201 protein-coding genes, 2 tRNA genes and 2 pseudogenes (2 of these 205 only partly in view) are annotated in these 230,686 nt (G+C 63.3%); 95 read left to right on the top strand and 110 right to left on the bottom strand.

Features of this window, described 5'->3' with window-relative positions:
* The 6 genes from carB to grpE form a co-directional block, all read right to left on the bottom strand.
* On the bottom strand, positions 1-2,981 hold the 5' portion of the coding sequence (carB, locus tag FHR27_RS26070; protein WP_042554887.1) for a carbamoyl-phosphate synthase large subunit. 241 nt of this gene lie to the left of the window's left edge; only the first 2,981 of its 3,222 coding nucleotides appear in the window; the start codon lies at positions 2,979-2,981; its stop codon lies beyond the left edge, outside the window.
* Between the two features lie 175 nt (positions 2,982-3,156).
* A complete protein-coding gene (carA, locus tag FHR27_RS26065) occupies positions 3,157-4,293 on the bottom strand; it encodes a glutamine-hydrolyzing carbamoyl-phosphate synthase small subunit (RefSeq protein WP_179539951.1) in 1,137 nt (378 codons plus the stop codon).
* A 281-nt stretch (positions 4,294-4,574) separates the two neighbouring features.
* Positions 4,575-5,375 carry a 4-hydroxy-tetrahydrodipicolinate reductase gene (gene dapB, locus FHR27_RS26060; RefSeq protein WP_042554885.1) on the bottom strand — a complete coding sequence of 267 codons (801 nt, stop codon included), beginning with the start codon at positions 5,373-5,375 and terminating at the stop codon, positions 4,575-4,577.
* 83 nt (positions 5,376-5,458) lie between these two features.
* The gene (gene dnaJ, locus FHR27_RS26055; RefSeq protein ID WP_042554884.1) at positions 5,459-6,586 is read right to left on the bottom strand and encodes a molecular chaperone DnaJ; all 1,128 of its coding nucleotides are present in this window, start codon (positions 6,584-6,586) and stop codon (positions 5,459-5,461) included.
* Between the two features lie 123 nt (positions 6,587-6,709).
* Positions 6,710-8,632: a molecular chaperone DnaK gene (gene dnaK, locus FHR27_RS26050; RefSeq protein ID WP_042554883.1), complete on the bottom strand. Its 1,923-nt coding sequence runs from the start codon at positions 8,630-8,632 to the stop codon at positions 6,710-6,712.
* Between the two features lie 99 nt (positions 8,633-8,731).
* The gene (gene grpE / locus FHR27_RS26045) at positions 8,732-9,298 is read right to left on the bottom strand and encodes a nucleotide exchange factor GrpE (protein ID WP_179539950.1); all 567 of its coding nucleotides are present in this window, start codon (positions 9,296-9,298) and stop codon (positions 8,732-8,734) included.
* 177 nt (positions 9,299-9,475) lie between these two features.
* Here grpE and recN point away from each other — a divergent pair, with 177 nt between their 5' ends.
* Entirely contained in the window at positions 9,476-11,149 is a 1,674-nt protein-coding gene (gene recN / locus FHR27_RS26040; protein WP_042554881.1) for a DNA repair protein RecN, read from the top strand.
* Positions 11,150-11,218: 69 nt separating this feature from the next.
* Here the strand turns inward: recN and fur are convergent, their stop codons facing one another.
* Positions 11,219-11,632: a ferric iron uptake transcriptional regulator gene (gene fur / locus FHR27_RS26035; RefSeq protein WP_042554880.1), complete on the bottom strand. Its 414-nt coding sequence runs from the start codon at positions 11,630-11,632 to the stop codon at positions 11,219-11,221.
* Positions 11,633-11,728: 96 nt separating this feature from the next.
* Between fur and FHR27_RS26030 the strand changes: the two genes are divergently transcribed.
* Entirely contained in the window at positions 11,729-12,238 is a 510-nt protein-coding gene (locus FHR27_RS26030) for an outer membrane protein assembly factor BamE (protein ID WP_042554879.1), read from the top strand.
* 87 nt (positions 12,239-12,325) lie between these two features.
* Here FHR27_RS26030 and FHR27_RS26025 read toward each other — a convergent pair whose 3' ends face one another.
* Positions 12,326-12,655 carry an RnfH family protein gene (locus FHR27_RS26025; RefSeq protein WP_042554878.1) on the bottom strand — a complete coding sequence of 110 codons (330 nt, stop codon included), beginning with the start codon at positions 12,653-12,655 and terminating at the stop codon, positions 12,326-12,328.
* The gene (locus FHR27_RS26020; protein ID WP_042554877.1) at positions 12,645-13,082 is read right to left on the bottom strand and encodes a type II toxin-antitoxin system RatA family toxin; all 438 of its coding nucleotides are present in this window, start codon (positions 13,080-13,082) and stop codon (positions 12,645-12,647) included. Before FHR27_RS26020 ends, FHR27_RS26025 begins: the two co-directional genes overlap by 11 nt.
* 213 nt (positions 13,083-13,295) lie before the next feature.
* Between FHR27_RS26020 and smpB the strand changes: the two genes are divergently transcribed.
* Positions 13,296-13,778 (top strand): SsrA-binding protein SmpB, encoded by a 483-nt coding sequence (gene smpB / locus FHR27_RS26015; RefSeq protein ID WP_042554876.1) that lies wholly within the window; start codon positions 13,296-13,298, stop codon positions 13,776-13,778.
* A 228-nt stretch (positions 13,779-14,006) separates the two neighbouring features.
* On the opposite strand, the gene FHR27_RS26010 is transcribed toward smpB, so the two are convergent.
* Positions 14,007-14,774, bottom strand: a complete 768-nt coding sequence (locus FHR27_RS26010; protein WP_042554875.1) for a GntR family transcriptional regulator — start codon at positions 14,772-14,774, stop codon at positions 14,007-14,009.
* 300 nt (positions 14,775-15,074) lie between these two features.
* Here FHR27_RS26010 and FHR27_RS26005 point away from each other — a divergent pair, with 300 nt between their 5' ends.
* The 4 genes from FHR27_RS26005 to FHR27_RS25990 all read left to right on the top strand — a co-directional run bounded on the left by FHR27_RS26005 (position 15,075) and on the right by FHR27_RS25990 (position 20,580).
* Positions 15,075-16,760, top strand: a complete 1,686-nt coding sequence (locus tag FHR27_RS26005) for a lactate permease LctP family transporter (RefSeq protein WP_179539949.1) — start codon at positions 15,075-15,077, stop codon at positions 16,758-16,760.
* Positions 16,761-16,922: 162 nt separating this feature from the next.
* The gene (gene lldD / locus FHR27_RS26000) at positions 16,923-18,062 is read left to right on the top strand and encodes an FMN-dependent L-lactate dehydrogenase LldD (RefSeq protein ID WP_179539948.1); all 1,140 of its coding nucleotides are present in this window, start codon (positions 16,923-16,925) and stop codon (positions 18,060-18,062) included.
* Between the two features lie 3 nt (positions 18,063-18,065).
* Positions 18,066-19,778, top strand: coding sequence for a D-lactate dehydrogenase (gene dld, locus FHR27_RS25995; protein ID WP_179539947.1), 1,713 nt, complete (start codon positions 18,066-18,068; stop codon positions 19,776-19,778).
* 322 nt (positions 19,779-20,100) lie between these two features.
* A complete protein-coding gene (locus FHR27_RS25990; protein ID WP_042554872.1) occupies positions 20,101-20,580 on the top strand; it encodes an Lrp/AsnC family transcriptional regulator in 480 nt (159 codons plus the stop codon).
* Between the two features lie 70 nt (positions 20,581-20,650).
* Here the strand turns inward: FHR27_RS25990 and FHR27_RS25985 are convergent, their stop codons facing one another.
* Positions 20,651-20,827 (bottom strand): hypothetical protein, encoded by a 177-nt coding sequence (locus FHR27_RS25985; RefSeq protein WP_179539946.1) that lies wholly within the window; start codon positions 20,825-20,827, stop codon positions 20,651-20,653.
* A gap of 41 nt (positions 20,828-20,868) precedes the next feature.
* On the opposite strand from FHR27_RS25985, the gene FHR27_RS25980 reads away from it, so the two are divergent.
* Entirely contained in the window at positions 20,869-21,267 is a 399-nt protein-coding gene (locus tag FHR27_RS25980) for a globin (RefSeq protein WP_042554871.1), read from the top strand.
* Between the two features lie 7 nt (positions 21,268-21,274).
* Here FHR27_RS25980 and FHR27_RS25975 read toward each other — a convergent pair whose 3' ends face one another.
* Positions 21,275-21,886: a pseudouridine synthase gene (locus tag FHR27_RS25975; protein WP_042554870.1), complete on the bottom strand. Its 612-nt coding sequence runs from the start codon at positions 21,884-21,886 to the stop codon at positions 21,275-21,277.
* A 34-nt stretch (positions 21,887-21,920) separates the two neighbouring features.
* Positions 21,921-22,862 (bottom strand): LysR family transcriptional regulator, encoded by a 942-nt coding sequence (locus FHR27_RS25970; RefSeq protein WP_179539945.1) that lies wholly within the window; start codon positions 22,860-22,862, stop codon positions 21,921-21,923.
* A gap of 125 nt (positions 22,863-22,987) precedes the next feature.
* Between FHR27_RS25970 and FHR27_RS25965 the strand changes: the two genes are divergently transcribed.
* Both FHR27_RS25965 and lipA read left to right on the top strand, forming a co-directional pair.
* Positions 22,988-23,383, top strand: coding sequence for a RidA family protein (locus tag FHR27_RS25965; protein ID WP_179539944.1), 396 nt, complete (start codon positions 22,988-22,990; stop codon positions 23,381-23,383).
* A gap of 127 nt (positions 23,384-23,510) precedes the next feature.
* A complete protein-coding gene (gene lipA / locus FHR27_RS25960; protein ID WP_042554867.1) occupies positions 23,511-24,563 on the top strand; it encodes a lipoyl synthase in 1,053 nt (350 codons plus the stop codon).
* A 104-nt stretch (positions 24,564-24,667) separates the two neighbouring features.
* Here the strand turns inward: lipA and lipB are convergent, their stop codons facing one another.
* The 11 genes from lipB to FHR27_RS25905 all read right to left on the bottom strand — a co-directional run bounded on the left by lipB (position 24,668) and on the right by FHR27_RS25905 (position 34,853).
* On the bottom strand, positions 24,668-25,294 hold the full coding sequence (gene lipB, locus FHR27_RS25955) for a lipoyl(octanoyl) transferase LipB (protein WP_179539943.1): 627 nt from the start codon (positions 25,292-25,294) through the stop codon (positions 24,668-24,670).
* The gene (locus tag FHR27_RS25950; RefSeq protein WP_179539942.1) at positions 25,294-25,572 is read right to left on the bottom strand and encodes a DUF493 domain-containing protein; all 279 of its coding nucleotides are present in this window, start codon (positions 25,570-25,572) and stop codon (positions 25,294-25,296) included. The genes lipB and FHR27_RS25950 overlap by 1 nt, the downstream gene beginning before the upstream one ends.
* A gap of 68 nt (positions 25,573-25,640) precedes the next feature.
* Entirely contained in the window at positions 25,641-26,816 is a 1,176-nt protein-coding gene (locus FHR27_RS25945; protein WP_179539941.1) for a D-alanyl-D-alanine carboxypeptidase family protein, read from the bottom strand.
* A gap of 136 nt (positions 26,817-26,952) precedes the next feature.
* Positions 26,953-27,969: a septal ring lytic transglycosylase RlpA family protein gene (locus FHR27_RS25940; RefSeq protein WP_042554863.1), complete on the bottom strand. Its 1,017-nt coding sequence runs from the start codon at positions 27,967-27,969 to the stop codon at positions 26,953-26,955.
* On the bottom strand, positions 27,966-28,979 hold the full coding sequence (gene mltB, locus FHR27_RS25935; RefSeq protein ID WP_179539940.1) for a lytic murein transglycosylase B: 1,014 nt from the start codon (positions 28,977-28,979) through the stop codon (positions 27,966-27,968). The genes FHR27_RS25940 and mltB overlap by 4 nt, the downstream gene beginning before the upstream one ends.
* A gap of 17 nt (positions 28,980-28,996) precedes the next feature.
* Complete coding sequence (rodA, locus tag FHR27_RS25930) at positions 28,997-30,142, bottom strand: rod shape-determining protein RodA (RefSeq protein WP_156152742.1); 1,146 nt, start codon at positions 30,140-30,142, stop codon at positions 28,997-28,999.
* Positions 30,143-30,144: 2 nt separating this feature from the next.
* Entirely contained in the window at positions 30,145-32,049 is a 1,905-nt protein-coding gene (gene mrdA, locus FHR27_RS25925) for a penicillin-binding protein 2 (RefSeq protein WP_179539939.1), read from the bottom strand.
* Positions 32,050-32,061: 12 nt separating this feature from the next.
* On the bottom strand, positions 32,062-32,529 hold the full coding sequence (gene rlmH, locus FHR27_RS25920; RefSeq protein ID WP_042554860.1) for a 23S rRNA (pseudouridine(1915)-N(3))-methyltransferase RlmH: 468 nt from the start codon (positions 32,527-32,529) through the stop codon (positions 32,062-32,064).
* Positions 32,530-32,541: 12 nt separating this feature from the next.
* On the bottom strand, positions 32,542-32,901 hold the full coding sequence (gene rsfS / locus FHR27_RS25915; protein WP_179540166.1) for a ribosome silencing factor: 360 nt from the start codon (positions 32,899-32,901) through the stop codon (positions 32,542-32,544).
* A 42-nt stretch (positions 32,902-32,943) separates the two neighbouring features.
* Positions 32,944-33,588, bottom strand: coding sequence for a nicotinate-nucleotide adenylyltransferase (nadD, locus tag FHR27_RS25910; RefSeq protein WP_042554859.1), 645 nt, complete (start codon positions 33,586-33,588; stop codon positions 32,944-32,946).
* On the bottom strand, positions 33,588-34,853 hold the full coding sequence (locus tag FHR27_RS25905; protein ID WP_179539938.1) for a glutamate-5-semialdehyde dehydrogenase: 1,266 nt from the start codon (positions 34,851-34,853) through the stop codon (positions 33,588-33,590). Before FHR27_RS25905 ends, nadD begins: the two co-directional genes overlap by 1 nt.
* 266 nt (positions 34,854-35,119) lie before the next feature.
* On the opposite strand from FHR27_RS25905, the gene FHR27_RS25900 reads away from it, so the two are divergent.
* Positions 35,120-36,436, top strand: coding sequence for a bifunctional DedA family/phosphatase PAP2 family protein (locus FHR27_RS25900; protein ID WP_042554857.1), 1,317 nt, complete (start codon positions 35,120-35,122; stop codon positions 36,434-36,436).
* On the opposite strand, the gene FHR27_RS25895 is transcribed toward FHR27_RS25900, so the two are convergent.
* From FHR27_RS25895 to FHR27_RS25885, 3 genes are read right to left on the bottom strand one after another with little or no spacing between them, the layout of a single operon-like run.
* Complete coding sequence (locus tag FHR27_RS25895) at positions 36,430-37,023, bottom strand: LON peptidase substrate-binding domain-containing protein (protein WP_042554856.1); 594 nt, start codon at positions 37,021-37,023, stop codon at positions 36,430-36,432. The two genes, FHR27_RS25900 and FHR27_RS25895, sit on opposite strands and share 7 nt — an antisense overlap.
* Before the next feature lie 8 nt (positions 37,024-37,031).
* Positions 37,032-37,748 carry an LrgB family protein gene (locus FHR27_RS25890; protein ID WP_042554855.1) on the bottom strand — a complete coding sequence of 239 codons (717 nt, stop codon included), beginning with the start codon at positions 37,746-37,748 and terminating at the stop codon, positions 37,032-37,034.
* Complete coding sequence (locus FHR27_RS25885) at positions 37,745-38,107, bottom strand: CidA/LrgA family protein (RefSeq protein ID WP_042554854.1); 363 nt, start codon at positions 38,105-38,107, stop codon at positions 37,745-37,747. The genes FHR27_RS25890 and FHR27_RS25885 overlap by 4 nt, the downstream gene beginning before the upstream one ends.
* 195 nt (positions 38,108-38,302) lie before the next feature.
* Between FHR27_RS25885 and FHR27_RS25880 the strand changes: the two genes are divergently transcribed.
* Complete coding sequence (locus FHR27_RS25880) at positions 38,303-40,009, top strand: C13 family peptidase (RefSeq protein WP_179539937.1); 1,707 nt, start codon at positions 38,303-38,305, stop codon at positions 40,007-40,009.
* A gap of 32 nt (positions 40,010-40,041) precedes the next feature.
* Positions 40,042-40,683, top strand: a complete 642-nt coding sequence (locus tag FHR27_RS25875) for a nucleoside-diphosphate sugar epimerase (protein WP_042554852.1) — start codon at positions 40,042-40,044, stop codon at positions 40,681-40,683.
* A 43-nt stretch (positions 40,684-40,726) separates the two neighbouring features.
* Here the strand turns inward: FHR27_RS25875 and FHR27_RS25870 are convergent, their stop codons facing one another.
* On the bottom strand, positions 40,727-42,040 hold the full coding sequence (locus FHR27_RS25870; protein ID WP_179539936.1) for a CitMHS family transporter: 1,314 nt from the start codon (positions 42,038-42,040) through the stop codon (positions 40,727-40,729).
* A 199-nt stretch (positions 42,041-42,239) separates the two neighbouring features.
* Between FHR27_RS25870 and FHR27_RS25865 the strand changes: the two genes are divergently transcribed.
* Positions 42,240-42,926 carry an SDR family oxidoreductase gene (locus FHR27_RS25865; protein WP_179539935.1) on the top strand — a complete coding sequence of 229 codons (687 nt, stop codon included), beginning with the start codon at positions 42,240-42,242 and terminating at the stop codon, positions 42,924-42,926.
* 154 nt (positions 42,927-43,080) lie between these two features.
* Here FHR27_RS25865 and FHR27_RS25860 read toward each other — a convergent pair whose 3' ends face one another.
* Positions 43,081-44,184: a calcium:proton antiporter gene (locus FHR27_RS25860; RefSeq protein WP_179539934.1), complete on the bottom strand. Its 1,104-nt coding sequence runs from the start codon at positions 44,182-44,184 to the stop codon at positions 43,081-43,083.
* 155 nt (positions 44,185-44,339) lie between these two features.
* Here FHR27_RS25860 and FHR27_RS25855 point away from each other — a divergent pair, with 155 nt between their 5' ends.
* Positions 44,340-45,287 carry an adenosine deaminase gene (locus FHR27_RS25855; RefSeq protein WP_179539933.1) on the top strand — a complete coding sequence of 316 codons (948 nt, stop codon included), beginning with the start codon at positions 44,340-44,342 and terminating at the stop codon, positions 45,285-45,287.
* Between the two features lie 395 nt (positions 45,288-45,682).
* Here FHR27_RS25855 and FHR27_RS25850 read toward each other — a convergent pair whose 3' ends face one another.
* The 4 genes from FHR27_RS25850 to FHR27_RS25835 all read right to left on the bottom strand — a co-directional run bounded on the left by FHR27_RS25850 (position 45,683) and on the right by FHR27_RS25835 (position 49,214).
* On the bottom strand, positions 45,683-46,162 hold the full coding sequence (locus tag FHR27_RS25850; protein WP_179539932.1) for a copper chaperone PCu(A)C: 480 nt from the start codon (positions 46,160-46,162) through the stop codon (positions 45,683-45,685).
* A 59-nt stretch (positions 46,163-46,221) separates the two neighbouring features.
* Positions 46,222-47,586 (bottom strand): PepSY-associated TM helix domain-containing protein, encoded by a 1,365-nt coding sequence (locus tag FHR27_RS25845; protein WP_179539931.1) that lies wholly within the window; start codon positions 47,584-47,586, stop codon positions 46,222-46,224.
* Between the two features lie 75 nt (positions 47,587-47,661).
* Entirely contained in the window at positions 47,662-48,051 is a 390-nt protein-coding gene (locus FHR27_RS25840; protein WP_042554845.1) for a DUF2946 domain-containing protein, read from the bottom strand.
* A gap of 236 nt (positions 48,052-48,287) precedes the next feature.
* Positions 48,288-49,214 carry a LysR family transcriptional regulator gene (locus tag FHR27_RS25835; protein ID WP_179539930.1) on the bottom strand — a complete coding sequence of 309 codons (927 nt, stop codon included), beginning with the start codon at positions 49,212-49,214 and terminating at the stop codon, positions 48,288-48,290.
* 109 nt (positions 49,215-49,323) lie between these two features.
* Here FHR27_RS25835 and FHR27_RS25830 point away from each other — a divergent pair, with 109 nt between their 5' ends.
* Positions 49,324-50,340: a zinc-binding alcohol dehydrogenase family protein gene (locus tag FHR27_RS25830; protein ID WP_042554843.1), complete on the top strand. Its 1,017-nt coding sequence runs from the start codon at positions 49,324-49,326 to the stop codon at positions 50,338-50,340.
* A gap of 198 nt (positions 50,341-50,538) precedes the next feature.
* Here the strand turns inward: FHR27_RS25830 and FHR27_RS25825 are convergent, their stop codons facing one another.
* From FHR27_RS25825 to FHR27_RS25805, 5 genes are all read right to left on the bottom strand, one after another.
* Complete coding sequence (locus FHR27_RS25825) at positions 50,539-51,423, bottom strand: ChaN family lipoprotein (protein ID WP_179539929.1); 885 nt, start codon at positions 51,421-51,423, stop codon at positions 50,539-50,541.
* Positions 51,424-51,434: 11 nt separating this feature from the next.
* Positions 51,435-52,202 (bottom strand): heme ABC transporter ATP-binding protein, encoded by a 768-nt coding sequence (locus FHR27_RS25820; protein WP_179539928.1) that lies wholly within the window; start codon positions 52,200-52,202, stop codon positions 51,435-51,437.
* A complete protein-coding gene (locus FHR27_RS25815) occupies positions 52,202-53,239 on the bottom strand; it encodes a FecCD family ABC transporter permease (RefSeq protein ID WP_179539927.1) in 1,038 nt (345 codons plus the stop codon). The genes FHR27_RS25820 and FHR27_RS25815 overlap by 1 nt, the downstream gene beginning before the upstream one ends.
* Positions 53,236-54,123 (bottom strand): heme/hemin ABC transporter substrate-binding protein, encoded by an 888-nt coding sequence (locus FHR27_RS25810; RefSeq protein ID WP_179539926.1) that lies wholly within the window; start codon positions 54,121-54,123, stop codon positions 53,236-53,238. The genes FHR27_RS25815 and FHR27_RS25810 overlap by 4 nt, the downstream gene beginning before the upstream one ends.
* A 101-nt stretch (positions 54,124-54,224) precedes the next feature.
* Positions 54,225-55,286: a hemin-degrading factor gene (locus FHR27_RS25805; protein ID WP_179539925.1), complete on the bottom strand. Its 1,062-nt coding sequence runs from the start codon at positions 55,284-55,286 to the stop codon at positions 54,225-54,227.
* A gap of 202 nt (positions 55,287-55,488) precedes the next feature.
* Between FHR27_RS25805 and FHR27_RS25800 the strand changes: the two genes are divergently transcribed.
* Both FHR27_RS25800 and FHR27_RS25795 read left to right on the top strand, forming a co-directional pair.
* Positions 55,489-57,693 (top strand): TonB-dependent hemoglobin/transferrin/lactoferrin family receptor, encoded by a 2,205-nt coding sequence (locus FHR27_RS25800; protein ID WP_179539924.1) that lies wholly within the window; start codon positions 55,489-55,491, stop codon positions 57,691-57,693.
* A 94-nt stretch (positions 57,694-57,787) separates the two neighbouring features.
* Positions 57,788-58,105, top strand: coding sequence for a Rieske (2Fe-2S) protein (locus FHR27_RS25795; protein ID WP_179539923.1), 318 nt, complete (start codon positions 57,788-57,790; stop codon positions 58,103-58,105).
* An 87-nt stretch (positions 58,106-58,192) separates the two neighbouring features.
* Here FHR27_RS25795 and sfsA read toward each other — a convergent pair whose 3' ends face one another.
* Both sfsA and FHR27_RS25785 read right to left on the bottom strand, forming a co-directional pair.
* Positions 58,193-58,903 carry a DNA/RNA nuclease SfsA gene (sfsA, locus tag FHR27_RS25790; protein WP_042554835.1) on the bottom strand — a complete coding sequence of 237 codons (711 nt, stop codon included), beginning with the start codon at positions 58,901-58,903 and terminating at the stop codon, positions 58,193-58,195.
* Positions 58,893-60,074: a pyridoxal phosphate-dependent aminotransferase gene (locus FHR27_RS25785; protein ID WP_179539922.1), complete on the bottom strand. Its 1,182-nt coding sequence runs from the start codon at positions 60,072-60,074 to the stop codon at positions 58,893-58,895. The genes sfsA and FHR27_RS25785 overlap by 11 nt, the downstream gene beginning before the upstream one ends.
* Positions 60,075-60,394: 320 nt before the next feature.
* On the opposite strand from FHR27_RS25785, the gene dksA reads away from it, so the two are divergent.
* The 3 genes from dksA to FHR27_RS25770 all read left to right on the top strand — a co-directional run bounded on the left by dksA (position 60,395) and on the right by FHR27_RS25770 (position 62,373).
* Positions 60,395-60,838 carry an RNA polymerase-binding protein DksA gene (gene dksA / locus FHR27_RS25780; protein ID WP_042554833.1) on the top strand — a complete coding sequence of 148 codons (444 nt, stop codon included), beginning with the start codon at positions 60,395-60,397 and terminating at the stop codon, positions 60,836-60,838.
* 62 nt (positions 60,839-60,900) lie between these two features.
* A complete protein-coding gene (gene gluQRS / locus FHR27_RS25775) occupies positions 60,901-61,788 on the top strand; it encodes a tRNA glutamyl-Q(34) synthetase GluQRS (RefSeq protein WP_179539921.1) in 888 nt (295 codons plus the stop codon).
* A 51-nt stretch (positions 61,789-61,839) separates the two neighbouring features.
* On the top strand, positions 61,840-62,373 hold the full coding sequence (locus FHR27_RS25770; RefSeq protein ID WP_042554831.1) for a hypothetical protein: 534 nt from the start codon (positions 61,840-61,842) through the stop codon (positions 62,371-62,373).
* Between the two features lie 67 nt (positions 62,374-62,440).
* Here FHR27_RS25770 and FHR27_RS25765 read toward each other — a convergent pair whose 3' ends face one another.
* Complete coding sequence (locus tag FHR27_RS25765; RefSeq protein WP_042554830.1) at positions 62,441-63,331, bottom strand: lipase family alpha/beta hydrolase; 891 nt, start codon at positions 63,329-63,331, stop codon at positions 62,441-62,443.
* A 172-nt stretch (positions 63,332-63,503) separates the two neighbouring features.
* Here FHR27_RS25765 and FHR27_RS27070 point away from each other — a divergent pair, with 172 nt between their 5' ends.
* Positions 63,504-63,638 carry a hypothetical protein gene (locus FHR27_RS27070; protein WP_257026990.1) on the top strand — a complete coding sequence of 45 codons (135 nt, stop codon included), beginning with the start codon at positions 63,504-63,506 and terminating at the stop codon, positions 63,636-63,638.
* A gap of 146 nt (positions 63,639-63,784) precedes the next feature.
* Entirely contained in the window at positions 63,785-64,138 is a 354-nt protein-coding gene (gene osmE, locus FHR27_RS25760; protein WP_042554829.1) for an osmotically-inducible lipoprotein OsmE, read from the top strand.
* Positions 64,139-64,278: 140 nt separating this feature from the next.
* Here the strand turns inward: osmE and cysN are convergent, their stop codons facing one another.
* Both cysN and cysD read right to left on the bottom strand, forming a co-directional pair.
* Positions 64,279-66,174: a sulfate adenylyltransferase subunit CysN gene (gene cysN / locus FHR27_RS25755; protein WP_179539920.1), complete on the bottom strand. Its 1,896-nt coding sequence runs from the start codon at positions 66,172-66,174 to the stop codon at positions 64,279-64,281.
* A gap of 1 nt (position 66,175) precedes the next feature.
* Positions 66,176-67,093 (bottom strand): sulfate adenylyltransferase subunit CysD, encoded by a 918-nt coding sequence (cysD, locus tag FHR27_RS25750; RefSeq protein ID WP_179539919.1) that lies wholly within the window; start codon positions 67,091-67,093, stop codon positions 66,176-66,178.
* A gap of 380 nt (positions 67,094-67,473) precedes the next feature.
* Between cysD and FHR27_RS25745 the strand changes: the two genes are divergently transcribed.
* Positions 67,474-70,308, top strand: coding sequence for an autotransporter family protein (locus FHR27_RS25745; RefSeq protein WP_179539918.1), 2,835 nt, complete (start codon positions 67,474-67,476; stop codon positions 70,306-70,308).
* Positions 70,309-70,362: 54 nt separating this feature from the next.
* Here the strand turns inward: FHR27_RS25745 and FHR27_RS25740 are convergent, their stop codons facing one another.
* Entirely contained in the window at positions 70,363-71,121 is a 759-nt protein-coding gene (locus FHR27_RS25740; protein ID WP_042554826.1) for a Nif3-like dinuclear metal center hexameric protein, read from the bottom strand.
* A gap of 108 nt (positions 71,122-71,229) precedes the next feature.
* Between FHR27_RS25740 and algW the strand changes: the two genes are divergently transcribed.
* The 3 genes from algW to FHR27_RS25725 all read left to right on the top strand — a co-directional run bounded on the left by algW (position 71,230) and on the right by FHR27_RS25725 (position 75,455).
* Positions 71,230-72,378 carry a Do family serine endopeptidase AlgW gene (gene algW, locus FHR27_RS25735; RefSeq protein WP_042554825.1) on the top strand — a complete coding sequence of 383 codons (1,149 nt, stop codon included), beginning with the start codon at positions 71,230-71,232 and terminating at the stop codon, positions 72,376-72,378.
* A 257-nt stretch (positions 72,379-72,635) separates the two neighbouring features.
* Complete coding sequence (locus tag FHR27_RS25730) at positions 72,636-74,714, top strand: TonB-dependent siderophore receptor (protein ID WP_179540165.1); 2,079 nt, start codon at positions 72,636-72,638, stop codon at positions 74,712-74,714.
* A 15-nt stretch (positions 74,715-74,729) separates the two neighbouring features.
* The gene (locus tag FHR27_RS25725) at positions 74,730-75,455 is read left to right on the top strand and encodes a DUF4198 domain-containing protein (RefSeq protein WP_042554824.1); all 726 of its coding nucleotides are present in this window, start codon (positions 74,730-74,732) and stop codon (positions 75,453-75,455) included.
* Positions 75,456-75,676: 221 nt separating this feature from the next.
* Here FHR27_RS25725 and hisC read toward each other — a convergent pair whose 3' ends face one another.
* From hisC to FHR27_RS25675, 10 genes are all read right to left on the bottom strand, one after another.
* On the bottom strand, positions 75,677-76,729 hold the full coding sequence (gene hisC / locus FHR27_RS25720; RefSeq protein ID WP_042554823.1) for a histidinol-phosphate transaminase: 1,053 nt from the start codon (positions 76,727-76,729) through the stop codon (positions 75,677-75,679).
* Positions 76,730-76,765: 36 nt separating this feature from the next.
* On the bottom strand, positions 76,766-78,076 hold the full coding sequence (gene hisD, locus FHR27_RS25715; RefSeq protein ID WP_042554822.1) for a histidinol dehydrogenase: 1,311 nt from the start codon (positions 78,074-78,076) through the stop codon (positions 76,766-76,768).
* A 129-nt stretch (positions 78,077-78,205) separates the two neighbouring features.
* Positions 78,206-78,841: an ATP phosphoribosyltransferase gene (gene hisG / locus FHR27_RS25710; protein WP_042554821.1), complete on the bottom strand. Its 636-nt coding sequence runs from the start codon at positions 78,839-78,841 to the stop codon at positions 78,206-78,208.
* A gap of 4 nt (positions 78,842-78,845) precedes the next feature.
* Entirely contained in the window at positions 78,846-80,111 is a 1,266-nt protein-coding gene (gene murA / locus FHR27_RS25705; RefSeq protein ID WP_042554820.1) for a UDP-N-acetylglucosamine 1-carboxyvinyltransferase, read from the bottom strand.
* A gap of 15 nt (positions 80,112-80,126) precedes the next feature.
* Positions 80,127-80,366: a BolA family protein gene (locus FHR27_RS25700; protein WP_027909990.1), complete on the bottom strand. Its 240-nt coding sequence runs from the start codon at positions 80,364-80,366 to the stop codon at positions 80,127-80,129.
* A 242-nt stretch (positions 80,367-80,608) separates the two neighbouring features.
* A complete protein-coding gene (locus FHR27_RS25695; protein WP_042554819.1) occupies positions 80,609-80,917 on the bottom strand; it encodes an STAS domain-containing protein in 309 nt (102 codons plus the stop codon).
* Entirely contained in the window at positions 80,914-81,546 is a 633-nt protein-coding gene (locus tag FHR27_RS25690; RefSeq protein ID WP_042554982.1) for an MlaC/ttg2D family ABC transporter substrate-binding protein, read from the bottom strand. The genes FHR27_RS25695 and FHR27_RS25690 overlap by 4 nt, the downstream gene beginning before the upstream one ends.
* Before the next feature lie 11 nt (positions 81,547-81,557).
* Positions 81,558-82,031: an outer membrane lipid asymmetry maintenance protein MlaD gene (mlaD, locus tag FHR27_RS25685; RefSeq protein ID WP_042554818.1), complete on the bottom strand. Its 474-nt coding sequence runs from the start codon at positions 82,029-82,031 to the stop codon at positions 81,558-81,560.
* Entirely contained in the window at positions 82,031-82,828 is a 798-nt protein-coding gene (gene mlaE, locus FHR27_RS25680; protein WP_042554817.1) for a lipid asymmetry maintenance ABC transporter permease subunit MlaE, read from the bottom strand. Before mlaE ends, mlaD begins: the two co-directional genes overlap by 1 nt.
* Complete coding sequence (locus tag FHR27_RS25675; protein ID WP_042554816.1) at positions 82,828-83,637, bottom strand: ATP-binding cassette domain-containing protein; 810 nt, start codon at positions 83,635-83,637, stop codon at positions 82,828-82,830. Before FHR27_RS25675 ends, mlaE begins: the two co-directional genes overlap by 1 nt.
* Positions 83,638-83,885: 248 nt before the next feature.
* Between FHR27_RS25675 and FHR27_RS25670 the strand changes: the two genes are divergently transcribed.
* The 10 genes from FHR27_RS25670 (at position 83,886) to FHR27_RS25625 (ending at position 90,924) form a co-directional block, all read left to right on the top strand.
* Positions 83,886-84,860 carry a KpsF/GutQ family sugar-phosphate isomerase gene (locus FHR27_RS25670; protein ID WP_042554815.1) on the top strand — a complete coding sequence of 325 codons (975 nt, stop codon included), beginning with the start codon at positions 83,886-83,888 and terminating at the stop codon, positions 84,858-84,860.
* Complete coding sequence (locus FHR27_RS25665; RefSeq protein ID WP_042554814.1) at positions 84,860-85,381, top strand: KdsC family phosphatase; 522 nt, start codon at positions 84,860-84,862, stop codon at positions 85,379-85,381. The genes FHR27_RS25670 and FHR27_RS25665 overlap by 1 nt, the downstream gene beginning before the upstream one ends.
* 9 nt (positions 85,382-85,390) lie before the next feature.
* The gene (lptC, locus tag FHR27_RS25660) at positions 85,391-85,960 is read left to right on the top strand and encodes an LPS export ABC transporter periplasmic protein LptC (RefSeq protein WP_042554813.1); all 570 of its coding nucleotides are present in this window, start codon (positions 85,391-85,393) and stop codon (positions 85,958-85,960) included.
* Positions 85,947-86,489 (top strand): lipopolysaccharide transport periplasmic protein LptA, encoded by a 543-nt coding sequence (gene lptA / locus FHR27_RS25655; RefSeq protein WP_042554812.1) that lies wholly within the window; start codon positions 85,947-85,949, stop codon positions 86,487-86,489. The genes lptC and lptA overlap by 14 nt, the downstream gene beginning before the upstream one ends.
* Positions 86,490-86,491: 2 nt before the next feature.
* Entirely contained in the window at positions 86,492-87,217 is a 726-nt protein-coding gene (gene lptB / locus FHR27_RS25650; protein WP_042554811.1) for an LPS export ABC transporter ATP-binding protein, read from the top strand.
* Between the two features lie 167 nt (positions 87,218-87,384).
* Positions 87,385-88,893 carry an RNA polymerase factor sigma-54 gene (locus FHR27_RS25645; RefSeq protein WP_042554810.1) on the top strand — a complete coding sequence of 503 codons (1,509 nt, stop codon included), beginning with the start codon at positions 87,385-87,387 and terminating at the stop codon, positions 88,891-88,893.
* Between the two features lie 80 nt (positions 88,894-88,973).
* Complete coding sequence (gene hpf, locus FHR27_RS25640) at positions 88,974-89,282, top strand: ribosome hibernation-promoting factor, HPF/YfiA family (protein WP_042554809.1); 309 nt, start codon at positions 88,974-88,976, stop codon at positions 89,280-89,282.
* 15 nt (positions 89,283-89,297) lie between these two features.
* A complete protein-coding gene (gene ptsN / locus FHR27_RS25635) occupies positions 89,298-89,762 on the top strand; it encodes a PTS IIA-like nitrogen regulatory protein PtsN (RefSeq protein WP_042554808.1) in 465 nt (154 codons plus the stop codon).
* 19 nt (positions 89,763-89,781) lie between these two features.
* Positions 89,782-90,639, top strand: a complete 858-nt coding sequence (rapZ, locus tag FHR27_RS25630; protein WP_042554807.1) for an RNase adapter RapZ — start codon at positions 89,782-89,784, stop codon at positions 90,637-90,639.
* Between the two features lie 12 nt (positions 90,640-90,651).
* The gene (locus FHR27_RS25625) at positions 90,652-90,924 is read left to right on the top strand and encodes an HPr family phosphocarrier protein (protein WP_179539917.1); all 273 of its coding nucleotides are present in this window, start codon (positions 90,652-90,654) and stop codon (positions 90,922-90,924) included.
* 6 nt (positions 90,925-90,930) lie between these two features.
* Here FHR27_RS25625 and FHR27_RS25620 read toward each other — a convergent pair whose 3' ends face one another.
* The 6 genes from FHR27_RS25620 to pmbA all read right to left on the bottom strand — a co-directional run bounded on the left by FHR27_RS25620 (position 90,931) and on the right by pmbA (position 96,412).
* On the bottom strand, positions 90,931-91,821 hold the full coding sequence (locus tag FHR27_RS25620; protein ID WP_179539916.1) for a ZIP family metal transporter: 891 nt from the start codon (positions 91,819-91,821) through the stop codon (positions 90,931-90,933).
* A gap of 33 nt (positions 91,822-91,854) precedes the next feature.
* The gene (locus FHR27_RS25615; RefSeq protein ID WP_042554804.1) at positions 91,855-92,466 is read right to left on the bottom strand and encodes a superoxide dismutase; all 612 of its coding nucleotides are present in this window, start codon (positions 92,464-92,466) and stop codon (positions 91,855-91,857) included.
* A gap of 13 nt (positions 92,467-92,479) precedes the next feature.
* Positions 92,480-92,929 (bottom strand): hypothetical protein, encoded by a 450-nt coding sequence (locus FHR27_RS25610; protein ID WP_179539915.1) that lies wholly within the window; start codon positions 92,927-92,929, stop codon positions 92,480-92,482.
* 65 nt (positions 92,930-92,994) lie between these two features.
* Positions 92,995-94,371 carry a class II fumarate hydratase gene (locus FHR27_RS25605; RefSeq protein ID WP_042554802.1) on the bottom strand — a complete coding sequence of 459 codons (1,377 nt, stop codon included), beginning with the start codon at positions 94,369-94,371 and terminating at the stop codon, positions 92,995-92,997.
* Complete coding sequence (locus FHR27_RS27065) at positions 94,364-94,759, bottom strand: FagA protein (protein ID WP_231570190.1); 396 nt, start codon at positions 94,757-94,759, stop codon at positions 94,364-94,366. Before FHR27_RS27065 ends, FHR27_RS25605 begins: the two co-directional genes overlap by 8 nt.
* A gap of 306 nt (positions 94,760-95,065) precedes the next feature.
* Positions 95,066-96,412 (bottom strand): metalloprotease PmbA, encoded by a 1,347-nt coding sequence (pmbA, locus tag FHR27_RS25595; RefSeq protein WP_042554800.1) that lies wholly within the window; start codon positions 96,410-96,412, stop codon positions 95,066-95,068.
* A 102-nt stretch (positions 96,413-96,514) separates the two neighbouring features.
* On the opposite strand from pmbA, the gene yjgA reads away from it, so the two are divergent.
* On the top strand, positions 96,515-97,033 hold the full coding sequence (gene yjgA, locus FHR27_RS25590; RefSeq protein WP_042554799.1) for a ribosome biogenesis factor YjgA: 519 nt from the start codon (positions 96,515-96,517) through the stop codon (positions 97,031-97,033).
* 74 nt (positions 97,034-97,107) lie between these two features.
* Here yjgA and tldD read toward each other — a convergent pair whose 3' ends face one another.
* The 8 genes from tldD to mreB all read right to left on the bottom strand — a co-directional run bounded on the left by tldD (position 97,108) and on the right by mreB (position 108,188).
* On the bottom strand, positions 97,108-98,550 hold the full coding sequence (tldD, locus tag FHR27_RS25585; protein WP_179539914.1) for a metalloprotease TldD: 1,443 nt from the start codon (positions 98,548-98,550) through the stop codon (positions 97,108-97,110).
* Positions 98,547-99,401: a carbon-nitrogen hydrolase family protein gene (locus FHR27_RS25580; RefSeq protein ID WP_179539913.1), complete on the bottom strand. Its 855-nt coding sequence runs from the start codon at positions 99,399-99,401 to the stop codon at positions 98,547-98,549. The genes tldD and FHR27_RS25580 overlap by 4 nt, the downstream gene beginning before the upstream one ends.
* Before the next feature lie 14 nt (positions 99,402-99,415).
* Positions 99,416-103,243 (bottom strand): YhdP family protein, encoded by a 3,828-nt coding sequence (locus FHR27_RS25575; protein ID WP_179539912.1) that lies wholly within the window; start codon positions 103,241-103,243, stop codon positions 99,416-99,418.
* A gap of 31 nt (positions 103,244-103,274) precedes the next feature.
* A complete protein-coding gene (gene rng, locus FHR27_RS25570; protein WP_042554795.1) occupies positions 103,275-104,732 on the bottom strand; it encodes a ribonuclease G in 1,458 nt (485 codons plus the stop codon).
* Positions 104,733-104,828: 96 nt separating this feature from the next.
* A complete protein-coding gene (locus FHR27_RS25565; RefSeq protein ID WP_042554794.1) occupies positions 104,829-105,410 on the bottom strand; it encodes a Maf family protein in 582 nt (193 codons plus the stop codon).
* A gap of 34 nt (positions 105,411-105,444) precedes the next feature.
* Positions 105,445-105,933, bottom strand: coding sequence for a rod shape-determining protein MreD (gene mreD / locus FHR27_RS25560; protein ID WP_042554793.1), 489 nt, complete (start codon positions 105,931-105,933; stop codon positions 105,445-105,447).
* Positions 105,930-106,865 carry a rod shape-determining protein MreC gene (gene mreC / locus FHR27_RS25555; RefSeq protein ID WP_042554792.1) on the bottom strand — a complete coding sequence of 312 codons (936 nt, stop codon included), beginning with the start codon at positions 106,863-106,865 and terminating at the stop codon, positions 105,930-105,932. Before mreC ends, mreD begins: the two co-directional genes overlap by 4 nt.
* 285 nt (positions 106,866-107,150) lie before the next feature.
* The gene (mreB, locus tag FHR27_RS25550) at positions 107,151-108,188 is read right to left on the bottom strand and encodes a rod shape-determining protein MreB (protein WP_042554791.1); all 1,038 of its coding nucleotides are present in this window, start codon (positions 108,186-108,188) and stop codon (positions 107,151-107,153) included.
* Positions 108,189-108,514: 326 nt separating this feature from the next.
* On the opposite strand from mreB, the gene gatC reads away from it, so the two are divergent.
* From gatC to FHR27_RS25530, 4 genes are all read left to right on the top strand, one after another.
* Entirely contained in the window at positions 108,515-108,802 is a 288-nt protein-coding gene (gatC, locus tag FHR27_RS25545) for an Asp-tRNA(Asn)/Glu-tRNA(Gln) amidotransferase subunit GatC (RefSeq protein WP_042554790.1), read from the top strand.
* A 15-nt stretch (positions 108,803-108,817) separates the two neighbouring features.
* Positions 108,818-110,269 (top strand): Asp-tRNA(Asn)/Glu-tRNA(Gln) amidotransferase subunit GatA, encoded by a 1,452-nt coding sequence (gatA, locus tag FHR27_RS25540; protein ID WP_042554789.1) that lies wholly within the window; start codon positions 108,818-108,820, stop codon positions 110,267-110,269.
* Positions 110,270-110,283: 14 nt separating this feature from the next.
* On the top strand, positions 110,284-111,732 hold the full coding sequence (gene gatB, locus FHR27_RS25535; protein WP_042554788.1) for an Asp-tRNA(Asn)/Glu-tRNA(Gln) amidotransferase subunit GatB: 1,449 nt from the start codon (positions 110,284-110,286) through the stop codon (positions 111,730-111,732).
* Positions 111,733-111,798: 66 nt separating this feature from the next.
* Positions 111,799-112,170: a septal ring lytic transglycosylase RlpA family protein gene (locus tag FHR27_RS25530; protein ID WP_179539911.1), complete on the top strand. Its 372-nt coding sequence runs from the start codon at positions 111,799-111,801 to the stop codon at positions 112,168-112,170.
* 564 nt (positions 112,171-112,734) lie between these two features.
* Here the strand turns inward: FHR27_RS25530 and FHR27_RS25525 are convergent.
* The 11 genes from FHR27_RS25525 to FHR27_RS25475 form a co-directional block, all read right to left on the bottom strand.
* Positions 112,735-113,595 carry a LysR family transcriptional regulator gene (locus FHR27_RS25525; RefSeq protein WP_042554786.1) on the bottom strand — a complete coding sequence of 287 codons (861 nt, stop codon included), beginning with the start codon at positions 113,593-113,595 and terminating at the stop codon, positions 112,735-112,737.
* Between the two features lie 89 nt (positions 113,596-113,684).
* Complete coding sequence (locus FHR27_RS25520) at positions 113,685-114,818, bottom strand: HPP family protein (protein WP_179539910.1); 1,134 nt, start codon at positions 114,816-114,818, stop codon at positions 113,685-113,687.
* A gap of 336 nt (positions 114,819-115,154) precedes the next feature.
* Positions 115,155-115,949: a YfaP family protein gene (locus FHR27_RS25515; RefSeq protein ID WP_042554784.1), complete on the bottom strand. Its 795-nt coding sequence runs from the start codon at positions 115,947-115,949 to the stop codon at positions 115,155-115,157.
* Between the two features lie 4 nt (positions 115,950-115,953).
* Positions 115,954-117,549 (bottom strand): DUF2300 domain-containing protein, encoded by a 1,596-nt coding sequence (locus FHR27_RS25510; RefSeq protein WP_179540164.1) that lies wholly within the window; start codon positions 117,547-117,549, stop codon positions 115,954-115,956.
* 52 nt (positions 117,550-117,601) lie between these two features.
* Entirely contained in the window at positions 117,602-122,131 is a 4,530-nt protein-coding gene (locus FHR27_RS25505; RefSeq protein WP_218878535.1) for an alpha-2-macroglobulin family protein, read from the bottom strand.
* Positions 122,128-122,745 (bottom strand): DUF1175 domain-containing protein, encoded by a 618-nt coding sequence (locus FHR27_RS25500; RefSeq protein WP_042554781.1) that lies wholly within the window; start codon positions 122,743-122,745, stop codon positions 122,128-122,130. The genes FHR27_RS25505 and FHR27_RS25500 overlap by 4 nt, the downstream gene beginning before the upstream one ends.
* Before the next feature lie 167 nt (positions 122,746-122,912).
* Positions 122,913-124,556, bottom strand: coding sequence for a DUF2138 domain-containing protein (locus FHR27_RS25495; RefSeq protein ID WP_179539908.1), 1,644 nt, complete (start codon positions 124,554-124,556; stop codon positions 122,913-122,915).
* A gap of 30 nt (positions 124,557-124,586) precedes the next feature.
* A complete protein-coding gene (locus FHR27_RS25490; protein WP_218878534.1) occupies positions 124,587-125,333 on the bottom strand; it encodes a YfaP family protein in 747 nt (248 codons plus the stop codon).
* 609 nt (positions 125,334-125,942) lie between these two features.
* A complete protein-coding gene (locus tag FHR27_RS25485) occupies positions 125,943-126,884 on the bottom strand; it encodes an AEC family transporter (protein WP_042554778.1) in 942 nt (313 codons plus the stop codon).
* 255 nt (positions 126,885-127,139) lie between these two features.
* A complete protein-coding gene (locus tag FHR27_RS25480) occupies positions 127,140-127,700 on the bottom strand; it encodes a response regulator transcription factor (protein WP_042554777.1) in 561 nt (186 codons plus the stop codon).
* A gap of 15 nt (positions 127,701-127,715) precedes the next feature.
* A complete protein-coding gene (locus FHR27_RS25475) occupies positions 127,716-128,975 on the bottom strand; it encodes an ATP-binding protein (RefSeq protein ID WP_042554776.1) in 1,260 nt (419 codons plus the stop codon).
* A 254-nt stretch (positions 128,976-129,229) separates the two neighbouring features.
* Between FHR27_RS25475 and FHR27_RS25470 the strand changes: the two genes are divergently transcribed.
* Positions 129,230-129,937, top strand: a complete 708-nt coding sequence (locus FHR27_RS25470) for an SIMPL domain-containing protein (RefSeq protein WP_179539906.1) — start codon at positions 129,230-129,232, stop codon at positions 129,935-129,937.
* Positions 129,938-130,155: 218 nt separating this feature from the next.
* Positions 130,156-131,754 (top strand): ABC transporter substrate-binding protein, encoded by a 1,599-nt coding sequence (locus tag FHR27_RS25465; protein ID WP_179539905.1) that lies wholly within the window; start codon positions 130,156-130,158, stop codon positions 131,752-131,754.
* A gap of 61 nt (positions 131,755-131,815) precedes the next feature.
* Here FHR27_RS25465 and FHR27_RS25460 read toward each other — a convergent pair whose 3' ends face one another.
* Complete coding sequence (locus FHR27_RS25460) at positions 131,816-133,045, bottom strand: M24 family metallopeptidase (RefSeq protein ID WP_179539904.1); 1,230 nt, start codon at positions 133,043-133,045, stop codon at positions 131,816-131,818.
* A 187-nt stretch (positions 133,046-133,232) separates the two neighbouring features.
* On the opposite strand from FHR27_RS25460, the gene FHR27_RS25455 reads away from it, so the two are divergent.
* The 6 genes from FHR27_RS25455 to FHR27_RS25430 all read left to right on the top strand — a co-directional run bounded on the left by FHR27_RS25455 (position 133,233) and on the right by FHR27_RS25430 (position 139,843).
* On the top strand, positions 133,233-133,799 hold the full coding sequence (locus FHR27_RS25455; RefSeq protein ID WP_042554772.1) for a cupin domain-containing protein: 567 nt from the start codon (positions 133,233-133,235) through the stop codon (positions 133,797-133,799).
* A gap of 176 nt (positions 133,800-133,975) precedes the next feature.
* On the top strand, positions 133,976-135,565 hold the full coding sequence (locus FHR27_RS25450) for an ABC transporter substrate-binding protein (RefSeq protein ID WP_373565167.1): 1,590 nt from the start codon (positions 133,976-133,978) through the stop codon (positions 135,563-135,565).
* Positions 135,566-135,762: 197 nt separating this feature from the next.
* On the top strand, positions 135,763-136,773 hold the full coding sequence (locus FHR27_RS25445) for an ABC transporter permease subunit (protein WP_042554770.1): 1,011 nt from the start codon (positions 135,763-135,765) through the stop codon (positions 136,771-136,773).
* Positions 136,774-136,924: 151 nt separating this feature from the next.
* A complete protein-coding gene (locus tag FHR27_RS25440) occupies positions 136,925-137,830 on the top strand; it encodes an ABC transporter permease subunit (RefSeq protein WP_179539902.1) in 906 nt (301 codons plus the stop codon).
* A gap of 70 nt (positions 137,831-137,900) precedes the next feature.
* Positions 137,901-138,875, top strand: a complete 975-nt coding sequence (locus FHR27_RS25435; protein WP_042554768.1) for an ABC transporter ATP-binding protein — start codon at positions 137,901-137,903, stop codon at positions 138,873-138,875.
* Positions 138,875-139,843 (top strand): peptide ABC transporter ATP-binding protein, encoded by a 969-nt coding sequence (locus FHR27_RS25430; protein WP_179539901.1) that lies wholly within the window; start codon positions 138,875-138,877, stop codon positions 139,841-139,843. Before FHR27_RS25435 ends, FHR27_RS25430 begins: the two co-directional genes overlap by 1 nt.
* Positions 139,844-140,024: 181 nt before the next feature.
* On the opposite strand, the gene FHR27_RS25425 is transcribed toward FHR27_RS25430, so the two are convergent.
* The 7 genes from FHR27_RS25425 to rtcR form a co-directional block, all read right to left on the bottom strand.
* Positions 140,025-142,547 (bottom strand): PepSY domain-containing protein, encoded by a 2,523-nt coding sequence (locus FHR27_RS25425; protein WP_179539900.1) that lies wholly within the window; start codon positions 142,545-142,547, stop codon positions 140,025-140,027.
* A gap of 160 nt (positions 142,548-142,707) precedes the next feature.
* Positions 142,708-144,927 carry a TonB-dependent receptor gene (locus FHR27_RS25420; protein ID WP_179539899.1) on the bottom strand — a complete coding sequence of 740 codons (2,220 nt, stop codon included), beginning with the start codon at positions 144,925-144,927 and terminating at the stop codon, positions 142,708-142,710.
* A 165-nt stretch (positions 144,928-145,092) separates the two neighbouring features.
* Positions 145,093-146,187 carry an alpha-hydroxy acid oxidase gene (locus tag FHR27_RS25415; RefSeq protein ID WP_179539898.1) on the bottom strand — a complete coding sequence of 365 codons (1,095 nt, stop codon included), beginning with the start codon at positions 146,185-146,187 and terminating at the stop codon, positions 145,093-145,095.
* Positions 146,188-146,189: 2 nt separating this feature from the next.
* Positions 146,190-146,870, bottom strand: a complete 681-nt coding sequence (locus FHR27_RS25410) for a Fe2+-dependent dioxygenase (RefSeq protein ID WP_179539897.1) — start codon at positions 146,868-146,870, stop codon at positions 146,190-146,192.
* A 160-nt stretch (positions 146,871-147,030) separates the two neighbouring features.
* Positions 147,031-147,495: a hypothetical protein gene (locus tag FHR27_RS25405; RefSeq protein ID WP_179539896.1), complete on the bottom strand. Its 465-nt coding sequence runs from the start codon at positions 147,493-147,495 to the stop codon at positions 147,031-147,033.
* A 259-nt stretch (positions 147,496-147,754) separates the two neighbouring features.
* Positions 147,755-149,089 (bottom strand): NADP-specific glutamate dehydrogenase, encoded by a 1,335-nt coding sequence (gdhA, locus tag FHR27_RS25400; protein ID WP_179539895.1) that lies wholly within the window; start codon positions 149,087-149,089, stop codon positions 147,755-147,757.
* 197 nt (positions 149,090-149,286) lie between these two features.
* On the bottom strand, positions 149,287-150,894 hold the full coding sequence (rtcR, locus tag FHR27_RS25395; protein WP_179539894.1) for an RNA repair transcriptional activator RtcR: 1,608 nt from the start codon (positions 150,892-150,894) through the stop codon (positions 149,287-149,289).
* Between the two features lie 247 nt (positions 150,895-151,141).
* On the opposite strand from rtcR, the gene FHR27_RS25390 reads away from it, so the two are divergent.
* The 9 genes and pseudogenes from FHR27_RS25390 (at position 151,142) to rtcA (ending at position 158,950) form a co-directional block, all read left to right on the top strand.
* Positions 151,142-152,692, top strand: coding sequence for a vWA domain-containing protein (locus FHR27_RS25390; RefSeq protein WP_179539893.1), 1,551 nt, complete (start codon positions 151,142-151,144; stop codon positions 152,690-152,692).
* Positions 152,693-153,048: 356 nt separating this feature from the next.
* Positions 153,049-153,171, top strand: a tRNA-OTHER gene (locus FHR27_RS25385).
* Positions 153,172-153,412: 241 nt separating this feature from the next.
* A complete protein-coding gene (locus tag FHR27_RS25380; RefSeq protein ID WP_042554981.1) occupies positions 153,413-154,639 on the top strand; it encodes an RtcB family protein in 1,227 nt (408 codons plus the stop codon).
* A gap of 9 nt (positions 154,640-154,648) precedes the next feature.
* Entirely contained in the window at positions 154,649-155,227 is a 579-nt protein-coding gene (locus tag FHR27_RS25375) for a hypothetical protein (RefSeq protein WP_179539892.1), read from the top strand.
* A 15-nt stretch (positions 155,228-155,242) separates the two neighbouring features.
* Positions 155,243-156,031 carry a nucleotidyltransferase domain-containing protein gene (locus FHR27_RS25370; RefSeq protein ID WP_179539891.1) on the top strand — a complete coding sequence of 263 codons (789 nt, stop codon included), beginning with the start codon at positions 155,243-155,245 and terminating at the stop codon, positions 156,029-156,031.
* A 111-nt stretch (positions 156,032-156,142) separates the two neighbouring features.
* Positions 156,143-156,223: pseudogene (locus tag FHR27_RS27375) on the top strand (hypothetical protein); the annotation flags it as partial.
* A 5-nt stretch (positions 156,224-156,228) separates the two neighbouring features.
* A complete protein-coding gene (locus tag FHR27_RS25365) occupies positions 156,229-157,581 on the top strand; it encodes a PBS lyase (RefSeq protein WP_179540163.1) in 1,353 nt (450 codons plus the stop codon).
* Positions 157,582-157,607: 26 nt separating this feature from the next.
* Positions 157,608-157,730: pseudogene (locus FHR27_RS25360) on the top strand (DNA polymerase beta superfamily protein); the annotation flags it as partial.
* A 194-nt stretch (positions 157,731-157,924) separates the two neighbouring features.
* Positions 157,925-158,950 carry an RNA 3'-terminal phosphate cyclase gene (gene rtcA, locus FHR27_RS25355; RefSeq protein ID WP_179539890.1) on the top strand — a complete coding sequence of 342 codons (1,026 nt, stop codon included), beginning with the start codon at positions 157,925-157,927 and terminating at the stop codon, positions 158,948-158,950.
* Positions 158,951-160,179: 1,229 nt separating this feature from the next.
* Here rtcA and ettA read toward each other — a convergent pair.
* Positions 160,180-161,844 (bottom strand): energy-dependent translational throttle protein EttA, encoded by a 1,665-nt coding sequence (gene ettA, locus FHR27_RS25350; RefSeq protein WP_179539889.1) that lies wholly within the window; start codon positions 161,842-161,844, stop codon positions 160,180-160,182.
* A gap of 474 nt (positions 161,845-162,318) precedes the next feature.
* Here ettA and FHR27_RS25345 point away from each other — a divergent pair, with 474 nt between their 5' ends.
* Both FHR27_RS25345 and glyA read left to right on the top strand, forming a co-directional pair.
* The gene (locus FHR27_RS25345; RefSeq protein ID WP_179540162.1) at positions 162,319-166,494 is read left to right on the top strand and encodes a sensor domain-containing protein; all 4,176 of its coding nucleotides are present in this window, start codon (positions 162,319-162,321) and stop codon (positions 166,492-166,494) included.
* Positions 166,495-166,632: 138 nt separating this feature from the next.
* The gene (glyA, locus tag FHR27_RS25340) at positions 166,633-167,886 is read left to right on the top strand and encodes a serine hydroxymethyltransferase (protein ID WP_179539888.1); all 1,254 of its coding nucleotides are present in this window, start codon (positions 166,633-166,635) and stop codon (positions 167,884-167,886) included.
* 202 nt (positions 167,887-168,088) lie between these two features.
* Here glyA and FHR27_RS25335 read toward each other — a convergent pair whose 3' ends face one another.
* On the bottom strand, positions 168,089-168,481 hold the full coding sequence (locus tag FHR27_RS25335; protein WP_179539887.1) for a hypothetical protein: 393 nt from the start codon (positions 168,479-168,481) through the stop codon (positions 168,089-168,091).
* A 196-nt stretch (positions 168,482-168,677) separates the two neighbouring features.
* Here FHR27_RS25335 and FHR27_RS25330 point away from each other — a divergent pair, with 196 nt between their 5' ends.
* Both FHR27_RS25330 and FHR27_RS25325 read left to right on the top strand, forming a co-directional pair.
* Entirely contained in the window at positions 168,678-170,309 is a 1,632-nt protein-coding gene (locus tag FHR27_RS25330; protein WP_179539886.1) for a hybrid sensor histidine kinase/response regulator, read from the top strand.
* A gap of 180 nt (positions 170,310-170,489) precedes the next feature.
* Positions 170,490-172,121, top strand: coding sequence for a hybrid sensor histidine kinase/response regulator (locus FHR27_RS25325; protein ID WP_179539885.1), 1,632 nt, complete (start codon positions 170,490-170,492; stop codon positions 172,119-172,121).
* Between the two features lie 3 nt (positions 172,122-172,124).
* On the opposite strand, the gene FHR27_RS25320 is transcribed toward FHR27_RS25325, so the two are convergent.
* The 3 genes from FHR27_RS25320 to FHR27_RS25310 all read right to left on the bottom strand — a co-directional run bounded on the left by FHR27_RS25320 (position 172,125) and on the right by FHR27_RS25310 (position 173,868).
* Positions 172,125-172,760, bottom strand: coding sequence for a LuxR C-terminal-related transcriptional regulator (locus FHR27_RS25320; protein ID WP_042554747.1), 636 nt, complete (start codon positions 172,758-172,760; stop codon positions 172,125-172,127).
* 608 nt (positions 172,761-173,368) lie between these two features.
* Positions 173,369-173,445: transfer RNA gene (locus tag FHR27_RS25315), tRNA-Ile, on the bottom strand.
* 132 nt (positions 173,446-173,577) lie between these two features.
* On the bottom strand, positions 173,578-173,868 hold the full coding sequence (locus tag FHR27_RS25310; RefSeq protein ID WP_042554743.1) for a helix-turn-helix domain-containing protein: 291 nt from the start codon (positions 173,866-173,868) through the stop codon (positions 173,578-173,580).
* Between the two features lie 164 nt (positions 173,869-174,032).
* Here FHR27_RS25310 and FHR27_RS25305 point away from each other — a divergent pair, with 164 nt between their 5' ends.
* Positions 174,033-174,554 (top strand): BRO-N domain-containing protein, encoded by a 522-nt coding sequence (locus FHR27_RS25305; RefSeq protein ID WP_179539884.1) that lies wholly within the window; start codon positions 174,033-174,035, stop codon positions 174,552-174,554.
* A 101-nt stretch (positions 174,555-174,655) separates the two neighbouring features.
* Here the strand turns inward: FHR27_RS25305 and FHR27_RS25300 are convergent, their stop codons facing one another.
* From FHR27_RS25300 to hpaR (FHR27_RS25280), 5 genes are all read right to left on the bottom strand, one after another.
* The gene (locus FHR27_RS25300) at positions 174,656-175,591 is read right to left on the bottom strand and encodes a p-hydroxyphenylacetate 3-hydroxylase reductase component (RefSeq protein WP_179539883.1); all 936 of its coding nucleotides are present in this window, start codon (positions 175,589-175,591) and stop codon (positions 174,656-174,658) included.
* Positions 175,592-175,651: 60 nt separating this feature from the next.
* Positions 175,652-176,821, bottom strand: a complete 1,170-nt coding sequence (locus tag FHR27_RS25295; protein WP_179539882.1) for a p-hydroxyphenylacetate 3-hydroxylase oxygenase component — start codon at positions 176,819-176,821, stop codon at positions 175,652-175,654.
* Positions 176,822-177,112: 291 nt separating this feature from the next.
* Complete coding sequence (locus FHR27_RS25290; protein WP_179539881.1) at positions 177,113-178,288, bottom strand: Bcr/CflA family multidrug efflux MFS transporter; 1,176 nt, start codon at positions 178,286-178,288, stop codon at positions 177,113-177,115.
* A 344-nt stretch (positions 178,289-178,632) separates the two neighbouring features.
* Entirely contained in the window at positions 178,633-179,550 is a 918-nt protein-coding gene (hpaA, locus tag FHR27_RS25285) for a 4-hydroxyphenylacetate catabolism regulatory protein HpaA (RefSeq protein ID WP_179539880.1), read from the bottom strand.
* 19 nt (positions 179,551-179,569) lie between these two features.
* On the bottom strand, positions 179,570-179,992 hold the full coding sequence (hpaR, locus tag FHR27_RS25280; RefSeq protein ID WP_042554737.1) for a homoprotocatechuate degradation operon regulator HpaR: 423 nt from the start codon (positions 179,990-179,992) through the stop codon (positions 179,570-179,572).
* Between the two features lie 310 nt (positions 179,993-180,302).
* On the opposite strand from hpaR (FHR27_RS25280), the gene FHR27_RS25275 reads away from it, so the two are divergent.
* From FHR27_RS25275 to FHR27_RS25235, 9 genes are all read left to right on the top strand, one after another.
* The gene (locus tag FHR27_RS25275) at positions 180,303-180,950 is read left to right on the top strand and encodes a fumarylacetoacetate hydrolase family protein (protein WP_042554736.1); all 648 of its coding nucleotides are present in this window, start codon (positions 180,303-180,305) and stop codon (positions 180,948-180,950) included.
* 10 nt (positions 180,951-180,960) lie between these two features.
* Entirely contained in the window at positions 180,961-181,725 is a 765-nt protein-coding gene (locus tag FHR27_RS25270) for a fumarylacetoacetate hydrolase family protein (protein ID WP_042554735.1), read from the top strand.
* A gap of 24 nt (positions 181,726-181,749) precedes the next feature.
* Positions 181,750-183,210, top strand: coding sequence for a 5-carboxymethyl-2-hydroxymuconate semialdehyde dehydrogenase (gene hpaE / locus FHR27_RS25265; RefSeq protein ID WP_179539879.1), 1,461 nt, complete (start codon positions 181,750-181,752; stop codon positions 183,208-183,210).
* Positions 183,211-183,321: 111 nt separating this feature from the next.
* Complete coding sequence (hpaD, locus tag FHR27_RS25260) at positions 183,322-184,245, top strand: 3,4-dihydroxyphenylacetate 2,3-dioxygenase (protein ID WP_042554733.1); 924 nt, start codon at positions 183,322-183,324, stop codon at positions 184,243-184,245.
* A gap of 79 nt (positions 184,246-184,324) precedes the next feature.
* Entirely contained in the window at positions 184,325-184,735 is a 411-nt protein-coding gene (locus FHR27_RS25255; protein WP_179539878.1) for a 5-carboxymethyl-2-hydroxymuconate isomerase, read from the top strand.
* 8 nt (positions 184,736-184,743) lie between these two features.
* Positions 184,744-185,547, top strand: coding sequence for a 2-oxo-hept-4-ene-1,7-dioate hydratase (gene hpaH, locus FHR27_RS25250; protein WP_042554731.1), 804 nt, complete (start codon positions 184,744-184,746; stop codon positions 185,545-185,547).
* A gap of 17 nt (positions 185,548-185,564) precedes the next feature.
* The gene (gene hpaI, locus FHR27_RS25245; RefSeq protein ID WP_179539877.1) at positions 185,565-186,368 is read left to right on the top strand and encodes a 4-hydroxy-2-oxoheptanedioate aldolase; all 804 of its coding nucleotides are present in this window, start codon (positions 185,565-185,567) and stop codon (positions 186,366-186,368) included.
* 39 nt (positions 186,369-186,407) lie between these two features.
* Entirely contained in the window at positions 186,408-187,862 is a 1,455-nt protein-coding gene (locus FHR27_RS25240; RefSeq protein ID WP_179539876.1) for an NAD-dependent succinate-semialdehyde dehydrogenase, read from the top strand.
* Positions 187,863-187,931: 69 nt separating this feature from the next.
* Complete coding sequence (locus FHR27_RS25235) at positions 187,932-188,480, top strand: hypothetical protein (RefSeq protein ID WP_179539875.1); 549 nt, start codon at positions 187,932-187,934, stop codon at positions 188,478-188,480.
* Positions 188,481-188,528: 48 nt separating this feature from the next.
* Here FHR27_RS25235 and hpaR (FHR27_RS25230) read toward each other — a convergent pair whose 3' ends face one another.
* On the bottom strand, positions 188,529-188,951 hold the full coding sequence (gene hpaR / locus FHR27_RS25230; protein WP_042554977.1) for a homoprotocatechuate degradation operon regulator HpaR: 423 nt from the start codon (positions 188,949-188,951) through the stop codon (positions 188,529-188,531).
* A 417-nt stretch (positions 188,952-189,368) separates the two neighbouring features.
* Between hpaR (FHR27_RS25230) and FHR27_RS25225 the strand changes: the two genes are divergently transcribed.
* From FHR27_RS25225 to FHR27_RS25215, 3 genes are all read left to right on the top strand, one after another.
* Positions 189,369-190,667, top strand: a complete 1,299-nt coding sequence (locus FHR27_RS25225; RefSeq protein WP_179539874.1) for an NAD(P)/FAD-dependent oxidoreductase — start codon at positions 189,369-189,371, stop codon at positions 190,665-190,667.
* 69 nt (positions 190,668-190,736) lie between these two features.
* Complete coding sequence (locus tag FHR27_RS25220) at positions 190,737-191,102, top strand: cupin domain-containing protein (protein ID WP_179539873.1); 366 nt, start codon at positions 190,737-190,739, stop codon at positions 191,100-191,102.
* A 48-nt stretch (positions 191,103-191,150) separates the two neighbouring features.
* Positions 191,151-191,822: a helix-turn-helix transcriptional regulator gene (locus FHR27_RS25215; RefSeq protein ID WP_179539872.1), complete on the top strand. Its 672-nt coding sequence runs from the start codon at positions 191,151-191,153 to the stop codon at positions 191,820-191,822.
* Between the two features lie 72 nt (positions 191,823-191,894).
* On the opposite strand, the gene FHR27_RS25210 is transcribed toward FHR27_RS25215, so the two are convergent.
* Entirely contained in the window at positions 191,895-193,430 is a 1,536-nt protein-coding gene (locus FHR27_RS25210; RefSeq protein ID WP_218878533.1) for a methyl-accepting chemotaxis protein, read from the bottom strand.
* 428 nt (positions 193,431-193,858) lie between these two features.
* On the opposite strand from FHR27_RS25210, the gene FHR27_RS25205 reads away from it, so the two are divergent.
* The 7 genes from FHR27_RS25205 to FHR27_RS25175 all read left to right on the top strand — a co-directional run bounded on the left by FHR27_RS25205 (position 193,859) and on the right by FHR27_RS25175 (position 201,063).
* Positions 193,859-194,869, top strand: a complete 1,011-nt coding sequence (locus FHR27_RS25205) for a helix-turn-helix domain-containing protein (RefSeq protein ID WP_179539870.1) — start codon at positions 193,859-193,861, stop codon at positions 194,867-194,869.
* A 64-nt stretch (positions 194,870-194,933) separates the two neighbouring features.
* A complete protein-coding gene (locus FHR27_RS25200) occupies positions 194,934-195,863 on the top strand; it encodes a SphA family protein (RefSeq protein ID WP_179539869.1) in 930 nt (309 codons plus the stop codon).
* A gap of 10 nt (positions 195,864-195,873) precedes the next feature.
* A complete protein-coding gene (locus tag FHR27_RS25195; protein WP_179539868.1) occupies positions 195,874-197,103 on the top strand; it encodes an MFS transporter in 1,230 nt (409 codons plus the stop codon).
* Between the two features lie 60 nt (positions 197,104-197,163).
* Positions 197,164-198,603, top strand: a complete 1,440-nt coding sequence (locus FHR27_RS25190; RefSeq protein ID WP_042554723.1) for an amidase — start codon at positions 197,164-197,166, stop codon at positions 198,601-198,603.
* Positions 198,604-198,693: 90 nt separating this feature from the next.
* Positions 198,694-199,515 carry a molybdenum cofactor biosynthesis F family protein gene (locus FHR27_RS25185; protein WP_042554722.1) on the top strand — a complete coding sequence of 274 codons (822 nt, stop codon included), beginning with the start codon at positions 198,694-198,696 and terminating at the stop codon, positions 199,513-199,515.
* On the top strand, positions 199,502-200,299 hold the full coding sequence (locus tag FHR27_RS25180) for an SDR family NAD(P)-dependent oxidoreductase (protein ID WP_179539867.1): 798 nt from the start codon (positions 199,502-199,504) through the stop codon (positions 200,297-200,299). The genes FHR27_RS25185 and FHR27_RS25180 overlap by 14 nt, the downstream gene beginning before the upstream one ends.
* Positions 200,296-201,063, top strand: coding sequence for an SDR family oxidoreductase (locus FHR27_RS25175; RefSeq protein ID WP_042554720.1), 768 nt, complete (start codon positions 200,296-200,298; stop codon positions 201,061-201,063). Before FHR27_RS25180 ends, FHR27_RS25175 begins: the two co-directional genes overlap by 4 nt.
* A gap of 44 nt (positions 201,064-201,107) precedes the next feature.
* On the opposite strand, the gene feaR is transcribed toward FHR27_RS25175, so the two are convergent.
* From feaR to FHR27_RS25160, 3 genes are all read right to left on the bottom strand, one after another.
* Positions 201,108-202,064 carry a transcriptional regulator FeaR gene (gene feaR / locus FHR27_RS25170; RefSeq protein ID WP_179539866.1) on the bottom strand — a complete coding sequence of 319 codons (957 nt, stop codon included), beginning with the start codon at positions 202,062-202,064 and terminating at the stop codon, positions 201,108-201,110.
* A gap of 157 nt (positions 202,065-202,221) precedes the next feature.
* Positions 202,222-202,797 carry a DUF3156 family protein gene (locus FHR27_RS25165; protein WP_179539865.1) on the bottom strand — a complete coding sequence of 192 codons (576 nt, stop codon included), beginning with the start codon at positions 202,795-202,797 and terminating at the stop codon, positions 202,222-202,224.
* The gene (locus FHR27_RS25160) at positions 202,778-204,277 is read right to left on the bottom strand and encodes an APC family permease (protein ID WP_179539864.1); all 1,500 of its coding nucleotides are present in this window, start codon (positions 204,275-204,277) and stop codon (positions 202,778-202,780) included. Before FHR27_RS25160 ends, FHR27_RS25165 begins: the two co-directional genes overlap by 20 nt.
* 388 nt (positions 204,278-204,665) lie before the next feature.
* On the opposite strand from FHR27_RS25160, the gene FHR27_RS25155 reads away from it, so the two are divergent.
* From FHR27_RS25155 to argE, 7 genes are all read left to right on the top strand, one after another.
* Positions 204,666-205,994, top strand: a complete 1,329-nt coding sequence (locus FHR27_RS25155; RefSeq protein WP_179539863.1) for a hypothetical protein — start codon at positions 204,666-204,668, stop codon at positions 205,992-205,994.
* A 383-nt stretch (positions 205,995-206,377) separates the two neighbouring features.
* Positions 206,378-207,877 carry an aldehyde dehydrogenase family protein gene (locus FHR27_RS25150; protein WP_042554715.1) on the top strand — a complete coding sequence of 500 codons (1,500 nt, stop codon included), beginning with the start codon at positions 206,378-206,380 and terminating at the stop codon, positions 207,875-207,877.
* A gap of 379 nt (positions 207,878-208,256) precedes the next feature.
* Entirely contained in the window at positions 208,257-209,744 is a 1,488-nt protein-coding gene (locus FHR27_RS25145; protein WP_179539862.1) for a sensor domain-containing diguanylate cyclase, read from the top strand.
* A gap of 174 nt (positions 209,745-209,918) precedes the next feature.
* Positions 209,919-211,220, top strand: a complete 1,302-nt coding sequence (locus tag FHR27_RS25140; RefSeq protein ID WP_179539861.1) for a flavin-containing monooxygenase — start codon at positions 209,919-209,921, stop codon at positions 211,218-211,220.
* The gene (locus FHR27_RS25135) at positions 211,220-211,645 is read left to right on the top strand and encodes a RidA family protein (RefSeq protein ID WP_042554711.1); all 426 of its coding nucleotides are present in this window, start codon (positions 211,220-211,222) and stop codon (positions 211,643-211,645) included. The genes FHR27_RS25140 and FHR27_RS25135 overlap by 1 nt, the downstream gene beginning before the upstream one ends.
* Before the next feature lie 10 nt (positions 211,646-211,655).
* Positions 211,656-212,333, top strand: coding sequence for a DUF1028 domain-containing protein (locus FHR27_RS25130; RefSeq protein ID WP_179539860.1), 678 nt, complete (start codon positions 211,656-211,658; stop codon positions 212,331-212,333).
* A complete protein-coding gene (argE, locus tag FHR27_RS25125; protein ID WP_179539859.1) occupies positions 212,326-213,489 on the top strand; it encodes an acetylornithine deacetylase in 1,164 nt (387 codons plus the stop codon). The genes FHR27_RS25130 and argE overlap by 8 nt, the downstream gene beginning before the upstream one ends.
* Positions 213,490-214,767: 1,278 nt before the next feature.
* Here argE and FHR27_RS25120 read toward each other — a convergent pair.
* On the bottom strand, positions 214,768-215,691 hold the full coding sequence (locus FHR27_RS25120; protein WP_042554708.1) for a LysR family transcriptional regulator: 924 nt from the start codon (positions 215,689-215,691) through the stop codon (positions 214,768-214,770).
* Positions 215,692-216,009: 318 nt separating this feature from the next.
* Between FHR27_RS25120 and FHR27_RS25115 the strand changes: the two genes are divergently transcribed.
* A complete protein-coding gene (locus FHR27_RS25115) occupies positions 216,010-217,062 on the top strand; it encodes an ABC transporter substrate-binding protein (protein WP_179539858.1) in 1,053 nt (350 codons plus the stop codon).
* Between the two features lie 70 nt (positions 217,063-217,132).
* Here the strand turns inward: FHR27_RS25115 and FHR27_RS25110 are convergent, their stop codons facing one another.
* Together FHR27_RS25110 and FHR27_RS25105 are read right to left on the bottom strand one after the other, a co-directional pair.
* Complete coding sequence (locus tag FHR27_RS25110; protein WP_179539857.1) at positions 217,133-218,545, bottom strand: amino acid permease; 1,413 nt, start codon at positions 218,543-218,545, stop codon at positions 217,133-217,135.
* A gap of 695 nt (positions 218,546-219,240) precedes the next feature.
* On the bottom strand, positions 219,241-221,193 hold the full coding sequence (locus FHR27_RS25105) for a DNA topoisomerase III (RefSeq protein WP_179539856.1): 1,953 nt from the start codon (positions 221,191-221,193) through the stop codon (positions 219,241-219,243).
* 140 nt (positions 221,194-221,333) lie between these two features.
* Here FHR27_RS25105 and FHR27_RS25100 point away from each other — a divergent pair, with 140 nt between their 5' ends.
* The 4 genes from FHR27_RS25100 (at position 221,334) to FHR27_RS27115 (ending at position 226,808) form a co-directional block, all read left to right on the top strand.
* Positions 221,334-221,576 (top strand): exodeoxyribonuclease VII small subunit, encoded by a 243-nt coding sequence (locus FHR27_RS25100; protein ID WP_042554704.1) that lies wholly within the window; start codon positions 221,334-221,336, stop codon positions 221,574-221,576.
* Positions 221,573-222,460, top strand: a complete 888-nt coding sequence (gene ispA, locus FHR27_RS25095; protein ID WP_179539855.1) for a (2E,6E)-farnesyl diphosphate synthase — start codon at positions 221,573-221,575, stop codon at positions 222,458-222,460. Before FHR27_RS25100 ends, ispA begins: the two co-directional genes overlap by 4 nt.
* Before the next feature lie 125 nt (positions 222,461-222,585).
* Positions 222,586-224,472: a 1-deoxy-D-xylulose-5-phosphate synthase gene (gene dxs / locus FHR27_RS25090; protein ID WP_179539854.1), complete on the top strand. Its 1,887-nt coding sequence runs from the start codon at positions 222,586-222,588 to the stop codon at positions 224,470-224,472.
* A gap of 98 nt (positions 224,473-224,570) precedes the next feature.
* Positions 224,571-226,808 (top strand): methyl-accepting chemotaxis protein, encoded by a 2,238-nt coding sequence (locus FHR27_RS27115; RefSeq protein WP_042554701.1) that lies wholly within the window; start codon positions 224,571-224,573, stop codon positions 226,806-226,808.
* A 189-nt stretch (positions 226,809-226,997) separates the two neighbouring features.
* On the opposite strand, the gene FHR27_RS25080 is transcribed toward FHR27_RS27115, so the two are convergent.
* The 5 genes from FHR27_RS25080 to FHR27_RS25060 form a co-directional block, all read right to left on the bottom strand.
* Positions 226,998-228,008 carry an AI-2E family transporter gene (locus FHR27_RS25080; RefSeq protein ID WP_042554700.1) on the bottom strand — a complete coding sequence of 337 codons (1,011 nt, stop codon included), beginning with the start codon at positions 228,006-228,008 and terminating at the stop codon, positions 226,998-227,000.
* Between the two features lie 97 nt (positions 228,009-228,105).
* Positions 228,106-228,903: a helical backbone metal receptor gene (locus FHR27_RS25075; RefSeq protein WP_179539853.1), complete on the bottom strand. Its 798-nt coding sequence runs from the start codon at positions 228,901-228,903 to the stop codon at positions 228,106-228,108.
* Positions 228,903-229,319, bottom strand: a complete 417-nt coding sequence (locus FHR27_RS25070; RefSeq protein ID WP_042554698.1) for a hypothetical protein — start codon at positions 229,317-229,319, stop codon at positions 228,903-228,905. Before FHR27_RS25070 ends, FHR27_RS25075 begins: the two co-directional genes overlap by 1 nt.
* On the bottom strand, positions 229,316-229,933 hold the full coding sequence (ribA, locus tag FHR27_RS25065) for a GTP cyclohydrolase II (protein WP_042554697.1): 618 nt from the start codon (positions 229,931-229,933) through the stop codon (positions 229,316-229,318). Before ribA ends, FHR27_RS25070 begins: the two co-directional genes overlap by 4 nt.
* A 383-nt stretch (positions 229,934-230,316) precedes the next feature.
* Positions 230,317-230,686, bottom strand: the 3' portion of a protein-coding gene (locus FHR27_RS25060) for a DUF192 domain-containing protein (RefSeq protein WP_052493819.1). The gene runs 68 nt beyond the window's last position; 370 of the gene's 438 nt are visible here — the last part of the coding sequence; its start codon lies beyond the right edge, outside the window — the gene reads right to left on this strand; the stop codon is at positions 230,317-230,319.

Here is a 230,686-nt window from a genome sequence, read left to right as displayed (position 1 = left end):
GTCACTTTGTTCACGCGACGTACCGGCAAACCGGCAGCCTCGATCACCTTGGCGGTACCGGAGGTGGCGACGACTTCGAAGCCCAGGCTGATCAGATCGCGGGCGACCTGCTCGGCCAGCGGCTTGTCATCATCACGCACGCTGATGAACGCACAGCCGGAGTTCGGCAGAATCTCGCTAGCGCCCAGCTGCGCCTTGGCGAAGGCCTCACCGAACGTGTCGCCGACGCCCATCACTTCGCCAGTGGACTTCATCTCCGGGCCGAGAATCGGGTCAACGCCCGGGAACTTGTTGAACGGGAATACCGCTTCCTTGACGCTGAAGAACGGCGGGATGATTTCTTCGGTGAAGCCGATTTCCGCCAGCGTCTTGCCAGCCATCACGCGCGCCGCCACCTTGGCCAGCGACTCGCCGATGCACTTGGACACGAACGGCACGGTACGCGACGCGCGCGGGTTGACCTCGATCACGTAGATGTCTTCACCCTGCACGGCCATCTGCACGTTCATCAGGCCGACGACGCCGAGCTCCAGGGCCATTTTCTTGACCTGGTCGCGGATCTCGTCCTGGATGTGTGCTGGCAGCGAGTAAGGTGGCAGCGAACAGGCGGAGTCACCGGAGTGCACACCCGCTTGTTCGATGTGCTGCATGATGGCGCCGATGACGACCTGCTCACCATCGCACACCGCATCGATATCGACTTCGATAGCGCAGTTGAGGAAGCGGTCGAGCAGAACCGGGCTGTCGTTGGAGACCTTCACCGCCTCGCGCATATAGCGCTTGAGCTCTTCTTCCTGGTAGACGATTTCCATCGCCCGGCCACCAAGTACATAGGATGGGCGGACCACCATCGGGTAACCGATGTTCTTGGACAGCGTCAGCGCCTCTTCTTCGCTACGGGCGGTGGCGTTGGCAGGCTGACGCAGGCCGAGGCGCTGCACCATCTGCTGGAAACGCTCACGGTCTTCGGCGCGGTCGATAGCGTCCGGGCTGGTGCCGATAATCGGCACGCCAGCTTCTTCCAGGGCGCGGCACAGTTTCAACGGCGTCTGACCGCCGTACTGGACGATCACACCCTTGGGCTGCTCGACGCGGACAATTTCCAGTACGTCTTCCAGGGTCACTGGCTCGAAGTACAGCCGATCGGATGTGTCGTAGTCGGTGGAGACGGTTTCCGGGTTGCAGTTGACCATGATGGTCTCGTAACCGTCTTCACGCATGGCCAGCGCGGCGTGCACGCAGCAGTAGTCGAACTCGATACCCTGGCCGATGCGGTTCGGGCCGCCGCCGAGGATCATGATCTTGTCGCGGCTGCTCGGATTGGCTTCGCACTCTTCCTCGTAGGTCGAATACATGTAGGCGGTATCGGTCGCGAACTCGGCAGCGCAGGTGTCCACACGCTTGTAGACCGGCAGCACCTTGAGCTTGTGGCGATGGCTGCGCAGGTTCTTCTCGGTGACACCGAGCAACGCCGCCAGGCGCGCATCGGAGAAGCCCTTGCGCTTGAGGCTGAACATCAGGTCACGGTCGATGCTGGACAGGCCCAGGGTCTGGATGCGCTGCTCGTCCTTGATGAGATCTTCGATCTGCACCAGGAACCACTCGTCGATGCGCGTCAGCTCGAACACTTCTTCGACCGTCTTGCCGGCACGGAAAGCGTCGCCGACGTACCAGATGCGGTCCGCGCCCGGCACGATCAGCTCGCGCTTGAGGGTGCTTTCAGCTTCGGGATCGGCCGGGTCGAGCTTGGGATCGAAACCGGACACGCCAACTTCCAGGCCACGCAGCGCTTTCTGCAGGGATTCCTGGAAGGTACGGCCGATGGCCATGACTTCACCGACGGATTTCATCTGGGTGGTCAGGCGGGCGTCGGCCTTGGGGAATTTCTCGAAGGCGAAGCGCGGGATCTTGGTGACCACGTAATCGATGGCCGGCTCGAACGACGCCGGGGTACGACCACCGGTGATGTCGTTGGACAGCTCGTCGAGGGTGTAACCCACCGCCAGCTTGGCGGCGATCTTGGCGATGGGGAAACCGGTCGCCTTGGAGGCCAGTGCCGAGGAACGCGACACACGCGGGTTCATCTCGATGACCACCATACGACCGGTATCCGGGCAGATGCCGAACTGCACGTTGGAGCCGCCGGTTTCCACACCGATCTCGCGCAGCACCGCCAGAGAGGCGTTACGCAGGATCTGGTATTCCTTGTCGGTCAGGGTCTGGGCCGGTGCGACGGTGATCGAGTCACCGGTGTGCACGCCCATCGGATCGAAGTTTTCGATGGCGCAGACGATGATGCAGTTGTCCTTCTTGTCGCGGACCACCTCCATCTCGTATTCCTTCCAGCCGATCAGCGATTCGTCGATCAGCAGCTCACGGGTCGGCGACAGGTCCAGACCACGGGCGCAGATTTCCTCGAATTCTTCACGGTTGTAGGCGATGCCACCACCGGTACCGCCCATGGTGAAGGACGGACGGATGATGCACGGGAAGCCGACCTTCTCGAGCACGCCGTAGGCTTCTTCCATGCTGTGGGCGATGCCCGAAACCGGGCAGGCAAGGCCGATGTCTTTCATCGCCTTGTCGAACCGCGAACGGTCTTCGGCCTTGTCGATGGTGTCGGCATTGGCACCGATCATCTCGACGCCGAATTTTTCCAGCACGCCATGACGCTCGAGGTCCAGGGCGCAGTTCAGCGCGGTCTGGCCACCCATGGTCGGCAGCAGCGCGTCAGGACGCTCCTTCTCGATGATCTTGGCCACGGTGGCCCATTTGATCGGCTCGATGTAGGTGGCGTCGGCCATCGACGGGTCGGTCATGATGGTGGCCGGGTTGGAGTTCACCAGAATGACGCGGAAACCTTCCTCGCGCAGGGCCTTGCAGGCCTGGGCGCCGGAATAGTCGAATTCGCACGCCTGGCCGATGACGATGGGGCCGGCACCGAGGATCAGGATACTTTTGATGTCTGTACGTTTTGGCATGTTCTCTCTCGAATCCTTAGGTCAGTCGGCGAGTCATCTTGAAAGCTACTGCGCGCTATCTGGGCTGCGTTGCGCGGTACTCACTTGCTCGCCGTACTGACACATGTACTGTCTCGTCGTTGCGTGCCGGGGGCCTTGCCCAGACAGCGCTCGCTACGCTTTCCAGACGACTCGTCTATTTGCGCTTGGCCATGGCTTCGATGAAGCGGTCGAACAGTGGGGCGACATCGTTGGGACCCGGGCTGGCCTCGGGGTGACCCTGGAAGCTGAAGGCGTCCTTGTCGGTACGCTCGATGCCTTGCAGGGTGCCGTCGAACAGCGACTTGTGGATCGGGCGCAGATTGCTCGGCAGGCTGTTCTCATCCACGGCAAAACCGTGGTTCTGGCTGGTGATCATCACCACGCCAGTGTCCAGATCCTGCACCGGGTGGTTGGCACCATGGTGGCCGTGGCCCATTTTCAGGGTCTTGGCACCGGAGGCCAGCGCCAGCAATTGGTGGCCAAGGCAGATGCCGAATACCGGAATATCGGTCTCGAGCACGTCCTTGATCGCCTGGATGGCGTAATCGCAGGGCTCGGGATCGCCCGGGCCGTTGGACAGGAACACCCCATCGGGATTGAGCGCCAGTACATCCTTGGCAGGGGTTTGCGCCGGCACCACGGTAAGGCGGCAGCCACGAGCGACCAGCATGCGCAGGATGTTCAGCTTGACGCCGTAATCGTAGGCGACGACGTGATAAGGCAGCTCGCTGGCGGCAATCTCGGGATGGCTGTCATCCTTCAGGTTCCAGACGCTGGAGCGCCACTCGTAGCGCTCGCTGCAGCTGACCTCCTTGGCCAGGTCCATACCCTTGAGGCCCGGGAAGCCACGCGCCAGTTCCAGAGCCTTTTCCTCGGTGGCGTCAGCGCCTACCAGGATGCAGCCGTTCTGCGAACCTTTCTCGCGCAGGATGCGGGTCAGGCGGCGAGTGTCGATACCGGCGATGGCGACGGTGCCGTTTTCCTTGAGGTAATCGGACAGGGACTGCTTGTTGCGCCAGTTGCTGGCGGTCAGCGGCAGATCACGAATGATCAGGCCGGCAGCCCAGACGCGATCCGACTCGGCGTCTTCCGGCGTGGTGCCGGTATTGCCGATATGTGGATAGGTCAGCGTGACGATTTGTTGGGCGTATGACGGATCGGTGAGAATTTCCTGATAGCCGGTCATGGCGGTGTTGAACACCACCTCCCCGACAGTCTGGCCGTCGGCCCCGATGGCCTCGCCGCGAAAAATGCTGCCGTCAGCAAGGGCGAGTATGGCTGGCTTACTCAAGAAGACCTCCCGTAGATCGTGGAGCAAACGCAGATTGTAAAAAAGCGGGATGACGTGTGAAGGTCATCCCGCTTTTTTGATTGATTCATTCTGCGCAACTTTTAGTGGACACACTAAAGCGAAAAGCTTACAGGAAAACCCGGTTTTTCGAAAGGCATAGAGAGGCAAAAACCTGAAATCCGATTCACGGCGGGCTGAAGGAACCGGCAACAAGGCGCATCGCTGCGCCCCGAGCCACCCTGGCGCTTGCCGAAGGGGCTCGACGCGCACCCCGATCCGGGTCACTTCAGACCCAGCACGTCCTGCATATCGTACAGCCCGACAGAACGACCGCGCAGCCAAGAAGCAGCCCGCACGGCCCCCTTGGCGAAGGTCATGCGACTGGAAGCCTTGTGAGTGATTTCCACACGCTCGCCATCGGCAGCGAACAGCACGGTGTGATCGCCGACCACGTCGCCGGCGCGCACCGTGGCGAACCCGATGGTTTCGCGGGCACGAGCGCCAGTCTGACCTTCACGCCCGTAGACCGCGACCTTGTCGAGATCACGCCCCAATGCGTTGGCGATGACCTCCCCCATGCGCAGCGCAGTACCGGACGGCGCATCGACCTTGTGGCGGTGGTGAGCCTCGAGGACCTCGATGTCCACGTCGTCACCCAGCACCCGCGCAGCGGTATCGAGCAAGTTGAGGCACAGGTTGACGCCCACGCTGAAGTTGGCGGCGAAGACGATGGGAATATCCTTGCCCGCCTCGACCAGCAACTGCTTTTCAGCAGCACTGAAACCGGTGGTGCCGATGACCATGGCCTTGCCTGCCTGCCGGCAGAGCTCCAGGTTCTTCAGCGTCACTGAGGGGTGAGTGAAATCGATCAGCACGTCGAATTGATCGAGCACACCGCGCAGATCGCCGCCAACGGCCACACCCAGCTTGCCGACCGCGGCCAGCTCGCCGGCATCAGCGCCCAGCAGCGTGCTTTCGGGACGTGCCAGCGCCGCGCCGAGGCTAACACCTTCGGCTTGCTGCACGGCTTCGATCAGGTTCTTGCCCATGCGCCCGGCGGCGCCTGTGACTGCAATTCGCATAACAACAGCTCCACGCTGCGAGCCTCAAGCTACGAGCCGGACACGCCATTTCTGGTCGCCCGACTTGCAGCGTGCGGCTGGTTTCAGAGATCGCCGAAGAAGCGCTTGACGCCTTCGAACCAGCCATTGGCCTTGGGCGAGTGCGAGCTGTTGCCCGCCAGGGACTGACGGAACTCGTCGAGCAGCTCGCGCTGACGACGATCCAGGTTGACCGGTGTTTCCACCGCCACCTTGCACATCAGGTCGCCAGCACCGCCGCCGCGCACCGGAGCCACGCCCTTGCCACGCAGGCGGAACAGCTTGCCAGTCTGCGTGCCTTCCGGGATCTTCAGCTTGACCCGACCGTCGAGGGTCGGCACTTCCAGCTCGCCGCCCAGCGCAGCATCGGCGAAGCTGATCGGTACTTCGCAGTACAGATGCTTGCCGTCGCGCTGGAAGATCGCGTGCTCACGCACGTTGACGACCACATACAGATCGCCAGCCGGGCCACCCATGGTGCCCGCCTCGCCCTCGCCGGACAGACGAATGCGGTCGCCGGTATCGACACCAGCCGGTACCTTGACCGACAGCGTCTTGTGCTCTTCGACACGGCCATGACCGTGGCAGGAACCACAAGGGTCGGTGATCATCTTGCCGCTGCCGTGGCAGCGCGGGCAGGTCTGCTGCACAGAGAAGAAACCCTGCTGCATGCGCACCTGACCGATGCCTCCGCACGTGGTGCAGGTGACCGGAGTGGTGCCCTTCTTGGCGCCGGAGCCTTCGCACACCTTGCAGTTGACCAGAGTCGGCACGCGAATGGTCACCGTGGTGCCACGCACTGCCTCTTCGAGATCCAGCTCCAGGGTGTAACGCAGGTCGCTGCCGCGCTGCGCACCGCCGCGCTGACCGCCACGCTGGCCACCGAAGAAATCGCTGAACACGTCGCCGAAGATATCGGAGAAGTTGGCGCTGCCACCGCCAAAGCCGCCACCGCCACCCATTTGTGGGTCGACACCGGCATGACCGTACTGATCGTAAGCGCTGCGCTTGCCCGCATCGGACAGCACTTCATAGGCCTCGTTGGCCTCCTTGAAGGCGTCTTCGGCAGCCTTGTCGCCGGGGTTGCGATCGGGGTGATGCTTCATCGCCAGGCGGCGGTAGGCCTTCTTCAGCTCCGCCTCGCTGGCACCGCGCTCGACCCCGAGCACTTCGTAGTAGTCACGTTTAGACATGGGTTTCTAACACTCTCAAAATTCGTACCGTCCAGACACGCCAACGCGGGAGCAAGCCCCCGCGCGGCGGATCGCCCTGGCGCACAGTCGTGCGGCAGGGCGCAAACACAGGCAAGCCGGGGCTTACTTGTTGTCCTTGACTTCCTCGAACTCGGCGTCGACAACGTCGTCCGCAGAGCCCTTGGTTTCACCGGCATCCGCCGCCGCACCGGCAGCACCTGGCTGCGGCTGTTCGGCATACATTTTCTGCGCCAGTGGCGTGGTTGCCTCGGACAGCGCATTCATCTTCGCTTCGATGGCCGCCTTGTCGTCACCCTTGACGGCAACTTCCAGCTCGCCGAGGGCCGTTTCGATGGCCGCTTTCTCATCCGCAGTGGCCTTGTCGCCCGCTTCGGTGAGCATCTTGCGTGTGGCGTGAACCAGCTGGTCGCCCTGGTTACGGGCGGTGGCCAGTTCTTCGAACTTGCGGTCTTCCTCGGCATTGGCCTCGGCGTCACGCACCATGCGCTCGATTTCATCATCGGACAGACCCGAGTTGGCCTTGATCACGATGGACTGGGTCTTGCCGGTCGCCTTGTCTTTCGCACCGACGTGCAGGATGCCGTTGGCATCGATATCGAAGGTCACTTCGATCTGCGGTACGCCACGCGGAGCTGGCGGAATCTCGGCCAGGTCGAACTTGCCCAGGGACTTGTTCTGACCGGCCTGCTTGCGCTCACCCTGCAGCACGTGAATGGTCACCGCGCTCTGGTTGTCGTCGGCGGTGGAGAACACCTGCGACTTCTTGGTCGGGATGGTGGTGTTCTTCTCGATCAGCGCGGTCATCACACCGCCCATGGTTTCGATACCCAGGGTCAGCGGGGAAACGTCCAGCAGCAGCACGTCCTTGACGTCGCCAGCCAGTACCGCGCCCTGAATGGCAGCGCCCATGGCAACGGCTTCGTCCGGGTTGACGTCCTTGCGCGCTTCCTTGCCGAAGAACTCGGTAACCAGCTTCTGCACCAGCGGCATGCGGGTCTGACCGCCGACCAGGATCACGTCGTTGATCGAACCGACGTCGATGCCGGCGTCTTTCAAGGCGATGCGGCACGGCTCGATGGTGCGCTGTACCAGATCTTCGACCAGCGATTCCAGCTTGGCGCGGGAAATCTTCACGTTCAAGTGCTTGGGACCGGTGGCGTCTGCAGTGATGTACGGCAGGTTGACGTCGGTCTGCTGGCTCGAGGACAGCTCGATCTTGGCCTTCTCGGCGGCTTCCTTGAGGCGCTGCATGGCCAGCGGGTCGCCCTTGAGGTTCATGCCGGTTTCTTTCTTGAACTCGTCGACGAGGTAGTCGATCAGGCGGATGTCGAAGTCTTCACCACCGAGGAAGGTGTCACCGTTGGTGGCCAGTACTTCGAACTGGTGCTCGCCGTCGACTTCTGCGATCTCGATCACCGAGACGTCGAAGGTACCGCCGCCCAGGTCATAGACGATCACGGTGTGGTCGCCCTTGGCCTTGTCCATGCCATAGGCCAGCGCAGCCGCGGTAGGCTCGTTGATGATGCGTTTGACGTCCAGACCGGCGATGCGGCCGGCATCCTTGGTTGCCTGGCGCTGGCTGTCGTTGAAGTAGGCCGGAACGGTGATGACCGCTTCGGTGACCGCTTCGCCGAGATAGTCTTCGGCGGTCTTCTTCATCTTCTTGAGAATTTCAGCCGAGATCTGCGGCGGTGCCATCTTCTGGCCATTGACTTCGACCCAGGCGTCACCGTTGTCCGCCTTGGCGATCTTGTACGGGACCATCTGGATGTCTTTCTGTACGACTTCTTCGTCGAAACGACGGCCGATCAGGCGCTTCACCGCATACAGGGTGTTGTGCGGGTTGGTCACGGCCTGACGCTTGGCGGACTGGCCGACCAGGATCTCGCCATCGTTGGCATAAGCGATGATCGACGGCGTGGTACGCGCGCCTTCGGCGTTCTCGATGACCTTGACGTTGCCGTTTTCAAGAATGGAGACGCAGGAGTTGGTGGTCCCCAGGTCGATACCGATAATTTTGCCCATTTCACTCTCCCGAAACTTTGATATATCCGCAGCGCTGTCGTGACCGCTGCGGTAGCACTAATACGCTTGACTTAATAAATGGGGGCTCGCCCGCCGATTTCAAGCCTGCTCGTCGATGGACGGCGGTGTCTCGGCCGGTGCCTTGCTGACCACGACCATGGCCGGACGCAGCAGGCGACCGTTGAGCATGTAGCCCTTCTGGAACACCTTGAGCACGCTGTTGGGCTCGACGTTGGTGCTCTCTTGCAGGGCCATGGCCTGATGGTGCTCAGGATTGAACGGCGCACCATGCGGGTCAATGGCTTCCAACTGATGACGCTTGAGGGTATCGAGCAGCAACTTGAGCGTCAGCTCCATGCCCTCGCGCACCGCCTTGATCGATTCGTCATCGGCACTGGACAGCTCGAGACCACGCTCCAGGCTATCGACCACCGGCAACAGGTCGTTGGCGAATTTCTCGAGGGCGAACTTGTGCGCCTTCTCGACATCCTGCTCAGCGCGGCGGCGCACGTTCTGCAGATCGGCAGCCATGCGCAGCGACTGATCCTGCGCAGCCGCCAGTTGCTCTTCGAGCGTTTGCACGCGAGCAGCCAGGTCATCACTCGGCGCAGCGTCATTCGCTTCGGCCTCGGGAGTCTGCGGATCCAGGTTCTGTTCGTCAGCCATGCATTTCTCCTCTGAATAATCGACGAGCCTCAACTCGCGCGTCTGCCGCCTATATAAGGACGATTCGTAGGGTTTCAAGGGGCGCAACCACATCACTGCACGACAGAGGACACAGGATTGCCACTCACAGACAAAACACTGTATAAATAACCAGACAAAATTCTGGGAGGCCACGCCATGTTGGTGCACCTGTCCGTACACAATTACGCCATCGTCGAACACCTCGATCTGGAACTGGATCGCGGAATGAGCGTCATCAGCGGCGAAACCGGCGCTGGCAAATCGATCATGCTCGACGCCCTCGGCCTGACCCTGGGCGATCGCGCGGACAGCGGCGTAGTGAGGCCAGGTGCCGACAAGGCCGACATTCTCGCCAGCTTCGACCTGGGCGACATTCCCGAAGCCCACGACTGGCTCGCCGAGCGCGATCTGGACACCGACGGCCCCTGCATCTTGCGCCGCGTGATCACTGCCGAAGGCCGCTCGCGGGGCTACATCAACGGCACCCCCTGCCCGCTCGGTGACCTCAAGGCGCTGGGCGAGCTGCTGATCGACATCCACAGCCAGCATGAACACCAGTCGCTGCTCAAGGCCGACACCCATCGCCGCCTGCTCGACGAATACGCCAACGCCCAGGAGCTGGCCCGCCAGGTGCACCTGGCCGCACAGCGCTGGAAGCAGACACGCAGCGAACTCGAACGCCTCGCCTCACAGGGCGATGAACAGCGTGCGCGCCATCAACTGCTCAGTTATCAGCTGGAAGAGCTGGAGAACCTTGGGCTAGGCGACAACGAGCTGGAGCAGCTCGAACAGGACCACAAGGCCCTGACCAACGCCGAAGGCTTGCTCGCCGCCTGCCGCCAGGTCATCGAGCAATGCAGCGAGAGCGATGCCGGCAACGTGCTGTCCGCCCTGACCAATAGCCTGAGCCGACTCAGCGGCGTGCAAGGCCAACCGGGCGCGCTCAACGAAGCCGCCAACCTGCTCGCCAGCGCACAGATTCAGGTCGAAGAGGCGGTGGGTGAGTTGAATCGTTTTCTCGACCATTTCGAGGCCGACCCGCAGCGCCAGCAACAACTGGAAGAGCGCCTGGATACCATCTATACACTGGCGCGCAAGCATCGCATTCACCCCAGCGAACTGCCCGCCATGCAGCAGCAGTTGTTCGACGAGCTGGAAGGCCTGAATGCCGATGACCAGGCCACCGAGCGCCTGAGCGAGGAGCTGGCTTCCTATGGCCGACACTATCAGGAGAAGGCTGCCGAACTGAGCGCCCGCCGACACAAAGCGGCAGGCAAACTGAGCAAGGCGGTGGAAAAGGAAATGCAGACACTGGGCATGCCCGGCGGTCGCTTCAGCATTCAACTGCAGGAAAACATCAGCAGCGAACCGAACGCCAATGGTCTCGAGCAGGTGGAGTTTCTGGTCAGTGCCAACCCGGGCCAACCGATCAAGGCACTGGCCAAGGTGGCCTCGGGTGGCGAGCTTTCGCGTATCAGCCTGGCAATCCAGGTGATCACCGCGCAGACCTCACGGGTACCGACGCTGGTATTCGATGAAGTGGACGTCGGTATCGGCGGACCTACCGCCGAAGTCGTGGGTCAACTGCTGCGCCGTCTGGGCAACCGTGGCCAGGTACTTACCGTCACCCACCTGCCGCAGGTCGCCGCCCAGGGCCACCAACACCTGTTCGTACACAAGGTGCGCGGCAACAACGCGACCCGCACCGCGGTCAGCAAGCTGAGCGACGCCCAACGCGTTGAAGAGATCGCCCGCATGCTCGGCGGCATCGACCTTACCGAAGAGTCGCTGGCCCACGCCCGCAAGCTGGTCAGCAACGCGCAGAGCTAGTATTCGCAACACTTTATTACAGGCATGAAAAAGGCGACCCAGGGTCGCCTTTTTCACTACGGGTCGTGCTTACTTTTTAACGCCAGTGGTGCGCACGTACAGAACCAGATTGTGATCAACCAGCTCGAAACCGTGCTCACGAACGATTTCTTTCTGACGCTTTTCGATTTCGGCATCGAAGAACTCGATCACGTCGCCGGTATCCACGCACACCATGTGATCGTGGTGACCACCGTCGGCCAATTCGAATACGGCATGGCCGCCGTCGAAGTTGTGGCGTACCACCAGGCCGGCCGCTTCGAACTGGGTCAGAACCCGGTAAACAGTGGCCAGACCGACATCTTCACCGGCGTCCATCAGAGACTTGTAAACATCCTCTGCACTCATGTGACGCTGCTCGGCAGAGTCGAGCATCTGCAGGATTTTGACCCGTGGCAGGGTCACTTTCAGGCCAGCTTTGCGGAGTTCGCTATTTTCAACCATGGTCTGCTTTCTCGCGGAAGCGCTTCGCAGCTTCCCTTATTGCGGGTATGATCGGGGTTTACGTTGCCCAGCCAAGATAGTGGAAGACGCCCACCGATGCAAAAAACCAAACTCCTGCTGACCAGCCTCATGTTCATGGGGCTCATCGCACTCGCCGGTTGCTCATTCCCCGGGGTTTATAAAATCGACATCCAACAGGGCAATGTCGTCACGCAGGACATGATAGACCAGTTGAGGCCGGGAATGACCCGACGCCAAGTGCGGTTTATCATGGGCAATCCCCTGCTGACCGACACCTTCCACGCCAACCGCTGGGATTACCTGTACAGCATGCAGGCTGGCGGCAGCCAGCGTCAGCAAGAGCGCGTAAGCGTGGTGTTCAACGGCGACGACCAGTTGGTCGGCCTGTCCGGTGACTTCATGCCAGGCGTCAGCCGTGATGACGCGATCCTCGGCCGTGACGGCGCTCCGCAGACTGCGCCGACCGAGCAGCAGGATGAACCTGCAGCCCCTGGCTCGCTGCTCGAACAGATCCAGCGTGATGTGGATAACGTCGAAACCGTACCGGTACCGACGCCGGAGCCACTGGAAACCTCCCCACAGTAAGTGCTCCCGTATGAAAGAGCCCTGGCCAGTGCCGGGGCTTTTTATTGCCCGAACGAAACTGCGGCATCCACTGCCTGCTCGCCCAGCTCAACGCCCGTAACGATCGTGCGCCAGTTTTGCCCGCTCGACAGCCTGAGCTGCTCGACGCTTGCGTACGTCTTTGGGATCGGCGAGCAGCGGACGATAGATCTCGACGCGATCCCCCTCTTCCAGCAAGCGAGTCTCGGGCGACGTCACCGCCTTGCCAAATATCCCCAGGGGCGCACCCGCCAGATCCAGATCGGCAACATGCTCGTGCAAGCCCGACTGCAGGGCAGCCTGACGCACCGTACTGCCGGCTGGCAGTTGCAGAGTTAGAAGAAATTGCCTGTCAGGCGCGGCGAAGACAACTTCCACCGACACTCGATCACTGGCCATGGAGTTGCTTGGCACGCTGACAGAATGCGTCGACCATGGTGTTGGCCGCCTGATTGAACAGCGGGCCGAGGGCCGCGCGTACGATCGGGCCTGCGTAATCGAAGGTCAGATCGAGACTGATCTTGCAGGCCTTTTCGCCCAGCGCCTTGAATACCCACTGCCCATGGAAATGCTCGAAGGGCCCGCTTTCCAAATTCAGCTCGATGGACTGTCCTGGCACCAGCACATTGCGGGTGGTAAAACGCTGGCTCAGCCCGGCCTTGGCCACTTCCAGACTGGCACGCATGTGCGTATCACTGACCTCGAGTACTTCGCTCGATGCACACCAGGGCAGAAACTCCGGGTAGCGCGCGACATCGTTGACCAGGTCATACAGCGCCTGCGCCGGATAGGGCAGCAAGGCCGAGCGTTGAATGTGAGTGCTCATAACAATAGGTTTCCACGGTTGGTGGCATCGCATTACAGCGCTGCCACAGGGCGATACGGCATACCGACGAGCATCGACCGCAAGACGAGAAGTGCACATATTGTCGAGGATTCATCCTGAGGGCTCAAGCGCACTGCTGACGCAGCACTTTTAGCGTGAGAAGCATGAGGATCAATGGCGCACCGACGTCATACTCCATATAATGCGCCGCCTATGGCTAAACAAACGAAACATCCGCAAGGCAGCATCGCCCAGAACAAGAAGGCGATGCACGACTACTTCGTCGAGTCCCGCTTCGAGGCCGGCCTGGCTCTGGCCGGCTGGGAAGTGAAAAGTCTGCGCGCCGGCAAGGCCCAGTTGGTCGACAGCTACGTGCTGCTCAAGGACGACGAAGCCTGGCTGATGGGCTGCCACATCACGCCGCTGAAAACCGCCAGCACCCACGTTATCGCCGACCCGACGCGTACGCGAAAGCTGCTGCTGAACAAGCGCGAGCTGGAAAAGCTGTTCGGTTCGGTTCAGCAGAAAGGCTACACCTGCGTGGCCCTGTCGCTGTACTGGAAGCAGCACTTGGTGAAGTGCGAAATCGCCCTGGCCAAGGGCAAGAAGGATTTCGACAAGCGCCACACCGAGAAAGAACGCGACGCCGACCGCGAAGTGCAGCGCGCCATGCGCAGCAAGGGCAAAGACGAGTAAGCGCAGCGCCGAGCTGCGGTACCGCCTTGTCGACCCACCCGCACGGCTTGCCGGGTGGGTCATCCCCACCCATCCGCCGCTTTATACGCCCCATCACCTGCCGGCACATGGCCGATATCGCCTGGTGGGTTAGATGGCGCCCGGATAACAGTGACGACTTGCCTTAGACGCCTCGCGCCACCAACCCCACGAGCGCGAAACGCTACCGCCCCCCGGGGATGATGCGCCCTAGAGCCCCTGGCGCCGCTGCGCGCGCTGCTCGCGGACTTCCTGCTGCAGCACGTCGGCCAGGACCTCCTGAACGTAATCGATATGCTGGTTCGAAAGGGCTCGCGCCTCTTCGGCCCGCCCCTCGATGATCGCTTCGTAAAGCGCCCGGTGCTGGGCATTGAGCATGCCGCGGGTTTCCCCGCGCAGGGCATACATGCCGCCTATATTGGTCACCACGTTGCGCTTGAGCAGGTCGAACAGGCCCCGAATGGTGTGCAGCAGCACGGCATTGTGGCTGGCCTCTGCGATGGCCAGATGGAAGCTGGCGTCGGCCGCCCCCTCCTCGGCACGCGTCACTTCACCAGCACGCCCATAGCAATCCTGCAGACGTTCGAACGCGCCACTCAGCCGCTGGCGATCCACATCGGTAGCACGCAACGCCGCGTAATACGCGCAGGAGCCCTCCAGGGTATGCCGGAACTCGAGGAGGTCGCGCTGAGCGTCGGCATTGCTTTCCAGCAGGTGCATGAGCGGATCACTGAAGGTCGATCCAAGGTTCTCGCAAATGTAGGTGCCGCCACCTTGCCGACTACTCAGCAAGCCTTTGGTGGCGAGCTTCTGGATGGCTTCACGCAGTGAGGGGCGGGAGACACCGAACTGCTCGGCGAGCACGCGCTCTGCAGGCAGCCGCTCACCGGCCTTCAGGGTGCCCTCGAGGATCATCGCTTCGAGACGCTCGACGATGTCGTCTGACAAACGCCTCTGCCGCAACGGACCAAAATTCATGCGTTCAATGCTCCATTGCATCGCGAAGACGGCGGCAGATCGGCTGCCCGCCAGGAAACCTGTGCAGCCTAACCAGAGCCCTGCGTCATCACAAGCTCAACGCTTGGAGCGCGCCTTCTACCAAAGTAGCAGCGACACAAATTGACGCACCCGAAGGAAAGAAATTATCCTGGCTCGCCTCTTTTGTAAATTGGTCTTACCAATAATAACGATCCGGTTGCAGCGCCACACCTGCCGTCACCGATAACCAATGGCAGCTTGCGACCCGGCGATACCAACAACAATCAGCGAGCCTTCACCATGCAAACATGGCAACAGTTGTACACCCCGCTCGGCAGCCTCGGCCTGTCCGCGCTGGCGGCGGTCGTTCCGATCATTTTCTTTTTTCTCGCCCTGGCCGTCTTCCGCATGAAGGGCCACGTGGCGGGCAGCATCACCCTGGGACTCTCGGTGATCATCGCCATCGCCGCATTCGGCATGCCGGTAGACAAGGCCCTGGCCGCTGCCGCTTACGGCTTCGCCTACGGCCTCTGGCCCATCGCCTGGATCATCGTCGCTGCCGTGTTCCTGTACAAACTGACGGTCAAGAGCGGCCAGTTCGAAGTCATCCGCAGCTCGGTATTGTCGATCACCGACGACCAGCGTCTGCAGGTGCTGCTGATCGGGTTCTCCTTCGGTGCATTCCTCGAAGGTGCCGCCGGCTTCGGCGCACCGGTGGCCATCACCGCTGCCCTACTGGTCGGCCTGGGCTTCAACCCGCTCTACGCCGCTGGCTTGTGCCTGATCGCCAATACCGCACCGGTGGCCTTTGGCGCCCTGGGCATTCCGATCATCGTCGCTGGCCAGGTCACCGGCATCGACGCCTTCAAGATCGGCGCCATGACCGGTCGCCAACTGCCACTGCTGTCGATCATCGTGCCGTTCTGGCTGGTGGCGATGATGGATGGCTGGAAAGGCATCAGGGAAACCTGGCCGGCGGCGCTGGTCGCTGGCGTGAGCTTCGCCATCACCCAGTACTACACCTCCAACTACATCGGCCCTGAACTGCCGGACATCACCTCGGCACTGGTCAGCCTGGTGTGCCTGACCCTGTTCCTCAAGGTCTGGCAGCCCAAGCGGGCCGCCGCCAGCCAGATCGCTGGCGTTTCCGGTGGTGCAGCAGTGGCTGGCGGGTTCGGCGGCGTACGCAGCACCACGCCATCGCCCTACAGCCTGGGCGAGATCCTCAAGGCCTGGTCGCCCTTCCTGATCCTCACCGCCATGGTCACGGTGTGGACCCTGAAACCCTTCAAGGCACTGTTCGCCCCAGGTGGCGCGCTGGACAACCTGGTGTTCATGCTGCCAATCCCGTACCTGGATCAACTGGTGATCAAGGTCGCCCCGATCGTTGCCAATCCAACCCCCATCGCGGCGGTGTTCAAGCTCGATCCGGTGTCGGCTACCGGTACGGCCATCTTCCTGTCGGCGGTGCTATCGATGCTGGTGTTGAAGATCAATTTCAGAATTGGTCTTACCACACTGAAAGAAACTTTCTACGAGTTGCGCTGGCCTATCCTGTCCATCGGCATGGTGCTGGCGTTCGCGTTCGTCACCAACTATTCGGGCATGTCGACCACCATGGCGCTGGTACTTGCCGGCACCGGTGCGGCATTCCCGTTCTTCTCGCCCTTCCTCGGCTGGCTGGGGGTGTTCCTGACCGGCTCGGACACGTCCTCCAACGCCTTGTTCGGCTCGCTGCAAGCCACCACGGCGCACCAGATCGGCGTCAGCGACACCCTGCTGGTGGCTGCCAATACCAGCGGTGGCGTGACCGGCAAGATGATCTCGCCGCAGTCCATCGCCGTGGCTTGCGCTGCGACCGGCATGGTCGGCAAGGAGTCCGATCTGTTCCGCTTCACCCTCAAGCACAGCCTGATCTTCGCCACCTTCGTCGGCCTGATCACACTGGCTCAGGCCTACTGGCTGACCGGCATGATCGTCCACTGAGTCGCGCACAGGGCAGCACATGGCGTGCTGCCCTATCCTCTGGAACTCAGCAAAACGATAGATCCACCGAACACAGCGCAACAACTCCAAAGCCCTCGGCAGAGCCAGGGCCTTGGCGCTGACAACAGGTTGACGCGTCAGCCCAGATACGGAATCAAGCCCATGATCATTTCTGCCTCCACCGATTATCGCGCCGCTGCCCAGCGACGCCTGCCGCCATTCCTGTTCCACTACATCGACGGCGGCGCCTATGCCGAGTACACGCTGCGGCGCAACGTCGAGGACCTCGCCAGCATCGCCCTGCGCCAGCGCGTGCTGAAGAACATGTCCGAGCTGAGCCTGGAAACCCAGCTATTCGGTGAGACATTGTCGATGCCGGTAGTCCTGGCCCCCGTCGGGCTGACCGGCATGTACGCCCGCCGTGGTGAAGTGCAGGCAGCCAAAGCGGCAGCCGACAAGGGCATTCCCTTCACGCTCTCCACCGTGTCGGTGTGCCCGATCGAGGAAGTGGCACCAGCGATCAACCGCCCCATGTGGTTTCAGTTGTACGTATTGAAAGACCGCGGCTTCATGAAGAACGCCCTTGAGCGCGCCAAGGCCGCCGGCGTCACCACCCTGGTATTCACCGTCGACATGCCGACACCGGGTGCGCGCTACCGCGACGCCCACTCGGGCATGAGCGGCGCCAACGCGGCCGTGCGCCGGATGCTGCAAGCCTTCACTCATCCCGCCTGGGCGCTGGACGTCGGCCTGCTGGGCAAGCCCCACGACCTGGGCAACATTTCCGCCTACCGGGGCAGCCCCACCGGCCTGGCCGATTACATCGGCTGGCTGGGTGCCAACTTCGACCCGTCGATTTCCTGGAAGGACCTGGAGTGGATCCGTGAGTTCTGGGACGGCCCGATGGTGATCAAGGGCATTCTTGACCCGGAAGATGCGCGCGATGCAGTCAAGTTCGGCGCCGACGGCATCGTCGTCTCCAACCACGGCGGTCGCCAGCTCGATGGTGTGCTGTCCAGCGCCCGCGCCTTGCCGGCCATCGCCGACGCGGTGAAGGGCGATCTGAAGATCCTCGCCGACTCGGGCATTCGCAGCGGCCTGGACGTGGTGCGCATGATCGCCCTGGGCGCCGATACCGTGATGCTTGGCCGCGCCTTCGTCTATGCATTGGCTGCCGCTGGCGGCGCGGGTGTGAGCAACCTGCTGAACCTGATCGAGAAAGAAATGCGCGTGGCCATGGTGCTGACCGGTGCCAGATCGATTGCGCAGATCAGCGCCGAGTCACTGGTTCGGGAGCGCTGAGCAATGCCATCGATCAGCCGAGACACCCTGCTGGCGACTCTGCGTGAAACGGTGGGCAGCGAGCATGTACTCACCGACGAGCAAAGCACCCGGCGCTTTCGCAAGGGCCATCGCACTGGCGACGGCAGCGTGCTGGCCGTGGTCCGGCCGGGCACGCTGCTGGAGCAGTGGCGGGTCCTGCAGGCGGCGGTCGCCGCCAATCGCATCGTCATCATGCAGGCGGCCAACACGGGCCTGACCGGAGGCTCGACACCGGATGGCAACGACTACGATCGCGAGATCGTACTGATCAGCACCCTGCGCATAACCGGTGTGCAGCTGATCAATGACGGCGAGCAGGTGGTCTGCCTGCCCGGCGCCACATTGGATCGCCTGGAGCAGGCACTGGCACCGCTTGGCCGCGAGCCCCACTCGGTGATCGGCTCCTCGTGCATCGGCGCTTCGGTTCTGGGTGGCGTGTGCAACAACTCGGGAGGCTCGCTGGTCCGCCGCGGCCCGGCCTACACCGAACTGGCACTGTACGCACAGGTGATGGAAGACGGTACGCTGGCGCTGATCAATCACCTGGGCATCGACCTGGGCAACAGCCCCGAGGAAATCCTCACCCGCCTGCAACGTGGCGACTACAGCCCGTTTCAGGTCAGCAATGACGGTACCGGCAGGGCCTCCGACGGCAGCTATGGCGACTACGTACGCGACGTCGACGCCGATACACCGGCACGCTTCAATGCCGACCCCTCACGACTGTTCGAGGCCTCCGGCTCGGCCGGCAAGCTGTGCCTGTTCGCCGTGCGCCTGGATACCTTCGCCAAGGAGCCGAGCACCGTCTTCTATATCGGCAGCAACGACCCGCACGACCTCACAGAGATACGCCGCCACCTGCTCAGCCAGCTGCCAAGCCTGCCCATTGCCGGCGAGTACATCCACCGCACCGCCTTCGACATCGGCGAAAAGTATGGCAAGGACACCTTTCTGCTCATCGACAGGTTCGGCACTGCCAAGGTCCCTGCGGCCTTCGCGCTGAAGAGCCGTGTCGATGGCTTCTTCGAGCGCTTCGGCCTACGAGGCATCAGTGACCGGGCGATTCAGCTGCTGATGAATCTGCTGCCCAGCCACCTGCCACTGCGCATGCGCCAATACCGCGACCGCTATGAGCATCACCTGCTCGTCCGAGTTGCCAACGACAGCCTGGAGCAGACCCGCGCCTTTCTGAGCGAATACTTCGGGCAACGCCGCAGCGGTGCCTTTTTCGAATGCGACGCCGACGAGGGCCGCAAGGCATTCCTGCACCGCTTCGCCATCGCTGGCGCGGCGATCCGCTACCGCGAGGCGCACCGCAGCAGCGTCGAAGACATCCTCGCCCTGGATATCGCCCTGCGTCGCAATGACCGTGACTGGGTCGAGACGCTGCCGGCAGCGATGCAAGGGCAGATCATCCACAAGCTCTACTACGGGCACTTCTTCTGCCACGTGTTCCATCAGGATTACATCGTCAAGAAGGGCGTCGACCCGATCGCCATGGAGCACGCCATGTGGACGCTCCTCGATGAACGCCGTGCCGAGTACCCGGCCGAGCACAACGTCGGTCACCTGTATATCGCCAAGCCAGCGCTGGCGGATTTCTACCGCGAGCTGGATCCGACCAACGCCTTCAACCCGGGCATCGGCCAGACATCGAAAAAGAAACACTGGGAGAAGTGCTGCGGCGGTCATTGAGACACGCGAAGAAGAAAGGGGAGACCTCTCGGCCTCCCCTTTCGTAGATGTCCTGTGCTGGCAATTCTGTCGCCGCTTTCCTCGCCCGCCTGGTTGGGCAGTGCGGACCCGGGTGCCGTGACGACCCGGTGGGGTCGGCGGCGCCAGCTCTCCTGATTGGGCGAGCCGGGTGGACGTGTCGTCCGGGCCTTGAAACTGAGATAAAGCTTACGCCCGACAGCACGACCATAAATTGCAAATATTGCTCGCATAAGCATCACTTGCGCAATTTTGCGTTAATCGATCAATATCTAGCGCAATCAAACGACAAATAAGCCTGACCATGAACAAACTCGACCGCTACGACCTGAACATTCTTGCCGAACTGCAACGCGATGCGACCCTGTCCAATCAGGACCTGGCCGAACGTATCGGCCTCTCCCCCTCCCCCTGCTCGCGACGGGTCAAACAGTTGGAGGATGACGGCTACATCGTGCAGCAGGTCGCCCTGCTCGATCGCAAGAAACTTGGCCTGAGCCTGACCGCCTACGTGCTGATCGGCATGGACCGCCACACGCCCGAGCGTTTCGAGCACTTCCAGGAAGAAATCCGCAAGTGCCCTGAAGTGCTGGAATGCTGTCTGGTCACCGGAATGGACGCCGATTACCAGCTCAAGGTGGTGGTACCCGACATGGATCATTACCAGAAGCTGCTGCTCGGCACCCTGACGCGCATCGATGGCGTTTCCAGCGTGCGCTCGAGCTTCGTGCTGCAGCAGATCCTGTCCAGTACCCAACTGCCGCTCCAGCACTTGCGCAGCTAAAAACCCTACGACCAATAGGGAACTACGCATCGCGGCCTGCCAGCGTGTAATATCCACACGCTTTTTGTGCCTAGGACAGCCCGCGGTACGGCTCGCCTGCGCCCACGGCGACAAGGCCGCGATGGAATCGGAAGCTTTCGAAGAACGGATGATGCCCCTGCTGATCGGCGGCCTGGACGTTGACGAAGCCCCATCGGCGCACCAGCAAGAATGCACCACTACCCACACGCTCAGGAACTAGGCGCACGCCGCCACACCGCTTACTGCCTCGCCCCCATGGAGAAACACATGAACGCTACAGATCGCGTCATGCAGAGTTACGGACGCTGCTGTGCCAGCCCCGCCTTTTTCGACGATTTCTACCGATACTTCCTCGACAGTTCGCCGGCGATTCGCGAGAAATTCGTCAATACCGACATGGCAGCGCAGAAGCTGCTCCTGCGACAGGGCATTCTCAACCTGGTGATGCACGCCCGCGGCATGCCCGACAGCAAATTGCGCGCCCTGGGCTGCACCCATGCGCGGGCAGCCATGGACATCCGCCCGGAGCTTTACGATCTGTGGCTGGAGTCGCTGCTCAAGACCATCATGGAGCATGACAGACAGGCTGACACGGCAACCCTGCAGGGCTGGCGCGAGGTACTGATCAAGGGCATCAGCGTCATCAGGGCCGGATACGATGGCTGACAGAGGTCTAGTGCGTGAGCGTCGCCGGCACTTCCCGCCATTCGCCCGGCTGCAAACCCTCCAGCGACCAGGGGCCGATACGCACGCGCACCAGACGCAGGGTGGGTAACCCCACGGCAGCGGTCATGCGCCGTACCTGACGGTTGCGCCCTTCTCGGATCACCAGCTCCAGCCAGGCAGTCGGTACGCTTTTGCGAAAGCGCACCGGCGGGTTGCGCGGCCACAACTCAGGCTCATCGAGCAGACGGGCGTCGGCTGGCAGGGTCGGCCCATCGTTGAGCTGCACACCCGCTTGCAGTTGCTGTAACTGCTCGGCACTGGGCTCGCCTTCGACCTGCACCCAATAGGTCTTGGCCAGTTTGTGCCGGGGATCGGCGATCCGCGCTTGCAACTGACCATCGTTGGTGAGCAGCAGCAACCCTTCACTGTCGCGGTCCAAACGGCCAGCCGGATACACACCCGGCACCGCGACGAAGTCCTTGAGCGTGGCGCGCCCCTGATCGTCATTGAACTGGGTGAGCACGTCGAATGGCTTGTTCAGCACGATCAGGCGCGACTCGGCAGGCGGTGCCTTGGGCACACGATACGGACGGGACGCAGGGCGAGAAGGTCGGGACATGCAGCGAGGCCATCGAGAAAGCGAAGCGCGCAGTTTAACGCAAAGGATCAGCGCGCCCACTTCGGTCGATGACCGGGGCATGCAGCGCCATCAGTTCGACGACCCAATCCATGAACACCCGCAACTTGGCACTGACGTGACGGTTCGGCGGATAGGCGATGTACATCGGCATCGGCTCGAACTGCCAGCCCTCGAAAACGGCGACCAGCTCGCCGCGCTGCACATGCTCGCGCGACATGTAGTTCGGCAGCCAAAGTACGCCCAGCCCCGCCAACCCGGCAGCCAGGTAGGCGTTACCATCGTCGAGCGCCAGTACGTAACGGCCTTCCACGTCGACGCTTTCACCCTCGCGGTGCATCCGGTAGGAGAACAGCCTGCCGGCCCGCGCCCGCTTGAAACCGACGATACGGTGGTGGCTACCGGCGAGTTGCTGCGGGTGCTGGGGCGTGCCATATCGCTGCAGGTAACTGGGAGCGGCATACACTCCCGACTGCAGGTCGCCGATGCGGCGCGCCATCAGTGACTGGTCGGTGATCTCGCCGCCGCGGATCACGCAATCGACGTTCTCGCCCAGCAGATCGACGAGACGGTCGCTCGCCCCGAGATCGAGCTGGATATCTGGATAACGCGCATGGAAGGCCGGCAATGCCGGCACCAGAATCATCCGCGCGAACGGGCTGGGCACATCCACCCGCAGCCGCCCGCGCGGCATGCTGGTGGCATCCGAGAGACTGGTTTCGGCGTCGTCCATATCGGCCAGCAGGCGCACCACCCGCTCGTAATAGGCGGCGCCATCGGCAGTGACGTTGACCTTGCGCGTCGTACGGTTCAGCAGCCGCACCCGCAGCCGCGCCTCGAGCTGCTGCACCAACTGCGTGACACTGGTCTTGCTCATGTGCAGCGTATCGGCCGCCTTGGTGAAGCTACCGGCCTCCACTACCCGTGCGAAGGCCCTCATCGCGTCGAATCGATCCACTCTGCCACCGCTGATTGTTTGGGTTTGCCAAACAGTGTTGATCGAACTGGCGGGTTTATCCAGCGCAGCAGCATGCCTAGAGTGAACCCATCACTTCAACGGGGCGATTGCCCACAGGAGACGACATGACTACTCGCGACGTGGTTTTCCCCGCCGGCCGTCAGGCCCTTTATGAACGCAACCGCTATTCACCCGCCGTGCGCTCCAATGGTTTGCTGTTCGTATCCGGCCAGGTTGGCAGCCGCCCCGATGGCTCCCCCGAGCCGGATCTGAAAGCTCAGGTTCGCCTGGCCTTCGAGAACCTCAACGCGGTTCTCGAAGCGGCCGACTGCACTTTCGATGACGTCGTCGATGTGACGGTGTTCATCGTCAATCCCGAAGAACGCTTCGAGACCATCTGGGAGGTCGTTCCAGAATACTGGGGCGAGGCACCGCATCCGAACATCACCTGCGTGGGCGTGACTTGGCTGTATGGCTTCCAGTTCGAGATCAAGGTCATCGCCAAGCTGCCAACATCCTGATCGAGGGGGCCGGGGCCGGTAACGGAGCGGACGGTCAGGCGCTCGCCGCAGCGGTGTGTGATACACTTTGCGGCAGCCAAAAGCTGCCCATCCGCCACCGCAGCCCCTACCGGAGCCGAGATTTTCGATGTCCGATACTGCCCCGACCAAACCCGTTGCCAGCGGCGACAAATTCCGTACTGCACAGGGTATTACCGCGATCAAGGACGGCCAGAAGCGCCGCGCCTCGACTGAAGCCAAGGTCTATGAGCCCAAGCCGAGCTGGTTGCGGGTCAAGGCGCCGGGCGGCAGCCGTTTCGAAGCGGTCAAGCGCAACGTCGGCGAGCACCGCCTGAGCACCGTCTGCCAGGAATCCCACTGCCCGAACATGGGTGAGTGCTGGTCCAACGGTACGGCGACGATCATGCTGATGGGCTCGGTCTGCACCCGCGCCTGCCGCTTCTGTGCGGTGGACACCGGTAACCCGAATGGCTGGCTGGACAAGGAAGAGCCACAGAATACCGCCAAGTCGGTGGAGCTGATGGCATTGCGTTATATCGTGCTGACCTCGGTGGATCGCGATGACCTGCCAGATGGTGGTGCCGCGCACTACGCCGCCTGCGTACAGGCGATCAAGGCCAACACACCGCAAGTGGTGGTGGAAGCGCTGACCCCCGATTTCGACGGCGACCTGCCCTCCATCGAGCGCGTGGTGGACTCCGGCCTCGAAGTGTTCGCCCAGAACGTCGAGACGGTCAATCGACTGACCCGTGAAGTACGCGACCCCCGCGCCGGTTACCGCAAGACCCTCGACGTGCTGGCCCACGCCAAGCGCCATCGTCCGGACGTGCTCACCAAAACCAGCCTGATGCTCGGCCTGGGCGAGACCGACGACGAAGTGTTCGAGGCGATGCAGGACATGCGCGCCGTGGGTGTGGATATCCTCACCCTTGGCCAGTACCTGCAACCCACCCGCAATCACCTGCCCGTAAAACGCTGGGTCAGCCCGGACGAATTCAACCGCTTCCGCGAGATCGGCCTGCAGATGGGCTTCATGGAAGTGGCGGCAGGCCCTCTGGTGCGTTCCAGCTATCGGGCGGACAAGGTGTTCGAGAAGAACAACCTGGGCCTGGCAGCACCAGTACCGGTGCCTGGCCAACAGGTCGACACCAGCCTGATTCCGGCGCTGAACGTCAACTGATCACCCGGCTATCGCCACGCTCAATCGTCCATGGCCTGGCGTTGAGCGCAGCGATACCCAGGCAAATCGATCCACGACAGCTGCGCTAGAGCAAAAGCCGCCTGTTAACCCCCATACCCCAGGCGCTGACGAAGAGCCTGCTCGAGACGCTCGGCGACCTCGCCGAAAGTCGGCGGCGTGCCCAACTGATCCCTCAGTTGCGTCATCTTCAAGCCTGCATAGCCGCACGGGTTGATGCGCTGGAACGGGCGCATGTCCATATCGACGTTGAGCGCCAGGCCGTGAAATGAGCAGCCACGGCGCACACGCAGCCCCAGCGAAGCGATCTTGTCGCCATTGACGTAGACACCCGGCGCATCTGCCTTTGGCGCCGCCTCGACGCCGTAGCTCGCCAAAACGTCGACCAGCGCCTGCTCCATGGCACTGACCAACTCACGCACGCCCAGGTCCAGACGACGCAGATCCAGCATCAGGTAGGCCACCAGTTGGCCTGGCCCGTGATAGGTCACCTGCCCACCGCGCTCTACCTGGATCACCGGAATGTCACCAGGCGCCAGCAGATGCTCGGGCTTGCCCGCCTGCCCCTGGGTAAACACCTGCGGATGCTGCAGCAGCCAGATCTCGTCCGGCGTGGCATCGTCGCGCTCGGCAGTCAGGGTGCGCATCGCTTCCAGGGTAGGCAGGTAATCCACCACCCCGAGATGACGCACGATAAGGTCGGCTGCCGCCACTACAGCACCATTTGCACGCGGCCGGTGGCGCGCAGGTCTACATGGATAGACTGCAGCTGCTCGACGCCGGTAGCGGTGATCAGCACCTGCACGGACAGGAAGCGGCCGTTGCGGCTGTCCCGTGTGACCAGAGTGCCAGCATCGAAATCCGGCGCATGGCGCTGGATGACCTCGATCACCATGTCGGTGAAGCCGTCACCGGCCTCGCCGATCACCTTGATCGGGTAGTTCGGGCAGGGGAATTCGATTTTCGGAGCTTGTACGTCGGTATCGGTCATGATGTTCACTGATCCAAAATGAAACGCCCTCGGATCGAGGGCGTTCATCGCAACATGGGGGCGAGCCGTCAGTTAAACAACCCGTAGAAGAACAGTCGAATGCTATCCCACAGGCTGCGGAAGAAGCCACCTTCCTCGACGGCTTCCAACGCCACCAGATCGGCGCTGTGCACCACTTGGTCACCCATCTTCACCTCGACCTTGCCGATCACGTCGCCCTGAGCGATCGGAGCGGTGATCTGCGGGTTGAGGGTCATGCTGGCCTGCAGCTTCTCAAGCTGGCCCTTGGGCAGGGTCAGGGTCAGATCCTGAGCCAGACCAGCCTTGACCTGAGAGGTCTGGCCTTTCCAGACCTGGGCCTGGGCCAGCTCGGTGCCCTTCTGATAGAAGGTGCGGGTTTCGAAGAAGCGGAAACCATAGGTCAGCAGCTTCTGGGTTTCAGCGGCACGAGCACGTTCGCTGTCGGTACCGAATACCGATGTGATCATCCGCGCACCATCGCGCACGGCCGAAGCTACCAGGCAGAAGCCAGCTTCGTTGGTGTGGCCGGTCTTCAGGCCATCGACGGTACGGTCGCGCCACAGTAGCAGGTTGCGATTGGGCTGCTTGATGTTGTTCCAGAGAAACTCTTTCTGCGAGTAGATCGCATAGTGCTCGGCATCTTCATTGATGATGGCGCGCGCCAGGATGGCCATGTCATGGGCACTGGAGTAGTGCTCCGGGTGCGGCAGGCCGGTGGCGTTCATGAAGTGGCTGTTCTTCATGCCCAGGCGTTCGGCGGTGGCATTCATCATGTCCGCGAAGGCGTCTTCACTACCGGCGATGTGCTCGGCGATGGCGATGCTGGCGTCGTTGCCGGACTGAATGATGATGCCATGCAGCAGGTCGTCGACCGTGGCCTGACTGTTCACCGGCAGGAACATGGTGGAACCACCGGAAGCGGCACCACCGGTACGCCAGGCATGCTCACTGATGGTGACCATGTCCTGCTCGCCGATCTTGCCGTTGCGGATTTCCAGGGTGGCGATGTAGGCGGTCATCAGCTTGGTCAGGCTGGCTGGCGGCAGGCGCTCGTCACCGTTGTTCTCGACCAGGATGTTGCCACTGGCACCATCCATCAGCACGTAGGACTTGGCTGCCAGCTGCGGCGGAGCCGGCAGCGGCGCCTGGTTGGCCCAAGCGCTGGAGGCGCCGAGCAACGTAAGTGACAGGAAGATGTGTTGCGCGAAGCTGGTGATTTTCATCCGTCTCTCTAAATCGCTGATGGTCGAACAGGCCCTTGCGGGCAAATATGAACTGTCATCGCCGCACGGTGGCGGCGATTCACTGCTTAGTCAGGCGGCTGGCCAATTAGTTGCCAGTGTCGAAGGGCTACGCCCCTCAGTCCGCCTTGACCAGAGTCGCTTGCCCGAGGTTGGCGACGCGAATGCTGTCTCGCACTCGGTCAGCCTCGCCCTGGCTGTTGATCGGGCCCAGTCGCACGCGGTGCAGTATCTGCTGGTTGCGCACCACTGAGTTGATGAATACCGGGGCACTCACCGACTCGCTCAACTTGGCCTTCAGGAGCTCCGCAGCGTCGGGATTGGCGAAGGCTCCCACTTGGAGATACAGGCCAGACGCTGCGGCTGAAGCGTTTTTTTTTGAGTCGATCTGCACCGGCACGGTGACGGCGGCATGCTGCTGCGGTGGCGGCGAATACTGTTCGACCGGTGCGCTGGCGGCCTGCAACTGGGCAACCTGTGCGGGCTGGACCTTGGCCATCTGCGGCTGCGCCAGCACCATCGGCACCGGGCGGCCTTGCTGAGCCCACCATTCCGCCGGGTCGATGCCTTCGACATGCACCTGGGCGGTGCCCTTTTCCGCATAACCGAGCTTCTTGGCCGCAGCGAAAGACAGGTCGATGATGCGGTCGGAATAGAACGGGCCGCGGTCGTTGACCCGCAGGATCACGGACTTGCCGTTCTCCAGATTGGTCACTCGCACGTAGCTGGGCAGTGGCAGGGTCTTGTGCGCGGCGGTCATGCCGTACAGGTCGTAGGCCTCGCCGTTGGCGGTGGCCTGACCGTGGAACTTGGTGCCGTACCAGGAAGCCGGGCCCGTCGCCTTGTAGCGACGGGCATCGGAGATCGGGTAGTACTGCTTGCCGAACACCACGTAAGGGCTGGCTTTCACCGGGCCGTAATGCGGCATCGGGATGGCGTCCTGAATCTTCGAGACGTCAACGTCCCACCAGGGCGCGCCGTCTTTGTGCGGGCGGTTGAAATCACTTGGACCGGACATTCCCCCACTTGAAGCCTGCACTGGCGACGTGCCTGTCGGCGCGCGACTGGAAGAGCAACTGGCCAGCATCAGCGCAAGGATGCCGCACGCAGCCAGCTTGAACGGCAAACCCGTCATTGATTGGCACCTCGGGCCTGAACCAGCAACTCGGACAACTGATTGACCGCCATGGCGTACATCACACTGCGGTTGTAGCGGGTGATGACATAGAAGTTCGGCTGGCCGATCCAGTACTCGGCACCCTCGGCGCCTTCGAGGCGGAACGCGGTTACCGGCAGATCATCGGCCAATACGTCATTGCTCGACCAGCCCAGCGCGCGCAGCTCGCCTACGTTCTTTTCCGGATCGAGGCCGGCACTCAGGCCCTGCTCGGCCTGATCGCCCTTGACCGTGGCAAGACTAGCCACCGGTTGGCCCGGCTGCCAGTTGTGACGCTTGAAGTAGCTGGCAACGCTGCCGATGGCATCGGTCGGGTTGCTCCAGATATTGATATGCCCGTCACCGTCGAAATCCACCGCATAGGCGCGGAAGCTGCTCGGCATGAACTGCGGCAGGCCCATGGCGCCCGCGTAGGAGCCTTTCAGGCTGGCCGGGTCGACCTGCTCTTCACGGGTCAGCATGAGGAACTCGCGCAGTTCCTTGCGAAAGAACGGTGCGCGTGGCGGGTAGTCGAACGCCAGGGTCGACAGCGCGTCGATCACCCGGTAATTGCCCGTATTGCCACCGTAGGAGGTTTCCACGCCGATGATGGCGACGATGATCTCGGCAGGCACGCCGTATTCTTTCTCGGCACGCGACAGGGCTTCAGCGTGCTCGTTCCAGAACGCCACACCTTTGCTGATGCGTGCGTCGGTAATGAAGATCGGGCGGTATTCCTTCCACGGTTTGACCCGCTCGGCCGGACGCGAAATGGCGTCGAGAATCGCCTGCTTGCGTTCCACACCGGTGAACAGCGTGCTCAGTTGCTCGCTGGCGAAGCCGTAGTCACGGGTCATCTCGGTGATGAATTCGCCGACTTGCGGCGAATTCGCGTACTCGTTGGCAGCCATCGCCTGTGGAGCCCCGAACAGGCCGGCAACCGCCAGCCACTGTGCATGTCGTGCGGCCCAGCCACGCAAAATCTGCATTGAATTCATAACCCCAATCAAGCCTGAGCGATCCACTTACGGTGCGTGTGGATGGACATCAGAATTCCGAAACCCGACAACAACGTAATCAATGACGTGCCGCCATAACTGATGAACGGCAGCGGCACACCCACTACCGGCAACAAACCACTGACCATGCCGATATTGATGAAGACATAGACGAAGAAGGTCATGGTCAAACCACCGGCGAGCAGCTTACCGAACAGTGTCTGCGCTTGCACGGTAATCACCAGACCGCGTGCAATCAACAGAATGTACAAGAGCAGCAACAGACAGACACCAATCAGTCCGAATTCTTCGGCCAGAACGGCAATGATAAAGTCCGTATGGCTCTCCGGCAAAAAGTCCAGGTGCGACTGAGTGCCGAGCAGCCAGCCCTTGCCGAACACCCCACCAGAGCCGATCGCGGCCTTGGACTGGATGATGTTCCAGCCGGCACCGAGCGGATCGCTCTCCGGGTTGATGAAGGTCAGTACGCGGCGCTTCTGGTAGTCATGCATGACGAAGAACCACATGGCCACGGCAATTGGCGCGATGGCTGCGACGGCACCCGCGATCCAGCGCCACTGCAGCCCGGCGATGAACAGCACGAAGGCACCGGAGGCGAGAATCAGCAGCGAGGTGCCGAGGTCGGGCTGCAACAGAATCAGCACGAAGGGGGTGACGATCAGCCCGAGGCTCACGGCCACGTGCTTGAGGTTCGGCGGCAGCGTGCGTTTTGACAGGTACCAGGCCATGGTCGCCGGCATCAGGATCTTCATGAATTCCGACGGCTGGAAGCGGATGACCCCGGGGATGTTGATCCAGCGCGTGGCGCCCATGGCGTTGTGGCCCATGACGTCGACCACCACCAGCAGGCCAACGCCGCACAGGTAGCCCAGCGGTACCCAGCGGGCCATGAAGCGTGGCTCGAACTGGGCGATCACTACCATCGCCACCAGCCCGATACCGAAGGAACTGGCCTGCTTCATCAGCAGATCCAGGTTCTTGCCGCTGGCCGAATAGAGGATGAACAGACTGCCGGTGGCCAGCAGCAACAGCAGCAGCAACAGAATGCCGTCGATGTGCAGACGCTGCAGCAGGCTGGAACGGCGACGCAGAACGTCGTCGGTGGAAAGCGTGCGGTCGAAGCTACCGGTCAGGCTCATGGATGCTTCACCTCTACGTTGAGCGGTGCCGTGGCACCGGGCGGGGCGTATTCGGCCTTGAGCTTACCGGTTTCGTCCAGCAGCCAGGCATCCATCACCTGCTTGACCACGGGCGCGCCGACGCCGGAGCCGGACTCACCGTTCTCGACCATCACCGCGACGACGATCTGCGGATTGTCCGCCGGCGCGAAACCGACGAACAGGGCGTGGTCACGATGGCGTTCCTGCACCTTGCTGCGGTCGTACTTCTCGCCCTGCTTGATGGCCACGACCTGCGCCGTGCCACTCTTGCCGGCGATCCGGTAGGCCGCGGCATCGCCGACCTTGCGCGCCGTACCCCGTGCACCGTGCATCACCGCCTCCATGCCGAGACGCGCGTAATCCCAGTACTTGGGATCGCGCAGCACGATATCAGGAATCGGATCCGGATCATGGGGCAGACTGCCGTCGATGGTCCTCGCCAGGTGCGGGCGAATCCACTTGCCCTTGGTCGCCACCAGCGCGGTGGCCTGGGCCAACTGCAACGGGGTGGCCTGCATGTACCCCTGGCCGATGCCGAGGATCAGCGTCTCACCCGGATACCAGGGCTGACGATAACGCGCTCGCTTCCAGTCCCGCGAGGGCATCAGGCCGGCGGTCTCCTCGAACATGTCCAGAGACACCCGCTGACCAATCCCGAAGCGGGTCATGTAGTCGTGCAGGCGATCGATGCCCATCTTGTGGGCAAGGTCGTAGAAGTAGGTGTCGTTGGACCGCATGATCGCCAGGTTGAGATCCACCCAGCCATCGCCGGTACGGTTCCAGTTGCGGTACTTGTGGCTGTGGTTGGCCAACTGATAGAAGCCCGGGTCGAACACCCGTGAGGTCGGGGTAATGACCCCGGCATCCAGGCCGGCGACCGCCACCATCGGCTTGATGGTCGACCCCGGCGGGTACAGACCACGCAGCACACGGTTATAGAGCGGCCGATCGATGGAGTCGCGCAGCTCTGCATAAGCCTTGAAGCTGATCCCGGTGACGAAGGGGTTGGGGTCGAAACTCGGCTGACTGACCATCGCCAGCACCTCGCCGGTGGACGGCTGGATCGCCACCACCGCGCCGCGTCGACCGCCAAGCGCCTGCTCGGCGACTTCCTGCAAGTGCACGTCGAGGGTCAGCATCACATCCTTGCCAGGCAATGGGTCGGTGCGGTTGAGCACGCGCAGCACGCGGCCGCGGGCGTTGGTCTCGACTTCTTCGTAGCCGACCTTGCCGTGCAACTGGTCCTCGTAGAAACGCTCGATGCCGGTCTTGCCGATATGGTGAGTGCCGCTGTACTCGACCGGGTCGAGCTCCTTGAGCTCACGCTCGTTGATACGCCCCACGTAACCGACCGAATGGGCGAAATGCTCGCGCTGCGGATAGTGCCGCACCAGTTGCGCCACCACCTCGACACCGGGCAGGCGGAACTGATTGACCGCCAGCCGGGCGATCTGCTCCTCGCTGAGCTCGAACAGCACGGGCACCGGCTCGAACGGCCGACGGCCCTGACGCACGCGCCGTTCGAACAGCTCGCGATCGTCGGGGGTGAGCTGCAACACCTCGACGATCACGTCCAGCACCTGCTCCCAGTCACCCGCCCGTTCGCGGGTCAGGCTGAGGCTGAAGCTGGGCCGGTTATCGGCGATGATCACCCCGTTGCGGTCGTAGATCAGCCCCCGGTTGGGCGGAATCGGCTGCACGTGGATACGGTTGTTCTCGGCCAGCGTGGAGTGATACTCGTACTGGATCACCTGCAGGTAATACATGCGGGCGATCAGCACCAGCGTCAGCGCCAGAAACACCGCGCCACCGACCAGCGCGCGCTTGCGAATGAGGCGCGCGTCCTTCTCGTGGTCTTTTAGGCGAATCGGCTGGGGCATCGGGACTGCTGACTACTTGTGATAAGGGTGACCGGACAACACCGTCCAGGCACGATAGATCTGTTCGCCGACCAGTATCCGTACCAGCGGGTGGGGCAAGGTCAGGGGCGACAGCGACCAGCGCTGCTCGCTGCGCGCCTGGACTTCCGGCGCCAGCCCTTCCGGGCCACCGACCATGAGGTTGACGGTGCGTGAATCGAGACGCCACTTGTCCAGTTCGACCGCCAACTGTTCGGTACTCCAGGGTCGCCCTTCGACTTCCAGGGTGACGATGCGTTCCCCGGGCTGCACCTTGGCCAGCATGGCTTCACCTTCCTGGCGGATCATCCGCGCCACGTCGGCATTCTTGCCACGCGTGGTCAGGGGAATTTCCACCAGCTCCAGGGACAGCTCGGACGGCATGCGCTTGGCATACTCCTGCCAGCCATCTTCGACCCAGCGCGGCATGCGCGAGCCGACAGCGATCAGTTTGATACGCACGACCGGCTTACCTTACCCGCGCTCGACGCCTTGCTGCGCGCGGCTCTGCTCGGCACCCTGCCACAGACGCTCGAGGTCGTAGAACTGGCGAGCGGTCGGCAGCATCACGTGAACGACGATATCGCCCAGGTCGAGCAGTGCCCATTCGCCGCTGTCCAGGCCTTCGCTGCCGATCGGCCGCACGCCCTGTTCCTTGGTCTTTTCCAGCACGTTGTCGACCAGCGACTTGACGTGACGGCTCGAGGTACCGCTGGCGATCACCATGTAATCGGTGATGCTGGTCTTCTCGCGCACATCGATGGTGGTGATGTCCTGCGCCTTGATCTCTTCCAGTGCTGCGATGGCCACTTTGACCAGGTCTTCACTGTGCATGGTTTGCTTCGTCATAACTAACTCGTTTGCCTCGTGTTCGATTTACCCACGGTACAGTCCATGGGCATTGATATAAGCCAGCACCGCATCGGGCACCAGAAAGCGCACCGACCGGCCATTCGCCAGTAGCGAACGGATTTGCGTGGCAGACACCGCCAGCGGTGTCTGCCAGATGAAAGAAATCTGCCCCGCCGGCCCGTGCAGCGCCAGCGGGTCGGCGATATTACGCGCTGCCAGCAGGTCACGCAGCGGTTCGCTTGCCTCGCTGTCGGCATCCGGGCGCTGCAACACCAGAATATGGCAGTGGCGCAGCAACTCGTCCCAACGGTGCCAGGCTGGCAAGCCGCAAAAGGCATCCCAGCCCAGAATCAGAAACAACTGGTCGTCCGCTGCCAGCTCGGCACGCAGCGACTCCAGGGTGTCGATGCTGTAGGACGGCTTGTCACGCTGCAGCTCGCGATCGTCCACCCGCAACGATGGCAATCCCGCCACGGCCTGCTCGACCATCGCCAGGCGGTCCTGCGCCCCGACCTGCGGGGTTTCCCGGTGCGGCGGCCGCGCACTGGGGATCAACCGCAACTCATCCAGCCCCATGAACTCGACCACCTCCAGCGCGCCGCGCAGATGGCCGATATGCACCGGATCGAAGGTACCGCCCAACAGCCCGATGCGTTTGCGGTTGGCCATCAGGTGCGCACGTGACCGTCGCCGAATACCACGTACTTCTCGCTGGTCAGCCCTAAAAGACCAACCGGACCACGGGCGTGCAGTTTGTCGGTGGAAATGCCGATCTCCGCGCCCAGGCCGTACTCGAAACCATCGGCGAAACGCGTCGAGGCGTTGACCATCACCGAACTGGAGTCCACCTCGGTAAGGAAACGCCGGGCATCACTGAAGTTTTCGGTGATGATCGCGTCGGTGTGCTGCGAGCCGTAGGTATTGATGTGTTCGATGGCCGCTTCCAGCGAATCGACCACGCGGATCGCCAGGATCGGTGCGTTGTACTCGGCATACCAGTCGTCTTCGCTGGCTTCCAGTACGTCGTTGCCCAGCAGCGAGCGGGTCTGCGCGTCGCCACGCAGCTCGACGCCCTTGTCACGATAGATGGCCGCCAGCGGCGGCAGCACGCGTGCAGCGATATCGGCATGCACCAGCAGGGTTTCCATGGTGTTGCACGGCGAATAGCGCTGAGTCTTCGAGTTGTCGCAGACGCGGATGGCCTTGTCGAGGTCAGCGGCGATATCGACATAAACGTGGCAGACACCATCCAGATGCTTGATCACCGGCACCTTGGCTTCGCGGCTGACGCGCTCGATCAGCCCCTTGCCGCCACGCGGCACGATCACATCGACGAATTCCGGCAAGGTGATCAGCGCGCCCACGGCGGCGCGGTCGGTGGTTTCCACGACCTGTACCGCACTGGCCGGCAAGCTGGCTTCTGCCAGGCCAGCCTGGATACAGCGGGCGATGGCCTGATTGGAATGAATGGCCTCGGAGCCGCCCCGCAGAATGGTGGCGTTGCCGGACTTCAGACACAGGCTGGCCGCATCGATGGTCACATTGGGCCGCGACTCGTAGATGATGCCGATCACGCCCAGCGGCACGCGCATCTTGCCGACCTGAATGCCGGACGGCAGATAACGCATGCCCTGGATCTCGCCAATGGGATCGGGCAGCGTGGCAACCTGACGCAGGCCTTCGATCATGCTGTCGATGACCTTGGGGGTCAGCGCCAGACGATCGAGCATGGCCGGCTCCAGGCCGTTGGCACGGCCAGCGGCGAGATCCCGTTCATTGGCCGCAACCAGCTCGGCGCGCGAGGCGTCGAGTGCGGCGGCGGCGGCCTGCAGGGCCTGGTTCTTCTGTGCGGTGCTGGCCCGCGCGAGCACGCGCGAAGCCTGGCGGGCGGCACGGCCCAGGCGGGTCATGTAGTCAAGCACGGACTCGGTCATGGCAACTCAGGTCTGGCAGTTGGAAAAAGTTGCTGATTATAGCGGTCATGCCGCTCCGCGCACAGCGGCGCCTGGCAGATGGTTGTTTCCAGCTGCAAGCGGCGAGCCGAAGCCGATTGCGACATACGCGCATCTGCCTCTCTGCCGGGCCTTGTTGCTATGATCGCCCGCGCCAGCCCGGCCATCCATGACGTACATGGCGAAGGAACCGCTTTTCGGATGGATGGGTCGAAGGCTGCGATTTCTCATTTATAAGGTGTCCATACATGGGCGAGTGGCTCGATAGTCTGACTACCTGGCTTGCGGCCAACCCGCAATGGCTGGGCCTGGCGATCTTCCTGATCGCCTGCATCGAATGCCTGGCCATCGCCGGCATCATCGTTCCCGGCACCGTACTGCTGTTCGCCGTCGGCGTGATGGCCGGCAATGGCGCCCTGAGTCTGTGGGAAACCCTGGCGCTGGCGTACTTCGGCGGCCTGCTTGGCGACGCCATTTCCTATGCCCTGGGTCGTTACTTCCACCAGGACATCCGGCGCCTGCCGGGCCTGCGCAGCCATCCGCAGTGGCTCAGCGGCGCGGAAACCTACTTCGAACGCTATGGTGTCGCCAGCCTGTTGCTCGGCCGCTACATAGGCCCGCTGCGGCCGATGCTGCCGATGGTCGCTGGCATGCTGAGCATGCCGATCGGCCGCTTCATCGCCGTCAGCATGCTCGCCGCCGCAGGCTGGGCAGTCGCCTACCTGGTGCCGGGCTGGGCCGCCGGCGCCGCCTTGCGCCTGCCGCTGCCCGAGGGCTTCTGGCCCCAGGCCGCGGTGGTCGCCGCAGGCCTGGCACTGCTGCTGGTACTGACCATCCAGAGCAGCCTGCGCGAACAGCGACAGGCCAGCCTGATCGCGGCGGGCCTTGGCACCATTCTGCTGATCGCCCTGTTCATCGGCTGGCCGCATCTGATCCAGCTGGATCAGGGCCTGATGACGCTGATCCAGGAAGAGCGCAACCCGCGCTTCGACTACGTAGCGGTGGCGATCACTCACTTCGGCGACTTCGACGTGCAGCTGGCGGTCGCCGCCCTGCTCTGCGTGTTGCTGCTGCTTGCCCGCAAATGGCAGGCTCTGCTGTTCGCAGGCGGCGCCATGCTCAGCACCGCCCTGGCCAATGGCACCCTCAAGGGGCTGTTCGAGCGCGCGCGCCCTGAAATCCTGCTCGAGCCCCTGCACACCTACAGTTTCCCCAGCGGACACAGTTCGGCGGCCTTCGCATTCTTCCTGGCCACCGCCGTGCTCGCTGGCCGTGGGCAACCTGCGCGCCTGCGCCTGACCTGGATACTGCTCGCCTGCCTGCCGGCACTCAGCATCGCCCTGTCGCGGGTCTATCTGGGCGTTCACTGGCCGAGCGACATCATCGCTGGCGCCCTGCTGGCCAGCAGCCTGTGCGCAATGAGCCTGGCGCTGATGCAGCGTTTCGCCTCGCTGCCTCCGCTGCCAGCCAAGGTCTGGTGGATGATCGTGCCAAGCTGCGCCCTGCTGCTCACCAGCATGGCGCTGTGGCGAATGTCGGAAGGTGTGGAGATCTACCGTTATTGAGCCGGACCGTCGCCCTGCAGTTGCTCGACCAGTTCCTGCAGCATGTCCAGCCGCCGAGTGGCGTCTGGCTCGGCCAGCAAGGCGATTTTCTGCTCAGCACTGAACGGCAGTAGATAGCCGAGCTTGTCGGCCAGTTCGGCCTGGCTGTCGGCGCTGCCGCCCATGTCCAGGCTGGCGACCATCGGGTGCTCGGCCAGGGCGCCCAGCAGTGCCAGCAGGTCGGCGTGTTCCTCGTCCAGCGGGCGCTGGGGCTGCTCTTCGAGCCACTCGATCCGAGCCAGCGTCAGTTTGTCCGGCAGCACCTGAGCCTGATTGACGCGAAACCGTCGGCCGCCCTGCACGCGAATGCCCAGCAGGCCATTGGGGCGCTGCTGGAAATCACTGATGATCGCTTCGCAGCCCACCTGCGCGATGCGCTCGGCAGCGTCGCCCACCTCGGCCCCCTCGACGATGCACACCACGCCGAAGCCTTCGCCCTGCTTCATGCAGCGGCTGATCATGTCCAGATAGCGTGCTTCGAATATCTGCAGATCCAGCACGCAGCCGGGAAACAGAACGGTATGCAGTGGAAACAGGGGTAGGGTCATTGCGGTTCTCAATTCAGGAAGACGATAGCCAATGGCAGCAGGATGGCCGTGAACACGCCCATCAGGCTCATGGCCAGAGCCGCGAAGGCGCCACATTCCTCGCTTTCCTGCATGGCTCGCGAGGTGCCGACCGCATGGGCGGTCATGCCCAGGGCCATGCCCACGGCGGCGTGGTGATGGACGCCACACCAGCGCAGCAGCGACGGCCCGATGATCGCCCCCAGCACGCCGGTGATCATCACGAACACCGCGGCCAGCGCTGCCAAGCCGCCGATCTGGCTGGCCACCAGCATGGCGATTGGCGAGGTCACCGACTTGGGCGCCATGCTCATCAGCATGTTGTGCTCGGCACCCAGCATCCAGGCCAGCGCGACACCGAGGACGGTAGCGACCACCCCGGCGATCAGCAGGGTCAGCACGGTGGGCCAGAATACCTGACGGATACGTCGCAGGTTGAGGTACAGCGGCACGGCCAGCGCGACGGTGGCAGGGCCCAGGAAAATGGTCAGCGCCTCGGCACCGCTCTTGTACTCGCTGAAGGTCAGCCCACAGAGCAGCAGAATGGCGATGACCAGCAGGGTCGATACCAGTACCGGCTGCAGGAATACCCAGCGGGTCTTCTCGTAAGCAGCGATAGCCAGTTGATAGGCGCCGAGGGTGATGCCGGCGCCGAACAGCGGGTGGTGGGTGACGGCCATCCAGGCGCCGTGCCAGTCGAGCGTCATCCCTCCCCCCGGCGGCGCGTCTGGCGCTCGATCAGTTTCTGCATCATCCAGCCGGCGAACACCAGGGACAGGATCAAGGAAAGCACCAGCGCACCGATCACCGCCCAGAAGTCGGCGACGATCGCCTCCGCGTAGGCCATCACCCCGACGGCAGGCGGCACCAGCAACAGCGGCAGGTACTTGAGCAGGCTGCTGGCGGCCTGCTGGATCGGCTCGTCGACCTGACCACGACAAAGCAGAAACACCACCAGCAGCAGCATGCCGAGAATCGGCCCTGGCAGCATGGGCAGGAACAGCGCATTGATCGCCGTGCCGAGCAGTTGGCACAGCACCAGCCAGAACAGGCCACGAAGCAGCATGAAGACTCCCCTCAGACGCTGGGCAGGTGCCCCAAGCGGGACGCACCACCCTACAAGGCGGCCATTATAGGCAGGTAACGGCGGCGGCTTAACAGTGGCCGTGACTCATCGGCAGGGGCGCCCTGGCTGCCTGGGCGTGGGCGGACGCTTTGCGGCATACTGGCCGCATCGCTCATCTGACCTGGACGTCCCCGCATGTTTCGCCTCGCGCCCCTGGCTCTGGTTCTCTCCCTCGCCGCCTGCAGCCAGAGCACGCCCCTTCTACCCCCCGATGCGACGCTGCCGGACGGTTCGCGCTATCACGGCAATGTGGTCGACGGCCTGCTACAAGGCAAGGGCCGTCTGGATTACCCCGACGGCAGCTGGTTCACCGGATACTTCCTCGACGGCCTGCGCCACGGTAGCGGTGAATGGCACGGCGCCAGTGGCGAGCATTATGTCGGCGAATTCGCCGCAGGCACCTTCGAGGGCCAGGGCACGCTGAAGCGCGCAGACGGCAGCCGCTATAGCGGCGGCTTCGCCAAGGGTCGCTTCAGTGGCGAAGGCACGCTGGAGGAAGCCGGACAGACTTACCGTGGGCAGTTCCGCGATGGCCGCTTTCACGGTCTGGGTACGCTCGAACAAGCCGACGGCAGCCGATTTCAGGGCCAGTTCGTAAAAGGCCTGCCCGACGGCCAGGGCGTGCATCAGGACGAACTCGGCAATCAGCTCTCTGGCCACTTCGTGGGTGGAGAACTCAAGGGCGACGGCAACTACCAGGGCAGCGACGGCGACAGCTACGACGGCGAACTGCGCAACAGCCTGTTCCACGGCAATGGCCGCTACCAGAGCGCAGCGGGCAATGTCTGGAGTGGCACCTTCGCTGAGGGCGCGCTCAACGGCAAGGGCGAGTACAACGGCGCCGATGGCGAGCGCTACCAGGGGCAGTTCAAGGAGTGGCGTTATCAGGGCGAAGGTCACCTTCAGCAGCCTGATGGCAGCCGCTTCGACGGCGGCTTCGCCAACGGCCGCTTCCATGGCGAAGGCACCCTGACCCTGGCCGACGGCAGCCGCCAGCAAGGCACTTGGCGGCGCGGCCTGCGCGTGCGTGACGAAAACGGCCAGGCCCTGCCGGACCCGCTGGAAATCGGCCTGCTGAAACAGGGCGAATTGCTCGACCAGGCCATCGCCGCACTGCCAGCGTCCACTCCACGCAGCGAACTCTACGCCCTGACCCTGGCCGGCGACGGCAAGCAGAGCGTGTTCCTGCGCGAGGCCGACTACGTCGCCGACCTGCTCGCAGGGCGCTTTTCCGCCTATGGCCGCATCACCCTGGCCAACCACCGCGATCACCTGGCAGACCGCCCGCTGGCAACCCGGGAAAACCTGCGCCGCGCGGTACGCGCCATCGCCGAACGCAGCGGTCCGGAAGACCTGGTGTTCATCTACCTGACCAGCCACGGCTCGCGGGGCCATGAACTGAACCTGGATCAGCCACGCCTGCAACTGGCCGACCTGCCCGCCGACGAGCTGGCGACACTGCTGCAACCGCTGGCCGACCGCCACAAGGTGGTGGTGATTTCCGCCTGCTACTCCGGGGGCTTCATCCCCGCCCTGAAGGACGACAAGACCCTGCTGATGACCGCTGCACGGGCTGACCGGGTGTCGTTCGGCTGCTCGGAAGAAGCCGACTTCACCTATTTCGGCCGCGCGCTGTTCGCCGAAGCCCTGCAGGAGACAGACGACCTGCAACGCGCCTTCGAGCTGGCCAGCGCTGCCGTCGCCAAACGCGAGCAAGCCGACGGTTTCGAGCCGTCCGAGCCGCAGATATGGGCGCCGCCTGCCGTACTGGAGCACTGGAATGCCCTGCGTCGACAGCAAAGCGAAGCGGCCTTGAACGATAAATCCGCCGCCGCCCTCTAAACTACGTATCGAACAGCAGTCGAGGATCGACCATGTATCTGACCCCCCAGCACATTCTTCTGGCAGGCGCCTCCGGCATGACCGGCGAACACCTGCTCGACCGTTTGCTCAACGAACCGACCGTAGAGCGTGTGCTGGCCCCGAGTCGCAGGCCGCTGGCCGAACATCCCCACCTGGAAAACCCGGTCGGGGAACTGCTCGAGCTGCTGCCCACGCTGGATGGCACCGTGCACACGGCGTTCTGCTGCCTGGGCAGCACCATCAAACAGGCGGGTTCGCAGGATGCCTTCCGGGCGGTCGATCACGACCTGGTTGTGGCTTTCGGCAAGCGCGCCCTGGAACTGGGCGCGCGGCACTTAGTGGTGGTCAGCGCGATTGGCGCGGACCCGCGCTCGTCGGTGTTCTACAACCGCATCAAGGGCGAAACCGAAGAAGCGTTGAAGGCCCAGGGCTGGCCGCAACTGACCCTGGCCCGCCCCTCCCTGCTGCTTGGCCCACGCAACGAGTTCCGCCTCGGTGAACGCCTGGCGGCGCCCTTCATGCGCTGGCTGCCAGGCAAGCACCGCGCCATCGAAGTGACCGCCCTCGCCCGCGCGTTGTGGCGCCTGGCTCTCGAAGAAGGTGAAGGATTGCGAGTGGTCGAGTCGGACGAACTGCAGCGTCTCGGCCGCTGACCGGCTGGATGGGATGGCGCCGCACAGGCGGCGCCACATTCCCTCAGAACAATCCCAGCACCCATGCAACGCCAAGCAACAACAGCGAGAAGATCCACATCCACCAGAAGGAATAGCGGATGTGCTGGCCCATCTCCAGGCGAGCCAGGCCCAGTGCCAGCCACAAGGCCGGCGAGAACGGGCTGATGAAGGTGCCGATGATGTTGCCGATCATCAGCGCGTAGACCACGCTGGCGGCTTCCACGCCATGGCTGTCGACCACTTCCAGTACCACGGGCAGCAGGCCGAAGTAATAGGCGTCGGTGCTGAGCAGGAACTCCATGGGCAAGCCGAAGAACCCCAGAATCAGGTGCAGTTGCCCGACCATGGGCTCGGGCAGCACCTTGACCAGATCCTGGGCGATCGAAGACAGCATTCCGGTGCCAGCCAGAATGCCGAGCATCGAGCCTGCTGCCAGAATGATCATGCCCATGCTCAACGCCGCCGGGGAATGCGCGGCGATGCGCTGCATCTGCAGCTTGCCGTTCGGGTAGTTGATCAGCAGCGCCAGGCTCAGGCCGATCATGAACACGTAGCCTGCTGGCAGGATGCCGGTGAACAATGACACCAGCACGCACAGGAACAGACCGGCATTGATCCACATGCGCCCCGGTCGCTCGAGGGCAAGCTCTTCTGCGCTGATCTCGCCGGGGTTGCCGGTGTGATCATTTTCGCCATCCTCGATAAGGGTGCCGCCAGTGCTGGCGATACGGCGCTGCTCGCGCCAGCCCAGCAAGGCCGCCATCACCACCAGCAGCACCACCCCGACGCCCTGGACGGCGATCAGCGGCCGCCACAGTTCGGTGACCTCGATACCGGTGACCGCTGCCGCACGCCCCAGCGGGCCCGCCCAGGGCACCATATTGAGGATACCGGCGCCGATGGCCAGCAGCATCAGCATCAGATACGGACTCATGCGCAACTGCTTGTACAGCGGCAGCAGCGCAGGAATGGTCAGCAGGAAGGTGGTCGCCCCGGCACCATCGAGGTGCGCGAGCATGCCAATGATGGCGGTAGCGACGGCAACGGCGATCACATTGCCGCGAGTCAGTTTGACCATGAAACCGATGATGGGCCGGAACAGCCCCGTGTCCTGCATCACGCCGAAAAAAGTGATGGCGAAGATGAACATGGTGGCGATGGTGATCACTCGACCTACGCCGTCGGTGAAGAACACCGAGATTTCCGTCGGCCCGAAGCCGGCACAGAAAGCCCCCAGCAGCGGCACCACGATCAATGGCAGTACGGGCGACATACGCCCACTCAGCAGCAGTGCAACCAGACTGAAGATGGTCAACAGGCCAATCAGGGTCAACAAACCGATTTCTCCTCTTTTTCTTGTGTGAGTCGGTGCGGGCACGGACACGAGGCGCGGACTCTAGAAAGCCAACCTTTCGCGAACCTTTATGATCGGCTTATCTAAGCCCATGATTTGTCAGTGAATATGTAGCAACCAGAGGTAACACTTCACTGTACTTGCTAAGCTGGACGCCCTTGCCAACCCGTGGAGTTTCCTCATGCCCTCTAACAGGACTGCCTTGATCATCGGTGCCTCCCGCGGCATCGGCCTGGGCCTGGTGCGCCAGTTGCACGCCGACGGCTGGCAGGTCACCGCCACGGTGCGTGATCCCGCCCGGGCCATCGATCTGCAGGCACTGCAAGGCGTGCAGATCGAGTCACTGGATATCGACGACGCGGCCGCGCTGCGGCTGCTGACGCAGCGGCTGAGCGGGCAGGTGTTCGATCTGCTGTTCGTCAACGCCGGGATTCTCGGCCCGAGCCACCAGTGCGCTGCGGCCGCGACGGCTGAAGAACTGGGCCAGCTGTTCCTGACCAACGTGGTGGCGCCGATTCGCCTGGCCGAGAAGCTGGTGGGTCAGCTGCGACCACAGACCGGGGTGCTGGCGTTCATGAGCTCGGGGCTGGGCAGCGTGGCCAATCCGGAGGGCAATAACCTGGCGCTGTACAAGGCCAGCAAGGCGGCGCTGAACTCGCTGACCAACAGCTTCGTCTGCGAATTGCCGGAACCGCGCCCGACGGTGCTGTCACTGCACCCGGGCTGGGTGAAGACCGACATGGGCGGCGATGGCGCCATGGTTGAAGTGGTCGACAGCTGCCGCGGTCTGATCGAGCAGGTAGAACGCTTTGCCGGCCAGGGCGGCCACCACTTCGTCGACTATCAGGGTCAGAAGATCGATTGGTAATGACCATGACTTGATGGGGCTGGCGCCCATCCTTGTATTTCGACCGTAGGAGCGGGCCATGCCCGCGAATCTATCGCGCGCATGGCCCGCTCCCGCGGGATACGAGGCTGGCTTCAGGGGCGCGATCCATCAATACCGCGACAAAGACACCAACCTAAAGCCCCAACATCGCCAACATGATGAACGTGGCGAACAGCACGAAGTGGGTCATGCCCTCGATGGCGTTGGTTTCACCGTCGTTGAGGTTGATGGCGCAGACGATCAGGGTGATGAACACCATCACCGTCTGCACGGGGGTCATGGCCATCTGGAACGGCTGGCCACTGTACAGCGCCATCGCTTCCATCACGGGCACGGTGAGAATCACCGTCGACAGCGACGCACCGAGGGCGATGTTGACCACCGACTGCATGCGGTTGGCCAGCGCTGCCCGCAATGCGGTGAGAATTTCCGGCGCTGCGGAAATCCCCGCCACCACGATGGCGGTCAACACCGGTGGTGCGCCGGTACCTTCGAGGCCCACGTCCAGGGCCTGGGACATCACCTCGGCAAGCACGCCGATCACCACGACGCCAAACACCAGCACGCCCACCGACCAGGCGACGTTGACCTGCGACTCGCCGGCCCCGTGGCCGTCGCCGCCGCCGCCGCCGCGATTCTTCTTCTCCGGGTAGCTGTAGCTGAAGAAGTAACTGTGCGGGCCTACCTGCATGCGCAGGAACACGGCGTAGAGCACCAGCATGGCGCCGATGGTGAACACCGAGTACGCCTTCCAGTCCGACTCGGGAATGAACTCGGGCACGACCATGGAAATGCCCATGGCGGTGAGGATCATCACGCTGTAGCTACGTGCCGAGTCGTCGTTGTACGGCTGCTCGCCGTGCTTGATGCCTCCCATCAGCGCAGCCAGACCGAGGATGCCGTTGATGTCGAGCATCACTGCCGAATAGATGGTGTCGCGCACCAGCGTCGGCGACGCCTCATTGCTCATCATGATCGCCAGAATCACCACCTCGACCAGTACCGCCGAGAGGGTGAGGATCATGGTGCCGTACGGATCGCCGACCCGTTCCGCCAGTTGCTCGGCGTGGTGAGCGACGCGCAGAGACGCGCAGACGATGGCACCGATCAGCGCGATCGCAGCGATCAGGGCAACACCCTGGCCATGCCCCAACAGCGCGTGCTCCAACGGCAGCGCGATGAGCGCGGCGAGTACGGCCAGCAGCAGCCAGTATTCCTGCTTGATGGCATTGAACATGGGCGATTCCTTTCAGAGAGGGGCAGATCGATCCTGCTCCGACTGCAACATCCTGTAAATAATTCAACCCACGTACCGCTCGGGCGTCTCGATGCCGCAAGGCCGCGCCCGTGGGGTTAAACTTCGCGGCCATGTTTGATGAACGAGATTGTCCCATGTACGACTGGCTCAACGCCCTGCCAAAGGCCGAACTGCACCTGCACCTGGAAGGCTCTCTGGAGCCCGAGCTGCTGTTCGCCCTGGCCGAGCGCAACCGCATCGCCCTGCCCTGGAACGATGTCGAGGCGCTACGCGCGGCTTACGCCTTCAACAACCTGCAGGAATTTCTGGATCTGTACTACCGCGGTGCCGACGTGCTGCGCACCGAGCAGGATTTCTACGACCTGACCTGGGCCTACCTGCTCAAGTGCAAGGCACAGAACGTGGTGCACACCGAACCGTTCTTCGACCCGCAGACCCACACCGACCGCGGCATACCCTTCGAAGTGGTGCTGCGCGGCATCAAGCAGGCGCTGGTCGATGGCGAGAAGCAACTGGGCATCAGCCATGGTCTGATCCTCGCCTTCCTGCGCCACTTGCCTGAAGAGCAGGCCTTCCAGACTCTGGAGCAGGCCATGCCGTTTCGTGACGCCTTCATCGGCGTCGGCCTGGACAGTTCGGAGAAAGGCTTCCCGCCGCGGCTGTTCGAGCGGGTGTTCGCCAAGGCCCGCAGTGAAGGCTTGCACGCGGTGGCCCACGCCGGCGAGGAAGGCCCGCCCGAGTACATCTGGGAAGCGCTGGACCTGCTCAAGATCGAACGCATCGACCACGGCGTGCGCGCCAGCGAAGACGAGCGCCTGATGCAGCGCATCATCGACGAGCAGATCCCGCTGACCGTCTGCCCGTTGTCCAACACCAAACTCTGCGTGTTCGAGCACATGGGCCAGCACAACATCCTCGACATGCTCGAGCGTGGCGTGAAGGTCACGGTCAATTCCGACGACCCGGCCTACTTCGGCGGCTACGTCACCGAAAACTTCGCCGCCCTGCACGAGGGTCTGGGCATGAGCGAAGACCAGGCCAAGCGCCTGGCGCAGAACAGCCTGGATGCTCGACTGGTGTGAAACGTCGCTCAGCCGCCGTGTAGGGTGGACGACGCTTTTATCCGTCCACTGTGGATAGTCAGGATTACCGTGTTGCTTTTGCCTTCAGTTCCGCTCTGACGAGCGGGTTTCTTTTGGCATTGCCCCAAAAGAAACCAAAAGGTCTAGCCCCGACATCCGGCCCCGGCTTCGCCGGGGTTCCCTCGCTACATCGTTGCTCCGAGGGCACGCCGCGAAGGGCCATCCCTGGCCCATCGCGGCTCTCGCGGCATCCATGCCGCTCAACCCTCTACACAACGATTCCACTCGGCCTCCTGAAGGGGCAATTGATGTTGCCTGTGAGCCTTGTGGAAAAAAGCACCTCAGTACGGCGTAGCGAGAACCGTTAGGCAAGTTGCCACGCACGGCAGGTGTGATCAATGCCCCTTATGGTCATGCCCGCTTTCGGCGGCCGGCTCATCCTTCTGTACCGCCACCTCGACCTGCACCTGGCCTGCCTTCTCGAAGGTCAGGGTCAGCGGAAAACGCTCCCCGCTCTTCGCCTGCTGCTTCAGGTTGAACAGCATCACGTGATACCCAATGGGCGCGAATTTGACTTCGCCACCGGCGGGAATCACCACGCTCTGAACCTGCTGCATCTTCATCATGCCGCCCACGTGGGCATGCTCGTGAATCTCCGCCTTGCCGGCTACCGGCGTCTCGACCGACAGCAGACGATCATCCTGAGCGCCCTTGTTGTGCACCACGAAATAGGCGGCGGCGGTCGGCGCCACCGGCGGCATTTCCCGCGACCAGGGATGATCGATATGCAACTCGCCGGCATCGTACTGGTGAGCGTTGGCCAGCAGGCTGGTGCCCAGCAAAGCGGCGGCTAGAACGATTTTCTTCAGTGACATGGCAACTCTCCATGAAGCGATTTGAATGAATGAACGTACCCGCAGGCACGCTCTTGAAATCAGGCCAACCGACGTGCCGAAAGGCGTGACAGCAGCAGAAAGTCCAGCGCCCAGATCAGCAGCAGCGAGACACCGACCAGCGGAAACAGCGCACCGAGCACGATCATGATCGCCACGCCGACCTTCCAGCGCGGCAGGTCATGGCGCAACGGCGGCACGCCAAGGCTGCCGCTGGGGCGCCGACGCCACCACATGATCAACCCGCTGACCGAACTGAGCAGAATCAGCAGGCAGACGACGAACATGAACAACTGATGCGGCAGACCATAGAGCTTGCCCATGTGCAGCATCACCCCGCTCTCCACGGTGCGGGCCGCCAGGCCGTAATCGCGCCAGCGTACATCGGCCAGGACGACGGCACTGTACTGGTCGATATGCAGCGTGGCGTCGTGGCGTGGGTCGTCAGCGAATAGCGCGATGGTGTAAACGCCGGTGGGGGTGGCCGGAAAGGTGATGCTGTAACCCGGATGAACACCACGCTCGCTGGCGATATCGACCACCTGCTGCAAGCTGACGCTCGGGTTGGCCGTGGAGGCCGGCATGGCACCGCCATTGTGCGCCGCATGGGGATCGGACTCCGGCATCGGGGTATTTTCCAGCGCCCAGGGCACGGTCTGTTTATGACTCTGGTTGAGCTCACCGGCCTGCCGGTCCGAGGTCGGTACCTCGTCCCACATGGCCGCCGGGAAGTGGTTCCAGGCACCGGCGAACTGCTTGCCCCAGAAGCCTGTCCAGGTCATCCCGGTGAGCAGCATGAACAGCAGCAACAAGGCGCCCCAGAAACCGGTGACGGCATGCAGGTCGCGCCAGAACAGGCGACCACGGGCCGACAACCGTGGCCACAGCACACCGGCCTTGTTGCTCCCCCGCGGCCACCAGAGATACAGGCCGGAAACCACCAGCACCACGCCCCAGCCCGCCGCCAGTTCGATCAAACGATCTCCCGGCGTACCGATCAGCAGGTCGGCGTGCACCGCACGGGCCAGCGCCTGCAGATTGTCGTGGGCATCCTGAGTGCCGAGGATGGCGCCACTGTAAGGGTCGACGAAAACGTTGCGAGTGCGCTCGCCAACCCCGACGACGAACTGCGCGCTACGGTCGACATCCACCGGCGGCAGGTATTGGCTGACGCTGCCCTGGGGGTAGACCGCCTGCACCCGAGCAAACATTTCATCGGCTGTCAGCGACGGGCCGCTGGCCTGCACCTGCAGCAGATCGGCGTACATCAACTGATCGAGCTGCGGCTTGAACAGGTAGATGATGCCGGTCACCGACAACATGATCATGAAGGGAATGACGAACAGGCCGGCATAGAAATGCCAGCGCCAGGCCAGGTTGTAGAACGAGGGTGTCGCGTTTCTCATGGGAAGCCCGATCTTGTGCGTAAGCGAATTGCCCACGACGCAAAGCGCGCGGCAGGCAAAGACAACTAAACGAAGTCAGGCGGTGAGCGGAGAAGCGCGAGGATTGGCCGATGGCCAGAGATAACGCACGGCCCCGCCGGGTTCGGCAGTGGGGCGAGGGTTGGTCGGGCGCTGGCGTGGCAACAAGCCCAGCAGGCCGAAGAAGGCAGCCAGCGCCAGGGCGACGAAGGTGGAGCACAGCGGGCAACCGGAGCCCGTCGAGGGCATGGGCATGCCGGAATCGACGCCGCCCATGTCCATGCCAGCACTGCCACTGGCATCCAGGGCGCAGTAACCGCCGTCCATGCCGCTGAGCTGCAGACCGGTCATCTGCCCGTGGCCGATGGCACAGGCGAACGCGCTGAACAGGACGCTGAAATACAGCACCCAGGCAAGCAACGAGCGATCAGAGCGGGACAGGTTCATGGGCGACGATTTTAGGGCCTGTAGCGTGTCAGGTGCTGCGGTGGATTGCCGCAGTATAAGGTCTGTTGACGCTTCAGCACGACCGCGTCGGCCCGGCCCTACGGGTTGCGCGGGAAATCTCGCCATACGCCGTTGGAGAACTTGAAAAAGGAACACCATTCCCTGCGTCCTCCGCCTTGCGGATCGCTGCCCGGCCTTGCGAGATTTCTCGCAGCAACGCGGCTTGCGCTGAAGCGTCAACAGACCCTAGCTCCCCACGGAGCCTGCGCCAGCAGTTCGGCGCAGCGCGCCTGGACGAAATCGCGCAACAGGTGCACCGGCTTGCTCAGTTGCTCGCGGTGGGTGCAGATCAGATTGAGGGGCGTCGGCTCCCCCTGCAGATCCGGCAGCAAGACCGTGAGGCGCCCGGCGTGCACGTCGCCTGCCACGTCCAGCCAGGACTTGTACACCACGCCCGCCCCGGCCACGGCCCAGCGGCGCACCACATCGGCGTCATCGCTGAGCCGGTCGCCGGCGACCTGCAGGCTGTGCTCGGCGTCACCCTCATGAAAACGCCAACGCTCGTAGGCGCGACCGCCGAGCATGTAGATCAGGCAGTTATGCTCGCGCAGGTCACCGATCTGCCGCGGCTCGCCGTGGCGCTGCAGGTAGGCTGGCGCGGCGCACAACACCCGGCGATTGCCTGGCGCCACGGGCAAGGCCACCAGTCTCGAGTCTTCCGGTTCACCGTAACGCAGGGCGATATCCACGGGCTCGCGGAACAGATCGGTAACCCGGTCGCCGAGCAGCAGCCGCAACTGCACCTGCGGGTGCGTCTGCATGAAGGTCTCGAGCCAAGGCAGCAGGGTATTGCGGCCGAAATCGGACGGCACCGAGAGCTGCAGCGGCCCGCTGATGGCGGATTTGCTCCCGGCCAGCTGCTGGCGTCCGGCCTCCAGGCTCTGCAACGCCTGCCGGGCATGCTCGAGAAAACCTTCCCCCTCGGCCGTCAGCCGCAGGCTACGGGTCGAGCGCACGAACAGACGCGCCTGCAACTGCTGCTCCAGGCGCTTGAGGCCTGCGCTGGCCACCGCAGGCGAGATAGCGAGCTGGCGGGCTGCGGCAGACAGGCTACCTTCCCTGGCGATGCGCACGAACAGTTGCAGGTCGTCAAAACGCAGCATGGCGTCGATCTTCAAAAAAATATTGAAAGAGACTCTACCTTCATCTGGTTTTTCCTAGCAATGGAATGGCGCAAGCTGCGCTCATCTCACGCCCCTACAGGACTCCTCCATGAAAGCCGTCGCCTATCACCAGTCGTTGCCCATCGATAACCCGCAAGCCCTGCAGGACGTGCAACTGGATGCGCCGACCCCCGGCCCACGGGATTTGCTCGTCGAGGTCAAAGCCATCTCGGTGAACCCGGTGGACACCAAGATCCGTCGTAACGTGGCCCCCGAGCAAGGCCAGGCCAAGGTACTGGGCTGGGATGCCGCCGGCGTGGTCAAGGCGGTCGGTAGCGACGTCACGCTGTTCAGGGTCGGCGATGAGGTTTCCTACGCAGGCGCCATCAATCGCGCTGGTGCCAACAGCGAATTGCATCTGGTCGACGAACGTATCGTCGGGCGTAAACCACGCAGCCTGCCCTTCGCCGAAGCCGCCGCCATGCCGCTCACGGCGATCACCGCCTGGGAGCTGCTGTTCGACCGCTTGCAGGTCACCAGCGGTAGTGTCGACCAAGGCCAGAGCCTGCTGATCATCGGCGCTGCGGGTGGCGTCGGGTCGATACTGGTGCAACTGGCGCGGCAGCTCACCGGGCTGACCGTGATCGGCACCGCCTCGCGCCCGGAGACCCAGGCCTGGGTACAGGAGCTGGGCGCTCACCATGTGATCGACCACAGCAAACCACTGAACGAGGAACTGGCGCGTATCGGCATTCCTCAGGTCACACACGTAGCCAGCCTGACCCAGACCGACCAGCACTACGATGCACTGGTCGAAGCGTTGGCGCCCCAAGGCCGTCTGGCACTGATCGACGATCCGCTCCAGCCGCTGGACGTGATGAAACTCAAGCGCAAGAGCATTTCCCTGCACTGGGAACTGATGTTCACCCGCTCGCTGTTCGAAACCGCCGACATGATCGAACAGCACCGCCTGCTCGACCGCGTTGCCGATCTGGTCGACGCCGGCACCCTGAAAACCACGCTGGGCGAACACTACGGCACCATCAACGCCGACAACCTGCGCCGCGCCCATGCCCTGCTGGAAAGCGGCAAGGCGAAGGGCAAGATCGTGCTGGAAGGTTTCTGACGACGCCCTTAGGGTAGGTCGGGCCGCGCAGGTTAGCGACGCCAGGTATAGCCGTATCAAGTACCGCTATCTCGGCGCGTCGCGTAACCCACCAAGCGATATCCGCCGTAACGCCCATGGTGGGCTACGACGCAACGATCCCCACGCGCCGCTTGCGCCCTGCAACAAGCACCTAATCCACCCTACGAGGATTTTGCGCTACTGAAATCGTGCGCAATGATCCTCGGCGGGTAGCGCTGCGGTGTACCACACGTAGTCCGCTTGTTGCGCCGTTACCGACTTGCCCACCTCGGACAGGATCAGCACCTGGGCGCTAGCGGGTGCGCCCAGGTCACCGAGGTGCAGCGGCACACCCAAGTCACGCCGCACATGAAAAGCGCCTGCGAACAGCATCGCCGGCTGCGGCGCGGCCAGCAACCGTTCGGCCATGCGGCGGTCACGTTGTTGCTGCACCGCCAGCATCGCCGGCAATTGACTCACCGGCAGCTTGTCGCAGTGGGATTCGCGAATCTGCTCCAGCAGCGGCTCACGCACCGCTGCGGCAGTCGAGGCCTGGCCCTGCAGAACAGGCTGCTCACGGTAGATGGCCATGATCTCGGCGCGGTCTAGATTGGCAGCTCTCAAGCCGTAGCGCTGTGCCAACCCATGACGAACGATCGGCCCATACAACGCCCAGGGCCAGCCGTTACTCCACTCCAGCGCCTTGGGCAAATCATCGATCTGCCTGCCTTCTCTCAGTTGCTGCGCGACCTCATCGGCCAGGTGCTGCTGGCCCGAAGCGAGCATTTCCAGCAGCAAACTGCCTTGCTCGCGGCGCTGCTCCAGCGCATGCAGCAACCACAGCTGAAGGGCATGATGATCCGGGTTGTCGTGCTGCTCGCCGACCAGTACGCGGGGCGCCGTGGCCAGCCGCGCCACCAGTTGCTCGGGCGTCAGCCGCTCGCCACTGTGCAGATCGACGATCTGCCCCAGTTCGGCATGCCCGTGTCCCTGCGGGCTTTGCCACGCAGGCAGCGGTGCCAGAACAGGCTGGCTTTGACAGGCGGCGAGCACCAACAGGGCAAGCAACAGAAGACTACGCATGAAAATTTCCTTCAGCGGGCAACGATGAGCGGATGCCCCCGCTCGGGATGCTGCTGCACCAGCACCTCGAGACCGAACACCGCCTGCAACGGCTCGGCGCGCAGCACCTCGGCGGGCAGGCCGATGGCGTGGGTTCGCCCTTCGTTGAGCAGCAGCAGACGGTCGCAGTAGCGCGCCGCCAGATTCAGGTCATGGAGGATGACCAGCACCGCAGCGCCCTGTTCGGCAAAACGGCGCACGGCCTGCAGCGTGGTGTGCTGATGCAGAGGGTCGAGCATGGACGTGGGTTCGTCGAGCAACAGCGTCTGCTCGGCACCACCAGGCCACAGCTGGGCCAGAACCCTAGCCAGGTGCACGCGCTGACGCTCGCCACCTGACAATTGCAGATAGCTGCGCTCGGCAAGGTGCTCGGCATCGGCTGCCTGCAGCGCCTCGCGGACGATCTGCGCATCACGGTCACGACCAGTGTCATGGGGCATGCGTCCCATGATCACCACATCACGGACCGCAAAACCGAAGCTCAGTGACGAACTCTGCGGCAGCACCGCCAGGCGTCGTGCCCGTTCCCCACCCTGCCAGGCGCTCAATGGACGATCGCCGAGCGACACTTCGCCCGTTGCCGCCGCCAGCTCGCCACACAGGGCACCGAGCAAGGTGCTCTTGCCAGCACCGTTCGGACCGAGCACGCCCAGCACCTCTCCGGGCTGCAACTGCAGATCGATATCGGCCAGCACCTGTTTGTCGCCGCGCTTGATCGACAGCTTGCGTGCACTGAGCATCAGGTGCGCCCCCGGAGCAGCAGATAAAGAAAGAACGGGGCGCCGATCAATGCGGTAACGATGCCGATGGGCAGTTCGGCAGGCGACAGGATCAGCCGCGCGAACAGATCGGCCAGCAACAACAGACTGGCACCGGCCAGCGCCGAAGCGGGCAGCAGAACGCGATGGTCCGGGCCGACCAGCAGGCGCACCAGGTGTGGCACCACCAGGCCGATGAAACCGATCATTCCGGCCGCCGCCACTGCCGCGCCGACTCCCAACGCGGTGCAGAACACCAGCTCGCGCTTCAGCCGTTCGACCGCAACGCCCAGATGGCGGGCCTCCGACTCACCGAGTAGCAAGGCATTCAGCGCCTGGGCCCGACGCGGCAGCCACAGCGCCACGGCGAGGGTCACCAGCAACAGGGGCCAGAGGCGCGCGTAGCTGGCGCCATTGAGGCTGCCGAGGTTCCAGAAGGTCAGGGTGCGCAAGGTGGCATCGTCGGCCAGGTAGGTGAACAGGCCGATGCAGGCGAATGCCAGCGCATTGAGGGCGATCCCGGCGAGCAGCATGGTGGTCACGCTGGTCTGGCCGTTGCGCCGCCCCAGACGGTAGACCAGTGCGGTAACCACCAGCCCGCCCAGAAAGGCGCACAGCGACAACAGATAGGGCGCGAACAGCTCGGGAATGCCGCCCAGTGCCGCGCCACCGACGATAGCGACAGCCGCACCGAGCGCCGCACCGCTGGAGACGCCGATCAGACCGGGGTCGGCCAACGGGTTGCGAAACAACCCCTGCATCGCCACACCACACAGCGCCAGCACGGCGCCGACCGCAAGGCCCAGCAGCGTACGCGGCATACGGATCTGGCCAAGAATCAGCTCGGCCTGCTGCAGACCGTCACCTTCCAGTGGTAACCCGCTCAGGCGCAGCGCGGCACGCAGGGTGTCACCCAGCGGAAGACTGACGGGCCCGAGTGCCAAGGACAGCCACAGCGCGAGCGCGAGCAGCAGGCCCAGTGCGATAAACAGTGAGCGCGGGCTGATCACCGGTCTCATGGGGTCGCGGGGGTAAGCGGCGTACGGCCAGGGTAGAAGGCCGCCGAGAGCTCGGCGAGACCGGCGGGAATGCGTGGGCCGAGGCCGCCGACCAGCAAGGTAGGATCGATGGCCACCAGGCGCCCTTCTTTCCCCGCCTTGGTCGAAGCCAGCGCCGGGTTCTGCTTGAGCAGTGCCTGCTTGGCCTCGTCACCGCTCAGGCGGCGATCGGCGAAGATCACCACCTCGGGGTCCAGTGCCAGCAACGCCTCGGTGGACAGCGCCTTGTAGCCATCGTGGTTGGTCAGGTTCTTGCCGCCAGCGTGCTCGATCATCCAGGCCGCAGCCGTGTCCTGCCCGCCCGCCATGGGGCTGCTGCCTGCATGCCCGAGCAGCAGCAATACGCTGGGCGTCTTGCCGTCGGCCTGGGCCTTGGCGACCCAGTCGGCCTGTTCGCTCAAGCGCGCCTGGTAGGCGTTGAAAACGCTTTCGGCGTGCGCTTCGTCGCCGAGCAGTGAGCCGATACGTTGCAGGTTGCCATGCAGTGCCTGCAGGTCGGCTTCAGCCGACAGGGTTTCCACCTTCACTCCGGCTGCTGCCAACTGCGCCAGCACCGGCGGCGGGCCCATCTCCTCGGTGCCGAGCAGCACCTCGGGACGCAGCGCGAGGATGCCCTCGGCAGCCAGCTGGCGCTGATAGCCGACACTCGGCAATGCCTTCAGGGAGGCCGGGTGCAGGCTGGTGGTGTCGACCCCCACCAGCTTGCCTTCACCCCCCAACTCGACGACCCACTCGCTGAGCGAGCCCCCCGCGCTGACCCAGCGCTGAGGCAGGTTGTCGGCACTCGCCACCAGCGGCGACAGCAGGCTGGCGAACAGGGCGAATACGGCGATAGGGCGGGTCATGGATCAGGCTCCAGAAAAACACGATTCGTATCCCAGCCACTGCAAAACGTCGGTGGCCAGGGCTGGCAGTGTAGCCGCAGACAGGGCGGCTGCCTTTGCTTTCAGGGTTGCAGGGCCGGGGTTTCCTCCGCCAGGCGGCGCCAGTCCTCGCGTTCCGGCACACCCGGCTTGCGCGCACCGAACAGCTGCAGGATCAGCTCGCCATTGGCATCGAAGGCTTCCCAGCTGGTGATCACACCGTCGCTGCTCGGCTTGCGCACGCGCCACAGTTGGTGGACGTCGTTGGCCTTGAGGTGCAGGTTGAACTGCGGGTCCAGCACGTTGAACCAGGTATCCATCCAGCGCAGGTTGCTCACCGGGCCGGTATGGATCTGGATGCAATGCCGGTTGCCGACGAACACCATGATCGGCACCTCGGCAGCCGCAGCGCGCTCGAACACGCCCGCCAGGGCATCGGGCGCCAACCTCTCGGCCCACTCGCCGCCTGCCAGGCGCAGGGCCTGGGTGCGGGTCGCAGCGTGGGTCTTCAGCAAGGCGAAGAAATGGTGGGTGTCCTTGAGCGTCGCCCAGCCGACACGCAGGGCCTCGACATCGATCTGCTCGTCCGCCCGCGGCGCCGCGGGCTCCGGCAGAGCCCTCAGTTCGAGTTCAGGCAGTTGCTGCGCAGCACGGAATCGCTCGACCAGGGGCTCCCAGGCCGCCAGCTGGCTGTACTCGGTGAGGTACACCTTGTGCACCGCCATGCCCTGATGATCGAACACCTGAACGCTGCGCATCGCTCCGCGCGGGCTTTGCTCCTCGACGGCGAACACGCTGGCCCAGCCACCGAGAAACAGGCGCAGGTCGATATCCGCGGATACCACCAGGCCCATCTGGCCATTGCCGGTCACCGTCACGTCGCGATAGACGCCCTTGCGCTCGTGCACGCAGGACTCGTTGCGGGTCAGCGCCATGACCTGGCCGAGCTCGCCCAGCGCAGGCAGCAGCGTTGCCCACTCGGGGCGCAGGCGCACTGCATCCACGCCCAGTCGGCTGGCCGTCAGCTCGGCTTCGCTGACACCCAGCTGCGCTGCCGCATCACGGGCACGCAGGTGCGGCTGTTCAACACGCAGCGCCTGCCAGGAGGCGTACAGGCCTTTGCCGGCACCGGATAGATCGCTCATCACTTCAACTCCTTGCAAGCCCCGCTGACCAGGCGAGGGAAACCGCAGACTGGAAAAGGGTAAACGCCCCGTTCCGAGAGCGAAACGGCGCAAATATTAAATCATCTTAATTGTCATGAAGTCTCGTTTACAAACGATAATCACTAGCATTAAATATGTCATCCCTGCCTATCCGCTGTTCGACATGATCGAGGAGAACCGCATGTCGCCCACCCCGCCTTTCCCGCTTCGCTCATGCCTGGCCCTGTTGTTGCTCGGACCGTCACTGGTCAGCGCACAGACCCTGCAACTGGACCAGACCACGATCAGTGCGACCCGCACGGAACAGAGCACCAACAGCGTTCCCAACACCGTGTCGGTGATTACCGAACAGGATATCGACCGCAAGACGGTGAAGAACATCAAGGACCTGACCCGCTACGAACCGGGTGTTTCGGTCAGCGGCACGGGCAGTCGCTTCGGACTGTCAGGCTTCACTATCCGGGGCATCGGCGGCAACCGCATCCTCACTCAAGTGGACGGGGTGCCCATGCCGGACGCCTTCACCTTCGGGCCATTCCTCGACGCACGGCGCAATTATGTCGACCCGGATACCCTCAAGCGTGTGGAGATCATCCGCGGCCCGGCCAGTTCGCTGTACGGCAGCGATGCCATTGGCGGTGCGGTCAGCTTCCTGACCAAGGATGCCGCCGATTACCTCGAAGCCGGCGACGACACCTATGCCCGCCTCAAGACCGGCTACGACGGGGCAGACGACAGCTGGTCGCGCAGTGCGACGCTGGCCGCCCGCCAGGGCTCACTCGATGGTCTGCTGCACCTGGGCAGGCGTGACGGCCAGGCCCTCGACACCTACGGAGGCCGAAGCGGGATAGGTGCCAGCCGTGAAGAGGCCAACCATCAGGACTACACGGCCAACAACCTGCTCGCCAAGATCGGCTGGAATTACCTCAACGACGACCGCCTGCAACTGACTTACGAGCGTTACGAGGACGATGCCGACACCAGGGTGCTCAGCGAATACAGCACCGCGGCCACCGTGCGCACCTCCGATGCAACCGACAACACCGATCGCGACCGGATCAGCCTGCTGCACAGCTTCGCTCTGGATACTGCGCTCAGTGATCATGTCGAATGGCAACTGAGCTATCAGGAAAGCCAGATCCGTCAGCGCACTTACCAGCAGCGTTTCAGCGGCGGCAGCTTGCGTGAGCGCAGCCGAGACTCGACTTATCAGGAAGATCTCTGGGCCTTCAACACCAAGTTCGACAAGGCCTTCGAGACCGGCCCGGCCAACCATCGACTCATTTATGGCTTCGACTTCAAGCGCCTCGAGAGCAGTGACCTGCGCAAAGGCCGTGAAGTGTTCGCCAGCAGCGGCCTGCCGGTTCCGGCGATTCCTGGCGACGAGACTTTCCCGCTCAGCGACTTCCCGGATCCGACCTCGACCGAATATGCGTTCTTCGTTCAGGACAATATCGAGATAGGCCGCTGGACGTTGCTGCCTGGCCTGCGCTACGACCACTACGAGATGAAACCGAAGGTCACTCAGCACTATCTGAACAGCCAACCGGTGAACCGCAACCCATCGGACTATCGGGACGAGGCCATCTCGCCGAAACTCGGCATCACCTATCAGATCGACGATGCCCACAGCGTTTACGGTCAGTACGCGGCAGGATTCCGAGCGCCGAATCCCGTGGACATCTTTGGCGAGTTCATCAACTTCGCCCGCAACTACCAGACCATCGCCAACCCCGGCCTGAAACCGGAGACCAGCGACAGTTACGAGATCGGCCTGCGCGGTCAGTACGATAGCGGCGCCTTCGGTGTGGCACTGTTCTACAACCGTTACGATGATTTCATCGAGCAGATGACGTTGGCCAGCGACCCGACCGGCGCCGGACGCATGACTTTCCAGTATCAGAACCTTGATCGCGTCACGATCCGTGGTGCGGAGGCCCGCGGTGAGCTATTGCTCGAGAGCTTCGGCATGCCTGCCGGCAGCCATCTGCGTAGCGCCATCGCCTATGCACGCGGCAAGGACGAGGCAACCGGGCAACCGATCAATAGCGTCGACCCGCTCAAGGCGGTGCTCGGCCTTGGCTACGATGCGCCGAGCGGCCAGTTCGGCGGTGAGCTGACCTGGACGGTGGCGGCCGCCAAGAAGCGTGTCGACCAAACGCAGATCGCCAACCAGTTCGAGCCCTCGGGCTACGGCACCCTCGATCTCAGCGCTTACTGGAATATCGGTTCCGGCGTATCGGTCAACGCGGGCCTGTTCAACCTGACGGACAAGCAATACTGGCAATGGGGCGACGTACGCAGCCTTACCGAGAACAGCTCGAGCCTCGGGCGCTATTCCCAACCGGGACGCCACGCAGCCTTCAACCTGATCTGGGAAATATGAACAGCGCAACCTGAGCCCATTCGCGCAAGGACGCGCGCCCCCTTCCATCGCCAGGCCGATCCGGGATAATCCCCGCTCAGGCCTGGAGACTTCGATGATTCGTCTATGCGCCCCGCACGAGCTTCCGGAAGCTCAAAGCCGGGGCTTTTCCGTTACAGGTACGCAGCTGTTCGCCGTACGCAAGGGCGGCGAGGTGTTCGTGTACCGCAACCGTTGCCCGCATCGCGGCGTGCCGCTCGAGTGGCAGGCGGACCAGTTCCTCGACCCCAGCGCAAGCCTGATTCAATGCGCCCGGCATGGTGCGCTGTTCCTGATCGAGTCCGGCGAGTGCGTGGCCGGGCCCTGCGAGGGCGATGCTCTGCACGTGATCAACAGCAAAGAGGATACGGACGGGATCTGGGTCGATCTGTAGGTCAGAACCCGGGTATCGCTTCGCTCGAGGCCCGGCCACGGAGGCATGTTGACGCGAACGCAGCGTCGTCGCCTGGAGGGAGCACTCTCACGCCAGCACTACATCCAGGCGCCGTACCACCTCGATGCCCTGCGGCGAGATATCCACACCGTAGGCCAGCACCTCGACACCGGCTTGCACCGCCTCGGTCAGGGCCGCCGCGTAGGCCGGGTCGATTTCCCCGGCAGGTCGCACCGCCTCGATACCCGACAGGTTCACGCCATACAGTTGCACCGCGCGCACGCCACTGCGCGCCAGGGCGGCCAGCTCACGCAGGTGCTTGGTGCCGCGCTCGGTACGCGCATCCGGGAAGGCCGCCACGGCACTGTCGGCGAAGCCCAGGGTCACGCTCTTCACCTCGACGAAAGCCACACCGCTGGCGTATTCGAGGCAGAAGTCCACCCGACTGCGCTCCACGCCATAAGGCACCTCACGGCGCAGCGCGGTGAAGCCCGCCAGCTCGGAAATAACCCCGGCGCGCAGCGCCTCCTCGACCAGCCCATTGGCACGCCCGGTGTTGATACAGGCCAGCCGACCATGGGGCGTTTCACCGATCTCCCAGGTGCCCGGTAGCTTGCGCTTGGGGTCACTGGAGCGGCTGAACCAGACCCGGCAGCCCTCGCTCATGCAGTTGAGCATCGAGCCGGTGTTCGGACAGTGGATGGTCAGCAGTTCGCCGCTGGCGGTTTCGATGTCGGCGAGAAAACGCTTGTAGCGACGCAGCAGGCGACCTTCTTCGAGCGGCGGATCAAATCGCATTGGCGCTCCACGTCTTCAGGCCGCGGGCAATGCGTTCGACCGCTTGCTCCAGGCGCGGCAGGCTCTGCGTGTAGGCGAAGCGCACGTGATGCCCTGCCTGATGACGACCGAAGTCCAGGCCCGGGGTGAACGCGACATGCTCGGTTTCCAGAAAGTGTTGGCAGAACCCATAGGCATCGCCACCGAAGGCGCTGATATCGGCATACAGATAAAAGGCGCCCTGCGGCTCCACGGAGATGCCGAAGCCCAGGTCGCGCAGCGCTGGCAGCAGGAAGTCACGGCGCTCGGCAAAGGCGGCACGGCGCTCTTCGAGAATCGCCAGGGTCTGCGGCTCGAAACAGGCCAGCGCGGCATGCTGGGCCATGCTCGGCGCGCTGATGTAGAGGTTCTGCGCCAGTTTTTCCAGATCCCCCACTGCTTCTTCGGGCGCCACCAGCCAGCCCAGTCGCCAGCCGGTCATGCCGAAATACTTGGAGAAGCTGTTGAGCACGAAGGCGTCGTCATCCACCTCCAGTACGCTGCTGGCATCCACGCCATAGGTCAGGCCGTGATAGATCTCGTCCACCACCATGTGACCACCACGGGCCTTGAGCGCCTGGGAAAGCGACGCCAGCTCTGCAGCGCTCAGCAAGGTGCCGGTGGGGTTGGCAGGCGAGGCGAGCAAGGCGCCGACACTGTCGGCGTTCCAGCAATCGGCAACCGCCCGAGCGGTCAGCTGATAGCGCTCCTGGGGCCCGACCGGTACCAACTGCGCAGCGCCTTCCACCAGACGCAAAAAATGCCGATTGCAGGGATAGCCCGGGTCGGCCAACAGCCAATGCTTGCCGGGATCGACCAGCAGGCTGGCCGCCAGTAACAGCGCACCGGAGCCGCCCGGGGTGATGAGGATGCGCTGTGGGTCTATGCTCAGCCGGTAGCGTTGCGCATAGAAAGCGGCGATTGCCTCACGCAGGGCGGGCAAGCCGCGAGCGGCGGTATAGCGGGTATGGCCTGCCGCCAGTGCAGCCTGCCCGGCCGCGACGATGGGCGCGGCGGTGGTGAAGTCCGGCTCGCCGATTTCCAGATGAATGACATCATGGCCCTCGGCCTGCAATTGATTGGCCCGCGCCAGCAGTGCCATTACGTGGAACGGTTCGATCGCGCGACTGCGGGCGCTGTAGAGCTGGGCCATGGGGAAATGCCTTGGGAAACCTATTAAAGGTGGAATTCTATCAGGGCCGCCCGGTCATACCGTGCCAACGCACCACTGAAACACGTGTTTACATTGCGATTGCAGCCATCCGTTCGGCAGATAGACAAAGCCCGTAGCGCCCTGGCAAAGCCGCTGGCAACGCTCTATCGGACCAAGACGCATAACCACGACATCCGGGAGTGGCGCGGCTTGAGTCGATCTGGTAAGTTCGCCGGCTTGCAGTCGCAGGGCCGTTATTGTAAACGGCAACGGACACATTCCCTGCGCGGTGGATTAGAGAGAGTGAGAGGCGGTCATCCATGCCCATCAAAGCAAAAGCAACAAACGGCCAATTGATTCGTGGCTTCGAACCCTACAAGGAAACCAAGGGCGAGGAGTACATGAGCGAGGCGATGCGCGCCCACTTCACCGGCATCCTGAACAAATGGAAGCTGGAGCTGATGCAGGAAGTCGATCGTACCGTGCACCACATGCAGGACGAAGCAGCCAACTTCCCGGATCCGGCAGACCGTGCCAGCCAGGAAGAAGAGTTCAGCCTGGAACTGCGTGCCCGCGACCGTGAGCGCAAGCTGATCAAGAAGATCGACGAAACGCTGCAACTGATCGAGGACGAAGATTACGGCTGGTGCGATTCCTGTGGCGTCGAGATCGGCATCCGCCGTCTGGAAGCCCGCCCAACCGCCACCCTTTGCATCGATTGCAAGACCCTGGCGGAAATCAAGGAAAAACAGGTCGGCTCCTGAGTCGATCGAACAACGGGGCGCTCAGGCGCCCCGTTTCGTTTCGCCCTGCCAAACACCCCGCCATGCAAAACACCCCCTATATCGGTCGCTTCGCCCCTACGCCCAGTGGCTATCTGCACTTCGGCTCGCTGGTCGCTGCCCTCGCCTCCTACCTCGATGCCCGCTCCGTCGGCGGCCGCTGGCTGCTGCGCATGGAAGACCTCGACCCGCCCCGGGAAGTCCCCGGCGCACAGAGCGCGATTCTGCAGACCCTCGAACGCTACGGCTTGCACTGGGACGGCGAACTGGTTCGCCAGAGCGAGCGCCATGCCGAGTACGAAGCGCTGCTGCAGCGCCTGTTCGATCAGGGCCTGGCCTACGCTTGCACCTGCTCACGCAAGAAACTGGAAGGCAGCGGCGGCGTCTATCCGGGCTACTGCGGCAATGCCGGCCATGGCCGCCATGACGCCGCTATCCGCCTGCGCGTGCCACAGCTGGTCTATCGCTTCATCGACCGGGTACAGGGCGAATACAGCCAGCACCTGGGCCAGGAGGTTGGCGACTTCGTCATCTGTCGTCGTGATGGCTTGTACGCCTACCAGCTCGCCGTGGTGCTGGACGATGCCTGGCAAGGCGTCAACAACGTGGTACGCGGTGCCGACCTGCTCGACTCGACGCCAAGGCAACTCTATCTGCAGGAATTGCTCGGGCTCTCTCAGCCGCGCTACCTGCACGTACCGCTGATCATCCAGCCCGATGGCCACAAGCTCGGCAAATCCTATCGCTCACCGCCCCTGCCTGAAGATCAGGCCACCCCGTTGCTGATTCGCGCCCTGCGCGCGCTGGGCCAGCAGGCGCCGAGCGAGCTCGCGGACGCCAGCGCCGACGAGCTGTTGCTGTGGAGCGCACGCCACTGGGATGCAACCCGCATCCCGCGGACACGTAACCTGGCGGAAAGTCAGTTGCGCTGATCGCCGGTAAAGGGCAGCCTTGCGCCCACAACCCAGGATCAGGAATCTGCCATGCGCGCCCAGCTCGAAGAACTCATCGGCAAAATCAGCTCGGGCTGCCTGCCGCAGGACGAAATCACCCGTATCGCGGACGAGGCTGCCCAGGCCTACGCTGACCCACAGGCATTTCTGGCGGCCAACCCGGACATCAACTACGACGACAGCTTTCCCATCCCGCTGGGTGAATGGATGGTGGTGGGCAACCTGCCCGACACCGTGCTGTTCCAGGCCGACAGCTACGATGAGCTGTTTCGCCAGATCACCGAATCGTTCGGCCCGGAAGTGAGCTTCGTCCTCACCGCCAAGCAATTGCACAAGGTCGAGCCACTGAAGGCCCTGAACCGCATTCAGGTGCAACTGAGCAGTCTGTCCAAGGAAACCCAGGGCTACGTGCTGGTCGACTTCAGCGAACCGCTGGACGATGAGTTGCAAGCCGTACTGGTGTACACCAGCGATCTGCCACGGGTGCTGGAGCTGGCGGTGGAAGTGGGCATCTACGCGGCACCGGCCCATGAGACCCTGAAGGCGGCGCAGGCCGAGCAGTAAGCCTGGGGCCAGGCCAGGTTCTCGCGTCACGGCCCTGAGAGATGCCTGGGCATCGGCGCCGGCAGAGCTACAGCCCGGCGTCGTGCAGCCTGCGCAGGTGCTCGATGTACAGGCTGACCGGGTTGACGCCCTCGCCGGCACGGCCGAAGTGCTGATTGACGATATCCAGATGATCCAGCGGGTAGTCGTCGCGAATCACCTTGCCCAGATGGGAGCTGACACGACCGACCATGCCGTCGCACTGCCCGGCCTCACGTACGAAGGTTCGCGCGAAACGGCGGCAGAACCAGTTCGACAGGTCGCGGCGGTTGCCACCCTGATCGGTAATCCCCGGCTGCAAGGTGCCGGACCAGGAGTAATAGCGCACGCCATTGACCTCCTCCGGCCCCTCTTCGCCCCAGACCGATGGCAGGCCCTGCGGATACTGGTGGTTGAAGATGCCGACCCCCTCGGTGGTCAGCGAACGATGGGCGGCGGTGGCATTGATCGGCATGCTCGCGCCGCGAGCACCGCTATCGAACAGTGTCACCAGCCGTGCCAGCACATGCACGCCCAGCTGCAGCAGCGTGCCGCGCAGGCTGCCCGGTGCAGCTTTGCGCTCGATGTGGTCGGCCAGCTCGGACCCCTGATGCGGGCCAGCCAGAGAAGTCACCGACGCCACCCATTCCGGCCGGTGCGCAGCGGCGTAGCGACACACCAGAGCACCATGGCTGTGGCCGATCAAATGCACCTTTTCCGCACCACTGCGGCGCCGCGCCTCGGCGATCTGCAGCAGTAACTGTTCGCCACGAAGCTCGGTGGCATGTACCGCCGACAAACGCGCCGGATAGACGTCCACACCCTGGTTGCGCAGGGCTGTGACGATGCCATACCAGTATTCGAAACCAAACAGGCTGACGAAACCCAGAAAGCCTGGAACCAGCACCAGTGGATACCGGGGAACTGCACGATGACCCATTTCAGTCTCCATGGAGGGGCGCCACCCGGCGAAAGACAGCATCGGGGGAACGCCAGGGAAAGCACATCATGATTGTCGATGGCCACTATCGAGACAGTCGACTTCATCCCTGACTGCCTCGCCCTTAGCATGGTTCCGTGAAACACCGTATGCAGAGAGAAAGAGGTACACCATGAAAGCCCTGACCATCGTCCTGACCCTGAGCCTTTTGAGCGCCAATGCGCTTGCCCTGCCAAGCCGCGGCCCGGCGCCCATTCTGGGCGAAGCCGTGGACAGCAGCCTGCAACAGCCGGCAACCGAGCGCTGAGCGCCGCAGCCCTGAATGAACGCCCGCTGTGGCCCGTGAATGCCATGCGGGCATGACCAAAGCGAACCCCGGGTGATTTAGGACGAACTTATCCACACCCGCCAGGCTCGAAAAAATGGTCAGGTTCATCACAAGGGAAATACACCATGTTCAAGCAAAGTCTGGGTGCCGCATGCGTTCTGGCCGTCCTTACCGGTTGTGCCGGCAAGCCGGAAAATCCGGTCGACCACATCACCTACCGCAACGAGCCGCTGGTCAAGCAGGTCGAGAAGGACATGAGCAAGTCGACCGTTCTGGAACTGGGCGGCCCACCCTCCTCGGAAATGACCCGCACGCTTCTTCCGGGCACCTGCAACAACTACGTGCTCAACCGTGACGGCAAAGAGCAGCCCTACTACGTTGCCTTCAACTCCGCCGATCGCGTCGACAGCAAAGGCTTCCTGACCTGCGAGCAGATGGAAACCAACGAGCGCGAACGCGCCCGCGGTAACGGCATCTGATCCAGCCGCCCGCAATGAAAAATGCCCGCCTCCAAGGAGAGCGGGCATTTTTTTAGCTTCAAGCATTAAGCAAAGCAAGGACGGTTAAACCGTACTTCATTTACTTGCGGCTTGAAGCTTGGCACTTGCAGCTGCCTTTGTCAGATAGCGCCACGGCTACGCAGGATGGCCAGCACCTGCTTGACGCCCTCGTCTACCGACAGACTCTGGGTGTCGAGCACCAGATCCGCGTTCAGTGGCACATCGTAGGGGAAGGAATCACCCGGGATGTTATCGCCGCCCGCCGCATACAGACCTTGCGGATCGCGCTCGGCACACACCTGCGGTGAAGCCTGCACGTAGACGGTGATCAAGCGCTCGGCACCGATCAACGCCTTGGCCTGCTCGCGCCCCTCGGCATCAGGCGCCACGAAAGCGGCCAGGGTAAGCAGACCGGCTTCGTTGAACTGACGCGCCACGTGGGCGGCACGACGCCAATTCTCGGTACGCCCGGCACGATCCTGCGGCAAACCCTTGTTCAGGTCGTGGCGCAGGTTCTGGCCGTCGAGCACGTACACCGCGCGGCCCATGTCGAACAGCTTGCGCTCTACCGCGTAGGCCAGCGTGCTCTTGCCCGCGCCAGACAGGCCGCTGAACAATACGGTGGCCGGTTGCTGGCCGAACCGCGATGCACGCTCCTCGGTGGAGACATGGCCGGATTCGCTGTGGTGGCCGGAACCGGAAACGCGCGCATCGCTGATGATCATCCCGGCACCGACGGTGCCATTGGTCAGCCGATCGATGATGATGAAGGCACCGGTGGTGCGGTTGTGGGCATAACCATCCAGGGCGATCGGCGCATCGAGGGCGATCTTCACCTTGCCGATTTCGTTGAGCTGCAGGCTGCTCGCAGCGCCCTCCTCCAGGGTGTTCACATCGACCCGGTGGGCAATGCTGGCGATGGAGCCCGGCACGTAGCTGGTGGCACGTTTGATGTCGTACTTCTTGCCCGGCAGCATCGGCTCTTCGGCCATCCACACCAGCATGGCATCGAAGCTGTCGACCACCTGGGGACGGTTGTCGGCATGCACCAGCATGTCGCCGCGCGATACGTCGATCTCGTCTTCCAGAGTCAGGGTGATCGCCTGGCCTGGACCGGCCTGCTCCAGCTCGCCTTCGTAGGTGACGATGGACTTGACCTTGCTGCCCTTGCCCGATGGCAGGGCGATGACTTCGTCACCCTTGCGCACGATGCCACTGGCCAGGGTGCCGGCGAAGCCGCGGAAGTTCAGGTTCGGGCGGTTGACGTACTGCACCGGGAAACGCAGATCATCGAAATTGCGGTCACCCGCCACTTCCACGGTCTCGAGAATTTCCATCAGCGACTGGCCGCTGTACCACGGCGAGCGCTCGGACTTGTTGACCACGTTGTCGCCCTTGAGCGCCGACATGGGCACGAAGAACAGCGACGTGGGCTTGAGGTTGATCTTGTCGGCGAAGGACAGGTAATCGGCCTTGATCTGCTCGAACACGCCTTCATCGAAGCCCTTCAGGTCCATCTTGTTGATGGCGACGACGATGTGCTTGATGCCCAGCAGCGAGGCGATGAAGCTATGGCGCTTGGTCTGGGTCTGCACGCCGTAACGGGCGTCGATCAGGATGATCGCCAGGTCGCAGTTGGAGGCGCCGGTTGCCATGTTGCGCGTGTACTGCTCATGGCCGGGGGTATCAGCGATGATGAACTTGCGCTTGGTGGTGCTGAAATAGCGGTACGCGACATCGATGGTGATGCCCTGCTCGCGCTCGGCCTGCAGGCCGTCGACCAGCAGCGCCAGGTCGATGTCTTCACCGGTGGTGCCGACTTTTTTCGAGTCTTTGGTGATGGCGTCCAGATGGTCTTCGTAGATCATCTTGGAGTCGTGCAGCAGGCGGCCGATCAGCGTGCTCTTGCCGTCGTCGACATTGCCGCAGGTCAGGAAACGCAACAGTTCCTTGCGCTCGTGCTGCGCCAGGTAGGCGTGGATGTCTTCGCTGATCAGTTCGGATTGGTGCGACATATCAAAAGTACCCCTGACGTTTTTTCTCTTCCATGGAACCGGCACCGTCGTGATCGATCACGCGGCCCTGGCGCTCGGAAGTTCGGGTCAGGAGCATTTCCTGGATGATGTCGGTGAGGCTGGTCGCCTCGGACTCCACGGCGCCGGTCAGCGGGTAGCAGCCAAGGGTACGGAAACGCACTTTGCGCTTCTCGATGCGCGCTTTCTCGTCATCGCTGAGGTGCTCGAGGATGCGCTCGTCGTCGATCATGATCAGCGTACCGCTCTTCTCGATGACATCGCGCTCGGCGGCGAAGTACAACGGCACGATCGGGATCTGCTCGAGGTAGATATATTGCCAGATATCCAGCTCGGTCCAGTTGGAGAGCGGGAACACGCGGATCGACTCGCCCTTCTTGACCTTGCCGTTATAGACGTTCCACAGCTCCGGGCGCTGGTTCTTAGGGTCCCAGCGGTGCTTGCTGTCGCGGAACGAATAGACACGTTCCTTGGCCCGGGACTTTTCCTCGTCACGGCGGGCACCGCCGAAAGCCGCATCGAAACCATGCTTGTCCAGCGCCTGCTTGAGGCCCTCGGTCTTCATGATATCGGTGTGCTTGGCACTGCCGTGGGTGAACGGATTGATGTTCTGAGCGATGCCGTCAGGGTTGACGTGAGTGATCAGATCCAGGCCCATTTCCTCGACCATCTTGTCGCGGAAACGGTACATCTCCTGGAATTTCCAGCGCGTATCCACGTGCATCACCGGGAAAGGCAGCTTCCCGGGGAAGAAGGCCTTGCGCGCGAGATGCAGCATCACGGCGGAATCCTTGCCGATGGAATAGAGCATCACCGGGTTGTCGAATTCGGCGGCCACTTCACGAATGATGTGGATGCTTTCCGCCTCGAGCTGTTTCAAGTGCGTCAGTTTGTCGAGCATGGCTACTCACGGGATCACGGTATTTTATTCAGGCCGGCGGGCCTTGGACGAGCGCGCACTCTAGCACAGCGCCTCATTCTATTCAGGGAGGCACTTAGATCGAAACGATCTAGCTTTATTCCACTGAAACAGGCTGCCCATCGCTGCCGGCAATACGAACAATCGTTCGAAACGTCAGGCTCGGGTCACACCCCGCCTGCCTCAAAATGAGAAGTGGATTCTTCCGGTTTTGCGAAGCGCAAAGCACTCCGCACGTCAAAGCCTTGACACTCACGTGGCTGCAAACCAACCTACGCCACAACGCAACCTCGCCTACCGGGGAGCGAGCTCCCAGCTCGCCGCGCCATTGGATTCCAGCTGCCGCGCTCAAGGAGAGCCACATGCAATCTAGCCCTTTGTCCTATTCCCTTCTCGCTATTGCCATCACCACCGCCAGCCTTTCGGTCCAGGCAGAAACCTACCAGATCGACGACGGCCCCAAGAGCTGGGGTAACGAGGTCATTGCAGACGGCCTGACCATCAGCGGTGAACTGACCACTCCAGCCAGTGCAATCACGCTGCAGCCAGGTACCCATGTGCAGGGCGACCTGACGCTCGATGCCACGATCATTGCCACTGGCGCCGAGAATGACCAGGCCCAATATGCGCGGCCGGTCACCCTGGGCCGAGGCCCGAATGATGACGTGACAATCGACGGTGCCCTGGTCAATAGAGGCAGCCTGATTACCGACGGTTTCGCTGCCGTCGGTATCAACGCCAGTCATGTACGAATCAGCGGCGGGATCAGCAACGAAGGGGTTATCAACATCCGCAATAGCCAGTTCCTCCACCCCTTGAGCCAAGGGCTGGACAACGCGATGCCCGCTGGGCTGGCCCTGTATGAAACGAGCCTGGGCAACAGCTTGAGCAACAGCGGTCGGATCGAGGTATCCAGCACGGACCTTGCCAGAGGCATCGCACTGAGCAATAGCGACTTGTCCGGCGCCAAGCTGGAAAACACTGCCAGCGGCGTGATCGAGACAACCGGTGATGAAGCCAACGCTATTTTGGTCAATTTTCAAAGCGAATTGGCTGAACTGACCAACGCTGGAACCCTCCGAGCGATAGGTATTACCGGCATCGGCGATACTTCCAATCTCAGTGAAGCGGGCGGCATCACCATTGGCAGCAGCATCGTCCACGGCACCTTGAACAACAGCGGCAGCGTTACCGTTAGCGGCTATGAAGCGACCGGTATCGACCTTCGCGCCTATGACGGTGATGACAACAAGGCGCGCATCGGTGGAGACCTGCTCAACAGCGGCACCATCGACGTGACCGCAGTGGCCGAGGATGGCGCAACTGCACGTGGCATCGAGATCTCTCACGGGCAGATTGGTGGCGCTCTCGATAACAGCGGTACGATTTCAGCGAAGGGCGCCGACTCTGTAGGTATCTATGTCGATGGTGGTCGCATCGGTGGCGATATCGTCAACAGCGGCACTGTCAGTGGCGAGCGTGTTGGCATCTATCTCAACTATCCCAGCAGTGCACAATTCAACATTCCTGTGATCCAGCAGAACGGTGGCCTGATCGAGGGCGGCCAGTATGCGATCTATTCGGAGGGTACAGCACCATCTCGTCTACGACTGGCGGGTGGAACGATCAAAGGAAACATCTCGGGCGTGTCGTACATAGATGTGACGGGTACAGCGGTCTTCGAGGGTACCCATATAGATGCACTCAGATTCGGCGGCGTGGATGTATATAACGCCGAGGATAGTCCTCTCGGCACGGCCGGCCACCTGACGCTGACTCAACCTCACGTCACCCTGGATGGCTATATGGAGATGAACAGGGGCACCGTGCTGCAGCTGAACCTCAGCGAAGCGACTGATCCCAACCGTGCCATTGTCACGGTGCGCGACGACGCCTACTTTGCTCCTACGAGCAGCATCGCTCTGCGCCCGACATCTGAAGCGTTTCGGGCTTCTGGCAAGGAGTACAAACTAATCGAAGCCGGAATACTCGAGTATGACGGCGCAGGTCCGCAGGTTGTCAGCAGCTCCCCCCTACTGACGATCAACGCATCCAGAGTCACGGACACCGAAGTTCTGGCAACAGTCAGCACCGTATCAGGCCAGCAAGCCGGTGAGCTCATCGAGCATGCTGGCAGCAGCCCGAATGCCAGCCGCGCTTTCCAGCCCTTCTATGCAAGTGTCATGGGGCAGCTGGATAACGACGATCCTGTATTCCAGGCATTCGCCAACGCCGACGACGCTCAGCTCGCGACACTGAGCGAGCAGCTCGCACCGCAAGCCGATGGTGCCCTCCAGGCCGCCACCCGCGCCACGCACAATCTGGTCTCGGGCGCCGTGGGCTCCCGTACCTCGGCACTGCGCGGCGAATCCTCGGGCTCCCCGCTCAGCCAGGGCGGATTCTGGGCCCAGGGTCATGACACGGACCTGCGTCAGGGTCGCCGTGACGGCATCGCCGGTTACGATGCCGATAGCCGCGGGCTCAGCCTCGGTGTGGATGGCAAGCTGAACGAGCAATGGACGCTGGGCGTCGCCTACAGCAACCTGGACACCAGCGTGACAGGCCGCAACGGCAACAAGTCCGACATCGACAGCCAGGTGCTGAGCCTCTACTCGGGCTTCGAGCATGGCCAGTTCTTCGTCGACTCCAGCATCAGCTACGGCTTCCACGACAACACCAGCAAGCGCAACATTGCCGGTACCCGTGCCAAAGGTGACTTCGACAGCAAGTCGCTCGGCCTCAACCTGGAAGCCGGGTACGGCCTGAGTGCCGGTCCGCTGACCCTGGAGCCTCGCGTGGCAGCACGCTACAGCCGACTGGACATCGACAGCTACCGTGAAAAAGGCTCGGCCGCGGCACTGGACGTCTCCAGCCAGCGCAACGAGGTGATCGAACTGGGCGCGGGTGCGCGTCTGGCCAGCCAGTTCTCCGTTGGCCAGGGCACGCTGGAACCGGAACTGAAGCTGATGGCCTATCACGACTTCGCAGCCGATCAGGTCAGCAGTACCTCGTCCTACCTGCTTGGCGGCTCGTCGTTCGTGAGCAACGGCGCCAAGCCGGCGCGTGACAGCTACGAAGCGACCCTGGGGCTCAACTACCGCGTCGGGGCGCTGAGCCTCGGTGCGGGCTATGAGCACGTCGGCCGTTCGGGCTTCGATGCCGACACCTTGCGTGCCAAGGTTCGTTACGACTTCTGAGTCTCACCCCCACTACGGTAACCGGGCGCCTAGTGCCCGGTTACCGTTCAGGGCTCAGATCGGATTCGGACAATCGATGAACAGGTGCTCGATGGCGAAGCGCCGGCTCAGGTAGTCACCCAACGCCTGAACGCCGTAACGCTCGGTCGCGTGATGCCCGGCAGCGATGAAGCTGACAGCGTTTTCCCGGGCGCTGTGATAGGTCTGCTCGGAGGCTTCTCCGGTCAGATAGAGGTCGACGCCCGCGGCGATGGCCTGATCGATGTAACCCTGCCCGCCCCCCGTACACCAGCCAATGCGGCTGACCATTCCCTCGCCCTCCACCAGCAATGGCTCTCGCCCCAGCACGTCATGCACGCGGCGGGCAAAGTCCCGGGCACTCATGGGCTGTGCCAGCGAACCGACCAGGCCGACGGTACGTGGGTTGTCCGGTTCCAGCGGGCCCTCGACGGTAATCTCCAACTGCCGGGCGAGCTGCACGTTGTTGCCCACCTCGGCATGTACATCCAGCGGCAGGTGATAGGCCAGCAGGCTGATGTCATTGGCCAGCAGTGTTTTCAGACGGCGCTGCTTCATCCCGGTGATGCAGGGGTTCTCGCCCTTCCAGAAGTAGCCGTGGTGCACCAGCAGCACGTCCGCACGGGCCTCGACGGCAGCTTCGATCAGCGCCAGGCTGGCGGTCACGCCGCTGACGATGCGCTGCACCTGTGGCCGCCCTTCGACCTGCAGGCCGTTGGGGCAATAATCGCTGATGCGTGAAGCGCCGAGATAGCGTTCGGCGTCTTCCACCAGGGTCGTCAGAGCAATGGCCATACAGTTTCCTCACGAGCTGTTGCGAACCGCTGCTTTCTTGGCGCGGTTCTCTATAATGGCGCACCTTAAGGGCCCGATCAGGGCCTCGCAACCCTCAGGATTGGATAGATGTTCAAGGCCCTGCGTTTCTTCGGCTGGCCACTACTGGTCGGCATTCTGGTGTCGTTGCTGATCATGCAGCAGTACCCGCAACTGGTGGGCCTGCCGATGCATGATGTGCAGTTCCGCCAGGCGCCCGCCTATGCACGCACCCAGGAGGGCCCAGCCTCCTACGCCAGTGCAGTGAACACCGCATCGCCAGCGGTGGCCAACCTGTACACCACCAAGTACGTGAGCAAACCGACCCACCCGCTGATCGAAGACCCGCAGTTTCGCAAGTTCTTCGGTGACAGCCTGCCTGGCCAGCGGCGCATGGAGTCCAGCCTTGGCTCCGCGGTGATCATGAGCCCCGAGGGTTATCTGCTGACCAACAACCACGTGACCGCCAACGCGGATCAGATCGTGGTAGCGCTCAAGGATGGCCGTGAAACCCTGGCCCGCGTGATTGGCAGCGACCCGGAAACCGACCTGGCGGTGTTGAAGATAGACCTCAAGGACCTGCCGGCGATGACTCTGGGGCGCTCCGATAATATCCGCATCGGTGATGTCACCCTGGCCATTGGCAACCCGTTCGGCGTTGGTCAGACCGTGACCATGGGCATCATCAGCGCCACGGGGCGCAATCAGCTGGGCCTCAATACCTACGAAGACTTCATTCAGACCGACGCGGCGATCAACCCCGGCAATTCGGGCGGTGCGCTGGTCGACGCCTATGGCAATCTGGTCGGCATCAATACGGCGATCTTCTCCAAGTCCGGCGGATCCCAGGGCATCGGCTTCGCCATCCCGGTGAAGCTGGCGATGGAAGTGATGCAGGCGATCATCGAGCATGGCCAGGTGATTCGCGGCTGGCTGGGCCTGGAGGTGCAGCCGCTGACCCCGGAGCTGGCCGAATCCTTCGGCCTCGAAGGCCGTCAGGGCATCATCGTCGCGGGCATCTACCGCAACGGCCCGGCGCAGAAGGCCGGTTTGCAGCCCAATGACCTGATTCTCAAGATCGATGGCGAACCCGCCGGCGATGCCCGCCGCTCGATGAACCAGGTCGCGCGCGCCAAACCGGGCGAGACGATTCGCATCGAAGTCATGCGTAACGGCAAGATGATGGAACTGAGCGCTGAAATCGGCGTGCGCCCTCCCGTCGCGACCAACAGCAACTAAACGTTGCAGCGATAGGTATCGCGTGACCGAGCGGCGGTCGGCCAGGAACGCTGAACGTGAAAGGCCGCTCGCCCAGCCCTCCCTGACCTGCCACATCTACCGCTTGGCTTCGGCCTGAAGACCGGTACAGCGCAACTCCCCGAATAAGACACAGCTAGCGATATCGCAACCTGTAGTTGCAACCTGACAGCATTAAAATGTAATGTTATTACGTTTTTAACCTGCCAAGGACCTGCATCTTGCGTCGCTCCCTCGCCCTGCTAACCAGCCTACCGTTCAGCCTGCTGAGCATCCCCACGTACGCCGAAAACGCCGACACGCTGCTATTGGATGAGAGCGTGATCAACGCCGAACATCGCCAGGAGTCCGCCGACGGCCCGGTACAGGGCTACCGCGCCACACGATCGGCAACGGCTACCCGCACCGACACCGACATCCGCGATACCCCACAGAGCATTCAGGTGGTACCGGCTCAGGTGCTCAAGGATCTCAATACCACGCGTATCGACCGCGCGCTGGACTTCGCCGGGGGCGTTTCGCGGCAGAACAACTTCGGCGGGCTGACCTTCCTCAACTACAGCGTACGGGGCTTCACCACAGGCGAGCTATACAAGAACGGCTTTGCGATCAACCGCGGCAGCTACAGCTCGCCGGACACCTCCAACATCGAACGAATCGAGGTTCTCAAGGGCCCCGCTGCCAGTCTCTATGGCCGCGGCGACCCTGGCGGCCTGGTCAACATCGTCACCAAACGTCCGCAAGAAGAAGCATTCACCACCCTCTCGCTGAGTGCCGGCAGCTGGGACCGCTACCGCAGCAGCCTGGACGTCAACACTCCGCTTACCGAAGACGGCAGCCTGCTTTCCCGGGTCAACATGGCCATCGAGGACAACGGCAGCTTCCGCGATCACGTCACCAGCGAGCGACGCATCATCAGCCCGTCACTGAGCTGGCAGATCTCCCCGGACACCCGGCTGATGCTGGATGCCGAGTTTTCGCGCACCGAATCCGTGTTCGACCGCGGCATCCCGGCCGTGAACGGTCAGTTGGGCTCGGTCAAACGCTCGACCTACGTCGGTGAGCCCAACGATGGCGAAATTCGCAATGACAACCAGACCCTGGATCTGGCCCTCGAGCACTACCTCAACGACACCTGGAAGCTGCGCCTGGCCAACCACTACACCCAGGGCACACTGCAGGGAAACAGCTCGGAACCTCAGGCACTGGTGGGCACCACTATCAGCCGCTTCTATCGCCAGCGTGACTTCGAGTGGAACGACAACATCACCCAGGCCGAACTGCATGGTGATTTCGAGTTCGCCGGCTGGCAGCACCAGACGCTGATTGGCCTGGAGTACGAGAACTACCGCAACAGTCAGAAGTATCCACAGAGCGCGACCCTGCTGAGCTACGGCCTGGATATCTACAACCCGGTGTACGGCCAGGCCAAGCCAGCGCTGACCCGTGCCAACGACTTCCACGAGCGCACCGAAAGCTACGCCCTGAACCTTCAGGATCAGATCGCCTTTACCGAGCGCCTGCGTGGTCTGGTCGGAGTACGCCTGGAGCATGTTGAACAGACCTCACTGAACCGTGCGACGCGCGTCAGCAACAGCCAGGAAAAGGACGTCGCTACACCGCGCCTCGGCCTGCTTTATCAACTGACTCCGCAGGTCGGCGTATTCGCCAATGCCTCGACCTCGTTCAAACCCAACAGCATTGGCACACAGGGCCAGGTCTACAAACCGGAAAAGGGCCTGGGCTACGAGACCGGGGTGAAACTCGACCTGCTCGACGGACGCCTCGGCGCGACCATCGCGCTGTTCCAGATCGACAAGGAAAACGTCATCACCACCGATGCTCTGGGCGAAAGCGTTGCCGCCGGCGAAGCACGCAGCCAGGGTCTCGACATGCAGTTCAGCGGCCAGTTGAGCGATGCCGTACGGGTCATCGGTGCCTACGCCTACATCGATGCGGAGGTAACCAAAGGCGACGCGGCCTTGCCGAAAGGTAGCGACCTGCTCGGCATCGCTCGCAACAGCGCCAGCCTGATGAGTGTGTACGAGTTCCAGAATGGAGCCCTGCGCGGCTCCGACATCGGCGCAGCCCTCAACTACGTCGGCGAGCGCTCCGGCCAGGCGGGTAGCAACTTCACCCTGCCCTCTTACAGCACGGTCGATCTGCTGGCCCACTACAAGGCCAGCGAAGAAGTCACCGTGGGCCTGAACCTCAACAACCTGCTGGACCGCAAATACTACGAGCGCTCGTTCAACAGCGCCTGGGTAGTTCCGGGCGAACCTCGCAATGTCAGCGTCAGCCTGACTCTCAACCTCTGATCGAAAGGACGCATCATGCGCATCTCAAGCAAAACCGCCGCTCTACTGGCACTTCTGGTCGTCGCCGGCCAAGCCGGCGCCCACGGCCTGTGGACGGAGCAACGTCGCGGCAATATCGAAGTGGTCTACGGCCACGGTGCCGAAGACGACGCGTTCAAGGCCGACAAGGTCAGCCGCGCCTGGGCCTTCAATGGCGCCGGCAAGAGCATTCCGGTGACCATCGAGCGCCTCGCCGACCACGCCCGCCTGAAGCCGCTGAGCGCACCAGCGTCGCTGGCCGTGGCGCTGGATAATGGTGCCTGGTCGAAGACCGCGGATGGCAAATGGATCAACCAGGGCCGCAGCCACGTCCCGAACGCCGTGGAAGCACTGCATACCTACAAATACAGCTTGGCCATCTATCAGGAAGGTGCCCGCCTGCCTGACCTCAAAGACCTGCGCATGGTGATCGTGCCGTTGGCCGACCCCATCGAAGTCGGTGTCGGCAAGCCACTGCCGGTCCGTGTGCTGGTCGACGGCAAGCCAGCTGCCGACATCAAGCTGATCGGCGACTATCGCAGTGCACCGGATCAGGTCAGCGCCACCACCAATGCCAAGGGCGAAGCGCATGTGGTGATTCGCAACGAAGGCCTGAACATCATCGCCGCCGAGGCCAGCCAGCCGGTGAAAGGTGACGCCGATATCGACAGCCGTGGCTACTTCACCTCGCTGACGTTCATCGGCCAGGGGCATCATCACTGATGGTCGACGCTCGAGCCGGTCAGCGGCATCGAGCCTGAGGTTCCATCGCCCGATTCGCGCCGTGGGCGACGCTCCTACGCAGCTGCAGGAGCCGCGACCTCGCGGCGAATGGCGATGGCAACACCGGTGGTGCGTACTGCCGTTCGAGACCAAGCCGGCGCCGACACTAAAACGAAAAAGCCAGGGCATCTGCCCTGGCTTTTTCATGCTGCCCGCAAACCTCAGAGCGCCGCCAGGGCCTCCAGCAGCGCCTGGTTCTGCTCCGGCGAACCGATGCTGATACGCAGGAACTGGGCGATGCGCGCCTGCTTGAAGTGGCGCACGATCACGCCCTGCTCACGCAGTGCAGCCGCGATACCGGCAGCATCACGTTGCGGATGACGGGCGAAGATGAAGTTGGCAGCCGAAGGCAGCACCTCGAACCCCAGTGCCTGCAAACCAGCGGTGACCTTTTCGCGGCTGTCGATCACCGCGGCACAAGTCTGCTCGAAGTAGGCGCGGTCCTCGAACGCAGCCGCAGCACCGGCGATGGCAATACGGTCCAGCGGGTAGGAGTTGAAGCTGTTCTTGATCCGTTCCAGCGCCTCGATCAGGTCCACGTGCCCGACCGCCAGGCCAACCCGCAGGCCCGCCAGGGAACGTGACTTGGACAGGGTCTGGGTGACCAGCAGGTTCGGGTACTTGTCGACCAGGCCGATGGCCGAGACGCCGCCGAAGTCGATATAGGCTTCATCCACCAGCACCACGGTATCCGGGTTGGCCTGCAGCAACCGCTCGATGGCTTCCAGGGCCAGCAGGCAGCCAGTGGGGGCGTTGGGGTTGGGGAAAATGATGCCGCCGTTGGGCCGCGCATAATCCTCGACGCGGATCTGGAACTGCTCGTCCAGCGCCAACGGTTCGGCCTGAATGCCATACAGGCCGCAGTAGACCGGGTAGAAGCTGTAGCTGATATCGGGGAACAGCAACGGTTTGCCGTGCTGGAACAGGCCGTGGAAGGCATGGGCCAGCACTTCGTCAGAACCGTTGCCGACGAATACCTGAGCGGCCTTTACGCCGTAGAACTGGGCGACTGCCTGCTTCAGGCGATCACCATTGGGGTCGGGGTACAGACGCAGGTCGTCGTTGAGCGCCTCGCCCATGGCGGCGATGGCCCTGGGCGACGGGCCGTAGGGGTTTTCATTGGTGTTGAGCTTGACCAGCTTGCTCAGCTTGGGCTGCTCACCCGGTACGTATGGCACCAGGTCTTTGACGAAGGGGCTCCAGAATTTGCTCATCTGCCCGCTCTCCTCGAATTCGGTTGGGTCGTTGGGTCAGTTCTTGATGCGGTACTCGGCACTGCGGGCATGGGCGGTCAGCGACTCGCCACGGGCCAGCACCGAGGCCACCTTGCCGAGCTCGGACGCACCTTCGGCCGAACAGTGGATGATCGACGAACGCTTCTGGAAGTCGTAGACCCCCAGCGGCGACGAGAAACGCGCAGTGCCCGATGTAGGCAATACGTGGTTCGGCCCCGCACAGTAATCGCCCAGTGCTTCGGCGGTGTAACGGCCCATGAAGATGGCGCCAGCATGGCGAATCTCTGGCAGATACTGCTCCGGGTTCTCGACCGAGAGTTCCAGGTGTTCTGGCGCGATGCGGTTGGCCACCTCGATGGCCTGGCCCATGTCCGCGACCAGGATCAGCGCGCCGCGACCTTCGATTGAAGTTCGCGCAATCGCCTCCCGCTCCAGGCTCGGCAGCAGGCGGGCGATGCTCTCGGCAACCTTGTCGAGGAACGCCGCATCCGGGCTGACCAGAATCGACTGCGCGTCTTCGTCGTGCTCGGCCTGGGAGAACAGGTCCATGGCGATCCAGTCCGGGTCGGTCTGGCCGTCGCACACGACGAGGATTTCCGACGGCCCGGCGATCATGTCGATACCGACCTTGCCGAATACATGACGTTTGGCAGTGGCCACATAGATGTTGCCCGGGCCGACGATCTTGTCCACCGGCGGTACGCTCTCGGTGCCATAGGCCAGCGCTGCGACAGCCTGTGCCCCCCCGATGGTGAAGACCCGGTCGACCCCGGCAATCGCCGCGGCAGCCAGAACGATTTCGTTGATCTCGCCACGGGGCGTTGGCACCACCATCACGACCTCGGGTACTCCGGCGACCTTGGCCGGAATGGCATTCATCAGTACCGACGACGGGTAGGATGCCTTGCCGCCCGGCACGTACAGCCCTGCACGATCCAGCGGCGTGACCTTCTGGCCCAGCACCGTGCCGTCGGCTTCGGTGTAGGTCCAGGAATCCTGCTTCTGCTTTTCGTGGTAGCTGCGTACCCGCTCGGCGGCGATTTCCAACGCCTGGCGCTGCTCCGCGGTAATGCGCGTCAGCGCCAGTTCCAGACGCTCGCGCGGCAGAATCAGGTCAGCCATGGAGGCGACTTCAAGGGCATCGAAACGCTGGGTGAACTCGACCAGCGCAGCATCGCCACGCTCACGCACGGCCTTGATGATATCCAGCACGCGCTGATTGACGCCGTCGTCCGAGACGCTTTCCCAGCTCAGCAGATGATCCAGATGATGAGCGAAATCCGGGTCGGCAGCGTTGAGTCGGCGAATGGCAACTGGAGCGGTCATAGCGAAAGCCTCATCTGGATGGCGTGTTCTCAGGCGCCGCTAGAGTAGCAAGCCCACCGTGCGGGCACCTGAGAATTTGGCTATGACACGGATAGGCACTGCGCAGCCCGAAGGCCGCGCGGGAGAGGATCAATGCGGATGATGCGTCTCGACCGCTTCACGCAGCGTGTCGATCAGGGCCTGGATGCGGCCATGCTGCATTTTCATGGAGGCCTTGTTGACGATCAGACGCGAGCTGATGTGGGCGATCAGTTCCTGAGCTTCCAGACCGTTGGCACGCAGGGTGTTACCGGTGTCGACCACATCGATGATCTTGTCGGCCAGGCCAACCAGCGGCGCCAGTTCCATGGAACCGTACAGTTTGATGATGTCGACCTGCCGGCCTTGCTCGGCATAGTAGCGCTTGGCGACGTTGACGAACTTGGTGGCAACGCGCAGGCGGCCCTTGGGTTCGGCCGCACCCACGGCACCGGCGGTCATCAGCTTGCAACGAGCGATACGCAGGTCCAGTGGCTCGTAGAGCCCCTGGCCACCGTACTCGAGCAACACGTCCTTGCCAGCGACACCGAGGTCGGCAGCACCATGCTCGACGTAGGTCGGCACGTCAGTGGCACGGACGATCAGCAGACGTACGTCGTCCTGGGTGGTCGGGATGATCAGCTTGCGGCTCTTGTCCGGATTCTCGGTCGGCACGATGCCTGCCGCCGCGAGCAGCGGCAGGGTGTCATCGAGAATACGGCCTTTCGACAGGGCAATGGTCAGCATGTGGTCAGCCCGGCACGCGGCGAATCTTCGCCCCCAGCAATTGCAGTTTCTCTTCGATGCATTCGTAGCCACGGTCGATGTGGTAGATGCGATCGATCACCGTGTCGCCCTGGGCGACCAGCGCGGCGATGACCAGGCTCGCCGAAGCGCGCAGGTCGGTGGCCATTACGGGAGCACCCTTGAGCTGCGCGGTACCGGTGACGATGGCCGTGTTGCCTTCGACCTGGATCTGCGCGCCCATGCGGCTCATTTCGTACACGTGCATGAAGCGGTTTTCGAAAATCGTCTCGATCACCGTGCCAGAGCCCTCGGCAATGGCATTGAGGGCAATGAACTGCGCCTGCATGTCGGTCGGGAACGCCGGATAGGGAGCGGTACGCAGGCTCACGGCCTTCGGTCGCTTGCCCTTCATGTCCAGCTCGATCCAGTCGGGCCCGGTAGTGATTTCGGCGCCGGCTTCCTGCAGCTTGGCCAGCACGGCCTCCAGGGTGCTCGGGTCGGCATCCTTGACCTTGACGCGGCCACCGGTGGCGGCAGCGGCCACCAGGTAGGTACCGGTTTCGATACGGTCGGGCATCACGTTGAAGCGCGCGCCATGCAGGCTTTCAACGCCGTCGATGGTGATGGTGTCGGTACCGGCACCTTGAATCTTCGCGCCCATGGCGATCAGGCAGTTGGCCAGATCGACCACTTCCGGTTCGCGAGCGGCGTTTTCCAGCACCGTGCGCCCTTTGGCCAGGGTGGCGGCCATCAGAATGTTCTCGGTGCCGGTCACACTGACCATATCGAAGAAGAAGTGCGCGCCACGCAGGCCGCCTTCAGGCGCCTTGGCCTTGATGTAACCGCCTTCGACATCGATGATCGCGCCCATCGCTTCCAGACCACGGATGTGCAGGTCGACCGGACGCGAGCCAATGGCGCAACCGCCAGGCAGCGCCACTTCGGCCTCACCGAAACGGGCGACCATGGGGCCGAGTACCAGAATCGAAGCGCGCATGGTCTTCACCAGCTCGTAGGGCGCGACCAGGGTCTTCATGGTGCGCGCATCGACTTCGACGCTGAGTTTCTCGTCGATGATCGGCTCGATACCCATGCGTCCGAACAGCTCGATCATCGTGGTGATGTCATGCAGGTGCGGCAGGTTGCAGATGGTCACCGGCGCGCTGCCGAGCAGGGTCGCAGCCAGGATCGGCAGTGCGGAGTTCTTTGCACCGGAAATGCGGATCTCACCGTCGAGACGCACGCCGCCAGTAATGCTTAATTTATCCATAGCTAACTCGTCGTCTCAGGAACGCGCGGCCCAATCGGCACGGCTGAAGAATTTCATGCTCACGGCGTGGATGCTGCCATCGGCGATCCAGGGATTGAGGTGAGCGTAGATTTGCTGCTGACGCTTGACCGGGCTGAGGCCGGCCAGCTCGTCGCTGATCAGGTTGAGTTGGAAGTTGCAGCCTTCGCCGTCGACCTCTACCTGAACGTCCGGCAGTTTGGTCTCCAAGAAACTTTTTACCTCAAGGGCCTGCATGCTCAACCTCGATCAACGTATTCAATAAGCGTGAACGTCGCATGGCGACATCTGTGTACAAGCGTCTGTGCTGCAAGTGCGGGAAAGGTCGGGAAGCAACGATGCTGGCTTCACGATCCACCAGCCGCATTCGGCACGAGCCTGTAGACATGGGGCGAGCATCATACCAAAAAATCTGACGAGAAATTCCCGGTATCGAACGCCACCGCGAGAAGCTCATCGCCGCCGCTCGCAGAGTGCCTTCAGGCCTCCAGGGGCAGTACGTGCTGAAGCTCGCACACCTTGGCGATCCCGGCCATGTCCCTGGGCAGACCGCGAATGCTCAGTGTCTTGCCGGCAGCTCGGGCATCGCGGGTGTAGCAGAGCAGCAGGGAAAGCCCGACGCTGCTGGACTTCTCAACCGCCGCGCAGTCGATCACGCAGGCGGGCGCCTGGGTGGCCTGGATCAGCCGGCCACCCTGCTCGCGCAGGGCCGGACCACTCTGATAATCGAGGATGCCGGAAAGCGCCAGAACGCCTGGCGCCTGCTCGAAGATAGCCGCTGAACTCACGATGCCCCCCGGGCCTGGCGTGCGCGGGCGACGGTATCGGCCCAGCTGTCGATGACCTTGTCCAGATCGTTGCGGTTGTTCTGCATCGACTGGGCGAACTGGTCACGGAACAGCTTGCCGACGTTGATGCCGTTGATCACCACATTACGCAGCTTCCAGGTCCCGTCCATGGCGACCATGGTGTACGACAGCGGATAGACCGTGCCCTTGCCATCGCGAATCTCCATGTTGACCGAGGTGCGCTGCGGGTCCTGCTTGCCGGAAGCAGGCAGCACACGGATGTCCTGGTTGTTGTACTCGAGCAGCGCGTTGCCATAGAACTGCATCAGGCTGCGCTTGAAGCTCTCCTGGAAACGGGTCATCTGCTCGGGTGTGGCCTCACGCGAGTAGCGCACCGTCATCACGCTGCGGGCGACGCCATCGACATCGACCACCGGCCCCAGGATCTCGTTGAGCGAGTTGTAGAACGCGTCGGGATTGCTGCGGTACTGCTCCTTGTTGGCCTTGAGATCGGCCAGCAGGGTCTCGGTGGTCTGCTGCACCACTTCATGGGCGGCAGGCGCGGCCACTGCCAGCAACGGCAGTGCGGCCAGCAGAGCGACAAGGCTGTTGCGCACGGTCTTGATCATCATCGGGTACCTCATTGGCTGTCCTGATCCCTATTGACCGAATTGAGCAGGAATTTGCCAATCAGGTCTTCGAGCACCAGAGAAGACTGGGTGTCATGGATGGTTCCGCCGTCGGCCAGCAGCTCTTCATCGCCACCGACGCTGATCCCCACGTACTTTTCACCGAGCAGCCCTGCAGTCAGGATCGACGCGGTGGAGTCCACCGGAAGATTGTCGACACTGCCGTCTAGTTCCATCGTTACGCGCCCGGTGTAGCTGTCACGATCCAGATCGATCGCCGTCACCCGACCGATGCTCACCCCCGCCATGGTCACCTTGGCGCGCATGGTGAGGCCGGCAATGTTGTCGAAGTGCGCGTAGACCTTGTAGGTGTCGACGGCGTTGCCAGGCGCCAGGCCGCTGACACGCAGAGCCAGCAGCAGCAGGGCCAGCAGGCCGGCCAGGAGAAACAGGCCGACACCGATTTCCATCGTGCGGTTTTGCATCAGAAATCTCCAAACATCAAAGCGGTCAGAATGAAATCCAGCCCCAATACGGCCAGCGAGGCATACACCACCGTACGGGTGGTGGCGCGGCTGATACCTTCGGAGGTGGGCTCGCAGTCGTAGCCCTGGAACACCGCGATCCAGGTAACGACGAAGGCGAAGACCAGGCTTTTGATTATCCCGTTGAGCACGTCTTCGCGGAACGAAACACTGTTTTGCATATTGGCCCAGAACGAGCCTTCGTAGACGCCCAGCCAGTCGACGGCGACCATCGCCCCGCCCCAGATACCGACCACGCTGAAAATCATGGTCAGCAGCGGCATGGAGATGAAGCCCGCCCACAGTCGCGGTGCGACGATGTGCTTGAGCGGGTCGACACCAATCATCGCCAGGCTCGATAGCTGCTCGGTGGATTTCATGTTGCCGATCTCGGCGGTCAGCGCGGAACCGGCTCGACCGGCGAACAGCAACGCAGTGACCACCGGCCCCAGCTCACGCAGCAGAGTCAGGGCGACCATCTGCCCGACCGCCTGCTCGGACCCGTACTTGGCGAGAATGCTGAACCCCTGCAGAGAAAGCACCATGCCGATGAACAGGCCGGAAACCACGATGATCGCGAGCGACAGCACGCCCACCGAATACAGCTGCTTGATCAGCAGTTGCAGCGAGTTGCCCGACGTACCGCGACCGAACAGCGCGCGCAGCAGAAAGATCGTCGAACGCCCCAGCGAGGCGACCACGTCGATACCCGCACGCCCGAACAGGCGTACGCGTTCGAGTGTAGATGTCCTGCGCATCAGCGCCCCCCCAGTAAATCGTCGTGGTAGCTCGGCGCTTGAAAATGAAACGGGACCGGCCCGTCTGGCGTGCCCTGCATGAATTGGCGCACCCGTGGATTCTCGGAGTCGCGCAACTCGGCAGGCGTTCCCTGCCCCAGCACCTGACTGTCACCGACCACATAGATGTAGTCGGCGATGCTCGCGGTTTCCGCCAGATCGTGGGAGACCACGATGCTGGTGATACCCAGGGCATCGTTGAGCAGACGGATCAGGCGCACCAGCACGCCCATGGCGATCGGGTCCTGGCCGACGAACGGCTCGTCGTACATCAGAATCTGCGGATCCAGGGCAATCGCCCGGGCCAGCGCGACGCGCCGCTTCATACCGCCGGACAGCTCATCGGGCATCAATTCGATGGCACCACGCAAGCCGACTGCCTGCAGTTTCATCAGGACAATGTCACGAATCATTTCTTCGGGGAGCTGGGTATGCACCCGCAACGGGAACGCCACGTTCTCGAACACGTCGAGGTCGGTGAACAACGCGCCACTCTGAAACAGCACGCCCATCTGCTTGCGCATGTCGAACAGCTCGCTGCGCGACAGGTCGGGCAGATTCAGGCCGTTGACGTGTATCTGACCCGCGCTCGGGCGCAGCTCGGCGGCTATCAGCCGCAACAAGGTGGTCTTGCCGCACCCGGAGGGGCCCATGATCCCGGTGACCTTGCCCCGCGGTATGCATATGTCGACGTTCTTGAAGATGTGCCGCTCGCCGCGTTGAAAACTGACGTTTTTCAACTCGACCGCGTACTGATTTTCGGCGCTCATCGGAACTCCATTGCGTACTGCCTTCCTAATCAGACGCCCAGCATCGGAATAAGGGCACGGCGATCGGCCATGCGGGCCAAAAATGGCAGCGGACTATAGCATTCGCGCCAATGGCCGCCAAAGCCGAGCAAGACCGACGTTCAGGCTTGTGACAGCTTTGCCACTTTTGCGCAGCGCCATGAATGATGAGTCCTGTAGTCTTTCCCGCTATAATCCCTGTCTTTTTCGTACAGCAGCCCAAGCAGAGCATGAACCAGACCCGCGACCTGATTGATTCCGCACAGCGCACCATCCGCCTCGAGATCGAGGCGGTGCAAGAGCTGCTGCCTCGTATCGACGCCGATTTCGTCAAGGCATGCGAGCTGATTCTCGCCAGCAAGGGCCGCGTGGTCGTGGTCGGCATGGGCAAATCAGGGCATATCGGCAACAAGATCGCCGCCACCCTGGCCAGCACCGGTACCACCGCATTTTTCGTGCACCCTGCCGAAGCCAGCCACGGCGACATGGGCATGATCACCCGTGACGACGTCGTGCTCGCGCTGTCCAACTCGGGCTCCACGGCCGAAATCGTCACACTGCTGCCGCTGATCAAGCGCCTCGGCATTACCCTGATCAGCATGACCGGCAACCCGGAGTCGCCGCTGTCCAAGGCTGCCGAAGTCAACCTCGACACCCGCGTAGCCAAGGAAGCCTGCCCACTCAACCTGGCGCCGACCTCTTCCACCACCGCCTCGCTGGTACTTGGCGACGCCCTGGCCATCGCGCTGCTAGAGGCCCGCGGCTTCACCGCCGAAGACTTCGCCTTCTCCCATCCGGGCGGTGCCCTGGGTCGCCGCCTGCTGCTCAAGGTCGAGAACGTCATGCACGCGGGCGAGAGCCTGCCGCAGGTCAAACGCGGCACCAGCCTGCGTGATGCATTGCTGGAAATGACCCAGAAAGGCCTGGGCATGACCGCGGTCCTTGAAAACGACGGTCGTCTGGCCGGAATCTTCACCGACGGTGACCTGCGCCGCGCCCTGGACAAAGGCATCGATGTACGTGATGCGCGCATCGACGATGTCATGACCCCGCACGGCAAGACCGCTCGGGCCGATATGCTCGCTGCCGAGGCCCTGAAGATAATGGAAGACAACAAGATCAGCGCGCTGGTGGTGATCGACACCAGTGGTTACCCGGTAGGCGCCTTCAACCTTGGTGACCTGTTGCGCGCGGGGGTCATGTGATGAACGACCTTCTGCAGCGCGCTCGCGCCATCAAACTGGCGATCTTCGACGTCGACGGCGTGCTTACCGACGGCAAGCTGTACTTTCTGGTCGACGGCAGCGAGTTCAAGACCTTCAATACCCTGGACGGCCAGGGCATCAAGATGCTGATCAATTCCGGCGTGCGCACCGCAATCATCAGCGGTCGCAAGACCCCGGTGGTCGAGCGCCGCGCTCAGAACCTGGGCATCCAGCACTTGTATCAGGGCCGTGAAGACAAACTCGACGTGCTCGACGAGCTGCTCGCCGAACTGGGCCTGAGCTACGAACAGGTGGCCTACCTGGGCGATGACCTGCCGGACCTGCCGGTGATTCGCCGTGTCGGCCTGGGCATGGCGGTAGCCAGCGCCAACGGCTTCGTGCGCGAGCACGCCCACGGCGTCACCGAAGCGCGTGGCGGCGAAGGTGCGGCCCGCGAATTCTGCGAACTGATCATGCGCGGCCAGGGCACTCTCGAAGCCGCCCAGTCCGCCTACCTTTAGGGCCTGCCGATGCTGCGCAAATTCATCACTCCCGTCCTGCTGACCTTCGGTGCACTGCTGCTGGTGGCCGCCGGGTACTGGAACATCAATCCAGACAGTTTCTCCAGCGCGCCACAGCAGAGCGGGCCGGACAATCCGATCGACTTCTACGCCGTGAATGCCCGCAGCGTGCAATACCTGCCCGACGGCAAGGTGCAGAGCGACATGACCAGCGACCGCCTGGAGCACGTGCAGAGCACCGACGTCACCCTGCTGACCGAGCCGCGCATGAATCTGTTCCGCGGCACCGAACTTCCCTGGAAGGTGCGCAGCGCCCGTGGCGAGGTAGGCCCGGATGGCGAAGAGGTCGAATTGATCGATCAGGTGCGCGTGGAGCGCACGGACGAAAAAGGCCGCCCCACTATACTCACCACCAGCCGCCTGACCGTATTCCCACAGAAGGAATATGCGCAGACCCAGCAAGCCGTTAGAATCGACGCGGCCAACGGGGTGACCACGGCACAAGGAATGAAAGCGTACTTGAATGACGGCAGGATGCTCCTGCAGTCCAACGTAAGAGGCCAGCATGAGGTTCGTTAAAACCCTCCCCCTACTTCTCAGCCTCGGCGCCACGCTCGGAAGCGCAAGCGCCTGGGCTCTGCCGAGCGACCGCGATCAACCGATCCGCGTGCAGGCCGACAGTGCTGAGCTGGACGACAAGCAAGGCGTGGCGGTGTACCGCGGCGATGTCGTCATCACTCAGGGCACCCTGAAAATCACTGGCGACACCGTCACCATCACCCAGAATGCACAGGGCGATATCGACGTGTTCACCTCGGTGGGCAAACCGGCCTACTACGAGCAGAAGCCGTCTGCCGACAAGCAGATCGTCAAGGCCTACGGCCTGACCATCCAATACTTCGCGGCCAATGAACGCATCGTGCTGATCGACCAGGCCAAGGTGGTTCAGGAAGGCAACACCTTCGAAGGCGAGAAGATCGTCTATGACACCCAGCGTCAGATCGTCAATGCCGGTCGCGCCACGGGCACCAACGTGTCGACCCCGCGCCCGCGCATCGACATGGTGATTCAGCCGCAGAAGAAACCCGCCGCCGAGCAGGGCCAATAACGATGGCAACACTGAAAGCCCAGCATCTGGCAAAAAGCTACAAGGGTCGCCAGGTCGTTCGCGACGTCAGCCTGAGCATCGAAAGCGGGCAGATCGTCGGCCTGCTCGGCCCCAACGGCGCCGGCAAAACCACCTGCTTCTACATGATCGTCGGCCTGGTTCAGGCCGATCAGGGCCGCGTGCTGATCGACGATCTCGACGTCAGCCACCAACCCATGCATGGCCGTGCTCGCGCCGGTATCGGCTACCTGCCTCAGGAAGCCTCGATCTTTCGCAAGCTGAGCGTCTCCGACAACATCATGGCGATCCTGGAAACGCGCAAGGACCTCAACCGTGCGCAGCGTCTGCAGGAGCTGGAAAGCCTGCTGCAGGAATTCCACATCACGCACATCCGCGACAACCTGGGCATGAGCCTCTCGGGTGGCGAACGCCGCCGCGTCGAAATCGCCCGCGCCCTCGCCACCTCGCCGAAATTCATCCTTCTCGATGAGCCCTTCGCCGGCGTCGACCCGATCTCGGTCGGTGACATCAAGCAAATCATTCACCACCTCAAGGCCAAAGGCATTGGCGTGCTGATCACCGACCACAACGTGCGCGAAACCCTGGATATCTGCGAAACCGCCTACATCGTCAGCGATGGTCAACTGATCGCCGAAGGCGATTCCGCTGCGATCCTGGCCAACCAGGTGGTCAAGGAAGTCTATCTGGGCCACGAATTCCGCCTGTAACGAATTTCCCGCCGATGAACGCCCAGCGCCCGCTACCCACGACAGGGTCGTAATGAAATGGTAACGGGCTCTAGGCAAAGCACTCGGATTCAGGCATATAATTTGCTTCCTAGTGGCGCTTTGGCGCCCTGTCGTGGATCGCGCACAGACGCCAGATAAGGTCTGCAATGAAACCATCGCTAGTCCTGAAAATGGGCCAGCAGCTGACGATGACACCGCAGCTGCAACAAGCCATTCGCCTGCTCCAACTGTCCACGCTGGATCTGCAACAGGAGATCCAGGAGGCACTGGAGTCGAACCCGATGCTCGAGCGTCAGGAAGAAGGCGACGACTTCGACAATTCGGACCCCATGGCCGACGGCGCGGAAAGCGCACCCACGGCGGCCGCTCAGGAAGAGAAATTTCAGGAACCAACTTTCCAGGAAAACACCCAGACCGTCGACAATCTGGAAGAAGGCGAATGGGGCGAGCGAATCCCCAGCGAACTGCCGGTCGACACGGCCTGGGAAGACGTCTATCAGACCAGCGCCAGCAGCCTGCCAAGCAATGATGACGACGAGTGGGACTTCACCACTCGCACCTCTGCCGGCGAGAGCCTGCAGAGTCACATGCTCTGGCAACTCAACCTGGCACCTATGTCCGACAAGGACCGCCTCATCGCAGTGACGCTGATCGACTGCATCAATGGTCAGGGCTACCTCGAGGAAACCCTCGAAGAAATCACCGACGCCTTCGACCCCGAACTCGATGTCGAGCTCGATGAAGTCGAAGCCGTGCTGCACCGCATCCAGCAGTTCGAGCCTTCCGGCATCGCCGCCCGCGACCTGCGCGAGTGCCTGCTTCTGCAACTGCGCCAACTGCCGGCCAATACCCCCTGGCTGAGCGAGGCCCAGCGCCTCACCAGTGACTACCTCGACCTGCTCGGCAGCCGCGACTACAGCCAGCTGATGCGCCGCATGAAGCTCAAGGAAGACGAGCTGCGCCCGGTCATCGAGCTGATTCAGAGCCTCAACCCGCGCCCCGGTTCGCAGATCGAATCGAGCGAGCCCGAGTACGTGGTGCCTGACGTGATCGTGCGCAAGCACAACGATCGCTGGCTGGTGGAACTCAACCAGGAGGCCATGCCTCGCCTGCGCGTCAACGCGCAGTACGCAGGCTTCGTGAAGCGCGCCGACTCCAGCGCCGACAACACCTTCATGCGCAATCAGTTGCAGGAAGCACGCTGGTTCATCAAGAGCCTGCAGAGCCGCAACGAAACCCTGATGAAGGTCGCGACGCAGATCGTCGAACACCAGCGCGGCTTCCTCGACTACGGCGACGAAGCCATGAAGCCGTTGGTACTGCACGACATCGCCGAAGCGGTGGGCATGCACGAATCGACCATCTCACGCGTCACCACCCAGAAGTACATGCATACACCGCGTGGCATTTACGAGCTGAAATACTTCTTCTCCAGCCACGTCAGCACCTCCGAAGGCGGCGAATGTTCGTCCACCGCGATCCGCGCGATCATCAAGAAACTGGTCGCCGCGGAAAATGCGAAAAAGCCATTGAGCGATAGCAAGATCGCTGGTTTACTGGAAGCACAGGGCATTCAAGTGGCGCGCCGCACAGTCGCCAAGTACCGTGAATCGCTCGGTATAGCGCCTTCGAGCGAACGCAAACGACTGATGTGAGCGGCCTTGTAGTAGAGCCCCAGTGTTCCTGCGGCAGGTGTATAGCCTGCCACTCACACACGGCAACAAGGAGAAGCGGTATGCAAGTCAACATCAGTGGGCACCAGCTGGATGTGACAGACGCACTACGCAGCTACATCGAGGAAAAGCTCGGACGTCTCGAGCGGCACTTCGACAAGATCACCAATGTGCAGGTCATCCTGGAGGTCGAGAAGCTCAAGCAGAAAGTCGAAGCCACCTTGCACATCGCCGGAGGCGAAGTGGTGGCCAATGCCGAGCATGAAGACATGTACGCCGCCATCGATCTACTGACCGACAAACTTGACCGCCAACTCATCAAGCACAAGGAAAAACAGCTCGACCGCCAGCAGGGCGCAATGGCCCGCTGACCTCGTCCTTCTCCTATGATCCGACTTGAAAATATCCTGACCCCCGGCCGTTCCCTCGTGAACGTGCCGGGCGGCAGTAAAAAGCGTGTACTCGAACAGATAGCTGCCGTGATCGCGCGCGACCTGCCCGATCTCGATGGCCAGACCATCTATGAAAGCCTGATCGCCCGGGAGAAACTCGGCTCGACCGGTTTCGGCAATGGCATCGCCATTCCTCATTGCCGCTTGCCCGGGTGCAGCTCACCGATCAGTGCGCTGCTGAAACTCGACGCCGCGGTGGATTTCGACGCAATCGATGGCGCCCCTGTCGATTTGCTGTTCGTGCTGCTGGTTCCCGAAGCAGCGACCGATGAGCACCTGGAACTGCTGCGCCAGATCGCCAGCATGTTCGACCGCGAGGACGTTCGCGAGCGACTGCGCCAGGCTCAGGACAGTCAATCGCTGTACCAGACCGTAGTGAACGTGCAGAACGGCCAATAGCCCTACACAGGATGAGCCCATGCGCCTGATCATCGTCAGCGGCCGTTCCGGCTCGGGCAAGAGCACCGCTCTCGACGTGCTCGAGGACAACGGCTTCTATTGCATCGACAATCTGCCTGCCGGCCTGCTTCCCGAGCTGGCCGAACGGGCGTTGCTGCACACCGAGCTGTTGCACCCGCAAGTCGCGGTGTCGATAGACGCACGCAACCTGCCCAGCCAGCTCAAGCGTTTCTCCGAACTGCTCGACGAAGTGCGCGGCCGCAATATCCGCTGCGATGTCCTGTACCTGGATGCCAGCGAAGAAACGCTGCTCAAGCGCTTTTCGGAGACGCGCAGGCGTCATCCGCTGACCAACGACCAGCGCTCGCTGGCCGAGGCCATGGTCGACGAGACCAAGCTGCTGAGCCCGATCATCGACCGTGCCGACCTCAAGATCGACACCACTCACCTGAATCTCTACCAACTGCGCGACACCCTCAAGCTGCGCCTGCTCAACCAGCCGGAGCCGGGCACCGCCTACCTGATCGAGTCCTTCGGTTTCAAACGGGGGATGCCAGTGGATGCGGATCTGGTGTTCGACGTGCGCTGCCTGCCCAACCCCTACTGGAAGCCCGAGCTGCGTGACTTCACGGGCCTCGAACAGCCGGTGGAGGAATACCTCGCAGCCCAGGAGGACGTCCAGGACATGTACCAGGACATCTTCGCCTACCTGCACAAATGGCTGCCGCGCTTCGCTGCCAGCAATCGCTCCTACGTCACCGTTGCGATTGGCTGCACCGGTGGCCATCATCGTTCGGTGTATCTCGCCAACCGCCTGGGCCACGCCCTCAAACCGCTGCTGAAGAACGTTCAGATCCGCCACCGCGACCTCAGTTAAGGAATTGCCGCGATGCCCGCCCGTGAAATCACCATCATCAACAAACTCGGCCTGCATGCGCGTGCCGCCGCCAAGTTCGTCGGAGTCGCAGGGCGCTTTCCCTGCCAGGTGAAAATCGGGCGCAGCGTCGACAGCCTGGTGGAAGGCAAGAGCATCATGGCGGTGATGATGCTCGCCGCCGGCAAGGGCACCACCGTACATCTGGCGACCGAGGGCGAACGGGAAGAGGAGGCCCTGCAGGCGCTGATCGACTTGATCAACAACTACTTCGACGAAGGCGAGTAACCGCTCTCAGACGCTCAGGGCATTGCCCAGAACCAGCATCAGCACGAACCCCGATGCGAACCCCAGCGAGGCCGGCGGCACGTCAGCGCGCCGATACAGCTTGGGAATGATCTCGCGCAGCACCACGAAGAGCATCGCTCCCGCGGCCATCGCCAGCCCCCAGGGCAGCAGCTGCAGCGACGCACCGGCCAGCCAGGCCGAAAGCACGGCGAACAGCGGCTCTACCAACCCGGACGCCGCACCGCAGAAGACCGCCTTGTAGAGCGACATGCCCGCCCCGGCCAGCACCAAGGCAATGATCAGCCCCTCGGGCACGTCCTGCAACGCAATCCCCAGCGTCAAACCGTCGGCATTCGCCAGATTGGCTGCAGCCGCCACGCCGACCGCCATGCCCTCCGGCACGTTGTGCAACACGATGGCGATGACGAACAGCCAGACGCTCGACCCGACGCCCTGATTTACCCGCGCTCGCGATGTACGGGACAACCCGTGGCCCAGCACCCATAAGGCGCCAGCACCCAGTACCACTGCCGCGGCGACCAGCAATGAGCCCCGACTGCTGGTCAGGCCCTGCTCGTCAGCCAGCTGAAAAGCCGGCGGCAGTAGTGAGAAAAGACTGGCAGCGAGCATCATGCCCCCGCCCAAACCCAGCATGGCCGTGTACGAACGTGCCGAAATGCTGCGCATGAAAATGACCGGCAAGGCGCCCAGAGCCGTGCCAAGAGCGCACAGCATGCCACCTTGCCAGGCATACCACAGAGCCGGCGAAAGCCGGCTCTGCAAACCACTCCAGACCTTGAGGGCGAGAATGGTCCCGCCGCCAACGAGCAGCATCAGGCCCAGTGCATAGCGAAAGGAGCGGCCATTGGCCGCAATCAACTCGTGCAGCGGGCTCATAGGCACACTCGATGTGGGCTCATGGGCATGCGATCAGGCCAGAGCGGCCTGATAGCGGCGTGCGACTTCGGCCCAATCGATGACGTTGTAGAACGCACCGATGTATTCGGGACGACGGTTCTGATAACGCAGGTAGTAGGCATGCTCCCACACGTCCAGACCGAGGATCGGCGTGTTGCCGTTCATCAGCGGGCTGTCCTGGTTACCGGTGCTCTCGACCACCAGTTTCTTCTGCGGCGTCACGCTGAGCCAGGCCCAGCCACTGCCGAAGCGGGTCAGTGCGGCTTTGGTGAAGGCTTCCTTGAAAGCCTCCAGACCACCCAGCTGGCTGTCGATGGCGGTTTTCAGTTCGCCTTGAGGCTCGCCACCACCGCTGGTGCTCATCACGGTCCAGAACAGCGAGTGGTTGGCATGTCCACCACCGTTGTTGATCACCGCAGCGCGCTTGTCTTCCGGCACGTCCTTGAGGCGAGTCAGCAGCTCTTCGACCGGCAGCTCGCCGAGCGAGTTGCCTTCCAGGGCAGCGTTGAGGTTGTTGACGTAGGTCTGGTGGTGCTTGCTGTGATGGATTTCCATGGTTTGCGCATCGATGTGCGGCTCCAGGGCATCGTAGGCGTAAGGCAGAGCAGGCAGGCTATACGGCATGGTTTTCACTCCTCTAATGGTACTGACGAACGACAGACGCTGGGCGTTCTGCCGGTGAAACATCGCCAGGCGCATGGGCGCCCAACAATCGATCCGTACGGGGGTAGGCCCCGTGCTCGGCGACAAAGTTCAACAGACTGGTGTAGGTTCGGCCGCTGTGATTGAGTGCGGCCTGGCGCAAGGACGGCGACAGATGCTCACTGTCCATGCAGCGCAACAGGTGTTCATGGCAGGCACAGAGGTGCTCCGCGGAGCCTTCCGGATGACCGATCATCAGTTGCAGATCGGCCAGGTTGTGCTGAGAAACGACGAAAGCCGCCACCGCAGCATCGGCATCCCGCCAGCGCTCGAACAGCACTTGAGCAAGCGCCAGCGCTTGCAGATACTGTTCCCGCGCCTCGACCCAGGAACCCTCGGCGAAGTAGCGGTTACCCGCCTGGATGAGTCGCTTCCACTGCTCCATGGATTGCCTCCTCGCCCTGAGACGAAAATGCGCAGGCCAGATGACCTGCGCGGCGGTTTCAACGATTACAGACCACCTTCGGTAAGGCGTTCCGGGTTGAGCAACTGCTCCAGTTCGGCACGCCCCAGATCGGTCATTTCCTCGGCCACGTCGATGATCGGCCGACCTTCGCGATACGCCTTCTTGGCGATTTCCGCCGCCTTCTGATAACCGATCAGCGGGTTCAGCGCCGTTACCAGAATCGGGTTGCGGCCCAGTGCTTCCTTGAGCTTCGGCTCGTTGACCTTGAAGCTGGCGATGGCACGATCCGCCAGCAGGCGGCTGGCATTGGCCAGCAACTCGATGCTGCCGAGCAGATTGTGAGCGATCACCGGCAACATCACGTTCAGCTCGAAATTCCCGGACTGCCCCGCCACCGCGATGGTGGTGTCATTGCCGATGACCTGAGCCGCGACCATGGCGGTGGCTTCCGGGATCACCGGATTGACCTTGCCCGGCATGATCGAGGAACCAGGCTGCAGCGCTTCGAGTTCGATCTCACTGAGGCCGGCCAGTGGGCCGGAGTTCATCCAGCGAAGGTCGTTGGCGATCTTCATCAGCGACACTGCCGTGGTCTTCAGTTGCCCGGACAGCGCCACCGCGGTGTCCTGAGAGCCGATCAGCGCGAAGAAGTTGGTGCCGGGGGTGAATTGCCGACCTGTCAGCGCATTGAGCTCCTGACAGAATAGTTCGGAAAATCGCGGATGCGCGTTGATGCCGGTACCGACCGCTGTACCCCCCTGGGCCAGGGCCTGGAGGGCGGGCAGCAGGCTGGTGAGCAGCTGGATATTGCCCTGGATTTGCTGCGCCCAGCCATCGAGCACCTGGCTCATGCGCACCGGCATGGCATCCATCAGGTGCGTACGACCGGTCTTCACGAAGGGTTGCACCTCGAGAGACTTCTCGCAGAGCACCTTGAGCAGGTGACCGAGCGCCGGCAGCAGATTCTCGCTGACCTCGATGGCGGCACTGACATGGATGGTGGTGGGGATGATGTCGTTGCTGCTCTGACCGCAGTTGACGTGATCGTTGGGGTTCACCGGCTCGCCGAGAATGCCCGTGGCCAGGGTGGCGATCACTTCGTTGGCATTCATGTTGGAGCTGGTGCCGGAACCGGTCTGGAACACATCCACCGGGAAGTGACGCATGAAATCCTCGGCCAGCAGTTGCTGGCACGCTGAAACGATGGCATCGCCCTGGGCAGGCAGGATCTGCTCCAGATCCACGTTGGCGCGGGCAGCGGCGGCCTTGGCCAGTACCAGCGCACGAATGAACGCCTTGGGCATGGCCAGCCCCGATACCGGGAAATTGTTGACCGCACGCTGGGTCTGGGCACCGTAGAGGGCCTCGGCGGGGACGGCCAGTTCGCCCATGCTGTCGCGTTCTATCCGGGTGTTACTCATAGGGATTTCCTTCTGCCAATTCGGACATCGAAAGAGAGGGCTGCATGCGCAAGGTGGCCAGACGGTTGCGAACGCGATTCAGACTGTGTTGCTGATCGCGATTGGTCGCCAGGTGCTGCAGCGCGTAGAGGGAGCGGTAGGCGTGATCGAGGCAGACACTGCGCCAGTGCCAGGGCAGCGCCGTATCGCAGGCGGTATCCATGAGCAGATTCAGGGTGGTCAGCGACATCCGCCAGGGGCACAGGCGGCCATGCTCGACCAGTTGTCGCCCCTGTGCCCAGTGCAACTCGAGCAGCCTTGGTTCATCGGGAAGCAGCCCGCAACGGATCCGAAAACCCAGCCAGTACCAACAATCCAGACAGGGCGTATTGCTCGAGCGAAATCTCATGGCTCACCTTTTAAAAGCTAATAATATTAATTCCTATATAGAAAGAATAATCAATACCGAATTGATGTGAAGCGCCATTGGTCTCGCCGCGCAGCATCGCGGCTGCGCCCAATGGCAAAGATGCAGAAAGAGAAAATGGCCGAACGGCCGGCAATACGCCGCCATCTGCGTTCAGTATTCGGGAAACGGAGTGAAAAGACGGGCACCACCACATTGCGTGGCTAGCCAGAGTCCGCTGACGTTTTCAGGAGTGGCAACGAAAACGTCAGCGCCTCGACGATCGGGCGCCTGCAGCGCCCACTCGAATCAACTGCCCGCGACGGTCATCTTCTCGATAAGCACCGAGCCCGTACGGATATTGCTGCGCAGCTCCAGATCGCTGCCGACCGCGACGATCTGCTTGAGCATGTCACGCAGGTTGCCGGCAATGGTCACCTCCTGCACGGCGAACTGGATCTCGCCATTCTCCACCCAGTAGCCGCCCGCGCCGCGGGAGTAGTCGCCGGTGACCATGTTCAGACCGTGGCCCATCAACTCGGTGACCAGCAGCCCACGGCCCATGCGCTTGATCAGCGCCTGCTGATCTTCATCGCCATGGCTGACGAACAGGTTGTGTACCCCTCCGGCGTTGGCGGTGCTGGGCATACCCAGTTTGCGCCCGGCGTAGGTGCCCAGAATGTAGGAGACCAGCCTGCCGCCCTCCACGAAAGGTTTCGCATAGGTGGCCAGGCCATCGCCGTCGAATGCCGCACTGCCCATGGCACGGGGAATGTGCGGGCGCTCGTCGAGGTTCAGCCAGGAGGGAAACAGTTGCTCGCCCAGGGTTCCTTCGAGGAACGATGACTTGCGATACAGTGCGCCGCCGGAGATCGCCCCGAGAAAGCTGCCGAACAGGCCGGTGGCCAGTTCCGCGGAGAACAGCACGGGCACTTCGCAGGTTGGCACCGGGCGGGCACCGAGGCGGCTGACCGCTCGCTGGGCGGCGCGACGCCCGATGCTCGCGGCATCGGCGAGCAGCTCGCCCTGACGGTTCACGTCATACCAGTAGTCGCGCTGCATCTGCCCGTCGCTTTCGGCGATCATCACGCAACTGAGGCTATGCCGGGTGCTGGCGTAGCCGCCGATGAAGCCGTGGCTGTTGCCGTATACACGGCAACCCTGGTGAGTTCCCAGGCTGGTGCCATCGGCATTGCGAATGCGTGGATCGGCGTCGAATGCCGCCGCTTCGCAGACCAGCGCACGCTCGATCGCTTGCTCCGGCGTGATGTCCCAGGCGTGGTACAGATCCAGCTGCGGCAGATCGCGAGCCATCAGCGCAGCGTCGGCAAGACCGGCGCTCTCGTCTTCGGATGCATGCCTGGCGATGGCCAGGGCCGCCGCCACGGTTTCGCGGATCGCTGCCTCGCCGGTGGCCGAGGTGCTGGCCGAGCCCTTGCGCTGGCCGAGGTAAAGGGTGATGCCGAAGCCCTGATCGCGATTGAACTCGACGGTTTCCACCTCACGCTGGCGCACGCTGGTGGACAGCCCCTGCTCCACCGATACCGCCACTTCGCAGGCACTTGCGCCCTGCTTCTTCGCCTCGGCGAGAATCTGTTCGACCTGCGCCTGAAGGCCCGGTAGTGCACCCGGCCCGACTACTTCCACTTCACTCATAACGACTCCTGAACGATAGCCGCAGCGGCAACGACTCTGGTCGCGCATACGGCAAGAAACTTGCTGCTATCATGGCGGCGTTTCCCATTGGATCACCGCAAAATGTCTGATTACCTCGACGACTTCTCCGGCGAGAAGAGCAAAACCCAGGTCAAGCGTGAGTTCCACGCGTTACAGGAGCTAGGCCAGCGTCTGGCAGGCCTCAAGCCTGATCTGCAGAACAAGCTACCGCTTACCGATGGCCTGCGCCGTGCTCTGGAAGAATCGCCAAAGCACACCGCCAATGCGGCAAAAAAACGCCACATGCAGTTCATCGGCAAGCTGATGCGCGATCAGGACATCGAAGCGATCCTGACGCTCCTCGATCAGCTGGACGCCTCCACGCGCCAGTACAACGAGCGCTTCCACAACCTCGAACGCTGGCGTGATCGTCTGATCGCCGGCAACGACGAAGTGCTCGAAAAATTCGTCGTCGAGTACCCCGAAGCCGACCGCCAACACCTGCGTGCGCTGATCCGCCATGCCCAGCATGAAGCGGCTCAGGAAAAGGCTCCCGCCTCGTCACGCAAGATCTTCAAGTACATCCGCGATCTCGACGAAACCCAGCGCGGGCTGCGTTAAGACAGCAGCAGGCCACACGCCGCAAGCCACGAGCGCTGGATATCGCGCAGCGTGGCTCGAGGCCGGTAGCGGTTTCACGCGCCGGTTCCGCCGACCGTGATCGCATCGATCTTCAGCGTCGGCTGGCCCACGCCAACCGGTACCGACTGGCCGTCCTTGCCACAGGTACCGACGCCACTGTCGAGCGCCAGGTCGTTGCCGACCATGGACACCTTGCTCATGGCTTCCGGGCCGTTGCCAATCAGGGTCGCACCCTTGACCGGAGCGGTAATCTTGCCGTCCTCGATCAGGTACGCCTCGCTGGTCGAGAACACGAACTTGCCGCTGGTGATGTCGACCTGACCACCGCCCAGGTTGGCGCAATAGATGCCCTTCTTCACCGAACGGATGATCTCCTCGGGGTCGCTCTCGCCGGCCAGCATGTAGGTATTGGTCATGCGAGGCATCGGCAGGTGCGCATAGGACTCGCGACGGCCGTTGCCGGTACGTGCCACACCCATCAGTCGAGCATTGAGCTTGTCCTGCATGTAGCCCTTGAGCACACCGTTCTCGATCAGCGTGGTGCACTGGGTAGGCGTGCCTTCGTCGTCCATGCTCAATGAGCCGCGGCGCTGCGCCAGGGTGCCGTCATCGACGATGGTGCACAGCTTGGAAGCCACCTGCTGGCCGATCTTGCCGCTGTAGTTGGAGCTGCCCTTGCGGTTGAAGTCCCCCTCCAGACCGTGGCCGACCGCCTCGTGCAGCAGTACGCCGGACCAGCCGGCGCCCATCACCACCGGCAAGTTGCCAGCCGGAGCGGCAACCGCTTCGAGGTTGACCAACGCCTGACGCAGCGCTTCACGGGCGTAGCCCATGGCACGGTCCTCATTGAGGAAATAGCTATAGTCCGTTCGCCCGCCGCCGCCATGCCCGCCACGCTCGCGACGACCGTTCTGCTCGACGATCACGCTGACGTTGAAACGCACCAACGGGCGAATGTCGGCGCCCAGGCTGCCGTCGGTAGCGGCGACCAGAATGCGATCCCAGACACCGGCGAGGCTCACCGTCACCTGTTTGATACGCGGGTCCAGCGTACGGGTAGCCACATCGACACGCTTGAGCAGCTCCACCTTCTGAGCGCGGTCCAGGACATCCAGCGGGTTCTCCGGCGCGTACAACGGCGTTACCTGGGTCGCGGCAAAGGCCTGCACGCGGCCCTGTTGCCCGGCGCGGGCAATGGAACGGGCCGCGCGGGCGGCCTGGCTCAAGGCATCGGGGGTGATCGCATTGCTATAGGCAAAGCCGGTCTTCTCGCCGGACTGGGCGCGCACGCCGACGCCCTGATCGAGATTGAAACTGCCCTCCTTGACGATGCCATCTTCCAGCACCCAGGTTTCGGACACCTGGGTCTGGAAGTACAGGTCGGCGGCATCGATGCCAGGGCCGGCCAGTTCGCCGAGCACCCCCGGCAAATGCTCCAGGGTCAGCCCGCCAGGGCTCAGCATCTGCTCGCTGACGGTCAACAACATGTCGCTCATAACGTCTCCACATCAGGCTGCCGCGGCTGCGCCGCAGCGAAAAATCGTTTGTGTCGCACTACCGGCATGCGCTCGCGGATAGCGGCCTGCTCGGTGATATCGCGCTCGGCCAGCAACGCAGCCTCGCCATCCGCCCGTTCCGCCAGCTTGCGTCCCCAGGGGTCGATGATGGCCGCGTGGCCATAGGTTTCCCGACCGCCAGGATGAACGCCGCCCTGAGCTGCCGCCAGCAGGTAGCACTGGGTTTCGATTGCACGTGCGCGGATCAGTACATCCCAGTGGGCGGCACCTGTGACCCGGGTGAACGCCGACGGCGCACTGATCAGCTCGGCACCCGCTTCACGCAGGGCCCCATAGAGTTCAGGAAAGCGCAGGTCATAGCATACGGTCAAACCCAGACGCCCAACGGGTGTATCGGCGACCACCAGTTGTTCACCGTGGGCGTAATCGTCCGACTCGCGATAACTGCCACGGCTGTCGCTGACATCCACGTCGAACAGGTGCAGCTTGTCGTAACGGGCGACGGTTTGCCCCTGATCGTCGAGCAGCAGCGAGCAGGCGCGTGGTTTGCCACGGGGCTGGCTGGCCGGCGGCAACGGCAGGGTGCCGGCCACTATCCATAAGTTGAGGTCACGTGCCGTGCGTTTCAACCAGGGCAGCACAGGGCCCTGACCACTGGCTTCCAGACGCCCCAGGTCGGCGGCATCGCGCCGCCCGAGGGCCGAGAAGTTTTCCGGCAGCACCGCCAGGCGCGCGCCGCTGGAGGCCGCTTCTTCGAGCAGGCGACGGGCCTGCATCAGGTTGGCGGCGATATCGTCCTGGCTGACCATCTGGATCACGGCGAAAGACATGCTGGCCTCCAGGGTCAGTTGGGTTTCTCGAACGGTTTGTCGAAGGTCAATTGCGGATCGTGCAGGGTGCCCTTGACGTCGTACTGCACGCTGGCGAAACGCGCCACGCGGTCACCGAGCAGCTTGTCGGCGATGAACAGGGCCCCCCCAATGGCAGGAGCGCCGACGATCAGCGCGGCCAGCGGCAGGTTGTTGGTGACCGGCAGGGTCACCAGCAACTTGGCATCGATGCCCTGGTCGATCATGTTCAGGGTGCCATTCAATTCCAGATTGCTCGACGGGCCCGTCATGGTGATCGGCTCCTGAGTGACGAACACGCCATCCGTTGCATTCAGATTGCCTTTCACCCGGTCATAACTCAGGCCCTTGCCGAGCAGATCGGAGAAGTCCAGGCGCAGACGGCGGCCAATGGAATTGAAATTGAGCAGGCCGAACACCCGCAGCGCCGACGCCGAGCCCTGCACGTCGACGAACTGGCCCTTGCGCAGCGCCGCATCGAGGCTGCCCGAATAACGCTTGAGGCTGAACCAGGCCGGTGAGCCGGGCCAGTGCCCATCGGCGTCCAGACGGAAACTCTCGCTGGTCGCCGAGGGGGCGTAGCCCCAGGCCTTGAGGACTTCGGAGAGCTTTTCGCCCTGCATGCGCCCCTTGTACCAGCTGCGCGTCTGCCCCGGCACGCCCTGCCAGCCGATGGCACCGCCAAGGCGTAATCCCTTGAGGTTGATATCCAGATCGCTGAACTGCACGCCCTGGGCATCCGGACGGGCTTTCAACGACCAGGCGCCCATGTCGTCTTCACCCTGGAACACATGGGCGACGCGCAGATCCAGCGCCGGAATCTGCCGCGGATCGAAATCAGCCAACGGGTCCGGCGCCTCGGGCTCCGGCGCATCAGCGGTTTTCGGCTTGGCGGCAGGCAGACGCACATATTCCAGATCGGCGACGATAGGCCGACCACTGGCCTCGAACAGGTCGACACGGCCCTTGGCCAGCGCACTGTCCACACTCAGCGACCAGCCGCCATCGATGGGCCGGAAGCCGACGTCGAGATCGTCGAGCTTCTGGCCAAGCCCCTCGAAGCGGCCAATGCGCAGTTCGGCATCGGTAAACAGTTGTTGGGCATCCTGACGCGAAGTCTGCTCGTAGGGTTTGATGGCCTCTTGCCAAGCCGCCAGGTTCACTTCCGCTACCCGACCGCGAACCCGCACGCCACGCGCGGTTGGCAGGATCGCCGGGCCGTCGCCCAGGCGCAGCTCGCCACGGCTCTGATTGAACTGCCCGGGCGGCGCTGCCAGGGTAAAGCTGGCGACATTGGCGTAATCGAGCCAGTAGCGCTGCTCGCCACTGCCAAACGTCATGCGCCAGTCGGCGTAGCGCTCCTCGCTGGCGGTTTTGCCGAACGGCGCAGGCAGGCCGATGCTCAGGCCCTTGAGGTTGGAGTCGACACGCAGTTGGCTGTCCGCCCCCTCGAGACTCAGGCGCAAGCGATACGGCACATTTCCCTGGGCAGGCAACGGCTGCTTGACACCCAGCCAGCCAGTGAGATTAGCCAGGGGAATGATGCCATTGGCCTCGATGCGGCTGCGCGAATGACCGGGCCGGCCATCGGCAATGGCCTTGCCGGTCACCGCATGGCCCAGCGCGCGGGCACTGATCGAGGGTGCGCTAAGGCCCTTGCTGGTGTCGAAACGAAAGTCTCCAGTCACCTCGCTCAGCTCCAGCGCCGGCTTGCTGATTTTCAGCGACGCCTTGTCGGCACTGAAGTCGACGACCACGTTGGCCTGTTCGCCCTTGTGCAGCGGTATATCCAGATCCAGCGCGCCACTCAGGGCACCTGTGCCTTTCCAACCGGCGAAGGTATCGGCAACCCCGAGGGGCGTTTCCTGAAGGATCTTCAAGCCATCGCCGACACTGCTCTGCAGCTTGCCCTTGAGCTTGAGGTGCGGTGTTTCTCCAGCCTCGACATGAGGGATGTCGGCATAGGCCTCACGCACCTGGCTGTCGAGGATACGCCCTTCGGAGACGCGCACCCGAACGCCACTGTCCTCGATCAGCACCTGACCACGGGCATCGTGCAGCGCTGGCCAACCGGGCTGGAAGGCCAGCTCGGCGTCCTGCACCGCGAAGAACAGGCTGATGCTGCGCACGGCAGGATCCGGGTTGCGGTTGATCGACCCCTGGTACTGGAAATAGCCTTCTTCCACCTTGCCACCGCGAATCGCGGTTTTCAGCCACTCGTCCAGGGCCGGACTGAGCACTGGGGTCGGCAGGTACTTCTCGGTGAACCGCGCATCGCCGTCACGCATGCCGACACGCAGATCCATGTAGTCCTCGCGCTCGGGATCCTTGAGCATGCGAATCAGGAAATCGCCAGCGATCTTGCCCTCCTCGCCTTCCACCTGCAGGTACGGCGCGCGCAGGGTGAAGCCCTGATCGTCGAGCGTCCAGGTCAGCCGGCCCTTGGCTTGCTGGTACTTCCAGGCTTTTGGGAACAGGGTGGTGAGGTGCAGTGAGAAATCTTCGCTGTCGACCTTCAGCTCGCCCTGGCCCAGATCGCCGGTGATGCTGCCGCTGCCATTCTCGACGGCAGGCGAGGCGTGCCAGGCGGAAAAGCCGACACGCTCCAGATTGGCTGAGAACTGCAGGCGCTCCGGTCCTTCGAACTCGGGGCGGAAGCTGGCGTTGAGGTTGCGCAAGGCACCATGGGGCTTGAGGGTCTGCAGCAGGTCCAGGGCAGCTTCCGGCATCGGTGCCAGGCCCTCCACCAAAGGCACCAGGGGCCCGACGTCGAGGCGATCGGCGCTCAGACTCCAGCGCTGCGACTGCTCGCCACTGGCCGCCTGATGGCCGAGGGCAATACGCGCCTCGCCCCAGCGGTCGTCGCCACGGCTGAAGGCGAAGTCGTCGAGCAACAGATCGAAGTCGCCCTCCTTGCGCTCGAAATAAGCATTCAGGGACAGGTCGTTCAGTGCCACGGCCTTGCGCTCGCCATAACGCCCTGCCAACTGCGGGGCGTGCAGGCGGGTGACGGCACGTTGCAGGTTGCGCTTGTCCCAGAGCCCCCACGCCTCGCCACCGAGTTGCAAGTGATCGAGGTGCCACTCGCGGGTCAGGGCTGGCGGCAGCCAGGTGGCCCAGTCGCTCTGCGGTGCACTGAGGTAGAACTCGGCGCGCATGTCCTGCCAGTGCTCGGCCTGCATGCGCGTCCGCACCTGCAGGGCGAGTGGCTGACCGTCCGGCAGTTGCACACGGGCATCCAGACGCTGGCGAGAGCTGCCATTACTCAGGCTCAGGTTGATGGCGGTAAGACTGAAGGGTTTCAGATCCTGAGCCTGAACGCTCACCTGGCTGTCGAAGAGCGCGATGCGGCTGACCATCTGCGACTGGCGCAGCATCTTGGCGATGTCCAGCGGGGGTTGATTCTGCCGCTGAGGCAGACCTTCCACGCGCCATGCGCCCTGCGCGTCCTGGCGCAGCGTCAGGCTCAGGCCGTCGAGTTGCAGCTCGGCGATACGCGGCTGCCAGGCCATCAGACTGCCAAGCAGGTCGGGCACCACCCGCACATGCTCAAGAGCCAGGCCCTGATCACCCTCGCCAAGGCGAAGATCGCGCACCGTCAGCAATGGCGAGAAACCGCTCCAGTGACCTTCGAGTGCGCCAATGGTGACCGGCAAGCCCAGTGCCTGGGTGGCTTGGGCTTGCGCCTCTACCCGGTACTCGGCGACCAGCGGCACCAGCTGACGACCGAGGCTCACGTAAAAGGCGGCCAGCACCAAACCCAGGGCGCACAGCCCCAGACTCCAACGCAGCAGCGCGGCGAAGGCCAGCCCCAGCCGCTCCATTCAGTTCACGCCCCGGCCCGGCCGGGCCCCGTTATAGCAGCACCACATCGTATTGTTCCTGGGAGTACATGGTTTCGACCTGGAACTTGATGGTTCGTCCAATGAATGCTTCGAGGTCGGCGACGTTGCCCGACTCCTCGTCGAGCAGGCGGTCGACCACCTTCTGGTTGGCCAGCACGCGATAGCCTTCTGGCTGGTAGGCGCGGGCCTCGCGAAGGATCTCGCGGAAGATCTCGTAACAGGTGGTTTCCGCCGTCTTCAGTTTGCCGCGGCCCTGACAGTGACTGCACGGCTCGCACAGCACCTGCTCGAGGCTCTCCCGGGTGCGCTTGCGGGTCATCTGTACCAGGCCGAGCTCGGTAATGCCGATGATGTTGGTCTTGGCGTGATCTCGCTCCAGCTGCTTTTCCAGGGTGCGCAGCACCTGGCGCTGATGCTCTTCGTCCTCCATGTCGATGAAGTCGATGATGATGATCCCGCCCAGGTTGCGCAGGCGCAGTTGCCGGGCGATGGCGGTGGCCGCCTCGAGGTTGGTCTTGAAGATGGTTTCTTCGAGCGTGCGATGGCCGACGAAGGCGCCGGTATTCACGTCGATGGTGCTCATCGCCTCGGCCGGGTCGATGATCAGATAGCCACCGGACTTGAGCGGCACCTTGCGCTCCAGTGCCTTCTGGATCTCGTCTTCGATGCCATGCAGGTCGAAGATCGGCCGCTCGCCCGGATAATGTTCCAGGCGATCGGAGATCTCCGGCATCAGCTCGGCAACGAACCCGGTGATCTTCTGGAAGGTTTCCCGGGAGTCGACGCGAATCTTCTCGGTACGCGGGCCGACCAGGTCGCGCAGGGTGCGCAGGGCCAGACTGAGGTCTTCGTAGATCACCGAGGGGGTCGGCGCACTCTTCATCTGCTCGCCGATCTGCGCCCACAGGCGGCGCAGGTAACGGATGTCCACGAGGATCTCTTCGGCACGCGCGCCGTCGGCGGCAGTGCGCAGGATGAAGCCACCGGCCTCGGCGATGCCTTCGGCGGCCACGCAGTCGGCGACCACCTGCTTGAGGCGCTCGCGCTCGGATTCGTCTTCGATCTTCAGGGAAATGCCCACGTGACTGGTGCGCGGCATGTACACCAGATAGCGCGAGGGAATGGACAACTGCGTGGTCAGCCGTGCGCCCTTGCTGCCGATGGGGTCCTTGGTGACCTGCACCGTCAGGCTCTGGCCCTCGTGCACCAGCGCGCTGATGGTTTCCACCGCGCTGCCTTCACGGCTGGAAATTTCCGAGGCGTGAATGAACGCCGCCCGCTCCAGGCCGATATCGACGAAGGCTGCCTGCATGCCGGGTAGCACGCGCACGACCTTGCCCTTGTAGATGTTGCCGACGATGCCGCGACGCTGGGTGCGCTCGACGTGCACTTCCTGCAGGACACCGTTTTCCACCACCGCCACGCGCGACTCCATCGGCGTGATGTTGATCAGAATCTCTTCACTCATGCGCCCATCTCTGCTTGAGATGAAGCTGAAAGCAGCGGCAGACTCAGTCGAGCCCGGCCCATCGCGGCCTGCAACCTCTGGGTTATGCGCTGGCAGTCATTGCCAGCACGGAATCGCGAATTCCGCGAGCAGTTCGGCAGTCTCGCACAACGGCAGGCCGACCACCGCTGAATAACTGCCCTGCATCTGGCTGACGAAGACCGCAGCCAACCCTTGAATACCATAACTGCCTGCCTTGTCGCGCGGCTCACCGGTGGCCCAATACGCTTCGATCTGTGTCTGCTCGAGCGCTTTGAAGCGTACGCTGCTGGTCACCACCCGTGCGCTGCTGCGCTCGTCGCTGATCAGCGCGACGGCGGTGAGCACCTGATGCTCACGGCCGGACAAGGCGGTCAGCGTGGCCACCGCATCGTCACGGTCGAGAGGCTTGCCGAGGATGCGCCCATCGAGCACCACTGCGGTATCGGAACCCAGTACCACCGCACCCTCACGCTCGGGCAGGCTATCGAGCACCGCCGCCGCCTTGGCCCGTGCCAGGCGCTCGACGTAGGTCGCTGGCGCCTCGCCAGGCTGCGGCGTTTCATCGATGGGCACGATCCGGGTGGTGAAGGCAACGCCGATCTGCGTCAGCAGCTCACTGCGGCGCGGTGAAGCGGAAGCCAGGTAAAGCGTTGCCATGCAGACGTCTCACAAGCAGGCGCCGCAGCGCGTTTCAGTTGACACCCAGACGACGATGCACGGCACGCAGCAAGGTACAGACCCACGGCCAGAGCAGGGCACTGACCAGCGCGGGCAGTATGAACACCAGAATCGGCGGCCGGTTGCCGGTCAATGCGTTGAGCCACAACTGCACCAGTTGCGCCACGCCGAACACCACCAGCAGCACCATGCTCTGCTGCCACATGGGGAACATGCGCAAACGCTGATGCAGGCTCAGCACCATGAACGTGGTCAGCGTGAGGATCAGCGCGTTCTGCCCCAGCAGGGTGCCGTTGAGCACGTCAGCCAGCAGACCGACGCACCAGGCGCTGGTCATGCCGACACGGTGCGGTACGGCCAGCACCCAGTAGGTGAGAAACAGCGCCAGCCAAAGCGGCCGACCGATCTCCATGAAGCGCGGCAGGGTGGACACGCTGAGCAACAGCGCAAGCCCCATGCTGGCCCAGATCACCCAGAGATTGTTCGAGCGAGCAGCGATCATTGGCTGGCCTCCTCACCGTTGGCAGGCGCCGGGCTTGGTTCATCGGCAGGCGGCGTGATGGCCTCGGACGGCATTTCGCCTTCGAGCGCCTTGCGGTCGACCTCTTCCTGGGCTTCGGCCGACTCGGTAGCGCGCTGTTCCGGCGTTCGCGGGTCGGTGAACACCAGCAGCATGTAACGGGTGCGATTGAGGTTGGCGGTCGGCACGGCACGGACGATGGCGAAGGGTTGGCCGGAGTCATGCACCACCTCGGTCACCGTCGCCACCGGGTAACCGGCCGGGAAGCGCTGCCCCAGGCCGGAACTGACCAGCAGATCGCCCTCGCGGATATCCGCGGTATCGGCGACATGACGCAGCTCCAGGCGCTCCGGGTTGCCGGTGCCGGTGGCGATGGCGCGCAGGCCGTTGCGGTTGACCTGCACCGGAATGCTGTGGGTGGTATCGGTGAGCAACAGGACGCGAGAGGTGTACGGCATGACCTCGACCACCTGGCCCATCAGCCCGCGGGCATCGAGCACCGGCTGACCAAGCACGACACCATCCTTCTCGCCCTTGTCGATGAGAATGCGGTGAGTGAAGGGGTTGGGGTCGATACCGATCAGTTCGGTGGCCAGCACCTCGTCATCGACCAGGGCAGACGAATTGAGCAGTTCGCGCAGGCGCACGTTCTGCTCGGTCAACGCGGCCAGCTTCTGCAGGCGACGCTGCATCATCAATTGCTCGGCCTTGAGCTTCTCGTTCTCGGCCGCCAGCTCGTTGCGCGAGCTGAGCTCCTGGGTCGCGCTTTCCCACAGGGTCACCGGGAAACGCCCCAGCCAGTACACCGGCTCGACGATCAGGCCAATCTGGCTGCGTACCGACTGCAGAACGGTCAGGCGAGCATCGACGACCATCAACGCAGACGACAGCACGGCGAACACCAACAGGCGGATACCGAGCGAAGGACCTTTGGCGAATAGCGGCTTTATGGCGATTACCTCGCAGCTAGGGTCTGTTGACGTTTCAGCGCAAGCCGCGTTGCTACCTGGGCACGGACAGCAGCCGATCAGGCTCAGAACGCAGGGAATGGACTAGCCGTCCGTGGTTTTCCCTTGCCAGGTGCTCCGGCAACGCATGGCAGGATACCGCGCTCCCGGAAACATCGCGCCGAAACATCGACGACTGATTTCCGGGAGCTGCATGCGGCGTCCTGACTGCTGCAGCGAAAGGCGTGCGCCTTATTCGGTGGACAACAGATCCATGGTGTGGCGATCCATCATTTCCAGCGCCTTGCCGCCGCCACGGGCGACGCAGGTCAGCGGGTCTTCGGCGACGATCACCGGCAGGCCGGTTTCCTGGGACAGCAGTTTGTCCAGGTCGCGCAGCAGCGCACCGCCACCGGTCAGCACCAGGCCGCGCTCGGCGATATCCGAAGCCAGCTCTGGAGGCGATTGCTCCAGGGCGCTCTTGACCGCCTGAACGATGGTCGCCAGAGATTCCTGCAGCGCCTCGAGCACCTCATTGGAATTGAGGGTAAAGCTGCGCGGTACGCCCTCGGCCAGGTTGCGACCACGTACGTCGACTTCACGCAGTTCGCCACCCGGGTAGGCGGTACCGATTTCCTGCTTGATGCGCTCGGCGGTGGACTCGCCGATCAGGCTGCCGTAGTTGCGGCGTACGTAGGTGATGATGGCTTCGTCGAAACGGTCGCCACCGACCCGTACAGATTCGGCGTAAACCACACCGTTCAGGGAGATCAGCGCGATCTCGGTGGTACCGCCACCGATATCGACGACCATCGAACCACGGGCTTCTTCGACCGGCAGGCCGGCACCGATGGCAGCGGCCATCGGCTCTTCGATCAGGAACACTTCGCGAGCGCCGGCACCCAGCGCGGATTCACGGATGGCACGGCGCTCGACCTGGGTCGATTTGCACGGCACGCAGATCAGCACGCGCGGCGAAGGCTGCAGGAAGCTGTTCTCGTGAACCTTGTTGATGAAGTACTGAAGCATCTTTTCGCAGACGCTGAAGTCGGCGATCACACCGTCCTTCATCGGACGGATGGCGGCGATATTGCCTGGCGTACGACCCAGCATGCGCTTGGCGTCGGTGCCGACGGCTACAACACTTTTCTGATTGCCATGGGTACGGATGGCGACGACCGACGGCTCGTTCAGGACGATGCCGCGCTCGCGAACATAAATAAGGGTATTGGCAGTGCCCAGGTCAATCGACAGATCGCTGGAAAACATGCCACGCAGTTTTTTGAACATGGGATAGGGACCCTAGGCAACGCGTGGGTAAAGATACAGCGCAAGAAAACACGCAGGTAAAAAAGTGCGGCAAACTCTAACAACGGCAGGGATTTTGAGCAAGGCACCAATATGTTAGATTGCCTGTTTTTCCGCGGCTTTGAGGCATCTTCGACACTGGCGACGACAGCGGCGAAACCCTGTCATGCGCTACCAGGCTCGCCCCAAGCCACATATCGCCGCCTTTGACCGCCGGCCAGACGCATCCGTTCCCTGCCCCCCGTGCATGGCAACCGCTCATATTTTCACTGGCAGCCCTCTGGTGGCTGCCTTTATAGGAGAACCCGATGGCGCTTGAACGCTCCGAGGTGGAAAAGATCGCACACCTGGCCCGACTGGGCCTGAGTGAAGGCGAACTGCCACACACCACCGCAACCCTGAACAACATTCTCGGCCTGATCGACAGCATGCAGGCGGTCGATACCGACGGCATCGAGCCTCTGGCGCATCCGCTGGAGACCACTCAGCGCCTGCGCGCCGACGCCGTTACCGAAGCGAACCAGCGCGACGCCTATCAGGCCATCGCCCCAGCCGTGGAAAGCGGCCTGTACCTGGTTCCCAAAGTCATCGAGTAAGGAAAGCGCCCTGCCATGCATCAAATGACCCTGGCCGAGATCGCTCGCGCACTCGCCGACAAGCAGTTCTCATCCACCGAGCTGACCCAGAGCCTGCTGACGCGTATCGAACAGCTCGATCCGCAGCTCAACAGCTTCATCACCGTGACCGCCGACCTCGCCCTCGAGCAGGCCAAGGCCGCCGATCAGCGCCGCGCCGCTGGTGAAAACAATTCGCTCCTCGGCGCGCCGATCGCCCACAAGGACCTGTTCTGCACCAAGGGCGTGCTGACCAGCTGTGGCTCGAAGATCCTCACCGGCTTCAAGGCCCCCTACGATGCCACCGTGGTCGAGAAGCTCGCCGCCGCAGGGACCGTGAGCCTGGGCAAGCTGAACATGGACGAGTTCGCCATGGGCTCGGCCAACGAATCCAGCCACTACGGCCCGGTCAAGAACCCCTGGGATCTGACCCGCGTACCGGGCGGCTCGTCGGGTGGCTCGGCCGCCGCGGTGGCTGCACGCCTGCTGCCCGCAGCCACCGGCACCGACACCGGCGGCTCGATCCGCCAGCCGGCCGCGCTGACCAACCTGACCGGCATCAAGCCGACCTACGGTCGCGTTTCGCGCTGGGGCATGATCGCCTACGCCTCGAGCCTCGACCAGGGCGGCCCGCTGGCCCGCACCGCCGAAGACTGCGCCCTGCTGCTCGGCGCCATCGCCGGTTTCGACCCGAAGGATTCGACCAGTGTCGATCAGCCGGTGGATGATTACCTGGCCACCCTCGCCCAGCCCCTGAGCGGCCTGCGCATCGGTCTGCCGAAGGAATACTTCGGCGCCGGCCTCGACGCCCGCATCGGCGAGAAGATCCTGGCCGTGGTCGAGGCGCTGAAAAAGCTCGGCGCCACCGTCAAGGACATCAGTCTGCCAAACCTGCAGCACGCCATTGCGGCCTACTACGTGATCGCTCCGGCGGAAGCCAGCTCCAACCTGTCGCGTTTCGACGGCGTGCGCTTCGGCTACCGCTGCGAAAACCCGAAGGACCTGCAAGACCTGTACAAGCGCTCCCGCGAAGAGGGCTTCGGCGCAGAAGTGAAACGCCGCATCATGGTCGGCACCTACGCGCTGTCCGCTGGCTACTACGACGCCTACTACCTCAAGGCGCAGAAGATCCGCCGCCTGATCAAGAACGACTTCGTCGCCGCCTTCAAGGACGTCGACGTGATCCTTGGCCCGACCACGCCGAACCTGGCCTGGAAACTGGGCGAGAAGAACGCGGATCCGGTGTCGGCCTATCTGGAAGACATCTACACCATCACCGCCAACCTCGCCGGGATCCCGGGCCTGTCGATGCCTGCGGGCTTCGTCGACGGTCTGCCGGTCGGCGTGCAGTTGCTCGGCAACTACTTTCAGGAGGGCCGCCTGCTGAACGTCGCACATCAGTACCAGCAGGTCAGCGACTGGCACAAACAAGCACCGAGCGGCTTCTGAGGAAGGATCAAGATATGCAATGGGAAACAGTGATCGGGCTCGAGATCCACGCTCAGCTCAGCACTCAATCGAAGATTTTCTCGGCCAGCGCCACCACCTTCGGCGCCGAGCCCAATACCCAGGCCAGCCTGGTCGACCTCGGCATGCCCGGCACCCTGCCGGTGCTCAACGCCGAAGCCGTGCGCATGGCCTGCCAGTTCGGCCTGGCCATCGACGCCGAGATCGCCGAGCGTAACGTCTTCGCCCGCAAGAACTACTTCTACCCGGACCTGCCGAAGGGCTACCAGACCAGCCAGATGGACCACCCCATCGTCGGCAAGGGCTTCCTCGACATCACCCTGGAAGACGGTACCGTCAAGCGCATCGGCATCACCCGCGCGCACCTGGAAGAAGATGCCGGCAAGAGCCTGCACGAAGACTTCCAGGGCATGAGTGGCATCGACCTAAACCGTGCCGGCACACCGCTGCTGGAAATCGTCTCCGAACCGGACATCCGCTCCGCCAAGGAAGCGGTGGCCTACGTCAAGGCGATCCACGCCCTGGTGCGCTACCTCGGCATCTGCGACGGCAATATGGCCGAAGGTTCGCTGCGCTGCGACTGCAACGTGTCGGTACGCCCGAAAGGCCAGGCCGAGTTCGGCACCCGTCGCGAGATTAAAAACGTCAACTCTTTCAAATTTATTGAGCGCGCGATCAATACCGAGATCGAGTGGCAGATCGACGAAATAGAGTCTGGCAACAAAATCGTGCAGGAAACCGTTCTGTATGACGTAGCAGCCAACAAAACCAAGTCCATGCGCAGCAAGGAAGAAGCCAACGACTACCGTTACTTCCCCTGCCCTGACCTGCTGCCGGTGGTGATCGAGCAGAGCTTCCTCGACGACCTGCGCGGCAAGCTGCCCGAGCTGCCGCCGCAAAAACGCGAGCGCTTCGAAAGCCAATATGCGCTGTCCACTTACGACGCCAGCGTATTGAGCGCGAGCCGTGAGCTGGCCGACTACTTCGAAGCCGTCGAGAAAACCTGTGGCGATGCCAAGCTGGCGGCCAACTGGGTGATGGGCGAGCTGTCCAGCCTGCTCAACAAGGACAACCTGGAGATCGATCAGTCGCCGGTTTCCGCCGAGCAACTGGGCGGCATGATCCTGCGCATCAAGGACAACACCATCAGCGGCAAGATCGCCAAGATGGTCTTCGAAGCCCTGGCCGCTGGTGAAGGCGCAACGGCGGATGAGGTGATCGAGAAGAAAGGCCTCAAGCAGGTCACTGACTCCGGCGCCATCGAAAAGATGCTCGACGAGGTGCTGGCCGCCAATGCCGAGCAGGTCGAACAGTACCGCGCCAGCGACGAAGCCAAGCGCGGCAAAATGTTCGGCTTCTTCGTCGGTCAGGCCATGAAAGCCTCCAAGGGCAAGGCCAACCCGGGGCAAGTGAACGAACTGCTGAAGAAAAAGCTCGAAGGCTGAGCGATTTGAAAACGCCGGGGTTGCCCGGCGTTTTTGTGTCTGCCGTATGGGAAATGGAGAAGAGCAATGCGTCGATTATCGGGTCTGCTGGTGCTGTTCAGCCTGCTCGCCGGCTGTAGCAGCTTTGGAGGCGGTGTACCCGGTGACTACCGCGCTGACGGCAAGGCCTCGTATTACGGCAAGGCGCACCACGGCAACAGGACCGCCAGCGGCGAACGCTTCGACCAGAACGCCATGACCGCCGCCCATCGCACGCTGCCCTTCGGCACCCGGGTCAGGGTCACCAACCTCAACAACGACCGCAGCGTGGTGGTGCGCATCAACGACCGCGGCCCTTTCTCGCGTGGGCGCATCATCGATGTGTCTAGAAAGGCGGCGGAGTCGCTGGACATGATCCGCTCCGGCGTAGTGCCGGTCAGGGTTGAAAGCCTCAAGTGAAAACAGCCGCCACGGGCTCCGCAGGCTCGTCGCCCGCGGCGCGAACGGTTGCGGCCATGCCGTGATTTCCCCCCGGCCTGCGGGGTCGCGGCTACAGGATCGCGTGGGTCCTCAGATCCGTGGGAGCCCCGACCTCGGGGCGAATCGATAGCAGCCATCCTGCAGAAGCGGCGGTATGACCACCATTCGCCGCGGGGTCGCGGCTCCTACGCTAATGCGGCACTTCACGCCGACCGTAGGAGCGTCGCCCCCGGCGCGAAGGCGATTGCGGCCACTCCGCAAGACCGCAGCGCTACCACCATTCGCCGCGAGGTCGCGGCTACTACGCTAATGCGGCATTTCCGCCGACCGTAGGAGCGTCGCCCCCGGCGCGAAGGCGATTGCGCAACACTCCAGCGCTACCACCATTCGCCGCGGGGTCGCGGCTCCTACGCTAATGCGGCATTTCCGCAGACCGTAGGAGCGTCGCCCCCGGCGCGAAAATGATTGCGGCCACGCCGCAAGACCGCAGCGCTACCACCATTCGCCGCGAGGTCGCGGCTTGTACAGATGTGGGAGATTCGCTCAGACCGCCGGGTCCCAGCGCTGTGACCAGTCGGTATCCTGGGCGGCGATCTCGCGCAGCAGGGTGAAGCTCTGCTGCAAAGCCGCCGAGTCGCGCTCGCGGGCGTAGACCAGATAGGTCGGGTAGCTGAACTCCGGCGCCTTGCTAACCCGCTCGAGCACCTTGCTGTCCAGATAGCTCTGCACCACCCGGGTACGGAAGTAGCCGGACCCACCGTGCTCCAGAATGTACTGCAACGCCAACGGGCCGAGATTGAAGGTCACCGGCGCACGTGCCTTGTCCGGCAAGGCACGGTCGTGCTGCGCGCGGAAGCTGTCGCCCCAGTCGATGTAGACGTAGGGCTCGGGGTTCGCCGCCTTCACCAGGATCAGCTTCTCCTCGAGCACCTGCTCGACCTGCATACCGGCCCAGTACGTGGGCTGGTAGACCAATGCCGCATCCAGCACGCCCAGCTCCACCTGCCGTAACAGACTCGCTCCTTCGGCGATCTGCGCACGCACCGCATAACCATCGATGTTCTCGCGAATCGCGCTCACCCAGCGCAGCATCAGCGGGTTGCACAGGCTGACCTCGCCGCCGATGTGGATGACGTTGTGATAACCATCCGGCAGCGGCAGGTCACGCTGCGCCGCTTCCCAGGTCTGTTGAATCTGGTTGGCATAGGTGACGAATGCCTCGCCATCGGCAGTCAGTCGCGCGCCCGCCCGGTTGCGCACGAACAGCGTGCTGCCAAGGTGGCTTTCGAGCTTCTGGATCCGCGCGGTGATCGCCGTCTGGGTGACGTGCATGCGCTCGGCCGCGGCGATGAAGCTGCCGCTGCGGACGATTTCCAGAAAGGTGCGGGTAAGGTCGATATCCATCTTCGCTGAGCCAGCGCGATTGGCGCCGGCGACTCCTCAAGCCTGATCCGATGCGCAGTGTAAGGGGGCAGGTCGAATCATTCGATGCATCAATTCAGATGCCTGAGCAGATCGCGGTGCAGTGCCGCGACCAGATCGGTCTGGGTGATCATCCCGACCAGAGCCCCGTCGTCCAGTACCGGCAGGCAATGCAGGCCTTCGTCGGAGAGCAATGCAATCAGGTCGACGACATGGGCATCGACATCCACCGACTGCACGGGCGATGTCATCAGCTCGCCCAGTACCTGCTTCTTTTGCAGACCGAGCATCGCGCGCAGATTGAAGCGCCTGGAACGCAGAGCGCTGACCAGATCGACCAGGCTGACGATGCCCACCAGTCGCTTGTCACGGTCGAGAATCGGCAAGGCCTTGAGCTGGTGGTGGGTAAGCAGGTAAAGGCCCTTGGCGACAGGGGTTGCGGGGGCGGCATGAACCAGGTCGCGGGACATCATCTGCCCGGCCCGAATATCCCCCATGCTGCGGCGCAGGGCATGCTTCTCGGTGCTGCGCACGATCAGCTCGAGGTCTTCACGGGTGACATCGACGAAGGCGCCAAGCTCGTCCAGGGCGTGATCCAGATCGCCCGCCTTGATGCCGGCACGTTCGCTGGGCAGCGGGTCGCGGGTGCGGTGCAGCGTGGACGCTCCCGGGTGCGGGCGAGGGTAAGGCATGCGTGTCAGGTTGTTGTAGAGCAGCGCGCAGGCCAGCAGACCGAGGCCGGCGGTCATCGCCACCAGCGCCGGCTGCCAGAACGGCTCACCGGGCGCAGGCGTGGCGAACACCATGCAGAAGGCGATGGCACCCGCCGGCGGATGCAGGCAGCGCAGCGGACACATCAGCAGCAGACTCAGGCCCAAGGCCAGCGCGGCACCGACCAGGCTGTGATCGATGAAGTGGGTGATCGTCAGTGCGACCACGCAGGCACACAGGTAGCTGCCGAGGATCGACCAGGGCTGCGCCAGCGCGCCGGAAGAGACTGCGAACAACAGCACGGCCGAGGCCGCCAGTGGCCCGGAAAAATGCACCGTCATGTGCAGGCCGAACAGATGGCTGCACACCCAGGTGCTGAACAGAAAACCCGTCGCGGCACCAAGCGCGGCGCGGCTCCATTCACGAGGTCGGGTGTGCAGGGAATCCGGCAGTAAGGCAGACAGCCACTGGGGAAAATGCGCTGAGGATTTCATCGGGTATCGTCGAAAAGATCGAGCCTCTCACGTGAAAGGCCCGCTGTGTACCGCCATAGGCGGCTGGCAGGAGTATCCGTCCCTGGATGATGGAATCGTCTGTTTGCAACCTTGTCCGCTTCAGCAGAGAAACCGATTCGGACAATGCAACGGAGTGTGACGAACGAAGAAGGCTTCATCAAACGAATAATAATGAAGAGTGGATAAGCTTTTTTTGATATTAAATGCCAGCGTTGACAGGTGATCCTGCCAACCATGCTGAAGCCCGCCATTCGCTTGCTGGCTGCAAGCGGGCTCCTCCAGGAGGCTATCGAGAGAGAACGGGCAGACGGGCGGCTATGGATAGCTGAAGCTTTTCACCAGCGTCAACTCGCCCGGTGTACGCATCGGTACGAGGAAACTCTGCTGTTTTTCGTTGACCGTGCCCTCTTCGCTGATCACGGTGATCTGCCCGGTGGTGAGAATCTGCTGGGCAGTGCTCTCGCCGTCGTCGTAGCTGTAACCGCCGCCGTAGTAATTCACGTACACCAGGTACTGGCCCTTGAGCGGCGTTGGCGTGGCGATCATCTCCGGGCCGTAGCCGGTGGTCACGTCCACATCCAGGGCTGCACCGTTGGCCAGGGAACGGTCGCCGTACCAGACGTGGCCACCATCGGGTGTCACCAAATGCAGGTCGAGGTCGGTGTTGTCGCTGTCCCAGGACAGCACCACCCGCAAGCGCGCCGGGGTTTCGCCGCTGCCGTTGTTGTAGAACTGCACGCGGCGACGCTGCCCGCCATCGGGGCTGCGCACCTCGACGTTGTTGCTGCCCTCCGAGAATACGAAGGGGCGATCGAAGCTGCCGTCTTCGGCGATCTTCAGCGGCATGCTGACACCGTTGACCACCAGGCGACCGGGTGCCTTGCCATCTTTCTCCAACTTGCTGATCGCGCCCTTGATGCGGGCGGTATCGGCCTGATTGGCGGCACTGTTGACGCTTGATGCCGGGTAGTTGACCTGCTGCATGAACTGGGCGCCGTCTGCCCCTCCTTCGCGCCAGCCACTGCGCGGTGTATCGAGGCTCACTTCGGCCAGCGCGCAGAGCGGCAGCAAGGTCAGGCAGAGAACGAAACGGGGATTGATCAGAGCCATGATGTCATTCCAGTAACAGGGTGCGGGCGAGGCCTTCGACATAGGCCTCGTCCTGTCCATTGGGGTGAGCGATGAATGCCAGGTGCAGGTACTCGTGGGTCAGGTCGAGGCGGTCTTGCAACGAGAAGAAGCCGCGCACGAAGATCCGTTGCCGCTCGCGATCCACATAGGGCCGGCCAGACGCCAGCTGGCACACGGTGAACTGCTGGATTTCCTCGTAGCCCGGTTCGCGATCCAGGCGCGGACGCCAGTCGCGGCGCTGCTTGCGCAGCCACTGTTCGGCGGCGGCAAGCGGTTGGCAAGCCGCTACCGGTTTGTCCCAGCGGCTCAGCGTGGCGCGAGGAAAGGCGCGGGCCAGGATGGCGTCATAACGCAGGCCGCTGCCAGCCTGCTCGACGGCCTGCGTCCAGGCCAGGCGATCAGGGCCGGGTTGGGTCGTGTGATAGGTCACAGGGGTGCCGGCCAGCACCAGGTCGGCCGTCCACGCGGCGATATCCCGTGCGCCCTGACTGGCCGGGCGCGGCGCCACCCGCTGACTGGCGCTGCTGTCGTCGATACGCAGACATTCGCCGCGACGCCCGGCGCTCTGCAGCAGGTAGGTACGGGCAGCGATGGCCAGAGCCTTGGCGGCTTCGGCGGGCTGCGCCGATGCTTCGCGATCCAGTACACGGGCGACATAATCTTCGCGATCCAGGTGAGCGGTCAGTTGCAGTCCCTCGTCGGAACGTTCGAGAAACAGCTCACCATGGCTTTCGATGGGCAGGCGATTGCCGTTGGCGAACTCGACCTCGTAACGACCATTCAGCACACCCGGCTCAACGGCCACGTCATTACCCTCACGGCGTATCTGGCGCAGAGGATAGCGGGCGAACAGGCGTACCTCGACGCAGCTGCCGGCCTCGCGCGGCCACCCCGCAGGCAGTACCTGGCCAAGCGACTCGGCATGCCGCTTGAGCACCATGCTGCTGGTGCCCGAGCCGCCGCTCCAGACCGGCGTGCCATCGGCCAGCCAACCGGCGAAACCGCCCTGACGAGCCTGGGGATCGCCATCGGCCAGCCAGCTCCAGGTTTTTACCCGCAGCCGGCTGCCCAGGGCGCTGATGGTCGAGCCGTCGCCGCCCAGCACCACGTCCAGCAGCACCTTGCGGGCATCGGCCTGGGCCGGCAATTGCCCGAGTTGCGTCAGCAATTGCTGAACCGAAACGCGGGTATCCGCTGCCAGGCGCTGGCGCTCGCTGATCCAGCTCGGCGCCTTTCGAGCCTGCCAGTAACGCGACCAGTCATCTTCGGCCAGTTGCAGATTCTGCTGCTCGAAATACAAGCCGCAGGATTTGACCAGCGCCTGATCCCGGTCGATGCGCCCGCCCGGGTTGCAGCAATAGACCTCTTCCTTGTCCTGCCCACGGCACTGATAGCCGTTATCCGGCTGCCTGGTGTCGACCAGATAGGCATAGACGAACAGCTTCCACAGGCTGCCCAGCGGCGCCTGCAGGTTCTCGGATAAGGGTTCGCGGCTGAGCAGCCGCTGCTCGTCCAAGCGCAGCAGCTCGCTGCCATCGGCCCGTTGCCAGGCCAGCGACAGCGGCGCTTCGGCTGCCATTGCCGGCCCTGAGAAAGCGGATAGCAAGGCCAGCGAAGCGAGCAAGCCGTACTTACTCAACGGTTACCTTCTGCAGCGCGGGTTCAGCCTCCAGTGCTTGCTGGCCTGGAGCGTAGAGGCGCACGTAGCGGGCCGGCGGCAGTACGAACTCACCCTTCTGCGAGAAACGCACCAGATGGCGCAACACCAGTTCGCCCTGCAGGCTGTCCACCGGTACGGCGTAGCTCAGCTCGCCCGGCTCGTTGCGCGCCTTCTCCAGCGCCGAGGCTTCATCGCCACCCAGGCCGCTTACCTGAATGCCCCAGGTGGTACGTTCCACATCGGCGCCCGGTGGCAGCGGCACTTCCAGCATGCCGTAGCGCAGGGTCTGCTCGGATTCGCTGCTCAGGGTCACTTCGTCCAGATACAGGTCGGCACTGGAGATCTCGTCCTTGCCGACTTCCTCGGCGCGGAACTCGAACGCCTTGTCGCTCGGCACCAGGCGCAGCAGCCGCCGTTTCAAGGTCACCGGCACATTGCTTGGCGCCGCCTGGGCGCTCTGGTAGTCGAGGCGCACATCGCTTGGCTGATCCAGGTCACCGGCCAACAGCAAAGCCTGGGGCGGCTGAGCGCCGTTCCATTGCCAGTAGGTTTCGCCAGTCGCCCCCTCCACGGCCCGCCAGTCGCCTTCCAGCACCAACGCAGGCTGCGTGCTACGCAGGTCCAGCGACGGCTGCAGCCAGGTCAGCGCCAAAGCGCGCTCCAGGCCTGCCTGGGCAGGCGCCAGCTCGCCGAGCAGGCGCTGGGCCCGCTGGCGATCCGGGCCATCCAGATACAGACCGACGGCATCGACGAAGGGTGACTGGCTCTCGGCGAGACGCCCACGAACAGCCTCCATCTGCGCGAGCAGCTCATCCGATACCGGCACGCCAGCGCGCTGCGCCAGCTTGACGCCCAGCTCGCGGGCAATCGCCAGACCGAGCGCGGAATCCGGTGCCGCCATCACCAGGCTGTCACCCTCGCCGAGCACCGCTTCCTCGCCCTCGCCCGCTGCGGCCAGGTCATAGACCAGCCCTTCGAGCAGGGTTTTCACCGGCAAGCCCATGTCTCGGGAGAACGCGATGATCAGCGCGCGCTGCAGCAATGGCGTGTCCTGAGCGCGTTTGGCATACAGCTCCAGCAGACGCTGCCAGTGCTCGGGCGGCAACGGGATCGCCAACGCACGGCTGGCGTGCCAGTCGGCGAAATAAGCGTAGGCGGTGAGGAAGGCGTCGCCATCGGCATCGCCGCCCCACCAGGTGAAGGTCGCTTCCGGCCCGGCCATCTGCACCAGGCGCAGGCGGCTGTTCTGCATGACCAGACGCAGGCGATCCTTGATCCGCGGCTCGCCTGCCGCCAGGGTCGGGTAGGCCAGGCTCAGCGGCAGCAGACGGCTTGCTGTCTGCTCGACACCGCCATAGGGGTAGGCGAGCAGATCGTCCAGCGCCGCACCGAACAGGCCGACGCCGCTGTCATCCAGGCGCACCTGTACCTGACTGGCATCGGCGGGCAGCTGCAACGCCGTGCTGCCCGGGAAAGCTGACAGGCGCGTGCTGCGCACCTGCTGCCAGCCCGCCGCGACAGTGCGCAGATTCACGGCCAGCGCATCGGCCACCTTGTCGCCCTGGCGCAGCTCGGCACTGAAATCACCCGCGGCGATCACCGAGTCCTCGACGGGCAGGTAGTTGATGCCCTTGGCCAATACCACTTCACGGCGCTGTTGCTGCTCACCATGACGGATCAGCAGTTCCGCTTTGCTGCCCGCTTCGCCCTGATTGAAGGCGAACAGCCCAAGTGCCGGCTTGTCGCCGACCCGGAAGCGGCTCGGGCCGCTCCACTTCAGGTACAGCGGCTTCTCCGAGCGCACGAACTGACGCTTCTGACCAACCTGCCCGTCCGCGCTCACCGCACGGGCGGTGATGCGCCAGCGGGTCAGCGAGTCGGGCATGCGGAAGCTGAAACGTGCCTTGCCGTCCGCATCGGTGACCAGATCCGGCTGCCAGGAAGCGGTGTCGACCTCTTCACGGCGTGGCCGCTCCAGTACCTTGACGCCCCGCTCGCTGCGGTTGGCGCGGCCCGGTGCACTTGGCGTACCCGGCAGGGCCAGGTCATAGCTGATGAACGACAGGCTGGCACTGGTGCGCACGTTGTTGCGCCGTGGGTGATAGAAGAACTGATCGATGCCCGGGGCGATTTCCGGCTGCAAGGCGTAGATCATCTCGTCCACCACGCTGACCGTCAGACGCGTCGGTACCGGCTTGCCTTCGAACAGGGTGCTCAGCTCGACGGTGACCAGGTCGCCCGGCTCCACCACTTCCCTGTCGGCCTTGATGGCGATGTCGATCTGCGGCGTAGCGACCTTGATGCCCGCGTTCTGGAAGCTGTAGTCACCACCGCGGGTGTACAGCGCCGAGAAGGTGATGTTCGGCGAGAAGGTCTTGCCGACCGGAATACGCGCGCGGTACTGGGTGTCGGACAGGCGCTCGAGCTTGAGCCAGTCGCCGCCCTTGGAGAGCAGCGCAGTGGCCTCGACCTTGTCACGTTCCAGGGTCAGCAGCGCATCGCTGACCGGCTCCGGGAACGTGATCAGCGCCAGGGCTTCTTCACCGGCCTGGTACTCGGCCTTGTCGAGCACGATCTCGATGGTGCCGGCGACGGATTTGACGCCCTCGCCACTGACCGAATGGCCGGTGGCGCCGAGAATCAGGCCGCTGCTGTCCTTGAGGGTGACGCTGTAGGTACCGGGGCGTTCGAAGTTCAGCTCGAAGCCCTTGGCATCCGCCGCCAGCTCGCCGTTGCCGGTGCTCTGATCCTCCAGGCGCACCCAGTCGTAACGAGCCGGGCGCCGCTCGCTGTCACCCTCGCTGCGGTAGCTGAAACTGACGGCCTGACCGGCCGAGCTGAAGCGCTGTGGCGCACTCAGGCGGTAGCGCGCGGCACCGCGTTCGATGAGGATTTCCTTGCTGGTCTTGACCCGGTAGGCGGCACCATCGCTGGCGAACACGCTGAGCAGGTAGCGGCTGGGCTTGTCGGCGGCCGGCAGGTCGAGCACGGCGCGGCCCTGGCTATCGGTGCTCACTTCGCTGCTGGCCAGCTCGACCGGGAACTGGCCGAGGTACTGCAGCTCGTTATCGACCATCGACAGCTGCTGGGCACGCAGGCTCAACTGCACCTTGGCGTCCACCACCGGCTTGCCATCCGGGTAGAGAAGCACCAGGGCGCCCTTGACCGGCTCACCGGTGCGCAAGTCCGGCTTGTCCAGATCCAGCGACACTTCGAAGTGCGGTTTGATGTACTCGGCCACCCGGAAGGCGCTGCTGTACAGCTGATCACGGTAGGCGAAGCGCAGCTCGTAACCGCCTGCCACGGCGTTGTCCGGCAGCTGGAAGCGGCCCTGGCCGCCACGGGCGCCGTCGAAATCCAGCGTCTGGGTCTGCAGCACGGTGCCGTTGGCGTCCAGCACGCTGAGACTGATCGGCGCGGTACCGGCCGCCACCGAATCACTGGAGTTCTTGAACTCACGGCCGACGATCTTCACCTCTACCCAGTCGCCGGGGCGGTACAGCGGGCGATCAGTGAAGGCGTAGAGCTTGGTGTCGTAGATTTCGCTGTCGTAGTAGAAGTTTTCGGACACGAACACACCGCCCTGGGCGTCCTCGCCGATCACGTAGGAGCGCTCCGGGCTGGCATGGCCGAGGCGCAGCAAGCCTTGTGCGTCGGTCTTGCCACTGGTCATCACACCCAGGCCATCGCTCCACAGCAGCTTGGCATCCGCCACTGGCGTGCCCTGATGCTTGTCGGCCGTCCACACCAGCAGTTCACCACCGGCGATCTTGCTCACCGCCACGGTGTTGGAAACGAACACCACGGTAGTGGCGCGGTACTTGCCGATGATCGCCTCGGCCAGGTACAGGCCCGGCTCCAGCTTGCCCAGCGGCACGTAGACGTTACCCGGTGCGACACTGACGAAGTTGCTCGACGAGCCGGACAGGTCGACGCCCGCTGGCGGCTCGATGGGCTTGGCTTCCCACAACGGATAGCGGAACTCGGCCACCAGCGGCAGCCCCTTCATCGGCGCGAACTGCACCTGCGGGGTGTACTCGGTGGGCGCGGCGATGGCGCGGCCCATCTTCAGCTCCGGCGCTTCCTCGGTGACCTGCTTGCGCGACTCGTAGGAGAAGGCACGCTGCATCACCCGACGGGATTTGCGGTACCAGTTGTCCCACAGGTAGGACAGGGTATTGGACAGCCCCTCCCCCTTGAACTGGCCCTCGGCAACCACGCGGTGCAGATTCTTCTGGCGCTTGAGAAACTCCAGCGGCTGCTCGATGCGGTACAGGCGCATGTCCACCCCGCCGTAGCCTTCCATGCGATAGCGGCGGTAATCACGGCCTGGCGCCTCGAGGCGTACCGTGGCCACTTCGTCGGCGGCGAAGCTCGAGTCGGCGAGCAGGAAGAACGACTCGCCGGACAGCGGCGTGTAGTTGCTCGCCGGCACCTCGTCCTCCGCCTGAGCAGCCAGAGGCAGCAGGGCCAGCAGCGCGACAGCCAGCAGGCGGTTCATCGCGCGAGGAAATTCAGCCGATAGATGCCGATAAAGTTGGGGTTGGCGTCGTCGGGTATCCATCGGGTGTCCTTCCATGTCATGAGTTGTTGCAGGCTGACGGCACGCATGCCGTTATCCGTGGGAGTGGTGGTGCCGGTGTGGTAAACGATGTCGCGGCCCATCCAGATCATCAGGTGCTGGTCGTCGCCCTGATCGAAGAACATCAGGTCGCCGGGACGGGCCTGGTTCAGATCGCGGCCGACCAACTGGCTGTTGAACTGGATCATCTTGATCGCATTGACGTAGGGGCCCTGCTTGCCGCCGCCCTGCTGCCAGTTCTGCGCCAGACGGCGCTGAGCATCGTCCAGTTCCAACTCCGGCGGCAGGTAGCGATTGGACAGGCCATTGGCGTGCAGCCACTTGGCGTCATGCACCTTGAGCGCTTCGTTGGCAGCGAAGCGAACGAGGCCGACACAGTCCTGCTGGTGCCAGCGCGGGCTCGGTCCCTGGCGCAGCTGTTCCTGGGCGATCCGCACGAACCAGGCACGGAAGATCTGCGACTGCTCGGGGTTCAGGCCGGGCGCTTGCTCGGCGCGCGCGCAAAGGCTCAACGCCATGAACATGGCGAACATTGCGATAGCTGCAACCCGCCCAGAGGCTCGCGAGCTAGAGCCATGCAAGGCAAAAACAGGCGAGGAACGGACTGGGCTCGCACTCGAGTTTACGAGTTTGTAAATGAGCATTCCGAGCCTGTTTTTAACGCAGCAGGGCCGACGCGCAGCAGCCTCTGGGTGGGTTTTCACAGGGAGCGCCATTCCAGTGGTACCCATTTCCAATCGTCATCGGCTTCGGTGTCTTTCGGCAGCGTCAGCGCGAACTGGCCATAACCGCCCATGGCACGCAGCTTGGGCAGCAGATGCGTGTCGGCGGCGTTGCGGAATACCGGCTCGTAGTTGGCCGGCAGGCTGTCCAGGGTTTCCTGTTCGAGCAGGCGCGACAGCCCCTCGGGTGCCAGATAGCCGGGTACCAGGCCATCGGTGGGCAGCACCTCGGCAAGCGGCGGGAAGCGTTTGCCGAGCGTATCGAGCGCCTTGTCCACCAACCGGTCATCCAGGGAGAACAGCAACGTCTGCCCCTGACGCGCCAGGCTCACGCGGAAGAACCCCTGGGAAACCAGCGCATCGGGCATGGCACTCTGCTCGGCCGGGTACTGGCCGAAATTGGAGCCCACCTCGCGGCGCCAGGTATGGCCGTCGGCAGTGCTCTGGCTTTCGACCGGGAAGCGACCGTTCTCGGCATTGGGTTCGAACGCGCCGACCATGCCGTCGAACAGACCACCGATGGCCTGATCGAGCTCGGGTGTGACGGCCTCGTCGAGGTGGGTGACCAGCAACGGCGAATGCAGTCGCGAGTCGGCGTACCAGCATAGACCGGCGGTGCTGCCCAGGCGTTTTTCGAGATCTTCGCTGACCGCCTTGCTGGCACCGACACGGGTCAGCAGCCGCTCGGCGCTACCTGGCGCCACGGGGACCGCCACACAGGCACTGGCGCCCATCGGCATGGCTTTCCAGATCGGCGTGAAATCCAGCCGCGGCTGGTCATCGACTTCGTTCAGGGCCAGGAAGCTGCTCCAGCCGCCCTCGCCTTTTTCGAAACGCAGACCGGCGAAGGCCGGAAAGAAGCGCTGGTAGCCGAGGGCGACATACTCGCCACTCAGGGAAATGCGCTGCTGCTCCTGCTCACGGGCCTTGAGGCCGAAGCGCTTGGGAAACGGGTTGTCGCCGTCGAGCAGGGACTCCACCGACTCCACGGCTTCGCGGCCGAGCTTGTCGTCCTCGCCAAGCAGCATGCCAGGTGAAGACAGCACCAACAGCTTGTCGCCATGGCTGGCCAGCAGCAGCGCACGGTCGCCCAGGTAGTTGAGACGATACAGCGGCACGCTGCTGCCATCGACGCGCAGCTCGCCAACCTGCTTCAGCTGGCTATCGTCCAGCGCGATATGGGCCAGCGGCTCCAGCACCTTGGCCAGACCGCCGCGCTGCATCACCATCAGGAAATGCTTGAGCTTGCCATCGGCGCCCTTCCACAGAGCGACGTCGGCGGGCTGGTCGAGCAGCTCGTCGAGCAGGTTGTCACGCAGCTTCAGGTCGCGTTCGTAGATGATCCGCCGCAGGCTTCCAACCAGCCCGAGGCGGTCGGCGTTGTGCTCGTAGTAGAAGACGAAGTCTTCGGTGAGGGTGTCGCGCAGCAGCGGCACCGCCAGCAGGTCCTTGGGCAGACGGCTGAGCGAGGCACTCTCGATCAGCGCATCGGGGTGCTGCAGATTCAGGCCCAGGGCACTGCGTTCACCCAGCTCGCGGGAATCCTGACCGCAGGCGGCAAGCAGTACAGCCAGCGCCAGTGTGGAGACGCGCTGCAAGTGGGCGGTGATCATCCGGTTCATAAAAAGTCCCAGTTCATCCGAGCATCGGGTTCAATAATTGAAAGATTTCACGAAAAGCAGCTCGCCAATGGCACGCAGCGGCACCAGGAACGTCTCGCGCTTTTCGTTGACGGTGTTCTCGTTGAAGATCAGGTTGATCTGCGCAGTGATGATCTCGTTCTGGTTGCTACCAGCCTCGAAGTTGTAACCACCGCTGCCCAGGTTGCCCCAATAGTTCACGTAGATCAGATAGGTGCCCTGCAGCGGCGCGGTCATGGTGAACATTTCCGGGCCGGGGCCATCGACGCTGTCCACGTCCAGGCCGCCACCGTTGGTCAGCACCGGGTGGCTCCAGAAGGCGTGCTGGCCATCCGGGGTAACCACGTGCAGGTCGAGCTCGGCCTTGGGATCGTCCCAACCCAGCACCATGCGGATGCGCGCCGGGGTGCGCAGGTTGTTGGCTTCATAGAATTGAATGCGTTTGAGCGACTGCCCCTCACCTGCCACCAGCTCGACGCTGTTGGAGCCCGCGCCAAAGGCATAGGGCCGGGCGAAGCGGCCCTGCTCGTCGGTGTACAGCGGCAGCGGGCTGCCGTTGACCACGAGCCGATGGGGCGCACGCAGATGACCGATATTGTGCAGGGTGCCCTCGATCAGACTGCGCCCGCGCTGGGCGCCACGGTCGAAGGGCGGCGTGGGGTAAGCCACGCGTGCTTCGTCGGCACCGTCATTGAGACCGTGATAACGCCAGCCACCGCTGGGGCCTTGCAGGGATACGGAGGGGTCGGCCAGGGTCATGGAAGGCGTCAGAACAACGCACAGGAGCAGCACGCGACGCACTGCCCAGGCCTGGGCCCAGGCGAGTCGAAACGACCCTCGTCGTGAAGATGGACGAACCACTGCACTGCACTCCTTGTGCTGGCTCAGGCTCTACAGCCCGGCATCCGCACTTCACATCGTAGGCTCATAGTAGGCGACACCGTGACCTCATGAGCGACAAGGCGGCCGTCACATGAAGTTACACGCTAGCCAAGGATGCTAACCAGTTACCCCGCAACTAACAATCGTGGAGCGTGCGAATCGGCACTGGATCACAGTGGCGGAATCGATGACGGGTAGTCGTGGGTTGGCGATGCGAACAGGTGGTGCGCTGAATCCGCCCTTGCTCTCGTGAACGGGTGGGCGAAGCGGACCACGCAGGTGAGATCCACGCCACCCGGCCAACTCGCAGGCTCCATTTGAACACGCCATTGGTGGGCTGAAGCCCACCCGACAACCAGCCCCGCAGGATGAGCGTCAGTTATTGCCCACCCCACGGCCTGAAATCGGGGATGCCTGTTGATGCCGAATGAGCGCTTGCGAGGCAATGGGCAAGGCGGTAGCTACACGGGGGGCGCTATCGATGCGCTAGATCCATCCTGCCCACTGCAACAGCAACAGCCCGACGTTGGTGGTGACCACCGCCGCCAGGGTGGTGATGACGATGATCGCGGCCGCCAGTTGGTAGTTGCCGTTGACCGCCCGGGCCATGACGAAGCTGGCGGCAGCCGTGGGGCTGGCGAAGTACAGGAAAAGGATCGCCAGGTCGGCGCCACGGAAGCCGAATGCCCAGGCTCCCAGCGTCGACAAAAGCGGCAGCCAGACCATCTTCATCATGCTCGACCCGATCGCCACGCCACTGCTTTCACGCAGCGAGGTCAGCGACAGCGTGCCGCCGATGCAGATCAGCGCCAGCGGCAGGGTCATCTGTGCGAAGTATTCGCCGGACACCAGCATCCAGTGCGGCAGCGGGATCTGCCAGTAGGCGAACGGGATGGCCGCGAGTACGCCGATGATCAGCGGGTTGGTGAAGATGCTCTTGCACAGTGTCCAGGGGTCGGCCTTCATGTTCGGGCTGTAGATCGCCAGGACGATGGCCGACAGCACGTTGTAGCAGAGGATCACCACGCCACCGAGCACCGCGCCCACCGACAGGCCATAGTCGCCATACATGCTGGTGGCCAGTGCCAGGCCGACGATGCCGTTGTTACCGCGGAACGCGCCCTGGGTGTAGATACCGCGATCGGCCATCGGGCAACGCCAGATGGCCCAGCCCCAGGCGACGACGAAGGCGACCAGGGTGGCGAACACGAAGTAGCCGATCAGTGCAGGCTGCAGCGCCGCGTTGAGGTCCGCACCGATGATGCTGAGAAACAGCAGGGTCGGCATGGTGCCGCGGAACACCAGAGAGGACGCGGTATCGATGAAGGCATCGTCGATCCAGCGCAGGCGCTTGAGCAGCACGCCGAGAAACAGCATGGAGAAGACCGGGGCAGTGATGCCTAAGGTTTGCTGAAGCACGGCGAGCATGGGCGTCCAGGAAGCAGGAAGGTGGCACGGCAACGTGCCTGAAAACCCAGGCACGTTGATAGCGTGCTAATGATAGTCGTAAAGGCAGCGGCAAGCTTCAAGCTTTGAAAGGCAAGAAACGGCCCGTTGTTGTCAGGGCATTCGGACGCTGCCCCGACCGAGCACCACCGTCGCTCAGCCCAAGGGCTGGACGTCAGCGGGACACTGCTCAGCCAGCGAACGTCTCTTACTCGCAGCGCGTGGCTCGAGGCCGCGTTATCGGCGAACCGGGCGCTTCTGCAGTTTGCGCTGCAGGGTACGGCGATGCATGCCAAGGGCGCGGGCAGTGGCCGAGATGTTGCCTTCGTGCTCGGCCAGCACGCGCTGGATGTGCTCCCACTGCAGGCGGTCCACCGACATGGGGTTCTCCGGCACCAGGGTGTCGAGGTCGGCATGCTGGGTCAGCAGTGCAGCGAGCACGTCGTCGGCATCCGCCGGCTTGCACAGGTAGTTGCAGGCGCCGCGCTTGATGGCTTCCACCGCGGTGGCGATGCTCGAATAGCCGGTGAGGATCACCACGCGCATTTCGGCATCCAGCTCCAGCAGCTTGGGCAGCAGCACCAGACCGGAGTCGCCTTCCATCTTCAGGTCGAGCACGGCGTAATCCGGCAAGTCCTGGGTGGCGAGCGCCAGGCCTTCTTCGGCGGATGCAGCGGTCGATACACGCAGGCCGCGGCTGCTCATGGCACGCGCCATCACCCGGGTGAAGGTGGGGTCGTCATCGACCAGCAACAGATGGGGTTGTTCTTCGCTTTCCAGCAGCGCTTCGTCACTCATACATCACTCCTTAACTCAGGCCCGAACGTAAGCCCTTGGCAGCTTGAGCTCGGTGAGCGTGCCGCCTTCTTCATGGTTATACAGCTTCACCGTGCCGCCGGCGCGGGTCACGCTGGCCTGACTGAGGAACAGCCCGAGGCCGAACCCCTTGCCCTTGCCTTTGGTGGTGAAGAACGGCCGCCCCAGTTGCTCGGCAATGGCCAAGGGTACACCGGCACCGTAGTCCCGTATGCTCAGACGCACCCACTGGTGATCCCAGTCCAGGCAGATTTCCAGATTCTCCGGGCACGCATCGGCAGCATTGTTGAGCAGGTTGAGCAGCGCCTGGGTCAGGTCCGCAGGCGGCATCAATTGCGGCGGCTTGCCGACCCCCAGGCACTCGTAACGATAGCTGGCTTCGGGGCGCATCAGGTGCCAGCGATTCAGGGTGGTTTCCAACCAGGCCACCGAGGACATCTCCACCACTGCCTGACGGCGATCCGCTTCGGCGGCGCGCACCAGTTGCTGGAGGGTTTCCTTGCACAACTTGACCTGTTCCTGAAGCAGCGCCAGGTCTTCCTGCAGCAGCGGGTTCTGGTGCTCGCGACGCAGTTCCTTGATCAGCACGCTCATGGTCGCCAGGGGCGTACCCAGCTCGTGGGCGGCACCGGCAGCCTGGGTGGCCACGGCCAGCAGTTGCTGATCACGCATGCCCTCCTCGCGGCGTTCGGCCCGCAATTTTTCCTGCTGCCGCAGTTCTTCGGCCATCTTGGCGACGAAGAAGGTGATCAACCCCGCCGCCAGGGCGAAGCTCAGCCACATGCCATAGACCAGCAGACTTTCCCGCGGTCCGACCGGCAGTTGCAGCGGGTGCGACCACATCAGCAGCAAGGTGTAGGAGGCCAGCGCCATACCGCCGAGGATCATGGTGAACAGCCACGGCAGTGTCGCGGCGGCGATGGTCAGCGGCACCAGGTAATAGGAAACGAAGGGGTTGGCCGAGCCACCCGAGTAATACAGCAGCACACTGTGGATGATCAGGTCGAAGCCCAGATGGATACCGTACTCGGCCTCGGTCACCGGCCAGGGCCCACGCAAGCGAATGGCCGTAAGCAGGCACAGCACCAGAGAGGCGCCCAGGGTGATGCTCAACTGCATCCACGGCAGCGGCAGCAGCTCGGACTTGTAGGCCAGGCCGACCGAACCGGCCTGTGCCGCCAGCACCAGAAAGCGAATCAGGGTCAGCCGCCACAGGTTCTGGCGGCTGGCGGAGAGCAGTTGTACGGGGGCGAGCATCAAATTTCCTCAAGGCTCATCGCGAGCCTGGCGAGTATAACCAAGCCCGCCAACGGCCTGATGCGGCAACGCGCCGCAGTCGTACGATGATTGCCGGCCCAGGTAGAGGATTAAAGAAGTCACCTGCCAGAAATCGAGGTCAGAGAGGGGGCGGATATTTTTTTCGACCGGGCTTAACCCGAATCCCCACGTCGCCTCGTCTACCCTCATGAACACGGCCGATGGGCCGTACACGTCACCGATAAGGAACCGCCATGCAGCCACTGTCCCGTCTCGCCACCGCTCTGGCCCTCACCACCGCTGGTCTGTTCAGCGTCACTGCCCAGGCCGACGAGCCACGCTACAACCAGATCTCGCTGAGCACCCAGGTCAGCCATGAAGTGGCCCATGACCTGATGCAGGTCACCCTGTACACCGAAGCCCAGCAGAAGGATCCAGCCGCTCTCGCCGCAGAGATCACCCGCACCCTCAATGCCGGTCTGACCCAGGCCCGTGGCGTGAACGGCGTGACCGTCTCCCAGGGCAGCCGCAACAGCTACCCGGTCTACAGCGAGAAAGGTGAGGAAATCAGCGCCTGGCGCGAGCGTGCCGAGATCCGTCTGGAAAGCGCCGATTTCGCCGCCCTCTCGAAACTCACGGGCGACATGCTCAAGACCCTGAAGATGGGCGGCATGAGCTTCAGCATCGCCGATGCCACGCGCAAGAAAGAGGAAGACGCACTGATCAAGGACGCCGTGGCGGCCTTCAAGGAGCGCGCGCAGTTGACCACCGAAGCCCTGGGCGGCAAGAGCTACAAGCTGGTCAGCCTGGGCCTCAACAGTGGCGGCTTCGTGCGCCCGCCGATGCGCATGGAAGCCATGAAGGCTTCCGCGTTCTCCAGCGACAGCGTGACGCCTGAAGTCGAAGCGGGCACCAGCCAGGTGACCCTCAGCGCTGACGGCGTGATCGAAGTACAGATGTAATCGAACGCCCATCCCCGCGCCGGGCCCGCTCGGCGCACCCGATCTCGAGGTTGCGACCGCTGTCGCAACCTCATTGCCACATCCCGCCTGGTTTTCGGCACATCCCGTGCATAGCGTAAAACAAGGTCTAGGGTTAAGGCAGGCTGGTCACGATCTGACACGCCCTGTTTTCCCCACAGCAGACCCCTCACGAAAAACACAATACCAATGAGGTAACCATGCACAAGAACGCCTTCATCCAGGCTTTTGTCGTCGCCGGCCTGATCGCCAGCGCCCCCTTCGCCCAGGCCGCCGGTAACCTGGTGTACTGCTCCGAAGGCAGCCCTGCGGGCTTCGACCCAGGGCTCTACACCACCGGCACCGACTTCGATGCCGGTGCGGAAACCGTATTCAACCGCCTGTCGCAGTTCGAGCGCGGCGGCACCGCCGTGGTCCCCGGCCTGGCGGAAAAGTGGGACATCAGCGATGACGGCCTCACCTACACCTTCCACCTGCGCGAAGGGGTGAAATTCCACACCACCGAATACTTCAAGCCGAGCCGCGAATTCAACGCCGACGACGTGCTGTTCACCTTCAACCGCATGCTCAGCAAGGATCACCCGTTCCGCAAGGCCTACCCCACCGAGTTCCCGTACTTCACCGACATGGGCATGGACAAGAACATCGCCAAGCTCGAGAAGGTCGACGATCACACGGTGCGCTTCACGCTGGCCACCGTTGACGCAGCCTTCATCCAGAACATGGCCATGAGCTTCGCGTCGATTCACTCCGCCGAATACGCCGACCAGCTGCTCAAGGCCGGCAAGGCCTCGGACATCAACCAGAAGCCCATCGGCACCGGCCCGTTCGTGTTCAGCCGATACCAGAAGGACGCGCAGATCCGTTACAAGGGCAACAAGGAGTACTGGAAGCCCGAAGACGTGAAGATCGACAACCTGATCTTCGCCATCAACACCGACCCGTCCGTGCGCATGCAGAAGCTGCGCGCCGGTGAGTGCCATGTCAGCGTATTCCCTCGCCCTGCGGACCTCGAAACGCTGAAGAAGGATCCCAAGCTGCAGATGCCCGAGCAGGCCGGTTTCAACGTCGGCTACCTGGCCTACAACACCGAGCACAAACCGTTCGACAAGCTCGAAGTGCGCCAGGCCATGGACATGGCCGTCAACAAGCAGGCAATCATCAACGCCGTCTACCAGGGCGCAGGCCAGGTGGCAGTGAACGGGATGCCGCCGACCCAGTGGTCCTATGACGACACCATCAAGGACACACCCTACAACCCGGAAAAGGCCAAGGAACTGCTCAAGGCCGCTGGCGTGAAGGAAGGCACCGAGATCACCCTGTGGGCCATGCCCGTGCAGCGCCCGTACAACCCCAACGCCAAGCTGATGGCCGAGATGCTCCAGGCCGACTGGGCGAAGATCGGCATCAAGGCGCGTATCGTCAGCTACGAGTGGGGCGAGTACAACAAGCGCGCCAAGGCCGGCGAGCATGACGCGCTGCTGATCGGTTGGACTGGCGACAACGGTGACCCCGACAACTGGCTGAGCGTGCTGTACGGCTGCGATGCCATCGGTGGCAACAACTACAGCCGCCTGTGCAACAAGGAGTTCGACGGGCTGCTGAAAAAGGCCAAGGCGATCAACGATCGTGAAGAGCGTACCGTGCTTTACAAGCAGGCCCAGCACCTGCTCAAGGCCGATGTGCAGAACACGCCGATCGCCCACTCCACGGTGTACCAGCCGATGAGCACCCGGGTTAAGGACTTCAAGATCAGCCCGTTCGGGATCAACTCCTTCTACGGCGTCAGCATCGAGTAACGCATCTGCCTGAATGAAAACGCCCGGCCAATTGGCCGGGCGTTTTCGTTTCTACTGGCGGTTACGCGCTCAACCCGAACGGGTCGTCTACCGAATGGCTCGGCTGGGTAAACCAGCGCGGGCCGTCAGTGGTCATGTAGAAGTGATCCTCCAGACGAATGCCGAACTCGCCGGGCACGCAGATCATCGGCTCGTTGCTGAAGCACATGCCTTCGGCCAGCGGCGTGTCATCGCCACCGACCAGATACGGACCCTCGTGGATGTCCAGGCCGATGCCGTGACCGGTGCGGTGCGACAGGCCCGGCAGCTTGTAGCCAGGGCCAAGCCCGGCTGCCTCGAGGCTGCGGCGCGCTGCGGCGTCCACCGATGAACAGGGCGCGCCCAGGGTAGCGGCCTCGAACGCGGCCTGCTGGGCAGCCTTCTCCTTGTCCCAGAACTCGCGCTGGCGCGCGCTGGGGGTACCGAACACGTAGCTGCGGGTGATGTCCGACAGGTAGCTGTGCACCTGGCAGCCGGTGTCGATCAGCACCATGTCACCGTCCTTCAGGTACTGCGCATGCTTGACCCCATGGGGAAACGCGCTCGCCGGCCCGAACAGCACGATGCAGAAGATCGAGCCCGGCGCGCCGACCTTGCGGTGCGCCTGACGGATGAACTCGGCGACTTCGGTGGTGCTGATGCCTTCGCGAAGGATGCTCGCAGCGGCCTTGTGCACTTCCAGGGTCATGTCCTTGGCGCGCTGCATCAAGGCGATTTCCGCCGCCGACTTATGCTGTCGGCAGGCCGTGGTGATGGTGCCAGCATCGACGAAACGATAACCGCCGGTCAGTTGGCGCAGGCCGTCGTACATGAAAAAAGGCAAGGAAGAACAAAGACCTACCCGAGGCGGCGCACCATCATTGGGCGCAACACCCAGGCGTCGCAAGCATCTGATCAGCAGTGCGTAGGGGCTCTCATGCTCTTCCCAGGTATTGATCACACCGGGCACGACCTGGAAGTCGAGCACGGTGCCTTCTTCGAAAGTCGGAGCCAGGTATTCGAGTACACCGTCGGCAGGCAGAATCGCCCCGACCATGCGCTCGCTGGGGTTCCACTTCACACCGGTGAAGTACTGCAGATTGCTGCCTGCGGACACGAACAGCGCCGCGATACCTTGCTCGCGCATCAAGGACTGAGCGCGTGCGATGCGGCCACGGTACTCGTCTTCGCTGATCGGCGACGTACCGCCTGTCATGTCCTGCAGGCGTGCCAAGGCCTGCTCCGGCGTGCTGCCGCCCACTCCCAGTGTCATCTGCGCATCCTCTTCTTGAGCCTGCAACGGGCATCGTCGCCCGGCAGTTCGCTGCGGCAAAATTTAAGTGCAACTTAAATTTTGGTCAAAGGCTTTTTCAGTCAGACTTAAAAAGCACCGGAGGTTCAGGCTGAAGTCCCTGCGTCTGATGGGTATACTGCGACGATTCGAACAGCGAGCCCCTTTCATGACCGCAGATCGCATTGGCGAACGCTTGCGCCGCTACCGGCGGGCCGCCGGCAAGACCCTCAATCAGGTCGCGGCCGACGCCGGCCTGACCGCGAGCTTCCTGTCTCAGGCAGAACGCAATCTGACCGGCGTGTCGATTTCATCCCTGGCGAGCATTGCCAAATCCCTGAACATCCCGCTCAACGCCCTGTTCGATCAGCCGGCCCAGGCGCAGCCGGACTCCCACGTCAGCGAGCGGGTTCGCTACACCGTGGGCGGCCAGTTGCTGGCCTACGAGCGCCTGTCCAGCTCGTTTCCCGGCAACTCGATCAACGCAGTGAAGATGAATATCCCGGTGGGTTACCAGTCGGAACTGATCGCCCACGAAGGCGTGGAATTCTCTTACGTGCTCGCTGGCCAGATCGTCTACACCATCGAAGGCCGCGACTACATTCTCGGCCCGGGTGACTCGGTGCACTTCGATGCAGGCAAGCTGCATCGCCTCGCCAATGCCACCGATGCCCCCGCCGAAGTGCTGACCATGACCACCATGGCACTTTTCGACGACCGCCCCACCATCGAGTGATTTTCGCCCCAATTCAGGGCAATTATGCGCAATGTTAGTGCCGCTTAATTTTTGTTGACCGAAATTTCAGCATGACTTAATTTCGAGACTTACCCGGTGGGCTATCCGCTTTCACCGCATTCCGAGCTCGCGCTGAACCGAAGCGCGAACAAAAAGAAAAAGAGGTTCGCATGCGCATGTCTCCCCTGTGCAAGGCTCTGCTCACCGCAGGACTGCTCACCAGTGCTTCGTTCGCAAACGCCAGTAACCTGGTGTATTGCTCCGAGGGCAGCCCGGGCGGTTTCGATCCGGGCCAGTACACCACCGGCACCGACTTCGATGCGGCTTCGGAAACCATCTTCAACCGCCTGGCGGAATTCGAGCGTGGCGGCACCAAGGCGCAGCCCTCCCTGGCCAGCTCGTGGGACATCAGCGAAGACGGCCTGACCTACACCTTCCATCTGCGCGAAGGGGTCAAGTTCCACACCACCGAATACTTCAAGCCGACCCGCGACTTCAACGCCGACGACGTGCTGTTCACCTTCCAGCGCATGCTCGATCGCAACCACCCGTTCCGCAAGGCGTACCCCAGCGAGTTCCCGTACTTCACCGACATGGGCCTGGACAAGAACATCGCCAAGGTCGAGAAGACCGACGACAAGACCGTGGTCTTCACCCTCAACGCCGTGGACGCCGCCTTCGTGCAGAACCTGGCGATGAGCTTCGCGGCGGTGCATTCGGCCGAGTATGCCGACCAGTTGCTCAAGGCCGGCAAGGCCGCTGACATCAACCAGAAGCCTGTCGGCACTGGCCCGTTCGTGTTCAGCCGCTACCAGAAGGATGCGGTGATCCGCTTCAAGGGCAACAAGCAATACTGGGCACCCGAACTGGTGAAGATCGACAACCTGATCTTCTCGATCAACACCGATGCCTCGGTACGTGCGCAGAAACTGCGCGCCGGTGAATGTCACGTCACCCTCAACCCGCGTCCAGCCGACCTCAAGGCGCTGCAGGCGGACAAGAACCTCAACGTGCCGACCGAGCCTGGCTACAACGTCGGCTATATCGCCTACAACGTCACCCGCGCGCCATTCGACAAGCTCGAAGTGCGCCAGGCGCTGGACATGGCGGTGAACAAGTCAGCGATCATCGACGCCGTGTACCAGGGCGCCGGCCAGTTGGCCGTCAACGGCATGCCACCGACCCAGTGGTCATACGACGAATCGATCAAGGACGCCGCCTACGACCCGGAAAAGGCCAAGCAACTGCTCAAGGCTGCCGGCGTGAAGGAAGGCACCGAGATCACCTTGTGGGCCATGCCCGTACAGCGCCCGTACAACCCCAATGCCCGTCTGATGGCCGAAATGCTGCAGAGCGACTGGGCCAAGGTCGGCATCAAGGCACGTATCGTCAGCTACGAGTGGGGCGAATACATCAAGCGCGCCCATGCCGGCGAGCACGACGCCATGCTGATCGGCTGGACCGGTGACAACGGTGACCCCGACAACTGGCTCGGCACCCTGTACGGCTGCGCCTCGGTAGACGGCAACAACTTCTCCAAGTGGTGCGATGCCGAGTACGACAAGCTGGTGGTCGCCGCCAAGCGCGTCACCGATCAGGAACAGCGCAGCGAGCTGTATCGCCAGGCCCAGGTGGTGCTCAAGCGTGAAGTGCCGATCACCCCGATCGCCCACTCCACGGTCTACCAACCGATGCGCACCAGCGTCAAAGGCTTCCAGATCAGCCCCTTCGGTCGTAACAGCTTCATCGGTGTGAGCAACGACTGATAGCGTCGCGCACCGTCCTCGAACGGCGAACCCGGGCAAAACGCCCGGGTAACGTCGTGGTCGAACAGCTAACCTGCAAACAAGCGAAGGAATCGCCAGAATTCCCTGCTGCTGGCAGGTCGTTGAAAACATTGGCGAGGCAGCCAATTTTTCAGCGGCCTGTTCGACACCGCCCTGATTAGGAGTTATCTACCCCCATGCTGAGTTTCATTGCGCGCCGCCTGGGCCTGCTGATTCCCACCTTCTTTGGCGTCACCCTGCTGACCTTCGCACTGATTCGCATGATCCCCGGCGACCCCGTGGAAGTGATGATGGGCGAACGCCGGGTCGACCCGCAGATGCACGCCGAAGCCATGGAGCGCCTGGGCCTGAACAAGCCGCTGTACGCTCAGTACTTCGACTACATCAGCCAACTGGCGCGAGGTGATCTGGGTGAATCGCTGCGTACCCGCACCCCGGTGTGGGACGAGTTCACCACCCTGTTCCCGGCCACCCTGGAACTGACCCTGGCCGCCCTGCTGTTCGCCGGTACCCTGGGGCTGATCGCCGGGGTGATCGCGGCACTGAAGCGCGGCTCTCTGTTCGATCACGGCGTGATGGGCATCTCGTTGACCGGCTACTCGATGCCGATCTTCTGGTGGGGCCTGCTGCTGATCATGTTCTTTTCGGTATGGCTGGGCTGGACACCGGTATCCGGGCGTATCGACCTGCTCTACGACATTGCGCCGGTGACCGGTTTCATGCTCATCGACACCCTGCTTTCCGGTGAGGAAGGCGCGTTCGCCGATGCCCTGCGCCACCTGATTCTGCCGGCCATCGTGCTGGGCACCATTCCGCTGGCGGTGATCGCCCGCATGACCCGCTCGGCGATGCTCGAAGTGCTGCGCGAAGACTATGTGCGCACCGCCCGTGCCAAGGGCCTGTCACCGGGTCGCGTGGTGTTCGTGCATGGCCTGCGCAACGCACTGATTCCGGTGCTGACGGTATTCGGCCTGCAGGTCGGCACGTTGCTGGCCGGTGCGGTACTGACCGAAACCATCTTCTCCTGGCCGGGCATCGGTAAATGGCTGATCGAGTCGATCGGCGCCCGTGACTACCCGGTGGTGCAGAACGGCATCCTGCTGATCGCCTGCCTGGTCATCCTGGTCAACTTCGTGGTCGACATCCTCTATGGACTCGTTAACCCACGTATCCGCCATCAGCGCTAATGAAGGAGCTTGCCATGTCCCTGAACCAGCACTGCTGGCAACCCGTAGGGTGGATGACGTTTTTTTCATCCACCATGAACAACATGCAGCGATGGATGGGTGAAGCGTCGGCTACGCGCCCCGGTTCCCCCACAAAGGTCGAGGCACAACCATGACTTCAACCACCACGTCCCTGGACCAGAGCCTGGTCTACCCTTCGCCGCTGAAGGAATTCTGGAGCGCGTTCAGTCACAACAAGGGTGCCGTCGCCGGTCTCGGCTTCATGATCCTGATCGTGTTCTGCGCGCTGTTCGCGCCGTGGATCGCCCCCTACTCGCCCAGCGAGCAGTTCCGTGATGCCCTGCTGACGCCGCCGGTTTGGCTCGAAGGCGGACAATGGCAGTTCCTGCTGGGTACCGACGAGGTGGGCCGCGACCTGCTTTCGCGGCTGATCCACGGTGCGCGCCTGTCGTTGCTGATCGGCCTCGCGTCGGTGGTCATCTCGCTGATCCCCGGTTTGCTGCTGGGCCTGGTCGCGGGCTTCTTCCCGCGCCTGATGGGCCCGTCGATCATGCGTCTGATGGACATCATGCTGGCTCTGCCGTCGCTGCTGCTGGCGGTCGCCATCGTCGCCATCCTCGGCCCTGGGCTGATCAATACCGTGATCGCCATCGCCATCGTCTCGCTGCCGTCCTACGTGCGCCTGACCCGCGCCGCGGTGATGGGCGAGCTGAACCGCGACTACGTCACCGCGGCACGCCTGGCCGGCGCCAGCCTGCCACGGCTGATGTTCATCACCGTGCTGCCCAACTGCATGGCACCGCTGATCGTGCAGGCGACCCTGAGCTTCTCCTCGGCGATCCTCGACGCCGCAGCACTGGGCTTCCTCGGCCTTGGCGTACAACCGCCAACCCCCGAGTGGGGCACCATGCTGGCCTCCGCACGCGACTACATCGAGCGCGCCTGGTGGGTCGTGACCCTGCCGGGGCTGGCGATTCTGCTCAGCGTGCTGGCGATCAACCTGATGGGCGACGGCCTGCGCGATGCGCTGGATCCCAAGCTCAAGAACGCGATCTGAGGAGGCCGATCATGAATAACCTCCGCATCACTATCCACCAGGCGCCTCGCCTGCAGATGGAGGCCGCCCGATGAGCCTGCTGGAAATCCGTAACCTGAGCGTGCGCTTCGGCGACGCCAACGCCGTACCGGTGGTCGACGGTCTCGACCTGAGCGTCGACAAGGGCGAAGTGCTGGCCATCGTCGGTGAGTCCGGCTCCGGCAAGTCGGTGACCATGATGGCGCTGATGGGCCTGATCGACTCCCCCGGCATCGTGCGCGCGGACCGCCTGGTCTTCGACGGTACCGACATGCTCACCCTCAAGGGCCGCCAGCGTCGCCACATCGTCGGCAAGGATCTGTCGATGATCTTCCAGGACCCGATGACCGCGCTGAACCCCAGCTTCACCGTGGGTTTCCAGATCGAGGAAGTACTCCGCCAGCACCTCGGCCTCAAGGGCAAGGCAGCTCGTCAGCGAGCCCTGCAACTGCTCGAGCGGGTGGAGATTCCAGGGGCGGCGAGCCGCCTCGAGGCCTACCCGCACCAGCTGTCCGGCGGCATGAGCCAGCGCGTCGCGATCGCCATGGCGATCGCTGCCGAGCCCAAGCTGCTGATCGCCGACGAACCCACCACCGCCCTGGACGTGACCATTCAGGCGCAGATCATGGAGCTGCTGCTCGACCTGCAACGCGAGCAGAACATGGGCCTGGTGCTGATCACTCACGACCTGGCCGTGGTCGCCGAAACCGCCAACCGGGTCTGCGTGATGTACGCCGGCCAGGCGGTGGAGCTGGGCCAGGTGCCGGCGCTGTTCGATGCGCCCACCCACCCGTATACCGAGGCGCTGATCAAGGCGATCCCCGAACACAGCCTGGGCGCCACTCGCCTGTCGACCCTGCCCGGCATCGTACCCGGGCGCTACGACCGGCCGCATGGCTGCCTGCTGTCGCCGCGCTGCCCTTACGTGCAGCAGAGCTGCCGTGACCGCCGCCCGGCCCTGGAACCCCACGAGCGTGGCGCCGTGCGCTGCCATTTCCCGCTCAACCTGAATGCCGAGGTGGCGTGATGACGACCGTCCTGACCGCACGCGAACTGACACGTCACTACACCGTTTCCCAGGGGCTGTTCAAACCCAGTGCCACGGTGCAGGCGCTCAATGGTGTGTCCTTCGAGCTGCAAGCTGGCAAGACCCTGGCCGTGGTCGGTGAATCCGGCTGCGGCAAATCCACCCTGGCCCGTGCCCTGACACTGATCGAAGAACCCTCTTCGGGCTCGCTGCAGATCGCCGGCCAGGAAGTCGCGGGCGCCAATGCCCAGAAGCGCAAGCAACTGCGTCGCGACGTGCAGATGGTCTTCCAGAACCCCTATGCCTCGCTCAACCCACGCCAGAAGATCGGTGATCAGCTGGCAGAGCCACTGCTCATCAATACCGGTCTGTCACGTCTCGAGCGTCGTGAGAAAGTCCAGGCGATGATGAGCCAGGTGGGCCTGCGCCCCGAGCACTATCAGCGCTACCCGCACATGTTCTCCGGCGGCCAGCGCCAGCGTATCGCCCTGGCCCGCGCCATGATGCTCACCCCCAAGGTGCTGGTGGCCGATGAGCCGACCTCGGCGCTGGACGTGTCGATCCAGGCGCAGGTGCTCAACCTGTTCATGGACCTGCAGGAAGAGTTCAAGACCGGCTACGTGTTCATCTCCCACAACCTCTCGGTGGTGCGTCACGTAGCGGACGACGTGCTGGTCATGTACCTCGGCCGCCCGGCGGAGATCGGCCCCAGCGAGCGCATCTACGAACGCCCGCTGCACCCGTACACCAAGGCATTGCTGTCGGCCACGCCGACCATCCACCCGGATCCGGCCAAGCCGAAGATCAAGATCGTCGGTGAACTGCCCAACCCGCTGAACCCGCCATCGGGTTGCGCCTTCCACAAGCGCTGCCCCTACGCTACCGAACGCTGCCAGAGCGAACTTCCGCTATTGCGCCCGCTCGATGGCCGCCAAGTGGCCTGCCATCACGCCGAGCAGTTTCTCTGACCGCACGTCGGGCGCAGCAGCACGCTGCGCCCGACGACTCAGGCAGCCAGCGTGACGAATGCAGCAGCGGGTCAGGAGGTCAGCTCGACGGTGGTAGCGGGCGGGGACGCCTAGCCATGCCCGCGATTAGCGCACGGGCCGCACCCACTTCAGCACTTGCCCATAACGACAGAGCGAGCCCTCAGTACACATCCCGCCGGTACCGTCCCTGCTCCACCAGCTCCTCGACCACCGCCTCGCCCAGCACCTCGCGCAACACCTGATCCACCCCCGCCGCCATGCCCTGCAGGCTGCCGCATACATAGACGGCAGCGCCATCGGCGATCCATGCACGTAGCTCCTCGGTTGCTTCACGCAGTCGATCCTGCACGTAGATGCGCTGTGCCTGATCGCGGGAGAAGGCCAGATCAAGACGCTGCAGCTGGCCGCCATTCGCCCAGCCCTGCAGTTCCTCACCGCAGTAGAAATCGTGCTCGACACTGCGCTCGCCAAACAGCAGCCAGTTGCGCGTATGGCCTGCCGCGATGCGTGCTTTGAGCAGGCTGCGCAGACCCGCCAGGCCCGTGCCGTTGCCGATCAGGATCACCGGTCGATCATCCACGGGAGCATGGAAACCACTGTTGCGACGCACCCGCGCCAGCAGCTGTGCACCGACCGGCAGATGCGCGGTCACCCAGCCGGAGCCCGCGCCCAGCTGCCCGTTAGCAAGGTGTTGCTGGCGTACGATCAGCTCCAGCTTGCCCTCCTCGGGCAAGGACGCGATGGAGTACTCGCGGCTCGCCAGCGGCACCAGCGCATCGAGCAGCGCCTGGGCATGCAGACCAACCAGATGGCTGGCGCTGAACGGTAACTGACGAGCGCTCAGCGCCTCGCCAAGCGTGTGCCCCAACGGCTCGATGACCACGGATTCCAGTGCCTGCAAGCCATGCTCGTGCAGCCAGTGACGAACCTGAGCCTCGCCATTGCGCGGCACAATCTCCAGGATATCGCCGGCCTCCCACGAGACGCCGGTCGGTGGCTGCAAGCCGATCAGCCAGGTGCTCTGACCCTGGCCGTGGGGATTGAGGCATTCACGCGCGCGCAGCGTCCAGCCATCGAAGGGTACGTGCTGCACCGGTAGCGGCTGCACGCCGGTCAGATCGGCCAATTGCCGTTGCCAGGCGAGCAGCGCCGCCTCGTCGTCACCGTCGACCTCGACACGCTCGCCGAGACGCAGGGCTCCACGGCTGTACAACCAGTCGTCGAGGCGCCGGGCAAAGCCGCAGAATTGGCTGTACTGCCGATCACCGAGAGCCAGTACCGCATAGCGCAGCTGCGGCAGATCCAGGGTCGCCGCCAGCCATTGCCTTTCCACGCCGCGAGCGCTATCCGGCGCCTCGCCGTCGCCAAAGGTGCTGAGCACCAGCAAGGCACGGGGCGTGGTACTCAGCCTGGCGGTATCGATGCGCGCCAGCGGCTGCACCTCCACCGTCATGCCGGCCGCCTGCAACTGCCCGGCCGTCTGCCAGGCCAGTTGCTCGGCGAAGCCGCTCTGGCTGGCGAACGCCACCAACCAGGATTCACCGCCTTCGCCACCAGCCAGCGCCTGGCGGGCTGCCAGCGCCGCACGCTTCTTGCGTCGTCGGTCCAGGTACAGCAACCAGCCGGTGATGAAGAACAATGGCATCAGCAAACTGGCGACCATCATCAGCACCCGCCCGGGCATGCCGAAGTACTCACCGGTATGCAGGGCGTAGACACTGGCCAGCAGTTGCGCCTTGAACGACTTGTCGGCGTAGCGCTCGACCTGCTTGGCTTCGCCGGTCAGCGGGTCGAGCTGCATCTGGTTGAAGGCGCGTGTGTGCTCGGCGTCGCGCAGCATGAAGAACACCCGCGCCGGCTGGCCGAGTGCATTGGGCAGCTGCAGGCTGTAAACGCCGAGCTTGTCGCCCGCCGTTCGCTGAATGCCTTGCCAGAGGTTCGCGTAGTTCACCTCAGGCTTTGGCTGGCCATCGGGCGGTGGGCCGCGTCGGCCGCGCCCCTCGCCTGCCTCACGGGGCGTATCGCTGAGCAGGGTTTCCAGGCCGCTGCGGTACCAGTCGTATGACCAATACAGGCCCGTCAGCGCCGCACACAGATAAAGCGGCAGGCACCAGGTGCCGACCACTGCATGCAGATCCCAGTTGAAAGCACGGCCCTTCTTGGCCCAGTCGAACGTCAGCCAGGCGCGCCAGCTGAACACCCGCCGCGGCCAGCGCAGATAGAGCCCGGACAGGCAGAAGAACACCAGGGCGATGGTACAGGCGCCGGTGATCTGCCGGCCCGTCTGGCCCATGGCGAGGAAGCGATGCAGTTGCAGCATCAGACCGAAGAACGCCATGCCCCGCGGCTCGCCCAGTGACTCGGCGGTGTAAGGGTCGACGAAGCGCACACCGCCACGTCGCTCACCCGGCGGCGGGGTCAGGAACACCCGCGCTGGCTGGCCGCCTTCGGTATCCACATAAAGGCCGGACACACCGATGCCCTGAGCTTGCAGCCGCTCGATCATCTCGCCGGGCTCGAGTACCGATCCCGGCTGCGCCGTCACCGCCATCTGCGGATTGATCGCCAGCAGGATTTCCTCCTGAAAGCTGTACAGCGCACCGGTCACGCCCATCAGGGCAAGCACCAGGCCGGCAGTGATGCCAAAAAACCAGTGCAGTTGGAACAAGACTTTCTTGAACACGATTAACACTCAGCAGATGGACCTGACATGAAACCGCGCGACTCTAGATGAGAATCATTTGGAATGCTCGATATTTACCCGACCTTTACAGCCATCCAGACCCCACCTGCGAGAAAGCCCCGCCAACGCTGGTGCGTTGGCGGGGCTGGTCAGGTTTGAATCAGAAGTTGTAGGTCGCAGACAACAGGGCAGAACGGCCATCGCCATATTCGATAGCTGAAGAACGTGCCACCGCACCAGCCTGCTGGCGCACTCGCTCGACGTAATCCTTATCGAACAGGTTGTTGACGTTGAGCTGCAGATCCAGATTCTCGTTGACCTTGTAGGCAACCATGGCGTTGTGCAGCCAGTAGTCATCCAGTTTGGCGCGCGTGCTGGAGGTCACGTTGCGCTCGCTGACGTAGCGAGCGCCGTAGCCGATGCTCCAGCCTGCAGGCAGCTCGTAGGTTGTCCACAGGTTGAAGGAGCGTGGCGGTGTATTGCCCAGCGCCTGCCCTACGCGCCCCACACCTGCCGGAGTATCGGCGGCCTTGAGCGTCTCGCTGTCGAGGAAGGTGTAGTTGGCGAACACATCCCACTGTTCGGTCACATGACCGGTCAGGCCCAGCTCGAAGCCATCGACACGCTGTTTGCCCGCCAACTGCGTCGAGCCGTCGGACATGGTTTCCCGAGCATTGCTCTTCTCCACCCGGAATACCGCCGCGTCCAGTTCCACTCGGCGGTCGAACAGCTCCCACTTGGTACCCAGCTCCCACGTCTCGTTCTTTTCCGGGTCCAGGTTCGCTGTCGCGACGGTCAAGCCACCGCCTGTAGACGCCAGGTTTTCGGCCGACGGGTTGAAGGAGTTGCCCCAGGCGACATAGAACCGTCCGTTCTCCACAGGCTTGTAGACCAAACCGACGCGGCTGCTGGCCTTGCGATCATTGGAGTCGAAACGGGTAGTTGGCTGCTGCGTGGCATTGAAGGCGCGGGCTTGGCCGTCCATCCAGTCCACCCGCACGCCGCCATTGAGGTCCCATTGCTCATTGAGGGCAATGGTGTCGAAGAAGTAGATCGCCTTGTCGGTCAGCTTGGTCTCGGTGTAACCGCTGTTGGCCTTGTTGGTCGCACCGCTCCAGTACTTGGGAGGATTGCCTAGATTGGCAACCGGATAAGGCGCCGCGCTGGTCAGGTTGTAGCTGTAAGTGCGCAGATCCAGAGTCTCGCGGGAAATTTCCGCTCCGACCACCAGATTGTGCGCCAGGCCGAAGGTATCGAAAGCCGCCTTCAGGTTGGTCTGGTTGATCCACATTTCAGTCTCGGCATCGCGGCCATAACCTTGCGGGCCCGCTGGCCGGTAACTGCCTGCCGGCAACCCGGTGGTATTGACGTGGGACGCCGACACCGTGGTATCGCGGTTGACCAGGCTGTAGCGGGTCAGGTTCTGGATGCTCAGGTCATCGTTGAACTCGTGCTCGAAGTTGGCGGTGAACGCGCTTTGCTCGATCTCTTCCTTGTCGAGGTTCTTCCAGCCGAAGTAGGCCTCGCGATCGACACCGGCCAGGCGCTTGCCGTCCAGTGCTGGCACGCCGTAATCCGGTAGGTTGTCGTCCTGCTGGTGGTGCAGGCTGAGGGTCAGACGGGTGGAGTCGTTCAGCCCCAGGCGCAGCGACGGGGCAATCCCCCAGCGCTTGCGGTCGATCTCGTCGCGCCCCGCTACGTCGTTCTTGTGGCCCATCAGGTTCAGGCGCACGGCGCTGTCGGTGCCCACACCTTCGAGCGGCTGGTTGGTGTCGAGCGTCATGCGGTAGTAGCTGTCGGTGCCCACGCTGCCACCGATACGCGTGAAGGCGCGATCCTGCGGCTGCTTGCTGATCACGTTGATGCTGCCGCCCGTGGTGCCGGCGCCACCGAATACCGAGTTCGGGCCCTTGATGACCTCGACCTGATCGATGTTGAAGGTGTCGGTGCGGCTGGTCTGCGCGCTGTCACGCAGGCCGTCGATCTGCATGTTGGCGTTGGCACTGAAGCCACGAATGTTGATGCTGTCACCCGAACCACCACCGCCCTCCCCGGCGTTGAAGGTGATACCGGACACATTGGACAGCACCTGGCGCAAACTCAGCGCCTGCTGCTCCTCGATGAGTTTCTGCGGCACTACCGTGATGGTCTGTGGAGTATCGAGCAAGGGCGTCGCGATCTTTGCCGATGCAGACTGCTCGACCCGGTAATTTTCCTCCTGCTGGCCCTGAATCCTTACGTCACCTAGCTCGAGCGAGCCTGGTTTGGTGGCCGATTGGGCAACCGCACCCCACGCACAAGAAGCCAAGGCAAAGCCGATGGCCGAGGCCAGCAGGCTAGGTTGAGGACGACGCGTTAGCGATTTTTTTATGTGCAACATGAAAGCTCCCCCCGAAAAGTCGTGAAGAGCAAATGATATATACTACCATCAGCTAATTACAATCATTCTCATTGGCGGCATGCATCGGTTCGATCTCGAATGGCGGCTGACGCGCAGGGCCAGCGCTCCAGCCTTGCTCATCAGTGAAGCCGCCCTGTTGATCGGTCAGCGTGCCAGCACCCGTTTGTCGATGGCCGCCAGATCACGGCAACCGGTCAACGCCATGGCCACCTCCAGCTCGGCACGCAAGAGCTGGATCACATGGGCCACACCAGCGGCCCCGGCAGCGGCCAGGCCATAGAGGTAAGGCCTGCCGATCAGCACCGCATCGGCGCCCAGCGCCAGCGCCTTGAGGATGTCGCTGCCGCGCCGAATGCCACCGTCGAACAGCAGCGGCATTCGGCCCTGCAGTGCATCGGCAATCGGCTCCAGGGAGTCGAGGCTGGCGGCCATGCCATCGAGCGTTCGGCCGCCATGGTTGGACACGATCAAACCATCCACGCCCTGCGCCAGGGCTTCATTGGCGTCATCCACTTCGGTGACACCCTTGAGTAGCAGCGGCAACGTGGTGATCGAGCGCAGCCAGCGTATATCTGCCCAAGTCGGCGCCGCAGCGAGCAGGCTGCCACCGAGCAGCAAGGCGCCGTTGTCCGGTGCGGGTTTGATGACGGGCGTGCGCATGCCCTGCAGATTGACTGCCTGCACACCCTCAGGCAGCACGAACCCTGCACGCTGCTCGCGGTTGCGCACGCCGTTGACGGGCGCGTCCACCGTCAGCACCAGCGCACGATAACCGGCCGCTTCAGCGCGCCGTACAAGGGCTTCGGTAAAAGCCCGGTCGGGCTGGATGTACAGCTGAAACCACAACGGGTTGCTGGCCGCTGCGGCAATCGCTTCCAGGCTGGTGCTCGCCTGAGTGCTGACGATCATCCCGGCCTGCAAGGCCGACGCAGCCATCACCGTGGCCAACTCGCCCGCCGGATGGGCGAGCTTCTGGTAAGCGACCGGCGCCAGCAGGATCGGGAAATCGTGGGTGACGCCAAACAGTTGCCTGCGGGTATGCCCCCCACTGAGGTCACGCAACACCCGGCTGCGCAGGCGCAGGTGCTGGAAGGCCGCGACGTTGGCCTGCAGGGTCAGCTCATCGGCAACGCCGCCGTCGATATAAGCCCAGGCCTGCTCGCTCATGCGCGTCTGGGCGATGGCGCGATAATCGCTGACCGACGCGATGCCCGGCGGTATCTGCTGCACGGTTTCCATGCTCAGGTATTCGCCCAGTGCCGCAGCAGGTTGTGATACACGCCCGTCAGGCGCACCGCCTCCGGGCTTTCAGGCAGTTGCCGGGTGACGCCCTGAATCGCCTGATCCAGTTCGAACAGCATGCTGCGCTGGCTGTCCTCGCGGACCAGGCTCTGAATCCAGAAGAACGAGGCGAACCGCACGCCGCGGGTCACCGGCATGACACGGTGCAGGCTGGTGCCGGGATAGAGAATCAGGTGCCCGGCAGGCAGCTTCACGCTGTGGCTGCCATAGCTGTCCTCGACCACCAGCTCACCGCCGTCGTACTCGTCGGGGTCACTGAAGAACAGCGTCGCGGAGAGATCGCTGCGCACCCGATGTGGCGTGCCGGGCACACTGAAAATGGCATTGTCGACATGGTTGCCATAGGTGCCGCCACCCTCGTAGCGATTGAAGCGCGGGGGCAGCACCTTGAGCGGCAATGCCGCAGAGACGAAGAGTGGATTGGCGCCCAGGCAATCGACGATGAAATCGCCAATCTGCACGGCCAGGGGATCGTCGTGAGCGAGCTGCCGATTATCCTTGGCGCGCTGAGCGACGTGTCCGGCGGTGCCGCGACCATCCTGCCAGGCCGCCTGCTCAAGCGCCGCGCGGCATTGGCGCAACTGCTCGGGCGTCAGCACATCGGGGAGGGTCAACATCATGATCGGGATCTCGCGGGCACCTTAAAGATAATGATTCTAAGGCGCAACAAGCGAGCGAGAGAAGCCTGAGAAGGCAAATAAACGGCGATCGCTCACCGAAGCGAGGCAATCGTCATCGCCCTCCAGAGCACGGTACGTGAGTGCGGCCCGCTGAGCAGCGTCAACGCAGACGCGGGGTCTCGAACGGCCTGGCGAGGATGAACAGATCCCGGGCGATGGTTTCCGGGTACTGATCCACGGGCAGTGCCTTGGGCAGGTACAGCGCCGCCGCGTCCAGGGTGGCCAGCGCGAACTCCGGCTCGATGGCGCAGGCGCGGAACAGATGGGTGATCGCCTCGACCTCGGCGGCACTGGTGCAATTGACCCGCCGCCCGCCAATGAACGCATTGAGCTGATCGCAGACCTTTTCCGGCTGCAGCCCGGTGGCCTCGGCCTCGAGCAGCGACAGCCCCAGGTCCTCTTCACTCATGGGATCGAGCATCGCCAGCCCAGCGGTCGGCTTGACGATGGCGGACATGCTGGAGCCGGGCACGGCAGCGCCGACTTCGATGGGGAAAGGACCATTCACGCTTTGATAGAAGCGGACGGCCATCGCGCCTTCGAGCATTCCAGGGATCGATTTCATTGCACGACTCTCGCTAATCCAGTTTTGTTCTGACCCGCGACGACATCCTGCTGCCGCAACGGGGAGGCATTTTCATCCTCTTGTGTGTAGGAGTCGTGACAGTGGGAGATGGTTGAGTGTTTTTTGCCGAGCGGACTGACCGGTGGTCAGCCTGGGCTGGGCGGCGAGTGATCGCCTGCTTGACCGGAACGCCGGCGGCCACCGGCGCACTCATGAAACAGAACGCGCGGCAGGATTGCCCTGCCGTGCGTCAGGGACGTTAAACCACGCCCTGAGCCAGCATCGCATCCGCCACTTTGACGAAGCCGGCGATGTTGGCGCCTTTCACATAGTTGATGGTGCCGTTTTCCTCGCCGTGGCGTACGCAGGCGCCATGGATGGACTGCATGATGCAGTGCAGCTTCTCGTCCACCTCGCCTTCGCTCCAATGCAGGCGCATGGCGTTCTGCGACATTTCCAGGCCGCTGACCGCAACGCCACCGGCATTGGAGGCCTTGCCCGGTGCGAACAGGGTGCCGTGCTCGATGAACAGGTCCACGGCGTCCAGGGTGGTGGGCATGTTGGCGCCTTCTGCGACGCACACGCAGCCATTGCCCAGCAGCGTGCGGGCATCATCCAGGCTCAGCTCGTTCTGGGTGGCGCATGGCAGGGCGATGTCGCACGCCAGGCTCCACGGCCGTTGACCGGCCTGGAAGCGCAGGCCGTTGCCCTCCAGCTCGCGGATGCGGCCGCGCTGCTGGTTCTTCAGCACCATGAGGTCCTGCCACTGCGCCTCGCTGAAGCCCGCTTCGGCGTACAGAGTGCCCTCGGAGTCGGACAGCGAAATCACCTGCCCACCCAGCTCCATGACCTTGCGTGCGGCGTATTGCGCCACATTGCCGGAACCGGAGATCGCCACGCGCTGACCGTCGAAGCTGCGGCCACGGGTCTTGAGCATTTCCTCGGCGAAATACACGCAGCCATACCCCGTCGCCTCCGGGCGGATCAGGCTGCCGCCATAACTCAGGCCCTTGCCGGTGAGCACCGAGGAGAACTCGTTGGCCAGGCGCTTGTACTGCCCGAACATAAAACCGATCTCGCGGGCCCCAACGCCGATGTCTCCGGCCGGCACATCGAGATCCGCACCGATATGGCGGTACAGCTCGCTCATGAACGACTGGCAGAAACGCATCACTTCGGCGTCGCTCTTGCCCTTGGGATCGAAGTCCGCCCCGCCCTTGCCGCCGCCCATGGGCAGCGAGGTCAGGGAGTTCTTCAGGGTCTGCTCGAAGGCCAGGAACTTGAGCACGCTGAGGTTCACCGACGGGTGAAAGCGCAGGCCGCCCTTGTAAGGGCCGATGGCACTGTTCATCTGCACCCGAAAGCCACGATTGACCTGCACCTGACCCGCATCATCGACCCACGGCACGCGGAACAGTACAGCCCGCTCAGGTTCGACGATGCGCTCGACGATCCCGGCCTGCAGGTAATGAGGATTGGCCTCGAGAAAGGGCCACAGGCTGCGCAGCACCTCTTCCACCGCCTGGTGGAATTCCGGCTGATCGGGGTCGCGCTGCTTCAGGCGATCGAGAAAACGGTCTACGGAAAGCGTCATGAAAAGCTCCTGGCGTCCCTGCGCCGCGAAAAAGTTGCCGCGACTCTAGCAAGAACGACACGCCCTAAAAAAGGGCAAAATGACGCTTTTATGAAAGTTTTTGGTGCCAAGCTATAAATAAACCGCTGTAACCCAGATAAATTCGCGACCTTTAAGCACGAACTTAGTGCGCTACAAGCACCAAAAGAGCACCTCGCTCAATCGACCTGCCGCAGCGCTTTCCAGTCGAGGCCGAATCGCGCCAGGTACTTGCGCAAGCGATCGGCATCGTTGGGCTGGGCTCTGGCCTGGCGGGAGATGTCGAACAGGCGCCGCCCCGCGTCGGACAGGCTGCCAGCCTCGCGACAAACCGCAATCACCGCGCGCAGCTGCAGGCGATCAAACAGATCGAGATCCGCTGCCGATCCGCCCAGCAGCTCGTCCAACTCGTCGTTCTGGTCAGCCAGCCCCCAGGCGCGACGCAGGCGTTCGATTTCCTCCTGCACCTGGGCTTCATCGATTCGCCCGCTGTCGGCCAGGGTAGCCATGCGCGTGATGGAGGCGGAAAGCTCCCGGAAGTTACCTTGCCAGGCTGCGTCGCCAGAGCTGGCGAAGGCCAGGTAGCGGCGCCGCGCCTCCAGGTTGAAGCGCACCAGGCGCCCCTGCTCGCGAGCATGGCGCTGCAGCTCGAAGTCGATGTTCGGCTCGATGTCCTCGCGACGCCCGGCCAACCCTGGCAGTTCGAAGGTCCACAGGTTGATACGCGCGAACAGGTCCTCACGGAACACGCCCTGCGCGACCCGCGCCCGCAGGTCCCGGTGGGTGCCGGCAATGAGCAGGAAGTCGCTGGCCACTTCCTTGTCGGAGCCGAGCGGGAAAAAACGCTTCTCCTCGACGGCCTTGAGCAGCATGGCCTGCTCATCCAGCCCCAGCTCGCCGATTTCGTCGAGAAACAGCATGCCGCCATCGGCCGCCCGCAACAGACCGTCACGGGCATTCTGCGCGCCAGTGAAGGCCCCCTTGATATGACCGAACAGAGTCGACATGGCGCCGTCACCGCGCAAGGTCGCGCAGTTCACCTCGACGAAGCGTCCCTCGACCTGATGCCGGCTGCGCTTGAGCTCATAGATACGCCGAGCCAGAAAGGACTTGCCCGCACCGGTCGGGCCGATCAGCAGCATGGGCGCCCTGGAGCGCACCGCCACCCGCTCGATCTGCTCGATGGAACGGTTGAAGGCGGCATTACGCGTCGCGATCCCCGACTTGAGAAAAGCCAGCCCCTCCAGGCGCTCGTGCTGGAAACGGCTGGCGATCCGGTCGTAGCGCGACAGGTCGAGATCGATCAGCGCATGGGTACCGGTGACCTGAGCATCGTCATCACGCTTACGCGCTGGCGAGGTCTGCACCAGACGCGCCGGCAGGTAGCGCGCCTCGGTGAGCAGGAACCAGCAGATCTGCGCCACGTGGGTCCCGGTGGTGATGTGCACCAGGTAATCCTCCTGCTCGGTGTCGAACGCATAGGCACTGGTGAAATAGTGCAGCGCCCCATAGACCTCTTCGAAATCCCAGGGATTGCGCAGAGGCATCGGCCGCAGGCGCACCTCGGTTTCCGGGGATATCTGCTCGATATCGGCACGCACGCGCTCAGCCAGGCTGATGTCGCGTGCATCGGCGCCATGAATCAGCTCGAGGCGATCGATGAGCAGATCCGGCTGCTGACACAAGCCAATGCTGGGTCGCCATTTGTTCCAGCGGTTGGCGCCCTTGCCCACTCGATCCAGGGTCGCGCCGATGAAACCGATTGCGACCGTGCGCTTGCGTGCCATGTCAGCTGCCTCTTGATTTTACGGATGGAAGACGATTTTCAAATTTTATCTAAAAATATAAAACACTATCCATTCATCTATAAAAATCAGAGATAACCCACCAATCGCTTCGTCAAATAATCCTCAAAAAATAAATTTAAATCCTTATAAATCAGTTATTTGAAATTAAATAAGCGCAAAAAACGAAAAGCTGGCACAGCGACTGCAATAGCTCTGGCAACACGGAAACACAGAGCGAGACGCCAAGATGGCCAACTTCAAGCTGTTCAATACCCAGGAAGCGCACCTGCCAACCAGCGATACGCTGAACAAGGCACAGGCTCCGGCTTACACCTACAAGCCCAAGCACAAACTGGCGCAACTGGCGGTAACCGGCTGCCTGAACCAGACCTACTACGCCGCGGCCGAGACCCAACTGGCCGACGTGCTGGCGCTGGTCGCTCAACTGGATAGCCGCTACGTGGCCAAGGCCGCCCTGTATGCCCGCAAGAAAGGCCACATGAAGGACATGCCCGCCCTGCTGCTGGCTGCCCTGGCGGCGCAACGTTCGAGCCTGGTACCGGCGCTGTTCGCCGAGGTGGTGGATAACGGCAAGATGCTGCGCACCTTCGTGCAGATCCTACGTAGTGGTGTGACTGGGCGTAAATCCCTGGGCTCGCAACCCAAGCGACTGGTGCAGAACTGGCTCAACACGGCCAGCGAGCGCCAACTGTTGCAGGCGGCGATCGGCAACCAGCCCTCCCTGGCAGACGTGGTGAAGATGGTTCACCCCAAGCCGGCAGAAGCATGGCGCGAGGCGTTCTTCGCCTGGCTGATCGGCAAACCGGCGGATGTCGCTGCGCTGCCACCGCTGACCCGCTCCCTGCTGGCGTTTCGCAGCGGCACCAGCAGCGAACTGCCGGACGTGCCATTCCAGTTGCTCGGTAACGAGACGCTGAACAAGGCGCAATGGGCCGAACTGGCAGGACGTATGGGCTGGCAGGCACTGCGCATGAACCTGAACACGCTGCTGCGCCATGGCGCATTCGAGATCAGGGGTTGCGCGGAGATCGTCGCCGCACGGCTGGCCGACGCAGAGGCGGTGGCCAAGGCGCGGGTTTACCCCTACCAGCTGCTGGCGGCCTACCGCATGGCCAGCAGCGAAGTACCGCTGGTGGTGCGCGAAGCGCTGCAGGATGCCCTGGAGCTGTCGCTGGCCAACGTGCCGGTGCTGAGCGGCAACGTGGTGGTCTGCCCGGATGTGTCGGGTTCGATGGCGAGCCCGGTAACCGGCTACCGCCAGGGTGCGACCACGGCGGTGCGCTGCATCGACGTCGCGGCACTGGTGGCAGCGGCTATCCTGCGCAAGCAACCGCATGCCCAGGTGCTGCCGTTCGAGAACAAGGTGGTGAAGGTAACGCTCAACCCGCGTGACAGCGTGATGAGCAATGCCCAGAAACTGGCGGCAATCGGTGGCGGCGGAACCAGTTGCTCGGCCCCCCTGCAACAATTGGCGGACGCCAAGGCCCGGGTGGATACATTGATTCTGGTTTCCGACAACGAATCCTGGATCGACGCCCGACGTCATGGCGCCACGCAAACCCTGCGGCAATGGGAACGGATCAAGCACCTCAACCCGCAAGCGCGGTTGATCTGCATCGACCTGCAGCCCCATGGCACCACCCAGGCGCCGGATCGTGCAGACATCCTGAATGTCGGCGGCTTCAGCGACGCGGTGTTCGATGTGGTGGCACAGTTCGCCAACGGTACCTATGGCGCAGCCCACTGGGTAGACGCCATCGAGCAGATGGAGATATGAAAAGTGGTGCTTCGTGCAACGGGCGAAGCACCCAAAGAAGCAACTTCGCGGCGTCATGAATGCCGCTGGGACTACAGGTAAGCCAAACCGGCAAAACCGGTAAGAGCGAGCAGGTTCAAGCCCTGCAACGCGCTAGCGCGAACAGTCCCGGCGAACCTGGTCATGGCGAAGCGAGGCACGAATGCCAGTGGCTGTACATCGGTTAAGCGGGTTCATTCCCGCCCGTGGCAACACGGAACAGTCACTCATCTTGTCGTGCCACCTGATTCAACGGTTTTGCGACGAATGCCGGTGGAACTACACCCTTCCACGGTCGAGATGCGGGTTCGAATCCCGTCGGCTCCATCACTGGGGGGCCGTAGTTCAATGGCAGAACACGAAAATACGTTTCACCACCTTTGTCGTCGCATCTTTAAACAACGCAGCGAATGCGGCCGGGCATTCCATCGGAACTGTGGGTTCGAATCCCACCTTGCGAAAGCAAGACGCTCATCTGGCAGAGCACATGCCCGCTGAACTTGTCGCTGCACGGAGGCTTAGCCTCCACTTTTTGATTGATCCGGCGAATGCCGGTGGAACTACAGAACGTGAAGGTTGCGGGTTCGACTCCCGCCCCGGCAACGGGTAGCTCAACTGGATAGAGCAACGCGCATGTTTCACCAACGATTGTCGCCGCACTGCAAACGCTGGCACGGCCAGCACGAATACGAGTGAATGATGATGCAAACCAAGACCTACAACCTGCTGGAAGTCGCCAACGGCAAGCCGATCAAACTGTGGACGCAAGGCGTTCCGGTCGAGGAAGAGGCCCGCCAGCAGCTGATGAATACCGCGAAGATGCCCTTCATCTTCAAGCACCTGGCCGTGATGCCGGATGTGCACCTGGGTAAGGGCTCGACCATCGGCAGCGTGATTCCCACCATCGGCGCCATCATCCCGGCTGCGGTCGGCGTGGATATCGGCTGCGGAATGATCGCCGCACGTACCTCGCTGACTGCCACCGACCTGCCGGACAACCTGGCCGGGCTGCGCGCCGCCATCGAGAAAGCCGTTCCCCATGGCCGCAGCAACACCCGCGCCGGTCGCGACCGTGGTGCCTGGGAAAACGTACCGGACCTGGCCGATCACGCCTGGTCGGCGCTGAGCGATCGCTTCAAGGTGATCACCGACAAATACCCGAAACTGGAGAAGACCAACAACCGCAAGCACCTGGGAACGCTGGGAACCGGCAACCACTTCATCGAGGTCTGCCTGGACGAAGCCAACCGGGTCTGGTTCATGCTGCACAGCGGATCGCGCGGTGTGGGTAACGCCATCGGCAACCTGTTCATCGAACTGGCCCAGGCCGATATGCGCCAGCACATCGCCAACCTGCCGGATCGCGACCTGGCCTACTTCGAAGAAGGCAGCCAGCACTTCGCCGACTACGTGGAAGCGGTGGGCTGGGCTCAGGACTTCGCCAAGCAGAACCGTGCATTGATGATGCATGCGGTGATCGCAGCGGCCCGGGGCGTCATCGCCAAACCGTTCGAAGTCGCCCTGGAAGCGGTCAACTGCCACCACAACTACGTGCAGAAGGAACGCCACTTCGGTGAAGAGGTACTGGTAACGCGCAAGGGGGCGGTGTCCGCCAAGAAGGGCGAACTGGGCATCATCCCCGGCTCGATGGGTGCCAAGAGCTTCATCGTGCGCGGGCTGGGTAACGAGGAAGCGTTCTGCTCCTGCAGCCACGGCGCCGGCCGAACCATGAGCCGCACCAAGGCCAAGAAGCTGTTCACCGTGGCCGACCAGATCAAGGCCACGGCCCACGTCGAATGCCGCAAGGACGCCGACGTGATCGACGAAATCCCGATGGCCTACAAGGACATCGACCATGTCATGGACGCCCAGCGCGAGCTGGTAGAAGTCATGCACACCCTGCGTCAGGTGGTGTGCGTGAAAGGATGAGGTGAGGACATGCTGCAACCCGTACGAAACCAGCGACTCGATGAACTGCGCACCCGCCTGGAACAGGCGGGCTGCGTCTTTGACTTCGCGGTGGCAACGCTCGACCCAACCGCCACGCCAGGCGAAGCGGAACATCGCCTGGCGCTGCAGATGCTCTTCGAGACCATTGAGGAGCGCGCACGAATTTGGCGGCAGGAGCTGATTGCACGCGAGCCCCGCTATGCCGAGCAGCGCTGGCAACCTGTGCCAGCGAATCTGGCCCAGGCTCGCCCGCAGGTGCTCACGGCTGATGACGTGCGTGAATTGATCAGCGACGACGGCCTGCTGTGCCGAAACTTCCGCGATCCTCCCTACGGGACCGGGCTGCAGGTGACGGACTTCCGCGAATGGCTGCAGGTGCTGAAGCTGCACCCCGACGAGGGACTGCAGGTGTTCGACTGGGTCGGCAATGCAGACGTCGAACCGCAGCGCAGCAGTTGGAGCAGCTACTTCGACGACGGCAAGGAATGGTGGGGCATCTGGTGCCTCACACTGTACAACCCGCGACGCCGAACATTGTCCGCGCTGGCCGCCAGCGCGACGGATTAGACAAGGATCGAACACATGGACATGCAACAACGCCACCCCCTCAGCGACGCCATGCGCGCTCGGGTACTGGCTGAACTCGAACGCGTCGAGCGCGAGCGCAACGTCAAGGTGCTGTACGCCTGCGAATCGGGCAGCCGCGCCTGGGGGTTCGCTTCGACCGATAGTGACTATGACGTGCGCTTCGTCTACGTGGAAAAGCCGGACTGGTTCGTCCAGGTCGATGAAGGCCGTGACGTGATAGAGCGTCCACTGGATGACGAGCTGGACGTCAGTGGCTGGGAGCTGCGCAAGACCCTCGGGCTGTTGCGCAAATCCAACCCCACGTTGCTGGAATGGCTGGACTCGCCCCTGGTGTATCGCCAGGAAGGCGACGCCACGGTGCGGCTGCGCGAACTGGCCGAACGGTTCTACAGCCCGCCGGCAGCGCGCAACCACTACCTGTCGATGGCCAAGAAGAACTTTCGTGGCTACCTGCAAGGCGAGTCGGTGCGTTTCAAGAAGTACTTCTACGTGCTGCGCCCGCTGCTGGCCGTACGCTGGATCGACCAGGGCCGCGGCCGGCCGCCAATGACCTTCGCCGACCTGCTGCAGACGGTGGACGACCGTGCACTGCTGGAGGAAGTCGACGAACTGCTGGCCCTCAAGCGCAGGGCCGATGAGTCGGCCTATGGCCCTCGGCGCACGGCCCTGCACGGCTTTATCGAGGCGCAGCTGGAACGGCCGGTGCCGAAACTGCCGCGCACCGAGGCGGACAGCGGCATGCTGGATGACTACCTGCGCGAGATGGTCAGGCACTACGCCTGAGCCGCGTTATTAGCCCGGGTCGAGCGAAGCGATACCCGGGGCGATATCTCGGGTGTCGCCTGCTCGACCCAGCCCACCGCGGAGCGTGGGACCGATCGATGGCCCACAAGGCTCGACCATGTCATGAACGCCCAGCGCGAGCTGGTAGAAATCATGCACACCCTGCGTCAGGTGGTGTGCGTGAAAGGATAGAGAATATGAAACATCTGAAAGACTGGCTGCAGTGGCTGAACAGCCGCCCTGCTTCCGATAATTATTGGGAAAACTATCGTCACCGCGAAGCATTGGAAGTCCTCGCAGGCTGCAAGGACGACGCCGACTGGCTAACGCTGAGCAGTCACGGCAATGGCTTCGTGCGCGAGATCGCGGTGCGTGAACTGCGCGAGTTGCCGTCGCCAGCAGCTTTGGCTGTCCTGCTCGAACGGGTCAACGACTGGGTACCGCCGGTACGCCAGCAGGCCAATGCCGGCGTACGGCAATATCTTATGTCCGAGCATGCGCCAACGTTGCTGTATGCCCTGCAGCCCCTGATGGCGCTTGCAGAGCGTCACCGCGCCGATCACAGCAAAACGCTGGAGGCAGCGCGCACGGTGTTGCAGGGGCCCGAAGTGCGCGATGCGGTGCTGGCGGCCTTCCTCGTACAGCACGGCAAAAGCGCCCGGTTTCTTTTCGAGCTGTTGCTGGAGGCAAGCGACGAGCCAACCAGCCTGCTCGGCAAGGCACTGGTGCATCGTGAGATGACAGTACGACAAATGGCGGTGTCGGCCTGCCAGATGCTGCCAGCGGATCTGGCGCGTCCATTGTTGCTGAGGGCTTTAGCGACACCGGGCGCCAGTGTTCGGGTCAATGCCTTGCGGTATCTGCTGACGTCGCTCGATGACCCACGCCCATTGCTGCGCCAAGCGCTGCTGGATGCGTCACCTGCAGTACGCAACCTGGCACGCTGGGCTGCTCCACGCTGGCAGATCGACGCACGCGAAGTACTGGGTGCCCGCCTCGAACAGCGGACGCCAGCCAACAAGCGCGAATGGCTAGGGTTGCTTGGCCTGGCTTGCGAGCTGGCGGTCGACCTGGACGACCGCTGGAAAGACCAGGCCCAGCAGGCGCCCATGAGCAGCGTGCGTCTAGCTGCTGTCGAGAGCCTGAAACAGGCGGATCTATCGAGGCAGTTGGTGGCACTGGATGACGCCTGCGACAAGGTGTTCGCCAAAGCGGTAGAGCGCTTGAGTTCGCAGGACTGGAACGAGCTGGCCAGCGAACTCGACGCCAGGCTGGATCATGGATGGTATGAGCTAACCAACAGGCGGCGTGCGGCAATACTCGGGATGCGGCCACGCTGGCAGCAACTGAAGTACCTGTTGATACGCCTGGATAGAACCCCTGAAGAACAAGGGTATTGGCTGGAGCAACTGAGCGTCTGGTGCAGCAAACAATACCTGATGGTCGACCCGACAACCTCGAAGGGCGAACGAGCAGCGTTACTGCAGCGTGTCGAACGACTTGAAGCCGATGGACTTGTATTGAAAGGCAGTTACGAACGATTGCGTTAAGCGCGTAATGAAGAAAGGAAATGGACATGGCAACGGAAGAACGCCACCCCCTCAGCGACGCCATGCGCGAGCGGGTGCTTGAAGGGCTGCAACGCGTCGAGCGCGAGCGCAACGTCAAGGTGCTGTACGCCTGCGAGTCGGGCAGCCGCGTGCTGGATGACTACCTGCGCGAGATGGTCAGGTACTACGCCTGAGCCGCGTTCTTTACCCGGGTCGAGCGAAGCGATACCCAGGGCGATATCTCGGGTGTCGCCTGCTCGACCCAGCCTACCGCTGAGTGGGACGCGGAGCGTCCCGATAGGTATTCCCACGCGGAGCGTGGGAACGATCAAAGGATTCACAGATGAACAAGGAAATTCTCGAACTGGATGGCGCCATCGGCGGCGGCCAGGTGCTGCGCACCGCGCTGAGCCTGTCGATGATCACCGGCACGCCATTGCGTATTCACAACATCCGCGCCAAGCGCAGCCGGCCGGGCCTGCTGCGTCAGCACTTGACCGCCGTACTGGCTGCCGCGCAGATCAGCACGGCCGAGGTCGAGGGTGCGCAGATGCACGCCACTACCCTGACCTTCCGCCCGCAGGCAGTGCGCGGCGGTGACTACCGCTTCGCCATCGGCTCGGCGGGCAGCTGCACCCTGGTGCTGCAGACCATTCTGCCGGCCCTGCTGCGTGCCGCCGAACCGAGCCGCGTACACATCAGTGGTGGTACCCACAACCCGGCGGCGCCGCCTTTCGACTTTCTCGATCAGGCCTGGCTACCGCTGCTGCGGCGCATGGGCGCGCAGGTCGAACTGCAATTGCACCGCCACGGTTTCGTGCCGGCCGGTGGAGGCGAACTGGAGGCCTTCATTCAGCCCTCGCAACTGCTGCCGCTGCACCTGACCGAACGCGGTGCGATAACCGGGCAGCACGCACAGGTGCTGCTGGCCGGGATCGCCGGGCATGTCGGTGAGCGCGAACTGGAGCGTGTCGGCAAGCGCCTGAAGTGGGCGGACGAGGATCTGCACTGCACCTGGCTGGATCACAGTCACGGTCCCGGCAACATCCTCATGCTGACGGTGGCCTGCGAGAACCTGACGGAACAGTTCTGCGCCTTCGGACAGACCAGCGTGCGGGCCGAAGCGGTCGCCGACCGGGCCATCGAACCGCTGCGTCAGTGGCTTGCCAGCGAGGCGGCGGTAGCCGAGCACCTGGCCGACCAACTCTTGCTGCCCATGGCACTGGCGGGTGCGGGCAGCTTCACCACCACGCACCTGAGCGAGCACCTGCAAAGCAATATCCAGGTGATCGAGGCCTTCTGCCCGGTGACCGTCAGCTGCACGCCAACGGACAAGGCACTGCGGGTCGAGGTCAGCAGCCGAGCGTAGGAACTTGGATCCTGCTCCAGAACGTAGAGTTGAGTTCGTATGCCCATGGCTCGACGGTGACAAAACAGAAACGGTCATCCGGACATTGATCGTGGGAACGGGCCATGCCCGTGACGCTTCGCGGGCATGGCCCGCTCCCACAGGTACCTGAGCCGAATGGCCGCGCGCGTCACTTTTCGGTCATTGCGCAGGGTATTTCGTCGAAGATCACGAACCTCGACTGGAGTTCGTATGCCCATGGCTCGATGGTGATAAAGCAGAAACGGTCATCCGGACATTGATCGTGGGAACGGGCCATGCCCGTGACGCTTCGCGGGCATGGCGCGCTCCCACAGGTACCTGAGCCGAATGGCCGCGCACTCCCCTCGGTCATCGCACAGGGTATTTCGTCGAAGATCACGAACCTCGACTGGAGTTCGTATGCCTATGGCTCGACGGTGACAAAACAGAAACGGTCATCCGGCGATTGATCGTGGGAACGGGCCATGCCCGTGATACTTCGCGCGCATGGCGCGCTCCCACTGGCACCTGAGCCGAACGGCCGCGCACTCCTCTCGGTCATCGAAAAGGGCATTTCGTCGAAGATCGCGAACCTCGACTGCAGTTCGTATGCCCATGGCTCGACGGTGACGAAACAGAAACGGTCATCCAGCGATTGATCGTGGGTACGGGCCATACCCGTGACGCTTCGCGGGCATGGCCCGCTCCCACAGGCACCTGAGCCGAACGGCCGCGCGCGTCACTTTTCGGTCATCGCACAGGGCATTTCGTCGAAGATCACGAACCTAGACTGGAGTTCGTATGCCATGGCTCGACGGTGACAAAACAGAAACGGTCATCCAGCGATTGATCGTGGGAACGGGCCATGCCCGTGACGCTTCGCGCGCATGGCGCGCTCCCACAGGTACCTGAGCCGAATGGCCGCGCGCGTCACTTTTCGGTCATTGCGCAGGCATTTCGTCGAAGATCGCGAACCTCGACTGGAGTTCGTATGCCATGGCTCGACGGTGACAAAACAGAAATGGTCATCCGGACACTGATCGTGGGAACGGGCCATGCCCGTGATTTTTCGCGGGCATGGCCCGCTCCCACAGGCAATACACCAATGTCCGTTTCCCGCTCTGCGGCCACTGCACTTGAGATTGCATCGAAAGGTCGGAAATAGGCTCCAGACTCGAAATGCACGCATAAAAAACGGAGCCCTGAGGCTCCGTTTTCTACAGCAGCGCTTACTGCGCCAGTTTCTTGTGCCGTACCCGGTGTGGCTGGGCTGCGGCGTCGCCGAGGCGCTTCTTGCGGTCGGCTTCGTACTCGGTGTAGTTGCCCTCGAAGAACAGCACGCCATCGTCCTCGTAGGAGAGGATGTGGGTCGCCACGCGGTCCAGGAACCAGCGATCGTGAGAAATCACGATGGCGGCGCCAGGGAAGTCCAGCAGTGCGTCTTCCAGCGAACGCAGGGTTTCCACGTCGAGGTCGTTGGACGGTTCGTCGAGCAGCAGGACGTTGGCGCCCTCCTTCAGGGTCAGGGCCAGGTGCAGGCGGCCACGCTCACCACCGGAGAGGTCCTTGACGAACTTCTGCTGGTCAGCGCCCTTGAAGTTGAAACGCCCCACGTAACCACGGGACGGCACCTCGTAGTTGCCGATCTTGATTTGATCCAGGCCATCGGAAACCGCTTCCCAGACCGACTTGCTGCCGTCCAGGTCGTCGCGGCTCTGGTCCACGCAGGCCAGTTGCACGGTGTCGCCGATCTCGATGCTGCCGGCGTCCGGAGTCTCCTTGCCCATCAGCATGCGGAACAGGGTCGACTTACCGGCACCGTTACCGCCGATCACGCCGACGATGGCGCCCTTGGGTACGCTGAACGACAGGTCTTCGACCAGTACGCGGTCGCCGTAGCCCTTGGTGACGTTCTTGAACTCGATGACCTTGTCGCCCAGGCGCGGCCCGGCCGGGATGTAGATTTCGTTGGTCTCGGCGCGTTTCTGGAATTCCTGGGACTGCATTTCCTCGAAGCGCTGCAGACGAGCCTTGGATTTCGACTGGCGGGCCTTGGCGCCTTTGCGCACCCACTCCAGCTCTTCCTTCATGGCCTTCTCGTGGGCCGACTGCTGCTTGGACTCCTGGGCCAGACGGGACGATTTCGCCTCCAGCCAGCCGGAGTAGTTGCCTTCGTACGGGATGCCCGCGCCGCGGTCGAGTTCGAGAATCCAGCCGGCGACGTTGTCGAGGAAGTAACGGTCGTGGGTAATGGCGACCACGGTACCCGGGAAGTCGTGGAGGAAACGCTCCAGCCAGGCCACGGAGTCGGCGTCCAGGTGGTTGGTCGGTTCGTCCAGCAGCAGCATGTCGGGGGCCGACAGCAGCAGGCGGCACAGGGCCACACGGCGCTTCTCACCACCGGACAGGTGCTCGATCCTGGCGTCCCAGGCCGGCAGACGCAGGGCATCGGCAGCGACTTCCAGTTGACGCTCCAGGTTGTGACCATCGCTGGCCTGCAGGATGGCTTCCAGCTTGGCCTGTTCGGCGGCCAGCTTGTCGAAGTCGGCATCCGGCTCGGCGTAGGCGGCGTACACCTCATCGAGGCGCGCCTGGGCGTCCTTGATGCCGCTCACGGCTTCTTCCACCGCTTCACGCACGGTCTTGTTCGGGTCGAGCTGCGGCTCCTGCGGCAGGTAGCCGACATTGATATCCGGCATCGGACGGGCTTCGCCGTCGAACTCGGTGTCTACCCCGGCCATGATGCGCAGCAGGGTCGACTTACCCGCACCGTTCAGGCCGAGCACGCCGATCTTGGCACCCGGGAAGAACGACAGGGAAATGTTCTTGAGGATCTCGCGCTTCGGCGGCACGACCTTGCTCAGCCGATGCATGGTGTAGACGTATTGAGCCAAAATTCAGACCTCACTAATAAATGGCAACGATGGCGCGCACCCTATGCGAAGACGATGCGTCACGCAAACGGAGAAATGTCGCGCAGGGCCACCAAGCCCGGCAGCCCGCACGCTGGAACGGCAAGACTAGCCTATGCCATTCGACAGCGTCGGGGCACGCCACAGGGAGCGTTGGTGCGCGGGCGCAGCAGCATCTATAAAGGAAGAGATCATTCGAGAAGCTGCGGCGAACCCACGTAGCGGCATTTTCGGCGATCTTGCAGCAGCGAGAAAGGGCCAGTTGACACACGACACTCGTCGCCTGGGCTGGCACTTCGCCACAATTGTGGCATGCTAGCCGCCCTGGGAAGCGGACGCCCCTGTTCAACACCTTTTTCGCAGCATTACCTGCCTTCCCGACCCGCCGTCGCAGGACCTCATCACGTGTCAGCGCCCAAGACCACGCGCCCCCACCGCGACCCTCCGCTCGTGCCCATGCGCCGCTCGTTCAAAGGCGCACTGGTGGTACTGGTGCTTGGGCTTCTGGTCCTGCTGCTCTGGCAATTGCAGCTCGAATTCCGCCAGTTGAAGGAAAACCAGCGCGACCTCAGCCTGGCGGTGAGCGAGCAGTTGGCCAAGCAGTTGAGCCTGAGCATGGGCTCCATGGCCAATGCCGGCCAAGCGGTACTCAATGCCACCAGCGATCCCGAAGAAGCCGTCGATCAGCACGATCACTACCTGGACAACCTGCGCGCGGTCTTCCCCTCCCTACAAAGCATCGCCCACCTGGACGCCACCGGCAGGCTGCTGCACGACAGCGCACCGCAGAGCAGCGACCAGCGGCGGCTGATCGAAATGGCCAGGCGCACTGCCAACCAGCGCTACCACTACGCTTCCGATGCCGAGGGCGAAGGACGCATCTACCTGCTGCTGCAAGCCCCCACGGACGACGGCTACTGGGCGCTGCGCCTGAGTGCCGACACCCTGGAAGGCTGGATGCAGAACAGCCAGCAGGGCGATTTTCCCTGGTTGCTGGAAGATGTCTCGAGTGAGCGGGTGATCGCCGACTCGCGGGGCGTGAGCCCACAAGAACGCAACTATCCAATGGTCACCGCCGCCCATCAGGCGCAGACCATCCTCCTGCAGGGCCTGCCCGGCTCCGACTGGCAACTGCGCGCATTGCTCGACGAGCGCCAGGTGCAGGCCCAGGTGTTGCCGGAAATGGCCGGCAAGTTCCTGCTGTTCACCCTTTGCAGCCTGCTGACGCTGTTCGCCCTCTATCGCCTGGTGCGTGAGCAAAGCAATCTGCACGCGCTCAACGCAGCGTCGGGGCGCTCCCTGCACCAGGCTGCCAGTGCCCTGGGCGTTATCGAAGAACGGGTACTGGTGACCGATAGTGGCGGCCGCCTGACTTACCTCAACCCGCAGGCCGAAGCGCTGTTCGGGCTGACCAACCGGCATGCTCGCGAATGGCACCTGCTGGAACTGCTGCCACGCCTCGACCCATTGCTGCTGCACGCCACGGCGTTTCACAGCGACCTCGGCCCGGACCTGGTGGAGATCCGCCAGGACGGCGACGTGCGCCTGTTCACCATCACCCGCAGCGATCTGGGCGATGAAGCGCGCCACCTGGGCTTCGTCTGGGTGCTGCGCGACGTCACCGAAGAGCAGCAGGCCACCCGTGTGCTGCAGGAGACCAGGCGCCGCTATCAGGACATCTTCGACGGTACCGGCACGGCGCTCTGCGTACTCGACCTCGCCGGGCTCTACCACTTCCTGCGTGAAGAAGGGCTGAGCAGCGGCGCCCAGCTACAGCCCTGGCTCAAAAACCACCCGCAGCGCCACGGCGAACTGCTGCGCCACATGCGCTTCACCGAAACCAACCAGGTCGCCCTGCGCCTGCTCGGTGTCAGCACGCCGGAGCAGGCCTGGGAACACCTGATCAACCGTGGCGACGTCAACCCGGACGGCTTCCGTGCCCAGCTCAGTGCCGCCCTGCTCGACGGCGGCGGCCTTCTCGAGCTGGAAAGCCATATCGAGGGCGCCAACGGCATCATTCGTCACCTGTGGCTGGTGATGCGCCTGCCGGAATGCCCCCAGGACCTGCACGCCGTGGCCCTGAGCATCAGCGACATCACCAGCCGCAAGCGCATGGAACTGTCGCTGGTCGAGCGCGAACGCTTCTGGTCGGAAGTGGTGCGCGCGGTGCCGGACACCCTTTACGTCAACGACATCCCGTCGCGTACCGTGCTGTTCAGCAACCATGACATCGGCAGCAAGCTGGGCTACGACCCCGCCTTCGTCAAAGCCCAGGGCGACGGCTTCTGGAAACACATCGTCCACCCCGACGACAGTGACTTCTACGGCCGCGTGCGCAACCTGCAAAGCGTGCTGAGCAACGGCGTACTGCTCGAGTCGCAGATCCGTGCCCGTCATCGCGACGGCTCATGGCGCTGGCTGAGCATTACCGAGCAGGCACTCTCGCGAGACGCCAATGGCTGGGTCAGCCGCCTGATCGGCGTGGCCAAGGACATCACCGAGCAGATCGCCCGCAACGAATCGCTGCGCGACAACGAACAGCGCTACCGCATGCTGGCGGAAAGCATCAGCGACGTGATCTTCTCCACCGACAGCCAGCTGACCCTCAACTACATCAGCCCATCGGTGCAGACGGTGCTCGGCTATCCACCGCAGTGGGTGCAGCAGCATGGTTTCGAAGGCCTGGCCACCAACCCGCAGCAACTCGGCGGCATCTACGCCCTGCTCGAACGCATTCGCTCCGCCCTCGGCACCCCTCAGCATCTGCAGGAGCTGCGGCAGACCCTGACACCCCAGCTGTTCGTCTTCGACTGCCTGCGCGCCGATGGCCGCAAGATCCCTGTCGAGCTGCGCCTGGTGCCCATGTGGGATGACAACGGGCACTTCGAAGGCCTGCTCGGCGTGGGCCGCGACATCGCCCAGCAGCGCCGCGCCGAGAAAGACCTGCGCATGGCGGCCACGGTATTCGAACACTCCACCGCGGCGATTCTGGTCACCGACCCGGCGGGCTACATCGTGCAGGTCAACAACGCCTTCAGCCGGGTCAGCGGCTACAGCTCCGAGCAGGTGCTCGACCAACTGCCGGGCATGCTCACCGCCGACAGCCAGCAGAGCAAGCACCTGCAGTACGTGCTCGCTCAGCTCAACCAGCGCGGGACCTGGGAAGGCGAGATCTGGCTGAAGCGCCGCAACGGCGAGAACTTCCCGGCCTGGGTGGGCATCACCGCGGTCCATGATGAAGAGGGCGACCTGGTCAGCTACGTGTGCTTCTTCAGCGACATCAGCGAGCGCAAGGCCAGCGAACAGCGTATCCACCGCCTGGCCTACTACGACGCCCTGACCCAGCTGCCCAACCGCACCCTGTTCCAGGATCGCCTGCACACCGCCCTGCAACATGCCGAACGGCATCGTGAATGGGTGGTGCTGATGTTCCTCGACCTCGACCGTTTCAAGCCGATCAACGACTCCCTGGGCCACGCCGCCGGCGACCGCATGCTCAAGGACGTGGCGGTTCGCCTGGCCGCCTGCGTGGGCGAAGACGACACCGTGGCGCGCATGGGCGGTGACGAGTTCACCCTGCTGCTGCAATCCAACAGCACCCGCCAGGGTGCACTGCACCGGGCCATCCACGTCGCCGAACAGATCCTCGCCAGCCTGGCCCGAGCCTTCGTGCTGGAAGGCCGCGAGTTCTTCGTCACCGCCAGTATCGGCATCGCGCTCAGCCCGCAGGATGGCAACGAGCTGAGCCAACTGATGAAGAACGCCGACACCGCGATGTACCACGCCAAGGAGCGCGGCAAGAACAACTTCCAGTTCTACCAGGCGGACATGAACGCCAGCGCCCTGGAGCGCCTGGAGCTCGAAGGCGACCTGCGCCACGCGCTGGAACAGGGCGAATTCCTGCTCCACTACCAGCCGCAGTTCTCCGGCAACGGCAAACGCCTGACCGGCGTCGAAGCCTTGCTGCGCTGGCAGCATCCCAAGCGCGGCCTGGTCGCCCCGGACGCCTTCATCCCGGTTCTGGAAGAGCTCGGCCTGGTGGTGCAGGTCGGCGACTGGGTGCTGGCCGAAGCCTGCCGCCAGATGAACATCTGGCACCACAACAAGATCCGCGTACCGAAAGTCTCGGTGAACCTCTCCGCCCGGCAGTTCAGCGACGGCCATCTGCACCAGCGCATCGCCCGGACGCTCAGCGCCTGCAACATCCCGGCCGCCTGCCTGGAGCTGGAACTGACCGAGAGCATCCTCATGCAGGACGTGGGCGCGGCGATGCAAACCCTCAAGGACCTGAAGAACCTCGGCCTGTGCATCGCCATCGACGACTTCGGTACCGGCTACTCATCGCTCAACTACCTCAAGCAGTTCCCCATCGACGTGCTGAAGATCGACCGCAGCTTCGTCGACGGCCTGCCCCAGGGCGAACAGGACGGGCAGATCGCCCGCGCCATCATCGCCATGGCCCACAGCCTGAACATGACGGTGATCGCCGAAGGCGTGGAGACCCAGGAGCAGCTCGACTTCCTGCGCAACCACGAGTGCGACGAAGTGCAGGGCTACCTGCTCGGCCGGCCGATGCCTGCCCACCAGTTCGAGGCGCAGTTCTGCGGGCGCAGCCTGTTCATGCTCGAGTGAGCCGCGCAAAGCGTGGCGTGGCCGGCGAGTGAGCGCCGCTTGTCCTGGCCATGATCACGCTTCATATGCCTGGCCAGCTCGGATGCGTTAGAATCCGCACCCTATTTCATCCGCCCAGCTGACTTTCAGGGGATTGCCATGTTCAGCCGTGATTTGACCATTGCCAAGTACGACGCCGAGCTCTTCGAAGCCATGCAGCAAGAAGCTCTGCGCCAGGAAGAGCACATCGAGCTGATCGCCTCGGAAAACTACACCAGCCCGGCAGTCATGGAAGCCCAGGGCTCGGTGCTGACCAACAAGTACGCCGAAGGCTACCCGGGCAAGCGCTACTACGGTGGTTGCGAGTACGTCGACGTGGTCGAGCAACTGGCCATCGACCGCGCCAAGGAACTGTTCGGCGCCGATTACGCCAACGTCCAGCCGCACGCCGGCTCCCAGGCCAACGCCGCCGTCTACCTGGCACTGCTGAGCGCCGGTGACACCATCCTCGGCATGAGCCTGGCCCACGGCGGTCACCTGACCCACGGCGCCAGCGTTTCCTCGTCGGGCAAGCTGTACAACGCCGTGCAGTACGGCATCGACGGCAACGGCCTGATCGACTACGACGAAGTCGAGCGCCTGGCCGTCGAGCACAAGCCGAAGATGATCGTCGCCGGCTTCTCCGCCTACTCCCAGGTTCTGGACTTCCCGCGCTTCCGCGCCATCGCCGACAAGGTAGGTGCCTACCTGTTCGTCGACATGGCCCACGTGGCCGGCCTGGTCGCTGCTGGCGTGTACCCGAACCCGGTGCCGTTCGCCGACGTGGTGACCACCACCACCCACAAGACCCTGCGCGGCCCGCGTGGCGGCCTGATCCTCGCCAAGGCCAACGCCGACATCGAGAAGAAGCTCAACTCCGCGGTATTCCCGGGCGCCCAGGGCGGCCCGCTGGAGCACGTCATCGCTGCCAAGGCGATCTGCTTCAAGGAAGCGCTGCAGCCTGAGTTCAAGACCTACCAGCAGCAGGTCGTGAAGAACGCCCAGGCCATGGCCGGCGTGTTCATCGAGCGTGGCTTCGACGTCGTTTCCGGCGGCACCGAAAACCACCTGTTCCTGCTCTCGCTGATCAAGCAGGAAATCTCCGGCAAGGACGCTGACGCCGCCCTGGGCAAAGCCTTCATCACCGTCAACAAGAACTCGGTGCCGAACGACCCACGCTCCCCGTTCGTGACCTCCGGCCTGCGCTTCGGCACCCCGGCAGTCACCACTCGCGGCTTCAAGGAAGCCGAGTGCAAGGAACTGGCTGGCTGGATCTGCGACATCCTGGCCGACCTGAACGACGAAGCGGTGATCGACGCCGTTCGCGAGAAGGTCAAAGCCATCTGCGCCAAACTGCCGGTTTACGGCAAGTAAGCGGCAGCGCTGCAAACGAAGGAGCCCGGCCGATGCCGGGCTTTTTCATGCCGGTGAAAAACAAGGGCCCCAGGATGCCTGCCATCTCACCGCCGAAAGCACACGCCACACGCGAAGAAGCCGCGCAGTGCGCGGCTTCTTCGGTGGCGAACCTGCTCGGGCTCCCGAACAGGCTGACGGGGCACTCATGCCCCAGGCGTGATCAACGCGATGCAGCGGCCGGTGCGGCAGTAGCGGTGGCCGTGCACGGCGCGCTGGCACCGAGGCCGGCGGTCATGCTTTCGACGTTGTTGAGCACGTCATTACCCTGGTTGACCTTCTGCGCCTTCTCGGCAGCCTGCATGCGCTGAGCGTAGGTGGTCGAGTCACCCTGGAAGCTCTGCTGGGTTTCCAGCACGGAGTTGGCAATGCTCAACAGGCTGCGGCCAGTGGAGATCAGGTTATCGGACGTGCTCGGCGTGCAAGGACCGCTGGCATTGGCCGCCTGCGTGTTATTCAGCAAGCCCTGGCTTTGCGTATTCTGCGGCAGGCACCCGGCAAGGGTAGCCAGCATCGGGGCAATGAGCAGAGCCCCAAGCGTTCCTTTGATGCTCATGTGAGATTCTTCCTCGACGACCTGCCTTCGACCCATTGCCGAAGCGATGCCCGCGATTTTAAGAAGGGTATAGTCGCGGCGAAATAGTACGGGTGTGCTAGAGGCACTTTGTCGCCTTATTGTTGTCTTGCGCCTGTTAAGGCTGGCGGCCTATGGTGTGCGAGTATCCGAATCAAATAGCTCGTAGGAAATTTACATGTCCGTGACCGCGCCCCGCGCGTACGACGCCGAGCGTGCTCAGGCGGTGGTGCGTTTGATCATCTCGCCAATCGCCATTGGCTACACACTGATGCTCTACCTGCTATCCATGGTCGAGGCCATAGTGGCCTGGCAGATAGTCCTGTTTGAGGCGATGTTTTTTGCCGCAGGCCTGGCGCTCTGGCTCGACATCCGCCGCCGCCCCGGCAACCGGCCGGTACGGCGAGTGCTGACCATGATCATCGACTACACCACCATCACGCTGGTCATTACCGCAGGTGGCGCGGCCATGCTGCCGATCTATGCCGTCCTGCTCTGGGTGACCGTCGGCTACGGCCTGCGTTACCAGTCGGGCTACCTGCTGCTGGCGACCATCATGGCCACGCTCTCGCTGCTAATCATCGCGAGCACTTCGGCCTACTGGCAGTCGCAGCCTTATCTGATCTTCACCCTGCTGCTCACCACCCTGATGGTGCCAGCCTACATACACACCCTGCTCAAGCGCTCGCGCCGCGCCGCTGAGGCCGAGCAGGCCGCCAACCTGGCCAAGTCGCAGTTTCTGGCACAGGCCAGCCACGACCTGCGCCAGCCCATCCACTCCATCAGCCTGTTTACCGCGTGTTTGCGCGACAGCAGCTTGGGCACCGAACAGCAGCGCCTGGTGGAGAACATCGACAAATCGCTGCACAGCGTCTCGCGCCTGTTCCGCTCGATTCTCGACATGTATTCGCTGGACAGCGGCAAGGTGGATCCGCAGATGGAAACCCTGCCGCTGCACACGCTGCTGCAGCAATTGATCCAGCAGAATACCGAAGCGGCTCGCTGGGCCGGGGTCGATATTCGCCTGCACTGCCCGCCAGTCTACGTGCGTACCGATCATGCCCTGCTCACCACCATGCTGCAGAACCTGCTCTCCAACGCCTTGAAGTACGCCCCCGGGCAACCCGTCCTGATCGGCTGCCGGCGCACAAGCACGGGCCTGTCCATCGAGCTGTACGACAAAGGTCGCGGCATCGCCGAAGCGCATCTCGAGAACATCTTCGAAGAGTTCTACCGCGTGCGTCAGGCGCGCGACTCCGATGTCGACGGAATGGGGCTGGGGCTGACCATCGTCAGGCGGCTAGGCACGCTGATGGATCTGCGCATTCGCATTCACTCCGTTGAAGGCCGAGGCACACTCGCGGCAATCGACGGCCTGCAGACGGTAGCGGCACCGCTCGAACGCATCGCCACGGCACGGAGCAACAGCCTGGCGCCGCGCATGCTGGATGGGCTGCGGGTGTGCCTCATCGAGGATGATCAGAACGTACTATTGGCCACCGCCACCCTGCTGACGAAGTGGGGCTGTGATGTCGCCACCTTCACGTCGCTACCCGACGTGTCGACGGACTTCGATCTGGTGGTCACCGACTTCGATCTCGGCCGTGAGGCCTCCGGGGCTGACTGCATCAACCATGTGCGCGCAGTCAGCGGCCGCAACGTACCGGCCATCATCATGACCGGCCACGACGTGCGCCGCGTGCACGAGCAACTGGGCGACGAGAACATTCCGATCCTGTCCAAGCCCGTGCAGCCCGCCGAGCTGCGCTCGCTGCTGGTGGCGCTGAAGCTCAAAACGCAGGCTGCCTGACGATGAGCGCAACCCAGCCTGCGCCGCCTTGGCAGCGGCAACCGGGCGGGTAGCGACGCCCAGCGAGTACCAGGGTGCGAAAGGTGCTGTGCGCGTTCACTGCTGTATTGCGCCTGTAAATAAATGCCCGCGGACCATGGTGTGCGGGTACCAGAACCACATGGCTTCTAGAGAACTCCCATGTTCGCGACCGGCTCTCCCACATACGATACAGAGCGTGCACAGGCGGCGGTGCGCTTGATCATCACGCCTATCGCCATCGGTTACACACTGGTGCTTTTCCAGCAATCCATAATCGGGGAAGCGCTGGCCTGGAAGATCTTCCCACTCGAAGCGGTGTTCTGTGTCGCCGCCCTGACGCTCTGGTTCGATATCTGTCGCCGCCCCGGCAACCGACCAGTGCGACGAGTGCTGACCATGCTCATCGACTACTGCGCCATCACGCTGGCCATTGCCACGGGTGGCGCGCTCATGCTGCCGATCTACGCAGCGCTACTCTGGATAACCGTCGGCTATGGGTTGCGTTACAGGTCGGGCTACCTGCTGCTGGCGACCATCATGGCGACACTCTCGCTGCTAATCATCGCGAGCACTTCGGCCTACTGGCAGTCGCAACCTTATCTGATCATCACCCTGCTGCTCACCACCCTGATGGTGCCCGCTTACATACACACGCTGCTCAAGCGCTCGCGCCTGGCAACGGAAGCCGAGCAGGCCGCCAACCTGGCCAAGTCGCAGTTCCTGGCACAGGCCAGCCACGACCTGCGCCAGCCCATTCATTCCATCAGCCTGTTTACCGCGTGTTTGCGCGACAGCCGCTTGGGCGCCGAACAACAGCGGCTGGTGGAGAACATCGACAAATCGCTGCACAGCGTTGCCCGCCTGTTCCGCTCGATTCTCGACATCTACTCGCTGGACAGCGGCAAGGTGGTTGCCCAGATGGAGGTTCTGCCACTGCACAAGTTGCTGCAGCACCTGGTCCAGCAGAACACCGAGGCCGCTCGTTGGGCCGGGGTCGATATTCGCCTGCACTGCCCGCCCCTATACGTGCGCGCCGATCATGGCCTGCTGACCACCATGCTGCAGAACCTGCTCTCCAACGCGCTGAAGTACGCCCCCGGGCAACCGGTGCTGATCGCCTGCCGACGCAAAGGCACGGGCCTGTCGATCGAGCTCTACGACAAGGGCCGAGGCATCGCCGAAGCGCACCTCGATAACATCTTCGAAGAGTTCTACCGGGTGCGTCAGGCCCGCGACAGCGATGTCGAAGGCATGGGCCTGGGGCTGACCATCGTCAGGCGGCTGGCTACGCTGATGGACCTGCGCATCCGTATCCACTCCGTGGAGGGCCGCGGCACCCTCGCGGCCATCGACGGCCTGCAACGGGTAGCGGCCCCGGTCGAACGCACCTCTCCGGCAACGGGCGTCAGCCAGGCACCGCGTATGCTGGATGGGCTGCGGGTGTGCCTGATCGAGGATGATCAGAACGTGCTGCTGGCCACCGCCACCCTGCTGAAGAAGTGGGGCTGCGAAGTCGCCACCTTCACCTCGCTACCGAACGTGTCGCCAGACTTCGATCTGGTGGTCACCGACTTCGACCTTGGCCGCGAGGCCTCCGGAGCCGATTGCATCGCCCATGTGCGCGCCCTCAGCGGGCGCAACGTACCGGCGATCATCATGACCGGCCACGACGTGCGCCGCGTGCAGGAACAGTTGGGCGACGACGATATCCCGATCCTCTCCAAGCCGGTACAGCCCGCCGAGCTGCGCTCGCTGTTGGTGGCGCTGAAGCTCAAAACGCAGGCTGCCTGACGATCAGCGCAGCCCGGCCTGTGCGGCCTTGGCGGCTGCCGCTGCACGGCTGCTGACATCCATCGTGCGCAGCAACGACGAGACATGAATGCGCACGGTGAAGGGAGAGATGTCCAGCTCGCGGGCGATCTCCTTGTTCGACAGGCCGCGCACCACCAGCCGCAGCACGTCCTGCTGGCGTGGCGTCAGTTGCTCCAGCAGTTGCCTGCCCTCGGTAAAGGCCGGCACCCCGGCGGGGCCCAGGCTGAGGACGAAATCTCCCGCGCACACCGCCAGCAGCCCATCGGCAATTTCATCGGGCGGTGTCGCCTTGCCAATGAAACCATCGGCCCCCGCCGCCATCACCTCGTCGATCAGCTCGCGGTTGTCGACCATCGACACGATCACGATAGAGCTGCGCTGAAAGCGCTGGCGCAACGCGCCAATGGCCTGCGGCGACTGCCCCGGGAACAGCAGATCGAGCATGAACAGGCTAGGTGGCGCGCCGGCAGTTGCCAGGTCGAGCACCTCGTCCATGTCACCGGCTTCGAGAATGCAGGCATGGGGAAAAACGCGTTGCGCGATACGGCTAAGGCCTTCGCGAAAGACCGGGTGATCATCGGCCACGATGATGCGGTCTTGCGGGGAACGATCGATCATAAGGATATTTTCATCATGAGCTGAGACTACGGTCATATCCATGGAGGCGCCACGATCTGGTTCTCAGTCTGCGCCGGATTGGGCTGGCCTATCGCTCCCTGCAGATGCCAGCCAAGCGACATAGACCCCCGGATGCTTTGAAAAGATCCTGAGCGTGGGCAGATTTGGCAATAAAGCACTCATGAGTCAGCACAATTTGCTCGGAAATGAGACGAGCGTCTGGCAAAAGAGCGGCTCTGGGACACGCCAGAAGGGCCATCTGCAAAAGCCGAGAGGGAAATATTCAGGGTTCTCAGCAAAGAGAAAAATCCATTCACGCACCTCGTGAACGGACCAAACCAATGGACGCTCCCGCCTAAACCGCAGTGAAAGGGGAATAGCGCATCAGTGGTCCAGCACGAGCCTTTCCTGCATATCAGCCGCCCTCTGAACCTTATCGTGACCAAGCTGAAGAGAAAGTACGGCAGGCCATCGCGATCTTGAGGCAACAGCACGGACCTCACCGAACGCCGCGCTAATTACGCCAAACGTGGACACCCAACCCGGAGAAGCCGCTCGTTTCTCACCAATCAGAAACGCAAAAGCCGCGCAGTGCGCGGCTTTGAAGGTGGTGGGCCCACACGGACTCGAACCGTGGACCAAAGGATTATGAGTCCTCTGCTCTAACCAACTGAGCTATAGGCCCTCAGAGGCCGGCGGATTATACCGATGCACCTGGCCGAGCGCCAATCCGATGCGCAAGGATCTCATCTCAGCAAGGCATGTTCAGTGAGAACAGACAAAGGTTTGGAGCTAACGCCCTCGCAGAACACATGGATCACTTACCAGGACCATGGAGCACCATGAGCTCCTCCTTCAACCTCTCCAGTAACACATCAACCCCCATCTCAGGCTCCGCGTTCAGGTAACTCGACGCCACCAATGTGACCGGATGCAGTTCCAACACTGAGGCCAGCGTATCTAGCTTATCCATGCTGGGACTGTACATCCCGCGCTCCAGAGCGCTCAGGTACGTACGACTACTGACGACAGCAAAATCTTCCTGCGTCTTTTTTTGAACCGCTCGCGCGTGCTTCAACGCCGCGCCGAATGCCTTTTTCAGCTCCACCGATCCACTACCCAGTTAATGATGAGTAGCCAATCGAGCCATTACGCGCAGTATACTGCTACAGCGTATACTGTTCATTGCGAGACTATCTGGATGCAGAGCGCTGCGATCCCGACAGTACGACCACACGCTATTAACGTTCGAAGCTGTATTCAGGAGGCCTTATGGATGAAGCCTTTACTCCCCTGGTGCTGATGCGCCATCGCCAACCGCTGCGCGGGGTTATGATCGATCGGCAGCCTTGGGTTTGCGCCGTGGAGTTCGCGCGTTTGCTGGGGCATCGGCGCCCGGAGCGGGTCTGTCGGTTGATGGATGCCGACCAGTTGCGCAGGGTGCATCTGCAGTTGCCCAACGGGCAGCTGGAGGCCGTGGAGGTGCTCAGTGAGTCGGGGATGTACCGGGCGCTGTGCCGCTTCTCGCACCCGGAGAACCGTCACCTGCGGCGCTGGCTCAGCCACGTGGCGCTGCCTGCCTTGCGCGACAGCGACGCGGCCGAGGCGCATGAGCCGTCACGTTGCCTGATGGCCTGGGGCAACGGGCAGGTCAATCTGCTGGCGTGGCAGGGTGAGCTGTGGGTCGCGCTGGATGAACTGCCGCGCCTGCATGGGCAACCGCAGGCGGCGCCCTCCCCGGCAGGTTCGTGGCTGGGGCGCTGGTGGCGCGATGGCTTGCGCCAGGGAAGATGAGGGGGGTGCGGCAATGCGCGGACGCGGCCAAATCCCGGTGAGCCGCAGCTCACCGAGTACTCGAATCTCCGCAGCCACCTCAGGCAGCCTGTAGCCTCGCGTCACAAACCCTTGGCGATGCCGCGAAGGACGGTTTTGAAGGTGTCGATCTGGTCTGCAGTAAACGCCGAGAAAGCGCGAATCTGTTGCTGCTCGGCGATGTTCCACAACGTATCGGCCTGCTCCAGGCCCTGTTCGGTAAGGCCTACCCCTGCCCCACAATCACGCAGCAGGCCTTTGCGTTTGAGGGTTTCCAGCGACTCTTCGATTTCCCGTACCGGCATGGCGACCAGTTGTTGCAGGTCGGCCATGCCGAGGCTGGCGTCCTTCTCGAGCACCATGAGCATGCGCGCTTCGCTGGTTCGCAGGCCGGTGGCCAGTTGCCGCGGCTGATAGTCGCTCTGGTAGCTGCGCACCGCCTGGGTCATCAGGTAGTAGAGGTTGTGGCTGAGGCGACCTTGAAAGGCGGTCTTGCCGACGCTTTCACTCTTCTTCAACGAACGCGGATGTGGCAGCACCGAGGAGTAGACGCCTTGGTGATAGAGCAGCGGCGCACGCCCCAGGTCATCGAAGGCGATCACTTTGCCGATCAGAATCCAGTGATCGCCACCGTCCACCTGCTGGTGCATCTCGCACTGAAAGCGTGCCGCGCAATCGCCCAGTAGCGGAGCGCCACCGACACCGGTTTGCTGCTCGACGCCGGCGAACTTGTCTTCGCTGTGCCGGGCGAACTGGTTGGACAGGTCGATCTGGTCCGCCGCGAGGATGTTCACCGCGAAGTGGCTGGCTTCGTTGAACACCTCGTAGCTGGTGGAACGTTTGTCGATGCTCCAGAGAATCAGCGCGGGCTCCAGGGAAACCGAGTTGAAACTGTTGGCGGTAACGCCGACTCGCCGGCCGCCAGCGGCGGCCGTCATGATGGTCACGCCGGTGGCGAAGTTGCCCAGAGCACGGCGAAAGGCACGCGGGTCGAAGCCCGCCTGTTGTTGATCGGTCATGATGTCCTCAGTGCCGGACGTGGCCCGGCCTATCGAATCGCGGAAAAGGGAGTGGCGGGCTCAGACCATGCTCGGGTCAGGTTCCAGCCCCATCAGCTCGCGGCCGAGGATCTGCGCGCAAACGTCGTAGTCGGTGTAGGCGTGGGCGGCGGTCATGTGCGCGTCACGCCACAGGCGCTGCAGCTCGTTGCTCTCCATCCAGGCGGTGCCGCCCGCCGCTTCGAACAGGCGGTCAACGGCCTGAACGCACATTTTCACCGCGTAGGCCTGGTTGGTGCGCCAGAAGGCCAGCGTCTCGCGGCTGGGGTACTGGTGACGCTCGCCATGCTCGGCGTGCTCGCGCCAGGTCTTCTCGAGGAAGGCGCGGGCGGCAGCGACCTGGTGAGTGGACTCGGCCAGGCGCATCAGCGCCGGGGTGGCAGCACCGACGGTGGCGCCGGTATAGGCACGCACACGGTTGCGAGTCTTCTCTTGGAAGGCTTCGAGCATGCGTTCGGCAACGCCCAGGCTGACGGTAGAGAAACCACTGGCGAAGTACGGGCGATAGGGGCTGTAGAAGATCTTGCTGTCCGGGTACAGGCCGAAGCCCGCCGACTTGCCTTCCATCATGTCCTTGGCTTTCTGGATGCGATACTCCGGCACGAACACGTTGTCGATGATCAGGGTCTTGGTGCCGCTGCCCTTCATGCCCACGGCATACCAGTCGTCACGGATCTGGTAGTCGCTGCGCGGCAGCACGGCGAAGCAGTAATCCTGGCCGCCCTCGGCATTCTGGCGACGGCAACCGACGATGGCCCACTCGGCATGATCACTGCCGCTGCTCCAGCCCATCTGGCCGCTGAACAGCACGCCACCCTCGACCTCCTCCACTTTGCCGAAGGGCGCGATGGAGCTGCTGGCGGTGGCATGGGGGTCATCCCCCCAGACTTCGTCCTGCAGTTTTTTCGGAAACATCGCCAACTGGTGGCTATGGGTGCACAGCAGGCTCATGGCCCAGGCGGTACTGGCGCAGGCCCCCGCCAGCAGCGCGATGCAGTCGCAGAACTCGGGCAGGGATATTTCCAGGCCGCCATAGGCTTCGGGCTGAAAGGCGCGATGCAGGCCAATGCCCTTGAGCAGGGCGATGTTCTCGGCGGGGACCATCCGATCCTTCTCCGCCTGGCTCGCGTTGGCGGCGATGGCAGGAAGAATTTCACGTAGCGCGACAAGGCGCGAATTTGACTTTTTCATGCTGTTCGACCTGTTTGTTTTTAGATGTCGGCCATGCACCCCGAGACGCTTCCCGAAGGGATAGAGGCGGCGTGTAGGTCACGCAGCGCCTGTGCTGTACGGGTATACCGGAACGTTTGCGAGTTCATTATGCAGAGCACCATGGGCGGCAAACATGCACGTTCCACAGGCAATAATGTACTTTTCATGGCCATTTCGACGCTCTCTGGAAAAGCGTCAGGCCGCTGGCCGAGCGCCCCGCGAGGTTGCCATTGCGCGCGCCGCATGGCTCGTGAGGGGCTTGGCCGGGGTTCAGCGACGGCTCAGAACGTAGGCCAGCAGCACACCGACTCCGGCACAGCCGATCAGCAGGCCCATCGGCCAAGGGCTGCCGTCATACAGCATGCTGACCAAGGCGCTACCCAGGGTGCCAAGGCCAAATTGCATGGCCGCCGCGAGGCCGGCAGCAGCACCGGCCTGACGGGGAAACAGCGACATCAGACAGGCCAGGCAGTTGGCCGCGATCATCCCGGTCACGCTGACGTAGGCCAGCACGCACACCACCACAGCCGGCAAGCCGCCCCAACCCGTGGCGCAACAAAGCAGCAGGGCAATCCCTGACAGCGCGCTGATGCTGGCCCCAAAACCCAGCATGCTCGATGAGCCGAGGCGTCGCACCAGGCGGGCATTGACGAAGCTCATGCACATGATGCCAAGGATGTTCAGCGAGAAGAGCCAGCCATAGTGCTGCATCGATACGTCGAAGAACTCGATGTAGATGAAGGGTGAAGCGGTGATGAAGGCGAACATGCCGGCGAACGCCAGGCCCATGCACAGGATGTAACCGATGGCCCGTGGCTGCCGGGCGATATCAACGAAGGCGCCGAAGGCCAGCCCCAGCGAGGCGCCTCGCGATTCCCTGGGCAGGGTCTCGGGAATGCCGCGCCAGACCAGCACGAGGCACACCCCGGCGAAACCCAGCAGGATGAAGAACAGTACTCGCCAGCCACTGAGCAGAATCAGGTAGCCACCGAGCAATGGCGCGATCAGCGTGGCGATCATGGTCACCTGCTGCATCAGCGACAGCACCCGCGCCGCCTCGTCGAGCGGGAACAGGTCACGCACGATGACCCGCGCCAGCACCGACGCGGAGGCCCCACCAACAGCCTGTAGCAGGCGCCAAGCGATAAGGTGCTCCGGCTCGCTGGCCAGTGCGCAACCGAGACTGGCCAGCATGTACAGGCAGATGCCACCCAGCAGCAGGCGTCGACGACCGAAGCGGTCGGACAAGGGCCCGTAGAACAGCATGCCCAGGCTGAACCCGGCGAGGAACAGGCCGATGGTCATTTGCACCTGGCGTTCGCTGGCCTGCAGGTCACCAGCGATCAGCGGCACGCTGGGCAGATACATATCGATCGACAGCGGGCCGAACGCCACCAGGGCGGCAAGCAGGACGATCAGCCGTTTAGGCTGGTGAACGAGTGACATGCAAGACTCCAGGCAGTCAGGGAAGAACGCCGGCCACGGGCGACCGATAGAGCACAGCGATCACCCGGGCTCGACGCCGCAGGGCTGGCCGCTGGAAGTAATGGTTGGGAACTGCACGGCAGCGAGGATGAGCAGTCCGGCGGCTGGCGACAGTCGTGCCTGCCACGCTCTGGCTACGGCACTCATGGGTTATCTGCGCCTCTGCTCCAGGCCGATTCAGGCTGACCCGCGACAATTTCGTTAATAAGTTAATTTATTTTCATAACGATCAACAAGCGCCAACACGGCGAGCACCAGAAATAAAAAACAGACAGCAGACCGCCAGCCTGGACGGCGGTGCGGATTCAGCGCCAGGCGTCCTGCTTGTCTTCCCAGTGCCGCTGCCGGTATTCACCAGGGGCCATGCCGGCATTACGGGCGAAGAACCGGCTGAAGTAACCGGGATCCTTGAAGCCGAGCTGATAGCCGACCTCGCTGACCGAGGCGCCGCCGAACAGAAGGAGCCGCTTGGCCTCCTGCATCAGGCGCTCGTGAACCAGGCGTTTGGAGGGTAGACCGGCAATGCGCCGGCAGATGTCATTGAGGCGCGCCTCCGTGACGCCGATGGCGGTCGCGTAGGCAGCCAAGGGCCAATGCTGCTGGTAATGCCGCTCGATCAGCGCATTGAAGCGATGGAAGAACTGCAGGTCATCACGCCGCTCCGGCTGGGCCTTGAGCGAGCGTGTGGACAAGCGCAGCAGACCGATCATGATCAGCCGCGTCAGCGCCTCCAGGCTGGCGGCCCGGCCAGGACGGGTGGCGGCGAACTCGCTGCGCAACTGTTCGAAGCACAGATCGAGCCGGGCGACTTCCGCATCGACACTGCCGCCCAGCTCGTCGAAGGCCACGCACACCGCACCGATGCGCGGGCCATCAGCCAGCCCATGGCTGGCTTCGAGCAAGGGCCATACCCATTCCTGACGCACGGTCAGCACATGCCCATCGGCCTCGGCATCGGTGACGAAGGCGTGAGGAACGGTAGGTGGCGTGAGAAAGAACATCGGCCCTTGCTGCTGGTAGCGCTGGTCATCGAGAAACACGCGCACCGTGCCGCTCTTGACGTAATGCACCTGAAAGAAGCGGTCATGCCGATGCACCGGCATGTTGCGCCCGAAGAAATCGGCGAGTTTGCCCAGTGCCTCGTAGTGCACATCGGAGTCGGCATAGCGCTGGTCGTAGACCTGGCCGATGTCGATATTGGGAATCGGTGGGCGGCTCGCCATGGCTCACCCTCCCCGGGGCTCAGGGTTTGATCTGCTTCAGTTCGTTGAGCAGGCCCAGCAGTTGCTGCAGCTTGTCGTCGCCGAACTGCTCGAGGATTCGCTGGTAGTTGCGCTCCATGTCCTCGCTCATCGCGACGAAGCACTGCTGGCCCGCTTCCGTGAGGCCGACGTACACGCGGCGCTGATCCTGCGGTGCCTTCCAGCGGCGCACCACGCCATCGCGCTCCATGCGCGCGAGAACGCCGGTCATGCTCGGCTTGAGGATGCACGCCTGCTGCGCCAGCTGGTAACTCTCCATCTCCCCGCTCTGGCGCAGGATGCGGATGACCCGCCACTGCTGCTCGGTCAGGCCATGCTGGTTGAGCGACGGCCGAAAGAACCCCATGGCCGCTTCACGGGCTTGCAGCAGCGTCAGGGTCAGTGAGGGTCTGGGTGCGGACATCGGCTCGCTCATGGCAGGTGGGTAACGGCAGGCCCGATTTAAGCAACAACTGCCGGGCCTGCGCAAACACGGGTGAAGCCCGTTCGACCTTTGGCACGCTCGATCAAGAAGCCTGGCAGCCCGAGACAATCGATAAGCGTCGATGACGGTTTAAATAGCCCTCGGGGATCGAGCCGATGCGAACCATGGCCCGATCATCGTTAACATATTAATTAAATAATCGAGATGCTAACCCGATCGGGCGAGTCGCCTTGCACGGCAGCCTGTGTTCTCCACCTGGGATAGCTCCAGTCCGATTCAGGAGTGAAGCATGGGTCGCGCCGCTAGCGAAATCGCCACAGGTACTCTGTTCGGTATCGCCTTGAACTACAAAGGCCTGCTGGACAGCCGCCTGAGCGAGTTCAACGAACCCCCTTACCAGAAACCACCCGTCAAGCCGGTGCTGTTCATCAAGACGCCGAACACCCGCAACGGCGATGGCCAGGCCGTGGTCGCGCCAGCTGGCGAGCGCCTGCAACCGGGCCCGGCGCTCGGCGTGGTGATCGGCAAGCGCGCCAGCCGGGTCAGCCAGGCCGATGCCCTCGCCCACGTGGCCGGGTACCTGATCGTCAATGAATTCAGCCTGCCGGAAGAGAGCTACTACCGGCCGGCCGTCAAGGCTAAATGCCGCGACGGCTTCTGCGCGCTGGGCAGCGAGGTGATCGAACTGGCCGACCCGCACGCACTGAGCCTCAAGCTGCTGGTCAACGGCGAGGTCCGCCAGGAAAACAGCACCGCCAATCTGGTGCGCAGTATCCCCCAGCTGATCGCCGAACTGAGCGAGTTCATGACCCTGCACGAAGGCGATGTACTGATCACGGGCACACCGGAGGGGCGCGTAGACGTTCAGCCGGGCGACGAAGTGGTCGTCGAGATCAGCGGCCTGGGCCGCCTGACCAATACCGTCGTGGCGCAATAAGGAAACGCACATGAAGCACGCACGCATTCGCTTTGAAAATGCCGTTCACGCGGTCACCGTCGAAGCCGACAACGCCGTACGCCTGCCAGACGGTCGCCTGCTCGCCGAAGGCGCCGTCGAGTGGCTGCCACCGGCCGAGGGCAGCATGTTCGCCCTGGGCCTGAACTACGCCGACCACGCCGCGGAATTGGCCTTCAAGGCGCCCACCGAACCCCTGGCATTCATCAAGTCGCCCGGCACTTACACCGGCCACCACGGGGTCACCTGGCGCCCGGACAACGTCAAGTACATGCACTACGAGTGCGAGCTGGTGGCGGTAATCGGCAAGCCGGCGCGCAACGTCAAGCGCGAGGATGCCCTGCAGTACCTGGCCGGTTACACGGTGTGCAACGACTACGCGATCCGCGACTACCTGGAAAACTACTACCGCCCCAACCTGCGCGTTAAAAACCGTGACGCCACCACCCCGGTGGGCCCATGGATCGTCGACGCCGCCGACGTGGCGGATCCCTCGAGGCTGACGCTGCGCACCTGGATCAACGGTGAGCTGAAGCAGGAAGGCTCCACCGCCGACATGATCTTCGACATCCCCTACCTGATCGAATACTTCTCCAGCTTCATGACCCTGCAACCGGGCGACATGATCGCCACCGGCACCCCCGAGGGCCTGGCCGACGTGGTACCGGGCGACGTGGTGGTGACGGAAGTGGAAGGCGTTGGCCGCCTGGTCAACCACATCGTCAGCGAACGCGAATTCTTCGCCGCGCGCGGCTAACCCGGAACAAGAGAGGAACAGCAGATGATCAAGCACTGGATCAACGGCCAGGAAGTCGAGAGCCGGGACGCCTTCACCAACTACAACCCGGCCACCGGTGACGCCATTGGCGAAGTGGCGAGCGGCGGCGCCGAGGAGATCAACCTGGCGGTCGCCGCCGCCAGGGACGCCTTCCCGAAATGGGCAAACACGCCGGCCAAGGAGCGCGCCCGTCTGATGCGCAAGCTGGGTGAGCTGATCGACCAGAACGTGCCGCAACTGGCCGAACTGGAAACCCTCGACACCGGCCTGCCGATCCACCAGACCCGAAACGTGCTGATCCCGCGCGCTTCGCACAACTTCGACTTCTTCGCCGAAGTCTGCACGCGCATGGACGGCCACAGCTACCCGGTCGACGATCAGATGCTCAACTACACCCTGTACCAGCCGGTGGGTGTCTGTGGCCTGGTGTCGCCCTGGAACGTGCCGTTCATGACCGCCACCTGGAAGACCGCGCCCTGCCTGGCGCTGGGCAACACCGCCGTACTGAAGATGAGCGAGCTGTCACCGCTGACCGCCAACGAGCTGGGCCGCCTGGCGCTGGAAGCGGGCATTCCACCGGGCGTGCTGAACGTGGTGCAGGGTTATGGCGCCACTGCCGGCGACGCCCTGGTTCGCCACCCCGATGTGCGTGCGATTTCCTTCACCGGCGGCACCGCCACCGGCCGGAAGATCATGCAGACCGCGGGCCTGAAGAAATACTCCATGGAGCTGGGCGGCAAGAGCCCGGTGCTGATCTTCGACGACGCCGATCTCGATCGTGCGCTGGATGCCGCGCTGTTCACCATCTTCTCCCTGAATGGCGAACGCTGCACGGCGGGCAGCCGCATCTTCATCCAGGAAACCGTGTACGACCAGTTCGTCGCCGAGTTCGCGGCCCGCGCCAGGCGCCTGATCGTCGGTGACCCGCAGGACCCGAAGACCCAGGTCGGCTCCATGATTACCCAGGCCCACTACGACAAGGTCACCGGCTATATCAGGATCGGCATCGAGGAAGGCGCCAACCTGCTGGCTGGCGGCCTGGAGCGCCCAGCCAACCTGCCAGCGCACCTGTCCAAAGGCCAGTTCATCCAGCCGACGGTATTCGCTGACGTGGACAACCGCATGCGCATCGCCCAGGAAGAAATCTTCGGGCCGGTGGTGTGCCTGATCAAATTCAAGGACGAGGCCGAAGCCCTGCGCCTGGCCAACGAAACCGATTACGGCCTGGCCTCGTACATCTGGACCCAGGACATCGGCAAGGCTCATCGCCTGGCCCGCGGTATCGAGGCCGGCATGGTATTCATCAACAGTCAGAACGTGCGCGATCTGCGCCAGCCATTCGGCGGCGTGAAGGGCTCGGGTACCGGCCGCGAAGGCGGTGAGTACAGCTTCGAGGTATTCAGCGAAGTGAAGAACGTGTGCATTTCCATGGGCAGTCACCACATTCCTCGCTGGGGCGTGTAACGACTCGCTCGCCCCGTACCTGGCCGTATGACCCGGTACGGGCGCTCCATTCCTGCGTGCATAGCAATCACAAGAACCTGGGCCGGCAGCGGCCCCGCAAGGAGAACCGTCATGGGCAAACTCGCTCTGGCCGCAAAGATCACCCACGTGCCGTCGATGTATGTGTCGGAGCTGCCAGGCCCACGCCAGGGCTTTCGCAAGGCGGCCATCGACGGTCATCTGGAGATCAGCCGACGCTGCCGGGAACTGGGTGTGGACACCATCGTGGTGTTCGATACCCACTGGCTGGTCAACGCCAACTACCACATCAACTGCGGGCCTCACTTCAAGGGCCTGTACACCAGCAACGAGCTGCCGCACTTCATCAGCAACATGGAGTACGAGTTTCCGGGCAACCCGGAGCTGGGCAAGATTCTCGCCGACGCGTGCAACCGCTTCGGCGTCGAGACCATGGCTCACCACGCCACCACGCTCGCCCCGGAATACGGCACGTTGGTGCCGATGCGCTACATGAACAAGGATCAGCACTTCAAGGTGATCTCGGTCTCCTCGCTGTGCACCTCGCACTACCTGCACGACAGTGCACGCCTCGGCTGGGCCATGCGCAAGGCGGTGGAAGAGCACTACGACGGCACCGTGGCGTTTCTGGCCAGCGGCTCGCTGTCGCATCGTTTTGCCCAGAACGGCCAGGCGCCGGAGTTCGCCACCAGAATCTGGAGCCCGTTCCTGGAAACCCTCGACGAGCGCGTCGTGCAGATGTGGCAGAACGCCGAGTGGGAAGCGTTCTGCGACATGCTGCCCGAGTACGCGGCCAAGGGGCACGGCGAAGGCTTCATGCATGACACCGCCATGCTGCTGGGTGCCATGGGCTGGTCGAAGTACGACGGCAATGTCGAGGTGCTGACGCCCTACTTCGCCGCCTCGGGCACCGGGCAGATCAACGCGGTCTTCCCGGTGACGCCACAGGATGGCTCGGCACTGCCGCCGCCACAGGCCGCCAACCCGGCGGGCGTGGTCTCGACCAGCCGTCTGTAGCCACACGCCGTCACCTCAACGCCACCGTGCAACTGGCGCTGGCACGACTGCGCTCGTGTTGGCGCAACTGGAGATCGACATGCCCCACCTGGTGCTGCTCTACACCCCCGACCTCGAGCGCGAGGCAGACATTCCCGGCCTGTGCCGGGCACTGGCCGACAGCATGCTGGCGCAGCGTGACGAGCAAGGCAAGGCGGTGTTTCCCACTGGCGGCACCCGCGTGCTGGCCTACCCGGCGACGCACTGCGCGGTCGCCGACGGCAATGGCGATTACGGTTTTCTGTACGCCAATCTGCGCATGGGGACAGGCCGCAGCGCCGCAGTACACCGACGCGTCGGCGACAGCTTGCTGGCGGTATTGCGTACCTGCCTGGGCGACATCCTCGAGCAGCGCCCGGTGGGCATCACCCTGCAGATCGACGAAGGCCAGGCCCAGGTTTACGACGGCAAGCACAGCAGCCTGCACCCTCTTTTCAACAAGACTTCCTGAGGTTTTCCATGCTCGACTCCTCCTTCATCCAGCAGGCTGCCGCCCGCCTCGACGCCGCCGAGCGGTCACGCCAGCAGGTGCGCCAGTTTTCCCTGGATCACCCGCAGATCACCATCGAGGATGCCTACGCCATCCAGCGTGCCTGGGTAGCGCGCAAGATCGAGGACGGCCGCAGGCTGGTCGGCCACAAGATCGGTCTGACCTCCCGCGCCATGCAGGTATCGTCGAACATCACCGAGCCGGACTACGGCGCGTTGCTCGACGACATGTTCTTCGACGAGGGCAGCGACATTCCCTTCGACCGCTTCATCGTGCCGCGTGTGGAAGTGGAGCTGGCATTCATCCTTGGCAAGCCGCTGAAGGGGCCGAACGTGACCCTGTTCGATGTACTCGAGGCCACCGAATGGGTGATCCCTGCGCTGGAGATCATCGATGCACGTATCCAGCAGGTCGACCCGGATACCAGGGCGACCCGCAAGGTGTTCGACACCATTTCCGACAATGCGGCGAATGCCGGCGTGGTGATGGGAGGCCGCGCCGTGCGCCCGACCGAGATCGACCTGCGCAAGGTGCCTGCGGTGCTCTATCGCAATGGCGTGATCGAAGAGTCCGGCGTTTCCGCCGCGGTGCTCAACCACCCGGCCAAGGGTGTGGCCTGGCTGGCGAACAAGCTGGCGCCCTATGACGTCACCCTGGAGCCTGGCCAGATCATTCTTGGCGGCTCGTTCACCCGCCCGGTCGCGGCCAACCCCGGTGACACCTTCCACGTCGACTACGACCAGCTTGGCAGCATCGCCTGCCGATTCGTCTGAGCTGCAAGGAGCCTGCCATGGACATGCCCATCAATAGCTTCAAACAACGCCTGCAGTCGGGCGATGCGCAGATCGGCCTGTGGCTGGGCCTGGCCGACCCCTACTGCGCCGAGCTGGCCGCCAACGCTGGCTTTGACTGGCTGCTGATCGATGGTGAACACGCGCCCAACGATCTGCGCGGCCTGCTCGGTCAGTTGCAGGCCGTGGCGCCCTACCCCTCACAAGCGGTGATTCGCCCGGTGATCGGCGACACCGCGCTGATCAAGCAGATTCTCGACATCGGCGCCCAGACCCTGCTGGTGCCCATGGTGGAAAGTGCCGAACAGGCACGCGAGCTGGTGCGCGCCATTCACTATCCGCCGTCGGGCGTACGTGGCGTTGGTAGTGCGCTGGCCCGCGCTTCGCGCTGGAACAGCATCCCCGGCTACCTGGACAAGGCCGACGAACAGATGTGCCTGCTGGTGCAGATCGAGAATCTCGACGGCCTGGCCCGGCTGGACGAGATCGTCGCGGTCGACGGGGTCGATGGCGTGTTCATCGGCCCGGCCGATCTCAGCGCTTCCATGGGCCAGCGTGGCAACCCCGGCCACCCGGACGTCCAGGCCGCCATCGAGGACGCCATCGTGCGCATCCAGAAGGCTGGCAAGGCGGCGGGCATTCTCAGCGCCGATCAGACACTGGCCCGCCGTTATATCGAGTTGGGCGCGCGCTTCGTCGCGGTCGGGGTCGACACCACGGTACTGATGCGCGGCCTGCAGACCCTGGCGGCCGATTTCAAGGCTGCGCCAGCGCCGACTACCCGCGGGGGCGGCGTCTACTGAGCGCCGCCACGACGATATCCACGCATTGCCGAGACCTCAATGAAACTCACCGACCTTAACCTGCTGCGCGAACAGGCCTACATCGATGGCCAGTGGATCGAAGCCGACGACGAGGCACGCTTCGCCGTGACCAACCCGGCCAACGGCGAGCTGATCGCCGAAGTCGCCTCCCTTGGCCGCACCGAAACAGCCAGGGCCATCGACGCGGCCCAAGCTGCGCTGCCTGCCTGGCGTGGCAAGACCGCCAAGGAGCGCAGCAGCATCCTGCGTAACTGGTTCAACCTGATACTGGAAAATCAGCAAGACCTCGCCCGCCTGCTGAGCTGGGAACAGGGCAAGCCGCTGGCCGAAAGTCGTGGCGAAATCGCCTATGGCGCCAGCTTCATCGAATGGTTCGCCGAGGAAGCCAAACGCATCTACGGCGACGTCATCCCGCATGACAAGCAAGGCCGCCGTCTGGTGGTGATCAAGCAGGCCATCGGTGTGGTCGCTGCCATCACCCCGTGGAATTTCCCCAACGCCATGATCACCCGCAAGGTCGGTCCGGCCCTCGCTGCCGGCTGCACGGTAGTGCTCAAGCCCGCCTCGGAAACGCCCCTGTCGGCACTGGCGCTGGCCGTGCTCGGCGAACGTGCCGGCATTCCGGCCGGTGTTCTGAACATCGTTCCGGGTACCCGCTCGCGGGAGATCGGCGCTGAACTGACCGGCAACCCGCAGGTGCAGAAGCTGTCGTTCACCGGTTCCACCGGCATCGGCAAACTGCTGATGGCGCAGTGCGCCGACAGCATCAAGAAGGTCAGCCTCGAGCTGGGTGGCAATGCCCCCTTCATCGTCTTCGATGACGCCGATCTGGACGCTGCCGTACAGGGCGCCCTCGGCTCCAAGTTCCGCAACAGCGGGCAGACCTGCGTGTGCACCAACCGCCTGCTGGTGCAGAGCGGCGTATACGAGGCATTCAGCGCGCGTCTGGTCGCCGCCGTGAATGCCTTGAAGGTAGCCCCGGCCGATGACGAAGGAGCCCAGCAAGGCCCGCTGATCAACGCCAAGGCAGTGGCCAAGGTTCAGGAGCACATCGAGGACGCGCTCGGCAAAGGCGCCAAGGTGCTGGCCGGTGGCAAGCCCCATCGCCTCGGGGGCAACTTCTTCGAGCCAACGGTGCTGGGCGATGTCACCCCGGACATGCTGGTCGCCCGCGACGAAACCTTCGGCCCGCTGGCACCGATCTTCCGCTTCGACAGCGAGGAGCAGGCCATCGCCATGGCCAACGACACCGAGTTCGGTCTCGCGTCCTACCTCTACACCCGTGATCTGGGCCGCGCCTGGCGCGTCAGCGAAGCGCTGGAGTACGGCATGGTCGGCGTCAACGAGGGGCTGATATCCACCGAGGTGGCGCCCTTCGGCGGCATCAAGCAGTCCGGCCTCGGCCGCGAAGGTTCCCGATATGGCATCGATGATTACATCGAGCTGAAGTACATGTGCCTGGGCATCCACTGAGGCCGAGGTATCTCCCGCTGCTTGTCACCCTTGGGCCCTTGATAGGGCCATTTTTTTGGAGATTTCTCGATGCTGCGCCAGCCCCTGAAACACCTTGTCCACATGCTGTGCCTGCTGGCGCTGGTACGTCCGGCCGTGGCGGACGATGCGGCCTATCTCGCTGCGCTGGACAAGGAGCTGGACAACCGAGCGGTTGCCCTCGACGTAGTACCGGCATTGGCTGAGCGCCACGCCGGCACCGCGCAAGGTCGGTTCTGGAGTGCCTATGCGGTGCTCGAGGCCGCCCAGTTGCCTCGCTACCAGGCTCAAGCCCGCCGCCATGATCTGCAGCGAACACGCAGTGGCGGCTTCAAGGCTCAGGCCTCACTGGCATTCTCCTGGCTGCAGGAAAAGGCGTTCGTGAAGATGCTGGCCAATGCCACGGCCGACTACCTTGCCGAGCGGCAGGCCGTACCGCGCCCGGGCGACGCAGAGACTCAGGCGTTCTGGGCCTATGTGATCGAACAGGAGCGCGTTCAGGTCGAGGCACTGGCACAGGCCAGAGAGGGGGATTACGACGCTGCTGCGGCGACCCTGCAGCGCTTTGTCGCAGAGCAGTTCAACGCCCCGCTGCAGTGAATGGCGATGCTGTGCCGTCACGGCCAGCAGCGCGCGGCCTGCACGCGATCAGGGCTTGACCGCTTTCAGATCCTTGAGCAGATCCAGCAACAGGGCGAATTTTTCCGCGCCGATCTGCTCCTCGATACGCTGATAGTTACGCTCCATTTCCACGCTCATGGCCTGGAAACATTGCTCGCCCTTTTCCGTCAGCCCGACCAGCACGCGGCGTTGGTCTTCGCTCATCTTGCGCCGGCAGACCATGCCATCGCGTTCGAGACGCACCAGCACGCCACTCATGCTCGGTTTGAGAATGCAGGCCAGACGCGCCAGCTGATGGCTCTCCAGCTCGCCCTGCTGACGCAGGATGCGAATCACCCGCCATTGCTGTTCGGTGAGCCCGTGCAGATTGAGTTGAGGACGAAAGAAACGCATGGCCGACTCGCGGGCCTGCAACAGGGTAAGGGTCAGGGAAAGACGTGGGCTCGACATGATCTCAGGCAATGATGATTCGTTAATAATTTAACCAGGCCGCCAGCTTACGCCATGACGAGGCAGGCATCGCCATTTGAAACAGCGAAACGCCAGCGGTCATGCACGTGCCTGCCAGGCTTTTGCACCGGCGTGCCAGGGCCATCACACCCCCGCCCTGTCGTTAATCTGTTCACGGCCTTGCACGATCACGACGAACGCACACCATCCGGCACTGGTTTCTCAAGCGCTCGATGAGTCGTGCACACGGGGCACCCTCGCGCGCGCGAGGACGCTGCGCCAGGCGGGCGAGAGCAGCGCGAGGCGCCTTGTCAGTCCCGGTCAAGACTGACGACAGACAGGGACAAGACGCACAGGGGGTGCAGGGGACTACTATCCCTCAACGCAGGTATCTCTCACCGTTTCCAGGTCGTTGCCATGATCAACATCGAAACACCTACCTACTACACCGCTACCAAGAAGTACGACCTCAGCTTTCCTTCACTGGATCAGGATCTGGAGGCGGATGTAGTCGTGATCGGCGGTGGTTTCTCCGGCATCAACACGGCGCTGGAGCTGGCGGAGAAAGGCATCACCAATATCGTCGTGCTGGAAGCGCGCTACCTCGGCTTCGGCGGCACCGGGCGCAATGGCGGGCAGATCATGGCCGGCATCGGTCACGACATGGAGAAGATCCGCAAGGACGTAGGCGAAGACGGCCTGCGGCAGATTTTCGAGATCAGCGACATGGGTGCCGACATCATCAAGGACCGGATCGCCAAGTACGAGATCGATGCCGACTTCTGCCACGGTTATGGTTACCTGGGCTTCAACGCGCGCCAGGAAAAGACCCTGCGCACCTGGGAGAAGGAATTCAAATCCCTCGGCTCGCCGCATGAAATCCGTTTTCTGGGTGGCTCCGAGGTCAAGCAGATCATCGGCTCCGATGCCTATGGCAGCGCCTTGCTGCACATGGGCGGCGGTCACGTGCATTCGCTGAACCTGTTGCTGGGCGAGGCCAAGGCCCTGAGCAGCCATGGCGTGAGGATCTTCGAGTACAGCCCGGCATTGGAAGTGACCTACGGCGAGCGCATCACCGTGCGCACCGGCAAGGGCTCGGTCAAGGCCAGCAAACTACTGTGGGCCTGTGACAGTTTCCTCAACAAACTGGAACCGGAGCTGCACCGCAGCACCATCAACACCTACGCCTTCCAGATCATGACCGAGCCGCTGTCGGACGAGATGATCCAGCGCATCAGCCCGATCCGCGGTGCTTACAGCGACATCCGCCCGGTCATCGACTACTACCGCGTCACCAAGGAGAACCGGCTGCTGTTCGGGGCCGCCACGCCTTTCATCGAACACATCCCGAACGACCTCAAGGCCTGGAACCGCAACCTGATGCTGAAGATCTTCCCTTACCTCAAGGACGTGAAGATCGACCTGGCCTGGGGCGGCCCGATGGCTACCAGCCCGAATCTGTTTCCGCAGATAGGCAGCCTGCCGGGTCGCCCCAACGCCTTCTTCGTGCAGGGCTACTCGGGGTTCGGTGTCACGCCCAGTCACATCATCTGCAAGGTGCTGGCAGAGGGTATGAGCGAAGGCTCCGCGCGCTACGACCTGGTCAGTTCGGTGCGCCGCATCAAGGTCATCGGCAAGGATCACTTCCGCCCTCTGCTGCTTACCGGCGGCAAGACCCTGCACCAACTGTCCGGCTACTGGAACGGTCGCCGCTGATACCGGGCAAGGCCATCACAGGTACTTGCTCATCGAAGCATTCACACCCTCTAACAGGAGCAACCACCCATGTCCCTCACTGCCATCAAGAACGGCATCACCCTCGACCAGCTGGATGCCTGGGGCACCGTTGTCGATCTCGGCTCGGAAATCCTCGAAGGCGAAGTCAGGTGTTTCGGCAAGATGACCGCCGGCGCGCCGACCGACCCGGTCAGCTCGGCCTACTTCGGCACCACCAAGGGCAAGTTCCGCATGACTTATCCGTTCAGCGAGCAGGCCACGGTCGTCACCGGTGAAGTGCTGCTGACCGACGAATCCACCGGCCAGACCAGTCGCTTCAAGACCGGCGACACCTGGTTCGTGACCAAGGGCACGCCCGTGCTGTGGGAAATCGTCAGCGACAGCTTCGTCAAACACTACTACGCGGTCGCCTGATCCAGCTGCGCCAGCCTCGGCTGGCGCCTCATTTGCCGAGGACACGCCATGCATCCACCTGCCAGCGGGTCCTGCGGCGACTTCGGTCGCCATTGCCTCAATGCCTTCCGCCAGGTGGTGCCCGCCTCGCAAGGTGCGTTCTACCGTATCGATGCACACCTGCAGGCGTACGACTTCATCCTGCTGGACATGCTCGAACCCATGCACGATGCCTATCTGCGCCACTATCGCCATGTCGACCCGCTACGCCCCGACCATTGCCAGGCCGCCGGCCTGCCGGTGGTACCGTTGCGCACGGGCCTGGCGCAGCAGAGCGAGGCAGACAACCGTCAATACCGCCGCTTTCTGCAGCATCATGCCGTGGTGGACGTGGTGGAAATCATCGCCCATGTCGATGGCAAGCCGAGCGCTGGCGTCTCGCTGTTGCGCGGCGCCCACCTGGGGCCTTTTCGCCCCGAAGAACTGCAGTGCCTGCTGCCCCTGCATGGTCTGATGGAGCTGGCTGCGCGCAGCCAGCCACAGAGTGCCGGCGATCGCCTGAAGGCGCTCACACCGCGGGAGCGCGAGCTTGCCCTGCTGCTGCGCGACGGCCTGCCGAACAAACTCCTCGCGCGCCAGCTGGGCCTTGGGCTGCCGACGATCAAGACGCACTTGCTGCATCTCTATCGCAAGCTCGGTGTGAGCAACCGCACCGAATTGATCAGCAGCCTGTTTCTCTGAAACCAGGCCTGGGCTGCCGGGGCCCTAACCCGTCGCAGGCGCCGCGGATTCGGGTCGCCTGCCTGATCGTTCTCAGCACGGTAGACGGGCCAGCTCACTGGCATCCACAACACCTTTGAGTTCGAAGCTGCCCGCGGGTGGAGTCAGTGCTCCGCCCTGCCAGTTGGTTTCGATTTCCTTGCGCCGCGGACTGTCCTGGAACTGCACGAGGAACTCATTGACCTTGGCCAGCAACCTGGCGTTTTCCGCCCGCCTGGCCACCCCGACGCTGTAGCACCAAAGTCGATCACCAAGCGGTTGCGGCAATATGTCCAGCTTGCCGAACCAGCGGCTCTGGCGATGGGTAGCGGCCCAGTGATAGATCGGCCGCTCGACGGTGAAGGCATCCACCACGCCTTCAGCCAGGGCGTCATGGATACGGGTCTGATCGGAGAACACCATCAGATTGGCCAGCTCGACACGGCCACCGGGCATGTGGCGATTGGCGGGCCAGCGCACACCCAGCTGGGCCAGGGTTTCCAGGGCCACGGGATCGTTTCCGCAACCGAGCACCCGCCCCTGCAGGTCGGCCAGACCGCCGATGCGCTCGTCACCCTTGCGGCGCGCGAGAATCAGCGGAGCGAAACTGTAGGGGCGGGAAAACGCCAGATCCTCGAAAGCAGGCGAAGCAGGCAGCGCGCTCCACATCAGGTCGGCCGGTGCCTCCGCCGGGCGACGGCCAAAGGCCAGCAACGACATGCACTGCTCCCAGCCATACTCGACGAACTCCACCTCGACGCCGAGCCACTGCGCGAAGGCTCTGACGTAATCGGCATCCATGCCACGCAACGGTTCGCCAGGCCGCTGGCGAAACGACAAACCGACCAGCTGTGGCTCGATGGCCACCCGCAGGCGGCCACGCTGGAGCACGTCGGCCAGGCGATCCTGATCGGGGCGGATGGCGATGTGCTGCTCGGCAAGCAGCCGCTGCAGGCCTTGCTCCGGCAACGCAGCATCCTTGGCCAGCACCTGTGCGGCGCCGCGCCCCAGACTGGCGGCACGCTCGGCAAGCCCCAGCAGGTAGCCCAACCGCTGCTCCAGCTGCGGGGCACTTTCCAAAATAACCCGGTTGGTCTGCTGCAGACCTCCGACGTTACCGCTGACGGTGGCGAACAGTGCGTTCATCTGCCCCAGCGAATCGTTCAGGCGGCGAGTCAGCAGGTCGAAGCTACCCTGGCTATGGGACGACACGCTGTTCATGCGTTTCTGCAGGTGACTGAGGTCCATGCGCTCGGTCGCATCGCGGGCACTGAGCAGAGTGCGCTGCGCCAGTTTGCGCACCTCGTCGGCAACCACTGCAAACCCCCGCCCTGCCTCCCCGGCCCGGGCCGACTCGATGGCCGCATTGAGCGCCAGCAGGTTGACCTGCTTGGCGATATCGCCAATGTCGCTCAGCACCGTGATCACCTCGTCGGATTTGGTGGTGATCTGCACGGCCACGTCATCCAGATGCTGACGAATATCGCGCTCCACCTGCTGCAGGTGTTCGCTCAACGCCCGCTGCATGGCTTCGGCCAACGCACTGCTCTGGCTCATGTGCCCGGCCGAGTCGGCCAATGCGTGCTCCATTTGCTGGCCCCTGCGGTGAATTTCGATACAAGCCTGACGGGAGCTGTCCAAGCCCGTGGCGACAGCGCCGGTAAGACTGCTCAGCAGTTCCAGTAGGCGCCGCGACAGCCACTGTGTCGCGCTCGGCGGTGCAAGTGGTACTTCGGTAACAATCACAGGCACCGCACTGTCCTGCGGTGACGGTTTGTTGAACCAGCTTCTAAGCATGACGAGACGCTCCCAGGGTGATTGGCGAGCCCTTTCTTACGCGCTGCCGGACACCGATGCTTGTTCCGCCTTGCCACTGTTCTTGGCCCTGACTGCCAGGCTACAGCCCTGCGCTGGCGGGCTTTATCCGTTTTCGGCAAAGCTCGCTCCTCAACAGCCCGAAGGAACGAAAATTGCCTGTTCACGGCAATATCAGCGGTCGTCGTGAAAGGGTTTCGAAAATGCACAGTCATGCCGTCGTCAGCAGTAATCCCGGATCCGTGGCTGCCATCGCAGACAACCTCGTGCACTACCGGCAAACCCAGGACATCGAGGAGCATGCCCAGAGCCTGCAAGGCTGGCAGCTGCGCTACGACCAGCTCGGCGCCGGCCAATTCAATGGTGAGCTGACCGAGATCCACCTCAGTGGCATGCAGCTGATTCGCGACCGTGCCAGCCAGGCAATGGTCAAGAATGGTGCGGCCTGGCCCGGTGCGATCACCTTCAGCATGCCGCTAAGCGCAGACCCGCACTTTCACTGCACCGGCCACTCGATCCATCAACCCAGCCTGCTGGTGGCCCGCTCCGAGCAACTGCCGGAGCTGCGCGTACCGGGCGGCCTGGATCTGATCTGCATCGCCATCGACGAGCAGCCGCTGCAGGAGGCATTGCAGCGCCAGCAGCGCGAGCTCGACTTGAAGCATTTGCCCAAATGCTACCGACTGCTCAGCGACGCCAATCAGCAGGAGCTGGTCCGCCTGTTCGGTGACGTGCTCGATCAGTATGGCAACGGCACGGCGCTGCTCGATCACATCACCATCCGCGGCGCCATACGCGATGCCATTCTGATGCACCTGCTGGAACTGATGGACAGCGAAGACGATCACCCGCTGCCACTCAGCGCCCGCAAGCGCATGGTCGACCGCGCCCGCGATTACGCCCTGGCCAACCGCGACCGCCCCTTGAACATTCTCGAGTTGTGCAACCAGATTGGCGCCAGCCGACGCAAGCTGCAGTACTGCTTTCAGGAAACCCTGGGCACCAACCCGGTGGCGTACCTGAGGGCACTTCGGCTGAACGCCGTGCATCGCCAATTGCGTCAGGGCAACAGCACCGACTCGGTGCAGGCAGTAGCGGCGAACTGGGGCTTCTGGCACCTCAGCCGCTTCGCCACGGACTACCGCCAACTGTTCGGTGAACGCCCTTCCGACACCCTGCGCCGGGCACGTGGTTTCTGTGCTGAAATCGGATAACGCTCGCCATTGAGAGCCCCTAGGCTGGAGCCCGTACCAGCCAACATAAGAAAAGGGGTTTTCCATGCACAAAGAAAGAAAATCACCGCTGATCGCATCAGGCTTGCTGCTATTTCCATTACTTATCTCAACACCTGCAGAAGCCACCGAGAACGGCTCGCCCACAACTCCCGCCGGGGTCTACGATTTCGGTGCTGGCATGTCGCCGCCAGCCACGCCGTTCGGCACATTGGGCATTCGCACCGCGTACTACTCGACCAACGTTCAAAAGGATCGTCACGGCGACAAGGTCAACAACGCTTTTTCCCTGGACGTCCTGTCGGTCGGTCTGGCCTACATCCGCATGACCGACCAGCAGCTGTTCGGCGCCCAATACGGCTTCGGCGCGGTGATGCCGTTCTTCCAGATGGACGCGCGCCTCAAGGTCAACACGCCGTTCGGCCCCTTGCGCTTTCAGGAGGAAGTGTTCCGCCAGGCGGACCTGCAGGTGATACCGCTGATCCTGCAGTGGAACCTGTCGCGCAACCTGTTCGTCAACAGCCAGTTGCAGGTCCAGGCCCCCACCGGTGACTACGACGAAGATCGACTGATATCGCCAGGCCTCAATCACTGGACCGTGTCGCCACTGCTCAACGCCACCTGGATCAGCGATACCGGCTTCGAAGCCTCCTCCAGCTTCCAGCTGGACTTCAACACCCGCAACCATGCCACCGACTACCGCAATGGGGTCGAGTACCGCCATGAGTTCGCGGTTGGTCAGCACGTAGGCCCATGGACGGTCGGCCTTGGCGGTTATTACTACCGTCAACTGACTGACGACGACGGCCCCAACCTGGATCACGGCAACCGTGCACGAGTGCTGGCGGTCGGCCCGGCTGTGAGCTTCTTCAAACCGGGCTTACCGCCGGTGTGGCTGCACGCCTACAAGGAGTTCGGCGCCCGTAACCGCGCCGAAGGCCACACCATCGCCCTGCGCATGTCCCACAGTTTCTGAGGCCATCACCATGTCCATAGAACAATCCGTTTCCGCGGTGGTGCCGTCACGTCAGGCCAGCGGTCGTCGTGAAGGGGTTGTGCTGTTGCTGGGCAGCAGCCTGACCATCATGGGGGCGGTAATGGTCGCCCCGATTCTGCCCAAACTCGGCGCCGAGTTCGGCCCGGTTGATCCACGTGCAGACCTGCTGGTTCCCCTGGCGGTTACCGGCCCGGCACTGGCCATCGCCATCGTCGCGCCACTTGCCGGCTGGCTTGCCGACAAGGTCGGGCGCAAGGCACTGCTGGTGGTCGCCACGCTGCTGTACGCAGTGCTCGGTGTGGTACCGGCACTGCTCAACGACCTGACCAGCATCGTCGGCGCACGCCTGCTGTTCGGTTGCGCCGAGGCCGCGATCATGACCTGCTGCGCGACCCTGATCGCCGACTACTGGCGTGGCGAGGAGCGCATGCGCTTCGTCAACCTGCAGGTGGTCACCATCGGTTTGGTCGGCGCGCTGTTCTTCGTGCTCGGCGGCGTACTCGGCGAGCACTCCTGGCGCCTGCCGTTTTACCTTTACCTGCTACCGCTGCTGCTGGTTCCAGCGATGATCCGCGTGCTTTGGGAACCATCGCGAACAGCCACCACGAGCATCACCCGCGAAGGAGATGAGCAGGTCTCCATCCCCGTCCTGCTGGTCGGTTATCTGTTGGTTCTCGGCGGTATGATCCTCAACTTCATCGTGCCTGTGCAGACCCCCATTCTGCTGGTCGGCATGGGCGTCACCTCCAGCACGATGATCGGTGCCTGTGCCGGGCTCGGCCTGCTGGCAACCCTGGGCGGCTCGCTGACCTGGCCGGTGCTGCGCAGAACCCTGGGCATCGCCGGCTGCAACGCTCTACTGCTGACGCTGCTGGCCCTGGGGCTGTGGCTTCTGTTGCGGGCGCAGAGTTACCAGGAGGTTCTGCTGGCGGTGACCATCCACGGTCTCGGCGCAGGCTTGCTGGTACCCAACGCCATGGCACCGGTCATGAACGCCCTGAGCGCCAGTACCCGCGGCCGGGGCCTGGGCATCTTCACGGCCTGCCTGTACATCGGCCAGTTCGTCAGCCCGCTGGTGGTGGCCATGCTCGGCGGCTTCGGCCACGACCTGCGAAGTGCCATCCAGTGGCTGGCCATCGCCAGCCTGGTGGCAGCCGCAGCATGGACCTTGGCGGCCCTGTTCAAGCCGCGCCACGACGCACTCGGCACTCACCTCTGAATACCCTCCATCGCCACCATGGGCACTGCCCATGGTGGCCATCATCGTTCGAGGATCACCATGCAAGACATCCACGCCCTCATGGATCGACACGACGCCACCGGCCTGGCGCAATTGATCGGCAATCGCGAAATTAGCCGTAACGAACTGCTCGAAGCCAGTATCTCCCGCCTGGAAAAGGTCGAGCCGCAGCTCAATGCCGTAGCCGAAAAGCTCTATGACAGCGCCCGCAACGCAGCTCCCGTCGATGGGCCACTCGCTGGTGTACCGACGCTGATCAAGGACCTTTTTTCGCCACTCGCCGAAGCGCGGATGAGCAACGGCTCCCTGGCGCTCGGCGAATCCAGGCTGGGCCTGGACGACGCCGTGGTGGGACGTCTGCGCGAGGCTGGCTGCCAGTTCATCGGCACCACCACATCGCCGGAATTCGGCACTTCGTACACCACCGAGTCGACCCGCTTCGGCGCCACCCGCAACCCCTGGAATCCAGCACACAGCTCGGGTGGTTCCAGTGGCGGCGCAGCGGCACTGGTGGCTGCACGGGTGGTGCCCTTCGCCCACGGCAACGATGGTGGTGGTTCGTTGCGGGTACCGGCTTCGTGCTGCGGCGTGTTCGGCCTCAAGCCCAGTCGTGGTCGCATGCCCAGCGGCCCGCTGGTGGGCGAAGGCTGGGCCGGCATGGGCACACCCCATGCGATCACCCTGTCGGTACGCGACAGCGCTGCGCTGCTCGACATCACGGCAGGTGCCGACCTGGGTGCCCCTTACGCTGCACCCTGGCAGGACGGTCCCTTCGTCGACAGTCTGCACCGGCCACGGCGTCGACTGCGCATCGCCCTGGTGGAAAACCTGGCGCCCTGGAGCAGCGGCCCGCAAGCGCTTGCCGCCGTTCGCCATACGGCAAGACTGTGCGAGTCCCTGGGCCACCATGTAGAACCGGCGGTGCTGCCGGTCGAGCCACTGGAGTTTCTCGATCAGGTATTCGACGTGATCGGCGCCAGTACCCGTAGCTACCTCGACCTGGTCGGCGAGATGCGTGGGCGGGCAGTGGTCAATGAGGAACTGGAGCCGCGGACGCGGGTGATCCTGCGTGAAAAGGGCGGTGTCAGCGGTGCCCGCTATGCAAGCGCCGTTGAAGGCATCCACGCCCTTGGCCGCAGGCTGGCGCACTTCTTCGTCGACTACGACATCGTGCTGACCCCTACCCTGACACGCGAGCCACCGCTGATCGGCAGCCTGGATGTCTTCGACGAGAGTATCGATCTGGCCACGCTGATCGAGCACTTCCACAGTTACTCGCCATTCACCGCACTGTTCAATGCCAGTGGCCAGCCGGCAATGTCGGTACCGCTGTACTGGACGCCGGACGGTCTGCCCATCGGCTCGCATTTCGCCGCGCGCTTCGCCGAGGAGGGCACCCTGCTCGCGCTGGCGGCACAGCTCGAACAGGCCCAACCCTGGGCGGCACGCGTGCCGCCGATCAACGCGCTGCACGGCTGAAACAGGTGGCGGGCATCAACCATCCGGTTGATACCCGCCGCATCTCGGCCAACGCAACATGGACTTCCCGCAACCCACTGGAAGATCATCATGAGCACGACATCCGACTGGATCACCGTAGGCGCCCTGGCCGACGGTTTCGCCCCTGCAGCATTCATCCTGCCGAACCTCGCCGAGCTGGCTGGCAAAAGCTTCACGCTGTTGTTCGCCAACGGCTGGGAGATCGCGCATCGCTTCGATGCCGAGCGACTGCACTGGCATGCCGCCGATGGCCACTCCACGGGCAGCGCCAGCTACCGCGCCACGTCGATCCGCCCAGGCATCTATCTGGTCGACTTTCTCAAGAACGAGCGGGGTCAGGATTGGTCGATCAGCCTGGTGCTGGATACCCACAGCCAGTCCTTTACCGCCGTGATCGGCAAACTGCCGAGCGCCACCGAAACCCGTGAAGGGCTGTACGCCCGCGCGCTGGCTGGCAAACCGCTGACCAGCGTCGAAGCGACGTTTTTCCATGGCACGCTGGATCGTCCCTGGCGCGAAGGTGCCTGCCCGCATGCGCCAACCGATGAACTGGTCGGCATCCGCAACCGTTATCGCTACAGCCCGACCGAGGTCTACGAACACATCTACCTCAATCAGAACTACTACGCCTGGCAGTGCCTGAAAGGCGTCGAGCAGGGCCTGTGCGACACCGACCGCTGTCACTACTACAAGATCACCGATGAGCTGTACCTGTTCGTCTGGCGCGAGAAGATCGTCCCAACTCTGGGCCTGGTGATGATCGACCTCAAGAACCATCGCAGCGACGGCAAGATCTTCGGCTACGCCGGTGACGGCTTCGAGACCCTGTCCAATTTCCCGGTAGCGTCCTATTGCGACCTGCTCAACCACACGGAGCATGGCGATGACTAGAACCGTCGTCATCACCGGAGCTGGCACGGGGATAGGCGAAGCCTGCGCCCGTCAGTTGGCGGGCGAAGGCGCCAATCTGGTTCTGATCGGCCGACGCGCCGAGCCGCTGCAGCGGGTCGCCGAGGAAACCGGTGGCCTGGTGCTGGTCGGCGACGCGGCCAGCAGCGAAACCTGGGCAGGCTTCATCGGACGAATTCGCGAGCGCTTCGGCGGTGTCGACGCCCTGCTGGCCTGCGCCGGCGGGCACGGTCTGGGTAGTGTGACCGATACGGACGACGCGACCTGGCAAGCGGCACTGCGCAGTAACCTGGATAGCGCCTTCTATAGCGCCAGGGCGTGCCTGCCCCTGTTGATCGAGCGGCGCGGCGGCATCGTGCTGCTGGGTTCCATCGCCTCCCTCGCTGCAGGCCCCGAGGTCTGCGGCTACACCACGGCCAAGCACGCGCTGCTCGGCCTCAACCGCTCCCTGGCGAACGATTACGGCGCCGTTGGCGTTCGGGTCAACTGCGTCTGCCCGGGCTGGGTGCGCACGCCGATGGCCGATGCGGAAATGCAGCCACTGATGCAGCACCATGGCGATGATCTGGATGCCGCCTATGCCCGCGTGTGTGCCAACGTTCCGCTGCGACGCCCTGCCACACCCGATGAAATCGCCAATGTCTGCCGTTTCCTGATCAGCGACCAGGCATCGATCATCACCGGAGCCTGCATCGTCGCCGACGGTGGCTCGAGCATCGTCGACGTGCCGACGCTCGCCTTCGCCAATATGGGGATCACCACATGAATCATGACTTCAGCGGGCGCCACGTACTGGTCACCGGGGGCGCTCAGGGAATCGGCGCGGCCATCGTCGAGGGCTTCGCCCGTGCTGGCGCCGAGGTGCTGATCGTCGACCTCGATCTGCCGACGGCACAACGTGTCGCGCAGCGCCTGGGCGCAGAGGGCCATAGCGTCACGGCACGCGGGCTCGATCTCGTCGATCGCGAGGCGACTCTGCAGTTGCTGGGCAACCTCGCGCAGCTCGACATACTGGTACATAACGCAGGCTACTTTCCGCTGACAGCACTCGCCGATATCGATGCGCAAACGCTGGAACGCACCCTGGCCGTCAATCTCAGCGCGCTGTTCTGGCTGACCCAGGGCGCTCTGCCACTGTTCACCCAGCGAGGCAGCGGCTGCGTACTGGTCACCTCATCGGTGACCGGCCCCCGCGTGGCCTATCCCGGGCTCAGCCATTACGCCGCCTCCAAGGCTGGGGTCAACGGCTTCATCCGCAGCGCCGCTCTGGAGCTGGCCAAGCAGGGTGTGAGGGTCAATGGTGTCGAGCCGGGCATGATCCGTACCCCGGCGATGGATAATCTGGGCGACGCCCAACTCGCCGCCCGTATCGCTGCGGCGGTTCCACTGGGGCGCCTGGGCGAGCCGGAGGACATCGCCGGCGCCATGCTGTTTCTCGCCTCGGACGCTGCGCGCTATATCACCGGGCAGACCATCATCGTCGATGGCGGCGCTACCTTGCCGGAAACCCTGGCGACCCTTTGCGCATGATGCCAGCCGCGTATCCGCCGAGCGTCGGATACGCGGTGGCGGCTTCAGGCGACGCCTGCAGTCTCCATCAGCGCCATGGCGCGATATTCCTTGGGCGACAACTGGAAGTGCTTCTTGAAGGCACGGCTGAAGTGCGCCGAGTCGGTGAAACCCCACTTGTAGGCGATCGAGGTGATCGACTCGCTGCGCAGGAAGTGGTTGGAAAGGTCTTCCGCGCTGCGCTTGAGACGCGAGCGCTGGATATAGCGGCAAACACTGTCGTTCTGCTCTTCGAACAGCCGATACAGGTGGCGCACGGAGATATTCAGGCGCCCTGCCAGCCCTACCGGATTGAGATTGGGCTGGGTCAGGGACTCGTCGATGATCTTCTGCACGTAGCTGCGCAGATTGGCGCCATGCAGTGCGTCGGCCGGCAGGGCTTCTTTGTAGCCCTGCGACAGCGCAGGGGCCAGCAGGGAAATGAACGCAGTTCGCAGCGCCTCGCTCTCGCCCCCCTGGTCATACTCGCTTTCCGGCTCTCGGCAGAGCTGATCGACCAGCATGTGCAGCATCTTGCCGCTGGGGCTGGCGGTGCTGATCTTGCCGAACTTGGCGTGCTTGAGCACACGCTCGACCTCGTGGCGCGGCAAGGACAGCGAGGCATGCTCGATGAGGCCGAATGGCGTGATCTCGCAGGAGCCCACGGAATCCATCAGCAGCAGGTCGCCCGGCGCCAGCTGGATGCTGGTGCCATCCTGGGAAATCTGGGAAAAGCCGCTGCGCTGGCTGACCAGAAAACAGCTCTGGTCATTGTCGTGATCGGCCTTGATCGAATTTCGGGCGATCAGCCCCGCATTGGTACGCAGGTGGGCCATCGGCAGGCCGGCATGACACTGCAGCGATATTTCCCCGATGAACAGGGATCGGTTGAACGCCATCTGGGTCTCGAACTGACCGCAGATCGCCTGCAGGGCGGTTTGCCAACCCTCCAATCCTTCGTGAGCCATGAGCTGGCCGTTCATACGCACCTCCGGGGGATGCTGATTTGTTTTTGTCGCTAAATAGTTAACATGTTATCGATAGAGGCGCAACAGGGATTCCTCTGCAGCGAAATATGCAGATTCGATGCCAGTTCGATAAGAGGTTAACGAATGCGCGCCGTGCAGAGCAGCGGCGCGTTCAATGCCTGCGCAGGATGCGTTGCAGGTGGCTCAGGGCGGCGATCAGCGCGCCTCGCTGGCGGTCGTCGAGGCGGATGTAACGGCGAAAACTCGGCATGCGGTTGACCACCTCACTGGCGGCCATGTGCTCCAGGGACACGTGCCAGTTGCCATCGCTGCGCACGATCTGCAGGCGCTTGAAATCCAGCGGCATCAGGGCGCCCATGAGCGCCTCGTCAGCCAGCATGGCGGCCTCCACCGCCTGCACATCGCCAACGCGACGCTGGGCAACGATACCGGCGCGCCTGATCGCACCACTGTGGCGCAGCTCCAGCCTGGCCTGCTCGGTTTTGCACGACGGTACGCTGAGCACGAAGTCGGTCAGCACCAGGTGCATGAGCAGCTCCGAATGAGTGCGCTCATGGGCCTCGAACTGCAGTCCCGCATCGGGAACGTCGAAACGCCCCCGGGTGCCGTCCAGCTTCTCGAAGCCCAGCCCGGCCAGGTTGCGACGCACGTGCTCCAGCGTTACCCCCGGCCGATAGCCGGAGGGGCTACTGGCCCTGGCGAAGAAATCAGACAGCCTTCGAAGCATGGGCGTAGGACTCGCTGATCTGCACACCCGATTCGTTGCGAAACTCCTTTTCCAGGATTTCCTCGACCGGCACCGGGCGGAACGGATTGACCTTCTGAACCACGACCGTCCAGAACAGGGCGTATACGGCGGTCAGGCCAAGCATGATGGCGAATGGTACGTAGACGTCGCTGCGCTCCATGCCTGGCGGAGCGATGAACCACAGACCGATGAGAATGCCCACGCTGGAAACGATCTGTGGCAGCGGAAAGAACGGTGACTTGTAGGCCCTTGGCAGATCCGGGCGGCGAATGCGCAGGATCACCACCGACAGGGTGACCAGCAGGTAGGCGGTTCCCCAGGCACAGACCGCGGCGAGGATCAGCGGCACGATATGATCCGTATTGCCCCCCAGGTAGGCGGCATGCGCACAGGGAATCAGCATGGCTGCGGCGATGCACACCAGTGGCGTCTTGAAGCGCGGATGCAGATAAGCGAAGACTTTCGGCAATGCGCCATCCACCGCCATGCCGTACATGATGCGTGGCACCCCGGCCATCAGCGTATTGATGGTCGCGGCCCCGGCGAACAGAAAGCCGATACCCAACCACACCGGGCCGATATCCCCCATCACCTGCTGAGCGAACTGCGGAATGGCCATGGGCGTATCCAGCAGATGAACGCCGCTGGCCTCATCGAGCAGGACGTTCTCGACCTGGCGCTTCATCGCCGCGCCATAGATGAACATGCAGGAGGCGACACCCAAAAGCCCCAGAGCCATGGCCCGAGGCATGGTCTTGTGCGACTGGCGCAGATCAGGAGCCAGTGGGGTGACGAATTCGCAGCCGACGAACATGAACATGGCCATGCCCACCAGCGACAGGACGGTAAGCAGATCGGTGCCTACCAGTGATGCCCCAAACCAACCCTCGAGCGCCACAGCCGGTGCCGACAACAGCCCCAGTACACCGAAGATCATCAAGGTCGTCCACATCCCGAAGGTGAGTAACACCTCGGCTTTGCCGAACACGCTGACACCGAAGGCATTGAGGATGCCGAAGACGATGACGAATCCCACGCCCAGCATCCACGAGCCTCCAGCGCTGTCGGCCAGAGTATTGAGGTGCTCGAAGTTCACCAGCGCCATGACCCCCGCCAGGATGGTTTCCGCCGTCCCGGCGAACACATGCACGATCAGGTAGGCGGCGACGGTGCCGGTAATGGCGAAGAAGCGTCCCATGCCACAGGAGATGTAGTCATACACCGAGCCGGTGGTGGGCAATATCGAAGCCGCCTCGGCGAACGTGGTGGATTGCGCGAGCATCATCACCAGCGCGATGAGCATCGCCACGGCGAAAGCGCTGCCGCCGATCCCGAAGCCCATGGTGGCTGTGAGGATCACCGGGCTGGCCATGATCAGCCCGATGGTGCTGGCGAGGGCCGTGGGAAACCCCACGGTTCCTCGGCTCAGATGCTCATGAAGTTTGTCGTGGGTCGACATCGTCGTGGACCTCGAAAGCAGATTTTAATTATTAGGGCTCTCGGCACTCTTGCGGCACCGTGAGCGGATCGACCGACCTGATCACCGCACACATCACCAACCACATAACGCTTGCAGCGACCAGTACGGGACACTTTGCGCCCGCCCCTGCAGGTCGTCTTGCCCCTGGCTGCCGCTGTTCTTGTTGCTGCCTGACATCCAGCATCCCCACACCTCCCGCTGGCCATCGCGGTCAACAACGCTGGCAGCCACAGACAAGACGTGGCTCCCCACGGGCGTGACTAATGGCCCGTCGAGGCACGCAACTGCTGCGCTGCCAGCAGACTACTGCCAACCCGGAACGGCAGAAATTCCGGATACAGATAACAGCAACAGGGGAGCACTCGTCATGGCGCAACCAACCCGCCGTCCAACACTGGCCCAGGCCATCTGCCTGAGCATCGCCACGCTGGCTACCAGCCAGGGCGTCAACGCGTACGAGCTATACGCCGACGACGACACCCACCTCAATGCCGATCTGCTGGCCGTCTACGGCTGGTTCAACAGCCGCAAGAACTACGACGGCACCGCGGGTGGCTCGACCTGGCGCGAAGGCTTCATCAAATATGGCATCAGCGGTGACCAGGGCCTTGCCGGTGCAGGCACGGCTTACGGCGCCTTCAATCTGGTGAGCTCGGGTACCTGGGGCGATGGCGATGCCGCCGGCAACACCGACGGCTCCGAGCGCACCACCAAGATCGAGGAAGCCTACCTGGGCTGGCGCTCGGCGAACCTCTTCCCGCGGCTCGGCAAGGATGGCGTGGATGCCTCGTTTGGCCGCCAGATCATCAAGATCGGCAGCGGTTTCCTGCTCAACGATGACGGCCCCAACCTGGGCAACGGCCCGGCCGACGGCGCGCTGAATCGCGGTGGTGCCTATTACCTCGCTGCCCGTCATGCCTTCGATCGCACGGCCGTACTGCGCCTCGGCGGTCAGGATGGTTTGCACGGCAGCGTGCTGTGGCTGAAATCCGACAACCGTGCCCAGGCGGAAACCGAGCTGGCTGCCGGAACCCTGGACTACACCACCAAGGCCGGCACCCTCGGCCTGACCTGGATCCACGGGCTCGACGTTACCGACCAGTGGGCCAGCGAATTCCAGCAACAACGCGACGGCATGGATGTGTACAGCCTGCGCGGTGAAGGCGACGCCGGTATCGAGAACGCCAGCTTCGGCTTCGAATACGCCTGGCAGGACAAGGAGGCCGGCATCGAGAAAGCCTGGTACGCCGAAGCCGGCTATACCTTCGCCGATATCGCCTGGGCACCCAAGCTGACCTACCGCTACAGCCGCTACTCCGAAAGCTGGGACTCGCTGTTCAATGGCCTGAGTTCGGGCTACGGCACCTGGTTCCAGGGCGAGGTGGCGGCCAACTACTCAGGCCCCTTCAACAGCAACACCGGTGTGCATCATGTCGGTTTCAAGGTCACGCCACTGGAGAACCTGACCCTCGGCGCCCTGTACTTCGACTTCAATACGCTGCACAAGAGCAATGCCCTGAACCTCGATGCCCGGGAGCTGGACATCTATGCCGAATGGGCGGTCAGCGAGCACCTGATCATCAGCCCGCTGCTGGGCCTGTACCAGCCGAGCAAGGATGAACGCAGCGGCGGCAATCAGGTCGGCGGCAATGGCACCAACGTCTACAGCCAACTGGTGGTGGCCGTACCGTTCTGACGATAACCGCCATGCCCCTCAACGCCGTGGCTGTGCCGCGGCGTTGTCGTTTCCGGCCGGGTGCACAGGCAAAAAAAACCGCCAGAGACCAAGCCGGCGGTAAAGAGATGCGTAATGACGTGGACCAACATCGCCGCAACCACCACGCGGCAGCGACGCCATGACTATGACGAGCCGGGCGACTCTGCGCTTGCTCCTGTTTGCCACGCGCCTTGCCTCTCTCTGACACGGGCCAGCCGCTCGCCTCACGGATCGCCAGCGTATGCACGCAGAGTCATGTCACCCCGGCAGGCAGAGTCAAGTCACCTCGGGCGCCCCTGCTTATGCTGAGCAGGTGATCGCCATCGGCGAATTATCAACCTGCCCAGTTTCAGGAGCCGCCCGTGACAACTTCCCAGATCGATACTCTTGCCAGCGTCGAGGCCTTTCTTGCACGAACCCATGCCTCGTTCATCGACGGGCAACAGCGCCAGCCCCGCACCGGCGCGCACCAGGATCTCTTCAATCCGGCCACCAACAGAGTGATCAGCCGCGTACAGCAGGCCGATGCCCATCAGGTGGAGCTCATCGTGCAGAGTGCCCAGCAGGCCTTCAAATCCGGGATATGGAGCGGCCTGGCACCGGCCCAGCGCGAGCGCATTCTGCTGCGCTTCGCCGATCTGGTCGAAGCCCACGGTGAAGAGCTGGCCCAACTGGAAACCCTCAATCAGGGCAAGTCGATCCACCTGGCACGCGCCGTCGAAGTGGGTGCCTCACTCAACTACATGCGATACATGGCGGGTTGGGCGACCAAGATCGAGGGCCAGACTCTGGACGTATCGATTCCGGTCCCCGCCGGGGCGCGCTTCAACGCCTATACACGCCGCGAGGCAGCCGGGGTGATCGCCGGTATCGTGCCGTGGAACTTCCCGCTGATGATCGCCCTGTGGAAGGTCATGCCAGCCCTGGCCTGCGGTAACACCATCATCATCAAGCCCGCCGACGAGACGCCACTGACTGCGCTGCGCCTGGCCGAGCTGGCCATCGAGGCCGGTGTACCGGCAGGTGTGTTCAACGTACTCATTGGCAAGGGTTCGGAGGCCGGAGCGGCACTGGTCGCGCACCCGAAAGTCAACAAGGTGTCGTTCACCGGCTCAACCGCGGTGGGCAAGCAAGTGGGCGTAGCGGCGTTGCACAACATGACCCGCTTCACCCTCGAACTGGGTGGCAAGAACCCCATGCTGGTACTGGCTGACGCCGATATCGACAAGGCTGTAGCCGGTGCCATCGGTGGCGGCCTGCTCAACCAGGGTCAGGTGTGCGCAGCCGCCTCACGCCTGTACGTGCATGCCAGCCGTCACAAGGATTTCGTCGAGGCGCTGACCGCCCAGGTTTCCGCGCTGAAGATCGGCGCTGGCATGGATCCCGACGCGCAGATCAATGCTCTGGTTTCGCGCAAGCAGCAAGATAGCGTGCTGCGCTACCTGGACATCGCCCGCCGGGAAGGTGCGCAGTTCACTACGGGCGGCGGCAAGCCAGACCTGCCGGGTTACTTCGTGCAACCCACGGTACTCAGCAACCTGCAGCAGCACATGACCTCGGTGCAGGAAGAAATCTTCGGACCGGTCCTTTCGGTGCTGCCGTTCGACGATGTCGAGCAGGCACTGGACATGCTCAACGACAGCCGCTATGGCCTCACCGCAAGCATCTGGAGCAATGATCTGGGCCGCGTGATGGATCTGATCCCGCGTATCGAAGCCGGAACGGTGTGGGTCAACAATCACGTACCTGTAGACCCCAACCTGCCCTTCGGCGGCTACAAGCAGTCTGGTATCGGTCGGGAGTTTGGCCGAGCCGCTATCGAAGGTTTCACCGAGACGAAGTCGGTCTGCATCACCTACTGACCCTGACGACGTCGGTAAGGCTCCAGCACTTGCGACAGCTTGTAGCCTTGCCGACCCTCATGAAAAAAATGCTGTTTGTGTCCATCCGCCACTCTCCCCTCGCGCCGCCCGGATCGCAGTATCGCCTGGCCTGCACGACAAGCCACAACGACGCCATCTCACGGAATTCGAGCGCGCACTGCCAGCCTGCAGCCAAGCCATTCATAATTGCCGCATAGCCCTCTATCATTAGGTGAACCAGCGCGTTCATCTAACGCAGCCTATCCCGCCGAGTCCGCCAATGGCGCAGGGCGATACGAGCAACACTGCCTAAGCCGGGCCTGCACACTCGATGAGTCAGACTTCGAAAATCGGTCACCTCAGGCGCCTGGTCGCGCTCATGACCCTCGTGGTGGGCGTTGCCTTTCTGGCGCTGACCTACCTGCAGGTCGAATGGGACAAGCGCGAGGCGCTGAAGCAGCATGTCGACGATATGCAGAACCTGTCGACGGCGCTTACCCGGCAGGCCGAGTCGACGATCCGCGATGCGCACACGGTGCTGATCGGCATCAAGCGCAAGCTGGAGATTACCGGCTACAACGCGCAGAACCTGCATGAGGTGCTGGAGGTATCCCGCGCGCAGCTAGGGGTGCTGCGTGATGTCGAAGGCTTTACCGTGATTGGTACGGATGGCCGGGCACTGATCACCACGATCCCCGAACCCAACGCGAACTACAGCGCCGCCGACCGGGACTACTTCGCGCTGCATCGCGTGAACGCGAACCATGGCCTGTGCATTGGCGCGCCCATTCGCAGCCGCATGACCGGTGAATGGGTCATTTCGCTGTCGCTGCGCCTCAACGAGGCCGACGGCGAGTTTCGCGGCGTGGTGCTGGCGACACTGGTGATCGAGCGCTTCGTGGATTTCTATCAGACCATCGACCTGGGTAGCGAAGGGGTGATCGGCCTGGTCAAACGCGACGGCACCATCCTCGCCCGGTCGCAGATGGCGCCCGAGAACTATGCGGTCAACGTCTCGAAGAGCCCGGTGCTGCGCATGATCAACGACGATGGCGTGACGCGCGGCAGCATGGTGCTGACGGCGATCCTCGATGGCGTTCGGCGCATCTATGGCTTCGACTCCAGCGCCGAGTACCCGATTGTGGTGGCTGCGGCGGTGTCCGAAGAGCAGGCGATAGAGGCCTGGAAAAACCGCGCCCGGCAGACGTGGTTGCTGAGCGGCATCGTGTTGCTGCTATTCGTGTCGCTGGCCTGGCTGATCTGGCGTGCGCTGATGCGTCAGGGCCAGATGGAGGCGAGCCTGAAGGGCATGCACCGGGAGCTGGCGGAGGCCAACCAGGCGCTGGAGATCATCGCCGGTGAAGACGCCCTCACCGGCCTGGCCACACGGCGCCGGTTGGATGAAGCGCTGCAGGCGGCGTTCAGCTCGGCGGCGGCCCAGGGGCAGTGGCTGTCCTTCGTGCTGGTCGATGTGGATTACTTCAAACGCTTCAACGATCAGTACGGCCACCCGGCCGGTGACGAGGCGCTACGGCAGGTGGCGGCGGTGCTCAAGCGCCACGCCAAGCGCAGCGCGGATACCACCGCACGCTATGGCGGCGAGGAACTGGCGCTGATCCTGCCGGGCGCGGAAAGCGCGCCGGCACTGGCCGTGGCCGAGCGCATCCGCGCCGATGTCGAGGCGCTGGCGATTGCCAACGAGGGCTCGCCCTACGCCACGCTGACCCTGAGCATCGGCGTCGCCTCCTGCGTGCCGGGGCGGGATTTGCCGACGCCAGCGGCCCTGGTCGCCGCTGCCGATGTGGCCCTGTATGCCGCCAAGGGCGCTGGCCGCAACCGGGTGATGTCCGGCGCCGCCCCTGCCTGATGCCGCCCCGTGCGGCGGTGCCCAGCTTTTTGCTGGTCAACGACTACAAAAACGCTAATTTCGCTATCCCCTGCCTCTGAACACAATGGCCTCAATGCACGAGCGGCTTGCGCGAAGTGCCCCAAGGCCAGCCTTGGCCGAAAGGCACCCGGCCTCCTTCAGAGGAACATAGAGATGACTGTCGAGAAGATCGAAATAGACACCCTGGTGGTTGGCGCGGGCCAGGCCGGTGTGGCGATGAGCGAGCACCTGAGCAAGCTGGGCGTCCCCCATCTGGTGCTGGAGCGCGACCGCATCGCCGAACGCTGGCGCACCATGCGCTGGGATTCGCTGGTGGCCAACGGGCCGGCCTGGCATGACCGCTTTCCCGGCCTGGAATTCGACCTCGACGAGGATGCCTTTCCCGCCAAGGAGCAGGTAGCCGCCTACTTCGAAGCCTATGCGCGCACCTTCAACGCGCCGATTCGCACCGGCGTGGAAGTGAAGAAGGTCCGCCGCAATGCCAATCGCCCCGGTTTCACCGTCGAAACCTCACAGGGGGTGATCGAGGCCAACCGCGTGGTCGCTGCCACCGGGCCGTTCCAGCGCCCGGTTATCCCGGCCATCGCCCCTAAGGACGAGCGCCTGACGCAGATCCACTCCGCCGAATACCGCAATCCTCAGCAGTTGCCCGCCGGTGCGGTACTGGTGGTGGGCGCGGGCTCCTCGGGCACGCAGATCGCCGATGAGCTGATGCAGGCCGGGCGCCAGGTGTACCTGTCGGTCGGCGCCCATGATCGCCCGCCGCGCAGCTATCGCGACCGGGATTTCTGCTGGTGGCTGGGCGTGCTCGGCGAATGGGATCAGGAAACCCCGAAGGCCGGCCGCGAGCACGTGACCATCGCCGTCAGCGGCGCCGGCGGCGGCAAGACCATCGACTTCCGCCGGCTGGCCCATGAAGGCATGACGCTGGTCGGCCTGACCCGCACGTTCGAAAACGGCGTGGTGCAGTTTGCCGACGACCTGGTCGATAACGTCCGCCGTGGTGACGAGAACTACCTGGCGCTGCTCGATGCCGCGGATGCTTACATCGCCCGCAACGGCCTGGATCTGCCGGAGGAACCAGAGGCACGCGTAATCCCTGCAGATCCAGCCTGCATGACCGAGCCGCTGCGCGAACTGGACCTGATCGCAGCCGGCGTGACGTCGATCATCTGGGCCACCGGCTTCGCCACCGACTTCAGCTGGCTGGAGGCCGATACCTTCGACGCCAACGGCAAGCCGCAGCATCAGCGCGGCGTGTCTCGCGAGCCGGGCATCTATTTCCTCGGTTTGCCATGGCTGTCACGCCGGGGTTCGTCGTTCATCTGGGGCGTGTGGCACGACGCCAAGCACGTCGCCGATCACATCGCCACGCAACGCAAGTACACCGCCTATCGCGATGCCGCGCAGCGCCAGGCAGACGCCCCCATCACCCGCCTGCAGGGAGTCAACTGATGCCCACTCATACCCGTATCCGCATGTTCAACACCAAGGACACCTACCCCAACCAGTCCCTGGACAATGACCTCTGCCAGGCCGTGCGCGCCGGCAACACGGTGTACGTGCGCGGCCAGGTAGGCACCGACTTCGACGGCAACCTGGTCGGCCTCGGCGACCCGCAGGCGCAGACCGAACAGGCGATGAAGAACCTCAAGCAACTGCTCGAAGAAGCCGGCAGCGACCTCTCGCACATCGTCAAGACCACCACTTACCTGATCGACCCGCGCTACCGCGAACCGGTGTACAAGGAAGTCGGCAAATGGCTGAAGGGGGTGTTCCCCATCTCCACCGGCCTGGTGGTGTCGGCCCTCGGTCAGCCGCAGTGGCTGATGGAAATCGACGTGATCGCCGTGATCCCGGACGACTGGCAAGCCAAATGAGGAGGCAGGCATGACCTTTTCCATCGTCGGGCGCTGCCCGGAAACCGGGCAACTGGGCATCGCCATCAGCTCGTCGAGCATTGCCGTGGGCGCGCGCTGCCCCTGGCTGCGTGCCGGCGTGGGGGCGGTGGCCACCCAGAACGTCACCCTGCCCGCCCTCGGCCCGCAGATTCTCGACCTGCTGGAGCAACAGACGCTGGAACCAAGCGACGCCCTGCAGCGCGCGCTGAGCGCCAATGGCTGGAGCCAGTACCGCCAGGTGACGGTGATCGACAGCCATGGCCGCACTGCGCTGTTCAGCGGCAAGGAAGCGCTGGGGCTGTACAACGCGGTGGCCGGTGAGCAGTGCGTGGCGGCGGGTAATCTGCTGTCGGGCGAAGCGGTGATCCAGGCCATGGTCGAGGCATTCGAGAATGCCAGCGGGCAACTGGCTGACCGCCTGCTCGCGGCCATGCATGGGGCGATGGCCGCTGGCGGCGAAGCCGGCCCGGTGCACTCGGCCGCGCTCAAGGTGGTGGGCGATCTGGTCTGGCCGATCATCGACCTGCGGGTCGACTGGGCCGACGATGACCCCATCGGTCAGCTGGATGGCTTGTGGCAGGCTTACCGGCCGCAGATGCAGGATTACCTGACCCGCGCCCTCGACCCGACGGCCGCGCCAAGCTACGGAGTACCGGGTGATGAATGAGCCCAGCAGCCGCGCCCTGCTCGAGCGGCTGATCGGCTTCGCCACGGTCAGCCGTGATTCCAACCTGCAGTTGATCGCATTCATCCGCGATTACCTGGCAGGGTTCGGCGTCGACAGCGAGCTGTTCCACAATGCCGAAGGCACCAAGGCCAACCTGTTCGCCACCATCGGCCCGCCGGATCGTGGCGGCGTGGTGCTGTCCGGCCACACCGATGTGGTGCCGGTGGATGGCCAGGCCTGGACCCTCGACCCGTTCCAGTTGACCGAGCGGGACGGGCGCTTGTACGGCCGTGGTGCGGCGGACATGAAAGGCTTTATCGCCTGCGTACTCGCAGCGGTGCCAGGGTTTCTGCAACGCCCGCTGCAAGTGCCGGTGCACCTGGCGTTTTCCTACGACGAGGAAGTCGGCTGCCTCGGCGTGCGTTCCATGCTCGCCGAACTGCAAAAACGCCCGCACAAACCGACCCTGTGCCTGATCGGCGAACCCACCGAACTCAAGCCCGTGCTCGGCCACAAGGGCAAGCTGGCGATGCGCTGTGAAGTGCATGGCGCCGCCTGCCATTCGGCGTACGCGCCCTACGGCGTGAATGCCATCGAGTACGCGGCGCGGCTGATCGGCCACCTGGGAGATATCGGTGAGCGCCTGGCCCAGCCCGAGCACCACGACGCGCGCTTCGACCCGCCCTTCTCCACCGTGCAGACCGGCCTGATCAAGGGCGGCCGCGCGCTGAACATCGTGCCAGCGGAATGCGAGTTCGATTTCGAGGTGCGCGCGTTGCCGGGCTTCGACGCGCAGAGCGTGGCGGATGAATTGCAGAATTACGCCGCCCAGCAACTGCTGCCGAAGATGCAGGCGGTGAGCGCCGCCAGCGATATCCGCCTGCAAGCGCTGAGCGCCTACCCCGGCCTTGCCACACCGCCCGACAGCGAGGCCGCGCGTCTGCTGACGAGGATCTGCGGGTCGAGTGATTTCGGCACCGTGGCCTTCGGCACCGAAGGCGGCCTGTTCGACGGCGCCGGCATCCCCACCGTGGTCTGCGGCCCCGGCAGCATGGACCAGGGCCACAAGCCCGACGAGTTCGTCAGCGTGGAACAGCTCCAGGGGTGTGATGCGATGCTCTCGAGACTGGCGGATTACCTGCGCGAGCCGCTGTGATTCCCGGTTGTTCGATGGGGCATAGAAGAGAGCGTAGCGTAGGGTGGACGACGCCTCACCCGTCCCGATTAGCCCGCTCTCACAGTGGCGTAGGGTGGGCTTCAGCCCACCAGAATCCCGCGAGTCAGCGCGAACCCAACCCCGCAACGGTGGGCTAAAGCGCCACCCTACGAGCGAATCGCGGGTAACCGACGCCTCACCCATCCACCGTGCACCAACCACGATTGGCCCGCTCTCACAGAGGAGAGAGTGACTTCGTGGCGTAGGGTGGGCTTCAGCCCACCAGAATCCGGCGAGTCCGCGCGAACCCAACCCCGCAACGGTGGGCTAAAGCGCCACCCTACGAGCGAATCGCGGGTAACCGACGCCTTACCCGCCCACCAGGCGCCAACCACGATTAGTCCTTTTATGGGGGAGCGCGCCATGCGCGCGAAATCGCGGGCATGGCCCGCTCCCACAGAGGAGAGAGTAACTTCGTGGCGTAGGGTGGGCTTCAGCCCACCAAAACCCCGCGAGTCCGCGCGAACCCAATCCCGCAACGGTGGGCTAAAGCACCACCCTACGAGCGAATCGCAGGGTAGCCGACGCCTCACCCATCCACCGTGCACTAACCACGATTGGCCCGCTCCCACAGGGGAGAGAGTGACTTCGTGGCGTAGGGTGGGCTTCAGCCCACCAGAACCCCGTAAGTCCGCGCGAACCCAACGCCGCAACGGTGGGCTGAAGCACCACCCTACGAGCGAATCGCGGGTAACCGACGCCTCACCCATCCACCGTGCACCAACCACGATTGGCCCTTTTATGTGGGAGCGCGCCATGCGCGCGAAATCGCGGGCATGGCCCGCTCCCACAGAGGAGAGAGTGACTTCGTGGCGTAGGGTGGGCTTCAGCCCACCAGAATCCCGCGAGTCCGCGCGAACCCAATCCTGCAACGGTGGGCTAAAGCGCCACCCTACGAGCGAATCGCGGGTAACCGACGCCTTACCCGCCCACCAGGCGCCAACCACGATTAGTCCTTTTATGGGGGAGCGCGCCATGCGCGCGAAATCGCGGGCATGGCCCGCTCCCACAGAGGAGAGAGTGACTTCGTGGCGTAGGGTGGGCTTCAGCCCACCAGAATCCGGCGAGTCAGCGCGAACCCAACCCCGCAACGGTGGGCTGAAGCACCACCCTACGAGCGAATCGCAGGGTAGCCGACGCCTCACCCATCCACCGTGCATCAACCACGATTGGCCCGCTCCCACAGTGGCGATGGCCAATATCCGCGTTTACCCGGCTCTACAGCCCGGCACTCTCGCTAAGCTGGCTCAACCGCTCCCGGCAGAAGTCGACGAACAGTTGCGCCGGTTTGGTGAGCTGGCCGCGTTTCAGGCGTGCTGCCACCAGGCCTGAGGTGGCGACGGGTTCGGTGATGTCCACGGTGACCACGCGCTTGCCGTCATAGGTGCATTCCGAATGCGGGCGGGTGACCAGCAGCGAGAAGCCGAAGCCCTGCCCCACCATGCCGCGCACCATTTCGATCGACGGTGAGCTGAAGACGATATTGGGGGTCAGCCCCAGCTCGTGGAACAGGCTGACGAAATAGGTACGGCTCGGCTGCACGTCGAGCAGGATCATCGGTTCCAGGCACAGATCGCGCAGCGATACCTGGGCCTGGCCGGCGAAACGGTGGTGCTCGGGCAACAGCACGTAGGGCTTCTGCGGCGGCATCAACGGCTCGGTGGCGATGGTGCCATCGAGGTCGTGCTCATACAGAAAGGCCAGGTCGAAGGAGCCGGCGGTCAGGCCCTGCACCAGCTCCTGCTGCTCGCCATCCCGGATACGGATGTCCACCCCCGGATAGCGCTCGCGAAAGCCGGCAATCAGTTGGGGCAAGTAGAGCGGCGCCACGGTTTCGAAGCAGCCGATATCGATCTGCCCGGCGACGATGTCGTTGTCGGCCAGGGCGTTCTGCTCGAACTCCCGCGCCATGCGCAGCAGTTGCTGGGCCTTCTCGTAGAAGCGCGCGCCGCTGGGCGTGAGCGATACACCCTGGGCGTGATGGCGGATGAACAGTTGCACACCGAAGCTTTCTTCGAGGCCCTTGATCGCCGTGGAGATGGATGGCTGGGCGATGTACAGCTGCCGCGAGGCCTCGGCCACGCTGCCTGCTTCCACCGTGGTGACGAAGTACTTGAGTTGCCTGAGGGTGTAGGAAGCCACGTGTCGATCTCACCGCCATTACTCCCTGCACCTTACCCCAGTAATGCGCCGCTACGGGGCGAAGGCTTGCAAAGTTTTTTCGTATGTCTCGAGCATATTTTTAATAATTTTCCTCCTCGCCGGACTGACGCACCATGTCCCTCACTCGAACACCCCACGGGTCGCCACGACGGCCCGAACGGATTGCCGTTCACGCTCCCCACGGAGCGGACGCCCATAACAACAGAGATTCCCTGACGCGTGGTACGACGCGCAGGTTCGCCGATTCGGCCATTACTGCCTCAGACCTACAACGTAAAAAACAGCGAGGGAGTTTCCATGTTCAAGCACTTGCGTCCATGCATCCGGGCCGCCATCGGCCTGTCCATTCTGGCCGGAGCCAGCACCTCGGCCCTGGCCGAATCCAGCCTGACGGTGATTTCCTTCGGTGGCGCCACCAAGGTCGCGCAGACCGCTGCCTACTTCAAACCCTTCGAGCAGAGCGGTGCCGGCCAGGTAATCGCTGGCGAATACAACGGCGAACTGTCCAAGGTCAAAGCCATGGTCGACGTCGGTCAGGTGACCTGGGACGTGGTCGAACTGGAAAGCCCGGAGCTGCAACGTGGCTGCGAAGAGGGCCTGTTCGAGCGCCTGGATCCGGCCATTCTTGGCGACACCAGCCAGTACATTCCGGGCACCGTCAGTGAGTGCGGCGTGGCCACCTATGTGTGGTCGATGGTGATGGCCTACAACGGCGACAAGCTGAAAACCGCGCCGGCATCCTGGGCCGACTTCTGGGATCTGCAGAAATTTCCTGGCAAGCGTGGCCTGCGCAAAAGCGCCAAGTACACCCTGGAAGCGGCCTTGCTGGCCGATGGCGTAAGCCGCGACGAGCTCTACAAGGTGCTGGGCACGCCCGAAGGCGTCGACCGCGCCTTCAAGAAACTGGACACCATCAAATCCTCCATCCAGTGGTGGGAAGCCGGCGCCCAGCCTCCGCAATGGCTGCTGGCCGGTGATGTGGCCATGTCCGCCGCCTACAACGGCCGCATCGGCGTGGCTCAAAAGGAAGGCGCCAACCTGAAGATTTCCTGGAACGGCAGCCTGTACGACCCGGAGCACTGGGCCATCGTCAAAGGCAGCCCGAACAAGGCACTGGCCGAGCGTTTCATCAAGTTCGCCAGCCAGGCGGACACGCAAAAGGTGTTCTCCAGCCAGATTCCATACGGCCCGGTACACAAGCAGACCCTGCCGCAACTGCCCGCCGATGTGCAGGCGCAGTTGCCAACCGCCGAAGCCAACATGGCCGGCGCCCAACTGGTGAACGCCGAGTTCTGGATCGACCACGGCGAAGAACTCGAAGAGCGCTTCAATGGCTGGGCGGCGCGTTGATCGGTCAGCAGCAGAAATGAAAAGGGGCGCCCTCTCACGAGTGCGCCCCTTTTCGCTCATGCCGACGTGGTCAGCGTGCCAGTTTCTTCGCCGCGCGCAGGTGGACCATGACGCCCAGCGCCACGACCACGGCTGCAGCCGCGCCGGTGGAGATGACCAGTACCTGATACTCCTCGACGAAGGCCATGGTCACCAGGCAGCCGACGATGAACACGATCACCAGGTAGGTCAGCCAGGGGAACAGCCACATTTTCAGGCGGATGTCCTTGCCTTCGGCTTCCAGCTTGCGGCGCATCTTGAGCTGCGAGAAGGCGATCACCAGGTAGACCAGCAGGGCGATCATGCCGGTGGTGTTCATCAGGGTGTCGAGCACGTCCTTAGGGCGCAGGGTTTCGCTGAAGTTGATCAGCGCCACGAAGATGGCCACCGAGCAGGAAGCGATGATCGCGAATACCGGTACGCCGGTCCCCGAACGGGTGATCTTCAGGAACCGCGGTGCATCACCCCGGGTGGACAGCGAGAACAGCATGCGCGAAGCGGTGTAGTGCGCCGAGATCATGCAGCTGCTCACCGAGGTCAGCACCACGAAATTCATCACCAGCTCGGCATACGGGATGCCCAACAGCTCCAGGGTGCGGCGATAGGAGCCGTAGCCCGATTGCGCCATCAGCGGGTCGTTCCACGGCACCAGGCAGACGATCAGGAAGATCGAGCCGATGTAGAACAGGCACACGCGCCAGACCACCGAGTTGGTCGCCTTGACGATCTGCGTCGACGGGTCCTTGGCCTCCGAAGCGGCGATGGTGACGATTTCCGCACCGAGGAAGGCGAACATCACCCCGAGGATGGCTACCACCACGGCTTCGATACCGTTGGGCATGAAGCCCTGGGCCGTCAGGTTGCTGAAACCACGCACCTCCCCGGTCGGCCACAGGCTGAGCACGGCCATGCTGCACACGACCAGGAAGCAGATGATCGCCACCACCTTGATCAGCGCGAACCAGAACTCGAACTCCCCGTAGTGCTTGACGTTGAAGAAGTTGATGCTGATCAGCAGCAGCGTGGTGGCCAGCACGAAGACGTTGACGCTGACTTCGGGGAACCAGCCATGCAGGATGGTGCCCGCCACGTAGGCCTCCCAGGCCATGAGGATCACCCAGAACCACCAGTACAGCCAGCCGATGGTGAAGCCGGCCCAGCGGCCGATGGCGCGCTCGGCGTAGGTGGAAAATGAGCCGGTGTCCGGCGAGGAGGTCGCCATTTCACCGAGCATGCGCATGATCAGCACCACCAGAATGCCACCGGCCAGATAGGCCAGTACGGCAGCTGGGCCAGCGCTGTGAATCACGCTGCCGGAGCCGACGAACAATGCGCCGCCGATGACACCGGCGATCGACATCATGGTGAGGTGCCGGGGCTTCAATGATGCACTGAGCTTGCTCTCGTGCTCCTGCTTTGCCTTGTCGGCTGATACCGCATCCATAGAAGGACTACCTCTTGTTGATTTTGCTGGAAACAGTGAAGCCGGGCCGCTGTGCACGACGGCCATGCGGCGCGCCAGCAGGCTTCACTGTGTGATCGCTGTCCATGTGAGCGTTTCCGGATCCGGCGAACCGGTCTCGGGCAACAGTTCCTTGCCGAAATCCATCCGGTTCAATCAGAGAAAGGCCCCGTCACCACCGTGACCGCCGAGCCATCTACCGCAGCGGTGCTGCCTGAAAAAGCGCCGGCACACCGAGCTGAATGTTCGTTTTACTCTACATACCGGTGCAAACCACCGGCGCCTGGCCAATGCTTTCGCCGTCGATCACGGCTCCGAAAGGCACCCTGAAACCCTTTAAAACAAGCCGCAGACGGGCATTCCGGCACGAGCGAACAAGCAAATGAAACCCGTTCGTTAAATTCAACGCGCCGGATGGTAACGGAAAATTTCTATTTGGGAATACTCCACGTATGCAACGGGCGGATGGGCGGCACCGGGGGAATGCTGACCGAAAGATTAGGAATCTGTGCCGGAGAGCCAGCAAAACGGCGGCTGAGCCATAAGCGCGTAGGAGCCCCGACCCGGGGCGAAGGGCGGCCGTACTGCAATATCAGATCGTTCCCACGCGCCGCGTGGTAACGCCTGCGGGGACGCTTCGCGCCCCTTGCGAGTGCATCAGGTGAACAGCATTCGACCTACTTCGGCTTGGCCTTTGCCGTACCCGTGCCGGCCCGTTTGGCAGGTGCACCTTTACGCGCGGCGGTCTTGCGCTTGTTCTTCCAAGGGGCACCGCGACCTTTGCTGGGCGCAGGACCGCTGATGTTCAGCTGCAGGCCAAGGCAGCGCTCGATCTGCTTGCCCATCCAGGTCGACTGCTTGGTGACGAACTCTTCCAGCGGCATCTCGCCGCTCTGCACCATGTCCAGCGCCTGCTCCCAGATGGCCGTGGTGCCAGGGTCGGCGATAGCCCGCGGCACTGCGTCGATCAGGCCAAAGGCCGCCGAGGTGGCGGCCAGGGTCTTGCCCTGCTTGATCAGGTAGCCGCGGTCGAGCAGCCCCTGGATGATGCCGGCGCGGGTGGCTTCGGTGCCGATGCCGGTGGTGTCCTTGAGTTTCTGCTTGAGGCGTGGGTCTTCGACCAGCCGTGCCACGTTCTTCATGGCCTGGATCAGGTCACCCTCGGTGAATGGCTTGGGCGGCTGGGTGTGCAGGTCCTTCAGCGACACCTCGCGCACCGCGCACTGCTGTCCTTCGCGCAGAGCCGGCAGTGCCTGGGGCGTCGGCGCTTCGCGCCCCTTGGCTGGCGACAGGGCTTCAGGCAGCGCGCGTTTCCAGCCGGGCTCGACGATCTGCTTGCCGACCGCGCGCAGAGCGTGCTCGGCACAGTCGAAATCGGCCTGGGTGCGGTCGTATTCATGGTTGGGCAGAAACTGCGCCAGGTAGCGGGCGCGAATCAGCTCGTAGACAGCACGCGGGCGACCGCTCAAGCGCGCCAGCCCTGCAGCGGCCAGGGTCGGAATGATGCCGTGGTGCGCGCTGACCTTGGCATCGTTCCAGGCCCGTGAACGGCGTTGTGCCTGGGTATGCGCCAGCACCTCACGCAAGCCCGGATCCGCCTGCCCCAGGGCGGCCAGAATGGCTGGCGCCTCGGCGTGCTGGCTCAGCGGCAGATAGCCGCAGTCGCTACGTGGGTAGGTGATCAGCTTGTCGGTCTCATAGAGCTTCTGGGCGATATCCAGGGTTTCCTGAGCGCCGAGGCCGAGCTTCTTCGAGCAGACCTGCTGCAGCGTGCCGAGGTCGAAGAGCAGTGGCGGCGCTTCGCGCATGCGCTCGGTCTTCAGTTGCTGCAACAGCGCCTGCTCGGCGCCCTGAATATCCGCGGCGGCGCGCTGCGCGACCTCCTGGCGCAGGCAGCGCCCCTGCTCGTCACACTGCGTTTCAGGGGCACGCCATTGGGCGGTGAAGGACGCGCCGTTGCCGTCGAGCAGTACATCGATCGCCCAGAACGGCACGGGGACGAAAGCGGCGATGCTGCGGTCGCGATCCACCACCAGGCGCAGGGTTGGTGTCTGCACGCGACCGACCGGCAGCACGCCCTGATAGCCGGATTTGCGCCCCAGCAGGGTGAACAGGCGGCTCATGTTCATGCCGATCAGCCAGTCGGCCCTGGAGCGGCCAAGCGCCGACTGATAAAGGTTGTAGGTACTGGCGCCAGGCCTGAGCGCAGCCAGCGCCTTGCGAATCGACGCATCATCCAGGGCCGATAACCACAGGCGCTGGATCGGCCCGCGGTAGCGACAATGGTCGAGCAACTCGCGGGCGATCATCTCGCCCTCACGGTCCGCATCGGTGGCGATCACCAGTTCGGCGGCCTCGCCAAGCAGCCGCTTGACCGCCTTGAACTGCGCGGCGGTCTTGGGTTTGACGCGCATCTTCCACTGCTGCGGCACGATGGGCAGATCGTCCAGCACCCAACGCTTGTAGCGCGCGTCGTAGGCATCCGGCGGCGCGGTTTCCAGGAGGTGGCCGATGCACCAGGTCACCGTCACCCCATTGCCCAGCCAGCAGCCGTCGCCGCGCCGCGTGGCACCGAGCACACTGGCGATATCCTTGGCTTGAGAGGGCTTTTCGCAGAGAAACAGACGCATGGGCACGGCTACAAAAGTGGCTAACAGCCGACACGATACTGTATATCGATACAGCTACGCTACGCCGTAGTCGATTGCCCGCGAACCGGGGCTCTGCTAGTGTCCCGCCGAACCGCGAACCCCGCCTGAGAATTCCCGCCATGGCCCGTAAGAAAGCCGCGCTCGATTTCGAGCAATCCCTGACCGACCTGCAAACCATCGTCGAACGCCTGGAAAACGGCGAACTTTCGCTGGAAGAGTCGCTGAGCGCCTTCGAGCAAGGCATCAGTCTGACCCGCGACTGCCAGGCCTCGCTGACTCAGGCCGAGCAGAAAGTACAGATTCTTCTCGAGCGCGATGGCGAACTGGAAGCGGCGCCGTTCGAAACGGACGAACCGTTATGATCGCCAGCTACCAGGCCCGCTGCCAGAAGCAGGTCGACGCCGCCCTGGAGCCGCTGTTCACGGCACCGCGTGTCGAGCTCGAACACCTGTATGCCGCCATGCGCTATAGCGTGTTCAATGGTGGCAAACGCGTTCGCCCGCTGCTCGCCTACGCCGCTTGCGAAGCACTCGGTGGCACAGCGCAGCAAGCCGACGGCGCAGCCTGCGCGGTGGAGCTGATCCACGCGTATTCCCTGGTGCATGACGACCTGCCAGCCATGGACGACGATGACTTGCGTCGCGGCCAGCCGACCACGCACAAGGCCTTCGACGAGGCCACGGCGATCCTCGCGGGCGATGGCCTGCAGAGCCTGGCTTTCGCCGTGCTCGCCAACGAAAAACGCAATCCGCACGATGCGCAAATCCGCCTGAGCATGTTCAGTGCTCTGGCCGACGCGGCCGGGCCTGCGGGCATGGTCGGCGGCCAGGCCATCGATCTCGGTTCGGTGGGGCAACAACTGCAGCAGCCGGCGCTGGAAGTGATGCATCGCCACAAGACCGGTGCGCTGATCGAAGCCAGCGTGCGCCTCGGCGCCCTGGCCAGTGGCCGCGCCGACGAACGCGCCCTGGCGGCGCTGAGCACCTACGCCCGGGCCATCGGCCTGGCCTTTCAGGTGCAGGACGATATCCTCGACGTGGAGAGCGATACCGCCACGCTGGGCAAGACCCAGGGCAAGGACCAGGCGAACGACAAACCTACCTACCCGGCCCTGCTGGGCCTGGAAGCGGCGAAAAGTTATGCCCTCGAGTTGCGCGATCAGGCCCTGCATGCGTTGCGTCCGTTCGACAGTGCCGCCGAGCCGCTGCGTGAACTGGCCCGTTACATCGTAGAAAGGCGCAACTGAACGCACGGCCTCGCTGTCTCATTCAACACGACTGCTGCGGCGATCCGCACCATGCCCATCTTGGGCACGGCCAGCCGCATCAGGTAGACTGCCCCATTCTTTGAATTCTTATAACGACTCGCCTGATGCCGACGACTTTCCACGAGATTCCCCGCGAACGCCCGCTGACGCCGCTGCTCGACCGCGCCAATACGCCGGATGAATTGCGCCGCCTTGGCGAGGCCGAGCTGGAGACCCTGGCGGACGAACTGCGCCAGTACCTGCTCTACACGGTCGGCCAGACCGGCGGGCATTTCGGCGCCGGCCTCGGGGTGATCGAGCTGACCATCGCCCTGCACTACGTCTTCGACACGCCGGACGACCGCCTGGTGTGGGACGTGGGCCACCAGGCCTACCCGCACAAGATCCTCACCGGGCGCCGCGAGCGCATGGGCAGCCTGCGCCAGAAGGACGGCATCGCCGCTTTCCCGCGCCGCTCCGAGAGCGAGTACGACACCTTTGGCGTCGGCCACTCCAGCACCTCGATCAGCGCCGCACTGGGCATGGCCATCGCCGCCCAGCGCCAGGGCAGCAAGCGCAAGTCGGTCGCGGTGATCGGTGACGGCGCGCTGACTGCCGGCATGGCGTTCGAAGCGCTCAACCACGCGGCGGACGTCAAGGCCAACATGCTCGTCGTGCTCAACGACAACGACATGTCGATCTCCAAGAATGTCGGCGGCCTGTCCAATTACCTGGCCAAGATCCTCTCCAGCCGTACCTACGCCAACATGCGCGAAGGCAGCAAGAAAGTGCTGTCCAAGTTGCCCGGCGCCTGGGAAATCGCCCGCAAGACCGAAGAGCACGCCAAGGGCATGCTGGTCTCCGGCACGCTGTTCGAAGAGCTGGGCTGGAACTACATCGGCCCCATCGATGGCCATGACCTGCCGACCCTGCTGGCCACCCTGCGCAACATGCGCGATCTGGAGGGCTTGCAGTTCCTTCATGTAGTGACCAAGAAGGGCAAGGGTTTCGCCCCTGCCGAGGTCGACCCGATCATCTACCACGCGATCACCAAGCTGGAGCCGATCAACGCGCCAGCCAAGGTTAAAAAACCGTCCGGGCCGAAGTACTCCAGCGTCTTCGGCCAGTGGCTGTGCGACATGGCGGCCAGCGACGAGCGCCTGATGGCGATCACCCCGGCCATGAAGGAAGGCTCCGACCTGGTGGCGTTCAGCGAACGCCACGGGGATCGTTACTTCGACGTGGCCATCGCCGAGCAACACGCGGTGACCCTCGCCGCCGGCATGGCCTGTGAAGGCGCCAAGCCGGTGGTGGCGATCTACTCGACGTTCCTGCAGCGCGCCTACGACCAACTGATCCATGATGTCGCGGTGCAGAACCTCGACGTGCTGTTCGCCATCGACCGCGCCGGCCTGGTCGGCGAAGACGGCCCTACCCACGCGGGCAGCTTCGACCTCTCCTATCTGCGCTGCATCCCCGGCATGCTGATCATGACGCCGAGCGACGAGAACGAGCTGCACCACATGCTGACGACCGGCTACCAGTTCGCTGGCCCGGCCGCGGTGCGCTACCCCCGTGGCAGCGGCCCGAACGCGACGATCGACCGTTCACTGAGCGCCTTGCCGATCGGCAAGGGCGTGATTCGTCGCCAGGGCAGCGGCGTCGCCCTGCTGGTGTTCGGCGTGCAACTGGCCGAGGCACTGCGCGTCGGCGATACGCTGAATGCCACGGTGGTCGACATGCGCTTCGTCAAACCACTGGACGAAGCACTGATCAGCGAACTGGCCGCCAGCCACGAGCTGCTGGTGACCGTCGAGGAAAACAGCGTGATGGGCGGCGCAGGCAGTGCGGTCAGCGAGTTCCTCGCGGGTAGCGGCGCTCTGACGCCGATGCTGCACCTGGGCCTGCCCGACAGCTATGTGGAGCACGCCCGCCCCGACCAGATGCTCGCCGAGTGCGGCCTGGACGAAGCCGGGATTGAAGCGGCCATACGAGCACGCCTGGCACGCTGACGCGCCCCCGACCGGCCTATATCGTCGGCCCATATATTGCAGTAATCTCGAGTTGGGATTGAGCATGTGTGGACCGCCAATAGCGGCCGGGAGCTCGTATGCAGTTGCGTAGCCATAAAATGGATTTCAAGGGCCGCGAGCGTCGCTGGCTGCCCTGGTTCGGCAAGGCAGGGAAGCTGGCCATGCGCTGGTCATGGCTACTCAACGCCGCTCAGGCCGAGCGGGTGGAGAAGACCTTTTCCGGCCTGGCGCTGACCCGCGTCGACCTGCTCACCAACTGGGCACGCCAGCACTGGCAGGAGCTCGAACTGCTGAGCGCTGCACTCACCCAGGGCTGGCCGAGCTTGCCGGATGCCGCGCTGCAGCGCGCGCGGGCGCACATGCCGGAAGTGTCCGAGCTGTTCGTGGTCGACACCGCCGGACGCATACTCACCTCGACACACGCGCCGCGTCAGGGCCAGCGTCACGATAGCGCGGCGCTGGCCGCCGGGCTCGAGGGGCAGTTTCTGCTTGGCCCCTATATCGATGAGCTGACCCAGCAACTGGGGCCGACCACGTCGAAATTCCATGATGCCGTCACGCTGCTGTTTCACCAGCCACTCAGCCACGGCGGCCAGGTGGTCGGCTGCCTGTGCGCGCGGATTCCCAACGATGTGATGAGCGATCTGATTCAGCGCGAGGCGGGCCACGTCTACCGCGACTCCGGCGACAACTACCTGTTCATGGTGCAGAGCACCCATGACCCGAAGATCAGCCCGGGGACCGCCCTGTCGCGCTCACGCTTCGAGGATGGCGCCTTCACCGGTGGCGAGAACCTCAAACAGGGCGTGCGCACGCCCTTCGGCACCGTCAGGGTGCAGAAGCACACCGAATTCGAGTTGCGCTTCACCGCGCCTGCGAGCGGCGAACTGCACCCCGGCGTGCGTGAAACCATTCGCCATGGCAGCAACCTGTTCGTGCTCTACCCGGGCTACCCCGATTACCGCCATGTGCCGGTGATCGGCGCCGGCCTGACGCTGCGCCTGCCCGGTTCACCGGATACCTGGGGCATGATGTGCGAGGGCGATCTGGAGGAGGTTTACCGTCAGCGCAGCCTGAGCTATTCGCTGTCCAGCCAGTTGCTCGGCGGCCTGTTCCTGTTGGGCGGTCTGCAATGGGCGCTGGAACGGCATCTGCCAGGGCACGCAGCGCCGCTGACCTTCGCGGCAGCCGGCGTGCTGCTGTTCGCGTTCTGGGCGTTCAGCCTGCGCCGCCGCACCCGCACGCTGCAGTCGCTTTCGGACTTCTTCCTGGATACCGCGGAATGTGGCGCACCACTGAGCAACCGGCTGGCGCTGGAGCGTTTTTCCAGTGACGAGGCAGGGGCGCTGGCCGGCTGGGTGAACAGTTTCGTCGACAAGATGGATCACACCATGCAGGGCATCGTCACGGCCGGCAGCGCCCTGCAGCAGACCTCGACAGGGCTGTCCCGAACCTCCGCCAACGCCAGCCTGTGCGCGGCCCAGGGCCAGGCGGCGGCGGTATCCACAGCGCGCGCGATGCTCGACGTCAACCACAGCATCGGCGAGGCCACTCAACATATCGTCGACAGCGAAAGCGCCTCGCGCCAGGCGCTGGCCATGACCCGCAAAGGTGGCGCGGCCGTGCAGCAGAACGCCGAGGACGTCGCGCAACTGGCCAGCCGCATCGAACAGTCGAGCCAGGCCCTCGAGGCCCTGAGCCAGAAGACCGAGCAAATCCAGCACATCACCGAAGCGATCCGCAGCATTGCCGAGCAGACCAACCTGCTTGCCCTCAATGCCGCCATCGAGGCGGCCCGGGCAGGCGACAGCGGACGTGGCTTCGCGGTGGTTGCCGACGAAGTGCGCAACCTGGCCAGGCGGACCGCCCAGGCCACCGCAGAGATCGCCACCACCCTAGGCAGCGTGCGCCAGCAGACGCTCGATACTCAGGCCGCCATGCAGAGCTGCCAGGAAGCGGCGCAACGCAGCGTGACGCGCTCGAGCGAGGCCACGGATGCACTCGAACGCATTCAGCAGGAGGTGGCTGGCATGCAGGGGCGCCTCGACCAGATCAGCCAGGCCATGAAATCGCAACTCAATCAGGTGCAGGCCGTCAACGGGCAGGCTCAGGCAATCACCGGAGCCGCAGAGCGCAGCAGCCAGAGCGCCGACGAAACCCTGCAGGCGGCACAGTCACTGGCGCAACTGGTGCTCGACCTGCACAAGACCGCCAGCCGCCTCAGTCGTCAGGAAAGCCTCGGCAGCAATGCCTCCCACGGCGCGTCGAGCCTCGGCCAGGCCGGTGCGGTTGCGCTCAACGCGATTGCGCATTAGCGCTCTGGCTATCGAGCTAACTCACGAATCGCAGATTCGCCCGCAAGCGGGCTCCTACAACGTCATGCGAACGGTGGACGTGCCGGCTAATCGTTTCGAGAGGTCGCAGCCTGGGCTGTGCGAAGCGATACCCGGGGTGCTATCTCCCGATATCTCCAAGCTCGAGCCGGGGCACCATCGACGGGCCAATCAGACCCAGCCCTGAGCCTTGAGCTCGCTCTTCAGGTAGGCGTAGTAGACCGGCGCGGCGACCAGACCGGCGATGCCGAATGCGGCTTCGAACACCAGCATGACCAGTAGCAGTTCCCAGGCACGCGCCTTGATCTGGCCACCGACGATGCGGGCATTGAGAAAGTATTCGACCTTGTGGATGACGATCAGGTAGGCCAGTGCCCCCAGGGCCACCCAGATCGACAGCGACAGGCCGACCACGAAGATCGCCGCATTGGAGATCAGGTTGCCGACCACCGGTAGCAGACCGGCCACGAAGGTGATGAGGATCAGCGTCTTGGTCAGCGGCAGGTGCACGTCGAACAGCGGCAGCACGCCCATCAGGAAAATGCCGGTGAAGGTGGTGTTGAGCAGGGAGATCTTGATCTGCGCGAACACCACGTTGCGGAACGCATCGACGAAATGCCCCACACGGGTCAGCAACGCCCCGGCCAGCGGCCTCAGTTGACCGGGCTCGGGCACGTTCTGCAGGGCGATCACCGCGCCCAGGATCATGCCGATCAGGACGGTGACGAACATGTGCACCGCGCCCTTGCCGAGCAGTTGCAGTTCGCTGATGTGCCCGCGCAGCCAGTCGTGCAGCGCGATGCGGATATCGTCGACGTTGGCCGGCAGATACGCCACCAGCGCTTCCGGCAACTGGTCACGGGCCCGGTCGATCACTCCGAGCAGCTTGCCCATCAGCCGCCCCGGGTTGTTCAGCTCGTGCATCACCAGAGAAAAACCACCGGCGAACACCATGCCGAGCACGCCGATCACCAGCACGCTGAGCAGGCCGACCGCCAGCAGGCGCCCGAGATGCCCGGCGAACAGCCGCTGCATATGGCGAGCCAGACGGTTGACCAGTTCGAACACCAGCAGACCGGCCAGCAGGCTCGGCAGCAGTTTCAACGGGAAGACCAGCAGTAGCGCGGCGCCAACGATCAATGCGCTGGCGGGGGAAAACCAGGGGGAGACAGGGGCTTTCATAACATCTGCAACAAACAGGAAGGCATCCAATCTGCCAGTTGCCGGCGCGCTTTACCAGCGTCATCGCTTGCCGGTGAGCGCTGCGCTGTGACGGCCATCACCGAGTGGGGGCCAGCAGCTCGCAGAGCCTGGCCGTGGCGTCGAGCATCTGGAAACTGGGGCGCTCCAGGCCTTTGTCCGGCAACACCAGCAATTGCTCGCGCTGCACGGCCGAGAGCTGCGGCCAGCGCTGCCAGGCCTGCAACTGCCTGCGGTCGCCGGCGATGATCACCGCCGGGTCGCGCTGCAATACGGCTTCGACACTCACCTGCGGGGCCGGCAGTTGCAGATCGGCAAATACGTTGCGCGCACCACAGGCCTGCAGCGCATCGCTGATGATCTGCCCGCCCCCGAGGGTATACAGCGGCGCATCCCACACCTGATAGAACACTGACACGGGGCGCTCACGCTGGTAGCGGTCTCGCAGCTCGGCGAGCCCGGCGACGAAGCGTTGATGCAGACGCTGCCCCTGCTCCACCCGCCCCAGGCGCTCGCCGATCTGCACGAACTGCCGAGCCAGTTCGTCCAGCGAATGAGGCTCGAGCACCAGCATGGGGATGCCGAAGGTCTTCAGTTGCGCGCGCTGCGCGGCGCTGACACTGCCCGGCCACAACAGCAGCAGATCGGGTTGCAGGGCCAGCAGGGTTTCCAGTTCGAGTTGGCCATAGCGCCCTACGGAAGGCAGATGCGCCAGTGCTGCAGGGCGCTCGCCGCCGTCGAGCACGCCGACCAACAGGTCGGCGGAGTCCAGCTCGAGGACGATTTCACTCAGCGAGGGCGCCAGGCTGACCACGCGCTCGGCAGCCGACAGCGGCGCCATCTGCAGCACCAGCAGCGCCAACCAGAGACGTAGCATCAGCCCAGTTGCCGGGGGATTCGATAGAGGTAGAGCAGCACCACGCTGGCCAGCGCCAACAATACCAGCGGCACGGCCTCCAGCCCTGCGAATACCGCGAGGGCGGCGATCCAGGCCGGCAGCCCGGCGCCCAGAAAGGCGGCACGACGGCGCTCGGCCAGGGTCAGCCAGGCCGCGGGCTCGTCGGGCGTGTCCAGCGCCTTGGCGGCAGCGAACAGCGCGCGCTTGTAGCCACCGAACAGCGGCAGGCTGACGAACAGCGAAGCCAATCCCGCGACGAACAGCGGCATGGCCAGCACGCCAGGTTGGCGGCCCGCGCCGAAAACCAGATTGATCAGTAACAGCGGAGCCAGGGTCAGTGCCAGTTGCCGCCACCAGAGCAGGGCCAACCGGCGCTTGACCGCGGCACGGGTCAAGGCCGCTCGACCTCACCCTGGTGCAGCTTGCCGAGCATATGCCCGAGCTTGCCGGCCTTGGTGGCCAGGTATTTGCTGTTGTGCGGGTTCTGGCCCAGTTGCAGCGGCACGCGATTGGCCACTGGAATGCCCATGTCACCCAGCGCCTTGACCTTGCGCGGGTTGTTGGTCATCAGCTTGAGCGAGGAGATCTTCAGGTGCTGCAGCATCGGCAGGCAAATCGCGTAGTCGCGCATGTCCGCACCGAAACCCAGACGTTCGTTGGCTTCGACGGTATCGGCGCCAGCGTCCTGCAGCTCGTAAGCACGGATCTTGTTGAGCAGCCCGATCCCGCGGCCTTCCTGGCGCAGGTAGAGCAACACGCCGCGGCCCTCTTCGGAGATGGCGCGCAGCGCACCTTCCAGCTGGAAGCCGCAATCACAGCGCAGGCTGAACAACGCATCGCCGGTCAGACACTCGGAATGCAGGCGCCCCAGCACCGGATCGCCATCGGCCACATCGCCGAAGGTCAGAGCGACATGCTCCTTGCCGGTGGCCTCTTCGAGAAAGCCATGCATGGTGAACACGCCGAACGGGGTCGGCAGTTGGGAGGCGGCGACGAACACGACAGGCACCGGATGCTCCTGGTATCGGAAAGGATGCGGATTTGCGAGGGGTGATAGTGTAACAGCAGCACCTACGGGACCGTCAGCCGAATTATCAGCGCGGCTCCTTGCACGGATCGCCTCCCTTCGAAGGCGCCCAATGGAATTGGCCTCCCGTGCAGGAGCGTCGCCCTCGGCGCGAAACGATTGCAGCCTTGCCGCTACATCGGCGTTGCCCACACGATTCGCCGCGGGGGCGCGGTTCCCACAACATTGAGAGCGCGAGATGGACGTGTGGCACCGTTCACGTAGGAGCGTCGCCCTCGGCGCGAAACGATTGCAGCCTTGCCGCTACATCAGCGTTGCCCGCACGATTCGCCGCGAGGGCGCGACTCCTACACGTTAGGCTGCCTTTATCCGGAATCTGCGCAGTCGATCCTGACGCGACTCCCAACCACAACACCAAGTGCATCGAAGCCGCCCTTGCCCACCTCGACGATGTAGCGCACCGGCTCCTTCGAGCCATGCCGCTGCAGGCTGTAGGGCTGCATATCGACCACTCTGCGCACCATGCCGCGAGCATCGATGAAGGCCGCCGAGAGTGCCACGCGGGTGTCTTTCATCCACAGCTCGCGAATCCCTTCCTCCGGCCAGGCGAAGAGCATGCCGCTGCCGATGTCGTCACGGGCGGACAACCCCAGCGTACGCGCCTCGGCCGTGGCAGCGAGCGGCAAGCCCAGCGTGGAGCCATTGGGGAAGTCGACGCGACACTCGGGTAACTGC

Source organism: Pseudomonas flavescens (assembly GCF_013408425.1).
In the GTDB taxonomy this organism is placed as follows: Bacteria; Pseudomonadota; Gammaproteobacteria; order Pseudomonadales; family Pseudomonadaceae; genus Aquipseudomonas; species Aquipseudomonas fulva_A.
This window is presented reverse-complemented; position numbering and strand designations above follow the sequence as displayed.

What these genes read in the sequence shown, in the direction of transcription:
- nadD (WP_042554859.1), bottom strand. Translation starts at nt 33,588, where the DNA reads ATGGCCAACCGCAAACGCATCGGGCTGTTGGGCGGTACCTTCGATCCG.
- FHR27_RS25335 (WP_179539887.1), bottom strand. Translation starts at nt 168,481, where the DNA reads ATGAGCATCAAAGGAACGCTTGGGGCTCTGCTCATTGCCCCGATGCTG.
- FHR27_RS25160 (WP_179539864.1), bottom strand. Translation starts at nt 204,277, where the DNA reads ATGTCGACCCACGACAAACTTCATGAGCATCTGAGCCGAGGAACCGTG.
- FHR27_RS25115 (WP_179539858.1), top strand. Translation starts at nt 216,010, where the DNA reads ATGTTCAAGCACTTGCGTCCATGCATCCGGGCCGCCATCGGCCTGTCC.
- FHR27_RS25270 (WP_042554735.1), top strand. Translation starts at nt 180,961, where the DNA reads ATGAAGCACGCACGCATTCGCTTTGAAAATGCCGTTCACGCGGTCACC.
- FHR27_RS25860 (WP_179539934.1), bottom strand. Translation starts at nt 44,184, where the DNA reads ATGTTCAATGCCATCAAGCAGGAATACTGGCTGCTGCTGGCCGTACTC.
- feaR (WP_179539866.1), bottom strand. Translation starts at nt 202,064, where the DNA reads ATGAACGGCCAGCTCATGGCTCACGAAGGATTGGAGGGTTGGCAAACC.
- FHR27_RS25725 (WP_042554824.1), top strand. Translation starts at nt 74,730, where the DNA reads ATGCGCATCTCAAGCAAAACCGCCGCTCTACTGGCACTTCTGGTCGTC.
- murA (WP_042554820.1), bottom strand. Translation starts at nt 80,111, where the DNA reads ATGGATAAATTAAGCATTACTGGCGGCGTGCGTCTCGACGGTGAGATC.
- FHR27_RS25675 (WP_042554816.1), bottom strand. Translation starts at nt 83,637, where the DNA reads ATGAGCGCCGAAAATCAGTACGCGGTCGAGTTGAAAAACGTCAGTTTT.
- FHR27_RS25610 (WP_179539915.1), bottom strand. Translation starts at nt 92,929, where the DNA reads ATGGAGCAGTGGAAGCGACTCATCCAGGCGGGTAACCGCTACTTCGCC.
- FHR27_RS25670 (WP_042554815.1), top strand. Translation starts at nt 83,886, where the DNA reads ATGAACCAGACCCGCGACCTGATTGATTCCGCACAGCGCACCATCCGC.
- FHR27_RS25490 (WP_218878534.1), bottom strand. Translation starts at nt 125,333, where the DNA reads ATGACCCTGGCCGACCCCTCCGTATCCCTGCAAGGCCCCAGCGGTGGC.
- FHR27_RS25605 (WP_042554802.1), bottom strand. Translation starts at nt 94,371, where the DNA reads ATGAGTAACACCCGGATAGAACGCGACAGCATGGGCGAACTGGCCGTC.
- FHR27_RS25835 (WP_179539930.1), bottom strand. Translation starts at nt 49,214, where the DNA reads ATGCTGCGTTTTGACGACCTGCAACTGTTCGTGCGCATCGCCAGGGAA.
- FHR27_RS25510 (WP_179540164.1), bottom strand. Translation starts at nt 117,549, where the DNA reads ATGGCAGCCGAAGCGCCGCTGTCGCTGGCCTGGCAACGGGCCGATGGC.
- hpf (WP_042554809.1), top strand. Translation starts at nt 88,974, where the DNA reads ATGCAAGTCAACATCAGTGGGCACCAGCTGGATGTGACAGACGCACTA.
- glyA (WP_179539888.1), top strand. Translation starts at nt 166,633, where the DNA reads ATGTTCAGCCGTGATTTGACCATTGCCAAGTACGACGCCGAGCTCTTC.
- mltB (WP_179539940.1), bottom strand. Translation starts at nt 28,979, where the DNA reads ATGCAGATTTTGCGTGGCTGGGCCGCACGACATGCACAGTGGCTGGCG.
- FHR27_RS25580 (WP_179539913.1), bottom strand. Translation starts at nt 99,401, where the DNA reads ATGTCTTTCGCCGTGATCCAGATGGTCAGCCAGGACGATATCGCCGCC.
- FHR27_RS25905 (WP_179539938.1), bottom strand. Translation starts at nt 34,853, where the DNA reads ATGACCGAGTCCGTGCTTGACTACATGACCCGCCTGGGCCGTGCCGCC.
- recN (WP_042554881.1), top strand. Translation starts at nt 9,476, where the DNA reads ATGTTGGTGCACCTGTCCGTACACAATTACGCCATCGTCGAACACCTC.
- FHR27_RS25235 (WP_179539875.1), top strand. Translation starts at nt 187,932, where the DNA reads ATGCTGCGCCAGCCCCTGAAACACCTTGTCCACATGCTGTGCCTGCTG.
- fur (WP_042554880.1), bottom strand. Translation starts at nt 11,632, where the DNA reads ATGGTTGAAAATAGCGAACTCCGCAAAGCTGGCCTGAAAGTGACCCTG.
- gatB (WP_042554788.1), top strand. Translation starts at nt 110,284, where the DNA reads ATGCAATGGGAAACAGTGATCGGGCTCGAGATCCACGCTCAGCTCAGC.
- FHR27_RS25175 (WP_042554720.1), top strand. Translation starts at nt 200,296, where the DNA reads ATGAATCATGACTTCAGCGGGCGCCACGTACTGGTCACCGGGGGCGCT.
- rtcR (WP_179539894.1), bottom strand. Translation starts at nt 150,894, where the DNA reads ATGGCACGCAAGCGCACGGTCGCAATCGGTTTCATCGGCGCGACCCTG.
- FHR27_RS25255 (WP_179539878.1), top strand. Translation starts at nt 184,325, where the DNA reads ATGCCCCACCTGGTGCTGCTCTACACCCCCGACCTCGAGCGCGAGGCA.
- FHR27_RS25885 (WP_042554854.1), bottom strand. Translation starts at nt 38,107, where the DNA reads ATGCTGCTTCGTGGCCTGTTCTGGCTGGTGCTGTGCCAACTGCTCGGC.
- FHR27_RS26010 (WP_042554875.1), bottom strand. Translation starts at nt 14,774, where the DNA reads ATGAATTTTGGTCCGTTGCGGCAGAGGCGTTTGTCAGACGACATCGTC.
- FHR27_RS25475 (WP_042554776.1), bottom strand. Translation starts at nt 128,975, where the DNA reads ATGCTCGCCCCCGTACAACTGCTCTCCGCCAGCCGCCAGAACCTGTGG.
- FHR27_RS25495 (WP_179539908.1), bottom strand. Translation starts at nt 124,556, where the DNA reads ATGAACCGGATGATCACCGCCCACTTGCAGCGCGTCTCCACACTGGCG.
- FHR27_RS25505 (WP_218878535.1), bottom strand. Translation starts at nt 122,131, where the DNA reads ATGAACCGCCTGCTGGCTGTCGCGCTGCTGGCCCTGCTGCCTCTGGCT.
- FHR27_RS25840 (WP_042554845.1), bottom strand. Translation starts at nt 48,051, where the DNA reads ATGAACCTGTCCCGCTCTGATCGCTCGTTGCTTGCCTGGGTGCTGTAT.
- hpaD (WP_042554733.1), top strand. Translation starts at nt 183,322, where the DNA reads ATGGGCAAACTCGCTCTGGCCGCAAAGATCACCCACGTGCCGTCGATG.
- sfsA (WP_042554835.1), bottom strand. Translation starts at nt 58,903, where the DNA reads ATGCGATTTGATCCGCCGCTCGAAGAAGGTCGCCTGCTGCGTCGCTAC.
- FHR27_RS25615 (WP_042554804.1), bottom strand. Translation starts at nt 92,466, where the DNA reads ATGCCGTATAGCCTGCCTGCTCTGCCTTACGCCTACGATGCCCTGGAG.
- FHR27_RS25785 (WP_179539922.1), bottom strand. Translation starts at nt 60,074, where the DNA reads ATGGCCCAGCTCTACAGCGCCCGCAGTCGCGCGATCGAACCGTTCCAC.
- mreD (WP_042554793.1), bottom strand. Translation starts at nt 105,933, where the DNA reads ATGATCGCTGCTCGCTCGAACAATCTCTGGGTGATCTGGGCCAGCATG.
- FHR27_RS25080 (WP_042554700.1), bottom strand. Translation starts at nt 228,008, where the DNA reads ATGAAAGCCCCTGTCTCCCCCTGGTTTTCCCCCGCCAGCGCATTGATC.
- FHR27_RS27065 (WP_231570190.1), bottom strand. Translation starts at nt 94,759, where the DNA reads ATGAGATTTCGCTCGAGCAATACGCCCTGTCTGGATTGTTGGTACTGG.
- FHR27_RS25900 (WP_042554857.1), top strand. Translation starts at nt 35,120, where the DNA reads ATGGGCGAGTGGCTCGATAGTCTGACTACCTGGCTTGCGGCCAACCCG.
- FHR27_RS25320 (WP_042554747.1), bottom strand. Translation starts at nt 172,760, where the DNA reads ATGATCGATCGTTCCCCGCAAGACCGCATCATCGTGGCCGATGATCAC.
- FHR27_RS25290 (WP_179539881.1), bottom strand. Translation starts at nt 178,288, where the DNA reads ATGTCACTCGTTCACCAGCCTAAACGGCTGATCGTCCTGCTTGCCGCC.
- FHR27_RS25185 (WP_042554722.1), top strand. Translation starts at nt 198,694, where the DNA reads ATGAGCACGACATCCGACTGGATCACCGTAGGCGCCCTGGCCGACGGT.
- lptA (WP_042554812.1), top strand. Translation starts at nt 85,947, where the DNA reads ATGAGGTTCGTTAAAACCCTCCCCCTACTTCTCAGCCTCGGCGCCACG.
- FHR27_RS25445 (WP_042554770.1), top strand. Translation starts at nt 135,763, where the DNA reads ATGCTGAGTTTCATTGCGCGCCGCCTGGGCCTGCTGATTCCCACCTTC.
- FHR27_RS25325 (WP_179539885.1), top strand. Translation starts at nt 170,490, where the DNA reads ATGTTCGCGACCGGCTCTCCCACATACGATACAGAGCGTGCACAGGCG.
- FHR27_RS25460 (WP_179539904.1), bottom strand. Translation starts at nt 133,045, where the DNA reads ATGACACTGGGAGTGGGCGGCAGCACGCCGGAGCAGGCCTTGGCACGC.
- FHR27_RS25815 (WP_179539927.1), bottom strand. Translation starts at nt 53,239, where the DNA reads ATGAGACCGGTGATCAGCCCGCGCTCACTGTTTATCGCACTGGGCCTG.
- FHR27_RS25620 (WP_179539916.1), bottom strand. Translation starts at nt 91,821, where the DNA reads ATGAGCCCGCTGCACGAGTTGATTGCGGCCAATGGCCGCTCCTTTCGC.
- FHR27_RS25240 (WP_179539876.1), top strand. Translation starts at nt 186,408, where the DNA reads ATGAAACTCACCGACCTTAACCTGCTGCGCGAACAGGCCTACATCGAT.
- FHR27_RS25180 (WP_179539867.1), top strand. Translation starts at nt 199,502, where the DNA reads ATGGCGATGACTAGAACCGTCGTCATCACCGGAGCTGGCACGGGGATA.
- FHR27_RS25865 (WP_179539935.1), top strand. Translation starts at nt 42,240, where the DNA reads ATGCCCTCTAACAGGACTGCCTTGATCATCGGTGCCTCCCGCGGCATC.
- mlaD (WP_042554818.1), bottom strand. Translation starts at nt 82,031, where the DNA reads ATGCAAAACCGCACGATGGAAATCGGTGTCGGCCTGTTTCTCCTGGCC.
- hpaR (WP_042554977.1), bottom strand. Translation starts at nt 188,951, where the DNA reads ATGTCGAGCCCACGTCTTTCCCTGACCCTTACCCTGTTGCAGGCCCGC.
- argE (WP_179539859.1), top strand. Translation starts at nt 212,326, where the DNA reads ATGAATGAGCCCAGCAGCCGCGCCCTGCTCGAGCGGCTGATCGGCTTC.
- ptsN (WP_042554808.1), top strand. Translation starts at nt 89,298, where the DNA reads ATGATCCGACTTGAAAATATCCTGACCCCCGGCCGTTCCCTCGTGAAC.
- FHR27_RS25110 (WP_179539857.1), bottom strand. Translation starts at nt 218,545, where the DNA reads ATGGATGCGGTATCAGCCGACAAGGCAAAGCAGGAGCACGAGAGCAAG.
- FHR27_RS25690 (WP_042554982.1), bottom strand. Translation starts at nt 81,546, where the DNA reads ATGATCAAGACCGTGCGCAACAGCCTTGTCGCTCTGCTGGCCGCACTG.
- FHR27_RS25295 (WP_179539882.1), bottom strand. Translation starts at nt 176,821, where the DNA reads ATGAAAAAGTCAAATTCGCGCCTTGTCGCGCTACGTGAAATTCTTCCT.
- FHR27_RS25665 (WP_042554814.1), top strand. Translation starts at nt 84,860, where the DNA reads ATGAACGACCTTCTGCAGCGCGCTCGCGCCATCAAACTGGCGATCTTC.
- FHR27_RS25420 (WP_179539899.1), bottom strand. Translation starts at nt 144,927, where the DNA reads ATGTTGCACATAAAAAAATCGCTAACGCGTCGTCCTCAACCTAGCCTG.
- FHR27_RS25300 (WP_179539883.1), bottom strand. Translation starts at nt 175,591, where the DNA reads ATGACCGATCAACAACAGGCGGGCTTCGACCCGCGTGCCTTTCGCCGT.
- FHR27_RS25145 (WP_179539862.1), top strand. Translation starts at nt 208,257, where the DNA reads ATGACCCTCGTGGTGGGCGTTGCCTTTCTGGCGCTGACCTACCTGCAG.
- hpaR (WP_042554737.1), bottom strand. Translation starts at nt 179,992, where the DNA reads ATGTCCGCACCCAGACCCTCACTGACCCTGACGCTGCTGCAAGCCCGT.
- gluQRS (WP_179539921.1), top strand. Translation starts at nt 60,901, where the DNA reads ATGCAAAACACCCCCTATATCGGTCGCTTCGCCCCTACGCCCAGTGGC.
- FHR27_RS27070 (WP_257026990.1), top strand. Translation starts at nt 63,504, where the DNA reads ATGAAAGCCCTGACCATCGTCCTGACCCTGAGCCTTTTGAGCGCCAAT.
- FHR27_RS25500 (WP_042554781.1), bottom strand. Translation starts at nt 122,745, where the DNA reads ATGTTCGCCATGTTCATGGCGTTGAGCCTTTGCGCGCGCGCCGAGCAA.
- rapZ (WP_042554807.1), top strand. Translation starts at nt 89,782, where the DNA reads ATGCGCCTGATCATCGTCAGCGGCCGTTCCGGCTCGGGCAAGAGCACC.
- FHR27_RS25410 (WP_179539897.1), bottom strand. Translation starts at nt 146,870, where the DNA reads ATGATGTTGACCCTCCCCGATGTGCTGACGCCCGAGCAGTTGCGCCAA.
- FHR27_RS25740 (WP_042554826.1), bottom strand. Translation starts at nt 71,121, where the DNA reads ATGGCCATTGCTCTGACGACCCTGGTGGAAGACGCCGAACGCTATCTC.
- FHR27_RS25625 (WP_179539917.1), top strand. Translation starts at nt 90,652, where the DNA reads ATGCCCGCCCGTGAAATCACCATCATCAACAAACTCGGCCTGCATGCG.
- dld (WP_179539947.1), top strand. Translation starts at nt 18,066, where the DNA reads ATGCCATCGATCAGCCGAGACACCCTGCTGGCGACTCTGCGTGAAACG.
- FHR27_RS25515 (WP_042554784.1), bottom strand. Translation starts at nt 115,949, where the DNA reads ATGGCTCTGATCAATCCCCGTTTCGTTCTCTGCCTGACCTTGCTGCCG.
- FHR27_RS25810 (WP_179539926.1), bottom strand. Translation starts at nt 54,123, where the DNA reads ATGACCCGCCCTATCGCCGTATTCGCCCTGTTCGCCAGCCTGCTGTCG.
- rtcA (WP_179539890.1), top strand. Translation starts at nt 157,925, where the DNA reads ATGAACAAGGAAATTCTCGAACTGGATGGCGCCATCGGCGGCGGCCAG.
- cysD (WP_179539919.1), bottom strand. Translation starts at nt 67,093, where the DNA reads ATGCTCGACAAACTGACGCACTTGAAACAGCTCGAGGCGGAAAGCATC.
- FHR27_RS25155 (WP_179539863.1), top strand. Translation starts at nt 204,666, where the DNA reads ATGGCGCAACCAACCCGCCGTCCAACACTGGCCCAGGCCATCTGCCTG.
- FHR27_RS25205 (WP_179539870.1), top strand. Translation starts at nt 193,859, where the DNA reads ATGCACAGTCATGCCGTCGTCAGCAGTAATCCCGGATCCGTGGCTGCC.
- gatA (WP_042554789.1), top strand. Translation starts at nt 108,818, where the DNA reads ATGCATCAAATGACCCTGGCCGAGATCGCTCGCGCACTCGCCGACAAG.
- gatC (WP_042554790.1), top strand. Translation starts at nt 108,515, where the DNA reads ATGGCGCTTGAACGCTCCGAGGTGGAAAAGATCGCACACCTGGCCCGA.
- rng (WP_042554795.1), bottom strand. Translation starts at nt 104,732, where the DNA reads ATGAGTGAAGAGATTCTGATCAACATCACGCCGATGGAGTCGCGCGTG.
- FHR27_RS25830 (WP_042554843.1), top strand. Translation starts at nt 49,324, where the DNA reads ATGAAAGCCGTCGCCTATCACCAGTCGTTGCCCATCGATAACCCGCAA.
- rsfS (WP_179540166.1), bottom strand. Translation starts at nt 32,901, where the DNA reads ATGCACAGTGAAGACCTGGTCAAAGTGGCCATCGCAGCACTGGAAGAG.
- FHR27_RS25895 (WP_042554856.1), bottom strand. Translation starts at nt 37,023, where the DNA reads ATGACCCTACCCCTGTTTCCACTGCATACCGTTCTGTTTCCCGGCTGC.
- FHR27_RS25330 (WP_179539886.1), top strand. Translation starts at nt 168,678, where the DNA reads ATGTCCGTGACCGCGCCCCGCGCGTACGACGCCGAGCGTGCTCAGGCG.
- FHR27_RS25130 (WP_179539860.1), top strand. Translation starts at nt 211,656, where the DNA reads ATGACCTTTTCCATCGTCGGGCGCTGCCCGGAAACCGGGCAACTGGGC.
- FHR27_RS25135 (WP_042554711.1), top strand. Translation starts at nt 211,220, where the DNA reads ATGCCCACTCATACCCGTATCCGCATGTTCAACACCAAGGACACCTAC.
- yjgA (WP_042554799.1), top strand. Translation starts at nt 96,515, where the DNA reads ATGTCTGATTACCTCGACGACTTCTCCGGCGAGAAGAGCAAAACCCAG.
- FHR27_RS25880 (WP_179539937.1), top strand. Translation starts at nt 38,303, where the DNA reads ATGTTTCGCCTCGCGCCCCTGGCTCTGGTTCTCTCCCTCGCCGCCTGC.
- FHR27_RS25140 (WP_179539861.1), top strand. Translation starts at nt 209,919, where the DNA reads ATGACTGTCGAGAAGATCGAAATAGACACCCTGGTGGTTGGCGCGGGC.
- FHR27_RS25450 (WP_373565167.1), top strand. Translation starts at nt 133,976, where the DNA reads ATGTCTCCCCTGTGCAAGGCTCTGCTCACCGCAGGACTGCTCACCAGT.
- FHR27_RS25745 (WP_179539918.1), top strand. Translation starts at nt 67,474, where the DNA reads ATGCAATCTAGCCCTTTGTCCTATTCCCTTCTCGCTATTGCCATCACC.
- FHR27_RS25370 (WP_179539891.1), top strand. Translation starts at nt 155,243, where the DNA reads ATGGACATGCAACAACGCCACCCCCTCAGCGACGCCATGCGCGCTCGG.
- FHR27_RS25980 (WP_042554871.1), top strand. Translation starts at nt 20,869, where the DNA reads ATGAACGCTACAGATCGCGTCATGCAGAGTTACGGACGCTGCTGTGCC.
- FHR27_RS25975 (WP_042554870.1), bottom strand. Translation starts at nt 21,886, where the DNA reads ATGTCCCGACCTTCTCGCCCTGCGTCCCGTCCGTATCGTGTGCCCAAG.
- FHR27_RS25845 (WP_179539931.1), bottom strand. Translation starts at nt 47,586, where the DNA reads ATGAGAAACGCGACACCCTCGTTCTACAACCTGGCCTGGCGCTGGCAT.
- FHR27_RS25075 (WP_179539853.1), bottom strand. Translation starts at nt 228,903, where the DNA reads ATGCTACGTCTCTGGTTGGCGCTGCTGGTGCTGCAGATGGCGCCGCTG.
- dapB (WP_042554885.1), bottom strand. Translation starts at nt 5,375, where the DNA reads ATGCGAATTGCAGTCACAGGCGCCGCCGGGCGCATGGGCAAGAACCTG.
- lipA (WP_042554867.1), top strand. Translation starts at nt 23,511, where the DNA reads ATGTCCGATACTGCCCCGACCAAACCCGTTGCCAGCGGCGACAAATTC.
- pmbA (WP_042554800.1), bottom strand. Translation starts at nt 96,412, where the DNA reads ATGAGTGAAGTGGAAGTAGTCGGGCCGGGTGCACTACCGGGCCTTCAG.
- FHR27_RS25470 (WP_179539906.1), top strand. Translation starts at nt 129,230, where the DNA reads ATGCAGCCACTGTCCCGTCTCGCCACCGCTCTGGCCCTCACCACCGCT.
- dxs (WP_179539854.1), top strand. Translation starts at nt 222,586, where the DNA reads ATGCCGACGACTTTCCACGAGATTCCCCGCGAACGCCCGCTGACGCCG.
- FHR27_RS25305 (WP_179539884.1), top strand. Translation starts at nt 174,033, where the DNA reads ATGGATGAAGCCTTTACTCCCCTGGTGCTGATGCGCCATCGCCAACCG.
- FHR27_RS25215 (WP_179539872.1), top strand. Translation starts at nt 191,151, where the DNA reads ATGCATCCACCTGCCAGCGGGTCCTGCGGCGACTTCGGTCGCCATTGC.
- mreB (WP_042554791.1), bottom strand. Translation starts at nt 108,188, where the DNA reads ATGTTCAAAAAACTGCGTGGCATGTTTTCCAGCGATCTGTCGATTGAC.
- dksA (WP_042554833.1), top strand. Translation starts at nt 60,395, where the DNA reads ATGCCCATCAAAGCAAAAGCAACAAACGGCCAATTGATTCGTGGCTTC.
- FHR27_RS25825 (WP_179539929.1), bottom strand. Translation starts at nt 51,423, where the DNA reads ATGCGTAGTCTTCTGTTGCTTGCCCTGTTGGTGCTCGCCGCCTGTCAA.
- FHR27_RS25575 (WP_179539912.1), bottom strand. Translation starts at nt 103,243, where the DNA reads ATGGAGCGGCTGGGGCTGGCCTTCGCCGCGCTGCTGCGTTGGAGTCTG.
- FHR27_RS25105 (WP_179539856.1), bottom strand. Translation starts at nt 221,193, where the DNA reads ATGCGTCTGTTTCTCTGCGAAAAGCCCTCTCAAGCCAAGGATATCGCC.
- FHR27_RS27115 (WP_042554701.1), top strand. Translation starts at nt 224,571, where the DNA reads ATGCAGTTGCGTAGCCATAAAATGGATTTCAAGGGCCGCGAGCGTCGC.
- smpB (WP_042554876.1), top strand. Translation starts at nt 13,296, where the DNA reads ATGGCTAAACAAACGAAACATCCGCAAGGCAGCATCGCCCAGAACAAG.
- FHR27_RS25345 (WP_179540162.1), top strand. Translation starts at nt 162,319, where the DNA reads ATGCGCCGCTCGTTCAAAGGCGCACTGGTGGTACTGGTGCTTGGGCTT.
- mrdA (WP_179539939.1), bottom strand. Translation starts at nt 32,049, where the DNA reads ATGCCCCAGCCGATTCGCCTAAAAGACCACGAGAAGGACGCGCGCCTC.
- hisD (WP_042554822.1), bottom strand. Translation starts at nt 78,076, where the DNA reads ATGACCGCTCCAGTTGCCATTCGCCGACTCAACGCTGCCGACCCGGAT.
- lldD (WP_179539948.1), top strand. Translation starts at nt 16,923, where the DNA reads ATGATCATTTCTGCCTCCACCGATTATCGCGCCGCTGCCCAGCGACGC.
- FHR27_RS25990 (WP_042554872.1), top strand. Translation starts at nt 20,101, where the DNA reads ATGAACAAACTCGACCGCTACGACCTGAACATTCTTGCCGAACTGCAA.
- FHR27_RS25390 (WP_179539893.1), top strand. Translation starts at nt 151,142, where the DNA reads ATGGCCAACTTCAAGCTGTTCAATACCCAGGAAGCGCACCTGCCAACC.
- osmE (WP_042554829.1), top strand. Translation starts at nt 63,785, where the DNA reads ATGTTCAAGCAAAGTCTGGGTGCCGCATGCGTTCTGGCCGTCCTTACC.
- FHR27_RS25200 (WP_179539869.1), top strand. Translation starts at nt 194,934, where the DNA reads ATGCACAAAGAAAGAAAATCACCGCTGATCGCATCAGGCTTGCTGCTA.
- FHR27_RS25800 (WP_179539924.1), top strand. Translation starts at nt 55,489, where the DNA reads ATGTCGCCCACCCCGCCTTTCCCGCTTCGCTCATGCCTGGCCCTGTTG.
- FHR27_RS25530 (WP_179539911.1), top strand. Translation starts at nt 111,799, where the DNA reads ATGCGTCGATTATCGGGTCTGCTGGTGCTGTTCAGCCTGCTCGCCGGC.
- FHR27_RS25275 (WP_042554736.1), top strand. Translation starts at nt 180,303, where the DNA reads ATGGGTCGCGCCGCTAGCGAAATCGCCACAGGTACTCTGTTCGGTATC.
- FHR27_RS26005 (WP_179539949.1), top strand. Translation starts at nt 15,075, where the DNA reads ATGCAAACATGGCAACAGTTGTACACCCCGCTCGGCAGCCTCGGCCTG.
- hpaH (WP_042554731.1), top strand. Translation starts at nt 184,744, where the DNA reads ATGCTCGACTCCTCCTTCATCCAGCAGGCTGCCGCCCGCCTCGACGCC.
- FHR27_RS25190 (WP_042554723.1), top strand. Translation starts at nt 197,164, where the DNA reads ATGCAAGACATCCACGCCCTCATGGATCGACACGACGCCACCGGCCTG.
- FHR27_RS25195 (WP_179539868.1), top strand. Translation starts at nt 195,874, where the DNA reads ATGTCCATAGAACAATCCGTTTCCGCGGTGGTGCCGTCACGTCAGGCC.
- FHR27_RS25945 (WP_179539941.1), bottom strand. Translation starts at nt 26,816, where the DNA reads ATGAAAATCACCAGCTTCGCGCAACACATCTTCCTGTCACTTACGTTG.
- mlaE (WP_042554817.1), bottom strand. Translation starts at nt 82,828, where the DNA reads ATGCGCAGGACATCTACACTCGAACGCGTACGCCTGTTCGGGCGTGCG.
- FHR27_RS25950 (WP_179539942.1), bottom strand. Translation starts at nt 25,572, where the DNA reads ATGACCGATACCGACGTACAAGCTCCGAAAATCGAATTCCCCTGCCCG.
- FHR27_RS26030 (WP_042554879.1), top strand. Translation starts at nt 11,729, where the DNA reads ATGCAAAAAACCAAACTCCTGCTGACCAGCCTCATGTTCATGGGGCTC.
- FHR27_RS26020 (WP_042554877.1), bottom strand. Translation starts at nt 13,082, where the DNA reads ATGAGCACTCACATTCAACGCTCGGCCTTGCTGCCCTATCCGGCGCAG.
- FHR27_RS25100 (WP_042554704.1), top strand. Translation starts at nt 221,334, where the DNA reads ATGGCCCGTAAGAAAGCCGCGCTCGATTTCGAGCAATCCCTGACCGAC.
- FHR27_RS25435 (WP_042554768.1), top strand. Translation starts at nt 137,901, where the DNA reads ATGAGCCTGCTGGAAATCCGTAACCTGAGCGTGCGCTTCGGCGACGCC.
- FHR27_RS25875 (WP_042554852.1), top strand. Translation starts at nt 40,042, where the DNA reads ATGTATCTGACCCCCCAGCACATTCTTCTGGCAGGCGCCTCCGGCATG.
- algW (WP_042554825.1), top strand. Translation starts at nt 71,230, where the DNA reads ATGTTCAAGGCCCTGCGTTTCTTCGGCTGGCCACTACTGGTCGGCATT.
- FHR27_RS25820 (WP_179539928.1), bottom strand. Translation starts at nt 52,202, where the DNA reads ATGCTCAGTGCACGCAAGCTGTCGATCAAGCGCGGCGACAAACAGGTG.
- FHR27_RS25520 (WP_179539910.1), bottom strand. Translation starts at nt 114,818, where the DNA reads ATGAAATCCTCAGCGCATTTTCCCCAGTGGCTGTCTGCCTTACTGCCG.
- cysN (WP_179539920.1), bottom strand. Translation starts at nt 66,174, where the DNA reads ATGTCGCACCAATCCGAACTGATCAGCGAAGACATCCACGCCTACCTG.
- dnaJ (WP_042554884.1), bottom strand. Translation starts at nt 6,586, where the DNA reads ATGTCTAAACGTGACTACTACGAAGTGCTCGGGGTCGAGCGCGGTGCC.
- tldD (WP_179539914.1), bottom strand. Translation starts at nt 98,550, where the DNA reads ATGAGCGACATGTTGTTGACCGTCAGCGAGCAGATGCTGAGCCCTGGC.
- FHR27_RS25440 (WP_179539902.1), top strand. Translation starts at nt 136,925, where the DNA reads ATGACTTCAACCACCACGTCCCTGGACCAGAGCCTGGTCTACCCTTCG.
- FHR27_RS25645 (WP_042554810.1), top strand. Translation starts at nt 87,385, where the DNA reads ATGAAACCATCGCTAGTCCTGAAAATGGGCCAGCAGCTGACGATGACA.
- FHR27_RS25165 (WP_179539865.1), bottom strand. Translation starts at nt 202,797, where the DNA reads ATGCTTCGAAGGCTGTCTGATTTCTTCGCCAGGGCCAGTAGCCCCTCC.
- FHR27_RS25565 (WP_042554794.1), bottom strand. Translation starts at nt 105,410, where the DNA reads ATGGCAACGCTTTACCTGGCTTCCGCTTCACCGCGCCGCAGTGAGCTG.
- FHR27_RS25365 (WP_179540163.1), top strand. Translation starts at nt 156,229, where the DNA reads ATGAAACATCTGAAAGACTGGCTGCAGTGGCTGAACAGCCGCCCTGCT.
- FHR27_RS25700 (WP_027909990.1), bottom strand. Translation starts at nt 80,366, where the DNA reads ATGCAGGCCCTTGAGGTAAAAAGTTTCTTGGAGACCAAACTGCCGGAC.
- hpaE (WP_179539879.1), top strand. Translation starts at nt 181,750, where the DNA reads ATGATCAAGCACTGGATCAACGGCCAGGAAGTCGAGAGCCGGGACGCC.
- grpE (WP_179539950.1), bottom strand. Translation starts at nt 9,298, where the DNA reads ATGGCTGACGAACAGAACCTGGATCCGCAGACTCCCGAGGCCGAAGCG.
- FHR27_RS25380 (WP_042554981.1), top strand. Translation starts at nt 153,413, where the DNA reads ATGCAAACCAAGACCTACAACCTGCTGGAAGTCGCCAACGGCAAGCCG.
- FHR27_RS25210 (WP_218878533.1), bottom strand. Translation starts at nt 193,430, where the DNA reads ATGGAGCACGCATTGGCCGACTCGGCCGGGCACATGAGCCAGAGCAGT.
- hpaA (WP_179539880.1), bottom strand. Translation starts at nt 179,550, where the DNA reads ATGGCGAGCCGCCCACCGATTCCCAATATCGACATCGGCCAGGTCTAC.
- FHR27_RS25765 (WP_042554830.1), bottom strand. Translation starts at nt 63,331, where the DNA reads ATGGGTCATCGTGCAGTTCCCCGGTATCCACTGGTGCTGGTTCCAGGC.
- FHR27_RS25415 (WP_179539898.1), bottom strand. Translation starts at nt 146,187, where the DNA reads ATGGAAACCGTGCAGCAGATACCGCCGGGCATCGCGTCGGTCAGCGAT.
- ispA (WP_179539855.1), top strand. Translation starts at nt 221,573, where the DNA reads ATGATCGCCAGCTACCAGGCCCGCTGCCAGAAGCAGGTCGACGCCGCC.
- FHR27_RS25455 (WP_042554772.1), top strand. Translation starts at nt 133,233, where the DNA reads ATGACCGCAGATCGCATTGGCGAACGCTTGCGCCGCTACCGGCGGGCC.
- lptC (WP_042554813.1), top strand. Translation starts at nt 85,391, where the DNA reads ATGCTGCGCAAATTCATCACTCCCGTCCTGCTGACCTTCGGTGCACTG.
- FHR27_RS25525 (WP_042554786.1), bottom strand. Translation starts at nt 113,595, where the DNA reads ATGGATATCGACCTTACCCGCACCTTTCTGGAAATCGTCCGCAGCGGC.
- FHR27_RS25805 (WP_179539925.1), bottom strand. Translation starts at nt 55,286, where the DNA reads ATGAGCGATCTATCCGGTGCCGGCAAAGGCCTGTACGCCTCCTGGCAG.
- FHR27_RS25940 (WP_042554863.1), bottom strand. Translation starts at nt 27,969, where the DNA reads ATGACGGGTTTGCCGTTCAAGCTGGCTGCGTGCGGCATCCTTGCGCTG.
- lptB (WP_042554811.1), top strand. Translation starts at nt 86,492, where the DNA reads ATGGCAACACTGAAAGCCCAGCATCTGGCAAAAAGCTACAAGGGTCGC.
- FHR27_RS25770 (WP_042554831.1), top strand. Translation starts at nt 61,840, where the DNA reads ATGCGCGCCCAGCTCGAAGAACTCATCGGCAAAATCAGCTCGGGCTGC.
- dnaK (WP_042554883.1), bottom strand. Translation starts at nt 8,632, where the DNA reads ATGGGCAAAATTATCGGTATCGACCTGGGGACCACCAACTCCTGCGTC.
- FHR27_RS25965 (WP_179539944.1), top strand. Translation starts at nt 22,988, where the DNA reads ATGACTACTCGCGACGTGGTTTTCCCCGCCGGCCGTCAGGCCCTTTAT.
- FHR27_RS25375 (WP_179539892.1), top strand. Translation starts at nt 154,649, where the DNA reads ATGCTGCAACCCGTACGAAACCAGCGACTCGATGAACTGCGCACCCGC.
- FHR27_RS25890 (WP_042554855.1), bottom strand. Translation starts at nt 37,748, where the DNA reads ATGACGCTCGACTGGCACGGCGCCTGGATGGCCGTCACCCACCACCCG.
- hisG (WP_042554821.1), bottom strand. Translation starts at nt 78,841, where the DNA reads ATGCTGACCATTGCCCTGTCGAAAGGCCGTATTCTCGATGACACCCTG.
- FHR27_RS25850 (WP_179539932.1), bottom strand. Translation starts at nt 46,162, where the DNA reads ATGTCACTGAAGAAAATCGTTCTAGCCGCCGCTTTGCTGGGCACCAGC.
- FHR27_RS25430 (WP_179539901.1), top strand. Translation starts at nt 138,875, where the DNA reads ATGACGACCGTCCTGACCGCACGCGAACTGACACGTCACTACACCGTT.
- FHR27_RS25225 (WP_179539874.1), top strand. Translation starts at nt 189,369, where the DNA reads ATGATCAACATCGAAACACCTACCTACTACACCGCTACCAAGAAGTAC.
- FHR27_RS25405 (WP_179539896.1), bottom strand. Translation starts at nt 147,495, where the DNA reads ATGAAATCGATCCCTGGAATGCTCGAAGGCGCGATGGCCGTCCGCTTC.
- FHR27_RS25465 (WP_179539905.1), top strand. Translation starts at nt 130,156, where the DNA reads ATGCACAAGAACGCCTTCATCCAGGCTTTTGTCGTCGCCGGCCTGATC.
- hisC (WP_042554823.1), bottom strand. Translation starts at nt 76,729, where the DNA reads ATGAGCAAATTCTGGAGCCCCTTCGTCAAAGACCTGGTGCCATACGTA.
- FHR27_RS25855 (WP_179539933.1), top strand. Translation starts at nt 44,340, where the DNA reads ATGTACGACTGGCTCAACGCCCTGCCAAAGGCCGAACTGCACCTGCAC.
- hpaI (WP_179539877.1), top strand. Translation starts at nt 185,565, where the DNA reads ATGGACATGCCCATCAATAGCTTCAAACAACGCCTGCAGTCGGGCGAT.
- FHR27_RS25480 (WP_042554777.1), bottom strand. Translation starts at nt 127,700, where the DNA reads ATGAGTGACGAAGCGCTGCTGGAAAGCGAAGAACAACCCCATCTGTTG.
- gdhA (WP_179539895.1), bottom strand. Translation starts at nt 149,089, where the DNA reads ATGACGCTTTCCGTAGACCGTTTTCTCGATCGCCTGAAGCAGCGCGAC.
- FHR27_RS25795 (WP_179539923.1), top strand. Translation starts at nt 57,788, where the DNA reads ATGATTCGTCTATGCGCCCCGCACGAGCTTCCGGAAGCTCAAAGCCGG.
- FHR27_RS25485 (WP_042554778.1), bottom strand. Translation starts at nt 126,884, where the DNA reads ATGCTCGCCGTGCTTCAGCAAACCTTAGGCATCACTGCCCCGGTCTTC.
- FHR27_RS26025 (WP_042554878.1), bottom strand. Translation starts at nt 12,655, where the DNA reads ATGGCCAGTGATCGAGTGTCGGTGGAAGTTGTCTTCGCCGCGCCTGAC.
- FHR27_RS25220 (WP_179539873.1), top strand. Translation starts at nt 190,737, where the DNA reads ATGTCCCTCACTGCCATCAAGAACGGCATCACCCTCGACCAGCTGGAT.